The organism is Allobosea caraganae (assembly GCF_003351345.1).
In the GTDB taxonomy this organism is placed as follows: Bacteria; Pseudomonadota; Alphaproteobacteria; order Rhizobiales; family Beijerinckiaceae; genus Allobosea; species Allobosea caraganae.
On record NZ_QQTO01000001.1, the window covers coordinates 111,827 to 336,786 of the forward strand.

210 protein-coding genes, 1 tRNA gene and 1 other RNA gene (1 of these 212 cut by a window edge) are annotated in these 224,960 nt (G+C 67.6%); 109 read left to right on the top strand and 103 right to left on the bottom strand.

The annotated features are described in order from the left end of the window. Positions 1–55 precede the first annotated feature (55 nt). Together DWF00_RS28935 and DWF00_RS00520 are read left to right on the top strand one after the other, a co-directional pair. Positions 56–349 carry a hypothetical protein gene (locus tag DWF00_RS28935; protein WP_147283666.1) on the top strand — a complete coding sequence of 98 codons (294 nt, stop codon included), beginning with the start codon at positions 56–58 and terminating at the stop codon, positions 347–349. Positions 350–476: 127 nt separating this feature from the next. After that, entirely contained in the window at positions 477–1,562 is a 1,086-nt protein-coding gene (locus DWF00_RS00520; RefSeq protein WP_114828581.1) for a DUF3987 domain-containing protein, read from the top strand. 4,794 nt (positions 1,563–6,356) lie between these two features. Here DWF00_RS00520 and DWF00_RS00540 read toward each other — a convergent pair. Then, entirely contained in the window at positions 6,357–7,400 is a 1,044-nt protein-coding gene (locus tag DWF00_RS00540) for a DNA methyltransferase (RefSeq protein ID WP_114828584.1), read from the bottom strand. Beyond that, on the bottom strand, positions 7,397–7,588 hold the full coding sequence (locus DWF00_RS00545; protein WP_114828585.1) for a hypothetical protein: 192 nt from the start codon (positions 7,586–7,588) through the stop codon (positions 7,397–7,399). The genes DWF00_RS00540 and DWF00_RS00545 overlap by 4 nt, the downstream gene beginning before the upstream one ends. 101 nt (positions 7,589–7,689) lie before the next feature. Between DWF00_RS00545 and DWF00_RS28940 the strand changes: the two genes are divergently transcribed. Both DWF00_RS28940 and DWF00_RS00550 read left to right on the top strand, forming a co-directional pair. Continuing rightward, positions 7,690–7,923 carry a hypothetical protein gene (locus DWF00_RS28940; protein ID WP_147283667.1) on the top strand — a complete coding sequence of 78 codons (234 nt, stop codon included), beginning with the start codon at positions 7,690–7,692 and terminating at the stop codon, positions 7,921–7,923. Next, positions 7,862–8,659, top strand: coding sequence for a hypothetical protein (locus DWF00_RS00550; RefSeq protein ID WP_114828586.1), 798 nt, complete (start codon positions 7,862–7,864; stop codon positions 8,657–8,659). Before DWF00_RS28940 ends, DWF00_RS00550 begins: the two co-directional genes overlap by 62 nt. A 142-nt stretch (positions 8,660–8,801) precedes the next feature. Here DWF00_RS00550 and DWF00_RS00555 read toward each other — a convergent pair. Then, positions 8,802–8,877, bottom strand: a tRNA-Ala gene (locus DWF00_RS00555). A 181-nt stretch (positions 8,878–9,058) separates the two neighbouring features. After that, positions 9,059–9,460, bottom strand: a complete 402-nt coding sequence (locus tag DWF00_RS00560) for a TIGR02300 family protein (RefSeq protein ID WP_114828587.1) — start codon at positions 9,458–9,460, stop codon at positions 9,059–9,061. A gap of 247 nt (positions 9,461–9,707) precedes the next feature. Here DWF00_RS00560 and aroA point away from each other — a divergent pair, with 247 nt between their 5' ends. From aroA to DWF00_RS00575, 3 genes are all read left to right on the top strand, one after another. Next, positions 9,708–11,048, top strand: coding sequence for a 3-phosphoshikimate 1-carboxyvinyltransferase (gene aroA / locus DWF00_RS00565; RefSeq protein WP_114828588.1), 1,341 nt, complete (start codon positions 9,708–9,710; stop codon positions 11,046–11,048). After that, complete coding sequence (gene cmk, locus DWF00_RS00570) at positions 11,045–11,698, top strand: (d)CMP kinase (RefSeq protein ID WP_114828589.1); 654 nt, start codon at positions 11,045–11,047, stop codon at positions 11,696–11,698. Before aroA ends, cmk begins: the two co-directional genes overlap by 4 nt. Positions 11,699–11,837: 139 nt before the next feature. Beyond that, positions 11,838–12,650, top strand: a complete 813-nt coding sequence (locus DWF00_RS00575; protein WP_114828590.1) for a DUF1194 domain-containing protein — start codon at positions 11,838–11,840, stop codon at positions 12,648–12,650. 7 nt (positions 12,651–12,657) lie between these two features. On the opposite strand, the gene DWF00_RS00580 is transcribed toward DWF00_RS00575, so the two are convergent. From DWF00_RS00580 to DWF00_RS00605, 6 genes are all read right to left on the bottom strand, one after another. Next, entirely contained in the window at positions 12,658–12,984 is a 327-nt protein-coding gene (locus DWF00_RS00580) for a type II toxin-antitoxin system RelE/ParE family toxin (protein WP_114828591.1), read from the bottom strand. Then, positions 12,981–13,271: a type II toxin-antitoxin system ParD family antitoxin gene (locus tag DWF00_RS00585; protein ID WP_114828592.1), complete on the bottom strand. Its 291-nt coding sequence runs from the start codon at positions 13,269–13,271 to the stop codon at positions 12,981–12,983. The genes DWF00_RS00580 and DWF00_RS00585 overlap by 4 nt, the downstream gene beginning before the upstream one ends. A 69-nt stretch (positions 13,272–13,340) precedes the next feature. After that, positions 13,341–13,916, bottom strand: a complete 576-nt coding sequence (locus DWF00_RS00590; protein ID WP_114828593.1) for a dual specificity protein phosphatase family protein — start codon at positions 13,914–13,916, stop codon at positions 13,341–13,343. Positions 13,917–14,061: 145 nt separating this feature from the next. Continuing rightward, a complete protein-coding gene (gene hrpB, locus DWF00_RS00595; RefSeq protein WP_114852986.1) occupies positions 14,062–16,566 on the bottom strand; it encodes an ATP-dependent helicase HrpB in 2,505 nt (834 codons plus the stop codon). A 46-nt stretch (positions 16,567–16,612) separates the two neighbouring features. Beyond that, on the bottom strand, positions 16,613–17,401 hold the full coding sequence (locus DWF00_RS00600; protein WP_114828595.1) for a class II glutamine amidotransferase: 789 nt from the start codon (positions 17,399–17,401) through the stop codon (positions 16,613–16,615). Positions 17,402–17,665: 264 nt separating this feature from the next. Continuing rightward, positions 17,666–18,145: a hypothetical protein gene (locus DWF00_RS00605; protein ID WP_114828596.1), complete on the bottom strand. Its 480-nt coding sequence runs from the start codon at positions 18,143–18,145 to the stop codon at positions 17,666–17,668. A gap of 216 nt (positions 18,146–18,361) precedes the next feature. Here DWF00_RS00605 and DWF00_RS00610 point away from each other — a divergent pair, with 216 nt between their 5' ends. Further along, positions 18,362–19,732 (top strand): sodium:proton antiporter, encoded by a 1,371-nt coding sequence (locus DWF00_RS00610; RefSeq protein WP_245973709.1) that lies wholly within the window; start codon positions 18,362–18,364, stop codon positions 19,730–19,732. A 9-nt stretch (positions 19,733–19,741) separates the two neighbouring features. On the opposite strand, the gene DWF00_RS00615 is transcribed toward DWF00_RS00610, so the two are convergent. The 4 genes from DWF00_RS00615 to DWF00_RS00625 all read right to left on the bottom strand — a co-directional run bounded on the left by DWF00_RS00615 (position 19,742) and on the right by DWF00_RS00625 (position 23,586). Beyond that, positions 19,742–20,752: an Lnb N-terminal periplasmic domain-containing protein gene (locus DWF00_RS00615; protein ID WP_181832569.1), complete on the bottom strand. Its 1,011-nt coding sequence runs from the start codon at positions 20,750–20,752 to the stop codon at positions 19,742–19,744. Positions 20,753–20,789: 37 nt separating this feature from the next. Next, entirely contained in the window at positions 20,790–22,400 is a 1,611-nt protein-coding gene (locus DWF00_RS00620; RefSeq protein WP_114828599.1) for a phosphoenolpyruvate carboxykinase, read from the bottom strand. Between the two features lie 207 nt (positions 22,401–22,607). Beyond that, complete coding sequence (locus tag DWF00_RS29270; protein WP_181832570.1) at positions 22,608–22,745, bottom strand: hypothetical protein; 138 nt, start codon at positions 22,743–22,745, stop codon at positions 22,608–22,610. A 49-nt stretch (positions 22,746–22,794) separates the two neighbouring features. Beyond that, a complete protein-coding gene (locus tag DWF00_RS00625; RefSeq protein WP_425453041.1) occupies positions 22,795–23,586 on the bottom strand; it encodes a HugZ family pyridoxamine 5'-phosphate oxidase in 792 nt (263 codons plus the stop codon). A 142-nt stretch (positions 23,587–23,728) separates the two neighbouring features. On the opposite strand from DWF00_RS00625, the gene DWF00_RS00630 reads away from it, so the two are divergent. The 13 genes from DWF00_RS00630 (at position 23,729) to trxA (ending at position 41,970) form a co-directional block, all read left to right on the top strand. Next, entirely contained in the window at positions 23,729–24,430 is a 702-nt protein-coding gene (locus DWF00_RS00630) for a response regulator transcription factor (protein WP_114828601.1), read from the top strand. A gap of 172 nt (positions 24,431–24,602) precedes the next feature. After that, positions 24,603–26,336, top strand: coding sequence for a sensor histidine kinase (locus DWF00_RS00635; RefSeq protein WP_210207878.1), 1,734 nt, complete (start codon positions 24,603–24,605; stop codon positions 26,334–26,336). 8 nt (positions 26,337–26,344) lie between these two features. Then, positions 26,345–26,818 carry an HPr kinase/phosphorylase gene (locus DWF00_RS00640; protein ID WP_114828603.1) on the top strand — a complete coding sequence of 158 codons (474 nt, stop codon included), beginning with the start codon at positions 26,345–26,347 and terminating at the stop codon, positions 26,816–26,818. Between the two features lie 101 nt (positions 26,819–26,919). After that, complete coding sequence (locus DWF00_RS00645; RefSeq protein WP_114828604.1) at positions 26,920–27,321, top strand: PTS sugar transporter subunit IIA; 402 nt, start codon at positions 26,920–26,922, stop codon at positions 27,319–27,321. Then, on the top strand, positions 27,318–27,656 hold the full coding sequence (locus DWF00_RS00650; RefSeq protein ID WP_114828605.1) for an HPr family phosphocarrier protein: 339 nt from the start codon (positions 27,318–27,320) through the stop codon (positions 27,654–27,656). Before DWF00_RS00645 ends, DWF00_RS00650 begins: the two co-directional genes overlap by 4 nt. Before the next feature lie 277 nt (positions 27,657–27,933). Further along, positions 27,934–29,328 (top strand): adenosylhomocysteinase, encoded by a 1,395-nt coding sequence (gene ahcY, locus DWF00_RS00655; protein WP_114828606.1) that lies wholly within the window; start codon positions 27,934–27,936, stop codon positions 29,326–29,328. Positions 29,329–29,711: 383 nt separating this feature from the next. Continuing rightward, the gene (locus DWF00_RS00660) at positions 29,712–32,192 is read left to right on the top strand and encodes a sensor histidine kinase (protein WP_114828607.1); all 2,481 of its coding nucleotides are present in this window, start codon (positions 29,712–29,714) and stop codon (positions 32,190–32,192) included. Beyond that, on the top strand, positions 32,189–33,733 hold the full coding sequence (tsaE, locus tag DWF00_RS00665; protein ID WP_114828608.1) for a tRNA (adenosine(37)-N6)-threonylcarbamoyltransferase complex ATPase subunit type 1 TsaE: 1,545 nt from the start codon (positions 32,189–32,191) through the stop codon (positions 33,731–33,733). The genes DWF00_RS00660 and tsaE overlap by 4 nt, the downstream gene beginning before the upstream one ends. 183 nt (positions 33,734–33,916) lie before the next feature. Beyond that, positions 33,917–34,129, top strand: coding sequence for a hypothetical protein (locus DWF00_RS00670; RefSeq protein WP_114828609.1), 213 nt, complete (start codon positions 33,917–33,919; stop codon positions 34,127–34,129). Between the two features lie 88 nt (positions 34,130–34,217). Further along, on the top strand, positions 34,218–34,961 hold the full coding sequence (locus DWF00_RS00675) for a nucleotidyltransferase family protein (RefSeq protein WP_425453040.1): 744 nt from the start codon (positions 34,218–34,220) through the stop codon (positions 34,959–34,961). Between the two features lie 8 nt (positions 34,962–34,969). Then, on the top strand, positions 34,970–38,080 hold the full coding sequence (gene addB, locus DWF00_RS00680; protein ID WP_181832571.1) for a double-strand break repair protein AddB: 3,111 nt from the start codon (positions 34,970–34,972) through the stop codon (positions 38,078–38,080). Continuing rightward, positions 38,077–41,541 carry a double-strand break repair helicase AddA gene (gene addA, locus DWF00_RS00685; protein WP_114828612.1) on the top strand — a complete coding sequence of 1,155 codons (3,465 nt, stop codon included), beginning with the start codon at positions 38,077–38,079 and terminating at the stop codon, positions 41,539–41,541. The genes addB and addA overlap by 4 nt, the downstream gene beginning before the upstream one ends. A gap of 108 nt (positions 41,542–41,649) precedes the next feature. Continuing rightward, positions 41,650–41,970, top strand: coding sequence for a thioredoxin (gene trxA / locus DWF00_RS00690; RefSeq protein WP_114828613.1), 321 nt, complete (start codon positions 41,650–41,652; stop codon positions 41,968–41,970). A 166-nt stretch (positions 41,971–42,136) separates the two neighbouring features. Here trxA and DWF00_RS00695 read toward each other — a convergent pair whose 3' ends face one another. Next, a complete protein-coding gene (locus DWF00_RS00695) occupies positions 42,137–42,532 on the bottom strand; it encodes a DoxX family protein (RefSeq protein WP_114828614.1) in 396 nt (131 codons plus the stop codon). 301 nt (positions 42,533–42,833) lie between these two features. On the opposite strand from DWF00_RS00695, the gene DWF00_RS00700 reads away from it, so the two are divergent. Then, a complete protein-coding gene (locus DWF00_RS00700; protein WP_245973689.1) occupies positions 42,834–44,984 on the top strand; it encodes a transglycosylase domain-containing protein in 2,151 nt (716 codons plus the stop codon). A gap of 156 nt (positions 44,985–45,140) precedes the next feature. Here DWF00_RS00700 and DWF00_RS00705 read toward each other — a convergent pair whose 3' ends face one another. The 3 genes from DWF00_RS00705 to DWF00_RS00715 all read right to left on the bottom strand — a co-directional run bounded on the left by DWF00_RS00705 (position 45,141) and on the right by DWF00_RS00715 (position 48,629). Further along, on the bottom strand, positions 45,141–46,337 hold the full coding sequence (locus tag DWF00_RS00705) for a multidrug effflux MFS transporter (RefSeq protein ID WP_114828615.1): 1,197 nt from the start codon (positions 46,335–46,337) through the stop codon (positions 45,141–45,143). 200 nt (positions 46,338–46,537) lie between these two features. Next, positions 46,538–47,278: a M48 family metallopeptidase gene (locus tag DWF00_RS00710; RefSeq protein WP_114828616.1), complete on the bottom strand. Its 741-nt coding sequence runs from the start codon at positions 47,276–47,278 to the stop codon at positions 46,538–46,540. Between the two features lie 49 nt (positions 47,279–47,327). Next, positions 47,328–48,629, bottom strand: coding sequence for a polyhydroxyalkanoate depolymerase (locus tag DWF00_RS00715; RefSeq protein WP_114828859.1), 1,302 nt, complete (start codon positions 48,627–48,629; stop codon positions 47,328–47,330). 189 nt (positions 48,630–48,818) lie between these two features. On the opposite strand from DWF00_RS00715, the gene DWF00_RS00720 reads away from it, so the two are divergent. Both DWF00_RS00720 and DWF00_RS00725 read left to right on the top strand, forming a co-directional pair. Beyond that, on the top strand, positions 48,819–50,153 hold the full coding sequence (locus tag DWF00_RS00720; protein WP_114828617.1) for an ActS/PrrB/RegB family redox-sensitive histidine kinase: 1,335 nt from the start codon (positions 48,819–48,821) through the stop codon (positions 50,151–50,153). A gap of 154 nt (positions 50,154–50,307) precedes the next feature. Beyond that, positions 50,308–50,862: an ActR/PrrA/RegA family redox response regulator transcription factor gene (locus DWF00_RS00725; protein WP_114828618.1), complete on the top strand. Its 555-nt coding sequence runs from the start codon at positions 50,308–50,310 to the stop codon at positions 50,860–50,862. 56 nt (positions 50,863–50,918) lie between these two features. Here DWF00_RS00725 and DWF00_RS00730 read toward each other — a convergent pair whose 3' ends face one another. Genes DWF00_RS00730 through DWF00_RS00740 form a run of 3 tightly spaced genes read right to left on the bottom strand, consistent with a single transcriptional unit; the run spans position 50,919 to position 54,102 of the window. Further along, positions 50,919–51,926: an Hsp33 family molecular chaperone gene (locus tag DWF00_RS00730; RefSeq protein WP_114828619.1), complete on the bottom strand. Its 1,008-nt coding sequence runs from the start codon at positions 51,924–51,926 to the stop codon at positions 50,919–50,921. Then, positions 51,926–52,843, bottom strand: a complete 918-nt coding sequence (gene argF / locus DWF00_RS00735) for an ornithine carbamoyltransferase (RefSeq protein WP_114828620.1) — start codon at positions 52,841–52,843, stop codon at positions 51,926–51,928. The genes DWF00_RS00730 and argF overlap by 1 nt, the downstream gene beginning before the upstream one ends. A 38-nt stretch (positions 52,844–52,881) precedes the next feature. Beyond that, positions 52,882–54,102, bottom strand: coding sequence for an aspartate aminotransferase family protein (locus tag DWF00_RS00740; protein ID WP_114828621.1), 1,221 nt, complete (start codon positions 54,100–54,102; stop codon positions 52,882–52,884). A gap of 530 nt (positions 54,103–54,632) precedes the next feature. On the opposite strand from DWF00_RS00740, the gene DWF00_RS00745 reads away from it, so the two are divergent. Further along, positions 54,633–55,172 (top strand): GcrA family cell cycle regulator, encoded by a 540-nt coding sequence (locus tag DWF00_RS00745; protein ID WP_114828622.1) that lies wholly within the window; start codon positions 54,633–54,635, stop codon positions 55,170–55,172. Positions 55,173–55,232: 60 nt separating this feature from the next. Here DWF00_RS00745 and DWF00_RS00750 read toward each other — a convergent pair whose 3' ends face one another. The 4 genes from DWF00_RS00750 to DWF00_RS00765 are packed head-to-tail and all read right to left on the bottom strand — an operon-like array spanning position 55,233 to position 58,233. Beyond that, positions 55,233–56,018 (bottom strand): amino acid ABC transporter ATP-binding protein, encoded by a 786-nt coding sequence (locus DWF00_RS00750; protein ID WP_114828623.1) that lies wholly within the window; start codon positions 56,016–56,018, stop codon positions 55,233–55,235. Next, positions 56,015–56,692: an amino acid ABC transporter permease gene (locus DWF00_RS00755; RefSeq protein WP_114828624.1), complete on the bottom strand. Its 678-nt coding sequence runs from the start codon at positions 56,690–56,692 to the stop codon at positions 56,015–56,017. Before DWF00_RS00755 ends, DWF00_RS00750 begins: the two co-directional genes overlap by 4 nt. Positions 56,693–56,720: 28 nt before the next feature. After that, complete coding sequence (locus tag DWF00_RS00760; protein WP_181832572.1) at positions 56,721–57,545, bottom strand: substrate-binding periplasmic protein; 825 nt, start codon at positions 57,543–57,545, stop codon at positions 56,721–56,723. A 43-nt stretch (positions 57,546–57,588) separates the two neighbouring features. Further along, complete coding sequence (locus DWF00_RS00765) at positions 57,589–58,233, bottom strand: HD domain-containing protein (RefSeq protein ID WP_114828626.1); 645 nt, start codon at positions 58,231–58,233, stop codon at positions 57,589–57,591. 131 nt (positions 58,234–58,364) lie between these two features. Between DWF00_RS00765 and DWF00_RS00770 the strand changes: the two genes are divergently transcribed. Next, positions 58,365–59,264, top strand: a complete 900-nt coding sequence (locus DWF00_RS00770) for a LysR family transcriptional regulator (RefSeq protein WP_181832573.1) — start codon at positions 58,365–58,367, stop codon at positions 59,262–59,264. On the opposite strand, the gene DWF00_RS00775 is transcribed toward DWF00_RS00770, so the two are convergent. Further along, a complete protein-coding gene (locus DWF00_RS00775) occupies positions 59,261–60,304 on the bottom strand; it encodes a GMP reductase (protein ID WP_114828628.1) in 1,044 nt (347 codons plus the stop codon). The two genes, DWF00_RS00770 and DWF00_RS00775, sit on opposite strands and share 4 nt — an antisense overlap. A gap of 184 nt (positions 60,305–60,488) precedes the next feature. Here DWF00_RS00775 and DWF00_RS00780 point away from each other — a divergent pair, with 184 nt between their 5' ends. From DWF00_RS00780 to DWF00_RS00800, 5 genes are read left to right on the top strand one after another with little or no spacing between them, the layout of a single operon-like run. Then, complete coding sequence (locus DWF00_RS00780; protein ID WP_114828629.1) at positions 60,489–60,842, top strand: ArsR/SmtB family transcription factor; 354 nt, start codon at positions 60,489–60,491, stop codon at positions 60,840–60,842. Further along, positions 60,839–61,315, top strand: coding sequence for an SRPBCC family protein (locus tag DWF00_RS00785; RefSeq protein WP_114828630.1), 477 nt, complete (start codon positions 60,839–60,841; stop codon positions 61,313–61,315). The genes DWF00_RS00780 and DWF00_RS00785 overlap by 4 nt, the downstream gene beginning before the upstream one ends. Before the next feature lie 13 nt (positions 61,316–61,328). Continuing rightward, positions 61,329–61,802, top strand: coding sequence for an SRPBCC family protein (locus tag DWF00_RS00790; RefSeq protein ID WP_114828631.1), 474 nt, complete (start codon positions 61,329–61,331; stop codon positions 61,800–61,802). A gap of 18 nt (positions 61,803–61,820) precedes the next feature. After that, the gene (locus tag DWF00_RS00795; RefSeq protein ID WP_114828632.1) at positions 61,821–62,471 is read left to right on the top strand and encodes a glutathione S-transferase family protein; all 651 of its coding nucleotides are present in this window, start codon (positions 61,821–61,823) and stop codon (positions 62,469–62,471) included. Between the two features lie 41 nt (positions 62,472–62,512). Then, positions 62,513–62,977 carry an SRPBCC family protein gene (locus DWF00_RS00800; protein ID WP_114828633.1) on the top strand — a complete coding sequence of 155 codons (465 nt, stop codon included), beginning with the start codon at positions 62,513–62,515 and terminating at the stop codon, positions 62,975–62,977. 149 nt (positions 62,978–63,126) lie between these two features. On the opposite strand, the gene DWF00_RS00805 is transcribed toward DWF00_RS00800, so the two are convergent. Next, positions 63,127–64,215: a DMT family transporter gene (locus tag DWF00_RS00805; protein WP_181832574.1), complete on the bottom strand. Its 1,089-nt coding sequence runs from the start codon at positions 64,213–64,215 to the stop codon at positions 63,127–63,129. A gap of 250 nt (positions 64,216–64,465) precedes the next feature. On the opposite strand from DWF00_RS00805, the gene DWF00_RS00810 reads away from it, so the two are divergent. Then, positions 64,466–65,584 (top strand): AbrB family transcriptional regulator, encoded by a 1,119-nt coding sequence (locus DWF00_RS00810; RefSeq protein ID WP_181832575.1) that lies wholly within the window; start codon positions 64,466–64,468, stop codon positions 65,582–65,584. A 4-nt stretch (positions 65,585–65,588) separates the two neighbouring features. Here DWF00_RS00810 and DWF00_RS00815 read toward each other — a convergent pair whose 3' ends face one another. Further along, positions 65,589–66,761: a glycosyltransferase gene (locus tag DWF00_RS00815; protein WP_114828636.1), complete on the bottom strand. Its 1,173-nt coding sequence runs from the start codon at positions 66,759–66,761 to the stop codon at positions 65,589–65,591. A gap of 164 nt (positions 66,762–66,925) precedes the next feature. On the opposite strand from DWF00_RS00815, the gene DWF00_RS00820 reads away from it, so the two are divergent. After that, positions 66,926–67,978, top strand: a complete 1,053-nt coding sequence (locus DWF00_RS00820) for a glycosyltransferase family 2 protein (RefSeq protein ID WP_114828860.1) — start codon at positions 66,926–66,928, stop codon at positions 67,976–67,978. A 60-nt stretch (positions 67,979–68,038) separates the two neighbouring features. Then, entirely contained in the window at positions 68,039–68,443 is a 405-nt protein-coding gene (locus DWF00_RS00825) for a carboxymuconolactone decarboxylase family protein (RefSeq protein WP_114828637.1), read from the top strand. 64 nt (positions 68,444–68,507) lie between these two features. On the opposite strand, the gene gyrB is transcribed toward DWF00_RS00825, so the two are convergent. From gyrB to DWF00_RS00870, 9 genes are all read right to left on the bottom strand, one after another. After that, positions 68,508–70,925: a DNA topoisomerase (ATP-hydrolyzing) subunit B gene (gene gyrB, locus DWF00_RS00830; protein ID WP_114828638.1), complete on the bottom strand. Its 2,418-nt coding sequence runs from the start codon at positions 70,923–70,925 to the stop codon at positions 68,508–68,510. Positions 70,926–71,041: 116 nt separating this feature from the next. Further along, positions 71,042–72,877 (bottom strand): DNA helicase RecQ, encoded by a 1,836-nt coding sequence (gene recQ / locus DWF00_RS00835; RefSeq protein WP_114828639.1) that lies wholly within the window; start codon positions 72,875–72,877, stop codon positions 71,042–71,044. Positions 72,878–73,028: 151 nt separating this feature from the next. Continuing rightward, positions 73,029–74,156 carry a DNA replication/repair protein RecF gene (gene recF, locus DWF00_RS00840; protein ID WP_114828640.1) on the bottom strand — a complete coding sequence of 376 codons (1,128 nt, stop codon included), beginning with the start codon at positions 74,154–74,156 and terminating at the stop codon, positions 73,029–73,031. A 4-nt stretch (positions 74,157–74,160) separates the two neighbouring features. Then, a complete protein-coding gene (dnaN, locus tag DWF00_RS00845; RefSeq protein WP_114828641.1) occupies positions 74,161–75,276 on the bottom strand; it encodes a DNA polymerase III subunit beta in 1,116 nt (371 codons plus the stop codon). A gap of 161 nt (positions 75,277–75,437) precedes the next feature. Beyond that, positions 75,438–76,949, bottom strand: coding sequence for a chromosomal replication initiator protein DnaA (gene dnaA / locus DWF00_RS00850; RefSeq protein ID WP_114828642.1), 1,512 nt, complete (start codon positions 76,947–76,949; stop codon positions 75,438–75,440). Positions 76,950–77,741: 792 nt separating this feature from the next. Then, a complete protein-coding gene (rpsT, locus tag DWF00_RS00855) occupies positions 77,742–78,008 on the bottom strand; it encodes a 30S ribosomal protein S20 (RefSeq protein ID WP_114828643.1) in 267 nt (88 codons plus the stop codon). A gap of 196 nt (positions 78,009–78,204) precedes the next feature. Then, the gene (locus tag DWF00_RS00860; RefSeq protein ID WP_114828644.1) at positions 78,205–78,594 is read right to left on the bottom strand and encodes a RidA family protein; all 390 of its coding nucleotides are present in this window, start codon (positions 78,592–78,594) and stop codon (positions 78,205–78,207) included. Then, positions 78,591–79,592, bottom strand: a complete 1,002-nt coding sequence (locus DWF00_RS00865) for a threo-3-hydroxy-L-aspartate ammonia-lyase (protein ID WP_114828645.1) — start codon at positions 79,590–79,592, stop codon at positions 78,591–78,593. The genes DWF00_RS00860 and DWF00_RS00865 overlap by 4 nt, the downstream gene beginning before the upstream one ends. Positions 79,593–79,700: 108 nt before the next feature. Beyond that, positions 79,701–80,474 carry an enoyl-CoA hydratase gene (locus tag DWF00_RS00870; protein ID WP_114828646.1) on the bottom strand — a complete coding sequence of 258 codons (774 nt, stop codon included), beginning with the start codon at positions 80,472–80,474 and terminating at the stop codon, positions 79,701–79,703. 163 nt (positions 80,475–80,637) lie between these two features. Here DWF00_RS00870 and DWF00_RS00875 point away from each other — a divergent pair, with 163 nt between their 5' ends. Further along, a complete protein-coding gene (locus DWF00_RS00875) occupies positions 80,638–81,105 on the top strand; it encodes an SRPBCC family protein (RefSeq protein WP_114828647.1) in 468 nt (155 codons plus the stop codon). A gap of 121 nt (positions 81,106–81,226) precedes the next feature. Here DWF00_RS00875 and mutM read toward each other — a convergent pair whose 3' ends face one another. After that, a complete protein-coding gene (mutM, locus tag DWF00_RS00880; protein WP_114828648.1) occupies positions 81,227–82,117 on the bottom strand; it encodes a bifunctional DNA-formamidopyrimidine glycosylase/DNA-(apurinic or apyrimidinic site) lyase in 891 nt (296 codons plus the stop codon). Positions 82,118–82,228: 111 nt separating this feature from the next. On the opposite strand from mutM, the gene ubiE reads away from it, so the two are divergent. Together ubiE and ubiB are read left to right on the top strand one after the other, a co-directional pair. After that, positions 82,229–82,990 (top strand): bifunctional demethylmenaquinone methyltransferase/2-methoxy-6-polyprenyl-1,4-benzoquinol methylase UbiE, encoded by a 762-nt coding sequence (ubiE, locus tag DWF00_RS00885; RefSeq protein WP_114828649.1) that lies wholly within the window; start codon positions 82,229–82,231, stop codon positions 82,988–82,990. 145 nt (positions 82,991–83,135) lie between these two features. Continuing rightward, positions 83,136–84,692, top strand: coding sequence for a 2-polyprenylphenol 6-hydroxylase (gene ubiB, locus DWF00_RS00895; RefSeq protein ID WP_114828651.1), 1,557 nt, complete (start codon positions 83,136–83,138; stop codon positions 84,690–84,692). 109 nt (positions 84,693–84,801) lie between these two features. On the opposite strand, the gene DWF00_RS00900 is transcribed toward ubiB, so the two are convergent. From DWF00_RS00900 to DWF00_RS00920, 5 genes are all read right to left on the bottom strand, one after another. Beyond that, positions 84,802–85,998 carry a serine hydrolase domain-containing protein gene (locus DWF00_RS00900; RefSeq protein ID WP_210207873.1) on the bottom strand — a complete coding sequence of 399 codons (1,197 nt, stop codon included), beginning with the start codon at positions 85,996–85,998 and terminating at the stop codon, positions 84,802–84,804. Next, on the bottom strand, positions 85,995–86,447 hold the full coding sequence (locus DWF00_RS00905; RefSeq protein WP_114828653.1) for a VOC family protein: 453 nt from the start codon (positions 86,445–86,447) through the stop codon (positions 85,995–85,997). The genes DWF00_RS00900 and DWF00_RS00905 overlap by 4 nt, the downstream gene beginning before the upstream one ends. A 62-nt stretch (positions 86,448–86,509) precedes the next feature. Next, entirely contained in the window at positions 86,510–86,992 is a 483-nt protein-coding gene (locus DWF00_RS00910) for a DUF1579 domain-containing protein (protein WP_114828654.1), read from the bottom strand. A gap of 139 nt (positions 86,993–87,131) precedes the next feature. Then, on the bottom strand, positions 87,132–87,671 hold the full coding sequence (locus DWF00_RS00915; RefSeq protein WP_114828655.1) for an SRPBCC family protein: 540 nt from the start codon (positions 87,669–87,671) through the stop codon (positions 87,132–87,134). A gap of 42 nt (positions 87,672–87,713) precedes the next feature. Then, entirely contained in the window at positions 87,714–88,058 is a 345-nt protein-coding gene (locus DWF00_RS00920; RefSeq protein WP_114828656.1) for an ArsR/SmtB family transcription factor, read from the bottom strand. A 212-nt stretch (positions 88,059–88,270) separates the two neighbouring features. Here DWF00_RS00920 and DWF00_RS00925 point away from each other — a divergent pair, with 212 nt between their 5' ends. From DWF00_RS00925 to DWF00_RS00950, 6 genes are all read left to right on the top strand, one after another. Further along, positions 88,271–89,734, top strand: a complete 1,464-nt coding sequence (locus DWF00_RS00925; RefSeq protein WP_210207874.1) for an AMP nucleosidase — start codon at positions 88,271–88,273, stop codon at positions 89,732–89,734. A gap of 242 nt (positions 89,735–89,976) precedes the next feature. Beyond that, positions 89,977–91,248: a phosphopantothenoylcysteine decarboxylase domain-containing protein gene (locus DWF00_RS00930; RefSeq protein ID WP_114828658.1), complete on the top strand. Its 1,272-nt coding sequence runs from the start codon at positions 89,977–89,979 to the stop codon at positions 91,246–91,248. Between the two features lie 4 nt (positions 91,249–91,252). Beyond that, positions 91,253–91,738, top strand: coding sequence for a dUTP diphosphatase (dut, locus tag DWF00_RS00935; protein ID WP_114828659.1), 486 nt, complete (start codon positions 91,253–91,255; stop codon positions 91,736–91,738). Next, positions 91,735–92,184 (top strand): RrF2 family transcriptional regulator, encoded by a 450-nt coding sequence (locus DWF00_RS00940; protein ID WP_114828660.1) that lies wholly within the window; start codon positions 91,735–91,737, stop codon positions 92,182–92,184. The genes dut and DWF00_RS00940 overlap by 4 nt, the downstream gene beginning before the upstream one ends. A gap of 80 nt (positions 92,185–92,264) precedes the next feature. After that, positions 92,265–93,251, top strand: a complete 987-nt coding sequence (gene cysK / locus DWF00_RS00945) for a cysteine synthase A (protein ID WP_114828661.1) — start codon at positions 92,265–92,267, stop codon at positions 93,249–93,251. Continuing rightward, positions 93,248–93,700 (top strand): GNAT family N-acetyltransferase, encoded by a 453-nt coding sequence (locus DWF00_RS00950; protein WP_114828662.1) that lies wholly within the window; start codon positions 93,248–93,250, stop codon positions 93,698–93,700. The genes cysK and DWF00_RS00950 overlap by 4 nt, the downstream gene beginning before the upstream one ends. Before the next feature lie 180 nt (positions 93,701–93,880). On the opposite strand, the gene DWF00_RS00955 is transcribed toward DWF00_RS00950, so the two are convergent. The 3 genes from DWF00_RS00955 to DWF00_RS00965 form a co-directional block, all read right to left on the bottom strand. After that, entirely contained in the window at positions 93,881–94,747 is an 867-nt protein-coding gene (locus DWF00_RS00955; RefSeq protein WP_114828663.1) for a VOC family protein, read from the bottom strand. A 172-nt stretch (positions 94,748–94,919) separates the two neighbouring features. Further along, positions 94,920–96,161, bottom strand: a complete 1,242-nt coding sequence (locus DWF00_RS00960; RefSeq protein WP_114828664.1) for an NAD(P)/FAD-dependent oxidoreductase — start codon at positions 96,159–96,161, stop codon at positions 94,920–94,922. A gap of 2 nt (positions 96,162–96,163) precedes the next feature. Next, complete coding sequence (locus DWF00_RS00965; protein WP_114828665.1) at positions 96,164–97,216, bottom strand: YihY/virulence factor BrkB family protein; 1,053 nt, start codon at positions 97,214–97,216, stop codon at positions 96,164–96,166. A 238-nt stretch (positions 97,217–97,454) separates the two neighbouring features. On the opposite strand from DWF00_RS00965, the gene DWF00_RS00970 reads away from it, so the two are divergent. Next, on the top strand, positions 97,455–98,165 hold the full coding sequence (locus tag DWF00_RS00970) for an outer membrane protein (RefSeq protein ID WP_114828666.1): 711 nt from the start codon (positions 97,455–97,457) through the stop codon (positions 98,163–98,165). A gap of 137 nt (positions 98,166–98,302) precedes the next feature. Here the strand turns inward: DWF00_RS00970 and recR are convergent, their stop codons facing one another. From recR to ffs, 4 genes are all read right to left on the bottom strand, one after another. Next, positions 98,303–98,908, bottom strand: coding sequence for a recombination mediator RecR (gene recR / locus DWF00_RS00975; protein ID WP_114828667.1), 606 nt, complete (start codon positions 98,906–98,908; stop codon positions 98,303–98,305). Positions 98,909–98,921: 13 nt separating this feature from the next. Then, positions 98,922–99,242 carry a YbaB/EbfC family nucleoid-associated protein gene (locus tag DWF00_RS00980; RefSeq protein ID WP_114828668.1) on the bottom strand — a complete coding sequence of 107 codons (321 nt, stop codon included), beginning with the start codon at positions 99,240–99,242 and terminating at the stop codon, positions 98,922–98,924. 71 nt (positions 99,243–99,313) lie between these two features. Further along, complete coding sequence (locus DWF00_RS00985; protein ID WP_114828669.1) at positions 99,314–101,188, bottom strand: DNA polymerase III subunit gamma/tau; 1,875 nt, start codon at positions 101,186–101,188, stop codon at positions 99,314–99,316. Positions 101,189–101,274: 86 nt separating this feature from the next. Beyond that, positions 101,275–101,371: signal recognition particle sRNA small type (gene ffs / locus DWF00_RS00990), an RNA gene on the bottom strand. Positions 101,372–101,604: 233 nt separating this feature from the next. Between ffs and rpmH the strand changes: the two genes are divergently transcribed. From rpmH to DWF00_RS01040, 10 genes are all read left to right on the top strand, one after another. Continuing rightward, positions 101,605–101,739 carry a 50S ribosomal protein L34 gene (rpmH, locus tag DWF00_RS01000; protein WP_038364779.1) on the top strand — a complete coding sequence of 45 codons (135 nt, stop codon included), beginning with the start codon at positions 101,605–101,607 and terminating at the stop codon, positions 101,737–101,739. Continuing rightward, on the top strand, positions 101,714–102,202 hold the full coding sequence (gene rnpA, locus DWF00_RS01005; protein ID WP_114828670.1) for a ribonuclease P protein component: 489 nt from the start codon (positions 101,714–101,716) through the stop codon (positions 102,200–102,202). The genes rpmH and rnpA overlap by 26 nt, the downstream gene beginning before the upstream one ends. 37 nt (positions 102,203–102,239) lie before the next feature. Continuing rightward, positions 102,240–104,120: a membrane protein insertase YidC gene (gene yidC / locus DWF00_RS01010; RefSeq protein ID WP_114828861.1), complete on the top strand. Its 1,881-nt coding sequence runs from the start codon at positions 102,240–102,242 to the stop codon at positions 104,118–104,120. A gap of 83 nt (positions 104,121–104,203) precedes the next feature. Continuing rightward, positions 104,204–104,836, top strand: a complete 633-nt coding sequence (locus tag DWF00_RS01015) for a CatB-related O-acetyltransferase (protein ID WP_114828671.1) — start codon at positions 104,204–104,206, stop codon at positions 104,834–104,836. A 9-nt stretch (positions 104,837–104,845) separates the two neighbouring features. Then, positions 104,846–105,511 carry a ribosome biogenesis GTP-binding protein YihA/YsxC gene (yihA, locus tag DWF00_RS01020; protein WP_114828672.1) on the top strand — a complete coding sequence of 222 codons (666 nt, stop codon included), beginning with the start codon at positions 104,846–104,848 and terminating at the stop codon, positions 105,509–105,511. Between the two features lie 103 nt (positions 105,512–105,614). After that, positions 105,615–105,872 carry a hypothetical protein gene (locus DWF00_RS28945; protein WP_147283668.1) on the top strand — a complete coding sequence of 86 codons (258 nt, stop codon included), beginning with the start codon at positions 105,615–105,617 and terminating at the stop codon, positions 105,870–105,872. Positions 105,873–106,011: 139 nt separating this feature from the next. Continuing rightward, entirely contained in the window at positions 106,012–106,380 is a 369-nt protein-coding gene (locus DWF00_RS01025; protein ID WP_114828673.1) for a DUF423 domain-containing protein, read from the top strand. 89 nt (positions 106,381–106,469) lie between these two features. Next, the gene (argB, locus tag DWF00_RS01030; RefSeq protein WP_114828674.1) at positions 106,470–107,369 is read left to right on the top strand and encodes an acetylglutamate kinase; all 900 of its coding nucleotides are present in this window, start codon (positions 106,470–106,472) and stop codon (positions 107,367–107,369) included. Between the two features lie 215 nt (positions 107,370–107,584). Beyond that, positions 107,585–108,337, top strand: coding sequence for a pyrimidine 5'-nucleotidase (locus DWF00_RS01035; protein ID WP_114828675.1), 753 nt, complete (start codon positions 107,585–107,587; stop codon positions 108,335–108,337). Between the two features lie 96 nt (positions 108,338–108,433). After that, positions 108,434–109,630 carry an O-succinylhomoserine sulfhydrylase gene (locus DWF00_RS01040; protein WP_114828676.1) on the top strand — a complete coding sequence of 399 codons (1,197 nt, stop codon included), beginning with the start codon at positions 108,434–108,436 and terminating at the stop codon, positions 109,628–109,630. A gap of 22 nt (positions 109,631–109,652) precedes the next feature. Here the strand turns inward: DWF00_RS01040 and DWF00_RS01045 are convergent, their stop codons facing one another. From DWF00_RS01045 to DWF00_RS01060, 4 genes are all read right to left on the bottom strand, one after another. Next, positions 109,653–110,006: a hypothetical protein gene (locus tag DWF00_RS01045; RefSeq protein ID WP_147283669.1), complete on the bottom strand. Its 354-nt coding sequence runs from the start codon at positions 110,004–110,006 to the stop codon at positions 109,653–109,655. Positions 110,007–110,292: 286 nt separating this feature from the next. Beyond that, positions 110,293–110,544 carry a hypothetical protein gene (locus tag DWF00_RS01050; protein ID WP_114828678.1) on the bottom strand — a complete coding sequence of 84 codons (252 nt, stop codon included), beginning with the start codon at positions 110,542–110,544 and terminating at the stop codon, positions 110,293–110,295. Between the two features lie 177 nt (positions 110,545–110,721). Continuing rightward, a complete protein-coding gene (hemA, locus tag DWF00_RS01055) occupies positions 110,722–111,933 on the bottom strand; it encodes a 5-aminolevulinate synthase (protein ID WP_114828679.1) in 1,212 nt (403 codons plus the stop codon). Positions 111,934–111,973: 40 nt separating this feature from the next. Further along, positions 111,974–112,642: a 2-hydroxychromene-2-carboxylate isomerase gene (locus DWF00_RS01060; RefSeq protein ID WP_114852989.1), complete on the bottom strand. Its 669-nt coding sequence runs from the start codon at positions 112,640–112,642 to the stop codon at positions 111,974–111,976. Between the two features lie 161 nt (positions 112,643–112,803). Between DWF00_RS01060 and DWF00_RS01065 the strand changes: the two genes are divergently transcribed. After that, positions 112,804–114,435, top strand: coding sequence for an HAL/PAL/TAL family ammonia-lyase (locus DWF00_RS01065; protein WP_114828681.1), 1,632 nt, complete (start codon positions 112,804–112,806; stop codon positions 114,433–114,435). A gap of 15 nt (positions 114,436–114,450) precedes the next feature. Here DWF00_RS01065 and DWF00_RS01070 read toward each other — a convergent pair whose 3' ends face one another. The 3 genes from DWF00_RS01070 to DWF00_RS01080 form a co-directional block, all read right to left on the bottom strand. After that, positions 114,451–115,707 carry an allantoate amidohydrolase gene (locus DWF00_RS01070; RefSeq protein WP_114828682.1) on the bottom strand — a complete coding sequence of 419 codons (1,257 nt, stop codon included), beginning with the start codon at positions 115,705–115,707 and terminating at the stop codon, positions 114,451–114,453. A gap of 9 nt (positions 115,708–115,716) precedes the next feature. Continuing rightward, positions 115,717–116,463, bottom strand: a complete 747-nt coding sequence (locus DWF00_RS01075) for an SDR family NAD(P)-dependent oxidoreductase (RefSeq protein WP_114828683.1) — start codon at positions 116,461–116,463, stop codon at positions 115,717–115,719. 101 nt (positions 116,464–116,564) lie between these two features. Beyond that, entirely contained in the window at positions 116,565–118,022 is a 1,458-nt protein-coding gene (locus tag DWF00_RS01080; RefSeq protein ID WP_181832577.1) for an undecaprenyl-phosphate glucose phosphotransferase, read from the bottom strand. Positions 118,023–118,365: 343 nt separating this feature from the next. Here DWF00_RS01080 and DWF00_RS01085 point away from each other — a divergent pair, with 343 nt between their 5' ends. Beyond that, positions 118,366–119,193 carry a WecB/TagA/CpsF family glycosyltransferase gene (locus tag DWF00_RS01085; protein ID WP_245973690.1) on the top strand — a complete coding sequence of 276 codons (828 nt, stop codon included), beginning with the start codon at positions 118,366–118,368 and terminating at the stop codon, positions 119,191–119,193. Beyond that, positions 119,190–120,080 carry a DUF6492 family protein gene (locus tag DWF00_RS01090; RefSeq protein ID WP_114828685.1) on the top strand — a complete coding sequence of 297 codons (891 nt, stop codon included), beginning with the start codon at positions 119,190–119,192 and terminating at the stop codon, positions 120,078–120,080. Before DWF00_RS01085 ends, DWF00_RS01090 begins: the two co-directional genes overlap by 4 nt. A 12-nt stretch (positions 120,081–120,092) precedes the next feature. Here DWF00_RS01090 and DWF00_RS01095 read toward each other — a convergent pair whose 3' ends face one another. Then, positions 120,093–121,319 carry a lipopolysaccharide biosynthesis protein gene (locus tag DWF00_RS01095; RefSeq protein WP_114828686.1) on the bottom strand — a complete coding sequence of 409 codons (1,227 nt, stop codon included), beginning with the start codon at positions 121,317–121,319 and terminating at the stop codon, positions 120,093–120,095. Positions 121,320–121,459: 140 nt separating this feature from the next. Here DWF00_RS01095 and DWF00_RS01100 point away from each other — a divergent pair, with 140 nt between their 5' ends. The 3 genes from DWF00_RS01100 (at position 121,460) to DWF00_RS01110 (ending at position 126,318) form a co-directional block, all read left to right on the top strand. Beyond that, the gene (locus DWF00_RS01100; RefSeq protein WP_114828687.1) at positions 121,460–122,518 is read left to right on the top strand and encodes an endo-1,4-beta-xylanase; all 1,059 of its coding nucleotides are present in this window, start codon (positions 121,460–121,462) and stop codon (positions 122,516–122,518) included. Positions 122,519–122,589: 71 nt separating this feature from the next. Further along, on the top strand, positions 122,590–124,995 hold the full coding sequence (locus tag DWF00_RS01105; protein ID WP_147283670.1) for a Wzz/FepE/Etk N-terminal domain-containing protein: 2,406 nt from the start codon (positions 122,590–122,592) through the stop codon (positions 124,993–124,995). A 9-nt stretch (positions 124,996–125,004) separates the two neighbouring features. Beyond that, positions 125,005–126,318 carry an O-antigen ligase family protein gene (locus DWF00_RS01110; RefSeq protein WP_114828689.1) on the top strand — a complete coding sequence of 438 codons (1,314 nt, stop codon included), beginning with the start codon at positions 125,005–125,007 and terminating at the stop codon, positions 126,316–126,318. A gap of 174 nt (positions 126,319–126,492) precedes the next feature. Here DWF00_RS01110 and DWF00_RS01115 read toward each other — a convergent pair whose 3' ends face one another. From DWF00_RS01115 to DWF00_RS01145, 7 genes are all read right to left on the bottom strand, one after another. After that, positions 126,493–127,074, bottom strand: a complete 582-nt coding sequence (locus tag DWF00_RS01115; RefSeq protein ID WP_114828690.1) for a DJ-1/PfpI family protein — start codon at positions 127,072–127,074, stop codon at positions 126,493–126,495. A gap of 17 nt (positions 127,075–127,091) precedes the next feature. Continuing rightward, positions 127,092–127,907 carry an ABC transporter ATP-binding protein gene (locus DWF00_RS01120; protein WP_114828691.1) on the bottom strand — a complete coding sequence of 272 codons (816 nt, stop codon included), beginning with the start codon at positions 127,905–127,907 and terminating at the stop codon, positions 127,092–127,094. After that, a complete protein-coding gene (locus tag DWF00_RS01125; RefSeq protein WP_114828692.1) occupies positions 127,897–128,871 on the bottom strand; it encodes an ABC transporter substrate-binding protein in 975 nt (324 codons plus the stop codon). Before DWF00_RS01125 ends, DWF00_RS01120 begins: the two co-directional genes overlap by 11 nt. A 93-nt stretch (positions 128,872–128,964) precedes the next feature. Beyond that, a complete protein-coding gene (locus DWF00_RS01130) occupies positions 128,965–129,750 on the bottom strand; it encodes an ABC transporter permease (RefSeq protein ID WP_114828693.1) in 786 nt (261 codons plus the stop codon). Between the two features lie 28 nt (positions 129,751–129,778). Next, positions 129,779–130,591 (bottom strand): IclR family transcriptional regulator, encoded by an 813-nt coding sequence (locus tag DWF00_RS01135; protein ID WP_114828694.1) that lies wholly within the window; start codon positions 130,589–130,591, stop codon positions 129,779–129,781. Positions 130,592–130,724: 133 nt separating this feature from the next. After that, positions 130,725–132,140: an amidase gene (locus tag DWF00_RS01140; RefSeq protein ID WP_114828695.1), complete on the bottom strand. Its 1,416-nt coding sequence runs from the start codon at positions 132,138–132,140 to the stop codon at positions 130,725–130,727. 48 nt (positions 132,141–132,188) lie between these two features. Then, positions 132,189–133,289: a Gfo/Idh/MocA family protein gene (locus DWF00_RS01145; protein ID WP_114828696.1), complete on the bottom strand. Its 1,101-nt coding sequence runs from the start codon at positions 133,287–133,289 to the stop codon at positions 132,189–132,191. 269 nt (positions 133,290–133,558) lie between these two features. Here DWF00_RS01145 and DWF00_RS01150 point away from each other — a divergent pair, with 269 nt between their 5' ends. From DWF00_RS01150 to DWF00_RS01175, 6 genes are all read left to right on the top strand, one after another. Then, entirely contained in the window at positions 133,559–134,476 is a 918-nt protein-coding gene (locus tag DWF00_RS01150; RefSeq protein WP_114828697.1) for an ABC transporter permease, read from the top strand. Next, positions 134,477–135,382 (top strand): ABC transporter permease, encoded by a 906-nt coding sequence (locus DWF00_RS01155; protein ID WP_114828698.1) that lies wholly within the window; start codon positions 134,477–134,479, stop codon positions 135,380–135,382. It begins immediately after the preceding gene. Continuing rightward, entirely contained in the window at positions 135,379–136,383 is a 1,005-nt protein-coding gene (locus DWF00_RS01160) for an ABC transporter ATP-binding protein (protein WP_245973691.1), read from the top strand. Before DWF00_RS01155 ends, DWF00_RS01160 begins: the two co-directional genes overlap by 4 nt. Further along, positions 136,380–137,213: an ABC transporter ATP-binding protein gene (locus tag DWF00_RS01165; RefSeq protein ID WP_210207875.1), complete on the top strand. Its 834-nt coding sequence runs from the start codon at positions 136,380–136,382 to the stop codon at positions 137,211–137,213. The genes DWF00_RS01160 and DWF00_RS01165 overlap by 4 nt, the downstream gene beginning before the upstream one ends. Positions 137,214–137,310: 97 nt before the next feature. Further along, positions 137,311–138,837: an ABC transporter substrate-binding protein gene (locus tag DWF00_RS01170; protein WP_181832578.1), complete on the top strand. Its 1,527-nt coding sequence runs from the start codon at positions 137,311–137,313 to the stop codon at positions 138,835–138,837. 107 nt (positions 138,838–138,944) lie between these two features. Beyond that, positions 138,945–141,242, top strand: a complete 2,298-nt coding sequence (locus DWF00_RS01175; protein WP_114828701.1) for a penicillin acylase family protein — start codon at positions 138,945–138,947, stop codon at positions 141,240–141,242. A 24-nt stretch (positions 141,243–141,266) separates the two neighbouring features. On the opposite strand, the gene DWF00_RS01180 is transcribed toward DWF00_RS01175, so the two are convergent. From DWF00_RS01180 to hemC, 6 genes are all read right to left on the bottom strand, one after another. Continuing rightward, complete coding sequence (locus tag DWF00_RS01180) at positions 141,267–142,055, bottom strand: amino acid ABC transporter ATP-binding protein (protein WP_114828702.1); 789 nt, start codon at positions 142,053–142,055, stop codon at positions 141,267–141,269. 8 nt (positions 142,056–142,063) lie between these two features. After that, the gene (locus tag DWF00_RS01185) at positions 142,064–142,729 is read right to left on the bottom strand and encodes an amino acid ABC transporter permease (protein ID WP_114828703.1); all 666 of its coding nucleotides are present in this window, start codon (positions 142,727–142,729) and stop codon (positions 142,064–142,066) included. Further along, positions 142,726–143,367 carry an amino acid ABC transporter permease gene (locus DWF00_RS01190; RefSeq protein ID WP_114828704.1) on the bottom strand — a complete coding sequence of 214 codons (642 nt, stop codon included), beginning with the start codon at positions 143,365–143,367 and terminating at the stop codon, positions 142,726–142,728. The genes DWF00_RS01185 and DWF00_RS01190 overlap by 4 nt, the downstream gene beginning before the upstream one ends. Positions 143,368–143,411: 44 nt before the next feature. Next, positions 143,412–144,227, bottom strand: a complete 816-nt coding sequence (locus DWF00_RS01195; protein ID WP_114828705.1) for a transporter substrate-binding domain-containing protein — start codon at positions 144,225–144,227, stop codon at positions 143,412–143,414. A gap of 54 nt (positions 144,228–144,281) precedes the next feature. Then, positions 144,282–145,640, bottom strand: a complete 1,359-nt coding sequence (locus tag DWF00_RS01200) for an LLM class flavin-dependent oxidoreductase (protein WP_114828706.1) — start codon at positions 145,638–145,640, stop codon at positions 144,282–144,284. 84 nt (positions 145,641–145,724) lie between these two features. Next, complete coding sequence (hemC, locus tag DWF00_RS01205) at positions 145,725–146,660, bottom strand: hydroxymethylbilane synthase (protein WP_114828707.1); 936 nt, start codon at positions 146,658–146,660, stop codon at positions 145,725–145,727. Between the two features lie 261 nt (positions 146,661–146,921). Here hemC and DWF00_RS01210 point away from each other — a divergent pair, with 261 nt between their 5' ends. The 3 genes from DWF00_RS01210 to DWF00_RS01220 all read left to right on the top strand — a co-directional run bounded on the left by DWF00_RS01210 (position 146,922) and on the right by DWF00_RS01220 (position 149,695). After that, positions 146,922–147,452, top strand: a complete 531-nt coding sequence (locus DWF00_RS01210; protein WP_114828708.1) for a flavin reductase family protein — start codon at positions 146,922–146,924, stop codon at positions 147,450–147,452. Between the two features lie 92 nt (positions 147,453–147,544). Continuing rightward, entirely contained in the window at positions 147,545–148,327 is a 783-nt protein-coding gene (gene hutC, locus DWF00_RS01215) for a histidine utilization repressor (RefSeq protein ID WP_114828709.1), read from the top strand. 30 nt (positions 148,328–148,357) lie between these two features. Beyond that, a complete protein-coding gene (locus DWF00_RS01220; RefSeq protein ID WP_114828710.1) occupies positions 148,358–149,695 on the top strand; it encodes an LLM class flavin-dependent oxidoreductase in 1,338 nt (445 codons plus the stop codon). Positions 149,696–149,890: 195 nt separating this feature from the next. Here DWF00_RS01220 and DWF00_RS01225 read toward each other — a convergent pair whose 3' ends face one another. The 7 genes from DWF00_RS01225 to DWF00_RS01255 form a co-directional block, all read right to left on the bottom strand. Then, entirely contained in the window at positions 149,891–151,273 is a 1,383-nt protein-coding gene (locus DWF00_RS01225; protein ID WP_114828711.1) for an aldehyde dehydrogenase family protein, read from the bottom strand. Between the two features lie 26 nt (positions 151,274–151,299). Continuing rightward, on the bottom strand, positions 151,300–152,955 hold the full coding sequence (locus DWF00_RS01230) for an acetolactate synthase large subunit (RefSeq protein ID WP_114828712.1): 1,656 nt from the start codon (positions 152,953–152,955) through the stop codon (positions 151,300–151,302). Between the two features lie 166 nt (positions 152,956–153,121). Then, a complete protein-coding gene (locus DWF00_RS01235) occupies positions 153,122–154,093 on the bottom strand; it encodes a Csu type fimbrial protein (RefSeq protein WP_114828713.1) in 972 nt (323 codons plus the stop codon). Next, positions 154,084–156,549 carry a fimbria/pilus outer membrane usher protein gene (locus DWF00_RS01240; protein ID WP_114828714.1) on the bottom strand — a complete coding sequence of 822 codons (2,466 nt, stop codon included), beginning with the start codon at positions 156,547–156,549 and terminating at the stop codon, positions 154,084–154,086. The genes DWF00_RS01235 and DWF00_RS01240 overlap by 10 nt, the downstream gene beginning before the upstream one ends. Continuing rightward, on the bottom strand, positions 156,518–157,237 hold the full coding sequence (locus tag DWF00_RS01245) for a fimbrial biogenesis chaperone (RefSeq protein WP_114828715.1): 720 nt from the start codon (positions 157,235–157,237) through the stop codon (positions 156,518–156,520). Before DWF00_RS01245 ends, DWF00_RS01240 begins: the two co-directional genes overlap by 32 nt. A gap of 142 nt (positions 157,238–157,379) precedes the next feature. Further along, positions 157,380–157,856: a Csu type fimbrial protein gene (locus DWF00_RS01250; RefSeq protein WP_114828716.1), complete on the bottom strand. Its 477-nt coding sequence runs from the start codon at positions 157,854–157,856 to the stop codon at positions 157,380–157,382. A 274-nt stretch (positions 157,857–158,130) separates the two neighbouring features. After that, positions 158,131–159,078, bottom strand: coding sequence for a glutaminase (locus DWF00_RS01255; RefSeq protein WP_210207876.1), 948 nt, complete (start codon positions 159,076–159,078; stop codon positions 158,131–158,133). Between the two features lie 120 nt (positions 159,079–159,198). Here DWF00_RS01255 and DWF00_RS01260 point away from each other — a divergent pair, with 120 nt between their 5' ends. Continuing rightward, positions 159,199–159,720: a hypothetical protein gene (locus DWF00_RS01260; protein WP_147283671.1), complete on the top strand. Its 522-nt coding sequence runs from the start codon at positions 159,199–159,201 to the stop codon at positions 159,718–159,720. Between the two features lie 2 nt (positions 159,721–159,722). On the opposite strand, the gene DWF00_RS01265 is transcribed toward DWF00_RS01260, so the two are convergent. The 4 genes from DWF00_RS01265 to DWF00_RS01280 form a co-directional block, all read right to left on the bottom strand. Then, positions 159,723–160,925: a GGDEF domain-containing protein gene (locus DWF00_RS01265; protein WP_114828718.1), complete on the bottom strand. Its 1,203-nt coding sequence runs from the start codon at positions 160,923–160,925 to the stop codon at positions 159,723–159,725. Between the two features lie 154 nt (positions 160,926–161,079). Then, positions 161,080–161,649 carry an NADPH-dependent FMN reductase gene (locus DWF00_RS01270; RefSeq protein ID WP_114828719.1) on the bottom strand — a complete coding sequence of 190 codons (570 nt, stop codon included), beginning with the start codon at positions 161,647–161,649 and terminating at the stop codon, positions 161,080–161,082. Between the two features lie 151 nt (positions 161,650–161,800). After that, on the bottom strand, positions 161,801–162,601 hold the full coding sequence (locus tag DWF00_RS01275) for a class I SAM-dependent methyltransferase (protein ID WP_245973692.1): 801 nt from the start codon (positions 162,599–162,601) through the stop codon (positions 161,801–161,803). Between the two features lie 124 nt (positions 162,602–162,725). Continuing rightward, a complete protein-coding gene (locus DWF00_RS01280; protein WP_245973693.1) occupies positions 162,726–163,439 on the bottom strand; it encodes a Crp/Fnr family transcriptional regulator in 714 nt (237 codons plus the stop codon). 252 nt (positions 163,440–163,691) lie between these two features. On the opposite strand from DWF00_RS01280, the gene DWF00_RS01285 reads away from it, so the two are divergent. The 3 genes from DWF00_RS01285 to DWF00_RS01295 all read left to right on the top strand — a co-directional run bounded on the left by DWF00_RS01285 (position 163,692) and on the right by DWF00_RS01295 (position 166,896). Beyond that, entirely contained in the window at positions 163,692–165,497 is a 1,806-nt protein-coding gene (locus DWF00_RS01285) for an ABC transporter ATP-binding protein/permease (RefSeq protein WP_114828722.1), read from the top strand. 111 nt (positions 165,498–165,608) lie between these two features. Beyond that, positions 165,609–165,887, top strand: coding sequence for a hypothetical protein (locus DWF00_RS01290; RefSeq protein ID WP_114828723.1), 279 nt, complete (start codon positions 165,609–165,611; stop codon positions 165,885–165,887). A 130-nt stretch (positions 165,888–166,017) separates the two neighbouring features. Next, a complete protein-coding gene (locus tag DWF00_RS01295; RefSeq protein ID WP_114828724.1) occupies positions 166,018–166,896 on the top strand; it encodes a transglutaminase family protein in 879 nt (292 codons plus the stop codon). Here the strand turns inward: DWF00_RS01295 and DWF00_RS01300 are convergent, their stop codons facing one another. Genes DWF00_RS01300 through DWF00_RS01310 form a run of 3 tightly spaced genes read right to left on the bottom strand, consistent with a single transcriptional unit; the run spans position 166,897 to position 169,314 of the window. Then, a complete protein-coding gene (locus DWF00_RS01300; RefSeq protein WP_114828725.1) occupies positions 166,897–168,546 on the bottom strand; it encodes a sensor histidine kinase in 1,650 nt (549 codons plus the stop codon). Continuing rightward, complete coding sequence (locus DWF00_RS01305; protein WP_114828726.1) at positions 168,546–169,106, bottom strand: sigma-70 family RNA polymerase sigma factor; 561 nt, start codon at positions 169,104–169,106, stop codon at positions 168,546–168,548. The genes DWF00_RS01300 and DWF00_RS01305 overlap by 1 nt, the downstream gene beginning before the upstream one ends. Next, positions 169,093–169,314, bottom strand: a complete 222-nt coding sequence (locus DWF00_RS01310) for a NepR family anti-sigma factor (protein ID WP_245973694.1) — start codon at positions 169,312–169,314, stop codon at positions 169,093–169,095. Before DWF00_RS01310 ends, DWF00_RS01305 begins: the two co-directional genes overlap by 14 nt. A 238-nt stretch (positions 169,315–169,552) precedes the next feature. Here DWF00_RS01310 and DWF00_RS01315 point away from each other — a divergent pair, with 238 nt between their 5' ends. Continuing rightward, positions 169,553–170,347: a response regulator gene (locus DWF00_RS01315; protein WP_114828727.1), complete on the top strand. Its 795-nt coding sequence runs from the start codon at positions 169,553–169,555 to the stop codon at positions 170,345–170,347. A gap of 193 nt (positions 170,348–170,540) precedes the next feature. On the opposite strand, the gene DWF00_RS01320 is transcribed toward DWF00_RS01315, so the two are convergent. After that, positions 170,541–170,780, bottom strand: coding sequence for a DUF1328 domain-containing protein (locus tag DWF00_RS01320; protein WP_245973695.1), 240 nt, complete (start codon positions 170,778–170,780; stop codon positions 170,541–170,543). Between the two features lie 147 nt (positions 170,781–170,927). Here DWF00_RS01320 and DWF00_RS01325 point away from each other — a divergent pair, with 147 nt between their 5' ends. Next, entirely contained in the window at positions 170,928–171,686 is a 759-nt protein-coding gene (locus tag DWF00_RS01325) for an extensin-like domain-containing protein (RefSeq protein WP_147283672.1), read from the top strand. Between the two features lie 13 nt (positions 171,687–171,699). Here the strand turns inward: DWF00_RS01325 and DWF00_RS01330 are convergent, their stop codons facing one another. Beyond that, a complete protein-coding gene (locus tag DWF00_RS01330; RefSeq protein WP_114828729.1) occupies positions 171,700–171,948 on the bottom strand; it encodes a hypothetical protein in 249 nt (82 codons plus the stop codon). A 119-nt stretch (positions 171,949–172,067) separates the two neighbouring features. Between DWF00_RS01330 and DWF00_RS01335 the strand changes: the two genes are divergently transcribed. Together DWF00_RS01335 and DWF00_RS01340 are read left to right on the top strand one after the other, a co-directional pair. After that, positions 172,068–172,574, top strand: a complete 507-nt coding sequence (locus DWF00_RS01335) for a DUF992 domain-containing protein (RefSeq protein ID WP_114828730.1) — start codon at positions 172,068–172,070, stop codon at positions 172,572–172,574. Between the two features lie 319 nt (positions 172,575–172,893). Then, positions 172,894–173,253, top strand: a complete 360-nt coding sequence (locus DWF00_RS01340) for a response regulator (RefSeq protein WP_114828731.1) — start codon at positions 172,894–172,896, stop codon at positions 173,251–173,253. 28 nt (positions 173,254–173,281) lie between these two features. On the opposite strand, the gene DWF00_RS01345 is transcribed toward DWF00_RS01340, so the two are convergent. From DWF00_RS01345 to DWF00_RS01380, 8 genes are all read right to left on the bottom strand, one after another. Next, positions 173,282–174,604, bottom strand: coding sequence for a sensor histidine kinase (locus DWF00_RS01345; RefSeq protein WP_181832580.1), 1,323 nt, complete (start codon positions 174,602–174,604; stop codon positions 173,282–173,284). A 277-nt stretch (positions 174,605–174,881) separates the two neighbouring features. After that, positions 174,882–175,313 (bottom strand): hypothetical protein, encoded by a 432-nt coding sequence (locus DWF00_RS01350; protein WP_114828733.1) that lies wholly within the window; start codon positions 175,311–175,313, stop codon positions 174,882–174,884. 2 nt (positions 175,314–175,315) lie between these two features. Continuing rightward, a complete protein-coding gene (locus DWF00_RS01355) occupies positions 175,316–175,678 on the bottom strand; it encodes a DUF883 C-terminal domain-containing protein (protein ID WP_114828734.1) in 363 nt (120 codons plus the stop codon). A gap of 97 nt (positions 175,679–175,775) precedes the next feature. After that, the gene (locus tag DWF00_RS01360) at positions 175,776–176,915 is read right to left on the bottom strand and encodes an AI-2E family transporter (RefSeq protein WP_181832581.1); all 1,140 of its coding nucleotides are present in this window, start codon (positions 176,913–176,915) and stop codon (positions 175,776–175,778) included. Between the two features lie 94 nt (positions 176,916–177,009). Further along, on the bottom strand, positions 177,010–180,051 hold the full coding sequence (gene polA, locus DWF00_RS01365) for a DNA polymerase I (RefSeq protein ID WP_114828736.1): 3,042 nt from the start codon (positions 180,049–180,051) through the stop codon (positions 177,010–177,012). A gap of 360 nt (positions 180,052–180,411) precedes the next feature. Next, positions 180,412–181,350 carry an aldo/keto reductase gene (locus tag DWF00_RS01370; protein ID WP_114828737.1) on the bottom strand — a complete coding sequence of 313 codons (939 nt, stop codon included), beginning with the start codon at positions 181,348–181,350 and terminating at the stop codon, positions 180,412–180,414. 279 nt (positions 181,351–181,629) lie between these two features. Continuing rightward, the gene (typA, locus tag DWF00_RS01375; RefSeq protein WP_114828738.1) at positions 181,630–183,453 is read right to left on the bottom strand and encodes a translational GTPase TypA; all 1,824 of its coding nucleotides are present in this window, start codon (positions 183,451–183,453) and stop codon (positions 181,630–181,632) included. A gap of 157 nt (positions 183,454–183,610) precedes the next feature. Next, a complete protein-coding gene (locus DWF00_RS01380; RefSeq protein ID WP_181832582.1) occupies positions 183,611–184,894 on the bottom strand; it encodes a TAXI family TRAP transporter solute-binding subunit in 1,284 nt (427 codons plus the stop codon). A 181-nt stretch (positions 184,895–185,075) separates the two neighbouring features. On the opposite strand from DWF00_RS01380, the gene DWF00_RS01385 reads away from it, so the two are divergent. From DWF00_RS01385 to DWF00_RS01415, 7 genes are all read left to right on the top strand, one after another. Then, positions 185,076–185,735 carry a phosphoribosylanthranilate isomerase gene (locus DWF00_RS01385; protein ID WP_114828740.1) on the top strand — a complete coding sequence of 220 codons (660 nt, stop codon included), beginning with the start codon at positions 185,076–185,078 and terminating at the stop codon, positions 185,733–185,735. Positions 185,736–185,760: 25 nt separating this feature from the next. Beyond that, positions 185,761–186,978 carry a tryptophan synthase subunit beta gene (gene trpB / locus DWF00_RS01390; RefSeq protein WP_114828741.1) on the top strand — a complete coding sequence of 406 codons (1,218 nt, stop codon included), beginning with the start codon at positions 185,761–185,763 and terminating at the stop codon, positions 186,976–186,978. Positions 186,979–186,998: 20 nt separating this feature from the next. Next, positions 186,999–187,730, top strand: a complete 732-nt coding sequence (locus tag DWF00_RS01395; protein WP_114828742.1) for an SIMPL domain-containing protein — start codon at positions 186,999–187,001, stop codon at positions 187,728–187,730. A gap of 40 nt (positions 187,731–187,770) precedes the next feature. Further along, positions 187,771–188,637, top strand: coding sequence for a tryptophan synthase subunit alpha (gene trpA, locus DWF00_RS01400; RefSeq protein WP_114828743.1), 867 nt, complete (start codon positions 187,771–187,773; stop codon positions 188,635–188,637). A 137-nt stretch (positions 188,638–188,774) separates the two neighbouring features. Then, a complete protein-coding gene (accD, locus tag DWF00_RS01405) occupies positions 188,775–189,680 on the top strand; it encodes an acetyl-CoA carboxylase, carboxyltransferase subunit beta (RefSeq protein WP_114828744.1) in 906 nt (301 codons plus the stop codon). 28 nt (positions 189,681–189,708) lie between these two features. Further along, entirely contained in the window at positions 189,709–191,031 is a 1,323-nt protein-coding gene (locus DWF00_RS01410) for a bifunctional folylpolyglutamate synthase/dihydrofolate synthase (RefSeq protein ID WP_114828745.1), read from the top strand. A gap of 282 nt (positions 191,032–191,313) precedes the next feature. Beyond that, positions 191,314–192,159, top strand: coding sequence for an aldo/keto reductase (locus DWF00_RS01415; RefSeq protein WP_114828746.1), 846 nt, complete (start codon positions 191,314–191,316; stop codon positions 192,157–192,159). Here the strand turns inward: DWF00_RS01415 and DWF00_RS01420 are convergent. Next, positions 192,156–192,914 carry a sulfite exporter TauE/SafE family protein gene (locus tag DWF00_RS01420; RefSeq protein ID WP_114828747.1) on the bottom strand — a complete coding sequence of 253 codons (759 nt, stop codon included), beginning with the start codon at positions 192,912–192,914 and terminating at the stop codon, positions 192,156–192,158. The genes DWF00_RS01415 and DWF00_RS01420 overlap by 4 nt on opposite strands. 244 nt (positions 192,915–193,158) lie before the next feature. Here DWF00_RS01420 and DWF00_RS01425 point away from each other — a divergent pair, with 244 nt between their 5' ends. Next, on the top strand, positions 193,159–193,839 hold the full coding sequence (locus DWF00_RS01425) for a L,D-transpeptidase (RefSeq protein WP_114828748.1): 681 nt from the start codon (positions 193,159–193,161) through the stop codon (positions 193,837–193,839). A gap of 1 nt (position 193,840) precedes the next feature. Here the strand turns inward: DWF00_RS01425 and DWF00_RS01430 are convergent, their stop codons facing one another. Both DWF00_RS01430 and DWF00_RS01435 read right to left on the bottom strand, forming a co-directional pair. Next, positions 193,841–194,731 (bottom strand): aldose epimerase family protein, encoded by an 891-nt coding sequence (locus tag DWF00_RS01430; protein WP_114828749.1) that lies wholly within the window; start codon positions 194,729–194,731, stop codon positions 193,841–193,843. A 75-nt stretch (positions 194,732–194,806) separates the two neighbouring features. Continuing rightward, positions 194,807–195,544, bottom strand: coding sequence for an IclR family transcriptional regulator domain-containing protein (locus DWF00_RS01435; protein ID WP_114828750.1), 738 nt, complete (start codon positions 195,542–195,544; stop codon positions 194,807–194,809). A 118-nt stretch (positions 195,545–195,662) separates the two neighbouring features. Between DWF00_RS01435 and DWF00_RS01440 the strand changes: the two genes are divergently transcribed. The 8 genes from DWF00_RS01440 to DWF00_RS01475 all read left to right on the top strand — a co-directional run bounded on the left by DWF00_RS01440 (position 195,663) and on the right by DWF00_RS01475 (position 203,192). Then, on the top strand, positions 195,663–196,520 hold the full coding sequence (locus DWF00_RS01440; RefSeq protein ID WP_114828751.1) for a CoA transferase subunit A: 858 nt from the start codon (positions 195,663–195,665) through the stop codon (positions 196,518–196,520). A gap of 205 nt (positions 196,521–196,725) precedes the next feature. Further along, positions 196,726–197,496 carry a CoA-transferase subunit beta gene (locus tag DWF00_RS01445; RefSeq protein ID WP_114828752.1) on the top strand — a complete coding sequence of 257 codons (771 nt, stop codon included), beginning with the start codon at positions 196,726–196,728 and terminating at the stop codon, positions 197,494–197,496. Continuing rightward, positions 197,493–198,203 carry a protocatechuate 3,4-dioxygenase subunit beta gene (pcaH, locus tag DWF00_RS01450; RefSeq protein ID WP_114828753.1) on the top strand — a complete coding sequence of 237 codons (711 nt, stop codon included), beginning with the start codon at positions 197,493–197,495 and terminating at the stop codon, positions 198,201–198,203. The genes DWF00_RS01445 and pcaH overlap by 4 nt, the downstream gene beginning before the upstream one ends. Continuing rightward, positions 198,196–198,774, top strand: a complete 579-nt coding sequence (gene pcaG / locus DWF00_RS01455) for a protocatechuate 3,4-dioxygenase subunit alpha (RefSeq protein ID WP_245973696.1) — start codon at positions 198,196–198,198, stop codon at positions 198,772–198,774. The genes pcaH and pcaG overlap by 8 nt, the downstream gene beginning before the upstream one ends. Before the next feature lie 285 nt (positions 198,775–199,059). Then, positions 199,060–199,956: a 2-dehydro-3-deoxygalactonokinase gene (locus DWF00_RS01460; protein ID WP_114828755.1), complete on the top strand. Its 897-nt coding sequence runs from the start codon at positions 199,060–199,062 to the stop codon at positions 199,954–199,956. Beyond that, entirely contained in the window at positions 199,953–200,861 is a 909-nt protein-coding gene (locus tag DWF00_RS01465) for a ribokinase (RefSeq protein WP_114828756.1), read from the top strand. The genes DWF00_RS01460 and DWF00_RS01465 overlap by 4 nt, the downstream gene beginning before the upstream one ends. Positions 200,862–201,005: 144 nt before the next feature. Then, positions 201,006–201,548, top strand: coding sequence for a retropepsin-like aspartic protease family protein (locus tag DWF00_RS01470; RefSeq protein WP_114828757.1), 543 nt, complete (start codon positions 201,006–201,008; stop codon positions 201,546–201,548). 144 nt (positions 201,549–201,692) lie between these two features. Beyond that, on the top strand, positions 201,693–203,192 hold the full coding sequence (locus tag DWF00_RS01475; RefSeq protein ID WP_114828758.1) for a phosphomannomutase/phosphoglucomutase: 1,500 nt from the start codon (positions 201,693–201,695) through the stop codon (positions 203,190–203,192). A 208-nt stretch (positions 203,193–203,400) separates the two neighbouring features. On the opposite strand, the gene DWF00_RS01480 is transcribed toward DWF00_RS01475, so the two are convergent. From DWF00_RS01480 to DWF00_RS01490, 3 genes are all read right to left on the bottom strand, one after another. Continuing rightward, positions 203,401–204,039: a TadE/TadG family type IV pilus assembly protein gene (locus DWF00_RS01480; RefSeq protein ID WP_147283673.1), complete on the bottom strand. Its 639-nt coding sequence runs from the start codon at positions 204,037–204,039 to the stop codon at positions 203,401–203,403. Positions 204,040–204,056: 17 nt separating this feature from the next. Next, positions 204,057–204,665, bottom strand: coding sequence for a TadE/TadG family type IV pilus assembly protein (locus tag DWF00_RS01485; RefSeq protein WP_114828760.1), 609 nt, complete (start codon positions 204,663–204,665; stop codon positions 204,057–204,059). Between the two features lie 167 nt (positions 204,666–204,832). Next, positions 204,833–205,333: a pilus assembly protein N-terminal domain-containing protein gene (locus tag DWF00_RS01490; protein ID WP_114828761.1), complete on the bottom strand. Its 501-nt coding sequence runs from the start codon at positions 205,331–205,333 to the stop codon at positions 204,833–204,835. A 415-nt stretch (positions 205,334–205,748) separates the two neighbouring features. Here DWF00_RS01490 and DWF00_RS01495 point away from each other — a divergent pair, with 415 nt between their 5' ends. From DWF00_RS01495 to DWF00_RS01550, 12 genes are all read left to right on the top strand, one after another. Continuing rightward, positions 205,749–205,919, top strand: coding sequence for a Flp family type IVb pilin (locus DWF00_RS01495; protein ID WP_114828762.1), 171 nt, complete (start codon positions 205,749–205,751; stop codon positions 205,917–205,919). A 157-nt stretch (positions 205,920–206,076) separates the two neighbouring features. Next, a complete protein-coding gene (locus tag DWF00_RS01500; protein ID WP_114828763.1) occupies positions 206,077–206,589 on the top strand; it encodes an A24 family peptidase in 513 nt (170 codons plus the stop codon). 118 nt (positions 206,590–206,707) lie between these two features. Then, the gene (cpaB, locus tag DWF00_RS01505) at positions 206,708–207,487 is read left to right on the top strand and encodes a Flp pilus assembly protein CpaB (RefSeq protein ID WP_114828764.1); all 780 of its coding nucleotides are present in this window, start codon (positions 206,708–206,710) and stop codon (positions 207,485–207,487) included. Continuing rightward, positions 207,484–208,932, top strand: coding sequence for a type II and III secretion system protein family protein (locus tag DWF00_RS01510; protein ID WP_114828765.1), 1,449 nt, complete (start codon positions 207,484–207,486; stop codon positions 208,930–208,932). The genes cpaB and DWF00_RS01510 overlap by 4 nt, the downstream gene beginning before the upstream one ends. 31 nt (positions 208,933–208,963) lie before the next feature. Further along, positions 208,964–209,695, top strand: a complete 732-nt coding sequence (locus tag DWF00_RS01515; protein WP_114828766.1) for a CpaD family pilus assembly protein — start codon at positions 208,964–208,966, stop codon at positions 209,693–209,695. Continuing rightward, entirely contained in the window at positions 209,695–210,957 is a 1,263-nt protein-coding gene (locus tag DWF00_RS01520; RefSeq protein WP_114828767.1) for a CpaE/TadZ family protein, read from the top strand. The genes DWF00_RS01515 and DWF00_RS01520 overlap by 1 nt, the downstream gene beginning before the upstream one ends. Positions 210,958–211,005: 48 nt before the next feature. Next, positions 211,006–212,460 carry a CpaF family protein gene (locus DWF00_RS01525; RefSeq protein ID WP_114828768.1) on the top strand — a complete coding sequence of 485 codons (1,455 nt, stop codon included), beginning with the start codon at positions 211,006–211,008 and terminating at the stop codon, positions 212,458–212,460. A gap of 26 nt (positions 212,461–212,486) precedes the next feature. After that, a complete protein-coding gene (locus DWF00_RS01530) occupies positions 212,487–213,464 on the top strand; it encodes a type II secretion system F family protein (RefSeq protein WP_114828769.1) in 978 nt (325 codons plus the stop codon). A gap of 11 nt (positions 213,465–213,475) precedes the next feature. After that, positions 213,476–214,453, top strand: a complete 978-nt coding sequence (locus DWF00_RS01535) for a type II secretion system F family protein (protein WP_114828770.1) — start codon at positions 213,476–213,478, stop codon at positions 214,451–214,453. Positions 214,454–214,652: 199 nt separating this feature from the next. Next, the gene (locus tag DWF00_RS01540; RefSeq protein WP_114828867.1) at positions 214,653–215,549 is read left to right on the top strand and encodes a LysR family transcriptional regulator; all 897 of its coding nucleotides are present in this window, start codon (positions 214,653–214,655) and stop codon (positions 215,547–215,549) included. Positions 215,550–215,704: 155 nt separating this feature from the next. Continuing rightward, on the top strand, positions 215,705–216,454 hold the full coding sequence (locus DWF00_RS01545; protein WP_114828771.1) for an SDR family NAD(P)-dependent oxidoreductase: 750 nt from the start codon (positions 215,705–215,707) through the stop codon (positions 216,452–216,454). A 124-nt stretch (positions 216,455–216,578) separates the two neighbouring features. Further along, positions 216,579–216,866, top strand: coding sequence for a DUF1330 domain-containing protein (locus tag DWF00_RS01550; protein ID WP_114828772.1), 288 nt, complete (start codon positions 216,579–216,581; stop codon positions 216,864–216,866). Between the two features lie 144 nt (positions 216,867–217,010). On the opposite strand, the gene DWF00_RS01555 is transcribed toward DWF00_RS01550, so the two are convergent. Next, entirely contained in the window at positions 217,011–217,880 is an 870-nt protein-coding gene (locus DWF00_RS01555; protein ID WP_245973697.1) for a tetratricopeptide repeat protein, read from the bottom strand. Positions 217,881–217,996: 116 nt separating this feature from the next. Between DWF00_RS01555 and DWF00_RS01560 the strand changes: the two genes are divergently transcribed. From DWF00_RS01560 to DWF00_RS01570, 3 genes are all read left to right on the top strand, one after another. Next, positions 217,997–219,382 (top strand): leucyl aminopeptidase family protein, encoded by a 1,386-nt coding sequence (locus tag DWF00_RS01560; RefSeq protein WP_181832584.1) that lies wholly within the window; start codon positions 217,997–217,999, stop codon positions 219,380–219,382. A gap of 80 nt (positions 219,383–219,462) precedes the next feature. After that, positions 219,463–219,816, top strand: coding sequence for a MarR family transcriptional regulator (locus tag DWF00_RS01565; RefSeq protein ID WP_114828775.1), 354 nt, complete (start codon positions 219,463–219,465; stop codon positions 219,814–219,816). Between the two features lie 41 nt (positions 219,817–219,857). Next, positions 219,858–220,715: a C40 family peptidase gene (locus DWF00_RS01570; RefSeq protein ID WP_114828776.1), complete on the top strand. Its 858-nt coding sequence runs from the start codon at positions 219,858–219,860 to the stop codon at positions 220,713–220,715. Between the two features lie 3 nt (positions 220,716–220,718). Here the strand turns inward: DWF00_RS01570 and mutS are convergent, their stop codons facing one another. Continuing rightward, positions 220,719–223,457, bottom strand: a complete 2,739-nt coding sequence (mutS, locus tag DWF00_RS01575) for a DNA mismatch repair protein MutS (RefSeq protein ID WP_181832585.1) — start codon at positions 223,455–223,457, stop codon at positions 220,719–220,721. 102 nt (positions 223,458–223,559) lie between these two features. On the opposite strand from mutS, the gene DWF00_RS28950 reads away from it, so the two are divergent. After that, on the top strand, positions 223,560–224,960 hold the 5' portion of the coding sequence (locus DWF00_RS28950) for a methyl-accepting chemotaxis protein (protein ID WP_181832586.1). It continues 432 nt past the right edge of the window; 1,401 of the gene's 1,833 nt are visible here — the first part of the coding sequence; its start codon is at positions 223,560–223,562; its stop codon lies off the right edge, out of view.

The window sequence follows — 224,960 nt, forward strand, 5'->3', positions numbered from 1 at the left end:
GAGAGTGGATGGCCGGCCCGTGCTGTTGCTGCCGGCGACTTCGCGGCAGTGATGAGTGCCGAGCAGCACCTCGATCGCAGATGCAACCGCCTCTCGATCGGTCATCTATGACGTACGCGGCCATCCCTGCGCGGTCGCGTTCCGGAAGCTCAAGATCAAGCCCGACTGGCGGCTCCACTTTCCCAATGATGAGGCGCGCAACCGCAGGATCGCCGAGCACTTCGAAGCTGCCGCCGCCGTCGAGGCTGCGGCACGGCTCGGAGCGCGCTCGCGAACGAAATCGGCTCGATCGGCTTTGCGCATGAAAGTGCCGCCAGCGGAACGGCGTGCCATGGGCTGGCGAGGCTGACATGTGCCGCGTCAGCGTACGAATCAGCGCGCCAAAGCCCCGCAATCAAGCGGGTTTTCAGGATATCAACGACTTGGAGAAGGATGGTGGAGCCAGGCTCCGCCGAACATAGTTTCCATAGCGGTCCATGGACGTCCATAACGATACCCGTAAACCTCTGGTTTCACGAGTGATTCTGTGCCATCATGTCCACATCGGTTCGCAGCGTTCGCTTACAGGTTGCCGCGAACCGGCACATAAACTAGGGCCGGAGGTAATCGTCAACGACGCAACCGTGGAGAAGCTCGGCGAGTTGCTGAACGAGAACCGGAACGGCCTCTTGCTCATCCGCGACGAACTGCCTGGCTTCCTCTCCCGAATGGAAGATCAGGAGTGCCAGGGCGAACGGGCGTTCTATCTGGAGGCCTTCAACGGCGACGGCTCCTTCACCTTCGATCGGATCGGCCGCGGCACGGTGCGCATCGAGGTCTGCACCGTCTCCATCATCGGGGGCGTTCAGCCCTCGCGGATCATCCCGCTGGTGCGAGGCGCCGTCTCGGGTTCCAGCAATGACGGCCTGCTCCAGCGTCTCCAAGTGACCGTCTGGCCGGATGCGAGTTCGTCCTGGCAATGGGTCGACCGCTCGCCCAACGCCGCGGCCCGTATTGAGGTAGATCGGATCTTCCGGGACACGCGAGACATGCCCGCACAAGCCGATGGCGAGCCGCGTATCATGCGGTTCGATCCCGCTGCGCAGGACGCCTTCCGCGAGTGGATGGAGGGCATCCAAAAGGAGGCGCGCTCCCGGTCTCTCCCATCGGCCCTGGAGAGCCATATTCTTAAGATGCCGAAGACGGTCGCGAGCCTCGCGCTGATCTTCGACATGATCGAGGGCGACGGCGACGACCTGATTGGGGATACCGCCATCCTGCGCGCTCTCGGTTGGGCCGATTATCTCCGCACGCATGCCAACCGGCTCTACGCAGCCGGACAGACGATGGCAGAGGAAGGCGCCCGGCTGGTCGTAGAACGCCGCGGAACGCTACCCGAGGCGTTCACAGCCCGTGACATTCAGCGGAGGCAGTGGACCGGGCTGACCGATCGAGAGGCGGTTGCATCTGCGATCGAGGTGCTGCTCGGCACTCATCACTGCCGCGAAGTCACCGGCAGCAACAGCACTGGGCGGCCGAGCACTCTCTACGTCTGGAACCCCAATTTGAGGGTGGAGGGCTGAACGGTGGGCAAGTGGCTTGATCCACTGCGCGAACACGAAAAAATCGCCAAATGGCCGAAACCGAAACTGACAAAACTGACAAAACCTCTTCCAGGTGACTTTTGTCAGTTTTGTCAGTTCGCTCTAAGCGCGACACCGCGAATTTTTCACCCTCTCACGCCCACGACCGGATTGTCCTGCGCGGCGGCGGAGCGCTTGCGGATCGCCTTTCAACGGCTCCGGCATTACTGCATAAACCACCCTTGGCGCCTAGGGCGGCTAGGTTGGCGTTCGTGAGCATAATCTCGGGTAGAAAGTCGGATGCTCGATATCGAGAGCGTTTGGGCATTCTAGATCGTGGGACTCGCAGTAGGCTCAATAGCCAAAGAGAACACCTGCCTCAAAAAAGAGAATGCAGATTCAGCGGAAAAGATTTTACTATCGTCAAATTTATGGTCTAGGCTAAACATGAGACTTTCTCGGCGAACTCCGAAAGGTTGCGAGATGAAAGCGGTAATCTTGGGCTGGCTTTTGTGCTTGGCATCCGCGACAGCCTTTGCCGAGACTATTTGCATTGGAAACGGTAGCGAGCGTCAATGCCGAGACGCGCGCCCTCAAGGCGGTTATTCAGCCCCTTACCGACCGCAGAATACTAATACTCGCGACCCCAACTTGGATAACAACGTCAATAAGTACAATAATCGATCAAATACGAATATTCGAAGCGACACCCGCGAGAGGCGATAATAAAAAATCGTATAATCAATAACTATAATTGAGTGCTGTTAAATTTATAGCATTTACCTCGATATATAAATTTACAGAAAAGAAGCAATATAATGCTACTTTCAGACATACATACATAATAATCTAGAATTGACGCTTTTGAGGCGGAATAAAATCTACTCTAGTGCAAGTTCCACGCTCTCGCAAAAACACTCTTGGATTTGGCCTGAAGAAAGAAGTCCATCTACCTGTAAAGCGATTCACGGTCTCGATGTCACTAAAGAATATATTCTCGTTATCGTAGTCCTTAATTCTATTCTCCTTGGCTGTATTATGATCGTAGTAAGTTCTATGGAAAAGATTTACATTTCGGTATATTTCAAGCGGCTCTCTTTTACACTCTGCTTCCCCGTCAACGCATGTTTCTTGCTGCAGTCGGCAAAACAACGTAAATGGCGGATCAATTGCGGGCTGCCTCGCTAGCGCGTGACATGAGAGCGATAGATAAAAAAACGTAGCAAATTTTAACATATGAATTCGCCCCGAACTTAAGCCGCCAAGCGCGAGTGTCGAGTATCCTAGTGTCGATTGGACGTTGGAGCAACGGGGCATAGCGCGGCTGAAAGGTGTGGCCATTATGGTCACACCTTGTAGCGATGTCATTCCCCAGCTGTACTCGCTATTCGTTTTTCCGACGATGAGCAGTTTGACCTTAACAAAGAGCCGTTTGGTATAATATGCCGGCGTCTACTTATACTCGATGGGGATCGCTCGGCCCGATAGCGCTGGCAGGGCGGACAGGGCGGGCTTTAAACCCGCGGTGCGGTTTTCAGTCGGCGAAGAGCTGTCTCGCGACGAAGCTGAGCGCCTTGCCCGCATCCAAGTCAGCAACACCGTCCACTGACACCAACATGACCATCGAACCCGACGCCGCCTCCTGGCTTCGGATGCAGGTCGCCTACGCCGCTTGCCCCGCAGAGCGCGAAGTTGACGTGTCGACGATTTCCAGCCTCAACACGGAATGAGCGCAGCTAACGACGTATGTCGATTATGACGACGAGCCTTACGCCCGCATCCCGCAACTCATCGCCGCTACTTTGCCTCGAAATTAACAGGCAGGGGTAGGCCGACCGCGGATTGGTGGATCAGTGCCGACCAGAGCCGGTGCACTGCATTTCCATCTCGAATTTCGACAAACTCTCGTTTTCTCGCTCCTGGTAACTGACCCCGTTCAGCCACGTGAAAAGGTAGCCCGCTACCCGATCTCCTTCCTTTATCTCGCTGGTATACGGCTGGTAAGGAGCAGGAGCTGGTGGGATAGAATAAATCCGCGGCGATGAAGCATAATCACCTGCCCCCGCGCACCGCAGGGGTATTTTGACGTAACTTTGACCGCCAGCATAAACAGGAAGCGTAACCTTAAATGTTCTCTTTTCAGGCGGACCAAAGCACCCAAGCTGGGGGCACTCTTTGTAGAGCGTCCACAACCCGAAAATTGCCGCCGCCCCTACTCCTCCACCGCCAAACAACTCAACAAATATTCGCCATTTTGACTTTACTGGAAGTGTCTCCGGCAATTTTTTCCCCCCATCTTGTAACGCTGCCTTGCTATGAGCGGTCGGTAGGAGGCTACTGGCTCTGAGCCGTGATGGCTAGCGCAGCGCGGCCTCGCGCGACGTCGAGCACGAGGTTGCTAACTTGATCGTCTGAGAGCTGGTCGATGACTTCGGCCCCTTGAGCGGAGCGGCCTCCGGGGCTCCGTTGGCCTTCGGGAGCTGAATCAGCTCGGGCACAGAAGCCTTCACGATATCGCGTTGCGTGGCGATGTCATGGATGGACAGATCCGCAAACGCGATGGATGCGGCTGCAACGCGGTCCCGGTTAGAAGAGACAACCCGAAGGTCGGTTGCGCGCGGAGCGCTGGTCGATCGCATCGTCCGGAGGTTCGCTGACGACTATGGTTCTGTATGAAGCAGGCGACCGGTTCCCGTAATGACCCGGTCGGAACCAATGCGCAGTACGATCGAGCCGGACATTCCCGTCGAACCGACCGGACCAGTTCCCCCTGCTTGACCGTTAGGCCCCGGAGATCCATTTCTTCCGGCAGTTCTACAAAATCCGATCGGAAGGCCCTCCGGACCGCCCGGACCACCGCCGCCGCCCGGACCACCATGCCCCGAAACACCGCCGGGGCCGCCGACCGCAATTATCTCAAGGACAGTGCCAGGTTCGATTCGACCAAGGGTGACTTCAACACTTCCTGCCGGCCCCCCATCGCCGCCTGCGCCTCCGTCGCCACCGCGCCCCCCCTCTCCGCCATCGCCGCCGCGCCCCGGACCTCTCCGACAATCAAAAACGCCTGGAGTGGATGGCGTTCCGGTAGCGCCGGGGCCGCCCGCCCCACCTGAGCCACCAGGACCACCCGAGCCGCCTGCTTGACCGCTGGTATCGAGAACGAGCCGACCTGATAGATTGTCGGCGATAAGTGCCAGGCCGGCAGCCTGGGCGCCACGCGCGCCCGGTTTTCCACTGTCGCCCGATTGACCAGGTGAGCCCGCTCGCCCAGAAGCCCCCCCTGGGGCTCCGGGCGCTCCCGGAGCCCCAGGCAAGCCCGACAAAGCAGAGCCTTTCGGCAATGCACGAAGTACACCGTCGGTGGATCGGAGCGCGGTGAACCGGAGCGGCTGTCCTGATGCTGGTATCAGCGACTCGCCGCGTATCTCTTCAGACGCAGCCGGCGGAGCTTGCGCCCCAGCTGTTGTATGATCGTTTATAGTGGGCGCGGGCGCGGCCGAGGCACTCTGTTGAGCCTCGGGCGCAAACAGAATTTGAACCTGCCGAGAAGTCGGTTGTGATCTTCCACCCCAGCTATCCTGGACAACCAACTGAACCATATGCTGCCGCGCCAGACGGTCTCGGCTGTCGACTTTTAGCGTGTACTGCTCGCCCCGAGAAACAAATCTGTTGTCAACCCTCCATTCAAATGTAACCGGCCCGTCGTCGAACGCAGAAGTTCTCACCACATCGAAAGTGTAGTCGGAACTCGCTCTATCAGGCCCTGGGGCGAGCTCGATCTCAGGTTTAGTATGTTCGCGGGCCTCCAGAATGGTAGTTATGCTCTTCCTTTTACTGCAAGCAAAAAAGATCAACTTTTGAATCCAGAGGCAGCCAGGGTCGTTCGTCACAGTAAGTGCGACGGCGTAAAAGCCCTCTTCCGGAGCAAGCCACCGCCACGAGATGTCGCTGCGGCTCAATGCATTTGGGCAAGCCGAACCAGCGCTCGGCACTGGTTCGCACGGGAGCTTTCTTATCGCCCAGTTGTAGGCTAGCTGTTCCCCGTCCCCGCTCGACCGGTCTGCACTCAGCAGTAGCGGCACGCCGGTTGGCACGACAAGAAGCTGACCATCTTCTATCTTGCGAGCGGTCTGACGCCCCATCCCTTTTGCGAGCACCGCGATTTGTGCTTCTGGTGGCTGGTTCGCTGTTCCGTCAATCGTGATGAGAGCGCCAATGCCCCCGAGTATTACTGTCGTTGTCGTAATAAGGGTGGCAAAGTGTTCGCGAAAGAATGGCTTCGGCTTTGCCGGCTCTGGCGCGACGATCTGGATAATGGGGCCTTCAGATTTTGGCTGTTCCGGATCACCAACCATTACTTATCCCCTTAATTCTGAGAAGGAAGGTAATAGCCACAAAATGCCGTCTACCAGACGAACACCTTCAAATTGCTTCAATCTTTCGCTATCGAAGTATCTTTGCAATCTGAGTGTGTCGGTGAATTGAAAACCTCACCTACCTGTTTAGCCCTCGCTTGCCAATTTTTACAGCGCCAGAAAAATCGTAAGCTGTGGTCGCCCGATACCTCGTACGTGATCGGCTCGCAAATATCATCGCGGTCGTTCTTGCGACGAGGCGCAGCTAGCAAACCCGTTCCGCTATTCGTCCTGTAAAACGGGAGCACGGCAACAAAGGAAAGGGCGGGATTCGAACCTGCGATACGGTTTCCTAACGGCCCAAAATAGCCGCGCTATTGAGCGACTTTTGGATTGGAGCACTTTTGCGCTGATTGGTCCGCATGGCGCATTCAGTGATTTAGCGACGTTTCCTCGCTTTTGCTTCGACTGGATTGAACAGTAGCGGCTCTTCCAGCGGCAACGGCTGTTGTTGCCGAGCCGGCTTCCCGCCGCTTATCGGCATGGGCGGTAGTGGCGGCTCCCTGCGAAGTTCCTCCGGCGTCGGCTTGCGCTGGGGCTTCTTTCGCTGGACGGCGCGAGCTTCCTGCGTGGCTCTAACGGTGTTGAGTTCGGTAAGGATGCCGAGGTTTGGGCCTGCAATCAAATCCCTTACCGTCACGATCTGGATGCGCGGCCGCTCACCCCCAGGTAGTTCAATCCTACCACCCAAAGCCGCTTCAGTCCTCATGTCGGAAGTCGGGTCGTTCAAGCAAATGAACACGCCCATATCGGCGCCCTCGCGTTGAACGACGCTCTTGAGAACTCGGATTGCGTCCGGGCCAACATGACGACCGCTTTTGACAGAGACGATTGCGTGTCCATAGCGCCCAGGACCTGAGATGAACGAAATCTCGCCGTCGATTCCCTTATCCGGCCCCCTGCCCTTTGCTTGGCCTCCAATGCGACCAACGGCCCATTCCTGGAAGGTATACGGCGGAAGCTCCGCAAGCTTCCGAGCAGCGAATTCGTCCTTAGGAATACCTTCGACCGCATATTTTGCGGACGGCAACCATGTTTTGATCCGATCCTCGATAACTTGGATCGCCAAGTAGGTGATATCGATCCCAATCCATGAGCGCCCCAATCTCTCAGCTGCGTGAACCGCTGTTCCGCAACCACAGAATGGATCGAGCACGACGTCGCCTTGCTTGCTGGACGCAGAGATAATTCTTTCTAGCAGAGCCAAAGGCTTCTGCGTCGGGTAGCCAACACAAAATTGCTGTTGCCATTCCCCCTCCGTCAGAACCGCGCTCAACTCTTCTCGCTGATCTACAAACGTGCCCGCAAGGCTCTCCTGCCATTCCTCATCCGTGAGGGGTCTGTCGCTGACGGTGTAGCGAATGCCGTTGCCGTGTATCGCCCGTTCGAGCGCCACAAGGCGCCTAGAAATCTCCCGGCTCATGCGACGCTCCTTACGGCCTCGTATGGGCTGATGATCATGCGGAAGATGTAGAAGACGTTCTCGGGACTGGCAGCGACGATAGCCGCAATCTTGGCCTCGCGCTCGGCTTCATCGGTGCCATGGATGATATGACGCTCGACGCTGCGCGCCGGGTTGCGGATAGCGTGGGCAACCTCCAGCTTGGCCAACCGACCCGATATCCGTGTCATGCCGGCCTCGTGATGCCTACGATGATGGCCTGATCCAATTCGCTATCGGAAACCCGCCCCCAAATCATCGGAGATACCAGATGCCAAACGCACATGTTGCGGCAGCCGCCACCGGCTTGCCCGCCGCCATCTTCAATCGCCGCCGTATGCTTCTCGGCTTGGCCGCGGCGTCAACGGCTGCCGCCGCGCCCATCGCGGTCGTGGCCGCCACCGATGAACTGCCCGAGAACACGGCCCTGCTCAATCTCGGTAATGGGACTTCCGCTCTTCTGGAGGCCTCCGCCGAGGAAGCAGCCGCGCTTCCACTACCGTGACTTTCCGAGGATCATTTTCAGCGATTGCGAGAGCGCGCTAAGAGGCGATAGCAGGCCGATCGACCGCTATCTCGACAACTATCTCAGCTACTCGAATTTTGAAGCTCTTGAGGAGCGACAGAGGGGGTTCCACGGCGCCAACCGCGTCGTCGTGAACGCAACGGTGACGACAAAGGATAATCTGAGCGTTCGCCTCTGGATGAAGAGGCTTGATGATCGCGGGCGATGGACACCGGCGCCGGAGTGGCGAGACATTCCATACTATGGCCAGTCAGCCGTGATGGAGCGGCCGGATGACGAAGTGCTGTTCATTCGCGATGTCGATCGCCTCCTGGTCGAGAAGGTCGCCCACTACGAGCGCTACGACCGCGTCGATAAGGACGAGCGGAGGTTGGTCGAGGCATCGTGTCAGCTGGTCAACGCAGTGTTCTGGCTGACGGTCCCCCCACAGGCCGAGCCATTGGAGGTCCGCTCCCCATTTGATGCACCGTCCTATGCGGGATTGAGAACCGCGCCGTGGCGGGACGATCTGACCCAAGAGTTCGCGGTCGAAAGCACACTCGAATTCGTGTCGTTCGTGAACGAGCTTCGGCGCGCTGAGAAACGCTTGCCGATTCCGCAAGGCAGCTTCCCGGCAAAGGCGAGTGATCTGGAGAAACTTGTGAAGGAGGCTCGTTCAGCTCGGGCTCGCCAGCAGCGCCGCCCTCCTCCCGCTTCGGATTCTGCTTCGGAATAGCGCGTCAAACGGAGAGCATTTTGTCCGCAGTCGTCCACGGAACGCCGCGCCAATCCAGCCGCGAGACTAGGGCCGGAGATAGGGCCGGAATTTGGAGGTCGGATTTTTCTGTAATTAAATCAGCTATTTAAGCTGGAAAGGATGGTGGAGCCAGGCGGAATCGAACCGCCGACCTCTTGAATGCCATTCAAGCGCTCTCCCAACTGAGCTATGGCCCCACATAAGCCGCCGATTTGGGGATCGGCCGGGTCTTTCCTGGACATCCAGGCTTCGCCCTGGTGGGCGTCGGCCTCTCGATGTCCGCTCGCCGCAACCGCGGCGAAGCGCTCTATAGGCGGGCTAGCTCGAAGACTCAAGCACCCTTGTGACGGTTTTCCGTCAATTCTTCAGCGAGGCGCCTCAGACGTCCTCGTCGCCCTCGATATCGCCGTCGATCAGGTCGGCGACGTCGTCGTCGCCTTCCTCGTCCTCCTCGAGGAAGGTGTCGTCCTCCTCCGGCGCGATGTCGTCCTCGACCTCGATATCGTCCTCGCTGGTGACGACGACGTCCTTCTCGGCCGTTTCGGCGTCGGCCTCGTCGAGCGAGACGAGCTCGACGGCGCCGTCGGCGACCTCGGCCTCCTCCTCGTCATCGGCCGGCTTGGCCGCAGCCACCGCCGCTGCCTTCGCCTGCGGCTCGAACATCGAGCGCGGGAAGGACTGCCCCGTATAGGGGGAGACGATGGGATCCTTGTTCAGATCGTAGAATTTGCGCCCCGTTGTTGGGCAAACGCGCTTCGTACCAAGTTCCGGTTTCGCCACTGCGTCGGACCTTCAATTTTCGGACATGTTCTGAAAAGCAGGCGCGTCCGTTAGTCGGGCAAGAGGGCCCTGTCAAATGCTGATTTCATCCGGGCCGCTGATGTCGTCCACGGCTCAATGGCTGGAGCATGACGTCGTCCGAAAAACCGGCCCCCGCTTTTCGGCGTCATGCTTGTGCGTGACGTGCGCGGGAAGGTCATGCTAGGCAGCCTGCGTTCTTCGTCAGCTCCCATGAAAGACTACGACCCTGGCGCACGCCGAGCATCCCGTCCCCGTCACCGCACGCGCCAAAGGCCCGCTTTGCGGCCGCGTCCGGGTCCCCGGCGACAAGTCGATCTCGCACCGCGCGATGATCTTCGGGCTGCTCGCGATCGGCGAGACCAGGATCACCGGCCTGCTCGAAGGCGAGGACGTGATGCGCACGGCGGCGGCCGCGCGTGCGCTCGGCGCGATCGTGCATCATGACGGCCCTGGCGCCTGGCGCGTGCAGGGCGCTGGCGTCGGCGGCCTGAAGCAGCCGGAAGGCCTGCTCGACTTCGGCAATGCCGGCACCGGCTCGCGCCTGATGATGGGCGTCTGCGGCGCGCACCCGATCACCACGACCTTCGACGGCGACGCCTCGCTGCGCAAGCGGCCGATGCGGCGCATCCTCGATCCGCTCGAGCTGATGGGCGCGGTGGTGGTCGAGCAGCGGGAGGGCGGCCGCGTGCCGCTGACGATCCGCGGGCCGAAGGAGGCGGTGCCGATCACCTACCGGCCGCCGGTCGCCTCGGCGCAGATCAAGTCGGCCGTGCTGCTCGCCGGCCTGGCGGCGCCGGGCGAGACCACGGTGATCGAGGCCGAGGCGACGCGCGACCATACCGAGAAGATGCTGAGGCATTTCGGCGCCGAGGTAACCGTCACCCGGGAAGGCGCCCATGGCCGCCGCGTCGTGCTGAAGGGCCAGCCGGAATTGCAGGCGGCGCCGATCGCAGTGCCGGCCGACCCGTCCTCGGCCGCCTTCCCGCTGGTGGCGGCGCTGATCGTGCCGGGCTCGGACATCCTGATCGAGAGCGTGATGACCAACCCGCTGCGCAGCGGCCTGCTGGCCACGCTGCGCGAGATGGGCGCCGACATCACCGTCGAGAGCGAGACCAACGAGGGCGGCGAGAGCGTGGCGACGTTGCGCGTGCGCGCCGGCGGCCTCAAGGGCGTCACCGTGCCGCCGGAGCGGGCGCCCTCGATGATCGACGAATACCCGGTGCTGGCGGTCGCGGCCTCCTTCGCCAGCGGCACGACGCGGATGCGCGGGCTGCAGGAGCTGCGCGTCAAGGAATCCGACCGGCTCGCCGCCGTCGAGGCCGGGCTGAAGGCGGCCGGCGTGACCTGCCATATCGACGGCGACGACCTCGTCGTCGAGGGCGGCAACGGCAATGTCGCCGGCGGCGGCGTGGCCGCGACCCATCTCGACCACCGCATCGCCATGAGCTTCCTGGTGATGGGGCTGGCGACGCAGAAGCCGATGCAGGTCGATGACGGCGCGATGATCGCGACCAGCTTCCCGAGCTTCATCCCGCTGATGAACGGGCTGGGCGCCGAGATCGAATGAGCGGAGACGGCAGAAGCGGACGGCTCGTCATCGCCGTCGACGGCCCCGCTGCCTCCGGCAAGGGCACGCTGGCGCGCCGGCTCTCGGCCCATTACGGCCTGCCCTATCTCGATACCGGCCTGCTCTACCGCATGGTGGCGCGCGCCATGCTCGATGCCGGCCACGACATCCGCGATGCCGCGGCGGCGGAGCGGATCGTCGCCAGCTTCGACCAGGCGGGCTTCGCCGAGGAGACGCTGCGCGGCCGCGAGATCGGGGAAGCCGCGTCCGTGGTCGCGGCGATGCCGGCGGTGCGCAAGGGGCTGATCGAGCGGCAGCGCGCCTTCGCGGCGCAAGACGAGGGCGCCGTGCTCGACGGGCGCGACATCGGCACCGTGATCTGCCCGGAGGCCCCCGCCAAGCTCTTCGTCACCGCGACGCCGGAGGTGCGCGCGGCGCGGCGCCACAGGGAGCTGGCCGGGCGCGGCGAGGCTGCCACATTCGAAGGCATCCTGGCCGATATCCGCCGGCGCGACGCCCGCGATTCGGGGCGGAGCGATGCGCCGTTGAAGGCTGCGGAAGATGCGGTGATCCTCGATACGTCAGCCTTGACGGTCGAAGAGGCGGTCGCGGCGGCGGTCACGATCGTGAATGCGCGCCGCAGAGGCTGACGCTGCACAGCATTCGCCCTTGGCGATACCGAAATCGAAGCGCACACTCGCATGACATTTGCTTGAAGCATGACGTGATCCGAAAACCGCTTCGCATTTTTCGGCATCATGCTTGGCTATATGACGACGGGAGGTGGCGATGCGGCGTTGGCTGTTCGGTCTCTTGAGTCTCGCGGCGGCCGGATTGTGCACCGGCTCGGCGCCGAACGCGCAACAGCCCTCGACGCCACCGGAAGAGGTCGATGTCGCGCTCGTGCTCGCGGTCGACGTCTCCTACTCGATGGATATCGACGAGCTCGCCCTGCAGCGGAACGGCTATATCGAGGCCTTCCGCTCGAAACAGCTGCACGAGGCGATCGGCAAGGGAGCGATCGGCAAGATCGCCGTGACCTATTTCGAATGGGCCGGCGGCAATTTCCAGTTCGTGGTCAAGCCCTGGACGATCATCGACACCCCGCAATCGGCCATCGCCTTCGCTGAGGAGCTGGGCGAGGCGCCGACGCGGCGCGGCCGGCGGACCTCGATCTCGGGCGCGATCGACCTCGGCATGTCCCTGCTCGACCAGGCCAACGTCACGGCGATGCGCAAGGTGATCGACATCTCCGGCGACGGCGCCAACAATGATGGCCGCCCGGTGACGGTGGCGCGCGACGAGGCTCGCGACAAGGGCATCAGCATCAACGGCCTGCCGGTGATGCTGAAGCAGGCGAGCTATTTCGACATCGACAATCTCGACGTCTACTACGAGGACTGCGTCGTCACCGGCATCGGCGCCTTCGTCATCCCGATCCGCGAGCGCCACCAGTTCGTCGACGCCACCCGCACCAAGCTGGTGCGCGAGATCGCCGAGCTGCCGGCCGGCGAGGCGCGGGTCCAGAAGGCGCAGGCGCAGAAGCCGCGGACGGAATGCATGTCCGGCGAGCGGCAATGGCGCGATCGGATGGGGAATTGAAGGTCGTTCAGTTCGGGGAATCGTCGTCGCCGGGCGCCAGCAGCGCTTTGACGTCGCGACCGCGATAGAGGATGCGCAGCACGATGACCTCATCGGCCGTCACAACGAAGGCAATGGTCGCACGTCTCCGGTAGCCGAGAAGCCGTAGCCCCGGCGCGAGATCGTCGCGCCGCGTTCCCCGCTCCGGCGCGATGCCGAGCCCGAGACAATAGTCAGTCAAACTGCCGGTGAAGCTGCGAGCCGGACTTCTGCCCGAGCGATCGGCGATATAGGCGAAAAGCGCATCGAGATCGTCCTGCGCCTCAGGGGCAAAGAGAACCCTGAACGATCTCATCCGCGGCCCGAGGCCGGCTTCTTCTTCGCATCGTAGCGCGCCTCGAGCCCGGCCATGACCTGCTCGGCCGGGATCGCGCGCGACGGGTCGGCCCGATAGGCCTCGTAGGCGGGAACGACCTCCTCGCGCAGCCAGGTTTCAAGCGCGGCATCGCGCGCTTGCAAGGTCCGCAAACCGTCGCGAATGACCTCGCTCTCCGACGCATATTCGCCGGATGCGACCTTGTCCTTGACCATCTGCGCCATCTCGTGGGGCAAGGTGATGCTGAGCGAGGTGGTGCTGCGCATGGCTCGGTCTCCTCTGATCAAGAATAGCAAACACGATTCAATCGTGCCAGCGCCGCAAGATCAGCCGCTTCACCCCAGCGCGCGCTTGATCGCGGCGATGTCGACATTGCGCAGGTAGCGCGGGATGTTGCGCCACATCGTGTGATAGCCGAAGCCGCCGTTGCGCAGCTCGTCCAGCGCCTGCTCCCTGCTCCAGCCCTGGAACACCATCCGGTACATCGCCGTGACGACCCCGGTGCGGTCGGCGCCGTGCTGGCAATGCAGCAGTACCGGGCCGAGTGCCTCCGCAGCCCTGATCGCGCGCAGCGCCGCGATGACGTCCTCATCCTCGATGTGCCAGGTCTTCATGGGAATGCGGACCAGCCTGATGCCGGCAAGCCCGGGCAGGCGCTGATCGGAATGAAAGGCGCGGAGGTTGACGATCGTCCTGACGCCGAGCGAGCGAATGGCCTTCACATCGCCTTTGTGAATCTGCGCGCTGCGGAAGAGCATGGGCGTCACGCGATGCAGGTTCATCGCGGCTGCGACCGGCGTCGCCCATTCGCGCCTTTGCACGGCATCGGCGGCATGAACCGAAGGCAGGGGCGGAAGGAACTGGGCGGCGACGAGAAGAGGCAGGGTGAGCAGTCGGCGGTGTTTCATCATGCCCTGCAAGCTTCGCAGGTCATCGCGGATGACCTCGCTGTCCGAGATGCGCCGCCCGAGGCGGCTTTGCCTTTGGCGATCTGCACCTTCTCTTGAGGCCGAACGATGGCACAAGCCCAGGCGCCGGGCATCGCGTGCCGGTCCTTCAGGTGCCGCGCGGCTTCGCCCGCGTCGTCGGCAGGGCGGCAGCTGGATCGTCGGGCCAGAGATGGCGCGGGTAGCGGCCCTTCATGTCGGCCTTCACCGCCGCCCAGGAACCGCGCCAGAAGCCCGGCAGGTCGCGCGTCACCTGGATCGGCCGATGCGCCGGCGAGAGCAGCTCCAGCACCAGCGGCACGCGCCCGCCGGCGAGCGCGGGGTGCTGGGCCAGGCCGTAGAGCTCCTGCACCCTGACCGAGATGGTCGGCCCGGCCTCGGCGGCGTAGTCGACCGCGAGGTTCGAGCCGGTCGGCGCGGTGAAATGGGTCGGCGCCTCCGCGTCGAGCCGGCGCTTCAGGTCCCAGGGCAGCAGCTCGGCCAGGGCCGAATCGAGATCGGCTGTTACGATGGCCGAGAGCGAGGCGCGACCTTCGACATGCGGCGCGAGCCAGAGTTCCGGCTCGGCGGCGAGACCCGCATCGGAGAGATCGGGCCAGGGATTGTCGCCGCCAGCGCCCGCCGCCTTGCGCAGGAAACCGGCACGCTCGCGCAACTGAAGCTGGCCCTTGCTCCAGGGCAGCAGGCCGATGCCGAGCCCGGCGATGCCCTTGGCGAGAATCGTAGCGTTCTCGGAGGTGGGCTCGACCGGCAGCGGACGTTCGGCCAGCGCCAAGGCGCCATAGCGCCGGACGGCGCGGGAGCGTAGCGCCCGGGCGTTGCGGTCGAAGCTGGTCTCGGTGCGCTCTTCCAGCGCGAGCGGCGCCAGCCCCTCGTTGGCGAGCCGCATGATCTCGTCCTCGCCGATCGCCGCAGCGCCGGTGATGCGGGCCTGCTGGGCGGCGCCGGTCATGTCGGCGACGACGAGCCAGGGCTCGCGCGCCAGGCGCTGGGCCGGCTCCAGCGCCGCGCCGCGGCCATTGGCGAGGAGATACTGGCCGGAGCCCGGCGCGCGGGCCTTGGCGACGCGGTCGGGATAGGCCAGCGCGAGCAGCAGGCCGGGCGAGAGCGGCGCGTCCTGCCGGCGCGGGCTCGCCTTCTCCGCCAGCCGCGCCCAACCCTCGGCGAGGCGGCGCATGTCGGCGGCGCGGCCGCCGCGCTCGCGGCCCATGCGCTCGACGCGCTCGGCGAGGTCGATGCCGTCGCCGCCAAGGCCGCGCTCGACCAGCACGGCCGCGAGATCGGCGGCGGGACTGGCCTGGCCGTAATGCGCTGCAGCAACCACCATGCGGGCCAGGCGCGGCGGCAGCGGCAGGGCCTGCAAGGCGCGGCCATCCGGCGTGATGCGCCCGTCGGCGTCGAGCGCGCCAAGCGCCAGCAGAAGGCTGCGCGCCTCCTTCAGAGCCGGCGCGGGCGGAGCGTCGAGGAAGGCGAGGCTTGCCGGCTCAGCGACGCCCCAGGCGGCGCAATCGAGCAGCAGCGGGCTCAGGTCGGCCGACAGGATCTCGGGCCTTGTGAAGGCCTCCAGGGCGCCTGTGCCGGCTTCCTCCCAGAGCCGGTAGCAGATGCCGGGCTCGGTGCGGCCGGCGCGGCCACGGCGCTGGTCGGAAGCCGCGCGGCTGGCGCGGCGGGTCTCGAGCCGGGTGATGCCGATATCGGGCTCGTAGACCGGAATGCGGGCAAGGCCGGAATCGATGACGACGCGCACGCCCTCGATGGTCAGCGAAGTCTCGGCGATCGAGGTCGCCAGCACGATCTTGCGGCGGCCTTTGGCGGTCGGCAGCACGGCGCGGTCCTGCTCGGCCTGATCGAGCGCGCCATAGAGCGGGGCGATCTCGACGGAGGGGTCGCGCAGGCGTTCGCGCAGCCGCTCCTCGACGCGCCTGATCTCGCCCTGGCCGGGCAGGAAGACGAGGAGCGAGCCGCCCTGCTCGTTCAGCGCGAGCAGCGCTGCGTCGGTGACCTGATCTTCGATGCGCTTCAGCGGGTCGCGGCCGAGATAGCGGGTCTCGACGGGATAGGCGCGGCCCTCGCTCTCGATCACCGGGGCCTGGCCCAGCAGCCTGGCGACGCGGGCACCGTCGAGCGTCGCCGACATCACCAGGATGCGCAGGTCCTCGCGCAGGCCGCCCTGCGCGTCGAGCGCCAGCGCCAGGCCGAAATCGGCATCGAGCGAGCGCTCGTGGAACTCGTCGAAGAGCACGGCGGCGACGCCGTCCAGCGTGGGATCGTCGAGGATCATCCGGGCGAAGACGCCTTCGGTGACGACCTCGATCCGCGTCTTCGGGCCGATCTTCGATCCCAGCCGGACGCGCAGGCCGACGGTTTCGCCGACGCGCTCGCCCAAGGTTTGGGCCATGCGGTTGGCCGCGCCGCGCGCGGCGAGGCGGCGCGGCTCGAGCAGGATCAGCTTGCCGCCCCTGGTCCAGGGCTCGTCGAGCAGGGCGAGCGGGACGCGCGTGGTCTTGCCGGCGCCGGGCGGGGCGACGAGCACGGCATTGGGCGCGGCCGAGAGCGCGCTCGCGAGATCGTCGAGGACGGCGTCGATGGGAAGGGGGCTGTCGGAGGCGCGCATCGCCCGCGATGTGGCGCAGGCTGCGCTCTCACGCAAGCGCGACGGCTCAAGCCGCCCGCTTCAGCCCGACCTCGAAGACCGAGACGGACGCCGAACCGCCGGTGACCGTGACCAGCGCATTGGGCGGCACCGCCTGCCAGCAATCGCGGGCGGCATCGACCGGCTCGGAGGCGACGACGACGCTGTCGCCGCGGTTGCAGACATAGAGGGACGGTGGCTTGGCGTCGGAGGACCAGCGGATGGCGTGGGTCGTCTCGCCATCGGCCAGCACTGCGGCACAGCGCAGCGGCTCGCGGATGCCGGCCTCCTGCATCAGCAGGAGCGCGTCGTTCAGCGCGACGGCGAGCGCCTCTCCGGCCGAAAGGCCGCCGGCCATGTGGGAGAGAGCGAGCAGGAAGAGCGCTTCCGAATCGGTGGTGCCGACGCGGGCGGCGTAGAGTTCATCGGGAATCAGCGCCTCCAGCCGGCGCCGGATCGCGGCATAGCCGCCGACCTGGCCGTTATGCATAAAGAGGTGCCGGCCATGGACGAAGGGATGGCAATTGGCCCGCGTCGTCGCGGTGCCCGTGGCGGCGCGGACATGGGCGAAGAACAGGTGCGAGCGGACCTGCTTCGAGATCGAGAGCAGGTTCTCGTCCGACCAGGCCGGCCTGATCTCGCGATACTGGCCGGGCTCGGCCTTCTCGCCATACCAGCCGACGCCGAAGCCGTCGCCATTGGTGCCGGTCTTGGCCTCCTCGGCATGCAGCGACTGGTGGATCAGCGAATGGCAGGGCGAGGCGACAAAATCCTCGAGGAAGACCGGAACGCCGGAATAGGCGAGGAAACGGCACATGGTCGGTCCAGAATCAGGGGGGCGGGGCAAGGCGGCGCAGGAGAAGATTGTTCCACAAAAATGAATGCGGACATAACGATTCTTCTACGTCCAGGTGTCATCCCGCACGCGCTGCGGCGCGAAGTGCCGCTGCGCAGATGCGGGACCGTCCGCAGAATAGAGCGCTTTTCCGAGGGCGGTTCAGGATAAGGCGCTTTTCTCGCCATGCGGTCCCGTGCCTGCGCAGCAGCATTGCATGCTGCGGCGCGCACGGGATGACGCGCTTCATTCCGCGCAACTAAAATCCAGCTTCGCCTCCTTGCGGCTGCGGCCGACCTTGACCTCGATCTCGAGCGGCGCGCAGGTGGCGCTGTCGAGCAGGAAGGCCTTGTGGATGCGGCCGCTCTCGCCGAACAGGAAGCCGCCATAGACCCGCCGGAGCAGGATCCTCTCTCCGGTCTTGGCCTGCTGCTTCACGGTGATCGAGGCGAGGTCGCGGGCGATCTTGTCGGAAGACTTGGTGTTCTTGGCGCCGCTGAAGACGAGCGTGACGAGGATCGCGTCGGCCGGCTCGCCGGCATCGCCGCCGCCGGTCACCGTGTTGAACAGCGCCTTCTTGCCGCCGACGAGGTTCTCCGAGAGCTTGCCGGAGCGCTCCAGGAAGAGCTGGGCGCGGATCTCGTCGACCGCGACCTGGGCCTGGGCTGGCGTGCCGAGCGCGGCGGCGAAGAGAGCAGACGTCAAGGCATAGGCAAGCGGCCGCATCGTCGGATTCCCCCCAAAGGCGCGCCGATTCTACCCGGCGTTGTGCAGCTAGGCCGATCCGCTATGCGGTTGCTAGCCCTTGGCTCATTGTTTAACCAGCAGCGCAAACAGATGATGACGACGACCGCGACAAGCGGACAAAGGGCAAGTGGACAACGGGGTGGGGTCTTGAAGACGGCCTATTCGCTTGCCGGCGGCGCTCTCGCGCTCTGCCTGATGCCCGGTGCGGCCCTGGCCGCGGGCGACATCGGCGGGGCGACGCTGGGGGCGGCCTGGGCCCTGCCCTTCGCGGGGATGCTGCTCTCGATCGCGCTCGGGCCGGTGCTGTTCCCGCATCTCTGGGAGCTGAGCTACGGCAGGTTCGCCGCCTTCTGGTCGCTGCTGGTGCTGGTGCCGCTCGTGCTGCTCCGCGGCTTCGAGCCGACGCTCGGCGCGCTGCTGCACACGGCGCTGCTCGACTACGTCCCCTTCATCATCCTGCTCTTCGCGCTGTTCACCATTGCCGGCGGCATCCTGGTGATGGGCAATCTCGACGGCACGCCGGCGACGAACACGGTCCTGCTGGCGATCGGTACGGTGCTGGCGAGCCTCGTTGGCACGACCGGGGCCTCGATCATCATGATCCGGCCGGTGCTGCGGGCGAATGACGACCGGCGCTTCAACGTCCATGTCGTGGTGTTCTTCATCTTCCTGGTCTCGAATATCGGCGGCTCGCTGACGCCGCTCGGCGACCCGCCGCTCTTCCTCGGCTTCCTGCGCGGCGTCGACTTCTTCTGGACGACGACGCACCTGCTGCCGCAGACCGCGTTCGCCACCGTCGTGCTGCTCGCGGTGTTCTACGCGCTCGATAGCTGGCTCATCCGCAAGGAGGCGGACTACCCGCCGCTGCGCGACCCGACGCCGGACAGCAAGGTCAGGCTCTGGGGCAAGGTCAACATCCTGCTGCTCGGCGGCGTCATCCTCGCCATCCTGATGTCGGCGAGCTGGAAGCCGGGCGTCAGCTTCGACATCCACGGCGTCCATGTCGAGCTGCAGAACGTCCTGCGCGACATCGCCCTGCTCATCCTCGCCGGGTTGTCGCTGGTCCTGACGCCGGGGCCGGTGCGCGCCGGCAACGAGTTCTCGTGGGGGCCGATCAAGGAGGTCGCAAAACTCTTCGCCGGCATCTTCATCTGCATCATTCCGGTGCTGGCGATGCTGCAGGCCGGGCGGGAGGGCGCGTTTGCGCCGCTGGTCGCGCTGGTCTCGAACCCGGATGGCAGCGCCAACAACACCGCCTATTTCTGGCTGACCGGCGCGCTCTCGTCCTTCCTCGACAACGCCCCGACCTATCTCGTCTTCTTCGAGCTGGCCGGCGGCGATGCGAAGGCGCTGATGACGACGGGGGCGCTGACGCTGACCGCGATCTCGGCCGGCGCGGTGTTCATGGGCGCCAACTCCTATATCGGCAACGCGCCGAACTTCATGGTCTACGCCATCGCCAAGGACCGGAAGGTCAGGATGCCGAGCTTCTTCGGCTACATGCTGTGGTCGGGCGCGGTGTTGATCCCGCTATTCCTGGTTCAGACGGTGTTGTTCTTCCGGTAGGGCGACACCCTACGGCCGCCCGGTCGGCACGCCCTCGCGGATCTTCTTCGAGAAATCCGGATCATCCAGCGACAGCGTCCGCGCCCGCTCGCTGATCTTGCCGCGCCGGACCAGCTCCTCCAGCGGGATATCCGTCCTGACCGCGCCGATGCGCTGGAGGTAGCCGGGCAAATAGCCGGAGATCAGCACGCGCGGGTCGAGCGGCAGCGCCAAGGTCCAGCTGGGCGCGACCGTGCTGACGAGGTGGTAGACCACCGTGGTGCAATTGGTCGTGACCGTATTGTACCAGCGCGGCTCCTTCGCCAGCCGGTTCACGTCGGCCGTATAGGCCAGCAGCAAGTCGCGCGCCTGCTGCGGCGAGGCGGCGAGCCGGAAAAGGCGGGTGTCCTCGCCGCGGGCATGGGTGCGCAGGCCGACGATGTCGCGCTCGTCGGCGGCGACATAGGCCATCTCGTAGATGCGGAAGAAGCCGGCGAGCGAGGACCATTCCTCGCCCTTCTCGCGCCTGACCTCGATCGAGAAGGTCAAAGGCGGCGAATCGGCGAAGGTGAAGCTCAGCAGCAGATGCGCGATCACCTCGCCCGACCAATAGGACAGGAAGAGGTCGGCGCCCTCGATCTTCGAGAGGTCGTAGCTGCGCGTCTCCCAGCGCTGGTCGTAATCGGCCTCGGTGCGCCAGCGGAAATCGCGCAGGTTGGCGACGGTGAGCTTGTCGCCCTCGCGGCTGATCTGCGGCAGGCGGGCGAGCTCGGGTATCCAGTCGCGGTCATGCGAGGGTTGGAAGCCGCTCCACCAGCTCAGCAGGCCGATGAACACCGCGGCGAAGCCGAGCGGCAGGCGCGGCGCACCGGTCCAGATGCCGATCAGCCCGGCCAGGGCCGCAATGCCGAAGCCGATCGCGGCGATGGTCGCGATCGTGCCGTTCAACCGGAACAGCAGGAGGCCGACGCCCCAGGTTGCGGCGCCGATCAGGACGAGCGTGAGGAGGAGTTTCAGCACAACGAAAAAGAGGCGGCTCATGGCCGCCTCTCCTAGCACATCGGAATGGAATGTCCGCTTACGCGGCGAGCGAATTCGTCGGCGCCGCCGCGCGGACGGAATCGTCGACATGGCCTTCGAAGCGCTTGAAGTTCTCGGCGAACATCCCGACCAGCTTCTTGGCGGTTTCGGCGAACTCGGCTTTGTCCTGCCAGGTCTTCACCGGGTAGAGGATGTGCGGCTCGACGCCGGGCACCGAGGTCGGCACCGCGAAGCCGAAATAGGGGTCGCGGCGGAAATCGGCGCGGTTGAGCGTGCCGTCGAGCGCGGCCGAGAGCAGGCGGCGGGTGACGCGGATCGGCATGCGCCGTCCCGTGCCGTATTTGCCGCCGGTCCAGCCGGTGTTGACCAGCCAGCAATCGACATGGTGCTTGGCGATGAAGTCGCGCAGCAAGTTGGCGTATTCCGACGGGTGCCGCGGCAGGAAGGGCGAGCCGAAGCAGGTCGAGAATTCCGGCTCGACGCCGGTGAGGCCGCGCTCGGTGCCGGCGACCTTGGCGGTGTAGCCGGAGAGGAAATGGTACATCGCCTCGGCCGGGGTCAGCTTGGCGATCGGCGGCATCACGCCGAAGGCGTCCGCCGTCAGCATCACGATGTTCTTCGGCGTGCCGGCCCGGCCGGTGCGCGAGGCGTTCGGGATGAAGTCGAGCGGATAGGCCGAGCGGGTGTTCTCGGTCTTGCTCTGGTCGTCGAAATCGACCTCGCGCGTGACCTCGTCCATGACGATGTTCTCGAGCACCGTGCCGAAGCGCAGCGACGCCGCGTAGATCTGCGGCTCGGCCTCGGCCGAGAGCTTGATCGTCTTGGCGTAGCAGCCGCCCTCGAAGTTGAAGATGCCCTCCTTCGACCAGCCATGCTCGTCGTCGCCGAGCAGGGTGCGGTCGGGATCGGCCGAGAGCGTGGTCTTGCCGGTGCCCGACAGGCCGAAGAAGATCGCCGAATCGTCCTTGCTGCCGACATTGGCCGAGCAGTGCATGGGTACGACGCCCTTGGTCGGCAGGACGTAGTTCAGGTAGGTGAAGACCGACTTCTTCATCTCGCCGGCATAGGCGCTGTTGCCGACCAGCACGATCTTGCGGGTGAAGTCGATGGCGATCACGGTCTCGCTGCGGCAGCCATGGCGCTTGGGGTCGGCCTTGAAGCTCGGCAGGTCGATGATCGTCATCTCCGGCACGTAAGCCGCGATCTCGCCGACCTCGGGCCGGATCAGCAGGTTGCGGATGAAGAGCGAGTGCCAGGCGTACTCGGTGAAGACGCGCGCCTTGACCCGGTGCGCCGGGTCGGCGCCGCCATAGAGGTCCTGGGCGAACAGCTCCTTGCCCTCGGCATGGGCCAGGAAGTCGCCGAGCAGGGTCTCGAAATGCTCAGGCGACATCGCCGCGTTGTTCTCCCACCAGACGGTGCCCTCGGTCTGGGCGTCCTTGACGACGAACTTGTCCTTGGGCGAGCGGCCGGTATGGGCGCCGGTATCGGCGCAGAGCGCGCCGCCCCTGGCGATCTGGGATTCGCCGCGCCTGAGCGATTCCTCGTAGAGCCGGGGCGCTTCGAGGTTCCAGTAGACGGCCTTGAGCTTGCGGAAGCCGAACGCGTCGGCGCCGTGAGCGGCGTTGAACAGACCGATGGTTTCCATTGGAATCCTCCCGAGACGCGGACCCGCCTGAGCGCGAGTGCTGATGTTGTCGTGGAGCGCGGAGCGAAGGCTGCGCGCCGACGAGGTAGGGCCTATTGGGCGGGCTCTTTAGGGCCATGATGACGCCGGCTCAAGCCGCGGAGAAGCCCCTAAATCGTTGGAAACGAACTAAATCGATTGAAAAAGCCGTTCGAGTTACCTCAACTTTCACGCTGACCGGGCGGTTCCCCGGCTGTTAGCCGAGATCAGGCGAGCGAGCCGCAGGCCGAGCAGGCTCTGCACATAGGGCTCGCACAGGTTGCCGCCATAGGCCGGCGTGGCGATGAAGAGGGAAAAGCGCGCCATAATCTCCATTCCAACCCGGTAGCGTTCGTCAGCCTCGCGAGAGGCCAGCTCAGGCCGCCGCGCGCGCCTTGGCGGCGAGCGCGACCAGCGCCGCCCGCAGGGCGCTGGGCTCGTCGACCGGCGCCTCGAAGGGCAGGCGCAGGACCTGGTCGCCGAGCGCGAGGTCGAGCCCGTCCGGGTCGAGCCCGGTGACGCGCCAGGCGCCGTCGGGCGCGCCGAGCAGGGCGGTGGCGTAGAGCCTGACGGCGTCGGCATGGTCCTCGTTCATATGGGCGACGGCGCCCTCCTCGGCGGCGACGAGCGCCTGCGCCGGTCCGAGATCGCTGAGGATGTCGGCGGGCGTCAGCTCATAGGCCCGGCCGAAGCCGCCATTCAGGCTGGCGCCCTCGATCGGCAGGGCGAAGAAGGAAAAGTCCGGGAAATCGACATAGAGCTGCGCCTTGGGCTGGCGCGCCAGGAAGCGGCGGCGGATGCGCTGGCCCTCCGCGCTCTCGCGCTCGATGCGCCGGGCCCGCACCCGCACGGTGATGCGCGGATGGGCGAGCGGATCGCCCTTGCCGTGCCGCGCGATCAGCAGCGAGGCGCGCGGATCGGCCTTCAGGTTGCCGGTATGGCCGGAGAGCGCGGAGACCAGGATCAGGGGCGTGCCGTCGCTGTCGGTGGCGAGGCTGGTCAGGCTGGCGAAGGGGTGGCCGTCGCCCGAAAGCGTCGCCAGCGCGCCGTGGCGGGCGCTCCTGACGAGCTCGCGCGCCAGGGTGCGGGCCGTGTCGTCGGTGGGCCTGATCGGGTCCTGGGCCGGCCTTCGGGACGCCTCTTCTTGCCCTGGCAAGTCTTGCACGATGGAACCTCTTGAACGCTTTCAGTCTTTTTGCTGGCAGAGACGTAGCGAAATTGTCACGCCCGGGCTAGATTGCGGCCATGGTTTGGCCGCTCTCGCGGGAGAGTGGACATTTTATTGCAACGGGCGAAGAGACAAAGAGCTTATGCCAACCATTGCGCTGGTCGATGACGACCGCAACATCCTGACGTCGGTTTCCATCGCCCTCGAGGCCGAGGGCTATCGCATCATGACCTATACGGACGGCGCCTCGGCGCTCGACGGGCTCAAGCAGAACCCGCCGGACCTGGCGATCTTCGACATCAAGATGCCGCGCATGGACGGGATGGAGCTGCTCAGGCGGCTGCGCCAGAAATCCGACCTGCCGGTGATCTTCCTGACCTCGAAGGACGAGGAGATCGACGAGCTCTTCGGCCTGAAGATGGGCGCCGACGACTTCATCCGGAAGCCGTTCTCGCAGCGGCTGCTGGTCGAGCGCGTCAAGGCGATCCTGCGCCGCTCCGGCGCCAAGGACGCCACCGCCCCCGCTAGGCCCGAGGATGCCAAGGCCCTGGAGCGCGGCCAGCTGCGCATGGACCCGGAGCGCCATACCTGCACCTGGAAGAACGAGCCGGTGACGCTGACCGTCACCGAGTTCCTGATCCTGCAATCGCTGGCGCAGCGCCCGGGCGTGGTGAAAAGCCGCAATGCGCTGATGGACGCGGCGTATGATGATGAGGTCTATGTCGACGACCGCACGATCGACAGCCACATCAAGCGGCTGCGCAAGAAGTTCAACCAGGTCGATGTCGATTTCGACATGATCGAGACGCTCTACGGCGTCGGCTACCGCTTCAAGGAGATGTGAAGCGCGGCACGCACGCAAGCGTGCGACTTTCCAGGCCCTCGCGGGGAGGGCGGAGGCGATGACAGCCAGGGGCTGAAGAGCGAGACGCGCCAGGGACATGGCCAGTGTCGAGAATGACAACCGGGTTTCGTCGGAGAGCCCCAGCTGGGGCGCCGGGCTGCGCCGACGGCTGATGCTCGTCGGCCGCAGGACGCTGCGCGCCATCTCCGGGCGCGCCGCCTCGAGCCTGACCCGGCGCATCGTCGTGCTCAACCTCGCCGGGCTCGTCGCGCTGCTCGTCGGCTTCCTCTACCTCAACCAGTTCCGCGAGGGGCTGATCGAATCCCGGGTGCAGAGCCTGCTGACCCAGGGCGAGATCATCGCCGGCGCGATCGCGGCCTCGGCCACGGTCGAGACCGACTCGATCACCATCGACCCCGACAAGCTGCTCCAGCTCCAGGCCGGCGAGAGCGCCGGCATCGCCGACGACCCGCTCGACTTCTCGATCAACCCCGAGAAGGTCGCGCCGCTGCTGCGCCGCCTGGTGACGCCGACCAAGACCCGCGCCCGCGTCTACGACAAGGACGGGATGCTGACGCTCGATTCGCGCAACCTCTACTCGCGCGGCGACATCCTCCGCCTCGACCTGCCGCGGCTGGGCGAGCCCGACGAGCCGCCGCTGCTCGAGCGCACCTGGAACATGCTGCGCAATCGGCTCGGCCGCGCCGACGTGCCGACCTACGACGATTTCGAGAACGCCAACGGCAGGTCCTACCCGGAGGTGGCGCGCGCCCTGAACGGCGTCCCGGCCAGCATCGTGCGGGTCAACACGCGCGGGCAGACCATCGTCTCCGTCGCCGTGCCGGTGCAGCGCTTCCGGGCCGTGCGCGGCGCATTGCTGCTTTCGACTCAAGGGGGAGACATCGACAGCATCATCGCCGGCGAGCGCTATGCGATCTTCCAGGTCTTCGCGGTCGCCGCCGGCGTCATGACCGTGCTCTCGGTGCTGCTCGCCGGCACCATCGCCGAACCCATCCGCAAGCTCGCCGACGCGGCGCAGCGCGTGCGCCGGGGCGTCAAGTCGCGCGAGGAGATCCCCGATTTCTCCGGCCGGCACGACGAGATCGGCCACCTCTCCGGCTCGCTGCGCGACATGACCAAGGCGCTCTACTCCCGCATCGAGGCGATCGAGAGCTTTGCTGCCGACGTGGCGCACGAGCTGAAGAACCCGCTGACCTCGCTGCGCAGCGCCGTCGAGACCCTGCCGCGCGCCCGCAACGACGATGCCCGCAGCCGGCTGATGGCGGTGATCCAGCACGACGTCCGAAGGCTCGACCGGCTGATCTCCGACATCTCCGACGCCTCGCGCCTCGATGCCGAGCTCGCCCGCAACGAGGCCGAGCCGGTCGACATGGCGCAGGTCCTGGAGGCCGTGGTCGGGCTGCAGAACCAGGTCCGCCGCGAGGGCCAGCCCGGCATCGAGCTGAAGATCGAGCGGCGTGGCGGCCAGCGCCCGGGCGGGCCCAACGACTTCCTGGTGATGGGCCACGATTCCCGGCTCGGCCAGGTCATGGTCAACCTGATCGACAATGCCCGCTCGTTCTCGCCGCCGGACACGCCGGTGCGCGTCATTCTGTCGCGCGTCGGGCCGGACGTGCTGGTCAGCGTCGAGGATGACGGCCCCGGCATTCCCGACCACGCGCTGGAGCGCATCTTCGAGCGCTTCTACACCGACCGGCCGAACGAGGGCTTCGGCCAGAATTCGGGCCTCGGCCTGTCAATCTCGCGCCAGATCATCGAGGCGCATCGCGGCAGCATCCGGGCCGAGAACCGCTCCGACCCGGCCAACGACAACGAGAGCGACGCTGAGGCCTGCCTCGGCGCGCGCTTCGTGGTGCAGCTGCCGGCCGTGCCGCAAGCCGCCTGAGCCAGCCCATGCGCGAACCCGGACGAGAGGGCGCGAGCGAGCGCGTCCATGCCAGCGCGGTCGCGATCGGCGAGGCCGGGCTGCTCGTCCGCGGGGCGTCGGGCACGGGCAAGTCCTTCTTGTCGCTGGCTCTTCTCGCAGTTGCGAAACAGCAGGGTCTATTCGCCAGGCTGGTCGGAGACGACCGGATCGCGCTCAGCGCGCGGGCCGGCAGGCTCATCGCCCGGCCGGTCTCGCCGCTCGAAGGACTGGTTGAGCGGCGCGGGCTCGGGTTGACGCCGGAGCCCCACCTCCCCGCCGCCGTGATCCGGCTCGTGGTCGATTGCATCGGCGAGGAGCCGGAGCGGATGCCGGAACCGGAGGCGCTGGTCGAGCATATCCTCGGCATCGACCTGCCGCGCCTGACGATCTGGGGCCGGACCGGCGACGAAAGGCTGGTTCTGGCGGCGCTCCGGCTGTTCCTCGACGAGCCTGGCGCCTAGATTTTGACAAGTTTTAAGCGCGCCATCTTGCCTATCCTTCGCACCTGCCGCATAAACCGCGACCTTGTCCGGGCGCCCAGCGCTCTCCGGTGCCATTGCGAATGATCGGACTCGTCCTCGTGACGCATGGGCATCTGGCGACCGAGTTTCGGGCTGCGCTCGAACACGTCGTCGGACCCCAACAGAATCTCGCCACCATCGCCATCGCCCCCGATGACGACATGGAAGGCCGTCGCCGCGACATCATCGCCGCGGTCGAGCAGGTCGAGAACGGCAGCGGCGTGATCGTGCTGACCGACATGTTCGGCGGCACGCCGTCCAACCTCGCCATCTCGGTGATGGAGCCCGGCCGGATCGACGTCGTCGCCGGCATCAACCTGCCGATGCTGATCAAGCTCGCCAGCGTGCGCGAGGAGAAGACCCTCGACGAGGCGGTGAGCAGCGCGCAGGATGCCGGCCGGAAGTACATCACGGTCGCCAGCCGCGTCCTGGCGGGCAAATGAGGGCCGCCGTGGACGAGAGCTACAGCGACGAGGGCGACTGCCCCGAGGTCGAGATTCCGGAAGGCGCCGTCTATGGCGAGTTCCAGATCGTCAACAAGAAGGGCCTGCACGCCCGCGCCACGGCGAAATTCGTGCAATGCGCCTCCAATTTCGAGTCCGACATCACCGTGACCCGCTGCGGCGAGACCGTCGGCGCGACCTCGATCATGGGCATCCTGACGCTGGGCGCCGGCATCGGCTCGACCATCACCGTGGTGGCCAAGGGCACCGACGCGAAAGCGGCGCTGCAGGCGCTGGCGGCGCTGGTGGCCGACAGGTTCGGCGAGGGCGAGTAGCTCCCGCCGTCATCCCGCACGCGCCGCAGCATGCAATGCTGCTGCGCAGATGCGGGACCGTTCTCCGGAAGAGGCGCCCCCTTCTAAACCGGCATCAGAGAGAAGTGCCCCTTTCCGCGCGCGGTCCCGTGTCTGCGCAGCGGCACTGCGCGCAGCGGCGCGCACGGGACGACGGTCACAACCAAACACATAAAGACATCTTTATATCTTTGATTGCCTTCCCCGGCGCGGGCTGCTACAGACCCGCCGTCATTCAGCATTTCAGTGGAGCAGCCCCGTGTCGGATTACGTCGTCAAGGACATTGCGCTTGCGGATTACGGCCGCAAGGAAATCAACATGGCCCAGGACGAGATGCCGGGCCTGATGGCGATCCGCGCCGAGCACAGGGGCGCGGCCCCGCTCAAGGGTGCGCGCATCGCCGGCTGCCTGCACATGACCATCCAGACCGCCGTGCTGATCGAGACGCTGACGGAGCTTGGCGCCGACGTGCGCTGGTCGTCTTGCAACATCTTCTCGACCCAGGACCATGCCGCCGCCGCGATCGCCGCGACCGGCGTGCCGGTCTTCGCCATCAAGGGCGAGACGCTGGAGGATTACTGGGAATACGTGCTGCGCACCGCGACCTGGGGCGATGGCGGCACCCCGAACATGATCCTCGACGATGGCGGCGACCTGACCATGCTGATCATCCTCGGCGCCGAGGCCGAGGCCGGCAAGGCCGAGTTCCTCGACAAGCCGGGTAACGAGGAAGAGACGATCTTCTTCAAGCTGATCAAGCGCCAGCTCAAGGACAATCCGGGCTGGTTCACCAAGACCCGCGCCGCGATCAAGGGCGTCTCGGAAGAGACCACCACCGGCGTGCACCGGCTCTACGAGCTCGCCAAGGCGAGCCGCCTGCCGTTCCCGGCGATCAACGTCAACGACTCCGTCACCAAGTCGAAATTCGACAACCTCTATGGCTGCCGTGAATCGCTGGTCGACGCCATCCGCCGCGGCACCGACGTCATGATGTCGGGCAAGGTCGCGGTCGTCGCCGGCTATGGCGACGTCGGCAAGGGCTCGGCCGCCTCGCTGCGCCAGGCCGGCTGCCGCGTGCTCGTCACCGAGATCGACCCGATCTGCGCGCTGCAGGCGGCGATGGAGGGCTACGAGGTCGTCACCATGGAAGACGCCGTCTCGCGCGGCGACATCTACGTGACCGCGACCGGCAACCTGGACGTCATCACCGTCGACCACATGCGCGCGATGAAGCACCGCGCCATCGTCTGCAACATCGGCCATTTCGACTCGGAGATTCAGGTCGCCGGCTTGAAGAACTTCAAGTGGGACAACGTCAAGCCGCAGGTCGACGAGGTCGAGTTCCCCGACGGCAAGCGCATCATCCTGCTCTCGGAAGGCCGCCTGGTGAACCTCGGCAACGCGACCGGCCACCCGTCCTTCGTGATGTCCTGCTCGTTCTCGAACCAGACCCTGGCCCAGATCGAGCTCTGGAAGCACCACGCCAAGTACGAGACCAAGGTCTACACGCTGCCCAAGCATCTCGACGAGAAGGTCGCGGCGCTCCACCTCGCCAAGGTCGGCGCCAAGCTGACCGTCCTGAACGACGCCCAGGCCAAGTACATCGGCGTGCCGCAGACCGGCCCGTTCAAGCCGGAGCTGTATCGCTACTGACAGGCGTATTCGCGCGAAGATATCCAGGCCCGGCGCATGCGCCGGGCCTTTTTTGTGCCCGATGCATCCGGGATAATGGCCCGAGACACTACTAATAGATGTAGGCGTTGAGGCAGACTCAACTGCTTGATTGCTGCCGCGTCCTCGCAGTCCGGCTGCGATTTTCTGCCTCTTTACCTGCCATTAAGTACTTCCTGCCGGACTCCAGCGGTGATTAGAGTGGGGCTGATTCGGGGCTTGGGGCGCGTTCGCGCGGGCCGGATCAACGCTCAAATTGGGGTGTCGCGGTGGTGTGCGTGCGTCCGGTCCGGAGGCGGCGCGCCGCCTGGATTCCGGCCTCGCCGAACGGCGCGGCAAGCTGCGAAGAGAATGGCGGAAGCAGGATGAGACGGTCGAGGCGACAGGGACGGAGCGGCGGCGCGAGGCACCAACGCGCGCTCATTCCGGCTCTCGCCATCGGCGTCGCACCCGCCGCCGCCTTCGCCCAGGCCGAGATCTTCAATCCGATGCCGAGCGGCACGCTGAGCACCGGCAGCCTCTCGGTGATCCTCGCCGGGCTCGTCGTCTTCGCCGCGACGACCTCGATCGTCTACGTGCGCGAGCGCGCCCGCTGGCAGCGCCGCGAGACCGAGCTTGCCGGCAACCTCGAAGCGGCGCGCGGCCAGCAGGACCGGCTGACGGCCTTGCTCGACGCCGACCCGCAGGTCGTGGTGAGCTGGAACGGCCAAAACGCCGAGCCCCTCTTCGAGGGCAATAGCGGCTTCCTCGGCGCGCCCGGCGCGACGCTCGCCCTCGCCTACGGCACCTGGGCGGCGCCGACCGAGGCCAAGCGGCTGGAATTGGCGACGGATGCGCTGAAGCAGCGCGGCGAGGCCTTCGGCTTCACGCTCAAGAGCAAGACCGGGCCCTTCATCGATATCGTCGGCCGGCCCGTCGCGGGGCGCGCCGTGATCCGCTTCCGCGAGGTCACGGGCGAGCGCGCCAAGCTGCTCGCGCTGCAGGACGAGTTCAAGCTGGTGACGGCCGAGCATGCCGCGCTCTCGACCTTGCTGTCGGGCCTGCCGCAGCCGGTCTGGACGCGCAATGCACACGGCCATCTGAGCTGGGCCAACGCCGCCTATGCCCGCGCCGTCGAGGCGACCGAAGGGGCCGAGGCGGTCAAGGGCGGTCTCGAACTGCTCGAGCGCGGCGTGCGCGAGGGCGCGGCCCAGGCCCGCCATGACGGCAAGACCTTCTCGACGCGGGCTCGCGCCGTCGTCGCCGGCCAGCGCCGCACGCTCGACATCCTGGAACTGCCGACCCCGACCGGCTTTGCCGGCATCGCCACCGACATGAGCGAGCTGGAGGCGGTGCGCGTCGATCTGCAGCGCCAGATGGACGCGCATGTGCGCACGCTCGACCGGCTGAAGACGGCGGTCGCGGTGTTCGACGCCTCGCAGCGGCTGGTCTACGCCAACACCGGCTTCGAGACGCTCTGGTCGCTCGATCCCGCCTTCCTCGAAGGCAAGCCGAGCGATGGCGAGATCCTCGACCGGCTGCGGGCCGAGCGGCGCCTGCCCGAACTCGGCGACTACCGCAGCTGGAAGGCCGGCGTGCAGGCCGCCTATACCAGCCTGCGCGCCAGCGAAGATTGGTGGTACCTGCCGGACGGACGCACGATCCACGTCGTCGCCAGCCCCAACCCGCAGGGCGGCGTGACCTATCTCTTCGACGACGTGACCGAGCGCTTCACGCTGGAATCGCGCTTCAACGCCCTGTCGCGGACGCAGCGCGAGACGCTCGACTCGCTGCGCGAGGGCGTCGCCGTGTTCGGCTCGGACGGGCGGCTCAAGCTCTCCAACCCGGCCTTCGCCCAGGCCTGGAAGATCCCGGCCGACCTCGCCAGCGCGGCGCCGCATATCGACGAGGTCGTGCGGCTCTGTCGCCCGCTCTACCCGCATGACGAGGTCTGGACCGAGCTCCAGAGCACCGTCACCGGCGTGCGCGACGCGCGCGAGGACTATGGCTGCCGGATGGAGCGCCGCGACGGCTCGGTGCTCGATTGCGCCGCCGCGCCCCTGCCTGATGGCGCGACGCTGATCACCTTCGCCGACGTCACCGCCAGCGTGAACGTCGAGCGTGCGCTGACCGAGAAGAACGAGGCGCTGGAGAAGGTCTCGCGGCTGCGCGAGGATTTCGTCCACCATGTCTCGTATGAGCTGCGCTCGCCGCTGACCAACATCATCGGCTTCGCGCAGCTGCTGGGCACCGAGACGGTTGGCCCGCTGAACGAGAAGCAGCGCGACTATGCCGGCCATATCGTGCGCTCGTCGGGCGCGCTGCTCGCCATCATCAATGACATCCTCGACCTCGCCTCGATCGACAATGGCGCGCTCGCGCTCGAACTCGGCGAGGTCGACGTCTCCGAGACCATCGCCCAGGCCGCGGCCGGGCTGCATGACCGGCTGACGGACAGCAAGCTCACGCTCAAGACCGAGATCTCCCCGCAGACCGGGCCGCTGCGCGCCGACGGCAAGCGGCTGCGCCAGGTGCTGTTCAACCTGATCTCGAACGCGATCGGCTTTTCCTCGCCCGGCCAGACCATCAGGGTCATCGCCGACCGCAGCGGCGGCGATGTCCGCATCACCGTCGCCGACGAGGGCCGCGGCATCCCGGCCGAGGTCAAGGAGAAGGTGTTCGACCGGTTCGAGAGCCATTCGCTCGGCTCCAAGCATCGCGGCGTCGGCCTGGGCCTCTCGATCGTGCGCTCGATCGTCGAGCTGCATGGCGGCAAGGTCGAACTCGATTCGACGCCGGGCCGCGGCACGCGCGTCACCGCCATCTTCCCCTCGCAGGGCATGCCCCTCTCGGACGCCGCTGAATGAGCGACGATACGCTTAGGGCCGGCGCGCATCTCATCGCGCTGGCGGACGAGGCGGCGACGGAGCGGCTCGGCCGCGACCTCGCCGCGATCCTGAAGCCCGGCGACATCGTCGCGCTCTCCGGCCATCTCGGCGCCGGCAAGTCGCTGCTGGCCCGCGCCATCCTGCGCGAGCTGGCGGATGACACGGCGCTGGAGGCGCCGAGCCCGACCTTCACGCTGGTGCAGAGCTACGACACGCCGCGCGGCACCGTGCTCCATGCCGACCTCTACCGCGTCCGCTCGCCGGACGAGCTCGACGATATCGGCCTGATCGAGGATCTCGACCGTGTCGTCACGCTGGTCGAATGGCCGGATCGCGCCGGCACGCGCCTGCCGGCCGGGCGCCGGCTCGACATCGTGCTCGACGTCGATCCCGACCGCCCCGAGACCGGCCGCGTCGCCAGCCTCGCCGGCGGGGTGCTCTGGCGCTCGCGGCTCTCGGTCGCGGTGGCGGCGCGCGAGCTGATTGATTCGGCCGGTTGGGAGAAGGCCAGGCGCGAGTTCATGCTCGGCGACGCCTCGACCCGTGCCTATGAGCGGTTGACGCAGGACAGCGGCGAGACCGCGATCCTGATGATCTCGCCGGCGCGGCCGGACGGGCCGGCGATCCGCCTCGGCAAGCCCTATAGCGCCATCGCGCATCTGGCCGAGTCGGTCGATGCCTTCGTCGCGATGGATCGCGGCCTGCGCTCGCTCGGCTATTCCGCCCCCGAAATCCTGGCGCAGGACCTCTCGGCCGGTCTCCTGCTGATCGAGGACCTCGGCGATGGCGGCGTGCTCGACGACGGCAACCCGATCCCCGAGCGCTACGAGGCGGCGGCGCTGCTGCTCGCCGACCTGCATCGCCATACCCTGCCGACCATCCTGCCGGTGGCGGAGGGGCGCGACCACGTCATCCCCGACTATGACCGCGAGGCGCTGACGATCGAGACCGAGCTCGTGCTCGAATGGTACGCGCCGCATATCGCCGGCGTGACCTTGCCGGCCGTGACCAAGGCCGAGTTCGGCCGGATCTGGGACCGGCTCTTCGACGAGGTCCTGGACGCGCCCTCGACCTGGACCCTGCGCGACTTCCATTCGCCGAACCTGATCTGGCTGCCGGAGCGCGAGGGCCATGCCAGGCTCGGGCTGATCGACTTCCAGGATTCCCTGCTGGGCAACCCGGCCTATGACCTCGCCTCGCTTGGCCAGGACGCGCGCGTCGACGTGCCGGCGGCGCTGGAGCTCAGGCTGCTTGCCGCCTATGGCTCGGCGAGGCGGGCGACGGACGAGAGTTTCGACCTCGCCGCCTTCGCCCGCGCCTATGCGATCCTCGGCGCCCAGCGCAACACCAAGATCGCCGGCATCTTCGCCCGCCTCGACCGGCGCGACGGCAAGCCGGCCTATCTCAAGCACCTGCCGCGCATCGAGGCCTATCTGCGCCGCAACCTCGAACATCCGGCACTAGACGAGCTGAAGGGCTGGTACCAGCAATACCTGCCGAAGCTGTTCGAGACCGCCTGAACCGTCATTGCGAGCGCAGCGAAGCAACCCAGGGGGACTGGGCGAGCGAGACCCCCTGGGTTGCTTCGTCGCTTACGCTCCTCGCAATGACGGCAAGGGCCGACGCGATTCTATCCGATCGGGAAACGCCCTAGTAAACCCACGCGCCGCGGCCGAGCCGATCCGCGATGGCAGGAGATCCAAGTGCCCAAGCTCTGCGAATTCAAATCCGCGATCGATTCGAAGCCGGTCTTCGTCAACGCCGCGCAGACCTGCGTGGTCTATACTTACAAGGGCGGCACGAGCGAGACGATCATCTCGTTCGGAAAGGACTTCAACCTCGGCGTCAGCGAGAGCCTAGAGGAGGTCGTCCGCGTGCTCAACAACGCGCTGGTCGTCGAAGCGCCGGAGGGCTGAGGCCCCAAGCGCAAATCGGCCCGCGAATGGGCTTGAGTGCCGCGTCCCGCCGTGCCTGATAGCGTGACGGCGTGACAGGGAGATTCGCGTGACTGAGACCGGTTCGCGGCCGATCCGCCGGGCGATGGTTCTGGCGGCCGGGCTCGGCCAGCGCATGCGCCCGATCACCGACGGATTGCCGAAGCCGCTCGTGAGAATCGGCGGCAAGACGATGCTCGACCATGCGCTCGACCGGCTGGCCGAGGCTGGGGTCGAGCAGGCCGTGGTCAACGTCCACCACCTCGCCGGGCAGATCGAGGCCCATGTCGCCGGGCGCGGCAGCCCGCGCGTGACGATCTCGGATGAGCGCGCGCTGCTGCTGGAGACCGGCGGCGGCGTCAAGAAGGCGCTGCCATTGCTCGGCAGCGAGCCGTTCTTCCACGTCAATTCCGACTCGCTCTGGAGCGAGAGCGGGCATTCCAACATCGCCGCCATGGCCGAGGCCTGGGACGCAGGCCGGATGGACATGCTGTTGCTGCTGGCCGAGCGCAAGGGCAGCGTCGGCTTCGACGGCGCCGGCGACTTCTTCCGCGACGACGCCGGCCGGCTAACCCGGCGCGGTGCGGCCGCGAGCGCGCCCTTCGTCTATGCCGGCGTCGCGATCATCAAGCCGGAGCTGTTCGCGGAGACGCCGGACGGCCCGTTCTCGCTCAACCTGCTCTTCGACCGCACCATCGCGGCGGGCACGCTGTTCGGCACGGTCCTGCGCGGGCGATGGCTGCATGTCGGCACGCCCGAGGCGATCGCGCCGGCCGAGGCCGCCTTCGCCGCCGCGCAAGCGCTCCGGGTCTGAGCGGCCTCGTGCCCGCGCTCAACCTCTTCAGCATCCCCGCCGGCGCGCCGTTCCTCGACGTGCTGGCTCAGGCGGTATTGGATGGGCGCTTCGGCAAAATCCACGACCCCGCCGATCCGGCGGCCATGGCGCGCGCCACGCTCTATTTGCCGACGCGCCGGGCGGCGCGCGCCTTCGCCGCCTGCCTCTCGGCCAAGCTCGGCGGCAAGCCGCTGCTGCTGCCCCGCATCGTGCCGCTCGGCGATGTCGACGAGGCCGAGACGGCGCAGATCGGCGCCGGAGCCTGGGCGCAGGACCGGATCGGTCCGATCGACAAGCTGGCCCGGCGCATGCTGCTGACGCAGCTGGTCGATGCCTGGGGCCGCACCGCCAACCGCAGCCATCTCAAGCTCGACCCATCCGAGCCCTCGCTGGTGCCGGCGACGCTGAGCGAGGCCTGGGGGCTTGCCGGCGATCTCGCGGCGCTGCTCGACCAGATGCAGACCGAGGGCGTGGATGTCGAGCGGCTGGCCACGCTCGATGCCAGCCGCTTCGACCAGGTCTGGCAGCTCAATGCCAGCTTCCTCGCCATCCTCGCCGAAGCCTGGCCGGCGATCCTCAATGAGCGCGGCGCCTGCGACCCTGCCGCCTTCCGCAACCGCATGCTGGCGGCCGAGCGGCAGAGGCTGCTCTCGGGCGGCGCGACCGGGCCGATCATCGCGGCGGGCTCGACCGGCACGATCCCTGCGACGGCGCGGCTGCTCTCAGCGATCGCGCGGCTGCCCAATGGCGCGGTGGTGCTGCCCGATCTCGACCTCGGCCTGCCGGAACTGGCCTGGAACGCGATCGAGAGGGAGCCGGCGCCCTCGCACCCGCAGGCGGCGCTGCACCATCTGCTTGATGTGCTCGAAGCGGTCCGCGACGATGTCCGGCCGCTCGCCGCGCCTGATGCGCCACGCCTCGCGCGCGGCGCGATCCTACGCGAGGCGATGCTGCCGGCATCGGTCACCGAGCTTTGGGCCGGGCTCGAAAGCCGGCTGGCCGCCGGGGATCCCGAGGCCGCCTTTGCCGGAATCAGCCTGATCGAGGCTGCCGACGAGCGCGAGGAGGCGCTCGCCATCGCCGTGGCGCTGCGCGAGACGCTTGAGAACCCTGACAAGCAGGCGGCGCTGATCACGCCCGACCGTGGGCTGGCCGAGCGCGTCGCGGTCGAACTCAAGCGCTGGGACGTCGAGGTCGATGATTCCGCCGGATTGCCGCTGGCGCGCGCGCCGGCCGGAGCCCTGCTTCGGCTGATCCTGGACGCTGCGATTGCCGAGATGACCCCCGCAGGCACAGTCGCCCTGCTGGCGCATCCGCTGTGCCGGCTCGGCCTGACGCGTGAGATCGCGGCGCGGGGCGCCTCTGCGCTGGAGATCGGCGCCTGGCGCGGCGAGACTGTGGCGAAGGGGCTGGCCGGCCTGCGCGCCAGTTTTGCCGGACTGCCGAAGCTGCAGACGGAGTCACATGCACCGCTGCCGCGCCGGCGGCTGAGCGCCGAGGATATCGCTGCTGCCGGGCAAGTGCTTGCGGCGCTGGAAACTGCGCTGACGCCGCTGCTCCAGGCGCTCGCAATACCCGCCCCATCCTTCCCAGACGTCGTCAGCGCCGCCCGCCAAGCCATCGAAGAGCTGAGCCTGACCGAGACCGGAGCCACGCTCGCCTTCGCCGGCCCCGATGGCGAGGCGCTGCTGCGGCTGTTCGACGATATCGACGGCGCCTTGCCCGACGCGCCCGAAGGCGGCCGGGCGCGCGACCTCGTTGCCATCCTCGACGGGCTGCTGGCCGAGACGGTCGTGCGCCGCGCCGGCTCCGGCCATCCGCGCGTCAAAATCTGGGGCCTGCTCGAAGCGCGCCTGCTGGAGGCCGACCATGTCGTGCTCGGCGGGCTGATCGAGACCGTCTGGCCGCCGGAGACCAAGACCGATTCCTTCCTGAACCGGCCGATGCGGGCCGAGCTGGGGCTGTCGCCGCCGGAGCGCCGCATCGGCCAGACCGCGCATGATTTCGTTGCGGGAATCATGGCCGCGAAGGTGACGTTGAGTCGCGCCCGCAAGGCCGGCGAGGCCGAGACCATCGCCTCTCGGTTCTGGCAGCGGCTCAAGGCGGTGACGCCGAAGCCGGTCTGGGCCGAGGCCGAGAACAGAGGGAAGCGCCTGACGGCCCTTGCCGCGAAGCTCGGCGAGCCCGCGGCGGTGAAGCCGATCGGCCGGCCGGCGCCGCGTCCGGCGCGCCATCTCCAGCCGACGGCGCTCAGCGTCACCGAGATCGAGACGCTCTACCGCGACCCCTACCAGATCTTCGCCCGCAAGATCCTGAAGCTCGACGCCCTGCCCGAGCTGATCGAGGACCCGAGCGCCACCGATCGCGGCAAGCTGCTGCACGATATCGTCGAGAGCTTCGCCAAGGCTTATCCCGAGCAATTGCCGGCCGATGCACTGGCGCAGGTGATCCGTATCGGCGGCGAGCGCTTCCGCGACTTTGCGGATACGCCGGAGGTGCAGGCTTTCTGGTGGCCGCGCTTCCTGCTGACGGCCGGGCATTTCATCGCCTGGGAGGAGAGGCGGCGGCCGACGCTGGCGAAGGTCGCGGTCGAGCGCGTCACGGCCGACACCTTCGCGCTGGCGGACGGGACGAGCTTTCGCCTGAGCGGCCGGGCCGACCGGGTCGAGGTCACCCGGCTGCCGACGCTCAGGATCATCGACTTCAAGACCGGCGCGCCGCCGAGCAAGGCGCAGGTCGAGAAGGGTTTTGCGCCGCAATTGACGCTCGAGGCCGAGCTTGCCGCCCGCGCCGGCTTTCGCGACATGGTCGGCCCGACGCCGGTCGAGGCCCTGCTCTACCTCAAGCTCCACCACGACCCCAAGGGCTGGGCCAAGGACAAGCCGCTCGAGTTCGACGGCGAGACGCTGGCCGACGTCGCCACGCGCCATCTCGACCGGCTGATCGAGCATCTCGACGCGCTGCGAACCGGGCGCGAGGCCTATCTGTCGCGGCGCGCGCCCGAGTTCATCAGGTTCGCCAGCCCCTATGACCAGCTTGCGCGGGTCAAGGAGTGGTCGGCGGCGCCCGGCGGCGACGATAGCGGGGGCGAGCCGTGAAGCCCGGCTGGAACGTCCCGCTGCAGACCGAGCAGCGCCAGGCCCTGGCGGCGCAGCCCGATCTCAGCGCCTGGGTCTCGGCCAATGCCGGCTCAGGCAAGACGCATGTGCTGGTCAACCGCGTGCTGCGGCTACTGCTGGACGGCGTCGCGCCCGGCCGCATGCTCTGCATCACCTATACCAAGGCGGCCGCGGCCAACATGGCCAACCGCGTCTTCAGGGCGCTCGGCGACTGGGCGACCATGCCGGATGCCGATCTTACCGCCGCATTGGAGAAGTTGACCGGCGAGCGGCCCCGGCCGGGCCAGCGCGACGCGGCGCGCCGGCTCTTCGCCGAGGCGCTGGAGACGCCGGGTGGGCTGAAGATCGAGACCATCCACGCCTTCTGCACCCGCGTGCTGCAATCGGCGCCGTTCGAGGCCAACGTGCCGCCGCGCTTCGAGGTGGCGGATAACCTGGCCCAGGCCGAATTGCTGCGCGATGCCCGGCGCGAGCTTCTGGCGGGGATAGCCGCGGAGCCTGGGGGTGCCGAGGCGCAGGCGCTGCATCTGCTGGCCGAGCAGGCTGCGCAGGACACCTTTGACGCGATCATGCAGGAGGCGTTGCGCCAGCGCGCGCTGTTCAGCGATGCCGCAGGCCGGCCACGCGCGGCGCAGGAGATGCGCGCGGGCATCTCGGCTTTCCTCGCGATTGCGCCTGACCTGAAGCCGGAGGCAGTGCTGCATGACTTCCGGCGCGAGCTTGGAGCCCTTTCGGGACTGAGCGAGCTGATCGCGGCGCTCGATGCCGGCAGCGCCACCCGCCAAAATTTTGCCGGGACGTTGCGGACGGTCACGGCCGCGGGCTTTGCGGGCGATCCGGTCGCGACCTGCCGCAGCGGCTTCATCACCCTTGAGGGCACGATCAACGCCAATATCCGCGGCAAGGGCAGATCCGAGTTCGAGCCTGGCCTGATGGAGGTGCTGGAGGAACTGCATGCGGCTGTCGCCAACGCGCAGGACCAGCTCAACGCCATCGCGGTGCGCGACCGCAGCGCGGCGCTGGCCCTGCTGGTGACGCGCGTGCTCGCCTCCTATCAGCGGCTCAAGGCGCAGCGTTCGCTGCTCGACTACGACGATCTGATCGCCAAGACGCGCTCGCTGCTGGCGCGGGTCGATGCGGCCTGGGTGCTCTACAAGCTCGATGCCGGCATCGACCACATCCTGCTCGACGAGGCGCAGGACACCAGCGAGGCGCAATGGGCGATCCTGCGCGCGCTCGCCGACGAGTTCACCGCCGGCGAGGGCGCGGCGCTCAGGGGGCCGAAGCCGCGCACGATCTTCGTCGTCGGCGACGAGAAGCAGTCGATCTACGGCTTCCAGGGCGCGGCTCCCCGCTCCTTCGGCGAGGAGCGCCGGCGGCTCGGGCAGCGCATCGTCGCGGCCAAGCTGAAATTCGAGGCGGTCAGCCTCAACACCTCCTTCCGCTCGGCGCCCGACATCATGCAGGCGGTCGATGCCGTCTTCGCCCTGCCGGAGCATGCGCGCGGCCTCGTCTTCGACGGCAGCGAGCGGCCGGAGCTGCACGACACCGTGCGCCGCAACGATCCCGGCACGGTCGATCTCTGGCCGACCGCCGCCAACGACCAGAGCGAGCCGCCCGATGCCTGGACGACGCCGGTCGACGCGCCGGAGCGGCGCAGCGGCACGGTGAAGCTGGCCGAGCGCATCGCAACCGTGCTCAAGCGCTGGCAGCGCGACGGCCGGGACGATCTCGGCCGGCCGTTCCGGGCCGGCGACGTGATGATCCTGCTGCGCCAGCGCGGGCCGCTCTTCGAGGCGATCGTCAAGGCGCTGAAGGATGCCGGCGTGCCGGTGACCGGGCGCGACCGCCTCAGTCTCGCCGAGCATCCGGCGGTCGAGGATCTCGTCGTGCTGGGACGGGCGCTGCTGCTGCCCGACGACGACCTCGCGCTCGCGACCACGCTGAAGACGCCGCTCTTCGCCTTCACGGATGAGGACCTGTTGCGCTTCGCGCCGGAGCGGCCGGGCTCGCTGCTGTCAGCCCTGCGGCAGGCCGGCCAGGACGAGCCGCGCTTTGCTGCGGCCGAGCAGCGGCTGGCGGAGCTTGGCGAGGAGGCCGCGCGCTGCGGGCCGTTCCGCTTCTTCGCCGGGCTGCTCGGGCCGGGCGGCGGGCGCAATCTCGCGCTGGCGCGGCTCGGCGCCGAGGCCGGCGACGCGCTCGACGCCTTCCTCAACGCCGCGCTCGATTTCGAGCGCAAGCACGGCCCCTCGCTCGCCGGCTTCCTGCACCACGTCGTCAATGCCGGCACTGAGGTGAAGCGCGACCTCTCGACCAGCGCCGGCGAGGTCCGGGTGATGACCGTGCACGGCTCCAAGGGGCTGGAATCGACCATCGTGATCCTGGCCGATATCGCGCCGGAGCCCGGCGAGAAGCGCCTGCCGAAGATCATGGATGTGGCGCCGCCCTTCGGCGCGCCGGTGCCGATCTGGCCGCCGGCGCGGGCGTCCGACACCACAGCCACGCGCCGGGCCAAGAACCTGGTCGTCGCGCAATTCGTCGAGGAGCATCACCGCCTGCTCTATGTCGCGATGACCCGCGCCGAGGACAGGCTGATCGTCTGCGGCGCCCAACCCAAGGGCGAGGCGCCGGAGGGCAGCTGGTACGCGATGATCGCGGCAGGGCTCGCCGCCTCGCCAAGCGGCCTGCGCGACGTCGCCGCGCCGGACGGGCAGGAGGCGATCAAGCGCTTCATGGTGTCGATGCCGCAGCCGCTGGACCGGCCGGAGAGCGTCACGGCGAAACCCGCGATGATCGAACCGGCCTGGCTGCGCCGCGCCGTTCCAGTCGAGAGCGAGCCCCTGCCGCCGCTGAAGCCCTCTAACGCGCTCAGCGCCGCCGACGCGGCCGAGCGGCCGGGCGATGGGCCGTTCCTGGCAGCCGCGGCGCAGGCCGGGCGGCTGGCTCATCTGCTGCTGCAGGTGCTGCCGGATATCGAGTCGGGTGGGCGCGAGGCGGCGGCGCAGGCCTTGACCGCCATGCGCGGCGCCGGCCTGCCGCTGGCGCGGCGCGAGCAGATCGCGGCGCAGGCGCTCGCCCTGCTGGCGGATCCGACCTTGTCGGCACTGTTCGCAGTGGGCTCGCTGGCCGAGGTCCCGATTGCCGGCACGATCACGCTGCCGAGCGGCGCGATCCGCAGCGTCTCCGGCCAGATCGACCGGCTGGCCGTCACGGACGGCGCCGTCCTGATCGCCGATTTCAAGACCGCGGCGCGGCCTCCGATCGATTCGGGCGCGATCCCGCCCGGCACCTTGGCTCAGCTTGCGGTCTACCGGGCGCTGGTCGGGCAGATATATCCGGGCCGGCCGGTGCGCGCTTTGGTGATCTACACCGCCAATCTCGCCACGCTGGAGCCCGATTCTGCCGCGCTCGACGCCGTTCTGGCGAATCTCGCAGGGTAGACCTGCTTCAATGCACTGTGAGCGCGCCTTGACCCGGAGGGGGTGCATTCATAGCTTTGTCGGCGACACGCAGCGCTGCTGCTTCTTTTTTTGAAAGGCGACCAAGCCATGGCGACGAACAAGGTGACCGATGCGAGCTTCGAGGCCGATGTCCTCAACTCGTCCGAGCCGGTCGTGGTGGATTTCTGGGCCGAATGGTGCGGCCCCTGCCGGATGATCGGCCCGGCGCTCGAGGAGATCGCCGGCGAGATGCAGGGCAAGGTCAAGATCGTGAAGATGAACGTCGACGAGAACCAGGCGATCCCCGCCCAGTTCGGCATCCGCTCGATCCCGACCCTGATGCTGTTCAAGGACGGCAAGCTGGCCTCGCAGAAGGTCGGCGCGGCTCCCAAGAGCGATCTCTCGCGCTGGATCTCGGCCGCCGTCTGATTTCGGCGGTGCTTACAAAAATGCAGCCCGCCTTCCTTAGGAAGGCGGGCTTTTTTTACGCGTCATGCTCGGGCTTGTCCCGGGCATCCACGTCTTGAACGCCGCCCGCGATGAGCGAAGACGTGGATGGTCGGCACAAGGCCGACCATGACGGAAGAGAGGCGGATCACGCCTTCGAGCGGCTGCCGTCGATGCTCCAGGCGCCGGCACCGGCCGTGACCAGATAAAGGAAGATGAAGCAGTAGAGGATCGCGGCGTCGCCGCCGTTCAGCGTCGGGTAGAGGCTGCGCGGGGCGTGAAACATCCAATAGGCGACGGCCATCTCGCCAGCCAGGAGGAAGGCGACCGGACGGGTCAGGAAGCCGAGCAGAAGCGCCAGGCCGCCGAAGGTCTCGATGATCGCGCCGAACCAGAACAGCGTGAACGCCGCCGGCAGGCCGCTGGCGGGAGCGGCCGGGAAGCCGAAGAGCTTCTGGGTGCCGTGAAGGATGAAAATCAGTGCGGTGACGATGCGGAGCAGGCCAAGCGCCTGCGGGGAGTAGCGGCTCAACGAATCGAACATCGAATGTCTCTTTCCTTGTTGCGATGGCATCTTTAGCGGCGGAACCCAGCCCAGAACCGCCGCGCGTGCAGGCCGCACCCTGTCGGCTTCCGATGGGTTTTCAATTCACATAAACGTTTCCGTGCCGGCAGATCGGCGCGTTGCGCGCAGTAATGGCAGATTTACCACAGTTCGCTTTCGCGGCTGCAAGCGCAGCTCTGCGCCCGCGCATGGGCTTAACCGACCCTTAAAAGCGCCATGTTTGAATCCTGTCTGAAAACGCTGCGCCGCATGGGCGCGGGTGCAGGCTGAACGGGGCAGGATGAGCGACCGGACGAGACGAGGCGGCGAGCGGCGCGAGCCGTCCTTCGAGAGCGGGCGCGGCGGAAGCCGCGACGATTCCGACATGCGCCTGTCCGCCGACGACCGCTCCAGCCGCTCCTATCGCGGCACCGCCAAGCCGGCGCCACGCGAGGAGCCGCGCCGCAACAAATCCACCAAGGGCGGCGGCGGTGGCCGGCGACGCGGGCGCAGGCGCCGCTCGCTGCTCGGCATGCTGGCCTATTGGATGCTCGTGCTCGGCGTCTGGTGCGCGATCGGGCTGGGCGGGCTGATCGCCTATCACGCCGCGCAATTGCCGCCGATCAACCAGCTCACCGTGCCGAAGCGGCCGCCCAACATCGCGATCCTGGCCGCCGACGGCTCTCTGCTGGCCAATCGCGGCGAGACCGGCGGGCGCACGATCACCATCGGCGAGGTGCCGCCCTATCTGCCCAAGGCCTTCGTCGCGATCGAGGACAAGCGCTTCTACGAGCATTTCGGCATCGACCCGATCGGCATCACCCGCGCCGTGGTCACCAACCTGCGCGGACGTGGCGGCATGCAGGGCGGCTCGACCCTGACGCAGCAGCTCGCCAAGAACCTGTTCCTGACCCAGGAGCGCACCGCCTCGCGCAAGATCCAGGAGGCGATCCTGGCGCTCTGGCTGGAGCAGACCTACAGCAAGGACCAGATCCTCGAGCTCTACCTCAACCGGGTCTATTTCGGCTCGGGCGCCTATGGCGTCGAGGCCGCGGCGCAGCGCTACTTCAACAAATCGGCGCGCTCGGTGACGATCGCCGAGGCGGCGATGCTGGCCGGCCTGGTGCAGGCACCCTCGCGGCTGGCGCCGAACCGCAACCCCGAACTCGCCGAAGCGCGGGCCAAGCTCGTCATCGCGGCCATGGCCGAGCAGGGCTTCATCTCGCAGGCCTCGGCCAAGACCGCTCTGGTGGCGCCGGCCGAGGCGGCCGAGCGCGTCGGCGCCGGCTCGGTGAACTATGCCGCCGACTACGTCATGGACGTGCTCGACGACTTCATCGGCGCGGTCGAGGGCGACGTCACCGTGCTGACGACGATCGACACCAAGCTGCAATCCTCGGCCGAGACCATCCTGGTCGATTCGCTCGCGGCGCAGGGTGCCAAGCAGGGCATCAGCCAGGGCGCGGTCGTCTCGATGGCGCCGGACGGGGCGCTGCGCGCGCTGATCGGCGGGCGCGACTACACCAAGAGCCAGTTCAACCGCGCCACCGCCGCCAAGCGCCAGCCGGGCTCGTCCTTCAAGCCCTTCGTCTACCTGACCGCGATCGAGCGCGGCCTGACGCCGGACACGATCCGCGACGACTCGCCCGTGTCGATCAAAGGCTGGCAGCCGGAGAACAACACCCGCACCTATCGCGGCCCGATCACGCTCCAGACCGCCTTCGCCCATTCGATCAACACGATCGCGGTGAAGCTCAACCAGGAGGTGACGCCGAAGGAGGTGGTGCGCACGGCGCAGCGCCTCGGCATCACCTCGGCGCTGCAGGCCAATCCGTCGCTGGCGCTCGGCACCTCGGAGGTGACGCCGATCGAGCTCACCAGCGCCTACGCCACCTTCGCCAATGGCGGCCAGTCGGTGCTGCCCTACGTCATCCGCGAGGTGAAGACGACCACCGGCAAGGTGCTCTATGCGCGCAAGGGCAACGGCTTCGGCCTGGTGATCCAGCCCCAGCCGCTCTCGATGATGGACGCGATGTTCCACGAGACCATGACCAGCGGCACCGGCAGCAAGGTCAACCTTGCCGGCTGGGAGGTCGGCGGCAAGTCGGGCACGACGCAGGACTTTCGCGACGCCTGGTTCGTCGGCTTCACCTCCAAGCTCGTCACCGCCGTCTGGCTCGGCAATGACGACAACAGCGCGATGAAGCGGGTCTATGGCAGTGGGCTGCCGGCCGAGATCTGGGGCAAGTACATGAAAACCGCCCATGTCGGGATGCAGCCGTCGCCGCTGCCCGGCGGGCTCTGGCATGGCGCGCCCAGGTCGATCTTCGATGGCGCGCCGGTCGCGGGCGGGCAGCCGCCAGCCTCGACCCAGACGGCAGACAGCGACCGCGCCTGGGTGCCGCCGGCGCCGCAGGAGCGCAACTTCCTGGAGCGCCTGTTCGGCGGCTGAGACTGTTTGGATATTCAGCCCTCATCCTGAGGAGCCGCGAAGCGGCGTCTCGAAGGATGATCCAGGAGGCTCCCGAGTCCACTGAACCATCCTTCGAGACGCAGGCTAAAGCCTGCTCCTCAGGATGAGGGCTGAGAATAAGCCACCGGAGAACGCTCAGGCCTTCTTCGCCCGGACTCCGCGCGAGGCGTGGAACAGCACGAGCGCGGCGACGCCGAGCGTCGCCATCACCGCCGGCAGCGGCAGGGCCGAAGCGTGCAGCAGCTTGCCGACGAGCAGGCCGACGCAGGCCGAGAACAGCATCTGGCACAGGCCCGAGAAGGATGAGGCCGCCCCGGCGCGATCCGGAAACGGCATCATCGCGGAAGCCTGGGCCTGCGGCATGGTCAGGCCGACGCCGGCGGCATAGATCGCCCAGGGGATGATCACGCCGAGCGCGCCGCCGACCCCGCTCGCGAGCGCGACCAGCATGATCACGCCGCCGGCCGCGAGGCAGGCCACGCCGAGCGCGATGACGCCGTCCATGCCGCGCTTGCCGACGAGGCGCTGCGCGATGATCGTGCCGAGGATGAAGCCGAGCACGCCGAAGCCGAAGGACAGGCCGTAATCGCGCGGCGACAGGCCGTAAATGCCGATCAGCACGAAGGACGAGCCGGAGATGAAGGCGAAGAGCCCGGCATAGGCGAGCGCGGTCAGCCCGACATAGACCCGGTAGGCCCGGTTTTGCAGCAGCACGCCGAAGCCGCGGAAGATCGCCAGGAGCGAGAGCCGCTCCGGCGAGCGGGCGCGGATGGTCTCGGGCATGACCAGCACGATCGCCACCGCCAGGCCGAGCGCGAAGACGAGCGAGGCGATGAAGGTCGAGCGCCAGCCATAGAGGTCCTGCAGGATGCCGCCGATCACCGGCGCGACCGCCGGCACCAGCCCCATGATCATCCCCATCCGCGCCAATTCGCGGCCGGCGCGCGGCCCGTCATAGAGATCGCGCACCATGGCGCGGCCGAGCACGATCGGCCCGGAGGCGCCGAGCGCCTGGAACGCGCGCGCCGCCGTCAGCGCCTCGATCGAGGGCGCGAGCGAGCAGGCCAGCGTCGCGATCAGGAAGAGGCCGAGCCCGGTCAGCAGCACCGGCTTGCGGCCGAGCCTGTCGGAGAGCGGGCCCCAGATGATCTGGCCGCCAGCGAAGCCGAACAGGAAGGAGGAGAGCGTCGCCTGCGCGCCGGAGACCGTGGTGTTCATCACCTCGACGATCTGCGGCAGCGAGGGCAGGTAGAAATCGGTCGAGAGCGGGCCAAGCGCCGTCAGCATGGCGAGGATGGCGGTCATCGCCAGCGTGTCGGGGCGCAGTTTCATGAGGAATGATGTCCGACCAGTCAGGATTACGCGGGGTGTTCTAAAACGCGTCATCCCGGACAAGCCGCGAAGCGGCGCTGATCGGGATCCATCGTAGAGCACCGGAGCTTTACGATGGATCCCGGCGCTACGCTGCGCTCCGGCCGGGATGACGGCGTTGTTCTGTTACCTGCGAGAGCGGAGATCGTCGAGGCTTGGCCTCAGCCGAAGCCGTGGAGGCCGGCGCCGTGCTTCTTCAGCCAGAGCTCGGCCTCTTCCGTGCGCGGGCAGAGCTTGTGGGTCAGGGCCCAGAAGCGGTGCGAGTGGTTCATCTCCTTGAGATGGGCCACCTCATGCGCCGCGAGATAGTCGAGCACCAGCGGTGGCGCCAGGATCAGGCGCCAGGAGAAGTTGAGATGGCCCTTGGAGGAGCAGGAGCCCCAGCGGCTGGTCGTGTCGCGAATGGTGATCTTGCGGGCGGGGATGCCGAGCGTCGCGGTATGGCGGCGCACGGAGCGTTCGAGGTCCTCGAGCGCAGCGCGGCGCAGGAAATCCTTGACCCGGCGCGCGACATGGGCGGCTTCGCCGGCGACGGCGATGATCGCGGTGCCGTCCTTGTCGGTGGTCGCCTGGGTGATGCCGCGCACCTTCGACCAGTGCACGATCCGGTGGGGCACGCCGCGGAACGGCACGATCTGGCCGGGCTCGAACGGCACCGAGGCCGGGCGCTTGGCGATGCGCGCTGCGATCCAGCCGCCATGCGCCTCGGCGAAGAGCTTGCCGGCAAGGAAATCGGCGCGTTCGGGCAGGGTCAGCGTGATCTCGCCGGTGGCCTGCGAGACGCGCAGCGTCATCCGGCGCGCTGCCGCGCGCCGCTTCACCGCAACGGCATAGAACGTGCCGGCATGGGCGACCTCGATCGCGTCCGGATCGGGCTTGCGCTTGAACAGGGAGAGCCGCATCGCGCGCGATTGTGCTGGATTCGCAGGCGATGCGGAAGAGGGTGGATGCTCAGCTCGCGACCTTCAGCGCCTTGCGGGCTTCGCTCGCACTGTCGTCGCGGCGGGTCTTGGCCGCTTCCATGTCGAGGCTGACCATGAAGTCGGAGATGCGCGGGGCGATCTCGGAGCGGAAGCGCGAGCCGTTGAAGACGCCGTAATGGCCGACGCCCTTCTGCAGGTAGTGCACGCGCTTCTCGGCCGGGATGTTGGCGCAGAGGTCATGCGCAGCCTGGGTCTGGCCGACGCCGGAGATGTCGTCGTTCTCGCCCTCGACCGTCATCAGCGCGACGCGGCGGATGGCCTTCAGGTCGACCGGCTTGTCGCGATGCATCATCTCGCCCTTGGGCAGGGCGTGCCTGACGAAGACGGTATCGACGGTCTGGAGATAGAATTCGGCGGTGAGGTCCATGACGGCGAGATACTCGTCATAGAAATCGCGGTGCTTCTCGGCGGAATCGCCGTCGCCGGCGACGAGGTGCTTGAACATGTCGTAATGGGCCGTGACGTGCCGGTCGATGTTCATCGCCATGAAGCCCGAGAGCTGCATGAAGCCGGGATAGACCTCGCGGAGCATGCCGAGATGCGGGAAGGGCACCTTGGTGATGCAGTTGCGGCGGAACCAGTCGATGCCGCGCTCCTGGGCGAGCTGGTTCACGACCGTCGGCGAGCGGCGGGTGTCGATCGGCCCGCCCATCAGGGTCATCGAGCGCGGCGCGCTGGCATCGCCATCGGCCTCCATGCGCGCGACCGCCGCGATCACCGGCACGGCCGGCTGGCAGACGGCCATGACATGGGTGTCGGGGCCGAGCGTCTGCACCATGGCGATGACGTAGTCGATGTAGTCGTCGAGGTCGAAGCGGCCGGCCGCGAGCGGCACGAGGCGCGCATCGGTCCAGTCGGTGATGTAGACCTCATGGTTGGGCAGCAGGGCCTCGACGGTGCCGCGCAGCAGCGTGGCGTAGTGGCCCGACATCGGCGCGACCAGCAGGATCTTCGGTTGCGGCTTGCGGCGGCCTTGGATCTTGCGGTCGAAATAGGTCAGCTTGCAGAAGGGCCGCTCCCAGACGACGCGCTCCTCGACCGCGACCTTGACGCCGTTGATCGTGGTCTCGTCGAGGCCGAAGACCGGCTTGCCATAGCGGCGCGTCATGCGCTCGAACAGCTCGCAGGAGGCCGCGATGGTGCGCCCGACCGGCGTGTAGGTCAGCGGATTGGCCGGGTTCTTGAACGCGAGTTGCAGCGCATCGGACATGCCCCTGGCGGGGCTGACCATCATATGAACCGCTTCGTAGGCATGATAGGCGAACGACATGGCAGCCCCGTACATGCAGCGAATACCCTTCTCGATGCCCGATGCATCGATGATGCGCCGCAACATAGCAACGCAACCTAGGTCGAATTTGTTCTCATTCAATCCGGCTAAAGGCTAAGAATCTCCTGCGATGCTGAAATGTGACAGTTTTGCACTGCCAAATGAGATGCCGGACATGGGTTCGAGGGCATGACGAGTTTTTCCGATCTGGTCGAGCCCGCGCTCGCCCGCTCCGGCCGGCACCTGCGGCTGGACACGCTGGTGCGGCTGCGCTGGCTCGCGATTGCCGGGCAGAGCCTGGCCGTCGCCGGCGTGCATTTCGGGCTGCGCTTCCCGCTGCCCTTCGGCTGGTGCTTCGCCGTCATCGCGGTCTCGGCCTGGCTCAACATCGCGCTGCGGGTACGCTTCCCGCTCAGCCACCGCCTGCGCGAGGACGCGGCGACGGCGCTGCTCGCCTTCGACATCATCCAGCTCGCGGCGCTGCTCTACCTGACCGGCGGCCTGCAGAACCCGTTCTCGATCCTGTTCCTGGCGCCGGTGATGATCTCGGCCACCGCCCTGCAGCCGCAGCGCACCTTGCTGCTCGGGCTGCTGGCCGTGATGCTGGCGAGCCTGCTCAGCTTCCTGCACTTCCCGCTGCCCTGGGCCGGGCCGGACCGGCCGGTGCTGCCGCCCTACTACCAGGCCGGCAACTGGATCGCCCTCGTGCTGGGCCTGGGCTTCACCGGCATCTACGCCTGGCGCGTCGCCAAGGAGGCGCGCGACCTCTCGGAGGCGCTGACCGCGACCGAGCTCGTGCTGGCGCGCGAGCAGCATCTCTCCCAGCTCGACGGGCTGGCCGCCGCCGCCGCGCATGAGCTCGGCACGCCGCTCGCCACGATCGCGCTGGTGGCGCGGGAATTGTCGCGGCTCGCCCCGCCGGAGGGCGAGATGGCCGAGGACATCACGCTCCTGCGCGAGCAGGTCGAGCGCTGCCGCGGCATCCTGGGCAAGCTGACCTCGCTGCAGGACGACGATGCCGGGCCGCTCGACCAACTCGGCCTGCGCCTGCTGATCGAGGAGGCGGCCGGGCCGCAGCGCCCGTTCGGCGTGCCGTTCCGCATCGACATGCTCGGCGAGAAGCCCGAACCCATCTGCCGGCGCAACCCGGGCATGATCTACGGCCTCGGCAACATCGTCGACAACGCCGTCGACTTCGCCAAGTCGGAGGTGACGATCACGGCGCAATGGACTGACAGCCATGTCGCGCTGACCATCGCCGATGATGGCCCGGGCTTCCCGCCGGACGTGCTGATGCGGGCCGGCGAGCCCTATCTGTCGCGCGAACGCGGCGAAAGCCGCGCCGGCGGCGGGCTGGGGCTCGGCCTGTTCATCGCCAAGACCCTGCTGGAGCGGGGCGGCGCGGCGCTCGAATTCTCGAATCTGCCGGCACCTGCGAGCGGCGCCTCGATCCGCATGGCCTGGCCGCGGGCGGTCTTTGAGGCCGACCTCAAGCCGGTTGGGTCTTCAAACCTGGAAGTTTAATCACTACTTAGGGTTAGGGCATGCTCCGCAAAAGTGAGGCGCGCTTTTGCGATAAGGCCATGCTCGAGAGATTGGTCCGGTCGATGGCCAGATGCGCCGATCGGATAGTCGGGTTACAATTCCGCCAGGACAGTCCGGCGGAAGGAGAGTTTCGATGGAACAGGCGCTGAGCGAAGCGACCCAGATGGACATGTCCCTCCTCCTCGTCGACGACGACAAGCCGTTCCTGCACCGGCTGGCGCGGGCGATGGAAGGCCGCGGCTATTCCGTCCGCACCGCCGAGAGCGTGTCCGAGGGCCTGGCCGCCGTGGAAGAGGCGGCGCCCGCCTTCGCGGTGATCGACCTGCGGCTCGCCGACGGCAACGGGCTCGACGTCATCGCCCGCCTGAAGGAGCGCCGGCCGGAGGCCCGCGGCATCGTGCTGACCGGCTACGGCAATATCGCGACCGCGGTCAGCGCCGTGAAGCTCGGTGCCTTCGACTTCCTGGCCAAGCCCGCCGATGCCGACGAGATCCATTCGGCGCTGGCGGCGGCCCGCGACTCGCGCCCGACTCCGCCGGAGAACCCGATGTCGGCCGACAGGGTGCGCTGGGAGCATATCCAGCGCGTCTACGAGCTGTGCAGCCGCAACGTCTCCGAGACCGCCCGTCGCCTCGGCATGCACCGGCGCACCTTGCAGCGGATTCTGGCGAAGCGCGCGCCGCGCTGAGATGCCGTCTCTTCTCCCCAAGGGAAGAAGAAGGAAAGAGAGCGGCTCGGCCCGCCTCAGGGCGAGGGCGACAGCCCCGCCTCGACCTCGGCCGGCTCGAACGTATAGCGCCGCGAGCAGAATTCGCAGGTGACGCCGAGCGTGCCGTCATCGGCGATCATGGCGCGGCGGTCCTCCGTGGAGAAGCCTCTGAGCATGCCGAGCACGCGCTCGCGCGAGCAGCGGCATTCCTCATGCACCAGGATCGGCTCGAAGACGCGGGCGCCGCGCTCGTGGAAGAGCCGGTAGAGCAGCCGCTCGCTCTCCAGCATCGGGTCGAGCAGCTCGTGGTCCTCGACCGTCTCGACCAGCGAGCGCGCCTCGGCCCAGGCATCGTCGCTGATGCCGTCGGGGTCGTCGCTCGCCAGGATCTCGTGGCCCTCCGGCGCGTCGCCGGGATGGAGGTCGGCGGCGCGCAGCCGGTCGGGCGAATGCGGCATGAACTGCACGATCAGCCCGCCCGCCCGCCAATGCCGGCCGGTGCCGTTGACGATGCTGCCGACCCCGAGCCGGATCCGGCTCGGAATCTGCTCCGACTGGCGGAAATACTGGTGCGCGGCCTCTTCCAGGCTCTGCTTGGTCAGCGTCACCACGCCCTGGTAGCGCGTCGCCTGCGTGCCCTGGTCGACGGTCATGCCGAGATGACCCTCGCCGAGCAGCTCGCCGGTGCTGGTCGCCCCGGCCGCGATGGCCTGCTGCAGCCGCTCCTCGTCGAAATGCGCGACGGCGCGAAAATTGTCCGGCGCGTTGAAGTCGACGACGAGCATCGAGATCGGCCCGTCGCTCTTGGTCTGGAGCTGGAAGCGGCCCTCGAACTTCAGCGCGGTGCCGAGCAGCACGGTCAGCGCTGCCGCCTCGCCGAGCACGCGCGAGACCGGCTCGGGATAGCCATGGCGCTCCAGCACCGTGTCGATCGAGGGACCCAGCCTGACGACGCGGCCGCGCACGTCGAGATCGGGCACCGTGAACGGCACGACCCGGTCGTCGAGCGTGGCCGTCTGCGTGATTGCGTCGGAACCGGCCATCAGGCGGCGACACCGCCGAAGCACCAGGCCAGGATGCCCTTCTGGGCATGCAGCCGGTTCTCGGCCTCGTCGAACACGGCCGATTGCGGCCCGTCCATGACGGCGTCGGTGACTTCCTCGCCGCGGCTCGCCGGCAGGCAATGCATGAAGATCGCGTCCTTCTCGGCCCGCTCGAGCAGGCGGTCATCGACCTGGTAGGGCCGCAGCAGGTTGTGGCGCGTGCCTTCCTCGTCGCCCATCGAGACCCAGCAATCGGTGATGACGCAATCGGCGCCCTCGACCGCGGCTTCCGGCCGGTTGGTGAGCTTGACCCTGGCGCCCTGCTTGCGGGCCCAGTCGAGCAGGGCCGGCGGCGGCGCCAGCTCGTCGGGCGTCGCGATCGCCAGCTCGAAATCGAGCCGCCCGGCCGCATGCACCCAGGAGGTCAGGACGTTGTTGGTGTCGCCGGTCCAGGCGATGCGCTTGCCGGCGATCGAGCCCTTGCGCTCCTCGAAGGTCATCACATCCGCCATGACCTGGCAGGGGTGCTGGCGCTTGGTCAGGCCGTTGATCACCGGCACGGTGGCGTATTTCGCCATCTCGACCACGGCGTCATGGTCGAGCATGCGGATCATGATTGCATCGACGTAGCGCGACAGCACGCGGGCCGTATCGGCGATGGTCTCGCGCTCGCCGAGCTCGATCTCCTGGCCGGTCACCATCATCGGCGAGCCGCCGAGCTCGCGGATGCCGACGTCGAAGGAGACGCGGGTTCGTAGCGAGGGCTGCTCGAAGATCATGGCGATGACCTTGCCTTCGAGTAGGCGGTCGCCCGCCGCCTCGGGCGTGCGGCGTCGCGCCTTGATCTCCTCGCCGGCACGCAGGATCGCCCTGAGCTGGTCGCTGGAGAAATCGGAAAGATCGAGGAAATGGCGCATCGTCGCGCTTCCTTCGCAGGAATGCTGGGAGGGTTCGATTATTCGGCGGCGGGCCGCTTGAGATTGGCCTCGATCGCGCCGGCCGCCTTGTCGAGGCGCGCGACCGCTTCCGCGACCTCGGTCTCGCCGATGATCAGCGGCGGCAGCAGGCGCACGACATTGTCGCCGGCCGCGACGACCAGGAGCCCGGCCTCGCGCGCCTCGGCGACGAAGTCCGTGTTCAAGGTCTTCAGCTTCAGGCCGAGCATCAGGCCCTCGCCGCGGATCTCCTCGATCACGTCGGGATGGTGGTCCTTGAGCTGGGCCAGCGACTGGCGCAGCCGCAGCGCGGTCTGCGCGACATGGTCGAGGAAGCCCGGCTCGAGGATGACGTCGAGCACGGCGTTGCCGACCGCCATGGCGAGCGGGTTGCCGCCGAAGGTCGTGCCATGCGTGCCGAGCGTCATGCCCGACGCCGCCTCCTCGGTGGCGAGGCAGGCGCCCATCGGGAAGCCGCCGCCAATGCCCTTGGCGACCGACATGATGTCGGGCGCCACGCCGTAGTGCTCGTAGGCGAAGAACTTGCCGGTGCGGCCGACGCCGGTCTGAATCTCGTCGAAGATCAGCAGCAGGCCGTGCTCGTCACAGAGCTCGCGCAGCAGCTTGAGGAAGCGCATCGGCACGCTGCGCAGGCCGCCCTCGCCCTGGATCGGCTCGATCATCAGCGCGGCGGTCTCGTCGGTGATCGCGGCCTTCAGCGCCGTCTCGTCGTCGAAGGGCACCTGGTCGAAGCCCGAGACCTTTGGGCCGAAGCCGTCAATGTACTTCTGCTGGCCGCCGGCGGCGATCGTCGCCAGCGTGCGGCCATGGAAGGCGCCCTCGAAGGTGATGATGTGGAAGCGCTCGGGATTGCCCTTCGCGGCGTGGTACTTGCGCGCCATCTTGATGGCGCACTCGTTCGCCTCGGCGCCCGAGTTGGTGAAGAAGACGCGTTCGGCGAAGGTCGCCTCGCAGAGCCGCCGCGCCAGCTTCTCGCCGTCGGGCATCGCATAGAGGTTCGAGGTGTGCCAGATGCGCTGGGCCTGCTCGGTCAGCGTCTTGACCAGGTGCGGATGGGCGTGGCCGAGCGAATTGACCGCGATGCCGGCGCCGAAATCGAGGAAGCGCCGGCCATCGGCCGTCTCGGCCCAGGCGCCCTCGCCGCGCTCGAGGGCGATCGGCGCGCGGGCATAGGTCGGCAGCAGCAGCGAGTTATGGGAGGAAGCGGGGACGGGAGCCATGGAAAACGATCCTCGGACGGAACGAATGAGAACGGGTGTGCGCTGGCTTGGGAACGGCATTGCGGGCGCAAAAGCATGACAGCCTAATGCGACCCGCTGGCGACGCTATCGTCGCAGCCAGTTCCCGACATTTCGTCGCGCCGTCATCCGCATCGTCGAAAGATCCCGACCCGTCAAAAACATAAGCGCCGCCCGGAGGGGCGGCAGCACGTCGATAACTATGCTGAAGCCGTCCCGCCCTGTCAATTCCGTGCCGTTCGGACAGGTGTTCTGCTGTAGTGGCCTTGACCGGGCATTTGGGAATGGGCTGGGGAAAATTCAATTTCCGATTCGCGGACTCTTGTCCCCGAGTCCGGCCATCTTGTATGGTCGTCCTCGTCAGATACGACATCTCGTGCGGCGTCCCCTGTACCGTCACTCTCGAGTGTAACGGCTTCCGTTTAGCGACGGGCGCCGCCGGTCTCGGATTCCGCCACGATCGGCCCCTAAGCCGCCCCGCAAGGGACAGGCTTGATGAGACAGGTGAAGCCATGAACGAAGCCGGAGCCTGGACGGAAGAACGCGTCGAGCTGCTCAAGAAGCTCTGGAACGACGGCCTGAGCGCGAGCCAGATCGCGGGCGAGCTCGGCAGCGTCACGCGCAACGCCGTGATCGGCAAGGTCCACCGGCTCGGCCTCTCCGGCCGCGCCAAGAGCCCGACGGCCTCCTCCACGCCGCGTCCGGCCCGCAAGGCCCCGGCCCGTGCGCCGAGCCATCCGATGGCCGGCAATGCCGGCCTGACCCGCGGCGCCAACGCGCTCGCCCCGCAATATCAGCCGGAGGCCGAGGTCGAGGCGGAAGCCGCGCCGATGCCGTCCGAGGACGTGGTCGTGCCCTTCTCCGAGCGCGTCACCATCATGGACCTGCGCGAATACATGTGCCGCTGGCCGATGGGCGATCCGACGACCCCGGAATTCCGCTTCTGCGGCGCCCGCTCCTCGACCGGCCTGCCCTATTGCTCCCACCACTCCCGCATCGCCTACCAGCCGGCGGCCGACCGCCGGCGCGACCGCCGGAATGTCGGGCGCTGAGAGCTTGATTTTCGAATGAATGACGAGAAAGCCGGCTCTGGGCCGGCTTTTTTGTTGGGATTAGAGCCCGGCGCTCTGGAAGAAGCGCTTGGTGCGCTCCGATTTCGGCTGGCCGAACACCTCCGCCGCCGGGCCGAACTCGGTGACGCGGCCATGGTCGAGCACCATGACATGCGAGGCGACGTCGCGGGCGAAGGCGAGCTCGTGCGTCACGATCAGCGAGGTCCGCCCGCCGAGCGCCAGCGCCTTCACCACGTTCAGCACCTCGCCGGTCAGCTCCGGATCGAGCGCCGAGGTCGGCTCGTCGAACAGCATGATCGAGGGCTCCATCATCAGCGCGCGGGCGATGGCGATGCGCTGCTGCTGGCCGCCGGAGAGCCGGCTCGGATAGGCCTCCTCCTTGTCGGGCAGGCCGACCTTGGCGAGCAGGTCCCGCGCCCGCTCAATCGCCTTGTCCTTGCTCCAGCCGAGCACGCCGACCGGCGCCTCGATCAGGTTCTTCAGCACGTTCAGGTGCTGGAACAGGTTGAACGACTGGAAGACCATGCCGATATCGGTGCGGTACGTCGCGACCTGGCGGTCGCTGAGCTTGCGGCTGCCGTGCACTGCGCCGTCCGGCGTCAGCCTGACATCGCCGACGATGATCTCTCCGCCCTGGAAGGTCTCCAGCCGGTTGACGCAGCGCACCAGCGTGCTCTTGCCCGAGCCGCTCGAGCCGAGCACCGCGACGGTCGCGCCCTGCGGCACCACCGCCGAGACGTCGTGCAGGACCTGGAGCTGGCCGAAGAACTTGCTGAGGCCGAGGAAGGTGATCGCGGGCTTGGCCGCCTCGCTGGTCCCGGTCATGCCGCGGCTCCGAAATAGCCGGTGGTCGGCAGCTTGCGTGTCAGCCAGCGCACCGAGCGCGAGATCGCGAAGACCACGACGAAATAGATGATCGCGACGATCGTGTAGATCGGCATGGTCAGGAAGGTGGCGCTGACGATGAGGCCGGCCTGGTACATCAGGTCGGGCACGGCGATCACCGAAACGATCGAGGTCGATTTGAAGCAGGTGACGAACTGGTTCAGCAGACCGGGAACCGAGCGCATGATCGCCTGAGGCAGCACGATCCGCGCCATCAGCCGGCTATGCGTCATGCCCAGCGACTTCGCCGCCTCGACCTGGCCTTTGTCGACCGCCTCGATCCCGCCCCGGTATTCCTCGGCGAGATAGCCGCTCGTCTGCAGGGTGAGCGCGACGAGCGACGAGTAGAAGGCGGTGAACTTCAGTCCGAAGATCTCGGGCCAAGCGTAGTGGACCCAGACGAGCTGCACCAGGATCGGCGTGTTCCGGCAGAACTCGACATAGAAGGTCGCGGGCATGCTGAGCCAGCGCCGGCGCGAGAGCATGCCCAGCGCCGCAATGAGCCCGACGACGAGCGCCGCCAGCATCGACAGCACCGAGAGCGAAACGGTGACGCCGAGCCCGTAGAGCAGCGTGTCGCGAAACTCGTAGAGGATAGTCAGAGTCCGCTGCATCGCTGCTCTCTCTCACGCTCGGGCGGGATTACTTCTTGGTGTCGAAGAGCGAGGTCCGCGACAGGTAGGAATCATAAAGCTCCGCCGCCTTGTTGTTAGCGACGATCCAGGCCGCGAAGGAATCGAGGAAGTCCTTCCAGTCCGAGTCGCCGTAGCGGATCGCCCAGCCGTTCTGCTGAGTGCTGAAATCGGCGTCGAAGGCGGGCACCGCCCATTCGTTGCCTTGCACCTTCGTCCACCAGCGGATCGTGATGCCGTTGGCGAAGGCGATATCGGCATCGCCGCGGCGCACCGAGTCGAACACGGCGAGGTCGGTCTGGGACTGCAGGGCCAGCAGCTTCGCCTTCGGGAAGATGCGCTGCGAGACCTCGTGGTCGCGGCTGCCGGCCTGGACCGCGATGGTGACCGAGGGATCGTTCAGGTCCTCGATCTTCTTGAAGCGGCCGGCCTTCTCCTTGCTGACGATGCCGTTGATGCCCTTGGCGGCGAAGGGCCGCACGAAGTTGATCTCCAGCGCGCGCGGCGCGTTGTAGAGCAGGCTCGCGCCGAACAGGTCGCAATCGCCGCGGTTGAGCGAGAGCGGCGCGGTGCCGAACTGCACCTCGACCGGCTCGACCTTGACCTTCATCCAGTTCGCCAGCTCGTTGACGAGGTCGACGAAGACGCCGGTCCACTGGCCGTTGCGCGGGTCCTTGTAGCTGTCGGGCGTGACCTGCGCGTAGCAGACCTTGAGCACGCCCTCGCGCTTCACCTTGGCGAGCACGCCCTCCTTCGGCTGCGCGGCCGCCGGCAGCGCCAGTGCGAGCATGCCGGCAATGAGGACGGCCCGTTTGAGAATCCTGCTTCCGATCATCGACATATCCCCTCGTTTGTTGGTCTCGTGAATTGGATTCAGCTCACTCGGCCGCCTTCTGCATCTCGCGTGCCTTGCGGGGCTCGAACTTCTTGGTGAAATGGTCGGGTATCGTGCCGTCCTGCGTCAGGCCGGAGGCGGCCGATATCGTCCACCAGGCAACGTCGGCCTCGTGCACGATGATGCATTCGAGGCTGCGCTTGACGTTGTCGCCCTCGGGCGAATGGCAGGCGGCGATATGGGCGATCGCCTCGGGCAGGCCGACGGTCAGGCAGATATAGGCGCCGTAGACCGGGTGGCGCAGCGAGGGTCGGCCGACCAGGCTGGCATCGGCCTTCCAGCGTTTCTGGTTCTCGGGATCGCATTCGAAGGCCTTGCCGACATCGTGGCAGAGCCCACCGGCGATGACGATGTCGCGGTCGATCACCGCTTCCGGATAGACCGCGGCGAAATAGTCGACCGAGGCGAGCGCGAGCCGCGTCACGCCGCTGAGATGGACGTTCTGGCCGCCGCGCCGCATCACCATCATGCCGGGATTGGCCTCGCCCGGAATCTCGCTGATGCGCGAGAAGCTCGACTTCTCCAGCGCCAGCGCCCAGGCGTCGATCGTGCCCTGCCGCAGGGCGGGATCGCTGATCCACTCGATCTCCGGCAGATCCTCGAGAATGCTCTTGCGCAACTGGTCCATGCGCCTTGTCCTTCTATCGTCAAAAGCTCCCCTGCGGAAAAGCTAGACAGCAAAGCGAGCATCGTAAAATTTGATTTTCGGATGGCACATCATTGCATAAGGCAATGCATGGGACATGCGAGGATCAGGCCATGCGACCGACGACGGCCCAGCTCGAAACCTTCTTCTGGGTCGTCCGGCTCGGCTCGGTGAAGGAGGCGGCGCGCCACCTCAACCTGGCCCAGCCGACGATCTCGTTGCGCCTGCAGGAACTGGAGGCGCAGTTCCAGCGCCCGCTCTTCGACCGCGTCGCGCGCCGGCTGACGCTGACCCCGGCCGGCGACGCGCTCCTGCCGCGCGCGTCGTCGCTCATCCACGAGCTCAGCGGCATCCGCGAGCTGATCGGCGGCGCCCTGTTCGCGGCCGGCGTGGTGCGCGTCGGACTGTCGGAGACCTTCGCGCAGATCTGCCTGTCCGACTGCATGAAGCTCCTGGCGCGGGACTTTCCGGCGCTCCAGCTCGACATCACCGTCGGCACCAGTGCGGCGCTGGAACATCAGGTCGTCGAGCGCCAGCTCGACCTCGCCTTCGTCGTCAATCCGGTCGGCGACCCCAAGCTCGCGGTGATCCAGCTCGGCATCCAGGACGCGGTCTGGGCGGCCGCGCCATCGCTTGGCCTGCCGCGCGAGATCACGCCGGCGCGGCTCGCCTCCGCCCCGATCGTCACCAACCCGCACCCCTCGCCGATGTACCGCCAGATCATCGACTGGTTCAGGGAGGATGGCATCGAGCCTGGGCAGATCTGCCGCTGCACCAGCGTGGCGCTGGTGGTCGAACTGGTCAGGGCGGGCCTCGGCGTCAGCCTGCTGCCGGCGCGGCTGATCGAGCCCTTCCTGAACGACGGCTCGCTCGTCGCGTTGCAGCCGGAGAAGGAGCCGACGCCGTCGCGGCTCTATTGCATCTACCGCTTCGCCGAGCACAGCCCGCTGGTCGAGGCGGTGCTGGGCGCGGCGCGGCAGGCGATCACGGATCTGCGGTTCGTGAAGGCCTAGCTCCCGAACACCGTGTTCAGCTGGCTGCCCACCATGATGAAGGTCGTGCGCTTCGGCACCTCCTTCAGGCTGACGGCGCCGATATAGGTCATGGCCGAGCGCACGCCGCCCATCAGCTCCTGCATCGTGTCCTCGACCGGGCCGCGATAGGGCACCTCGACGGTCTTGCCCTCGGACGCCCGGTATTTGGCGACGCCGCCGGAATAGCGCTTCATCGCGGTGTCCGAGGACATGCCGTAGAAGGTCATGCCGACGGCGACCTTCTCGCCGTCATGCTCCTCGTAGCGGATCTCGCCCTCGCATTCGTCATGGCCGGCGAGCATGCCGCCCAGCATGACGAAATCGGCGCCGCCGCCATAGGCCTTGGCGAGGTCGCCCGGCACGGTGCAGCCGCCATCGCCGCAGACCAGGCCCTTCAAGCCATGCGCGGCATCGGCGCATTCGATGATGGCCGAGAGCTGCGGATAGCCGACGCCGGTCATCTTGCGCGTCGTGCAGACCGAGCCCGGCCCGATCCCGACCTTGACGATATCCGCGCCGGCCAGCAGCAGCGCCTCGGTCATGTCGCCGGTGACGACGTTGCCGGCCATGATCGCGGCATCGGGAAAGGCCTCGCGCGTCGCCTTGACCGTGTCGACGAATTTTTCCGTGTAGCCATTGGCGACGTCGAGGCAGATCTTCGAGATCGGCACCTGCTTATGGACGTGCTTCAGCTTGTCATGGTCGGAATCCGTCGTGCCGAGCGAGTAGAATGCGTTGGCCGACTCCTTTTCCCTGAAAAAGGCGACGAGGTCGTCGGCGTTATAATGCTTGTGCAGCGCCACCATCGCACCGTGCTTCAGCAGGGCGCGCGCCATCGCCATCGTGCCGACCACGTCCATGTTGGCCGCGATCAGCGGGAAGCCGGTCCAGTCCTTGCCGGTATGGGCGAAGCGGAAGGTGCGGTTGACATCGACATGGGCGCGGCTGCCCAGCGTCGAGCGCTTGGGCCGGATCAGGACATCCCGGAAGTCGAGCTTGGGATCGTTCTCGATGCGCATGATGGATAAGCCTCGGGGCTGCTCGATAGCGAAAACGGGAGCACGTCGAAGGAGGCGTGCCGGGATTCATAGCCGGTTGCGGTCGCCAGAGGCAATGCACCGGGCGCGGGGCAGCTCCACCAGACACTTTAGCAACTGCTAAAATATCGTTGGACAAGGGCCGCGCGGCGCAATACTTAAGCGTATGCTTCACCAACCAGCCCAGCTCGACCTCATGTTCCAGGCCCTGGCGGATCCGACCCGCCGGCTGATGGTCGAGCGGCTCTGCGACGGGCCGGCGAGCGTGAGCGAACTCGCGGCCCCCTTGCAGATGACCCTGTCGGCGGTGGTGCAGCATCTCGCCGTGCTGGAGGAGAGCGGGCTCGTGCGCTCGCAGAAGCAGGGCCGTGTCCGCACCTGCCAGGTCGATACCCAGGCCCTGCGCTCGGCCGAGCGCTGGATCAGCGAGCGCCGCACGCTCTGGGAAAAGCGCTTCGACAGGCTGGGAGCCTATCTCGCCGAGAATCCGGAAGAACCGAAGGAAGGACCGCAGACATGACCGACCGTTCCGTCGTCCACGCCACCATCACCGTCGAGCGGACCTACCGGGCCTCGCCGAAGCGCGTTTTCGCGGCGTGGTCGAGCAAGGAGGCGCTGCTCAGCTGGGGCCTGCCTGGCGAAGGCTGGATCTCCGGCTACGAGCGCTTCGACTTTCGCGTCGGCGGCAACGATCGCAGCCATTTCGGCCCGGCCGGCGGCGAGACCTATGTCAACGACACCACCTATCTCGATATCGTCCCCGATGCGCGCATCGTCTCGGCGGGGTCGATGACCTCGGCCGGCACGCGCCTCTCTGCCGGCTTGATGACGGTCGAGTTCCAGGCCGCCGGCAATGGCGGCTGCCATCTCGTCATGACCGAGCAGGGCGCCTTCCTCGACGGCCACGACCTGCCGGAGAACCATGAGGCTGGCTGGAACGAGATGCTCGACAAGCTCGGCGACCATCTCGCCCGCGACCAGGCAGCGGCCTGAGGAGATCCGGCAGATGAGCGAACGCAGCGTGACCCACGCCACCTTCACCATCGAGCGCCTCTATGATGCGTCGCGGACCCGCGTCTTCGCGGCCTGGGCCGAACCCGCCGCGAAGCAGCGCTGGTTCGCCTGCCATGGCGATTGGACGTCGGGGCCTCACCAGCTCGACTTCGCCATCGGCGGCCGCGAGCACCTCTCGACGCGTGATAGCGAAGGCGTCGATCACATCTATGACGCCATCTACCAGGACATCATTCCCGGCGAGCGCATCGTCTACGCCTATCAGATGCATCTCGGGACGCGGCGCATCTCGGTCTCGCTGGCGACGGTCGAGTTCCGGTCCGAAGGCAAGGGCACAAGGCTCGTCTTCACCGAGCAGGCCGCCTTTCTCGATGGCTACGACCGTCCGGACGAGCGCAAACTCGGCACGCGCGCCGGCCTGGAGAACCTCGCTGCGGAACTGCAGCGCCAAGCTGCTGCCGCCTGATACGAACGAGGCCTGCCCATGTCGCTCACGCTCTACTACCACCCGCTCTCCTCCTACTGCCAGAAGGTGCTGGTGGCGCTCTACGAGAACGGCGCGCCGTTCACGCCGCAATTCGTCGATCTCGGTGATCCCGGGCAGCGCGCCGACTTGTTGAAGCTCTGGCCGGTCGGAAAATTCCCGGTGCTGCGCGACGGCGAGCGCATCGTGCCGGAATCCAGCATCATCATCGAGCATCTCGATCGATACCATCCGGGCAAGACCCGGCTCATCCCCGAGAATGGCGACCTCGCCCTCCAGACCCGCCTGCGCGACCGCTTCTTCGACCTCTACGTGCACAAGCCGATGCAGGCGCTGGTCGGCGACAGGCTCAGGCCGCTGGAGAGCCGCGACCCCTACGGTGTCGCGGAAGCCAAGGCACGGCTCAGCGCCAGCTATGACATGATCGAACGCGACATGGCCGGCCAGACCTGGGCGATGGGCGAGGACTTCACCCTGGCCGACTGCGCCGCCGCGCCCTCGCTCTACTATGCTGACCGCGTCTTGCCTTTCCGCGACAGCCATCCCGGAATCGCCGCCTATTTCGAGCGGCTGCTGCAGCGCCCGTCCTTCGCCCGGGTGGTCGAGGAGGCCGGCCCCTATCGCCACATGTTCCCGGCCGCGCGCGACTGACGCCGGCCCCTCCCGCCATCGCGATCCTCCGAGAGAGAGCCATGACCAAGCGATCTGTCGCGCATGCGACCTTCACCATCGAGCGGCACTACGATGCCACGCCGGCCCGGGTCTTCGCCGCCTTCGCCACGCGCGAGGCCAAGGCGCGCTGGTTCAGCGGGCCGCCGGAATGGGGCCCGGCCGAGGGCGGGATGGATTTTCGCGTCGGCGGCCGCGAGACCAGCCGGGGCGGTCCCAAGGGCGGGACGGTCCACGCTTTCGATGCGATCTACCAGGACATCGTCCCGAACGAGCGCATCGTCTTCAGCTACGACATGCATCTCGACGAGACCCGCATCTCCGTCTCGCTGACCACGATCGAGTTCAAGCCGGAGGCCGGCGGCACCAGGCTGGTCTTCACCGAGCAGGGCGCCTTCCTCGACGGCTACGACGATGCCGGCGGCCGCGAGCACGGCTGGGGCGAGGCTCTCAAGCAATTGGGCTGCGCGCTGCAGCAGGCGGCCTGAGAGCCCGGTTGATAATTCTACTGGCGCGGCCGCCTGACGCGGTCGTCTGCGCTTCCGGTGCTCACGGACCAATAGTCCGCTGCGCTCCGGTTCTCGACAACCACGCCAGTCGACTCGCGCCAGCGAATTCTCAAACGGGCTCTGAGGCGTCAGGCGGCCGGGATCAGCGACCTTGCGTTCTTGCGCACCGTGAAGAGCGTCGCGCCGATGACAATGGCGGCGCCGATCCAGGTCGGCAGCGCCGGGATCTCGGCGAAGAAGACGAAGCCGGTGAAGCTCGCCAGCAGCAGGCGGCTGAAGTCGATCGGCGCCAGCGCCGACGCCTCGCCGACCTGATAGGCCCGCGTCAGCAGCCATTGCCCGGCCGTGCCGAAGACGCTGAGCACGATCAGCCAGAGCCATTGCTGCGGCGTCGGCCAGACCCAGACCCACCAGGTCGGCACGGCCAGCACCACGATCAGCACGATGCCCTGCCAGATCAGGATGGTGTCGGTGCGCTCGCTCGCGGCCAGCATGCGCACGCTCACGGTGACGCAGGCGCCGAACAGCGCCCCGCCGACCGACATCAGCGCGTAGACGTCCAGCCCGTCGGCCGAGGGGTTGAGCATGATGATCACGCCGACGAAGCCGATGATCGTCGCGACCCAGCGCGCGCGGTCGACCGTCTCCTTCAGCACCAGCACGGCGGCGATGGTGACGAACAGCACCTGGCTGAAGCCGATCGCGGTCGCCTGCGCCAGCGGGATGTAGATGATGGCGCTGAAGCCGCAGAGCATCGAGGCGAGCGTGACGAGGCCGCGGAAGACTTGCAGCCCCGGCCGATCGGTATGGATCATCGCCGGCAGCTCGCGCATGGCGAAGGCGATGATGATCAGGCTCATCACGATCTGGCGGACCATCAGGATCTCGACCAGCGGGATCATCGGCCCGAGATATTTGAACAGCCCGGTCATCACCGCGTAGACGAGGAACGACGAGACCATGTAGATCGAGCCGCGCAGGTTCGGCGTCGCGCCGCGCCACCAATGCCTGAAGCGCCGGCGGCGCGTGGCCAGCCAGCCGCTCGCGCCGGATTCGGTCACGCCCGAAATTGACGCGAGCACGATCGGCGCTGCGTCGTCGGATTGCGCCGGGAGAGGGTCGGGCTCGTCGGAGGCGCGGCCGAAGGGCGCCCCGTCGCCGAGGTCATCGTCGAAATCCGCGCGGTGCTGCCGCCCGGCCTGCCGGTCTTCGCTCATTGCCCGAACCATCGGCCAGGTGCGAAGGCGCCCCGGCTCGTCCTCCCATTCCCATCAATTCATTGACGAATCGTGGCTGCACAACCAGAGGGGCGCGCACATGGCTGGGTTGTGGCTGGAGCCGCGTCCCGCCCTCGTGGCAGGGCCGACATTCGCGCTGGCGGCTGTCTGGATCGGCCGAAGCAGTGTACGAGCCGGCGATGGTCCGGCTTGGGGCCGGCTTCTGCGGCTTGAGGGGTGCGAGCGCGGCATGCGGGACCTGCTGTCCGATTGGGTGAGCGGCCTGCGCGCCTTCAGCATCCACCGCTTTCCTTATCGCCGCTTCGCGCTTGCCCTGTTCCTCGGTGGTCTCGGCGGCTGGCTTTTCGTTCTCGCACGGCTGCCGCTGCCCTGGATGCTCGGCTCGATGGTGTTCTGCACCGCCGCCGCGCTGTTCCGGGCCCCGATCGCCGCGCCCAGTGTCATCCGGCCGCCGATGAGCGCGGTCATCGGCGTCATGCTCGGCGCCGGCTTTCGGCCCGATATCGTCACGCAGCTGCCGAACTGGCTGCCGACGCTCGCCGGCCTCGTCGTCTTCATGGTCGTCAGCGGGTTCTGCTGCGTCACTTATTTCCAGCGCGTCGCCGGTTTCGACCGCATCACCGCCTTCTTCGCCGGCATGCCGGGCGGCTTGATGGAAATGGTCCTGATCGGCGAGGAGAAGGGCGGCGATGCCCGCATCATCGCGCTGATCCACTCCGCCCGCATCCTGCTGGTGGTGATCACGCTGCCCTTCATCGTGCAGTGGATCGAGGGCGTCTCGCTCAGCGTCAACCGCTCTTCCGGCCCGTCCTTCGCGCAGACGCCGCTGCTGGCCGAGCTTTCACTGCTCGCCTGCGGGGTTCTCGGGGTCATGGCCGGCCACCTGCTGCGGCTGCCGGCCAAGCACCTGATGGGCCCCATGCTGGTCAGCGCGCTCGTCCATCTCCTCGGCTGGAGCGAATCCGCCCCGCCTTACGAGATCGTCACCATCGCCCAGCTCGTGCTCGGCGTGACCATCGGCTGCCGCTTCGTCGGCACGCCGCCGAAGACCATCCTGCGGGTGCTGCTGCTCTCCGTCGGCTCGACCGTGATCCTGCTCGCCTGCACCTTCGGCTTTGCCTGGGCCGTGGCAAAGGTCTCCACCTATGGCCACGTCCCGCTGGTCCTGGCCTACTCGCCGGGCGGGTTGGCCGAAATGAGCCTGATCGCGCTGGCGCTGCACACGGAAGTTGCGTTCGTGGCGGCCCATCATATCGCCCGCGTGCTGCTGGTGATGGTCGGCGCCGGGCCGCTTTTCGGATTGATCGCTGGCGTGGCGCCACGCCCGGCAGCGGCCGCCGCCGAATAGTGCTTCAGCGCGCCGCCGCTTCGAGCCCGCGCGCTAATGCTGCCGCAAGCGCAGTTCGCTGGCTGGCCATGAAGGCCGCGCCGTCGATGCGCTGATCGGCCCCGGCGCGCGAAGCCCTGACGCGCTCGACCAACGCCGCCGCGAACCCGGCCGGGCTGTCGGCCAGCGTGAAATTCGCCGGCATCGCGCTGAAGCCGCGGCAGGAAAGTGAGGTCGCGACAGCGGGCCAGCCCAGCTGCATCGCTTCGATCGTCTTCAGCTGCACGCCGGTTCCGGCTCGGCTGCTCAGCGCCAGCACCCGGCACGAGCGCAGGAAGGCATCGGCATCCGGCACGCGCCCGACCAGCTTCACCTGCGCAGAAACGGCCGGCATCTCGCCCGGCAGCCGGCCGGCGACCGCGACCGTAATATCGGCCGGCAGCAGCGGACAGACCTCGCGCAGGAACCAGTCGAGCCCGATGAAGTTCGGCGCCCAGGTCCAGGTGCCGATCAGGCCGATATCATAGGCGGTCGCGGCTTCGGCCGGCGCGGCGGCAGCATCCGGCTGCGCGCCGGAGACGAGCGGCAGCGCCGCCGATTTGGCCTGGTAGTCGGGACCGAGCGCCGCCCGGTCCTCCTCGGCCAGCGTCCAGATGAAGCGCGCTTCGCGCCAGAGCCGGCGCTCGATCTTTTCCAGCAGCCTCGCCTCGCGCGCGAACAGCCAGCGCATGGCCGGATTGCTCGTATGCGCCGCATTCTGCTGCGCCGAGACATGCTCGATGTTGTGCTCGACCAGGATGCAGGGGCCGAGCGTGGTCAGTTCCGGAAAGGCGCCGGGCAGCATCACCGAGTTCAGGATCAGCGCGTCGAACGGCCCGCGCGCCCGGATCGCCTCCACGAACCTGCCGCGCCCGGCCATCAGCAGCTTGGCTGATGCGATCGGCAGGCCATGTGCCAATGCAGAAGCCAGCCATTGCAGCTTGCGTTTGGCTGATACGGCGGCATTCTCGATATCGACGGCGTCGACCACCACCGCCTCAGCCGGCTCGGCCGGCGCCTCGCCCGGTCGCAGGAAGCCGAAGGCCGTGACCCCGTGGCCGACAGCGCGCAACGCGTCGAGGATCGCCGCATTGGCGATCTCGAAGCCGGTATCGGGCTTGGCGACCGGGATCAGCGAGGTGACGAAGGCGAGACGCAAAAGGACGGGACCTGACGCAGCGAAGCGATGAGAGCAGAGGCGATATGGGCCGCGTCAGGTCAAGTGCTGGTGCCGACTATGCTCAACGGCTTCTGGCGTCGCCAGCCCTGGTCTCGCCGAATCTGCTCACCGAACCTTAAGTCAGCCCATGCATGGTGGCGGCCATGACAGCAGCAGCGCCAGTCTCGAAACAGCAGGCCGGAAGCGGGCAAGTGCCGGCGATCCGCGGCTTCGACGCGCCCAAGACCTTCGAAATCCTGGCCGGTTCGCCGGAAGCCCTGCTGCGCGACGTCCAGAGCGTCGTCTGCGTCCCCACCTTCAAGCGTCCCGACCTGCTGGAGCGCACCTTGCGCTCGCTGGCGGCGCAGCAGGGCGGGCACGATTTTGCTGTGATCGTCGTCGAGAACGAGGGCGTCGAGCGCGCCGGCGCGAAGCGGGCGCAAGCGCTGCTTGCGGAAGGGCTGTTCAAGGGTTTCGTCATCGTCGAGCCGCGCCAGGGCAACTGCAAGGCCTATAACGCCGCCTGGCGCTGCGCGCTGACGCGCTTTCCGGCGCTGACGCAGGTGCTCGGCATCGACGATGACGAGGAGGCCGAGCCGCAATGGCTCGACGCCTTCCTGAGTGCCGTGAAATCCGCCCCCGCCCAGCTCTTCGGCGGCTCGGTCACGTCGAATTTCGAGGACGCCTCGCGCGCCTGGCTCGCAGCGCACCCGGTCTTCCGCTCGCATTATTCGGTCTCGGGCGCGGTGCCGATCCTCTATTCCAGCGCCAACTACCTGATCCGCCGCGAGGTGCTGGAAAAGCTCGGCTTCCCCTTCCTCGACGAGAGCTTCGACTTCACCGGCGGCGGCGACAGCGATTTCTTCCGCCGCGCCGGGGAGGCCGGCTTCCGCTTCTGGTGGGTGCAGGACGCCGCGATGCGCGAGACCATGTCCAGGCGGCGCAGCGAATTCGGCTGGATCCTGGCGCGTGGCCTGCGCAACGGCGCGATCTCCGCCCAGATCGAGCGCCGGCTCGACCCGAGCTACAGGGGGCGGCTGAAAGTGCTGGCGAAGAGCCTTGCATTGCTGGCCGCCTCGCCCGCGCGCGGGCTGATATTGGGCCTTCGCACCCGCTCAGCTACGATCGGCCTCTACCACGCCAAGGTCGCGCTTGGCCGCCTGATCTCGGAGTTCGGCGTCCAGAACGAGCAGTACCGCAAGCCCGACAAGAACTGAGACGGGTTGGCTCGGTCATTGCGATCCGCGAAGTGACCCAGCCTGCCAGGAGTTGACGCTATGGCCCATGACGATCTCACCGAAGCCGCGATCCAGGCGGGAATAGCGAGCTTCGAGGCGACCTTCGGGCGGGTGCCGGACAATTTCAGGCTGCTGGCGGAGCATGCTCCCGGCGCCTTCGCCGGCTACGGCCTGATGCGCAGCGCCATCATGCGCGACCGCGACGCCGGCGGCGCGCTCGACCTCAAGACCAAGGAGCTGATCTTCGCGCTGCTCGACACGCTGATCGGCCAGACCGCCGGCGCGAAGAACCACGCTGCGGCCGCCGTGAAGCTCGGCCTGACCCTGCCCGAACTGGCGGAAGGTCTGGTTCAGGTCGTCATGGCCGGCGGCATCACGACCTGGAACACGACCGGCGCCGACGTGATGCGCCATTGCGCCGGGATCGCCGCCGAGCAGCCATAGGCTCGGCGGGCCCGGCAGCCCGTTCGGCCCGAGCCCGCTCAGGGTTCGATGCTTGCGCGCAGCGTCAGGTATCGACCGTCGCGTTCAGCGCGTTGGTCTGGATGAACTCGCGGCGGGGTTCGACGACGTCGCCCATCAGCTTGACGAAGAGGTCGTCGGCCTCGTCGTTCTGGTCGTTCTTGACGCGCAGCAGCGAGCGCACGTCGCGGTCGAGCGTGGTCTCCCAGAGCTGGTCGGGGTTCATTTCGCCCAGGCCCTTGTAGCGCTGTAGCGAGACGCCCTTCTTGCCGATGGCGTTGACCGCGTCGAACAGGTCGCTCGGGCCGTTGACCAGGTGGTCGTCGCCCTTGCGGCTGAGCGTGCCCGGCTTGGCATAGGCCTCCCGCAGCGAGGCCGCGGCGGCATCGAGCTTGCGTGCCTCGGCGCTGGCGAGCAGGCCCGAATCGAGCGCCGCGACCTGCTTCACGCCACGCACCAGCCGCGAGAACATGAAGCCGCCCTCGGCCGCCCGGCCTTCCCAGCCGCGTTCGAGATCGTCCGAGACCGCATCGAGCCGGCGCGCGACATGGGCCGCGGCTTCGCTGGCCTGCGCCTCGTTCTCTTCGGATTGCGGATGAAGAGCGCCGGCGATCGCGACCTGCTCGACCACGCGCCGGTCATAGCGCGAATGCAGCTGCGCCAGCGTGTTGCGGATGCCGCGCGCCTCCTCGATCAGGGCGCGCAAATCGGCGCCGCCGCGCTCAGCGCCGTCGCCGGTGCGGAAGACCGCGCCGTCGAGCGTGCTGTCGACGAGGTAGTCCTCGAGCGCGCGCTCGTCCTTGAGATAGGTCTGCGACTTGCCGCGGGCCGCCTTGTAGAGCGGCGGCTGGGCGATGAAGAGATGGCCGCGCTCGATCACCTCCGGCATCTGCCGGTAGAAGAAGGTCAGCAGCAGGGTGCGGATATGGGCGCCGTCCACGTCCGCGTCGGTCATGATGATGATCTTGTGGTAGCGCAGCTTGGCGATGTTGAACTCCTCGCGGCCGATGCCGGCGCCGAGCGCCGTGATCAGCGTGCCGACCTGCTCGGAGGAGAGCATCTTGTCGAAGCGGGCCCGCTCGACGTTGAGGATTTTTCCGCGCAGGGGGAGAACGGCCTGGTACTCGCGGGCGCGGCCCTGCTTGGCGGAGCCGCCGGCCGAGTCGCCCTCGACGATGAAGAGCTCGGACTTGGCCGGATCTCTTTCCTGGCAGTCGGCCAATTTGCCTGGGAGGGACGCGATGTCGAGCGCGCCCTTGCGGCGGGTGAGGTCGCGCGCCTTGCGGGCCGCCTCGCGCGCCGCGGCGGCTTCGGCCACCTTGCCGACGATCAACTTCGCCTCGGCCGGGTGCTCCTCGAGCCAGGTCGAGAGCGCCTGGTTGACGACGTTCTCGACGACGGGGCGGACCTCGGACGAGACCAGCTTGTCCTTGGTCTGCGAGGAGAATTTCGGGTCGGGAACCTTGACCGAGACGATCGCGGTCAGGCCTTCGCGGCAATCATCGCCGGTAAGCGAGACCTTCTCCTTCTTGGAGATGCCCGAGCTTTCGGCATAGCCGGTGATCTGGCGGGTCAGCGCGGCGCGGAAGCCGGCGAGATGGGTGCCGCCGTCGCGCTGCGGGATGTTGTTGGTGAAGCAGAGCACGTTCTCGTGGTAGCTGTCGTTCCACCAGAGCGCGACGTCGACGGTGATGCCGTCCTTCTCCGAGCTCAGCATGATCGGCTTGTCGACGATCGGCGCCTTGGCGCGGTCGAGATAGCGCACGAAGGCCTCGACGCCGCCCTCGTACATCAGCTCCTCGCGCACCACTTCGGCATGGCGGGCGTCGGTCAGCACGATGCGGACGCCGGAATTGAGGAAGGCGAGCTCGCGCAGGCGATGCTCGAGCGTCTTGTAGTCGAACTCGATCATCGTGAAGGTCTGCTGGCTCGGGGTGAACGTCACCTCCGTGCCGCGCTTGCCGTCGGCCGGGCCGACGACCTTGAGCGGCGCCACCGCGTCGCCGTGGTGGAACTCCATGAAATGCTCATGGCCGGCGCGCCAGATCCGCAGCTTGAGCGAGACCGAGAGCGCGTTGACCACGGAGACGCCGACGCCGTGCAGGCCGCCCGAGACCTTGTAGGAGTTCTGGTCGAACTTACCGCCGGCATGGAGCTGGGTCATGATGACCTCGGCCGCCGAGATGCCCTCTTCGGTGTGGATATCCGTGGGAATGCCGCGGCCATTATCGGTGACGGTGACCGAGCCCTCCGCGTTCAGCGTCACGGTGACGAGGTCGGCATAGCCGCCGAGCGCCTCGTCGATGGCGTTGTCGACCACTTCGTAGACCATGTGGTGCAGGCCGGAGCCGTCATCGGTATCGCCGATATACATGCCCGGGCGCTTGCGCACCGCGTCGAGACCTTTGAGCACCTTGATGGAATCGGCGCCATACTCCTCGGCGCCGTTGATGGCATCAGTCATGAAGGGGTCCTTGAGCGGGCGGGGTGCTGCCCGCAATTCTGATTCGTGACACAAATATAGCTGGTAACGATGGCTTTTTCACGCGCGTACGCGTGCGTACGCGAGAGAGGCGATTTTCAGCCCGCGAACGTCGCGATCGCGTCCAGAAAAACCTCGCCATATTGGGTGAGCTTGCGCTCGCCGACGCCCTCGATCCGGCGCATCTGGTCGAGCCCCAGCGGCCGCTCGCGCGCCATCGCGATCAGGGTCCGGTCGGTGAAGATGATGTAGGCCGCGACGCCTTCCTCGCGGGCGATCGAGAGGCGGAGCTGCCGAAGGTGCTCGAACAGCCCGGCGGTGCCCTCGTCGAGCCCGTCGGCGCGGGCGGCGGCGCGCTCGGAGGCGCGGGCGCGGCGATCGGGCAGGGCGTCGGCCCGCAGTGAGATCGGCTCGCGGCCGAACAGGATGTCCTCGCCCTTCTCGGTCAGGCGGAAGCCGCCATGCTCGGTGCTGGCCTCGGCCAGCGCGCCGGCGGCGAAGAGCTTTCGGGTCAGTGCCTGCCAGGCGGCTTTCGGCTTGTCGTTGCCGACGCCGAAGGTCTTGAGGCCGTCATGGTTCTGGCGGCGGATCGTCTCGCTCATCGTTCCCGTGAGGATGTCGGCGAGATGGGCTGCGCCGAAGCGCTGCCCTGAGCGCATCACGGCCGAGAGCAGCTTGCGGGCATCGAGCGTGGCGTCGGTCAGCGTCGCCTCGCCGCCGCAGAGGTCGCAGCGGAACTGCGCCTGGCCATGGCGGCAGGGCGGCGTCTGCTCGCCGAAATAGGCCAGCAGCGAGGAGCGTCGGCAAAGCGCGGATTCGCACAGGTCGATCATCGCGTTGAGGCGCTTGTGCTCGATGCGCCGGCGCTCGTCGTCGATCGCCTTCTCGTCGATCTGGCGGCGGCGCAGGGCCATGTCCTCGACGCCGTAGAGGGTCAGCGTATCCGCGGGCAGGCCGTCGCGGCCGGCGCGGCCGATCTCCTGGTAGTAGCTCTCGATCGAACCCGGCATGTCGGCATGCACCACGAAGCGGACATCGGGCTTGTTGATGCCCATGCCGAAGGCGATGGTCGCGCAAATGACGACGCCGTCCTCCTGCAGGAAGACGTCCTGGTTGCGATTGCGCTGGGTCTGCTCCATCCCGGCATGGTAGGCGAAGGCCTTGTAGCCCTTCTCGCTCAGACCCTCGGCGAGGCGCTCGGTGCGCCCGCGCGACGAGCAATAGACGATGCCCGAGCCGCCGCGGTGGCTTTTGAGGAAATCGGCGATCTGCCGGCGCGGCTGGTCCTTCGGCGCGAAGGCGAGCTTGAGGTTCGGCCGGTCGAAGGAGTGCACCACCAGATGCGGCGGCTTCGGGAAGAGCTGCTGGGCGATGTCCTCGCGCGTCTGGCGGTCGGCCGTCGCGGTCAGCGCCGTCACCGGCACGCCGCCGAGCGCCTCCCGAACCTTGGCGAGCAGGCGGTATTCCGGGCGGAAGTCATGGCCCCATTGCGAGACGCAATGCGCCTCGTCGATGGCGAGCCGGTTGACGCCGAGCCGGCGCAGGCGGCCGACGAGTCCCTCTCCCGAAAGCCGTTCGGGCGAGACGAAGAGCAGGCGCAGCTCGCCGGAATTCAGCCGCTCCCAGGCCTCAGTGGCCTCGCTTTCCGTGTTCATCGAGTTCAGCGAGGCGGCGGCGACGCCGGCGCGGGTGAGCTGGCCGACCTGGTCGCGCATCAGCGCGATCAGCGGCGAGACGACGAGCGTCAGCCCGCCGGTGACGAGCGCCGGGAGCTGGTAGCACATCGACTTGCCGGAGCCGGTCGGCATCACCGCGAAGACGTCGCGGCCGTCGAGCGCGGCCTCGATCACCTCCCATTGCCCGGGGCGGAAATCATCATAGCCGAAGACTGATTTCAGCGTCGCGCGCGCTTGTGATTCGCTGGCATGCGGCATGGCTCCCGATGTGCCTGAGACGCGCGGAAATGGCCAGCCTCAACCTGCGGCAGCCGCGTATTCGGATGAGGTCGCCGCCGCCATTCCGATACGTCAGGCGAGACCCAGAAGCTTCGGCGAGTCAGAACAGGGCGCGGGTTCCCCCGCGCCTTCAATCAGTCGCCGCGACCTCACCCGAGGTCACGGTGAAGCGCTGCGCGCCCGCCGGCAGGTCGATGAAGAGCGCCGGGTCGGCCCCGGTCATCCAGACCTGGCAGCCGAGCTCCGCCAGGCCGGCATAGAGCGCCGCGCGCCGGCGCGGGTCGAGATGGGCGGCGACCTCGTCGAGCAGGACGAGCGGCGGCAGTCCGCTCATCGCCCGCACCAGCCGGGCATGCGCCAGCACGAGCCCGATCAGCAGCGCCTTCTGCTCGCCGGTCGAGCCCTGCTCGGCCGGGATGCCCTTGGCGGCGTGGCGCACCAGCAGGTCGGAGGCCTGCGGGCCGATCAGGGTGCGGCCGGCGCCGCGGTCGCGCTGGCGGCTCTGACGCAGCAGCGCGCGATACTGGTCCTCGGCGTCGAGTGCCGGCACGCCTTCGATCAGCCGGTCGATCTCGCCGTCGAGGCCGATCATGGCGCGCGGGAAGGGCGAGGCCTCGTCGGCCCCCGTCGCGATGATCGCGGTCAGCCGGCCAACCGTCTCGGCGCGCGCGGCGGCGACGGCGACGCCGAGCTCGGCGATCTCGCGCTCGACTGCGTCGAGCCAGCTCGCCTCGTGCGGCGTCTCTTCGAGGATGCGGTTGCGTGAGCGCAGGGCGCGTTCGAGCGCGTTCGAGCGTGCCGCATGGCTCGGATCGACGGCGAGCACGAGACGGTCGAGGAAGCGCCGCCGCTCGCCGGCCGAGCCGCGGAACAGGCCGTCGAGATCCGGCGTCAGCCAGACCAGCCGAATGTACTCGCTGAAGGCGACGGCCGACCCGGCCGGGCTGCCGTCGATGCGCGCGAGCCTGGCCCGCTTGCCCTCGCCATCGGCTTGACCGAGCCCGATGCCCAGCCGCGGTCCGTCCTCGCCAAGCGCGACCGAGGCCGCGAAGGCGCCCGGTCCATCCTGCCGCGCCATCTCGGAGAGATCGGCGCGCCGGAGGCCACGGCCCGGCGCGAAGAGCGAGAGCGCTTCGAGGAGGTTGGTCTTGCCGGCCCCGTTCTCGCCGATGAGCGCAACGAGTTGGCCCCCGATCGTGAGATCGAGGGCCTCGTAGGAACGAAAGTCCTGAAGGATCAGGCGTGCGACGGCAGACAAGTGCCTAGACGCGCATCGGCATCAGCACGTAGAGCGCGGATGCGCCTTCGCGATCCTGGATCACGGTCGGCGAGCCGGGGTCGGCCAGCTTGAGCAGGGCGGTGTCGCCGTCGAGCTGGGCCGCGATATCCATCAGGTAGCGGGCGTTGAAGCCGATATCGAGCGGGCTCGCATCGTAGTCGACCTCGATCTCCTCGGTCGCCGAGCCCGAATCCGGGTTGGTCACCGAGAGCGTCATGCGGCCATCGCCCATCGAGAGCTTCACGGCGCGGCCGCGCTCCGACGAGATCGTCGAGACGCGGTCGACGGACGCAGCGAAGTCGCCCTTGTCGACGGTCAGGCGCTTGTCGTTGCCGCTCGGGATGACGCGCTGGTAGTCGGGGAAGGTGCCGTCGATCAGCTTCGAGGTCAGCACGACATCGGCCGTGGCGACGCGGATCTTGGTGGCGGAGAGCTCGACCGAAACCTCGCTCTCGCCGTCCTCCAAGAGCTTCTGGATCTCGGAGACGGCCTTGCGCGGCACGATCACGCCCGGCATGCCGGCTGCGCCGGCCGGGGCCGCCGTATCGACGCGGGCGAGCCTGTGGCCGTCGGTCGCGACGGCGCGCAGCAGGGTGCGGCCCTCGACGTCGATCGTATGCAGGTAGATGCCGTTCAGGTAGTAGCGCGTCTCCTCGGTCGAGATCGCGAACTGGGTCTTGTCGATCAGGCGCTTGAACTCGCCGGATGGCAGCGTGAAGCGATGGGCCATCTCGCCCGCGGTGATGTCGGGGAAGTCGCTCTCGGGCAGGGTCTGGAGCTGGAAGCGCGAGCGGCCCGAGCGCAGCACGAGCCCGGTCTCGCCGGTGGTCTCGAGCGAGACCTGGGCGCCGTCGGGCAGCTTGCGCACGATGTCGTAGAGCGTATGGGCCGGCACCGTGGTCGCGCCCGGCTCGGCGACGTCGGCGGCGAGTGTCTCGACCACCTCGATGTCGAGGTCGGTCGCCTTCAGCTTCAGGCCGGCAGCGTCACCGCTCAGCAGCAGGTTCGACAGGATCGGGATCGTGTTGCGGCGTTCCACCACGCGGTGGACATGGCCGAGCGACTTCAGGAGGGTGGACCGTTCGACCGTGACCTTCATCGTTCGTCTTCTGGCGTGTGCGCTCGGCAGGGAGTGAGCCGGGCGGCGGAATGGCCCGCGACATTGCAGGACGCTGTCCCGCGGCGCAAGGGCGACATCATGTCAGGTCACAGCCAAAGCGCCCGCCGCCGCTGATGCGGCGGCGGGACTGGCCGAAAGTCTCATTCCTGGAGCATGCGCTTCAGCAGGTCGACCTCGTCGTGCAGGAGCCGGTCCTCGGCGATCTGCTTCTCGATCTTGCGCACGGCATGGAGAACCGTGGTGTGGTCGCGGCCGCCGAAGCGCCGGCCGATCTCGGGCAGCGAGCGCGGCGTCAGCGCCTTGGAGAGGTACATCGCGATCTGGCGCGGCTTGACCACCGCCGCCGTCCGGCGCTCCGACAGGATGTCGGCGCGGCTGACATTGTAGCGCGTCGCGACCAGCTTCTGGATGTCCTCGATCTTGACGCGGCGCGGCTCGCGGGTGCGGACGAGGTCGCGGATCGCGGCCTCCGCCGTCTCCATCGTCACCGCCTGGCCCGATAGCGTCGCATGGGCCAGGAGCCGGTTGGCGGCGCCGTCGAGATCGCGGCCATTGGTGGCGACGACGCGGGCGACATAGGCGATCACGTCGGGATTGACGTGGAAGCTCGTATGCGCCGCCTGCAGCGTCTCCAGCCGGCTCGACAGGATTTTTGCGCGCAACGCCTCGTCCAGTTCGCCGATCTCGACCACGAGCCCGCCGCCGAGCCGCGAGCGGATGCGCTCGTCGAGCGCCTCCAGGTCGTTGGCGAGCCGGTCGGCCGCCACCACGATCTGCTTGCCGGCGTCGATCAGCGCGTTGATCGTGTGGCCGAACTCCTGCTGGATCGAGCGGCCCTGGATGAACTGGACGTCGTCGACGATGAGCAGGTCGATGCCGCGCAGCTTCTCCTTGAAGGCCAGCGCCGTCTGCGACTTCAGCGCGGCGACGAAGCCGTACATGAAGCGGTCGGCGGTGAAATAGGCGACGCGCTTGCCATGGCTGCGGGCATCCTGCGCGATCGCCTGCAGCAGGTGCGTCTTGCCGAGCCCGACCCCGGCATGGAGGTAGAGCGGGTTATAGGGCGTCGAGCCGGCCGGCGCGGCGGCGATCCGCTCGGCGGCGGCGAAGGCGAGCTGGTTCGACTTGCCGCAGATGAAGCTCTGGAAGTTGAGGCGCCGGTCGAGGACCGTGCCGCAGGCGTCGACGAGGTCGCGCTCGCAGGGCTGGCCGGCGCTTTCGACGGGGGCGGCGCCGGCGACGGGAGCCGGGGCGGCGGGGCGGGGACGCGCAGCGACGGTCTCGCGGACGATGACCGGGGCGGGATCGCGCGCCACTTGGCGGACGGAGAGGACGATGCCGTTGGCGGCAGCCAGCTCGGCGACGCAATGGGCCCGCAGGCGCTCGGCGTAATGCGCCTCGAGCCAGCTCTTCAGGAAGCGCGTCGGCACGGTGAGGTAGGCGACGCCGTCGACGAGCCCGCCGATCTCGACGCGGGCGAACCAGCTCGAGAACACGTCCTCGCCGAGTTCGGCGCGCAGGCGCCGGCGCACCCTGTCCCAGGCTTCCGGCAGAGAGACCTCGCCGGCGATCTCCGCCGTCACAGCCGCGACCACGGGCCCAGCCACTGCCACCGCTTCAATGATGTCGCTCCTATCCTGTCGCTCAAACATTCGTCTGCCCCATTTCAAAATATCTTGGCGCGCGCGGTCGGTGGCGGCCCTTGTGGGGATCGCCCTCGCCGGTGCTGTTGTCCGGTCAATAGGACAGGGTTCCCGCGCAATGACATGCACCAGCGGGTAACCTGCCTCGATCTGTACGGTTACGCTTGGAAGGCTCGCCGAATGACGGAGCCGCGCTTCATCTCGGCGTTAAACAAGACAAAGAGCCGCATCCTCCACCCTTCTTGGGCGCGAGCCAAAAACGTCGATAATCTCTGGAAGTCCCCGGCGGTCATTGCTGTCCGGCCGGCGATGAAGGGACCTTACAGGGCGGTCTCGGACGGGGGCAATATCCCTTGCAGCCGGCTTCGGAGACTCAAGGCCCGCCAGCGCTAATCTGACCTATCGGTAAGCGCGGGCCAATTGTCTGGGGAACTTAAGATTTTCTTCATCAACGCCGAGTCAGCGAATGCGCGAATCTTTTTTTTCGCGACCTACGGCAGCGCCCATGGCGGCTCGGGCGATTCTCGGTCGCGCGATCCTTTGCCCGCTAAGCTCATGAAAAATATGAGCTTTATTTGCGCGGTAAAAAGGCGCGAGGGAGGCGATTCCGGACCCCGAAATCGCCCGGAGAGTCAACCCTGCAAAGCCGTGGAAAGATTGCGGAATCGGCTTGGCGAACGCAACTTTTTCGGCATCGCGCCGGGTGTGATTCCTTTGCAACAGCCAGCGCCGGAACCACGAAAAAACCCGGCCTCTCGGCCGGGTTCGATCAGGTCAAAAAACTGACTGCAGCAGGCTGGTTCAGGAGGCGAGGGCGCCGATCCGGTGAGCCAGCCGCGAAACCTTGCGCGAGGCGGTGTTCTTGTGAACGACGCCCTTCTGAGCGGCGCGCATGATCTCGGGCTGGGCGGCCTTGAGCGCCTCGGTGGCGGCACCCTTGTCGCCCGACGCGATGGCCTCTTCGACCTTGCGCAGGAAGGTGCGCATCCGGCTGCGGCGCCCCTTGTTGACTTCGGTGCGACGCTCGATCTTGCGCGTGGCCTTCTTGGCCGACGTCGTATTGGCCATCGATGTTCCTCGTCTTCATCGGTGCAGGGCGCCCGGCGTCTTGCCTGGCGGGTCCGGACCGCTACCTTGATGGAATGCGTGAGCGGCGGCCGATGCTTGCGCGAGCCGTCGCGAGACGCAGGCCTATAGTATCTCGGGCCTGCGGCGTCAACGCTGAATCTTTCCCTCCTCCCGCCCGGTGAGAAGGAAAGCCTGCTCAACCGCGCCGGACGGCGATGGCCTCGATCTCGATCAGGTAGCCGTAATGCAGCTCCGGCACCGGCACGACCGAGCGCGCCGGCTTATGCGCCCCGAAGGCCTCGGCGTAGATCCGGTTGAACTCCGGCCAGTTGCCGGCGCCGACCAGATAGGCGGTGACCTTGACCACGTCCTGCGGCCCGCAGCCGCCGGCCCTGAGGATGGCCAGCAGGTTGTCGAGCGCCTGGCGCGCCTGCACGGCAAAGGGCTCTTCGGCGGTGTGGCTGCCATCGGGACGCGGCGCGAGCTGGCCGGAGACGAAGACCAGGTCCTTGTAGCCGACCGCCTGCGCGTAGTGCCCGGCCGGAGCGGGGACGTCCGGCGAGAGGATGGTCTCGAGCGCGCTCATGCCTCGCCCCCGACAAAGCGGGCGAAGCTCGCGAGATCGACATTGCCGCCGCTGATGACGATGCCGACGCGCTTGCCTTCGATCGGAACGGCGCCGGTGAAGGCTGCTGCGGCCGCGAGGCAGCCGGTCGGCTCGACCACGATCTTCATCCGCTCGGCGAAGAAGCGCATCGCCTCGACCAGCGCGGCATCCGGCACGGTGACGATGTCCTCGACGTTCTGCTGGATCAGCGGGAAGGTGTAGTTGCCGAGGAAGGCGGTCTGGGCGCCGTCGGCGATGGTCTTGGGCACGGAGATCTTGACGATCTTGCCCGAGCGCAGCGATCGCTGGCCGTCATTGCCGGCCTCGGGCTCGACGCCGAAGACGCGGCATTCGGGGTTGAGCGCCTTGGCTGCCAGCACCGCGCCCGAGAGCAGCCCGCCGCCGCCGAGCGGCACCAGCAGGATGTCGAACGGACCGGCCTCCTCGATCAGCTCCTTGGTCGCGGTGCCCTGGCCGGCGATGACGTCGGGATGGTCGTAGGGTGGGATCAGGGTCAGGCCGCGCGTCTGCGCGATCTCGCGGCCGAGCGCGTCGCGGTCCTGGGTGTAGCGGTCGAACTGCACGACCTCGGCGCCATAGCCGCGCGTCGCCGCGACCTTGGCGGCCGGCGCGTCGAGCGGCATCAGGATGGTGGCGGGCACGCCGAGCAGCTTGCCGGCATAGGCGATGGCCTGGGCATGGTTGCCGGAGGAGAAGGTGACGACGCCGGCGCGCTTCTGCTCGGGGCTCAGGGCCGAGATGGCGTTGTAGCCGCCGCGGAACTTGAAGGCGCCCATGCGCTGCAGGTTCTCGGCCTTGAAGAACAGGCTGGCGCCGCTGCGCTCATTGGCGGTGCGCGAGGTCAGGACCGGGGTGCGATGGGCCGCGCCTTGAATGCGTTTCGCAGCCGTAACGACATCGTCGTAGGTGGGCAGGACGAGCTGGGTGGCGCTCTCGGTGCTGGCGGCGGCGGTCATGCGTGATTCCTCGCTTGGATGGCGCACAGTTGAGCAAGAGCGGCACGGCATCAAGTCAGAGAGCGGCGCTGCCGCCATGCATGGGAGGACCGACGCCGCGACCCGCCCTCAGCCGTTCTTGAAGTCCGGCTTCCGCTTCTCGGTGAAGGCGGCCATGCCTTCCTTCTGGTCCTGCGTGGCGAAGAGCGAGGAGAAGATGCGGCGCTCGAAGCGCAGGCCCTCGTTCAGCGTCACCTCGAAGGCGCGGTTGATCGATTCCTTCGCCATCAGCACCGAAGGCAGCGACTTCGCGGCAATCGCATCCGCCGCCTTCAGCGCCTCCGCCATCAGCTCGGCGAGCGGCACGATGCGGGCGACGAGGCCGGCGCGCTCGGCCTCGACGACGTCCATCATCCGGCCGGTGAGGCAGAGGTCCATCGCCTTGGCCTTGCCGATCGCCCTGGTCAGGCGCTGCGTGCCGCCGGCGCCGGGGATGACGCCGAGATTGATCTCGGGCTGGCCGAATTTCGCGTTGTCGGCGGCGATGATGAAGTCGCACATCATGGCGAGCTCGCAGCCGCCGCCGAGCGCGAAGCCGGCGACCGCGGCGATGATCGGCTTGCGCCGCCTGCCGATCCGGTCCCAGGTCTCGAACTTGTCGTCGAGATAGGTCTCGGGGAAGGTGCGGCCCTGCATCTCCTTGATGTCGGCGCCGGCGGCGAAGGCCTTTTCCGAGCCGGTCAGGACGATGCAGCCGATGCCGGCATCGGCCTCGAAGCCGTCGATCGCCGCGTTGACCTCGCCGATGAGCTGGCCGTTCAGCGCATTCAGCGCCTGCGGGCGGTTCAGCGTGATGACGCCGACCTTGCCCTTCACCTCGACGATAACGGTCTCATAAGCCATGGCGGCCTCCCGGATGCTGCTTTGGCGAGCAGGAATAGCGGGGGCAGTGGGCGTAAGTCCATGCGTGGCGGCGCACGCTCTGGATGGGGCGGCGGCGCCGGGCTGGGACAAACCGGCCCCCGATGCGTTGTAATGGCTGGGAAACGACGCTCGGAGATGGCTCATGCCCGGTGGAACGAGAACGGATCTGGCCTCGCGGGTGATCCGCGCGACGCGGCAAGCCATCTATCGGGCCTTCGCGGATCCGGCTGCGCTCATCGTCTGGATGCCGCCGAAGGGGATGAGGGCGCGGCTTGAGCATTTCGACCTGCGCGCCGGCGGCGGCTACCGGATGATCCTCACCTACGAAGACCCCGCCGCGCAGGGCAAGGCGACCGCGGATTCCGACATCGTCGAGGTCCGCTTCACCGAAATCAGGCCAAACGAGCGCATCGTTCAGCAGGTCGAATTCGAGTCTGACGACCCGGCCTTCGCCGGGGTGATGACGATGACCTGGCAGCTCGTCACCGTTTCGGAGGGCACCGAGGTGATCATCCGCTGCGACAACGTGCCCTCGGGCATCGGCAAGGACGACCACGCCGCGGGACTGCGCTCGACGCTGACGAACCTCGCGGTCTTCACGGAGGGCTAGAGCATGATGCCGAAAAGTGGGCACCGGTTTTCGGACGACATCATGCTCTAACTTTTTGATGAGAGGCGGATTCAGATTTCAGATGGGATCGCTTTGCGATGCCATCTGAAATCATCCGGCTCTAGCGCTTCGGCTGGCAGGTCTCGCAATAGAAGGTCGAGCGCCCCGACTGGACCAGCCGCTTCACCAGCGTGCCGCAGCCGGGCGTGACGCAGGGGTCCCCCTCGCGGTCATAGACCTTGAAGCGGTGCTGGAAATAGCCGAGCGAGCCGTCGGCATGGGCGAAGTCGCGCAGGGTCGAGCCGCCAGCCGCGACCGCCTCCTCCAGCACCTCGCGGATGATCTGCGCCAGCGCATGCGCGGCCGGGCGCGGCTTGCCGGTCGGGGTCGCGATCGTGCCGGCCTCGGCCTCCGGGTGGAGCCCCGCGCGGAACAGGGCCTCGCAGACATAGATGTTGCCCAGGCCCGCCACGAGCCGCTGGTCGAGCAGGGCGGCCTTCAGCGGCGCGAACTTGCCGGCAAAGAGCTTTGCCAGCGTCTCGCCCGAGAGCTCGTTGCCGAGCGGCTCGATGCCCATGCCGGCGAAATGCTTCGAGGTCTCCAGCCCGGCGCGCGGCACCAGGTCCATGAAGCCGAAGCGGCGCACGTCGTTATAGGTGACGCGCGCGCCGGAGCCGAGGTGGAAGACGACATGGTCGTGCTGCAGGTGCCGGCCGATATCGTTGTAATAGGCGCCCGGCTCGGTCGGTGGTGTGCCCGGCGCTTCCACCACGAAGCGCCCGCTCATGCCGAGATGCATCACCAGCGCCTCGCCATCGTCGAGATCGGCGATCAGGTATTTGGCGCGGCGCGACAGGCTCTCGACCCGGCGCCCTGTCAGGCGCTCGACGAAGCGATCGGGCAGCGGAAAGCGCAGGTCGGGCCGGCGCTGCTCGACGCTGGCGAAGCGCTGGCCCAGCATGGCCGGCTCCAGCCCGCGGCGGACGGTCTCGACTTCGGGTAGCTCGGGCATTGGCGTTGGCTCTTCAACATGCGTCGAGACGGGCCGCGACAAGCCGGGCTCGTTTCGCTATTCATCGCGAATAGATAGCGAACCCACAGAATACAAGGTCCGGGACAAGCCGTGACAGCAGCCTCCGACACCACCCATTTCGGCTTCGAGACCGTGAAGCTGGCCGAGAAGCAGGCCAAGGTCGACGACGTCTTCCACAAGGTCGCCGGCCGCTACGACCTGATGAACGACTTCATGTCGGTTGGCCTGCACCGGGTCTGGAAGGACGCGCTGATCTCCAGCCTGCGCCCGCCGCGCACCCGCCCCTTCCGCCATCTCGACGTGGCCGGCGGCACCGGCGATGTCGCCTTCAAGATCCTTGAGGCCGGCGGGCTGCAGACCAACGTCACTGTGCTCGACATCAACGGCGAGATGCTCGCGGTCGGCCGCGAGCGCGCCGCCAAGCGCTTTCCCGACGATGACCGCGTCTCCTTCGTCCAGGGCAATGCCGAGGAGCTGGCTCTGCCCGACGATAGTTTCGACGCCTATACGATCGCCTTCGGCATCAGGAACGTGCCGCGCATCGACAAGGCGCTGGCCGAGGCCTACCGCGTGCTCAAGCGCGGCGGCAGGTTCCTCTGCCTTGAGTTCAGCCATGTCGACGTGCCGCTGCTCGACAAGGTCTACGAGGCCTATTCCTTCAACGTCATCCCCCCGATGGGCCGGCTCGTCACCGGCGAGGCCGAGCCCTACCAGTATCTGGTCGAGTCGATCCGCAAATTCCCCAAGCCGCAGGTCTTCGCCAACATGATCGAGGCCGCCGGCTTCCGCCGGGCCTCGTTCACGCCGATGACGGGCGGGGTCGTGGCGCTGCATTCTGGCTGGAAGCTGTGACCTCTTTCCTTGGAGCGAGCGGCCAATCATCGTCATGGTCGGGCTTGTCCCGACCATCCACGTCTTCCCTTCCTCCGCGTCGCAAGACGTGGAGGCTCGGCACAAGGCCGAGCATGACGGGGAAGAGCACGGCGCGCATTGCCGCATGATCTCCGCGCTCGCCCATTTCGCCCGCATGGCGCGGGTCGGCTTCGTGCTGGCCCGCGAGGGTGCGCTTGCGCTGGTCGATCCCTCCGTGCTGCCGCCGGCGGCGCGTGCCCTGATCAAGCTCGGCAGGCTGATCGAGCGCAAGGGCGCCGGTTCTTCCGCGACGCGGCTTGCTGCGGCGCTGACCCGGCTCGGCCCGTCCTACGTCAAGTTCGGCCAGTTCATGGCGACGCGGCCCGATGTCGTCGGCATGAAGATCGCCGAGGACCTCTCGGCCCTGCAGGACCGGATGCCGGCCTTCCCGACGGCGCAGGCGCGCGCCGCGATCGAGGCCGCCCATGGCAAGCCGGTCGAGGCGATCTTCGTCGAGTTCGGCGAGCCGGTCGCCGCAGCCTCGATCGCGCAGGTGCACCGGGCCCGGCTCAAGGACGGCTCGGAGGTCGCGGTCAAGATCCTCCGGCCCGGCATCCGCGACCGCTTCAACCGCGACCTCGCGGCGATGCGCTTCGGCGCCGAGCTGGCCGAGAGCCGCTCGCCCGAGGCGCGCCGCTTGCGCTTTTCCGGCGTGGTCGAGACGCTGGCGCGCTCGGTGACGATGGAGATGGATCTCAGGCTGGAGGCCGCCGCCCTTTCCGAATTCGCCGAGAACACCAAGGAAGACGCCGATTTCCGCGTGCCGGTGCCGGATTGGCAGCTGACGGCGCGCGAGGTGCTGGTCGACGAGTGGATCGACGGCATCCGCCTCTCCGATGTCGAGGCGCTGCGCGCCGCCGGCCACGACCTCGCGGCACTCGGGCGCAACGTCATCCAGTCCTTCCTGAAGCACGCCATCCGCGACGGCTTCTTCCACGCCGACATGCATCCGGGAAATCTGTTCGTCGATGCTCAAGGGCGCCTCGTCGCCGTCGATGGCGGCATCATGGGAAGGCTCGGCCACAAGGAGCGGCGGTTCCTCGCCGAGATCCTGCTCGGCTTCATCACCCGCGACTATACCCGCGTGGCGGAGGTGCATTTCGAGGCCGGCTACGTGCCGGGCCATCATGCGGTGGCGGATTTCGCCCAGGCCATCCGCGCCGTCGGCGAGCCGATCCACGACAGGCGCGCCGACGAGATCTCGATGGCGAAGGTGCTGACGCTGCTCTTCGAGATCACCGGCTTGTTCGACATGGCGACGCGGACCGAACTCGTCATGCTGCAGAAGACCATGGTCGTGGTCGAGGGCGTGGCGCGCTCGCTCGATCCGCATCTGGACATGTGGACCACGGCCGAGCCGGTCGTGCGCGAATGGATCACCCGCAATCTCGGCCCGCTCGGGCGGATCGAGGAGGCCGGCCGCGGCGCGCGCACGCTCGCCTTCAGCCTCGCCAGCCTGCCGGAGACGGCGGCGCGGGCCGAGCGCGTGCTCGGCCAGCTCGAGGACGCCTCGCGCCAGGGTTTTTCGCTGGACGAGCGCAGCATCCAGGCGATCGGCCTCGCCGAAGCCAGGCGCAACCGCTGGGGCAACTGGGCGCTCTGGCTAATCGCGGCGCTGCTGGCCTACGCGATCTTCAGCTGACCCCACGCGTCATTGCGAGGAGCGCAGCGACGAAGCAATCCAGGGGGACGTAGAGCATGGTCCCCCTGGATTGCTTCGCTGCGCTCGCAATGACGGCTATGGCCCTGCCTCAGTCGGCAACCGCCGCGTAAGCCAATCTCTGGAACTCCTGGTTGATCGCGTCGTCATCCGGACCCTGCATCAGACGCTGGCTCAGGAAGATGGTGATCAGGGCCTGCCTGGGATCGATGTTGAGGCTGGTGCCGAAGCCGCCCTCCCAGCCATAGCGTCCCGGCACGGCCGAGAGATGGTCGGGCTTGGTCATGATCCCCACGCCAAAACCCCAGCCGGTCCTATCCCAGAAGCCGGGGAAGAAGGGCGAGTTCGCCTTCTGCTCCGGCGTGATCTGGTCGCGCGTCATTTGCTCGACCGTGGGGCGCGACAGGATGCGGCGCGCGCCGTGCCGGCCGCAGGCCAGCAGCATCCGCGCGAAGGCGAGCACGTCATCGGCGGTCGAGACCACCTCGCAGGGAAAGGCCTGCCTGCCGGCATAGGCCCCGCCCGCGGCCGGGTCGAACAGCGCGAGCCGGCCGGTCTCGGCGTCGCGGGCATAGGCGCTGGCGAGCCGGCCGATCTTGCCTGGCGGCACGTGGAAGCCGGTATCGACCATGCCGAGCGGCCCGAACAAGCGCTCCTGCATGAGGTCGTCGAGCGATGTGCCGGCGACGCGGGCGAGCAGCACGGCGAGCACGTCGAAGCCAGTATGATACATCCAGACTTCGCCCGGCTGATGCGCCAGCGGCAGCGAGGCGAACTGCCTCAGCCATTCGTCCGGCGTCACGACCGGATTCTGCGGGCCGGGCGCGATGCCGGCCTCCGCCATCGCCTGCTGGATCGGATAGTGGCCGGGCGGCGCCATGATCGCGCCGAGGCCGAGCCTCAGCGTCAGCAGGTCGCGCAGCGTGATGGCGCGGCGCGCGGGAACGGTGTCGTCGAGCGGACCCTCGATGCTGCGCAGCACCTCGCGGCCGGCGAGCTCGGGCAGCCAGCGCTCGACTGAGACGTCGAGGCCGATCCGGCCCTCCTCGACCAGCGTCAGCGCCACCACGGCCAGCATCGGCTTGGTCATCGAGGCGATGCGGACGATGCTGTCGCGGCGCATCTGCGCGCCGCAATCCAGATCGGCGAGACCGAAGGCCTCGGCCTGGACGTCTTCGCCACGGGCGACCAGCGTGACGATGCCGGCCACAGCGCCGCGCGCGACATGGCCGCGCATCGCGGCGGCCATGTCGGTGAGGCAAGCTCTGGCGAGAAGGTGGTCGCTCACGCGACTTCCGCGGTCGTGACCCCGCAATCGGCCACTTCCACCGGCATGTCGGTGCCAACCATCCAATGCGTGCCGAAGCGGTCGGTCAGCATGCCGAAGCGCGGCGACCAGAAGGTCTCCTCCATCGGCATGTTGATCTTGGCGCCATCAGACAGCGCCTTGAAGATGCGCTCGGCCTCGTCGACGGTCGGGACGTTGACGCTGACGGCGACCGACTGCATCGGTCCGGAGCTGCGCTCGGGCGGCGCGTCGGAGGCCATCAGCATCTGGCCCTCGACCTCGATGCAGGCGTGCAGGATCTTCTTCTGCCATTCCGGCGGGGTATGCGCCTCCGCGGGCGTGCCCTCATGGGTCATCATCGCGGTGATCTTGCCGCCGAGGACCTTTTCGTAGTGCTTGAAGGCCTCTTCGCAATTGCCGGGGAAGAAGAGATAGGTCGAGAGCTTCATCGCTGTTCTCCTTGGAGAGAGGTGGCCGGCGCTCAACCGAGCCGGCCGGTCGCAGCAGGCGCTCAGCGCTTGCTGTAGCGGGAGGTCATGAACTGGTTCCAGGTGCCGTCCGGCCCGAGGACCTGCGAGTAGAACAGGCGCTCGGTCGGGCTCTTGATCTCGATGATGTCGCGGTATTTCGAGAGCGTGCCGTCGCCGGAGAAGCTCGGCCCCTCGGATTCGAGGGTGAGCACCTTGCGGTCGGCGTCGAGGAGGCCCTCGTAGGTCCAGAGCATCGGCATCATCGAGCCGACCCAGCTGCCGACGAAGCGGCCCTTCGCCGGATCGAAGCCGAGCGTGATGCGCATCGTCGCGGCCCCGCCGCCCGGCATCTCGCCCTCACTCTCGCCGACGATCCAGAGGTCGCCGAGCGCGCTCACCGTCTCGGTGCCCCGCGACGTCTCGCTGGGCTTGTCGGGCCCCATCATGCATTCGCCTTCATAGGTCCAATCGCCGATCAGCTGCTGCAGCCAGCGATGATCCTCAGTCGGTTGGGCTGGAAACACGGTCTTTCCTCCTTCTGCTCGGGGTGTAGACGGGGGGTTAGATCGCTGTGCGTCCTTCCGGACGCAAAGTAGCGATCTAGGCTTTTGTTATTGCATCGGATTTTCCCGAAAACCGGATTCCACTTTTCGGTCCGATGCTCTAGCGTTCGGCGGCGGCCTTCATGTTGGCGAGGCCCGTCTCGAAATCACCGCCGACGACGCGGTCCATGTTCATGAACACGTGGAAGATCTTGGCGACGAAGGGCACCGGCCCGGTCATCGTCCAGGTCACGTTGGTGCCGCTCGCGGCAGGTTCGAGCGCGAATATGACGTTGTTATGGGCCTCGAACGGCCTGACGAAGTCGAGCTTGAGCCCGACCGTCTTGGGAGAAGCCGCCTCGACGATCTCCATGCGGCCCTGGCCGACCTTCTTGTCGCCGTCCCAGGCGTAGACCGAGCCGATGCCGGTGGGCGCGCCGCTATAGTCGCGCTTCAGGGCCGGATCGAGCTTCTCCCAGGGCGACCATTGCGTCCAGTTCCGGAACTCGTTGATCAGCGGGAAGATGCGCTCCGGCGGGGCGTTGATCGCCAGCGAGCGCCGCACGGTGAAGCTGTCGGGCTTCATCGCCGCCAGGATCAGCACGATGACGACGCCGGTGACGAGGATGGCGGCAGCGGATAGCAGGATCATCTTCAGCATCGGTCGGTTCCTCACGTGGATGGTTCGACGGGCGCGAGCGCCTCAGGCGGGCTTGTCGCCGCTCTCGGTCTTCATGACCTGGAGGTAGTCCTCCAGGCGGTTCAGGCTCTGGTCCCAGAAGCGGCTGTAATGCTCCAGCCATTCCGAGACCTCGCGCAATGGCCCGGGGTCGAGCCGGCAGGGCCGCCACTGCGCCTCGCGGCTCCGCGTGATCAGCCCGGCCCGCTCCAGCACCTTGAGGTGCTTCGAGATCGCCGGAAGGCTCATCGCGAAGGGCTCGGCCAGCTCCGTCACCGAACTCTCGCCGCGCGACAGCCGCGCCAGGATCGCGCGCCTGGTCGGGTCCGCAAGGGCCGAGAGCGTGGTGCTGAGATGATCCGGCTGCATCGACTTAACCAGAACGTTAATTAACTTTATGGTTTAGTACGGCGCGCCAATTGCCCTGTCAAGCGGCTGCTTCCTCCTTCCCGCGCAGCCTCTCGCATTCGGCGACCACTTGTTGTCAGGAGCGCTTGCCGCGCATCGAGAGGCCGGAACAGGATTCTTGCGAAAAACCGGTTCCCACTTTTTCGCATCCTGCTCTAGAAGCGAGGGGGAGGATGCGAATGAGCTTCGAGACCGCCGCCACGCCGCAGGATGCCGTCGACCGGCTGGAAATGCTCTACGAGGAGGCCAAGGACGCGCTGCGCGCCGACCTCCAGCGCTTCTTCGACACGCAGGTGCCGCCGAGTGCCGAGGAGCGGGCGCGCTACCGCTACCCGATGCTGCGCGTCACCTACGAACCCTCGCAGCTGCCGGCGGCGACGCGGCGCGGCTATGCCAAGTTCGCGGTGCCCGGCATCTACTCGACCACGGTGACCCAGCCCGGCGAGTTTCGCGCCTATCTGCTCGACCAGCTCCAGCCGCTGGTCGAGGAATACGGCGCGACGATCGAGACCGGGATCAGCGAGCAGGAGATCCCCTACCCCTACGCGCTCGACGGCGGCGACGAGTTCGGCCGCGGCAAGGTCTCGGCCGCCGAGCTCGCCCGCTACTTCCCGACGCCGCTGCTGGCGCTGGTCGGCGACGAGATCGCCGACGGCACCTTCGACATCGTCGAGGGCCAGCCGCGCCCGCTCGCGCTCTTCGACGCGGTCAGGGTCGATTATTCGCTGCGCCGCCTGGTGCACTATACCGGCACCGACTGGCGCGCCGTGCAGCCCTGGGTGCTGCTGACCAACTACCACCGCTATGTCGACCAGTTCGTCCGCCTCGCCTTGGCCGAGATCGAGGCCGGCACGGCCGAGGCGCTGGTGACGCCGGGCGGCGTGCGCATCGACCGCGAGGGCATCGACGTCAGCGCCGCCGAGCGGGTGATGTCGGCGCCCTGGCACCGCTTCCAGATGCCGGCCTACCACCTGATCCGCGCCAAGGGCGAGGAGGGCGTGACGCTGATCAATATCGGCGTCGGCCCCTCCAACGCGAAGAACATCACCGACCATCTCGCGGTGCTCCGGCCGAATTGCTGGCTGATGGTTGGCCATTGCGGCGGCCTGCGCCAGACCCAGATCATCGGCGACTACGTGCTCGCCCACGCCTATCTCCGGCAGGACGGAATTCTCGACGACCATGTCCCGCCGGATATCCCGATCCCGGCTTTGGCCGAGGTCCAGGTCGCGCTGCAGGAGGCCGCCGCCGAGGTCACCGGCGAGAAGGGCGACCGGCTGAAGGCGCGCCTGCGCACCGGCACCGTGGTGACGCAGGACGACCGCAACTGGGAGCTGCGCTGGACCCGGGAGCGCCGCCGCATCAACCTCTCCCGCGCCATTGCGGTCGACATGGAATCGGGCACGATCGCGGCCCAGGGCTACCGGTTGCGCGTGCCCTACGGCACCTTGCTCTGCGTCTCCGACAAGCCGCTCCACGGCGAGATCAAGCTGCCCGGCGCCGCCAACGCCTTCTACGAGCGAGCGGTGAGCGAGCACCTCAAGATCGGGCTCGCGGCGCTGGAGAAGCTCAAGGAAGCCGGCAGCACGATCCATTCGCGGAAGCTCAGGAGTTTCGACGAGCCGCCGTTCAGGTGACGGCGGTCTTCCCTTCTCCCCCTGCGGGAGAAGGTGGCGCGTAGCGCCGGATGAGGGGTCGCGCTGCGCTTTCCGCATGCCGAGGATGCCACGCCCCGACGCTGCAATCGTCGCGCGACCCCTCATCCGTCAGCGCTTCGCGCTGCCACCTTCTCCCGCAGGGGGAGAAGGGTAGGCGGCGCCCCATGACAGCCGCGCCCGCCTAGTGCTACCAACGCCCGTCACGCCTGAGGAGCCTGCCCTTGTCCGCTTCCCGCTCCGTCCTGCTGATCATCGGCGGCGGCATCGCCGCCTATAAGGTGCTAGAGCTGATCCGGCGGCTGAAGGATCGCGGCATCGCCTCGCGCTGCATCCTGACCAAGGCGGGCGAAGAGTTCGTCACGCCGCTCGCTGTCTCCTCGCTGGCCGGCGAGCGCTGCTTCACCGACCTGTTCTCGCTGACCGACGAGGCCGATATCGGCCATATCGCGCTGTCGCGCTCGACCGACCTCTTGGTGGTCGCGCCGGCCACCGCCGACCTGATCGCCAAGATGGCGACAGGCCTCGCCAACGACCTCGCCTCGACCGCGCTGCTCGCCACCGACAAGCGCATCCTGATCGCACCGGCGATGAACCCGCGCATGTGGGAGCACCCGGCGACCCGGCGCAACATGGCGCAGCTCGAAAAGGACGGCGTCCTCGTCATCGGCCCGAATTCCGGCGCCATGGCCGAGCGCGGCGAGAGCGGCCCGGGCCGCATGGCCGAGCCGAATGAGATCCTGGCCGCGATCGAGCAGGCACTGGCGGGCGAGACCAGGCTTTCGCCGGCGATCGGCTTCCTCGGCCGCAATCCCGGCGGCCTCGCAAGCGGTCCCAAGCCGCTCGCCGGCAAGCGCGTGCTGATCACCTCGGGCCCGACCCATGAGCCGATCGACCCTGTCCGCTACATCGCCAACCGCTCCTCCGGCAAGCAGGGCCACGCCATCGCCGCCGCCGCCGCCGCGGCCGGCGCCAGCGTCACGCTGGTCTCGGGACCGGTGACGATCCCTGATCCCGCCGGCGTCGAGACCATCCATGTCGAGTCGGCGCGCGAGATGCTGGCTGCGGTCGAGAGCGCTCTCCCCGCCGATATCGCGATCTTCGCCGCCGCCGTCGCCGATTGGCGCGTGGCCGAGGCCGCGCCGGGCAAGCTCAAGAAGCAGGCCGGAGCCGAGGCGCCGGCGCTCGCGCTGGTCGAGAACCCCGACATTCTCGCGACCGTCGCGGCCCGCGAGATCGACCGGCCGGCGCTGGTCGTCGGCTTCGCCGCCGAGACCGACAACGTCATCGACTACGCGCGCGCCAAGCTCGCCAGGAAGGGCTGCGACCTGATCGTCGCCAACGATGTCGGCGGTACCGGCGTGATGGGCGGCGATGCCAACACGGTGCACCTCGTCAGCGCCGACAACGTCGAGACCTGGCCGACCCTGCCCAAGTCCGAGGTCGCGACGCGGCTGATCGCGCATCTCGCCGCGATGTCGAAGGCGGGGAGCTGAGCCCATGGTCGCGGTCTCCGTCCGCCGCCTGCCGCATGGCGCCGACCTGCCGCTGCCGGCCTATGAGACGGAGGGCGCGGCCGGGATGGATTTGCGCGCTGCGCTACCGCCGGATGAGACTTGGGTGATCGCACCAGGCGGGCGCAAGCTCGTCCCGGCCGGCATCGCCCTGCAACTCCCCCTTGGCTACGAGGCGCAGGTGCGCCCGCGTTCCGGGCTGGCACTCCGGCACGGCGTTACGGTGCTGAATTCGCCGGGGACGGTGGATAGCGACTATCGCGGCGAGGTTTCGGTCGTGCTGGTCAATCTCGGCGCGGAGGATTTCACGGTCGCGCGGGGAGACCGCATCGCGCAACTGGTCGTCGCCCCGGTCACGCGGGCCGTGCTGGTCGAGGCCGAAGCGCTGGACGAGACCGCGCGCGGCGCCGGCGGCTATGGCTCGACAGGCATCACCGGCGGCAAGGCGCTCGCGAACGGGGGCACCGCATGATGATGCTGTCGCGCCGCGCCCTGCTCGCCATCGCCGCGGTCGTCGATATCGCGCTGCATGCGCGTCCCGCGCCGGTTGCGGCAAAGTTCCTGGCTGCCCGCCACGACCTGCCGCCGCGCCATCTCGAAACGATGTTGCAGGCTCTGGTGCGGGCGGGCATCCTCAAGGGCGTGCGCGGCCCGCGCGGCGGCTACGAGTTGGCCCGCGAGCGCCGCCGCATCACCGCCGGCGACATCGCGCGCGCCGCGATGCAGGCTGTGGGAGACGACACGGTGCCCCTGCCGCAATCGCGGCTGATCGACGACGTCGTTGGTCCCGCCCTGAAGAATGCCACCGATGCCTATCTCGCCGAGCTCGACGGCATCACGGTCGAGGAGCTCTGCCGGCAGGCCGAGCGCAAGGCCGTCTTCGATACGATCGGCGTCAAGGCCGATTTCACGATCTAGATCTGTAGTTATTTCGATTTAATCGACACTGCCTGTGAATTGCGCTAACCCTGACGCAACACTGAGCAAGGGAGGGCCCGATGGCCGACGCAGCACATAAGCTCAACCCCGTTCCGACCAAGGCTCCCGGCCGCGGGCGCATCTACGAATCCATCACCGACACGATCGGCGATACGCCGCTGGTCAAGCTCAACCGGCTGCCGGCCGAGCGCGGCGTCAAGGCGACGATCCTGGCCAAGCTCGAGTTCTTCAACCCGATCTCCAGCGTCAAGGACCGCATCGGCGTCAACATGATCGACGCGCTGGAGGCCTCCGGCGCGCTGAAGCCGGGCGGCACGCTGATCGAGCCGACCTCGGGCAATACCGGCATCGCGCTCGCCTTTGTCGCCGCGGCGCGCGGCTATCGCCTGATCCTGGTCATGCCCGAGACGATGTCGCTGGAGCGCCGCAAGATGCTGGCACTGCTCGGCGCCGAACTCGTGCTCACGCCCGGCCCCGGCGGCATGCGCGGCGCCGTCGCCAAGGCCGAGGAGCTCAAGGCCGAGATTCCCGGCGCGATCATCCCGCAGCAGTTCGAGAACCCGCACAACCCCGAGATCCATCGCAAGACCACGGCGGAGGAGATCTGGAACGACACCAACGGTAATGTCGACATCTTCGTCTCCGGCGTCGGCACCGGCGGCACCATCACCGGCGTCGGCCAGGTGCTGAAGCCGCGCAAGCCCGGCCTCAAGGTCATCGCGGTCGAGCCGGAGGATTCCCCGGTTCTCTCGGGCGGCCAGCCCGGCCCGCACAAGATCCAGGGCATCGGCGCCGGGTTCGTGCCCGGCATTCTCGACCGCTCGGTGATCGACGAGGTCGTCACCGTCGGCAACCAGACCTCCTTCGACACGGCGCGCGCGCTGGCGAAGCTGGAGGGCATTCCGGGCGGCATCTCGTCGGGGGCGGCGGTTGCTGCGGCGCTCGAAGTCGGGGCGCGGCCGGAGAATGCCGGCAAGACCATCGTGGTCATCATCCCCTCCTTCGCGGAGCGCTATATTTCGAGCGCGCTGTTCGAGGGTCTGTGAGCGCAGCCGCGGTCCAGATCGTCCGGCTCGCTGACGCGCTGCCGGACGATTTCGCCGGGCTGAAGGACGAGGCGAGCGCCGAGGGCTACCGCTTCGTCGATACGCTGCAGGACGAGTGGCGCGACGGCCGCTACCATGACGGCGACGAGCGCTTCGCGCTTTTCGCCGCCTATCGCGATGGCGAGCTGGCGGGTGTCGGCGCTGTGACGCCTGATCCTTACGACCCGGCCGACGACCTCCTGCGCATCCGCCACGTCTATGTCCGCCCGCTTTGCCGGCGCGATGGCGTCGGGCGGCAATTGGGTGCCGCGCTGGTCCAGCAGGGGCTGGCGCTGGCGCCTAGGCTCTCGCTGAACGCGGCTGATTCAGGCGCGGCGGCCTTCTGGGAGAGCTTCGGCTTCCGGCCGGACAATGGCGGGACGCGGCGGAGCCATTTGCTGGAGCGCTGAGGGCGCTACCCTTCCCTTCCCCCCTTGCGGGGGGGAAGGTGGCAGCGCGAAGCGCTGACGGATGAGGGGTCGCGCGACGATTGCAGCAACGGCGGATGACATTCTCGGCATAGCGGAAAGAGTAGCGCGACCCCTCATCCGCCCCTGCGGGGTACCTTCTCCCGCAGGGGGAGAAGGATATCAGCGCCTTAAAACCAGCCGGTTGTTCCAGGGATCGGCCGCGATTGCCGTGTCACCATCATCGCTGCCGCCAACGGCCAGGAAACGTCCGCGCATCGCCGCAAAAGCCTCGTCATCCCGCGCGACCAGCTCGAAGGCAGCCAGCCCAGCCTCGCCATCCTTGCGCACCGGAGCACCGCGGCTCTGCCAGACATTGGCGCCGATATGGTGGTGGTAGCCGCCGCTGGCGAGGAAGCTGGCGCCGGGATAATGCACCATCAGGTCGAAGCCGAGCGCATCGCGATAGAACGCCTCGGCCTGGGCGGTGTCGCCGACGCGCAGGTGGATATGGCCCATGCGGGTGCCACTCGGCATGCCCAGATAGGGCCCGCCCTTCGCCTCCGAGATCAGCGCGTCGAGGTCGAGTCGCTCGGTCGCCATCGCGATGGCGCCGTCGCGGCGCGGCCATTCCGGGCGGCTGCGGTCACGGTAGACCTCGATGCCGTTGCCCTCGGGGTCGGAGAGGTAGATCGCCTCGCTGACGAGATGGTCGGAGGCGCCCTCCAGCCTGACGCCGCCCTTTGCGGCATGGGCCAGCCAGTTGGCGAGGTCGCCGCGCGAAGGCAGCAGGATCGCGACGTGGAACAGGCCGGCCTTCGAGCTCGGCGGTTGTGCGCCGGCCTCCAGCACCACCAGCGGCTCGCCATCGATGCCGAGCACCGCTTTGCCCGGCCCCTGCGAGAGGATTTTCAGCCCGATCGCGTCGCGATAGAAGGCGGTCAGCCCGGCAAGGTCGCGCACGCGCAGCGAGACGGCGCCGATATGGTAGGGCGCGTTATGCGCCTCGAGCTGCGCCGGCGAAGTACCCCTGTCCGAAACCGCGAGCATGGCCGCCTCCGAATGATGTCGCGGCCTTGCGGCCGCCTTCCGGATTAGATGATCCCAATTGCGGCATTTGTCGCCCCAGCAGCCGGCAAGTTCCCGATTGCAGCCGTGCAATCGCAGAGCATGGCGCGAAAGAGTGGGAACCGGTTTTCGCGTAAGTCATGCTCCCGCTTTTCTACGGGGGCCCGGGGTTCGGCCGGTCGATGGCGAAATGTGAGAACCACGGCGCTTCGGTGCCGCCGATCAGCGCGCCGATCAGGCGCGAGGCGAGATAGCTGAAGGTGATGCCGTTGCCGCCATAGCCGTAGGCCGCGAGCATGCGCGGCTGGCCGGGCACCCGGCCGATCAGCGGCAGGCCGTCGCCGGTCTGGCCGAAGGCGCCGGACCAGGCATGGCCGACAGTCGCCTGCGCGCCCGGCAGCAAAGCCGAAAGCTTGCCGAGCAGGGCCTGCGTCTTCTCCGGCCCGAGGCGCTCGCGCAGGTCGGGGTCGTCGTTGTCCTCGTCCTCGCCGCCGATGACGATGCGGCCATCGCTCGTCGTGCGGCAGTAGACGTAGTCCTCCGAAGCTTCCCAGACGAGCGCGCGGCCGGGCCAGAGCGCCTGCGGCGGCTGCGGCAAGGTCGCGAGCGCCCAGCTCGAGGCGACGCGATGCAGGTCGCTCCTGACGCAATCGGGCATGACGTAGCCGGTTGCCAGCACGAGATGGTCGGCCGCGATGACATGGCCGCTGGCGAGCTCGACCATGGCGCTGCCGCCGGTGCCGTCGAAGGCCGTCGCCTCGTCGCGAATGAGCTGGGCGCCGCGCTGGGCCGCTTTGGCGAGCAGGGCATGGCACAGGCTCAGCGGATCGGCCTCGCCCGAGCCCGGCGAGACGATGGCCGCCGCGCGGTCGAAGCCGAAGCGGCTCAGCAGCAGGTCGTGGCCTAGCAGCGTGCCCGGCAGGCCGGCGCGCTCGCGCAACGCCCACTCGTCGCGCAGCTCCGGTGGCCCGACATCCCCGGCCGCCAGATAGACCGTGTCGCGCGGGAAGAAGGCGCAGGGCAGGTCGAGCCGGATGATCAGCTCGCGCAGGCCCTCCACCGCCTTGAAGCTGCGCCGGTAGATATCGGCGGCGCGCTCGAAGCCGTAGAGCAGGGTCAGCTCGCGCAGCGGCCGGTCGATCTCCCATTGCAGCATGGCGGTGCTGGCGACCGTGCTGCCGAAGCCGGGGCGTTCGCGGTCGACGACGACGACGCGCAGCTCGCGCGCGCTCAGGTGCTCGGCCAGCATCGCGCCGGTGATGCCGCCGCCGACGATGACGACATCGCAGCGCAGGTCGGCGGCGAGCGCCTCGCCCGGCGGCCGCGCCAGGCCGGACTGCCAGGGGCTCGCGCCGCTGCGCAGGTCGGCGTGGCGGGTCTCTTCGGGGTTCAGCATGTCTACTCCTCGGCGATGGCCGGGCCGATCGTGTCCGCCATGGTGGCGCCGCGCCGGCCGAGCGGCTTCGGCCGGCCGATCGTGCTGTCGCGCGCCGTCTGGTGTTCGAGCTCGGCGTTGAATTCGGCGCCGGCGAGCACGATCCAGGCCGAGAGCCAGAGCCAGGTCATGAAGACGACGATCGTCGCGAGCGAACCATAAGTCGCGGTGTAGTTGCCGAGCGTGCCGACATACCAGGAGAAGGCGAAGGACGCGCCGGCCCAGAGCAGGGCGGCGGCGAGCGCCCCGGGCAGCACCCAGACGAAGCGCGCCAGCCGGCGGCTCGGGCCGATCCAGTACAGGCAGGCGATCGACAGCACCGCGACCACGAAGAAGGCCGGCCAGCGCACGAGGCTCAAAAGCCGCTGCAATTCCAGCTCGAAGGGGAAGAGCGCCGTGATCAGCGGCACGATGGCGATGACGATCAGCGCCGCCGCCAGCAGCACGACGCCGCTGAGCGTGGTCAGCAGGGAGATGAGGTTCAGCCTGAGGAAGCTGCGCTTCTCGCGCTCGCGATAGATGATGTTGAGCGCATCGAACACGGCCTTCACCGCGGCGTTGGCGCTCCAGGCGGCGACGACGAGGCTGACGATGAAGGTCCAGGACAGGGTCGAGTTGGTCTGTGTCGCCAGCCGCATCGCCTGCTCGTGGATCAGGTCGCGGGCGGCTTGCGGGAAGACCGCGGTGAAATCGTCGAGCTGGTTGGCGATGGTCAGCGGGTCGGTGAAATAGCGGTAGATCGTGACGAAGAGCGAGAGCGCCGGCACCAGCGAGAGCAGGGTGAAGAACGCGACGGCGCCGGCGAGCGAACTCAGCCGGTTGTCGGCGACGTTGCCGGCAAAGCGCAGCACGACGTCCTTCCAGCCGAGCCAGGTCATGTCGAGCGGCGTGCGGGCGAAGCGGCCGCGCGCCGCCTCCCTGAACGGGCGCAGCAGCCGGCGCGAGGCCGCATCCCAGACATAGCCGAGCGCCAGACCAGCGCCGGCCGCGCCTGCGATGCGTTTGAGCAAGGCCATCGGAACGTCTCCGCCGCCGCGATTGCGGGCTGTGTCGCGGCATGCGCCGGTCTTTCGCTAACCGCGAGAGGGCGGGCTTTGTTCCGGCCGCGCCGGGGCGGAAGAGCCGGCTTATCCGTTTGTTAACCTTAACGCTTTCTAACTATCGCGATGGATCGGCGCCGGAATAGCGCCGCAACGGGGCCAGCCACAGCGTCGCATTCGGCAGGGCCCGCGGTTCGAGTAGCGAGCAAACGCGATGAGCAAGTCCCTGAAAGCCGGCCTGGCGAGCCTTCTCCTGCTGGCGAGCAGTGCGGCCTTTGCCGGCGACCTGCCGACGCGCAAGGGCATGCTGCCGCCGGCGCCCGTGCTGCCGGAATTCTACTCCTGGACCGGATTTTATGCCGGCGGCCAGATCGGCTATTCCTGGGCTTCGGACAAGACCCGCTTCGTCGCGCTGAACGGCGCTCTCGCCGGCGTCGCCTTCGACTACAGCACCGACGGTGTCGTCGGCGGCGGCCATGCCGGCTTCAACTATCAACTCGGCGGCTTCGTCCTTGGCGTCGAGGGGGATCTCGAGGCTGTCGATGCCAAGGGTGGCTTCAACGATGCGCTCGGCATCGGCCGGGTCAGCCGCGACTGGCAGGCCTCGGTGCGCGGCCGCCTCGGCTTCGCGCTCGACCGCTTCATGATCTATGGCACCGGCGGGGCCGCCTTCACCGAGTTCAACTACCGGCTCTCGAACCCGGCGACGGGCCTGAGCGAAACCGTGCAGACCTCGCGCGGCGGCTGGACTGCCGGCGGCGGCCTCTCCTACGCCTTCACCGACCACCTGATCGGCGGCATCGAATACCGCTACACCGATTACGGCCGCTTCAGCCGCTTCGCGCGCAGCGCCTTTTTGGGCCTCGGCACCGAGCAGGAAAGCACGATGCACACGGTGCGGACGAGCATCAGCTACAAGTTCTGAAGACGCCCTCGACTTCCGAAGACGCCCCCGACGTCATGCTCGGCCTTGTGCCGAGTGCCCACGTCTTGAACGTTCATCGCAAGCGGAGACGTGGATGTTCGCCACAAGGGCGACCATGACGGGGAGGCCTTTGGCTATTAGAACCCCGTGCGCTGCCTGATCGCCGCCGCCAATGTCCCGTCGTCGAGATAATCGAGCTCGCCGCCGACCGGCACGCCATGGGCGAGCTTGGTCACCTTCACCTGCAGATGCGTCAGCAGGTCGGTGATGAAATGCGCCGTGGTCTGGCCGTCGACCGTGGCGTTGAGCGCCAGGATGACCTCCGTCACCGCCGGGTCGGAGGCGCGCGCCACCAGCGCGTCCAGCGTCAGGTGCTCGGGCCGGACGCCATCCAGCGCCGAGAGCACGCCGCCGAGCACATGGTAGCGGCCGGAGACCGCGCCCGAGCGCTCCAGCGCCCAGAGATCGGAGACATCGGCGACGACCACGATCAGGCTGTCGTCGCGGCGGCCGTCGCGGCAGATCGAGCAGGGCTCGGAGGTGTCGATATTGCCGCAGGTCGTGCAGGTGACGATGCGCTCGCGCGCCGTCGCCATCGCGTCGGTGAGCGGGCCGAGCAGCTGCTCGCGCTTCTTGACCAGATGCAGCGCCGCCCGCCTGGCCGAGCGCGGACCTAAGCCCGGCAGCTTGGCCAAAAGCTGGATCAGCCGTTCGATCTCGGGGCCGGCAACGGCGCGGGACATGCGGCGCTAAGGCTCAGAACAGCTTCATGCCGGGCGGGATCGGCAGGCCCTTGGTGATCTCGGCCATGCGCTCCTGCATCACGCGCTCGGCGCGGGTGCGGGCGTCGGTCGAGGCCGCGACGATCAGGTCCTCGAGGATCTCGCGCTCGTCCGGCACCATCAGGGCAGGGTCGATCCTGACGCTCTTGATGGCGCCCTTGGCGGTCATCGTCACCGTGACCATGCCGCCGCCGGCAGCGCCCTCGACCTCGATCGTGTCGAGCTCGGCCTGAACGTCGGCCATCTTCTGCTGCATCTGCTGCGCCTGCTTCATCAGGCCCATCATGTCGCGCATGGCTTTTCCCTCGGTGCTATTTGCCCTTGTCCTGATCGGAAAACCGGTTCCCACTTTTCCGGGACAAGCATTCAGAAATCGATGCCGTCGAAATCCGGCTCGCTATCGTCGAAGAGCGGTTCGGCATCGGGCAGGTATTCATCGTCGGGCGCATTTGCAGCGGTCGCATCGGCCGCGACCGCGCGGGGATCGCGGACATCGACGATGCGCGCGCCGGGAAAGCGCTCCAGCACCGCCTTGACGGCAGGATGGGCGGCGGCATCGCTCTCGCGCTGGCCCTTCGCCGCCTCGGCCTGCTCGCGCAGGGTCGCGCCGCCCTCGGCATTGACGACCGCGACGATCCAGGTCTGGTTGGTCCATTCCTTCAGCCGGCGCGACAGGTCGTTGGCGAGCGTGCGCGAGCCGTAGGAGGCGAGCGCGAACTCGATCCGGCCGGGCTCGAAGCGCACCGGACGGACGTCGCGCTCCAGCGCCAGCTTCAGCGTGATGTCGCGATGCTGCGAGGCGAGCGCGACGAGGTCTTCCAGCGTCGCGATCTGCGGCCCAGCCAGGGCGCGGGGCACTGCTGCGGGAACGGGATCAGGATTGGCGCTGGCCAGCACCGGCCGGGCCGCCAGCGCGGTATTGCCGCCACCGGAGGGCGGGCGCGGGGCCGAGCCGCCATTGCCGTTGCCATTACCGCCGCCCAAGCCGGCGCCGTCGCGCAGCAGGCGCATCGCCTCGTCCGGCGTCGGCAGGTCGGCGGCATGGGCGAGGCGCACCAGCACCATCTCGGCTGCCATCACCGGCCTGTCGGCCTGCTTCACCTCGGCCATGCCGCGCAGCAGCATCTGCCAGGCGCGGGCAAGGACCCGCACCGAGAGCCGGCCGGCGAAATCGGCGCCGCGGGTGCGCTCGGCCTGGGAGAGGCCGTTATCCCTGGCGGCCTCCGGCACGAGCTTGAGCCGCGTCACCAGATGGGTGAACTCGGCGAGGTCGGTCAGGACCACGACCGGATCGGCGCCGGCATCGTATTGCGCGCGCAACTCGTTCAGGGCGGCGGCGATGTCGCCCTTCATCACCGCCTCGAACAGGTCGATGACGCGGGCGCGGTCGGCGAGGCCGAGCATCGAGCGCACGTCCTCGAGCGTGATCTTGCCGGCGGCGTGGGCGATGGCCTGGTCGAGGATCGAGAGCGAATCGCGTACCGAGCCCTCGGCGGCACGCGCCACGGCGGCGAGCGCCTCCTCCTCGGCATCGACGCCCTCGGCGCGGCAGATGGTGCCGAGGTGGCCGACGAGCAGGCCGGCATCGACGCGGCGCAGGTCGAAGCGCTGGCAGCGCGAGAGCACCGTCACCGGCACCTTGCGGATCTCGGTGGTGGCGAAGATGAATTTCGCGTGCGGCGGCGGCTCTTCCAGCGTCTTCAGGAAGGCGTTGAACGCCGCCCCGGTCATCATGTGCACTTCGTCGACGATGTAGACCTTGTAGCGCGCCGAGACCGGGGCATAGCGCACGCCGTCGTTGATCTGGCGGATGTTGTCGACGCCGTTATTGGAGGCGGCGTCGATCTCCATCACGTCGATATGGCGGCCCTCGATGATCTCGCGGCAATGCACGCCGAAATTCGTCAGGTCGGTGGTCGGGCCGCTGCTGCCGTCCGGCGTCTGGTAGTTCAGGGCGCGGGCGAGGATGCGGGCGGTGGTGGTCTTGCCGACGCCGCGCACGCCGGTCAGCATCCAGGCCTGCGGGATGCGGTTGGCGGCGAAGGCGTTGGTGAGTGTGCGCACCATCGCGTCCTGGCCGATCAGGTCGCCGAAATGGGCCGGGCGGTATTTGCGGGCGAGGACGCGGTAGGCGGCGCCCGCCTGGGCTGGCGCAGCAGGTTGGGCCGGCGCAGGCGCGGGCGACAGGCCGGGAAAGCCTGGCTCGTCGGCTGGGGGCGCTGTCGTGGTCTCGTCGCTCATGGTTCTGGTTTGGCGGTTCGGCGCGCGAGGGTCAACGGCCGATCGCCGAAGTTGGTGGCGATACTGACACGTGGCGCGACCGCTAAGGTGGGAGGCTGGACGAAGACCCGTTCGGTCTCGTTACGGCTGCTTCCTTCCGGACCTGACCGGGTTGGCGAGTGAGACGTCCCTCGCCAACCTCCCGGGCGCTATATCGTGTATATGTTTGGCGAGCGCAAGCAGGCTATGAGGCTCCCGCGCGGCATCGTCGCAGGATGCGCCTTCGGCATTGACTTGAACCGGGCCTTCCGTCATAAGCCCGCGACTTGCGCAGCCCTTACCGGCGGCGACGACCTTTTGCATGACAGGCTCGGCTGGCCGGACGTCCCCTGGGGGCGCTGCGGCGGGCGGGCTGAACAAGGCCCCGGAGACGGACCGTGAAAAGAACCTATCAACCCAGCAAGCTGGTTCGCAAGCGCCGCCACGGCTATCGCGCCCGCATGGCGACCAAGGGTGGCCGCAAGGTCATCGCCGCCCGTCGGGCGCATGGCCGCAAGCGCCTCTCGGCCTGAACAGCAGGCGCGTGATCATCGCGCGCCCTTTCCGGAAGACTGGCCAATCGCCATGCGCCTCGCCCGTCTGACCGAACGCAGAGAGTTTTTGGCGGCGGCCGCGCATGGCCGCCGTTTTCGTTCGTCTGCCTTCACCGCGCAGGTGCGCGACGCCGGAGGCGAGGACGGCCGCGACGGCTTGCGCCTCGGCCTCACCGCCTCGCGCAAGGTCGGCGACGCCGTGGAGCGCAACCGCATCCGCCGCCGCCTGCGCGAAGCCGCCAAGGCCGCGCTGGCCGATCAGACGGCCCGTGATGTCGACCTCGTCGTCGTCGCGCGCCGCGAGTGCCTCACCACCGATTTCAAGACGCTGATCGCCGACCTTTCGGTCGCGCTCGATCGCGCCAGACCCGTCAAGCCCGGCCGCAAGCCGAGCGATCCGAGACGCGCGCCCGCCGGCAGCGCGCGCCCGCAATCCAAGTAGCCCGCGTCAGCGTCAGCGAGACCTGTTTCCGATCATGATGAAAGAAGACAACCGCAACCTGATTCTGGCGATCACGCTCTCGGTGGTCGTGTTGCTCGGCTGGCAGTTCTTCTACGGCGTGCCGCAAATGGAGAAGCAGCGCCAGATCGCGCAGCAGAACCAGCAGACGCAGACCCAGAACGTGCCGGCGGGCTCGACCTCGGTGCCGGCCCCGGGCGCCGCGCCCGGCCAGCCGGCCGGCGCTGCCGCTCCCGGCGCCGCCGTGCCCGCGACGCCCGCCGTCGAGACCCGCGAGCAGGCGCTCGCCCGCAGCCCGCGCGTCCGCATCGACACGCCGAAGATCTCCGGCTCGATCGCACTCACCGGCGCGCGCATCGACGACGTCTCGCTCAAGGCCTATCGCGAGACCGTCGACCCCAACAGCCCGAACATCATCCTGCTTTCGCCGCTCGGCGGACCCAACGCCTATTATTCCGATTTCGGCTGGGTCGCGGCGCCGGGCGCCAACGTGCTGCTGCCGGGCGTGACCACGGTCTGGACCGCCGACGGGCAGGTCCTGAACTCGGCCAAGCCGCTGACCCTGACCTGGGACAACGGCCAGGGCCTGCTGTTCAAGCGCATCATCACGGTCGACGACAACGCCATGTTCCAGATCCGCGACGAGGTCGAGAACAAGGGCGCGGCGCCGGTCACGCTGTTCCCGTTCGGCCAGGTCGTGCGCCACGGCAAGCCGGCGACGCTGGGCTATTACGTGCTGCATGAGGGCCTGATCGGCAATCTCGGCGAGCAGGGCCTGCAGGAATACACCTACGACCATATCGACAAGGAGCCGCTGCTCTCGGCCGGCACCAACGGCAAGGTCTGGAAGGACGCGGTCGGCGGCTTCGTCGGCATCACCGACAAGTACTGGGCCGCCGCGGTCGTGCCCGACCAGGCGCGCAAATACGAGGGCCGCTATTCCTCGGTCCAGACCGGTTCGGCCCGCACCTACCAGGCCGACTTCCTCGGCGAGGCCATCACCATCGCGCCGGGTGCCTCGGCTGCCTCCAATGGCCGCCTCTTCGCCGGCGCCAAGGAAGTCGCGGCGGTCGACGGCTACGAGAAGAACCTCGGCATCAAGCGCTTCGAGCTGCTGATCGACTGGGGCTGGTTCTATTTCATCACCAAGCCGCTCTTCTTCGTGATGGACTGGATCTACAAGCATGTCGGCAATTTCGGCATCGCGATCCTGGTCGTCACGCTGCTGCTGAAGGGCCTGTTCTTCCCGCTCGCCAACAAGTCCTACGCCTCGATGGCGAAGATGAAGGCGCTGCAGCCGGAAATGGTCGCCCTGCGCGAGCGTTATGCCGACGATAAGATGAAGCAGCAGCAGGCCCTGATGGAGCTGTACAAGACCCAGAAGATCAACCCGCTCGCCGGCTGCTGGCCGGTGCTGCTGCAGATCCCGGTGTTCTTCGCGCTCTACAAGATCCTGTTCATCACCATCGAGATGCGGCAGGCGCCCTTCTTCGGCTGGATCAAGGATCTGGCCGCGCCCGATCCGTCGAACATCTTCAACCTGTTCGGCGCGCTGCCCTTCACGCCGCCCACTTTCCTGCATCTCGGCCTGTGGCCGATCATCATGGGCATCACGATGTTCGTCCAGATGAAGATGAACCCGGAGCCGCCGGACCCGGTGCAGAAGATGATGTTCACCTGGATGCCGGTGTTCTTCACCTTCCTGCTCGGCTCGTTCCCGGCCGGCCTGGTGATCTACTGGAGCTGGAACAACCTGCTCTCGGTGACCCAGCAGGGCTACATCATGAAGCGCCAGGGCGTGAAGATCGAGCTGTTCGACAATCTCAAGGGCATGTTCGGCAAGAAGCCGCCTGCCGCGCCAGGCGCGCCGCAACCGGCGAACAGCAACAAGGCGAAGTAGGCCGCCCGACCCCGCCATCCGAAAAACCCCTCTCCCACCGGAGAGGGGTTTTGCGTTTTCGGCTCCTGTGCGAAGGACGCCCCATGCCGCTTCCCGATCCGCTTACGCGCCACCCTATCCCCGGCTGGAAAGGCACGGCCTTCCTCAAGGCGATCGTCGACCATCCGCTGATCGAGGTCGGCGACTACAGCTACTATGACGACTCGCGCGGCCCGGAGCATTTCGTCGCCCGCTGCGTGCGCTACCATTTCGACTTCGTCGGCGACCGGCTGATCATCGGCAAGTTCGTCGCGATCGCCCAGGCCGCGCAGTTCATCATGAACGGCGCCAACCACCCGATGGGCGGCTTCTCGACCTTTCCCTTCGCCATGTTCGGCATGGCAGGTGCGCCGCCGCTGACGCCGGAGACGCTGAGCCATCGCGGCGACACCGTGATCGGCAACGACGTCTGGATCGGCCGCGAGGCGGTGATCATGCCGGGCGTCACGGTCGGCGACGGCGCCATCATCGGCACGCGGGCGCAGGTCAGCCGCGACGTGCCGCCCTATGCGGTCGTGGTCGGCAATCCCGGCAAGGTGGTGAAGCTGCGCTTCCCGCCGGAGATCGTCGCCGAACTGCTGGCGATCCGTTGGTGGGACTGGGAGCCTGAGAAGATCGCGCGCAATCTGAGCGTGATCGCATCAGTCGACATCGACGCGCTGCGCGCCGCCGTGTAGGCAGGGGCGATGACCAGCAGCACCCCGACGCCATTCACCGACGACGAGATCGAAACCGCCCGCAAGCTCTTCGAGGGCCCGTGGGACTTCGTCTGGGCCTCGACCAAGATCGACGACCTGCCGACGATGGTCGGCCATGAGATCGCCTTCGCCGGCCGCTCCAATGTCGGCAAGTCGAGCCTGATCAACGCGATCACCCGCCGCAACGCGCTGGCGCGCACCTCGCACACCCCCGGCCGCACCCAGCAGCTCAATTTCTTCCGCCAGGTCGGCCATGACGAGCGCCTGACCATCGTCGACATGCCCGGCTATGGCTATGCCGCGGTCGGACGGGACAAGGTCGCGGCCTGGACCAACCTGATCCACGAATACCTGCGCGGCCGCTCCAACCTGATGCGCGTCTACGTGCTGATCGACGCCCGCCACGGCATCAAGGACGTCGATGGCGCCGTGCTGGAGACGCTCGACAAGGCGGCCGTGTCCTATCAGGTCGTGCTGACCAAGGGCGACGCGATCAAGAAGGCCGACCAGCAGTTCATGCTGGAGGCGACCTATGACGAGATCAAGCGCCGCCCGGCGGCGTTTCCCGAGGTGCTGCTGACCTCCAGCGACAAGGGGCTCGGGATACCGGAGCTGCGGGCCGCGATTGGGCGCGTGCTGGCGGAGCGCTGCTAACGGCAGTCCGTAACGTCAGCCGGGATGCCTATAGGTAAGTTTTACTTTTACCGCATCTCGGGATACGTAAGTCGTATAAGAAACGTATTGGGGCGATCGTAAGATGAAATACGTCTCTATTTTGGGCTTCAGCGCGCTGTGCGCCATTGGCCTGTCGTCGAATGCTTCGGCGCAATCACGTGCGCATCCTGAATGCCGCAGTTTCAAGAATAGCCATTCCTGCACATGTGCCGTCGAGAATGGTGGGCGGGTCTATGATGACCCGCATCGCCCCGGCCGCAAGCGCTGGGTCTCGGCGAGACGCGGAACGCCGGCGCATATGGCGTTCATGAACTGCACGAACCGGAGCGGCGCGCGCTGAGGCGAGGGTAGCGTGGAGCATGACGCGGTCGCGTCACCACGTCACGCCCCCGCATCCTTGACCTCACGCGGCCCTTCGACGCCTCTCGGTCCCACGCAGCCGGCCAAGCCCGGCGACCAGGGACCAAGACCAGCCGGCCATGACCGCCACAAAAATCCACCTCGCCCTCGCCGCCCTGATGGGCTTTGCCGGCGTAGCCTTGCTCGCTGCGGCGGCCCATGTCACCGGCACGGCGAATGTCCAGACCGCCGGCCAGATCCTGCTCTTCCATGCCTCGGCGGTGCTGGGCGCGACTGCCGCGCGCAAGGGCGGCTTCCTCGCCGATCTCGCGGCGCGGCTGGCGATCTCGGCGCTGATTTTTGGGGCGGCCCTGTTCGCCGCCGACCTCGCCCGGCGCGGCTTCGCCAACGAGGCGCTGTTCCCGCGCGCCGCGCCGACCGGCGGCTGGTTCATGCTGGGCGGCTGGCTCGCGCTCGCAGGCGCGGCCGTGTTCGCACCGCGCAACTGAGCCGTCGCAAAACCGGTTTCCACTTTCCGGCATCATGCTCTAGAAGGCGCCGGCGCGCCGGACGCGCGCGCCCTCGCGGAGCCTGCCCGATGACCGATCCCGCCGCCAACCTGACGCCGTCGCAATCCGCCGAGCTCCTGGTCCAGGCGCTGCCGCACATGCAGCGCTACGATCAGGAAGTGATCGTGATCAAATATGGCGGCAACGCCATGGGCGATGCCGCGACGGCCGAGGATTTCGCCGAGGATATCGTGCTCCTGGAGCAATCCGGCCTGAAGCCGGTGGTCTGCCACGGCGGCGGGCCGCAGATCGCGCGCATGCTCGACAAGCTCGGCATCAAGTCCGAGTTCAAGCAGGGCCTGCGCGTTACCGACCAGGCGACGGTCGACATCGTCGAGATGGTCCTGGCCGGTTCGGTCAACAAGGAGATCGTCGGCTACATCTCGCGCGAGGGCGGCAGGGCGGTCGGGCTCTGCGGCAAGGACGGCAACATGGTGACTGCGCGCAAGGTGACGCGCACCATCGTCGACCCCGATTCCAAGATCGAGCAGGTGCTCGACCTCGGCTATGTCGGTGAGCCCGAGACGGTCAACACGAGCGTACTCGAAGCCATCCTGAAGGCCGAGCTCATCCCGGTGCTGGCGCCGGTCTGCGCCGCCGCCGACGGCCAGACCTACAACGTCAACGCCGACACCTTCGCGGGCGCGATCGCGGGCGCGCTCAACGCCAAGCGCCTGCTCCTGCTCACCGACGTGCCCGGCGTGCTCGACAAGGACAAGAACCTGATCTCGGAGCTCACCGTCGAGCAGTGCCGCCGCCTGATCGCCGACGGCACCATCTCGGGCGGCATGATCCCGAAGATCGAGACCTGCATCTACGCGCTGGAAAAGGGCGTCGAGGCCGTGGTCATCCTCGACGGCAAGGTGCCGCATGCGGTGCTGATCGAGCTCTTCACCGATACGGGCGCGGGCACGATCATCCGGCGCTGAGGGCGAGGCCGCCCTCCCACGTCATGGTCGGCCTTGTGCCGACCATCCACGCCTTCGCCTATCGCGGGCACCGTTCAAGACGTGGATACCAGCCACAAGGGCGAGCATGACGGCATGGGCAGAACTACTTTCGGACAGGGGTCCATCCCCTTCGAAATAACTTTGCAAGAGTCTTGCATGTCATGATGGCATCGCCACATGACATGCCCCAAGCCATGAACCAGAACGCGACATTTCCTGCTTCCGTCCCGCTCCTTCCCGAGCAGGCGGCCTTTGCGCACGTCGACCACTGGATCTTCGACCTCGACAACACGCTCTATTCACATGAGGCGAAGGTCTGGCCGCAGGTCGATGAGCGCATCACCTTGTTCCTCGCCGAGCTGTTCGGGCTCGATGGCCTGTCCTCGCGGGCGCTGCAGAAATATTATTACCAGCGCTACGGCACGACGCTGAAGGGGCTGATGGAGGAGCATGGCGTCGATCCCGACGACTTCCTCGATTTTGCCCACCAGATCGACCTGACCCTGCTCGAGCCCAATCCGACGCTGGGCGACGCCATCGCGGCGCTGCCCGGCCGCAAGCTGATCCTGACCAACGGCTCGCGCGGCCATGCCGAGAACGTCGCCGGCAAGCTCGGCATCCTCGGTCATTTCGAGGACATCTTCGATATCGTCCAGGCCGGCTTCGTGCCCAAGCCCGAGCGCGCGACCTACGAGAATTTCCTGGCAAAGCATGCGGTCGATCCCGGCCGCGCCGCGATGTTCGAGGATATCGAGAAGAACCTGCTGGTGCCGAGCGCGCTCGGCATGAAGACGGTGCTGATCATCCCGCGCACGCCCGATCCGTTCCGCGAGGCCTGGGAGCAGGTCGCGGTCGAGGCCGGCCATGTCCACCACGTCACCGCCGACCTCGCCGGCTTCCTCAAGCCCCTCGGCCGCGCCGCGCCGCTGGCGCCGACAATGGACTAAGCCCGTCCATTCCAGAGGAATTTTCGTTCGTCTTTACGAACGGATGCGAAGCTGATATTCCCCGTATCCGTTATAACGAACGGCGGAGTTCAGTTCATGTCAGGTTTCCAGGTGGACGCGGCCGCGCTGCATCCCGAGACGCGGCTGGTCCATGCCGGCACCTTGCGCTCGCAATTCGGCGAGACCTCCGAGGCGCTCTTCCTGACGCAGGGCCATGTCTATGACAGCGCCGAGCAATGCGAGGCGCGCTTCCTGAACAAGGATCCGGGCTTCCAGTACGCCCGCTTCTCGAACCCGACCGTCGCCATGCTCGAAGCCCGCATGGCCGCGTTCGAGGGCGCAGAAGCCTGCCGCGCCACCGCGACCGGCATGGCCGCCGTCACCGCCGCCCTGATGAGCCTGGTGCGGGCCGGCGATCATGTCGTCGCAGCCCAGGCCCTGTTCGGCTCCTGCCGCTATGTCGTCGAGGACCATCTGCCGCGCTACGGCGTCGAGTCGACGCTGGTTGACGGCCCCGACATCGCGGCCTGGCGCAGGGCTGTCAGGCCCAACACCAAGGTCTTCTTCCTGGAGAGCCCGGCCAACCCGACGCTGGAGGTGATCGACATCGCCGCCGTCGCCGCGCTCGCCAAGGAGGTCGGCGCCAAGCTCATCGTCGACAACGTCTTTGCCACGCCGCTCTTCCAGCGCCCGCTCGAACTCGGCGCCGATCTCGTCGTCTACTCCGCCACCAAGCACATCGATGGCCAGGGCCGCTGTCTCGGCGGGCTGATCGTCGGGCCGGAGGCGCTGATCCAGCCGGAGATCCAGACCTTCCTGCGCCAGACCGGCCCGGCCATGTCGCCCTTCAACGCCTGGGTGATGCTGAAGGCGCTGGAGACCTTGCCGCTGCGGGTGCGCCAGCAGGCCGCGAACGCCCGGATCGTCGCGGATTGGCTGCTCGGCCAGGACAAGCTGCCCAAGGTGACCTTCCCCGGCCATCCCGGCCATCCGCAGGCGGAGATCATCGCCAGGCAGATGAGCGGGCCCTCGACGCTGGTCGCTTTCGAGGTCGCGGGCGGCAAGGACGCGGCCTTCCGGCTGCTCAATGCGCTCAGGTTGATCCGCATCTCCAACAATCTCGGCGATGCCAAGAGCCTGATCGTCCACCCGGCGACGACGACGCATCAGCGCTTCTCGCCCGAGGTGCGCGCTAGCATGGGCGTCGGCGACGGGCTGATCCGGCTCTCGATCGGCCTGGAGCATCCCGACGACCTGATCGCCGATCTCAAGCAGGCGCTGGCGGCGGTTTAAAGCCTGCCGCTCCGGCAAGCCCTTAGTTCGGGAACAGGCTTAGAATCGTCTGCGACGGCTGGTTGGTCAGCGACGCTGTCTGGCTGGAGAGCAGGTCGCGGGTCCGCGCGGCCAGCAAGGTCGCGACCTCCTCGGAGAGCGCGGAGTCGGTAAGCGGGCCGAGCGAGACCTGGTCCCGCGTGTTGACCGGCGCGAACCTGGGCGGGCTGTCGTTCAACTGCAGCACGATCGGCGGATCGAGCGGGGCCGATTGAGTTTCGTTCGCCCCGGGCTGTGCGGCTGCGGGACGCTGCTGCGCTGGCGCGGAATTGGCCTGCGCATCCGCCAATCTGGGCGGCGCCAAACGAGAGGCGCTGCCGGTGCCTTCAACCGCCATGATCTTCTCCCAATAGATGCGGCCTTGATGGAGAGGCCGCGGGTAAGATCGTGAAGCATAGAGCTCGGTTACTTCAGTTTCGTTTTGAAATATAGTAAGGCAATATCTAGAGTAATCGCTAAAATTTTATGCTTTTCGTTTCTTAAGAAAACCATAAGCCACCGAGTGGTGACATTTATTGTCAATAGCGGCCGGAGGAGCCCAAAATTACGAGCGGAATACGACCGACAGACGCCGTAATCTCCGGAAATACCCGGAGGTCACGGCCGGAAGCCGGCGAGGCAAATCAACGGGACGAGGAAACCGCCTTGGCCGGCTTCGCCGATTTGGCAGGGGCGCGGCGCCGCTGCCGCGGCAGGACCTCCGTCTCGCAGACGGCAGGCAAATCCATGCTGGCTGCCCAGGCCACCATGCGATCGGCTGCGGTGACGGGGTTCGCCGCCGCCCGCTTCGGAGACGGCAGCAATTCCTGAAGCGAGTAGATCGGCTTAAGCATTTGCGACGGCTGCATGCCGTCCACATCGACTGCGATCATCATTGTCCCCCAAACCCAAGGTTTCGACATGGAGCCGAAGCTATGAGCTTGGATTATAGTGGTGAGATGCTTCGGCTCCGTTGCGAAAGAGCCTGAAGCGCAGGTCAAGCCGATCGCTCAAATTCGAGCGTTAGTCGAATTCCATCTCATCCCGGCAACTCGAAACGCGCCGTGCCGGCCTCAGGCCGCCCGCTTCAGCCCGACCTTGGCCCAGATCGCCGTCAGCGCGCCGACCAGATGCGCGATGTCGGCATCGGAGTGCAGCGGCGAGGGCGTGATGCGCAGGCGCTCGGTGCCGCGCGGCACGGTCGGGTAGTTGATCGGCTGGACGTAGATGTCGAAGCGCTCCAGCAGTTCGTCGCTGATCGCCTTGCACAGCACGGCATCGCCGACCATGACCGGCACGATATGGCTCGGATTGGGCAGGTGCGGGATGCCGACCGCGTCGAGCCGCGTCCGCAGTGCGGAGACGCGATCCTGCTGGCGCTCGCGCTCGGCCGAGCTCGCCTTGAGGTGGCGGATCGCGGCCAGCGCGCCGGCGGCCAGCATCGGCGGCAGCGAGCTGGAGAAGATGAAGCCGGAGGCATAGCTGCGGATGAAATCGCAGAGCGCCGCGGAGCCGGCGATATAGCCGCCCATCACGCCGAAGGACTTTGCCAGCGTGCCCTCGATCAGGGTGAGGCGATCGGTCAGGCCTTCGCGCTCGCTGATGCCGCCGCCGCGCGGGCCGTAGAGGCCGACGGCATGGACCTCGTCGATATAGGTCATGGCGCCGAATTCGTCGGCGATGTCGCAGAATTCCGCGACTGGGGCGATGTCGCCATCCATCGAATAGACCGACTCGAAGGCGATCAGCTTCGGCCTGGAAGGATCGACCGTCCTGAGCTTGCGGCGGAGATCGTCAGGGTCGTTATGGGCGAAGATCAGCTTCTCCGCCCGCGAATGGCGGATGCCCTCGATCATCGAGGCGTGGTTCAGCGCATCGGTCAGGACGACGCAGCCGGGCAGGCGCGAGGCGAGCGTCGAGAGCGAGGCCCAGTTCGACATGTAGCCGGAGTTGAACAGCAGCGCGGCTTCCTTGCCGTGCAGGTCGGCCAGCTCCCGCTCCAGCAGCACGTGATAATGGTTGGTGCCGCCGATGTTGCGGGTGCCGCCGGCGCCGGCGCCATTGCCGTCGAGCGCCTCATGCATCGCCTTCAGCACGTCCGGGTGCTGGCCCATGCCGAGATAGTCGTTCGAGCACCAGACCGTGACTTCGCGCGGCCCGGCCTCGCCATGGAAGAGCGCGCGCGGAAAGCGGCCGGCCAGCCGCTCCAGATCGGCGAAGACGCGATAGCGCCCCTCCTTGCGCAGGGAATCGAGTTCCCCGCGGAAGAATGTCTCGTAGTCCATGGCGGTCTCCTGCAACGCCTTCGTCCTACGGGAGACGAACCTAGCGCGAAATGGTCCGCGGTGTCGCGGGTTGAGTGTCGTCCCGCACGCGCTGCGGCAGATAGGCCGCGCGCCCCTCGCTCAGGGCTTCGTCGAGCAGCTCGACGCGATCCTGGCCCCAGAACAACTCGCCATCGAGGATGTAGCTGGGAGCGCCGAAAACGCCGGCGGCGATGGCCTCGATCCGATTCTGCTCGTAGCGCTCATGGCTCGCTGGGGCCGCGGCGGCCTCCAGCAGCGGCTCGGCGTCCAGGCCGACGCTTGCGACCAGGCGGGCGAGCACCGCCTCGTCGGCAAGGTCAAGCGCATCAGCCCAGAGCGCATGGAAGGCGCGGCGCAGGAAGGCGTCGGGATCGGAGCCCGAGGCGATGATCGCGATGACGAGGCGGTCGGCCAGCGACGGATCGAAGGACCCGCTCCTCGCCTGCAGGGAGAGCGGCAGACCGCGGCGCTGGCGCCAGCGCTGCAATTCCACCAGCCGGTAGCGCTGCCGGGCCGGATGGCGCTTCGGCAGCGGCAACCCGCCGGTCTCGTCGAACACGGCGCGCACCGGCATCGGCCGATAGCTGACCTCGACGCCATGGCGGGTCGCGGTCTCGACGAAGGCGGCGTGGCCGAGATAGGCCCAGGGCGAGGAGAGCGTGAAGAAGTAGTCGATCTGGCGGGACATGGTCGCAGGTGGTCCGTTGCACGTGAGCGGGCGGCGGACCATGCGGCATCCCACCCATTCCTGCCAATGCGAAATCTTGACCTCACCCATCAAGGCCCGGAGATTGCTTTTGCGGCCTGCCTCGTGAGAGGAGGCGGCATCATCACGTGGAAGGGACCGGAATGGCTGTTTCGATCGACGGGCGCACGCTGAAGGGCAAGCAGGTTCTCAAGGTCGCGAGGCCCGGCCCCTCCGGCCGCTACGAGAAGGCGAGCCTGGCTCCCGCCGCCCGCGAGCGCATCGCGGCGACGCGCGCCCATATCGACGCGCATTTCATGACCGACGATGCGCCCTTCATGTACTCGTTCAACACCGGCGTCGGCCTGTTCAAGGACCAGCGCGTGCTGATGTCGGAGATGACCGAGTATCAGCGCAAGAGCGTCTACGCCCATGCGACGGGCATCGGCGAGCCCTTCGCCGAGGACGTGACGCGCGCCACCATGCTGCTGCGCGCCAACGCCTTCGCCTCCAACTATTCCGGCCCGCGCGTCGAGCTGGTCGAGCGGCTGCTCGCCTGCCTCAATGCCGGCGTGCACCCGGTCATCCCGCAGAAGGGCTCGGTCGGCGCCTCCGGCGACCTCGCGCCGCTGGCGCACATGTCGGCGGCCGTCTGCGGCTTCGACGAGGCGGAGGCGGTCTACAAGGGCAAGCGGATGAAGGCGCGCGACGCCCTCGCCAAGGCCGGGCTGACGCCGGAATTCGCGCTCGGCGCCAAGGATGCCTCCGCCCTGATCAACGGCTCGACCGTCTCGCTGGCGCTCGGCGTGCTGGCGAGCGAGGATGCCAAGCGGCTGGTCAAGGCGGCCGATGTCGCGATGGCGCTCTCGCTGGAGGCGATGCGCGGCGAGCTCGCCGCCTTCGATCCGCGCGTCCATGCCGCCCGCCCGCATCCCGGCCAGGGGCTGGTCGCCCGCAATATCGTCAAGATCACGCAGGGCTCGAAGCGTTGCTCGGCCTCGGCCCGTGAGACGATCTACCCGGACGAGATTGGCCGCACCGCAGGCAAGCCGCCGGCGCCGCGCGTGCAGGACGTCTATTCGCTGCGCTGCACCCCGCAGGTCCACGGCCCGGCCCGCGAGGCGCTGGACTACGTCTCCCGCATCATCGCGACCGAGACCAATTCGGCGACCGACAACCCGCTGATCTTCGAGGAGAGCGGCAGCTATACCGTGATCTCCGGCGGGCATTTCCACGGTCAGTACGTTGCGCAGGCGATGGACCTGCTGGCCATGGCGATGACCGATCTCGGCTCGATCTGCGAGCGCCGTCTCGCCCGCCTCGTCGACCCGACGCTGAGCTACGGCCTGCCGCGCAACCTGCTCGCCGGCAAGCGCGGCCTCAACACCGGCTTCGCTACGGTGCAATGCTCGATGTCGGCGCTGGTGATGGAGAATCGCACGCTGTCGGGACCCGGCTCGGTCGATTCGATCCCGGGCAAGTCCAATGCCGAGGACCATGTCTCGAACTCGACCTGGTGCGGCCGCAAGGCGCGCACGGTGGTCGAGAACACCGAGATGATCATCGCCATGGAGATCCTGATGGCCTGCCAGGCGCTCTCGCTGATCGCCGAGACGGCGAAGGATCATCCGCTCGGCAAGGGCACGCAAGCCGCGTTTGAGGCGCTGCGCGAGACGATCCCGCCCGCGCTCGACGGCGACCGCTGGTACGCGAGCGAGATGAACCAGGCGATCGAGCTGGTGCGGAACGGGTCGATCGTGGCGGCGGTGGAAGCGGCGGTGGGGGCGTTGGAGTAAGCGTTCACGCGCGCGTCACCCCTGCCGCGCCAGCTCCAGCACCGTCTCCAGCAGCACCCGGATCGCGATCCCCGCGTCGAGTTCGGTCATGTTCTCCAGCGGCGAGTGGCTGATGCCCTTCTCGCAGCGCACGAACAGCATGGCGGAGGGGCAAATCCGCGCCATCGCCATGGCGTCATGGCCGGCGCCCGAGGGCAGCCGGCGCGCGCTCAGGTTCGAGCCGGCGCGGGCGATGCCGGTTGCGAGCGCGTCCTGGAGGTGCGCCGCCATCGGCGTCGCGTCCTCGCGCGAATAGGGCGTGATCGTCAGCTCGACGCCACGCCGTGCCGCGATCTCGCCGAAGCGCTCATGAACGGCGCGGTCCATGCTGGCGACCGTCTCTCCAAGCGGAGCGCGGAAGTCGATGGTGAAGTCGACCGCACCGGGCACGACGTTGGTGGCGCCGGGGTCGGGCCGGAAGACGCCGACCGTGCCGACCGCCTGGTCATGGGCGGAGGCGATCGCTTCCATGGCCAGCGCCATCTCGGCGCTCGCCGTGAGCGCATCCTTGCGCAGCTTCATCGGCACCGTGCCGGCATGGCCGGCCTCGCCGGTGACGCGGACGCGGGCGCGGCTCTGGGCGCTGATCGTGCTGACGATGCCGACCGCCTCGTTCTCGGCCTCGAGCAGCGGTCCCTGCTCGATATGGACCTCGAGATAGGCCTTTAGCGAGCCGGGCTTGCGCGCCAACGCCGGAACGCCGGTGGGGTCGCCACCGAAGGCAACGAGCGCATCGCGCAGCACGGTGCCGTCGCCATCGCGCGCATCGAGCCAGGCCTGATCGTAGTGGCCGGCGAGAGCCGAGGAGGTCGAGAGCGAGGTCGGGAAGCGCACCGTCTCCTCGTCGCCGAAGGCCACCACCTCCAGCGCAAACGGCAGGGTGATACCGGCATCGCGCAACGCCTGCGCGGTCAGGATGCCGGCGACGACGCCGAGATTGCCGTCGAAGCGCCCGCCATCCTTCACCGTGTCGATATGCGAGCCGATCAGCACCGCCGGCAGGCCGGGCGTCGCGCCCTCGCGCCGCCCCTGCACCGAGCCGGCCGCATCGATGAAGGCGGCGAGGCCCGCGACCTCCATCGCGCCCTTGGTCCATTCCGCCGCCTGCCGGTGCGCCGGCGAGAGGTAAAGTCGCGTCAGCTTGCCGGGTTCGTCGGTGAAGCGGTTCAGGCCGTCGAGCGCGGCGAAGGCACGGGCGCCGAGCACGGCGGCGGAGGGGAGCGAAGCGGTCATCGTTAAAGCTTAGTAAGTCGCGCGCCCGCCCGAAAGGTCGAAGACGCCGCCGGTGGTGAAGCTGTTCTCGGCCGAGGCCAGGAACGCGACCATGGACGCGACCTCCTCCGTCTGCAGGAAGCGGCCGCGCGGGATCTTCGAGAGCATGTAGTCGATATGCTCCTGGCTGATCTGGTCGAAGATGCGGGTGCGGGCGGCGGCCGGCGTGATGCAGTTGACCGCGATGTCCTTGTCGGCGGTCTCCTTGCCGAGCGACTTGGTCAACGCGATCACCGCCGCCTTCGAGGCCGAATAGGCCGAGGCGTTGGGATTGCCTTCCTTGCCGGCGATCGACGCGACCAGGACGAGGCGGCCGTAGTTGCGCTTGATCATGCCGGGGATCACCGCCTGGCAGCAATGCACGGTTCCGTCGACGTTGAGCCGCATGACCTTGCTCCACGCATCGAGCGGGTAGTCCCAGGTCTTGAAGTTCGGGCCGGCGATGCCGGCGCTGGTGACGAGGATGTCGACGCTGCCGAGGCGGGCCTCCAGCGCATCCGCCGCTGTCTTCACGGCCGCGGCGTCGGTGACGTCGATCGCGATGCCGGTCGCGCCCTTGCCGATCTCGGCTGCCGCGGCTTCGGCAAGCGCGCCGTCGAGATCCCAGATCTCGACCTTGGCGCCGCTGGCGGCGAAGCGCTCGGCCACGGCGCGCCCGATGCCCTGGGCGCCGCCGGTGACGATGGCGACGCGGCCGTTGAGATCGATCTGGTTCATGGTCAGCCCCCGGCTTGAATGTCGGGCGGCAAGGTAGCGGGCTGAAACCGGCTAGGCCAGCGCTTCCAAGGCCGCCCCGACCTGCACGTTAGACTCATCCCTCACTGCGCGTTCCGATACGCCCGCCGGCTGAACACGGTCCTAAGCAGGATGGCCAGGTCGAGCCAGAACGACCAATTGTCGATGTACCAATGGTCGCAGGCAATGCGCTTGGCCATCTTCTCGTCGGTATCGGTCTCGCCGCGCAGGCCGTTGACCTGGGCCCAGCCGGTGATACCCGGCTTGACATTGTGGCGCCGAGCATAGAGCGCGATCTTGCGCTGGAACTCGTGGTCGTGGGCGAGCGCGTGCGGGCGCGGCCCGACCAGCGACATCTGCCCCGCCAGCACGTTCAGCAGCTGCGGCAGCTCGTCGAGATTGTAGCGACGCAGGAAGCGGCCGATGCGGGTGATGCGCGGGTCGTTGCGCGTCGCCTGGCGGATGGTGTCGCCATCGTCGGTCGTGGTCATCGTGCGGAACTTGAAGATGCGGAAGGGCTGCTGGTTGAAGCCGTAGCGGCGCTGCATGAACAGCACCGGACCTGGTGAATCGAGCTTGATCAGCGCCGCGATGATCAGCAGCAGCGGCAGCAGCAGCACGAGGGCGGCCACGGAGGCGATGGTGTCGAAGGCGCGCTTGGCGGCGACCTCGACGACCGAGAGCGCCGGGCGGGTCAGGCGCAGGCTGGCGAGCGAGCCGATCCGCACGATATGCGGGTTGTCGAAACGGTCCATGATCCGCTCCGGCGCGAGGTGGATCGCGACCGGCAGGTTCATGAAGGCGTCGATGCAGGCGTCGATCGTCTCCTGCTCGGACCAGGGCATGGCGATGAAGACGGCGTCCGGCCGCAATTGCCGGCAACGCGCCGCGGCGGTGGCGAGGTCGGCCGCGAGCGCCGCGGCAGGGTCGTTGATCCGCCTGGAATCGTTGCTGCGCAGGAAGGCGACGTCGGTGATGACGAAGCCGATGTTCCAGGGTTGGTGGCGCGAGACGAAGGACATCACGTCGGCCTCGCGGCCGATCAGGAAGACGCGCTCGGAGGTGATGCGGCCGGTCTTGCTGGCGATCGAGATGGTGCGGACGATGCCCGAGCGCGCCAGCGTGATCAGCGGGATGCCGGTGAGGTAGGTCACCAGCACGACGGCGCGGGAATAATGGTCGACGATCTTGGCCAGGAAGACGAAGGCGATGAAGGCCACCATCGTGACGTTCCAGACCGTGAAGGCCGAGGCGATCTGGCCCTTGGTCGAGAGGTAGTTGCTGAGCTGGTAGCGCCCGCGCATCACGTTGGTGAAGACGAAGATCGCAGTGACCATCGTCGCCAGTTCGAGTGAGATCTGCGCGTTGCCGAAATGGCCGTAGGCCTCGAGATGGTAGGCGACCGAGGCGATGCAGACGATGGCGACGACCACGACGGCGTCGGTCAGCGCGGTGACGAGGCCGATCCAGTGCCGCCAGGCATTGGCGCGTTCGTCGGCCGCTGTGGCCGCCGCGTAGTTCAGGTCGTTGACGCTCATCATCACAGGCTCTCCGGAGCCGCGCTTGCCCGACGCGGCGCTGCGGACGGCCCGGAACGAGACAGGTCTCGCGGCTCGGGCGCCCTCACCGGACGTAACGGCAAGCGCCATGCCGCCGCGCGCTGCGCCAGAATGTGCCGGAGAAGAGAGATTGTTCCGCGATTTCAAAGCTTTCTTGCGCCGTAACCTGTTCTGGAAAGGGTGCGGCTTGGCCTGGATGTGCCATTCTGGGACGGAGAAAAAGCCGCCGGGCGAGGCGCAATGCGGCGGTTACAGGGCGGCGTTCACCCTATCGAGCGGTTCAGCTTGACCTAACGGACGGTTCGTCAATGACGTAGCGGCATAAATGCCGGATTCAGACGCGACCGTGACGGCCAACCTTCCCTTCGACATGGCATTGGCGACGGCGCTGCCGCCACGGTCCGACATCGCCAAGCGCGATATCGGCGGTGTCGGCATCGCCGCGCTGACGCGCGAGGCGGCGCTTGGCCTGCTCGACGAGGCGATCGGCGGGCGCGATCACGTCAAGCTCGCCTTCTGCAACGCGCATCTGGTCAACCTGGCCGCAGGCGACGCCGAGCTGCGGCGGGCGCTCGCCGACTTCCTGATCCTCTCGGATGGCATCGGCGTCGATATCGGCTCGCGACTGCTTTACGGCGAGTCGTTCCCGGCCAATCTCAACGGCACCGACTTCATCCCGGCGCTGCTCACGATGCAGGCCCGGCCGCTCCAGGTCATGCTGCTCGGCGGCAAGCCCGGCGTGGCCGAGCGCGCGGCTGTCAGGCTGGCGCAGGACCACAAGGCGCATCGCTTCGAGGTGCTCGGCCACGGCTATTTCATGCCCGCCGAGGAGCCCGGCCTGCTTTTGAGGCTGCGCGAGGCGCGTCCCGACATCCTGCTGGTCGCCTTCGGCAATCCGCTGCAGGAACGCTGGATCGCCGGAAAGATCGATATCCGGCACGCCAGCGTTGCCGCCGGCGTCGGCGCGCTGTTCGATTTCCTCGCCGGCGAGGTGGAGCGTGCTCCCGAAGCTGTCAGGCAGATGCGGCTGGAATGGCTCTACCGGCTCTGGCTCGAGCCCGGCCGGCTCTGGCGCCGCTACGTGCTGGGAAACCCGGCCTTCCTGCTCAGGATGTTGCGCATCAGGTATTTCGGGCGCAGATCGGCGCGATGAGCTTCAGCTACGCCATCGCGACGCCGAGCTATGCCGGCGACTACGAGCGCTGCCGGCTGCTCTGCGCCAGCATAGACCGCTTCGTCAGCGGCCATGGCGCGCATTACCTGCTGGTCGAGGACAGGGACCTCGCACTGTTCAAGCCGCTGGCGGGCCCGAAGCGGCGGGTGATCGCCGAGGCCGAGCTGCTGCCGTCCTGGCTGAAATCCTGGCCCGACCCGCTCACCCTTGGCCGCCGGCGTGTCTGGACCGGACTCGGCGCGCTCAGCCGCGGTGTGCCGCCTTTGCGCGGCTGGCACGCCCAGCAGCTGCGCAAGCTCACGCTTCCGTTGAAGATGGCAGAAGATGTCGTGCTCTTCGCCGATTCCGACATGATCTTCCTGCGGCCCTTCGATCTCGGCTCGCTTGAGGCGAATGGCGCCATCCGGCTCTACCGCAAGCCGGCCAACATCAAGCAGGGCATGGCCGATCATGTCGCCTGGTGTGAGGGCGCCTCGCGCCTGCTTGGCCTGCCGGCGCCGGGCCTTCCGAGCGACGACTACATCAACAACCTGGTGAGCTGGCGGCGCGACAACGTCGCGGCGATGATGGCGCTGATCGAGAAGACCACCGGGCGCGACTGGGTCTCGGCCGTCGCCGGCCAGCGCCAGTTTTCCGAGTACATGATCTACGGCTACTACGTCGATCGCGTGCGCGGCCTCGATCAGGCCGGCCATTGGCCGGATGCCCTCGAACTCTGCAAGGTCTACTGGGGCGGCGATGCCGAGGGTATCGCCAGCCTGCGCACCTTCGAGGACGTGCTCGGGCCGGGGCAGGTCGCGGTCGGCGTGCAGTCCTTCATCGGCCAGCCGGTCGAGCAGCTCAGGGCGCTGTTCGAGGCGCAGTGATCCGAGAGCCTTTCAGCGCCTGCCGAGCAGCCGATAAGTCACGCTCGCCGAGAGCAGGTAGACCGCGCCGAAGACGAGGTTGAGCCAGGGCGCCCAGTCGTCGCCGCTGCCGAAGCGGGTCATCACCCAGGAGAGCAGCCCCGCCTTGAGCGCGGTCACGGCGCAGAGCAGCGCGATGCGCGAGCCGGTGCGCTCGCGGGCGTAGAGCAGCTCGGCATGGTATTCAACGAGGTTGCGGAAGGCCGGCACCAGCAGCATCGGCAGGAAGAGATAGGCGGCTTCCGAGACGTTGCGGCCGAGCATGCCCGGAAACGGCAGCAGCAGCAGGATGACGGCGACGAGGCCGCCCACCGAGATGGCCGCGATCGCCGCCTCGACCAGCGCACGCCGCCGCGCGCCGCCGCCGAGCCCGCGCTCCTGCATGATCTTCTGCACCAGCATCTGGTTGAAGCTGCGCACCGGCATGGCGGTGAGGTCGATCACCCGCATGGCGATGGCGTAGAGCCCGGCGATGCGCTCGCCGGCGAGCGCCAGCATGAGCAGCTTGTCGAGCTCGGCCTGGACGTAGAAGACGATCTCGGCGGCGCCTGCGAAGACCGCATCGGCCATGCGGCGCGGATAGAGCGCCCGGACGAAGCGCAGGCGCAGCCGCGGCAGGAAGAACGCGAGCGCGATCACCGCCGAGAGCATGGTCGTGCCGAGATAGGCCCAGGCCCAGGTCGCGAGGCTGGCATGGCCGAAAAAGTAGAAGGCGATCGCCGCGAGCGTCCGCAGCGACGAGCCGAGGATGACCAGGATCGCCGCCTGCCGGAAGCGCCTGAGGCCGTTATTGACGATCGAGACCAGCTCGACCACGCGCCAGCCGAAGACCTCGGAGACGATGATCAGCGCGAAGGGCAGCAGCGCCAGCCGGTCCTCGAAGAGCAGCCGATAGGCCAGCGCGGCCACCAGCAGGATGAGCGGCACCGAGAGCACGGCGAGGCCGAAGAAGCCGGCGAGATAGGCCCCGAGCAGGCGCGGCTTCACCGTCGCGACGCGATAGACCGGCGAGACGAAGCCGAAGGCGAGCAGCCGCGACAGGATCAGCCCGGTCGAGGACGCGGTCGCGAACAGGCCGAACTCACCTAAGGTCAACGTATTCGCAACGATGAGGAAGTAGACAAGCGAGATGACGAGCCGGCCAGCCGAGCCGCTCAGGATCGTGAGGTAGGCGGAGATGGTGGCGCGGTCAGGCGACATGGGGTCCGTTGCGGTGGCTGGCCCGGCCCGTGCGTGTGCCGGGCGGGTGCTCAGCCCCCGCTTAACGTAAAGGCATTGAGCGACCCTAAACGAAACGGAACCGTGCCGCCGGGCGCGCTCCGCTTGAACCGGATCGGAACATGAGCCGCATCACACGACGAGACGCCCTGGCCGCAGCGGCCGGCCTGACGGCCGGGCTGGCTGCCGGCGGCGCTCGCGCCAGCCGTGCCGCGATCCCCTTCGGCTCGGCGGCGCAGATCGAGATGTTCCGGGCCGATCCGCGCTATCGCGAGGCTTTGAAGACCTATTGCAGCGTCATCGTGCCGATGAACGACCTCAAATGGGAGGCGCTGCGGCACGACCGGACCGGCTTCGACTTCTCCGGCGCCGACGAGATCATCGGCTTCGCCCGGCAGAACGGCCAGGCCGTGCGCGGCCACGCCCTGCTCTGGGGCGAGGCGCTGCCGCCCTGGGCCAAGGAAATGAGCACGAGGGCCGAGGCCGAGCGCGAGCTCGTCAGCCATATCGAGACCGTGGTCGACCGCTACAAGGGCCGGATCGCGACCTGGGACGTGGTCAACGAGGTGATCGCGCACGAGCCGACGCTGGAGAAGCCCTATCGCGACACGATCTGGCAGCGCCTGCTCGGCCCCGATCATATCGAGATCGCCTTCCGCGCCGCCGCCCGCGTCGATCCCAAGGCGCGGCTGGTGATCAACGACTATGATTTCGAGGATCCCGATCCGCGCATCGCGATCAGGCGCGAGGTCGCCCTGCGCATCATCCGCCGGCTCAAGGACAAGGGCATCCCGGTGCACGGGCTCGGCATGCAGGCGCATCTCTATGGCGAGCGCGAAATCGACAGCCATGGCCTCCGGCAATTCATGCTGGAACTCGGCAAGCTCGACATCGATGTCGAGGTCACCGAGCTCGATGTGATCGACTGGAAGCTGCCGGCCGATCCGGCGGTGCGCGACCGCGCCGCGGCGAGCCTGGTCTCGACCTTCCTCGACGCTGTCGTCTCGGCCCGCCAGCCCAGGGCGATCGTGACCTGGGGGCTCAGTGACCGCTATTCCTGGATCGCGGAAACCTTCCCGCGCCGGGACGGCGCCAAGGCGCGCCCCCTGCCGCTCGATACGGAGTATAAACCCAAGCCGATGATGAAGGTGCTGGATCGTTACCGGCGCGGCCTGGGCTGAGATGTTTGGTAACTGCCTGCCCTCATTGTGGGGGCCGGCAGTCGGGCCCGGCATGGGTCGGGACTCTGAGAGTGAAGCGTAGCGTGATGTTCACCATCGAGAACGCCCCGGGCGAACTCAACAGGACGGAGGAGCCTGCCGGCAAGCGCGAAGCGCGTGCCGAAGCGGAGGCTCCGAAGCTCGCTCTCCTCGCCGATCCGTTCTGGCTGGTCACGACCCTGTGGCGGCGCAAGCTCTGGATCGTGCTGGCGGCTCTGGTCGGCGCGCTGCTGGCGGCGCTGGCGAGCCTGATGGTCCCGCCGAAATACATCTCGACGGCGCAGCTCTTCATCGACCCGCGCGATCTGCGCGTGCTCCAGAACGAGGTCTCGCCCAACGCCGTCGGCAGCGACCCGACCTCGATCACCGCCTATCTCGAAAGCCAGGCGCGCATCATCGCCTCCGACAGCATCAAGATGCGCGTGATCAAGCAGGAGGGGCTCGACAAGGACCCGGAATTCGGCGGCGAGGCGACGAAGACCGGGCTTTCGGCCGTTATCGCCGACCTGCTGCCGAATAGCGGCGCCCCGCCGCGCGACGGCATGCTCTATGCGCTCGCAGCGCTCGACAAGAGCGTCGCCGTCCGCCGCGGCGAGCGCACCTTCGTCATCGACATCTCCGTGACGTCGCGCGAGGCGCTCAAGGCGGCGCGCATCGCCAATTCGCTGGCGAGCGCCTACCTTGAGGATCAGGCCGCCGTCCGCTCCGAAGCGGCCAACCGCGCCACCGAAGCGCTGACCTCGCGCCTCGAGGAGCTGCGCAACCGCCTGCGCACGGCCGAGGAGAAGGCCGAGAAATACAAGGAAGCCAACAACATCGTCGGCGCCGGCGGCAAGACCATCGGCGAGGAGCAGCTTGCGCTGAACAATGCGCAGCTGGTGGCGCTGCGCACGCGGGTGACCGAGGCCAAGGCCAAATACGACCAGACGCGTGCGGTGAACTCCTCCAGCATCGAAGCCGGCTCGGTTCCCGAGGCCGTCGCCTCCAACACCATGACGGCGCTGCGCTCGCAGCTCGGCGCGGCCCTGAACAAGGAGGCCGACCTCCTGGCCTCGCTCGGCGCGCGCCACCCGGCACTCGCCTCGGCCCAGGCGCAGGTCCGCGACGCGCGCCGCCAGATCGCCGACGAGCTGTCGCGCATCTCCCGTGCCGCCAAGGTCGAGTACGACCGGGCCGTCGAGGCCGAAAAGCAGATCTCCCGCCGGGTCGACGATCTCAAGTCGCAGCAATATGCGGCCGGCCGCGCCTCGGTCGAACTGCGCGAGCTGGAGCGCGAAGTCGAATCCTCGCGCGTCGTCTACGACGCCTTCCTGCGCCGCGCCCGCGAGACCGGCGAGCTCTCCGGCATCGACACGACCAACGCGCGCATCATCGGCAACGCCATCCCGCCGCTGGAGAAGAGCGGTATCACCCGGCGCACCATCGTCATGCTCGGCGGCATCGGCGGCGGCGGGTTTGGTGCGCTCGCCGTGCTCGGCTTCGCCCTGCTCGGCGCGCGGCCGGCGCCTCCGGCCAATGGCAATGGCGCAGGCAGCGGCTGGCGCCTCACCCGCCGGCGCACCGACAAGGCCGAAGCTGAGGAGAGCGCCGAAGCGGCCCCGGTTGCGCAGGCCGCCCCGGCGCCGCTCGCCTCCGCTCCGGACGCCGTGAAGTCCGATGCCGTGCCGAAAAAGGCCGGCTGGCGGCGCTTCGCCACGATCCAGGGCGGCCAGTCATTGCGCATGCCCGACATCCTGCAGGCTGCGGCTGTGCCGCTGCTCGCGACCCTGCCCGCCGTGCGCCACCGGCGCTGGCGCCGCAGCGAGGGCGAGCCGCGCTCGGTCTTCCAGCAGAAGGCCCATCTCGTCGACGTGATGGACAAGCCGAATGCCGGCTTCGCCAAGGCCGTCCACAGTATCAGAATCGCGCTTGCCAAGGATGGCGAGCGGCGGCGCATCCTCGTGCTCGGCCTGCGTCCCGGTGCCGGCGCCTCGACGCTGGCCCTCAACCTCGCGCTCGATGCGGCGCTGGAAGGGCTGCCGGCCATGCTGGTCGATGCGGCGCAGGGCGAGAACAACCTGACCCAGGTCTATGCGACCGACGCAGAGGCCGGCCTGCACGACGTCGTCTCCGGCGCCGCCGGGCTGGTGCGCGTCGCGCTTCAGGACGAGGGCACCGGCCTGTTCTTCCTGCCGCGCCGCGGCCGCAGCGACCTCGTCACCGCCGAGCAGATTGGCCGCGACTTCTTCAATGCCGCCCGCCGCTTCGGCCCGATCGTGATCGACGGCGCCACCATCGAGAGCGACACGCTGACCCAGCGCTTCGCCGAGGTGGTCGACGACATCGTGCTCGTCATTCGCGAGGGCGGTGCCGGTGCGGGCGATATCGAGAAGGCCAACGCCGCGCTCGGCCCGAACGCCGCGAAGATCCGCGGCTTCGTGGTCAATGAAGCCGGCTAGGCCTCTCCGATGAGCGCGACCGACCTTCGTGAAGCGGGAGCACCGCCCGCCAGCTCCCAAGCCGACGAAGCGACCTACTACCTGAGCAGCGCCGTCTTCGTCTGCGCCTTCCTTCTCGTCTGGATCTCGACCGCGCCGTTCCGCGGCAGCTACGAGGTCGACAACGAGGCGAGCAGCAACATCGTCAACCAGATCAGCTTCTCGCTGATGGCGGTGCTGAGCATCGGTTGCGCCTTCGTCTCAGTTGGGCGCGTTGCAGCGAAGGCCTATCTCAGGCCGGTCTGGCTGGTCTTCTTCGTCTGGATGACGCTTTGCGTGCTGAACTCGCCGCAGCCCGACGTCTCGATGCGCGCCTTCCGCTTCACCATGGTCGTCATCGTGATCGCCGGCGCGATCATGCTGCTGCCGCGGGGCATCCGCCATTTCGCCAGCCTGCTCGGCTGGGCGGCGCTGATCGTCATCCTGGTCTGCTATGCCGGCCTGGTGATCTTTCCCGACATCGCGGTCCATTCCGCCGGCGATGCGCTCGAACCCGAGCATGCCGGCGCTTGGCGCGGGCTGTTCGACCACAAGAACATCGCCGGCGCGATGATGGTGATCTTCCTGTTCATCGGCATCTTCGTGACGCAGGTGCGCTCGCGCCCGCTTGGCGGTACGATCATCGCGCTCTCGGCGCTCTTCCTCTACTCGACGGAGTCGAAGACCTCGATGGCGCTGGCGCCGCTCCTGGTCGGCATCGGCTTCGCCTGCGCCCGCATCGACAACATCTTCGTGCGCGCCCTGCTGGCGCTCGGGCCGCTCGCGGTGATGCTGACGGCGACGGTCGGCTCGGTGCTGTTCGAACCGGTCAATGCCGTCGTCCAGGCCGTCAGCCCGGGCCAGACCTTCACCGGACGCACCGAGATCTGGAGCTTCGCGCTCGACCGGCTCTGGGAGCGCCATATCTTCGGCTACGGCTTCGAGGGCTTCTGGGGCAGCGATTTCGTCAAGTACGCCGAGATCAAGGAGAACGAGACCGGCATCGCGCTCGGCATGGTCCATGGCCATAACGGCTATGTCGACCTCGTCGTCGCGCTTGGCACCCCCGGCTTCGCCCTGGCGATGATGGTGCTGATCATCCTGCCGCTCAGCGACCACCACCGCGTCATCAAGACCGAGGCCAACAAGGCCATGGCCGAGTTGTTCTTCCGGATCTGGATGTTCGCGATCTACTCCGCCTGCCTGGAGAGCTTCTTCTTCCGCCGCGCCGACCCGGTCTGGTTTGCGCTGCTGGTCTCGGTGCTGGGCCTGAGGCTGGTCTCGAAATACCGGGTCGCGCCTTAGAGCATGCCTTGGTTACGCGGAAACCTCTCCGCGTCATCCCGGACAAGCGGCGAAGCCGCGACGCTCCGGGATCCATCGTAGGGCTCGGCGCTTTACGATGGATCCCGGCGCTCCGCTTCGCTACGGCCGGGATGACGGCGCTTGATGCGGACAAGTTGCGGCGTGCGCTCAGCGTTACGCGACCTTGCGCAGGCCGTCGCGCTCGGCGCGCAGCATCGCCATCCACTCGCGCATGACATGGCCGTGGTCGTGCCAGGTCCGGCCGCTCACCATGTTGCCGTCGACCACGAAGGGCTCGTCGACGAAGATCCCACCGCAGATTTCGAGGTCGAACCGGCACTTGCGCACGCAGGACATCTTGCGGCCTCTGACGCGGTCGGCCCGGGCCGGAATCTCGACGCCGTGGCAGATGCTGGCGATCGGCTTGTTGGCGTCGAAGAAGTGCTGGGTGATGCGGATGAGGTCCGGATCGTCGCGGATGTACTCCGGCGCGCGGCCGCCCGAGAAGAAGATGCCGGCATACTCATTGACGTCGATGTCCTTGAAGGCGATGTCGGCCTCGATCGTGTACCCCTCCCATTCCCGCGTGATGGTCCAGCCCGGCTTGACCTCGTGCAGCACCATCTGGAACTGGCGCTTCTCCGGGCCGGCCACCACCGGGATGAAGCCGTCCTCCTGCAGGCGCAGGTGCGGATAGAGCGTGTCGACCGTCTCCGTGGCGTCGCCGACGATGATGAGGGCCTTGTTCGATGTCATGTCATGGCTCCGATGGGTCAGGAGGCGAGCGACGAGCGGTGTTCGTCGAGAACGCCGCGCGTGAGGAAGATCTGGGTGATCTTGTCGACGAGGTCGGCGAAGCGCGGGTCCTTGCGGGCGGCGAGCCCGCGCGGGCGCGGCAGGTCGACCTCGAAGACGCTGTCGACTGTGCCGGGGCGCTCGGTCATGACGATGACCCGGTCGGCCAGCAGCACCGCCTCGTCGATCGAGTGGGTGATGAAGAACACCGTCATCCGGTCGCGGATCCACAGGCCCTCCAGGTCGAGCCGCATCTGCTCGCGCGTCAGGGCGTCGAGCGCGCCGAAGGGTTCGTCCATCAGCAGGATGGTCGGCTGGTGCACGAGGCCGCGCGCGATCGCGGCGCGCTGCTGCATGCCGCCGGAGAGCTCGCGCGGATAGCGGTCCATGAAGTTGCCGAGGCCGACGGCCGTAAGCAGCGCACGGGCCCGCTCGCGATGCTCCGGCCCCTCGATGCCGCGCAGCTCCAGCTGCAGCATGACGTTGCCGAGGATGTCGCGCCAGTCGACCAGCGTCGCCTTCTGGAAGACGATGCCAGTGTCCTTGCGCGGGCCGTCGACTTCTTCGCCGCCGACATGGACGCTGCCGGCGCTCGGGGCAGTCAGCCCCGAGACGAGGCGCAGCAAGGTGCTCTTGCCGCAGCCGGAGGGGCCGACGACGGCGACGAACTCGCCCTCGCCGATCTCGAAATCGACCCCGTTCAGCGCCTGCGTCTTGCGCAGGCCGCGGACGAAGGTCTTCTCGACGCCGGACAGCACGATGTGCCCGGCCCTGACGGGCGCCCTACTCAGCATAGGCGTTCGTGAAGAAATCGGAGCCCGTCTTGGTGGTCTCCAGCTTCTGGTAGGTCTTGAGCAGGTTCAGCGTGTTGTCCCAGTCCGCGACTGCGCCGACGCCGAGCGGCTTGCCGGCCGTGTTGGCGGATTCGAGCTTGGCGAGCGAGACGTCCATCTGCTGGCGCACGACCTTGGGGTCGAGCTCCGGCTTGACCTTGACCGCGGCGGCGACTGCTGCGTCTGGGTTCTTCAGCGCTTCTTCGAAGGATTTGCGCGTCGCCTTGACGAAGCGCTTGACGAGGTCGGGCTTGCTCGCGGCGGTCTGGTCGTTGACCACGATGCTGAAGCCGACCAGCTTCACGCCGAGATCGTCATAGCTCAGCACCGAGGCCGGCACGCCCTTGGCCTCCATCACGAAGGACTGCGCGTCGATGCTGCCCAGCGTCGCGTCGGCGCGCTTCTCCAGCACGGCGATGACCTTGCTGGCGGCGTCGACGTTGACGAACTTGATCTTGCTCTCGTCGAGCTTGTTGAAGGTCACCACGGCCGGGAAGAGCTGGGTCAGCGCGTCGCCGGCGGTGACCGCGATGGTCTTGCCCTCGAGGTCCTTGGCCTTGGTGATGCCGGATTCCTTGCGCGCCACCACGGCGAAGACGCCGCTGTTCATCAGCGACATCACCGACTTGATCGGGATGCCCTTGGCGGCGCTGACGATCACCGTGCCGGCATCGACCAGGCCGAACGCGTCGCTGCCGGCGCCGACCGCCTGGGCGGTCGCGGCGCCGCCGCGGCCCTCGCTGACGCTGAGCTCGATCCCCGCGTCCTTGTAGTAGCCCTTCTCGACGCCGTAGTAGAACGGCGCGTGGAAGCCGAGCAGCTGCCAGTTCAGCCGCAGGCTCGCCTTGTCCTGCGCGCCGGCCGGCGCCGTGAGCGTGGCGGCGGCGAGCCCCGCCAGGACGCCGTATTTCAACAGTCTGCGCATTGTCGTTCCTCCCGATTCGAATGGTCTTGCCGATTCGATGATCTTGCCGGGCCTGATCTTCGTCAGGCTTGCTGTCGTCGGACTTGGTGTCCGTCAGGCTTGCTTGGTCTGCTCGGCCAGCGCGAAGACGTGCCAGGGCAGCAACAGGCGCTCCAAGAGTTCGATGAGGTAGTAGAAGGCGAGGCCGATCAGCCCGAGCACGATGATCGTGGCGAAGACCATCGAGGTCATCAGCTGGCCGTTATAGGTGACGATCAGGTAGCCGAGGCCATTGTCGGAGGCGACGAACTCGGCCACCACCGCGGCGGTCGAGGCCAGCGCGGCTGCGACCTTCAGCCCGGTGAAGATCGAGGGCAAGGCGCTGGGGAAGCGGATCTTCAGGAAGGTCCGCAGACCGCTCGCACCGGTCGAGCGCGCCAGCTCCATGATGCCGGGATCGACCGATTTGAAGCCGACGACGGCGTTGATCACGATCGGGAAGAAGGTCAGCAGGAAGACCAGCAGCACCTTCGGCATCATCCCGAAGCCGAACCAGATGATGAAGAGCGGCGCGATCGCGATCTTCGGCACGATCTGCAGGAAGACGATGCTCGGATAGACCGAGCGCTCGAAGAAGGGCGAATAGGCCAGCATCATCGCCAGCGGGATGCCGACGGCGACGCTGAGCAGGAAGCCGAGCACCATGTTGCCCGTCGTCAGCCAGGAGCTGCTGATGACGCGCGGCCAGTTCTTCGCCAGGTCGGCCGCGATCGTCGAGGGCGGCGGCAGCAGATAGGCGGCGACGCCGAGCGCGCGCACCGCCACCTCCCAGATCAGGAGGAAGGCCAGCGCCGTCAGCACGCCGACCATGAGGCTCATCAGCTTGCCAGACGATGTCATGTGCCGCTCGACGATGTCATGATCGCTCCTAGAGCCTCGATGTCCGGCCGACGCTGCCTTCGGTGCGGCGGCAATAGGGGGCGATGGCCGCCTTGCCGACGATCGCCGCGGCGGTGGCGTGCAGGGCCGGGGCGAATTCGCTGAGGCGCGCCTTGGTCCAGCGCGCCGTCGGCGCCACGATCGCGACGGCGCCGAGGAAGCGGCCGGTCGCCTGCTCGACGATCGGCACGGCGATGGCTGCGGTGCCGAGGTCGCCCTCGTCATAGGCCAGCGCAAATCCCTGCTTCTCGGAACGCGACAGGTCGAGCTCGAGCTCGCTCTCGGTCTGGATCGCGTTGGGGCCGCTCGCCGGCTTGCCGAGCAGGCCCTGCTCGCGCACCAGGCGCATCGCCTGCTCGCGCGGCATCCTGGTCAGGAAGATCTTGCCGACGGCCATGGTGTGCAGCACCACCGGGCGGCCGAGATTGGCGTCGAAGCGCAGGCCGGGCTTGGCGCCTTGCGACTCCGCCACGATCACCAGCCGGTCGCCGTCGAGCCAGGACAGCCGCACCAATTCGCCGGCATCAGCCGCCAGCTTGTCGAGCTCGGGCTGGCAGATGTCGAGGAAGCCGACATTGGCGAGGTGCCGGAAGCCGAGCAGCGCGATCTCCAGCGTCAGCGAGTAGACGCCGTTCGGGCCGGCCTGCCTGACGAGGCCGCGGTCGATCATGTCGCTGAGCAGCCGGTGCGCCGTCGGCTTCGACAGGTTCGACATCTGCGCGAGCTCGTTCAGCGCCACGCCGTCGGGCCTGGAGGCAATGGCCTCGATCAGATCGAAGATGCGGTCGATGGCGGAGCGCATTAAAAATCCGGAACGCTATTTCATTTTCTTAATATCGCTGGTTGATGCGGGAACGTCAAGCGTCGCCCGCTCCCATGGGGATCGGACGTTGCGGCGGCGTTTGGGCTGGTGGCTGTGAAGGCTCGGAAGAGCGCTAGCGCGGGTCGATCGGCCGCTTGAGCGCGGCGTCGAAGACCGGCTCCATGAAGGCGGCGTAGGCGAGTTGATCGAGTTCGCCGCGGGGCCGGGCGATGACCTGCATGCCGACCGGCAGGCCGCTCCTGGTGAAGCCGCAGGGCATCGAGAGTGCCGGCGCCGTGGTCAGCGTCACCGCATAGGCGATGGCGAGCCAGTCCATATAGGTCTCGAAGCGCTGGCCGTTGCACTCCTCGACATAGCGCAGCTCGTTCGGGAAGGGCGGCACGATCGCGGTCGGCGTCAGCAGCAGGTCGTACCCGTCGAAGAAGGCGATGGTCCGGCTGATCAGTTCGGCGCGCTGCGCCTCGGCCTTGAGCAGCTCGGGCATCGAGAGCTTCAACCCCTTCTCGACGTTCCAGATCATCTCCGGCTTGAGCAACTCGGGATAGTCGCGCAGCTTCGGACCGTGGCTGGCGGCGAAGAAATGCGCGCGCAGCACCTGGAACGCCTCGTGCGCTTCGGACAGGTCTGGATGCGCCTCCTCGACGATGACGCCCTCGCCACTGAGTTTCTCGGCCGCCGCCCGGCAGATCGCCGCCACCTCCGGATCGACCGGGGTGATGCCGAGATCGGCGCTGAACGCGACCTTGCGTGGCTTGCGCGGGTTTTGCGCGGCGGAGAGGAAGCTCTGCGGCAACAGCGGCAGCGAGAGCGGATCGCGGGCGTTCTCGCCGGAGAGTGCGTCGAGGAACAGCGCTGCGTCGGCGATGGTGCGCGCCATCGGCCCCTCCGCGCCGAGCAGGCTGTCGACGGTGACGCCGGGATCGCGGGCGACGCGGCCGGGGCTCGGGCGGAAGCCGACGACGCCGCAAAAGCTCGCCGGCGTGCGCAAGGAGCCGCCGAGGTCGTTGCCATGCGCGATCCAGGCCATGCCGGTGGCGAGCGAGACGGCAGCGCCGCCGGACGAACCCGACGCCGATTTGCTCCGGTCCCAGGGATTATGCGTCATCCCGAAGACCTCGTTGAAGGTGTGGCCGCCGGCGCCGAACTCCGGCACGGCCGATTTGCCGAAGACCACGCCGCCCTGGCCCTCGATCGTGTGGACGATGATGTTCGAGCGCGTCGGGATGTTGTTGGCGAAGATCGGCGAGCCGAAGCAGGTGCGGACGCCCTCGACCTCGGTCAGGTCCTTGATCGGCAGCGGCAGGCCCGCGAGGATGCCGCGCTCGGCCACGGGCCGCTCCATCAGCTTTTTGGCGCGGTCGCGGGCGCGCTTGAAGCACAGCGTCGGCAGCGCGTTGACCTTGGGCTCGACCTCGGCGATGCGCGCCTCGACCGCGTCGAGCAGTTCGAGCGGGCTGACCTCCTCCCGCTTCAGGGCCTCGACGGCGGCGCAGGCGGTGAGGTCGATCAGGTCTCGCGAGGCGGGCATGGCTTTGTCCGGTAGGTAGCGTCTTCTGGTGTTTCGCCGGGCGGGCGGTCAGGCCGGCAGCTCGATCAGCTTGCCCGTCCGGATGCTCTCGTCGGCGGCGAGCACGATGCGCATGCTGTCGACGGCCCGGCGCATGTGGTCCGACATGTCCCAGTCCTCGCGGATGGCGTCGAGCAGGTAGGTCTGCTTGCGCTCGGTCAGCTGGGCGTGGGTGAGCGCCTCGGCGATCTCGATGTCCTCGTCGCCATGGACGAGCGCGTTGTCCGGGCCGATCGTGGCGTGGTGCAGCCTTAGCGGCCGGATCTTCGAATGGGTGCTGATCTCGGAGGAGGTCGCCGAGGTCGCGCCTTGCGGCGTCGGCGGCACGTTCTCCGGAGAGATCACGCTGACCGAGCCCTTCGGCCCGATGATGTCCTTCACGATGAAGGCCGTCTGGCTCAGCATCGGCCCCCAGGCTGCCTCGTACCAGCCGACGGAGCCGTCGTCGAAGATCACCTGCAACTGGCCGTAATTGTACATGTCCGGAGCAATCTCGTCGCTGAGCCTGGCCCCGATCGCGTGCACGCGGATCGGCCGGGCGCCCGTCACCGCGCACATCGCATCGACATAGTGCACGCCGCAATCGACGATCGGCGAGGCCGATTCCATCAGGTCCTTGTGCCAGTTCCAGGCCGGCCCGATCGATTGCTGGTTCAGGTTCATGCGCATGACCAGCGGCTTGCCGAGCGTCTTGGCGATCTCCTGCAGCTTCACCCACATCGGGCTGTGCGGCGGCGAGAGGCCGACCAGCAGCTTCTTGTTGGTGCGCTTGGCCGCCGCGACCACGCTCTCCGCTTCGGCGACGGTCTGCGCGATCGGCTTCTCCAGGAAGACGTGCGCGCCGGCCTCGAAAGCGGCGATGGCGTATTCGGCGTGGGTGTTCGGCCAGGTGCAGACCGCGACCACGTCCGGCTTCACCGTGGCCAGCGCCTCGTAATAGTCGCTGAACCGGGGGATACCAGCCCATTCCGCCGGAAAATCGGTGCGCTTGGCGACGCTGCGAGCGCAGAGCCCGGCCAGCTCGTAGCCCTCGATCTGGTCATAGGCCTTCGCATGCGAGACGCCCATATGGCCGAGGCCGACGACGAGTACCCTGAGCTTCTCCGCCATGGTCCGAGCGCCTCCCCGACCGCCCTTCTATGCCTGCGCGGGCAATCTAGGCATGGCCCCTCCTATTTGTAAACTTTCCTGACGAATAGGGCGGCGCCCGGGCTCAATTCATCCCTGCCCGTGGCGCATGGCGGCCATCTTCGTCTGAATTTGCCGGAGTGCCCGGAAAGTTTGTCCGGCTTATTGACAAATGCGCTGGCCAGCCTGACGATTTGCCTGAGGTCGCCGACAGAGCGGAAATGCATTCCGCCCGGCGGGAGGGGAAGGCGTTGGTCAGGTACGTTGCCCGGCAATTCCTGTTGTCGCTCGCGGTGCTCATCGCCGTCTCCATCGTCGGCTTCGTCCTGCTGCGCGCCTCCGGCGACCTGGCGCAGCGCGTCGCCGGCGCCGAGGCGCAGGCCGCCGACGTCGCCCGCATCCGCCTCGCCTACGGGCTCGATAAGCCCCTGCCGGTGCAGTATCTCGAATGGGCGCAGCGCGCCGTGACCGGCGACCTCGGCCGCTCCCTGTTCTTTCCCGAGAACGTCTCGACGCTGATTGCCCAGCGCCTGCCGATCACGCTCGGCCTCGGCGCGCTCGGCCTCGGCGCGGCGCTGCTGATCGGCCTGCCGCTCGGGACCTTGTCCGCGCTCAAGCCCAACGGCTGGTTCGACCGCGTCGTGCTGACGGTCGCGGTGCTTGGGCAGGCCATGCCGCCCTTCTGGCTCGGCCTGCTGCTGATCATTCTCTTCGGCCTGAACCTCGGCTGGCTGCCGGTCTCCGGCTCGTCCGGCTGGCAGAACCTGGTGCTGCCCACGGCCGTGCTCGCCATCGCCACCATGCCGACGATCATGCGGCTGACCCGCTCCGGCATGATCGACCAGTTGCGCGCCGACTATGTCCGCACCGCCCGGGCCAAGGGATTGAAGCCGGTCTCGGTGATCGTGAAGCACGCCCTGCGCAACGCGCTGATCCCGGTCGTCGCCATCGCCGCCGTGCAGCTCGGTGCGCTCGTCGGCGGCTCGGTCGTGCTGGAGACGGTCTTCGGCATCCAGGGCCTCGGCTATCTCGCCTGGGAATCGATCAACCGCGCCGACTATCCCGTCGTCCAGGCGGTGGTCCTGGTGCTCGGCGGCTTCTACTGCCTGCTGACCTTCGTCAGCGACCTGCTCCACGCCTTCCTCGATCCGCGATTGAGGGAGCAGTAGATGGCGGTGACCGAGCTGTCCGCTTCAGGCGTCGAGGCCGATACGGCAAAAGCCGAGCGCGCCCACGCGATCCGCCGCTGGCTCGGCAATAGCGGCGTCGTCATCGGCGGCTCGCTCTTCATCCTCATCCTGCTGGCGACGCTGGTCGGCCCCTGGCTCGTCCAGCACGATCCGTTCGACCAGAGCCTGGTCAAGCGCCTGCGCCCGCCGGTCTGGAGCGGCGGCAGCTGGGAGTTCGTCTTCGGCACCGACCATCTCGGCCGGGACTACCTGGCGCGGCTGCTCTGGGGCGGGCGGCTCTCGCTGCTGATCGGCTTCTGCACCATCCTCGTCGCCGGCATCTTCGGCACCACGATCGGCATCTGCGCCGGCTATTTCGGCGGCCGGATCGATTTCGCCGTGCGCTTCTTCATCATGGTCCGGCTGGCCATGCCGGCCGTGCTGATCGCGCTCGCCATCGCCTTCATCGCCGGCCCCTCGCTCCACCTGCTCGTGATGGTGCTCGGCCTCTTGCTCTGGGACCGCTTCGCCGTGGTGGCCCGGGCGACGACGCTGCAACTGCGCAACAGCGAGTTCGTGGTCGCGGCCCGCGCCATGGGCTGCTCCAACCTGATGATCATCCGGCGCGACATCCTGCCGAACATCCTCAACCAGCTCATCGTCATCGCCACGGTCGAGCTGGCCAATGCGGTGCTGATCGCCGCCGCGCTCTCCTTCCTCGGCCTCGGCGTGCAGCCGCCTCTGCCCGATTGGGGCCTGATGATCGCCGAGGGCAAGCAGTACATCCTGTTCTCGCCCTACCTGATCACGCTGCCGGGCCTCGCCATGATGCTGCTCGTGCTCGCGGTCAACCTGCTGGGCGACGGCATCCGCGACGTCACCGACCCGGAGGCCAAAGGGCGATGACAGCTACGGAGATGAGCGAGAGCCAGCCCGTCCTCGCGGTTCGCGACATGCATGTGCGGCTGCCGCACCGCGCCGGCATCGTCCACGCCGTGCGCGGCGTCTCCTTCGACCTCCACCGCGGCGAGACCGTCTGCGTCGTCGGCGAGAGCGGCTGCGGCAAGTCGATGTCGGCGATGGCGATCCTCAACCTGCTGCCGCGCGGCGCCAGACGGGAAGCCGGCGCGATCTCCTTCCTTGGCGAGGACGTGCTGAACGCCGGCGAGCGCCGCATGTCCGAGCTTCGCGGCGACCGGATCGGCATGATCTTCCAGGAGCCGCTGACGGCGCTGAACCCGTCGCTGACCATCGGCGAGCAGCTGATGGAGGTCTTTCGCCGCCATCGCCCCAACCGCAAGGGCGAGGCGCGCGAGCGCGCCGTTGATATGCTGACCCAGGTCGGCATTCCCGACCCGCGCGAGCGCCTGAGCCAATACCCGCACCAGCTCTCGGGCGGGCTCAGGCAGCGCGTCGTCATCGCCATGGCGCTGATGTGCGAGCCGACCATGATCATCGCCGACGAGCCGACGACCGCGCTCGACGTCACCATCCAGGCGCAGATCCTGCGGCTGCTGATCGATCTCAAGGATCGCTTCGGCTTGGCGCTGCTGCTGATCACGCATGACCTCGCGGTCGCCTCGCGCGTCGCCGACCGGATCGTTGTGATGTATGCCGGCGAAGTGGTGGAGGAGGCCGAGACGGCCGCCTTCTTCGCCGCGCCGCGCCATCCCTATGCCCGCGGGCTGATGGGCTGCCTGCCCTCGGCGCAGGCGCATGGCAGCGGCGCGCCGCTCCAGATCATTCCCGGCACGGTGCCGAGCCTGATCGGCGAGATCAGCGGCTGCGCCTTCCGCGAGCGCTGCCCGGAGGCCGAGCCTGCCTGCCGGAGCGATGTCGCCCTGCGCGACCTCGGCGGACGCAGCGCGCGCTGCGTCCATGCGGGACTGGAGGAGGCCGTGGCATGAGCGCGAAACCTTCCGTCCTCAGCGTGCGGCACGTCAGCAAGACCTACCGGTTGACGGCCGGCATGATGGCGCCGGTGCGCCAGATCAACGCCGTCAACGACGTCTCGCTCGACCTCAGGGAAGGCGAGGTGCTCGGCCTGATCGGCGAGAGTGGCTGTGGCAAGTCGACCCTGTCGCGCCTGCTGCTCGGGCTGGAGGCGCCGAGCGCGGGCGACGTCTTCCTGAACGGCCGGCCGATCTCGTCGCTCTCGCGCAAGGAGATCGCGCGCGTGCTGCAACCGGTCTTCCAGGACCCCTATTCCTCGCTCAACCCGCGCGAGACGGTCGAGCAGGCGGTCTCGCGTCCGCTGCAGGTCCATGGCATCGGCGACCGCGCCGCGATCCGGCGCAAGGTCGCCGAGACGATCGACGCCGTCGGCCTGCCGCGCCGCGCGCTCGCGAGCTATCCGAGCCAGCTCTCCGGTGGCCAGCGCCAGCGCGTCGCGATCGCGCGGGCGCTGATCCTCGAGCCACGCATCCTGATCTGCGACGAGCCGACCTCGGCGCTCGACGTCTCCGTGCAGGCGCAGATCCTCAACCTGCTCAGCGAGCTGCGCCGCTCCGCCAACATCTCGCTCATCCTGATCAGCCACAACCTCCAGGTCGTGCAGTTCCTCGCCGACCGGGTGGCGGTGATGTATGTCGGCAAGATCATCGAGGAAGGGCCCGCCGCGCAGATCCTGCGCGCGCCCGCGCAGGCCTATACGCGCCGCCTCCTCGCCTCGGCTCTCGATATCGCGCCCGGCAAGGGCATCCCGTTGCTCGACAACGAGGTGGCCGCGGTCGCGTAGCGATCATTCAACCCATAGCGAGGACCGGACAAGCCGATCGATCGGGAGTGATGATCGGTACCACCGGCCCAAAACTTCTCAGAGGAGAGATGGCGTCATGAAAAGGTTCTTGTTGACCGCGGCAGCCGCCGCATTGGGCCTTGTCGGCCTCGGCGCGTCGCCGGGCCTGGCGAACAAGGCCGACGACACCTTGCGCATCGTCTGGAAGGAGGCGGTCCCCAACGTCGACCCGCACTACAACCAGCTGCGCTCCGGCATCACCATCGCCACGCTGGTGATGGACACGCTGGTGATGAAGGACCCGCGCACCGGCAAGTTCGAGCCGCTGCTCGCGACCTCCTGGGAGTGGAAGGACGACACCACCATCCGTTTCGTGCTGCGCCAGGGCGTGAAGTTCCATAATGGCGAGGCCTTCGACGCCGACGACGTCGTCTACACGCTGAACTATCTCGTCGACCCCAAGAACAAGATCCTGACGCCGAACAACAGCAGCTTCATCAAGCAGGCCGTGAAGGTCGACCAGTACACGGTCGACGTCCAGCTCAAGGCGCCGTTCCCGGCGGCGCTCGAATATTTCTCCGGCGCTCTGTTCATCTACCCGAACGAGTACCATGCCAAGGTCGGCCCCGAGGGCATGGCCAAGAACATGGTCGGCACCGGCCCCTACGTCATGAAGGAGATCAACGGCGTCAGCCGCTATTTCCTGACCCGCAACAAGGAGTATTTCGGCGGCATCAAGGGCCCGGCCTCGATCGGCAACATCGAGATCCGCCTCGTCAACGACGAGTCGACAGAGTTGCTCGAGCTGATGTCGGGCAAGGCCGACTGGATCTGGAAATTCAACGCCGACCAGGCGCCACTGCTCAACGCGCAGCCCAAGGTCCAGGCCGTGCTGTCTGAATCGATGCGGATCGGCTTCCTCAACCTCAACCTGGTCAGCGGTGACCCGGCGAGCAATCCGCTCGCCAACGTCAAGGTCCGGCAGGCCATGTCCTACGCGATCAACAAGAAGGACCTGGTCAAGTTCCTGGTCCAGGGCGAGGCGCGCGTCGTCGACACGCCCTGCTTCCCCGACCAGTTCGGCTGCAACGTCGATGCCGCCGTGAAGTACGAGTACAACCCGGAGAAGGCCAAGGCGCTGCTCGCTGAAGCCGGCTATCCCAACGGCTTCTCGACCAAGGTGGTCGGAGCCCGCAGCGCCCAATGGGTCGCGGCGGTGCAGGAGGACCTGAAGAAGGTCGGGATCAAGGTCGACGCCTCCGTGATCCAGGGCGCGACGCTGGTCGACCTCTTCGGCCAGGGCCAGATCCCGATCGGCTATTGGGATTGGGGCGGCTATTCGGTCATGGACGTCTCGGCGACGCTGCCGGTCTTCGTCGGCGGCCAGTCCTCCTCCGACAAGGTCGGCGACAAGGAAGTCGCCGAGATCGTCATGAAGGCCGGTTCCGAGATCGACCAGACCAAGCGCAAGGCGCTCTACGACCAGGCGATCAAGCTGATCACCGAGCGTGCGCTGATGATCCCGCTGCACTCCTTCGTCGTGCCCTACGCCTTCAGCAAGGAGCTCGACTTCAAGGCCTTCCCGGACGAGACCCCGCGCTTCTTCTGGGCGAGCTGGAAGTAGTGAGCTGAAGACCCGCCGGGCGGCCTGAATAAGGCCGCCCGGCAATGCCTTGTCAGCCGCGTTCCCCGCTGAAGCCAACCTCACATCGTCGTACGGAAACGCGGACCATGCCTGCTGCGACCATCCCAACCGAAATCCTCGCCCTTGCGGGGCTCGACGCGCCCGCGGAGATTCTGATCGACCGCTGGGGCGTGCCGCATATCTATGGCGCCACCCAGCACGATGCCTTCTTCCTGCAAGGGCTGGCCGTGGCGCGCGACCGGCTCTGGCAGATCGACATCTGGCGCAAGCGCGGCCTCGGCCTGCTCGCCGCCGATTATGGCGAGGCCTTTGCCGAGGCGGACCGCGCCGCGCGCCTCATGCTCTATCGCGGCGATATGGACGCTGAATGGGCCTGCTACGGCCCGAATGCGCGAGCCGCCGCCGAGGCTTTCGTCGCCGGCATCAACGCCCGGATCGCCATCCTCGAAGCGGAGCTGGACAGGCTGCCGGTTGAGTTCCTGCGCACCGGCACGCGGCCCTCGCGCTGGGCCGCCGAGGATTGCGTCCGGATCCGCAGCCACGGCCCGCTGTTCAATTTCGGCCGCGAGCTTGCCCGCGCCGACGTGGTCGAGCGTTTCGGCCTGAAGGCCGAGGCGGCGCGCAAGCGGCTGGAGCCGGACTGGACCCTCATCGCGCCCGAAGGCATCGCCACCGAACCGATTCCGTCGGAGGTGCGGACCATCTTCGCGCTCGCGACCGACCAGCCCGCCTTCGACGCTGCGAATATCGCTGCGCCGGAGACTGTCGGCGGCAGCAATAACTGGGCGGTGAGCGCCGCCCGCACCGAGACGGGCAGGCCGATCCTGGCGAGCGACCCGCACCGCCTGCTCATGCTGCCCTCGCTGCGCTACGTCTCGCATCTCAGCGCGCCGGGGCTCGACGTCATCGGCGCTGGCGAGCCCGGCGTTCCCGGCGTCGCGCTCGGCCATAACCGCACCAGCGCCTTCTGCTTCACGATCCATCCGGCCGACCAGGCCGACCTCTACGTCTACGAGCTGCATCCCGATGACTCGACGCGCTACCGCTACGGGGATGGCTGGGAGGGGATGCAGACCGTCTCCGAGACGATCGCGATCGCCGGCGGCGACGATCGGCCGGTCGAACTGTGCTGGACCCGCCATGGTCCGGTCCTGCATATCGACCAAGAGCGCCGGCGCGCCTATGCCCTGCGCTCGATCTGGTCGGAGCCCGGCTCCGCGCCCTATCTCAGCGCCCTGCGCTACCAGGCCGCCGAGAGCTGGGACGATTTCGTCGCGGCCCGCTCGCATTGGCTGACGCCGCCGGTGAACCACGTCTTCGCCAACATCCATGGCGAGATCGGCTGGATCATGTCCGGCTTCGTGCCGGTCAGGCCGAACTGGGACGGGCTGCACCCGGTCGCGGGCGACGGCAGCCATGAATGGGCCGGCTTCATGAAGCCGGAGGCGCATCCGCGCATCTACAATCCTGAGGCCGGCTGGGTCGCCACCGCCAACGAGATGAACCTGCCCGAGGGTTTCGACGTTGCGGCCCATAAGGTCGGCTTCGACTGGTGCGATTCCTCGCGCTATCGGGTCATCGCCGAGGAGCTGCGGCAGGAGAAGCAGCACGGCCTCGCCGACAGCCGCCGCCTGCAAACCAGCTTTGTCTCCGATCCTGCCCGCCGCCTGGTTGCGCTGCTGGGCGGGCTGTCATTCTCCGAAGCCGTCGTTGAACAGGCGCGGGCGTTGCTCGCCGGCTGGAATGGCGAGCTTGGCCGGGCCTCGGCTCCCGCCCTGCTCTTCGAAATCTGGTTCCGCAACCATCTCATCGAGGCCGTCAGCGAGCACCTGGCTCCCGGCGCCTTCGCCCATTTCGATGCGAACGACATCGCGGCCTACGACACGCTGCAACTCGTCGACCTTCTCGTCGTGCCGGATGAGCGACTTGATCAGCCGGCGCGCGACGCGCTGCTGGCGCGGACGCTTGTCGCGGCCTGGGGCGAGGCGATGAACCGGGCCGGGGACGACCCGACCAAATGGCAATGGGGCGACCTGCACCACGCAAAATTCGTCCATCCGCTCGCCGCCCTGCTCGGCGACGAGACCCTGAACACGCGCCGCATGGCCATGGGCGGCTCGGGCCTGACCCCGAACGCGGCCGACTACCGGCCGGACGACTTCGGGATGACGGTCGGCGCCTCCTTCCGCATGGTCCTCGACATCGGCGAATGGGATAACTGCGTCTTCGTCAACGCGCCGGGCCAGTCCGGCGATCCGCAGAGCCGGCATTATGACGACCACCTCGACGCCTGGAGCCGGCAGGCCTACCTGCCGCTGCTCTATAGCCGCGCCAAGGTAGAGGCGGCGGCTGTGCTGCGCATCGAGGTGACCCCGGGGATGTGAGCGAGTCCTCCCGGAGCCCGGTTCTCAGGCCAGCATGACCGCTTCGCGGTCGAGATAGGTGTCGAGGAACTGCGCCAGACGCGGGTGGCGCGGTTTTGCGAAAACCTCCTGCGGCGTGCCGTCGAGCACGACGCGGCCATGATCGAGGAAGACGACCTTGCTCGCGACCGAGGCGACGAAGCCGATCTCGTGCGAGACCACGATCATCGACATGCCCTGCTCCGCGAGCTTGCGCATCACGTTCAGCACCTCGCCGGTCAGCTCCGGGTCGAGCGAGGAGGTCGGCTCGTCGAACAGCATCAGCTTGGGTTCGAGCGCCAGCGCCCGCGCGATGGCGACGCGCTGCTGCTGGCCGCCGGACAATTGTGCCGGATAATAATCGCGGCGATGCGCCAGCCCGACCTCGTCGAGCTTCTGCCCGGCGATCTCGTTGGCCTGCGCCTTCGGCATGCGCCGCACCGTCTTCAGCGCCTCCGCGACATTGCCGAGCGCGGTCATATGCGGCCACAGGTTGAACTGCTGGAAGACCATGCCGATCTGGCCGCGGACCTCGCGGTTATGCGCGGTCGGCAGCTTGACCCGCTTGCCGTTCTCCAGGCTGAAGCCGAGCGGCCGCCCGCCGACCGAAATGATGCCGGCCGAGGGCTCCTCCAGCATGGCGATGCAGCGCAGCAGCGTGCTCTTGCCGGAGCCGGACGGGCCGATCAGGCAGGTGACCTGACCCGCGGGGATCGTCAGGTTGATCCGGTCGAGCACTCGGGTGGTGCCGAACTCCTTGTCGAGACCGTCGACCTGGGCGGCGGGAATGATCATCGGTGCTGTCACGCTGCGAACCTGTAGAGGGAGAGGCGCTGTTCGGCCGTGCGCCCGAGGCGCGCGCAGATCTCGACCAGCGCCCAGTAGCAGAGCGAGAGCAGGGTCAGCGCCTCGACGAAGGCGTAGGTCTCGGAGCCGATGCCGCTGATCACCGCCGTGAGCTCGGGCACGCCGATCACCGAGAGCACGGCGGTCTCCTTGATCAGGCCCACCGCGATATTGGTGCCGGCCGGCAGCACGAGGACCAGCATCTCCGGCAGCAGGATGCGCCTGAGGATCTGCATCTGGCTGAGCCCGACGCATTCGGCCGCCTCGATATGGCCGCGGGGCACGGCGCGGATGCCGGTGCGAAAGACCTCGCTCATGTAGCAGCCGCCGAAGAGCGAGAGCGCCAGCAGCCCGGCCGGCAGCCGCTCCAGCGTGAGCCCGATGAACGGCCCGCCGAAATAGAGCAGGAAGAGCTGGATCAGGAAGGGCGTGCCGCGGATCGCCTCGACCAGCAGGCGCAGCACCGTGTTGACGATGGCGCCGCCATGCAGCCTGATCACCGCGATGGCGAGCCCGATGACGATGGAGGCCACGAGCGCCACGATCCAGAGCCCGACCGTGGTGATCGCGGCCCAGCCGATCGCCGGCAGGTAGCTGAGGACGAGGGCGACGTCGAATCTCATGCCGTCCTCACGCTGAAGCGCCGCTCGGCCAAGCGGCCGCCATAGACCAGCACCATGTTCATCACGAGGTAGAGCGCGCCGGCCATCGCATAGAGCGGCAGGGGTTCGAGCGTGCTGGCGGCGAGGTCGCGCGCGGTCTTGGTCAGCTCGATCACGCCGACGACGGAGATCAGGGCCGAGGCGTGCAGGATCGCCACCGCCTCGTTCAGCAGCGCCGGGATCGCCAGCCGGAGCGCGATTGGCGCCTCGATCCGGCGGAAGCGCTGCCACGGCGTCATGCCGACGACATCGGCGGCCTCGACCAGTCCGTTCGGCACCGAGAGGAAGGCGCCGCGCAGGTTCTCGGCCTGGTAGGCCGCCGTGCACAGGGTCAGCGCGACGAGCGCTGCGGTGGCGCTGGAGACGTTGAGGCCGAGCACCGGAAGCAGATGATAGACCAGCAGCAGCTGGACCAGCAGCGGCACGCCGCGGAAGAAGCTGACATAGAGCCGGGCCACGCCTGCCGCCGCCCTGAAGCGCGACAGCGCGACGCCGCAGACGAACAGCCCGAGCGCGATGCCCGCGACGACGGCGAAGGCGCTGAACAGCGCCGTCGCCCCGGCGGCCTGGACGAGAAGGGTGAAGAGCTTCCAACTCATCGTCGATGCCGCGTCTCTATCCCGTCCCGGCGTCTATACGCTGCTCAGAGCGCCGGATCGGTGATGGCCGCCGGCGTCTCGAACTCGAGGCCGAACCACTTCTTCTGCAGCGCCGCCATCCGGCCATCGCCCTTCATCTTCATGATGGCGCCGTTGATGGCCTCGACCAAGCTGGCCGAGTTGGCGTCCTTGCGCAGGATGTAGCCGAAATAGACCTTGGTGCCGAAGGGCGGCATCACGACCTCGAAGGTATCCGGCCGGCGCTTGGCGGCGAAGGCCGCGTTCGGCAGCGATTGCGAGATGCCGACGACGCGGCCGGCCGCGAGATCGGCCATCGCCTCGTTCGAGCCGCCATATTCGCGCACGGTCGGGGCTGGCGAGAGCGTCGCGGCGAAGGTCTTGAGCTGGGCGAGCTGCGAGGAGGCGCGGCCGCCGCCGACGGTCTTGCCGGCGATGTCCTCGGGCTTCTGCACGGAATTGTCGCCCTTCTTCTTCAGCAGGGCGACGGTCGCCTCGGCGATCGGGGTCGAGAAGACGTAGCGCTCGAGCCGCGCCTTGGTGATGATCGCGGGGCCCGCGACCATGTCGAACTTGGAAGCTTCGAGGCCCGGCAGCACGCCGTCCCAGGGCAGGGCGACCCAGGTGATCTTGAGGCCGAGCTCCTTGCCGACTTCGGAGAAGAGGTCGACGTTGAGGCCGGTATGGTCGCCGGCGTCGATATAGTCGAAGGGCGCGAACTCGGTCTCGGTGCCGATCTTCAGCTCGCCTGCCTTCTTGGCGTCGGAGAGCACGTCGGCCTTCGCTGCCGCCATCCCGAGCGACAACGTGGCCGCCAGGGCCAGGATCAGTCTTGCGCGCATTGTCGGTACTCCCTCAGAAAGTTGAAAATCATCAGGCTTGAACGGGGGAACGGCTCAGGCGGAGGCCGCGAGCCTGGCGGCGGTGTAGCGGTTTTCCGGATGGCTCAGGCCGAGCTTGTCGCGCAATGTCGGGCCTTCGTACTCGCTGCGGAACAGGCCGCGGCGCTGCAATTCCGGGACCACGAGCTCGACGAAATCCTTCAGCGCGGCCGGCAGCGTCGGCAGCATCACCATGAAGCCGTCGGCCGCCTCGCCCAGGAACCATTCCTCCATGAAGTCGGCGACCTGTGTCGGCGTGCCCTTGATGCCGTTGCCGGTCTGCTTCTCCGCATAGAGCCTGACGAGCTCGCCGACCGTGTTGCCCTTGCTGACGAAATCGACCAGCACCTCGAACAGTGCCTTGGAGCCCTTGGGCTGTTTCGGCAGAAGCTCGACCGGGAAGGGCTTGTCGAGCGCCACGCCCGAAAGGTCGGTCTCGAGGAATTCCGACAGCGCCTGGAGCCCGACCTTCGGGTGCAGCCGGTCGACCATGTAGTCGATCTTGGCCTGCGCCTCGGCCTCGGTCGCGCCGACATTGACCATGATGCCGGGCATGACCTTGAGCCCGTCCGGCGAGCGGCCGAACCGTGCCATCCGCCCCTTCAGGTTGTCGTAGAACGCCTTGTTCTTGTCGAAGGTCGAGGTCAGGCTGAACACGACCTCGGCCGTCTCGGCAGCGAGTTCGAGCCCGGCCTCGGAGCCGCCGGCCTGCGCGATCACCGGCCGGCCCTGCGGCGAGGCGGCGATGTTGAGCGGGCCGCGGACTTGGAAGTGCTTGCCCTTGTGGTCGAGCGTGTGGAGCTTGTCGGCGTCGAGATAGAGCCCGGCCTCGCGGTCGAGCACGAGCGCGTCGCGCTCCCAGCCGTCCCAGAGCCCGAAGGCGACGTCGACGAACTCTCTGGCACGCTCGTAGCGCAGCGCATGCGGGTCGAGCCCCTCGCGGTTGAAGTTGTAGCCGGTCTCCTCATGATCGGAGGTGACGATGTTCCAGCAGGCCCGGCCGCCGCTGAGATGGTCGAGCGAGGCGAACATGCGGGCGACGTTGAAGGGCTCGGTGTAGCTGGTCGAGACGGTCGCCGCGAGGCCGATCTCCTTGGTCGCGATCGCCAGCGCCGAGAGCAGCGTCAGCGGTTCGAAGCGGTTCATCTTGTTCGGCAGCCGCTGCAGCGCCTCGACATGGCCGACGCCGGCAGCCGGCGAATCCGCCAGGAACATGAAGTCGAACTTGCCCCGCTCGGAGATCTCGGCGATCTCCAGCATATGGGCGAAGCTGTTGGCGCCGTTCACGTCGGAGCCGGGATGGCGCCAGCCGGCGGGGTTGTAGCCGAACGTGTAGACGAACGTTCCGAGCTTCATCTTGTCGTTGCGCGGCATGGTCTCATACCCATCGTTTTGTGTAGACGCTTTTTGTATAGACATAAGCAAGGCCTGTGCCAGTGAGGCAGCAGGCCCGGCGGCTCATTGCAGCAGGGAGGCGTAGAGATCGCCGGCAGCCTCGCGCAGCGCCTGCCCGGCGGCAAAGCCGATCGCGTGGGCATCCGCGGGGGCGCCTTCGCCCGTCGCGGACCAGCGCTTGAGCCCATCAGGCGTGAACAGCAGGCCGCTCAGGGACAGCCTGCCATGCTCGATCTCGGCGAGCGCCGCGACCGGCGTGCGGCAGGAGCCGTCGAGCGCCTCCAGCAGCGCGCGCTCGGCCTGGACGCGCTGCGTCGAGGTCACGCAGCGCAGCGGCGTCAGCAAGTCGATGAGCGCTGAATCGGCAGAGCGACATTCGATGCCGAGCGCGCCTTGCGCCACAGAGGGCAACATTTCGGCAGTCGAGATGATTTCTTGGGCAATCTCGGCCATGCCGAGCCGCCGCAGGCCGCAGAGCGCCAGCAGGGTCGCGTCGCATTCGCCCTCGCCGAGCTTGCGCAGGCGCGTATTGGCATTGCCCCGCAGCGGCGCGATGCGCAGGTCGGGCCGCATTTCGAGGATCTGCGCCGCGCGCCGCAACGACGAGGTGCCGACGCTGGAGCCCGCCGGCAGGTCGGCCAGCCGCTTGGCCTTGTGCGACAGGAAGGCCTCGCGCGGATCGTCGCGCGGCAGGATGCAGGCGATCTCCAGCCCGTCCGGCAGCCAGGTCTCGACATCCTTCATCGAATGCACGGCGAGGTCGATGCGGCCGTCGAGCAGCGCCTGCTCCAGCTCCTTGGTGAAGAGCCCCTTGCCGCCGATCGCCGAGAGCGGCCGGTCGAGCACGCGGTCGGCGATGGTGTTGATCACCACGATCTCGATCCGGCCGGGTTCCGTTAATTCGGGCCAGGCGGCCTTGAGGCGGTCGCGGACCAGATGCGTCTGCGCCAGCGCCATGTCGCTGCCGCGGGTGCCGATCCGGAGTCTGTCTGGAATCATGTCAGGCCTGTCATGCGCTCATGCCGGAAAAGCGGGGCGGCATGTAGCTTGCGTCGTTCGAGTCTCGGAGGCCGCAACACAGCTCCTCCCCCCGGAGATTGCCAGCGAACACGACGCCGCACCATGCACGCTGCCGCAGGTCGCGCCCGCCATATTGACTGGCATCGCCGATTTCCGTCAATATGTATAGACAAGTTCGACATGGCCGATCATGCTGGGCTGCAAGTCGGGCGGCGCGGCCGTCCGGGACGAGACCTATTGATGGCTAGCACGACATCGCTGATCCGCCTGGATCACCCGGCCACGGACACGAGGCTGTTGCGTGACGCCTTCTCCTGCTTCCCGAGCGGCGTGGTCGCGCTCGGCAGCGTCATCGACGGCGCGCCGGTCGGCATGGTCGCCAGCACCTTCGCCTGCGTCTCGCTGGCGCCGCCGCTGGTCTCGGTCTGCATCCAGCGCGTCTCCACCACCTGGGCGAAGCTGAAGCACGCCAGGCGGATCGGCGTCAGCTGCCTCTCGGCGGCGCAGGGCGAGGCCTGCCGCCAGCTCGCCGCGAAAACGGGCGACCGCTTCGCCGGTCTCGACTGGTCGCAGACCGAGGCTGGCGCCGTGCTGCTCGACGGCGCCACCGCGCTGTTCGATTGCCGCCTCTATCGCGAGATTCCGGCCGGAGACCATGAGATCATCCTGCTCGAGGTCTCGGCCATCCGGATGCACCCGGAACGGGAGCCGCTGGTCTTCCACGGCAGCACCTTCCGCGCGTTCGAGGCCCGCGACAGCGCTGCCGCGTGAACGCAGGGTGGAAGAATGGCCAATTGCCGGCGAGTGGCATCGTGGTGCAGGCAGGAACCGGCAGGGAACAAGGGACGTTGAGCGCAACCGACATGGCAGCTGCAAGGACGGCCTCAAAGTCGCTGCACGAGCGCATCCTGACCGAGCTGCGGCACCAGATCCTGTCGGGCGCATGGCCGCCGGGCCATCGCATCCCCTACGAACTCGACCTCTCCGCGCAGTATGGCTGCTCGCGCATGACCATGAACAAGGTCCTGACCGAGCTGGTCACAGCCGGGCTGATCGAGCGCCGCCGCCATGCCGGCAGCTTCGTCCGGCAGCCGAAATCGCAATCCGCGATCCTTGAGGTCAAGGACGTCGAGTCGGAGGTCTCTGAACTCGGCGTGCCGCATGGCTATGAGCTGCTGGCCCGGCACAAGCGGCGCAGCACGGCCGCTGACCGCAAGGCGCTTGGCCTCACGGAGGCCGCGCCGGTCCTCGAAGTGATCTGCCGGCATTTTGCCGCCAGCCGGCCCTTCTGCCTGGAGCAGCGCCTGATCAACCTCGTCGCAGTGCCTGAAGCCGCCGAGCAGAGCTTTTCGGTGATGGCGCCCGGCAGCTGGCTGGTGACGCGCGTGCCCTGGACCGAGGCCGAGCACCGGGTCCGCGCCGCCGGAGCCGATCCCGAGGCGGCCACGGCGCTGGAGATCACCGAGGGCGCCGCTTGCCTCGTCGTCGAGCGTCAGACCTGGAATGCCGCCAACCCGGTCACCTTCGCGCGCCTGACCTATCCGAGCGGCGCGCATGAGCTCGTCGCCCATTTCAAGCCGGCCCGGATGAAGGGCGAGGCGGTAACTCGCCCCACTGATGCCGCCCTGCCCGCGGCGGCCGGCTAATCGACCCCACGCTCACCGAGGAGACTACCCGTGTCGACCCCGCCCCGCACCGACAAGCTCAAGCTCGGCGCCTTCTTCCACCCGACCGGAAACCATGTCGCCGCCTGGCTCCATCCGCAGACGCAGATCGATGCCGGCACCAACTTCGCCCATTACGTCGAGATGGCGGGAATCGCCGAGCGCGGCAAGTTCGACCTGATGTTCCTGGCCGATGCAGTCGCCACCCGCGACGGCAATCTGGAGGCGCTGAGCCGCTGGCCGCAATACATGAACTTCCTCGATCCGCTGACGCTGCTCGCCGGCCTCACCGCCGTGACGACGCATCTCGGCCTCGTGGCGACAGCGACGACCAGCTACAACGAGCCCTACCAGATCGCGCGGCGCCTCGCCTCGTTCGACCACATGACCGGCGGCCGCGTCGGCTGGAACGTCGTCACCTCCGCCAACACCTCGGAGGCCTATAATTTCGGCCGCGACGAGCACTACGCCCATGGCGAGCGCTATGATCGGGCCGAGGAGTTCGTCGAGGTCGTGAAGGGCCTCTGGGACAGCTACGACGATGGCGCCTTCGTGCGCGACCGCGAAACCGGGCGCTACTTCAAGCCGGAGGCGCTGCACTTCCTCCGGCACCAGGGCGAGCACTTCAAGGTGCGCGGCCCGCTCCATATCGAGCGCTCGCCGCAAGGGCATCCGGTAATCGCGCAGGCCAGCGCCTCGGCTGTGGGCACCGAGCTTGCCGGCAGGATCGCCGAGATCGTCTTCACGCCGCTGCACAGCCTGGCCCAGGGCCAGCAGATCTACCAGCAGCTCAAGGACCTCGCGGTGAAGAACGGCCGCACGCCCGACGACATCAAGATCATGCCCGGCCTCAACGCCATCGTCGGCCGCACCGAGGCGGAGGCGCAGGAGAAGCACGCGGCGCTGCAGGCGTTGATCCATCCCGATGTCGGCCGCGAGCTGCTTCAGAACGCGCTGCGCGGCATGGACCTCTCGCCCTATCGCGACGACGAGCCCTTCCCGGACGAGGTCGTGGCCGGGTTGATCGCGCAGGACAGGCGCCGCTACGAGCACATGCTCGCCGGGAAGCCGACCGTGCGCGAAATCTACCAGAAATTCGCCGGCGCCCGCGGCCAGCGTACGCTGATCGGCTCGCCGACCCAGGTCGCCGACGACATCGAGTACTGGTTCGCCAACCGCGCCGTCGACGGCTTCCTGATCCAGCCGGCCGATGCGCCTGGCGGTCTCGACGATTTCGTCACGCTGGTCGTGCCTGAGCTCCAGCGCCGCGGCCTGTTCCGCACGGAGTACGAAGGCAGGACGCTGCGCGAGAACCTCGGCCTGCGCCGCCCGCCGAGCCGCTATGCTTAGCAACGCCGGGCGATCGGAGCATTCTGCCGTCCTGCGCGACTTGCCAGAATTAGGCTCCGTCATCCCGGACGGAGCGAAGCGGAGCTCCGGGATCCATCGTAAAACGCCGGAGCCTTACGATGGACCCCGGAGCGGCGCCGCAAACGCGGCTTGTCCGGGATGACGCGGAGAGGTTCCAGCGCCCACTCGGGCGCGTCAGCGTCGGCGCATCAGGATCATCTTCTCCTGCGTCATGTCGCGCATGGTGAAGGGGATGCCGCCGGTGCCGTAGCCGGATTCCTTGCGGCCGGCGAAGGGCATCCAGTCGGTGCGGAAGGTGGTCGGGTCGTTGATCATCACCGCGGAGGCGTCGAGCCGCTCGGCGGCGCGCAGGGCGATGTCGATGTCCTGCGCGAAGATGCTGGCCTGGAAGGCGACCGGCAGCGAATTCGCCTGCGCGATCGCGTCGTCGAGCTTGGAATAGCGGTAGACGCAGACCAGCGGCCCGAAGACCTCGAGCTGCGAGACCTTCGCGTCGGCCGCGGGATCGAGCAGCACGGTCGGCTCCAGCACCGTCTCGGAGAGGCGCTTGCCGCCTATCGCCTTTTTGGCGCCGCCCTTGACGGCCTCGTCGATCCAGCTCGCGACCCGGTCGGCCTCTTTCGGCAGGATCAGCGGGCCGACCTCGGTGTCCTTCAGCACGGGATCGCCGACGCGCAGCTTGGCGACGCGCGCCACCAGCCGCTCGGTGAAATCGGCGGCGATGTCCTGGTGCACGAAGATGCGCTGCGTCGACACGCAGACCTGGCCGGCATGGTAGTAGCCGCCCTTCACCACCGGCTCGACGATCTGGTCGAGATCGGCGCTGCGGTCGACGATCGCGGGCGCCGCGCCACCATGCTCCAGCGCCGAGCGCGCGCCATGGGCGAGCTTCGAGTGCAGGTACCAGCCGACCTTGGCCGAGCCGATGAAGCTCAGGAAGGCGACGCGCCGGTCGGTCGCGAGCGTCTCGGCCAGCTCGGTCGTCTCCGGAATGAAGAGCTGGCACCACGCCTCGGGCAGCCCGGCCTCGTGCACCAGCGCGACGAAGTCGCGGCAGCATAGCGGCGTCGTGCCGGCCGGCTTGATGATCACCGGGCAGCCGGTCGCGATAGCGGGCGCGACCTGGTGCACGATCAGGTTCAGCGGATGGTTGAAGGCCGAGATCGCGGCGACGATGCCGATCGGCTCCTTGGTGGTGAAGGCCCAGCGCCCCACCGCCGCCGGCGACAGCCCCATTGGAATCTCGCGGCCGGCGAAGTTGCGCAGCTCGTCGGCGGCATTGTGCACGCCGTCGATGGCGCGGGTCGTCTCGACGATCGCATCCGGCAGCGGCTTGCCGCCCTCGCGCGCGATCTGCATGGCGAAATGGTCGCGCTTGCCTTCCAGCAGTCCGGCGAGCTTGCGCAGGATCGCCATCCGCTCATGGGGTTTGAGCCAGCGGTCGCGGTCGCGAAAGACCTTCTCGGCGGCTTGCAGCTTGGCTTCGAGCGCGGCCGCATCGTCGGTCGCGATCTCCTCGATCGGCGCGCGATCGAATGCCTGCACGACTTGCAGCATGGAACTCTCCTTGAAAGGCTCTTCGGCTACGCCAACTCGACATCCGGCGAGCGGTTGCGCAGCTCCTCGACGAGCACGCGGGTATTCTCGGAATAGTCGATGGGAACGTCGACCAGATGCACGCCGCCGCCGGCGAAGGCGGCCTCCAGCGTCGGCAGCAGCTCCTCGACCTTCGTCACCCGCGAGCCCTTGGCGCCGTAGGCCTCGGCATAGCGGACGAAGTCGGGATTGCCGAAGGTCAGGCCGAAATCCGGAAACTTGTCGACCGCCTGCTTCCAGCGGATCATGCCGTAGGCGTTGTCGTTGAGAATGACGACGATGAGGTTGAGGCCCAGCCGGATCGCGGTTTCCATCTCCTGCGAATTCATCATGAAACCGCCATCGCCGCAGACCGCCATGACGCGGCGCTCAGGGTAGAGCATCGCCGCCATCATCGCCGAGGGCAGGCCGGCGCCCATCGTGGCCAGCGCATTGTCGAGCAGCAGCGTGTTGGCGACATGGGTGCGGTAGTTCCGCGCGAACCAGATCTTGTACATGCCGTTGTCGAGGCAGACGATGCCGTCTTCGGGCATCACCGCGCGCACGTCGTGGACGATGCGCTGCGGCGTCGGCGGGAAGCGGTCCTCCTCGGCGCGGTCGTTGATCCGGGTCAGGATCGTCTGGCGCAGGTCGAGCATCGCCACGTCCGGATCGAGCTTGCCGCCGAGCCGCTCGGCGAGCGCGGTCACGGTCGCGCCGATATCGCCGATCACCTCGGCATCGGGATGATAGACCTGCTCGACGCTGGCCGATTGGTAGCCGATATGGATCACCTTCGGCCCGCCCTGGCTCTTCATCAGGAAGGGCGGCTTCTCGATGGTGTCGTGGCCGATCGAGATGATCAGGTCGGCCCGGTCGACGGCTTCATGGACATAGTCGCGCTCGGACAGCGCCGCCGTGCCCATGTAGAGGTTCGAGCCGCCGGTGACGGCGCCCTTGCCCATCTGCGTGTTGAAGAAGGGCAGCCGCGTGCGCCGCACGAAGGCCGAGAGCGCCTCGACCAGGCGCGGCCGGTTGCCGGCGGCGCCGATCATCACCAGCGGCCGCTTGGCTGAAAGGATCATGTCTGCGGCACGGTCGAGCGCCGTTACCTGTGCAACGGGCCGCTCCAGCGGGTGGACCGGGATCACCGGCACGTCCTCGATCTCCTCGCCCGCGATATCCTCGGGCAGTTCGAGATGGACCGGGCCCGGCCGCTCCTCCATCGCGACGCGGAAGGCGTCTCGCACCATCGAGGGGATGCTGGCGGCGCTGACGATCTGCCGGGTCATCTTGGTCAGGGGCTTCATCGAGGCGACGACGTCGACGATCTGGAAGCGCGCCTGCTTGGCGGTCATGATCGCCTTCTGGCCGGTGATCAGGATCATCGGCATGGCGCCGAGATGGGCATAGGCCGCCCCGGTCGAGAAGTTCAGCGCGCCCGGCCCCAGCGTGGCGATGCAGACGCCAGGCTTGCCGGTCAGCCTGCCATGGGTCGCGGCCATGAAGGCGGCGGCCTGCTCGTGCCGCGTCAGCACCAGCTGGATGCTGGACTTGCGAAGCGACTCGACCACGTCGAGATTCTCCTCGCCGGGCACGCCGAAGATGCGGTCGACGCCCTCGTTCTCGAGCGCCGCAACCAGGAGGTCAGACCCCTTCTTCATCGCACGTCGCCTTTCCTAGGAGCATGTCTTGCCAGAGCATCAAGCTATGGTGCCGGGTCGCGCGGGAAAAGGATACCGCCAGGAGGGGCTGTCATGCGCCTGCGTTCCGCAGCGGGCGATTGACCAACGGCCGAGGCCGTCCGGACGCGCTTCAGGGAGATGCGGCTCAGTAAGTCAGCGTGACGACGATCGTGTCGCCATAGATCCCTGGCGACGGCGTCGCCTGCGGCGGCACCCGCCCGTAGACCGTGGCAGTTTGCGCGAGACCGGTCCCGCTCCCCGCGAGGGTATCGGCGCCCAGCGCCCCGCCGAAGGGCTGTACCCGCCCCGCGTCGCGATAGAGCCCGTAGGTGACGAACTCCGCACCCTTCGTCATCCGCCGCAGGGTCGGGTTGGCCGCATTGGAGACGCCACCGTCGAGCCCGACCTGATAGGCCGTGCCGTTCGTGCAGGTCGGCGCGAGGTTGGTGCTGGCGTCGCGCTGGCCGGAGAGGACGCCGACCGAGCCGAAATTGAGATCGTTCGCGGTCACCCGGCAGGTCGGCGGCACGTTCGCCGAGACGGTGAATGAGCTGGTCTGCGAAATCGTCAGCAGGTTGCAGCCGAGCAGGAAGGAGAGCAGGCCATAGCGGATGCGGGCGTCGATCCCCGAGAGCGTGCTCGCATAGGCCAGCGGTGCGACGGTCGGCTGGCCGCCGAAGACGCGGCCGGTGATGATCACCGATTGACTGCCCGTGCCGCCGAGCGACAGGTTGACGTTGAGGCCCACGGGAGCCGCGCCGCCCGCGGCCCAGGCGCTGGAGCCCCAGGGCGTCGCGCCGGCATTGCTGAACAGCCCATAGCGCAACTGGTTGGCGCCATTGACCATGAAGCGGTTGGTCGCATCGGTCGCGCCGCCGGAGCCAGGCCCGAGGTCGATGCAGACGCCGACGAGTTGCAGTGGCAGGCCGGTGCAGGTCACCGTCGCCGTCGCCGTGCTGTCGACCTGCGCATTGGCTGTTACATCGACCGGGGCGAAGACCAGCGGCGTGATGCTGAGCGAGCAGGATTGCGCCGAAGCGCCGCCCGCCGTCAGCAGCAGGCCGAGCCAGAGCGCGAGGATGGCCGCTGCGATGACGCGGAACGCTCTCATTGGCATGGCACCGGCCCGAGCGTGACCTGGATGTTCTCGCGCGGGGCGAAGGCGAAGCGGGCGCGGCACTCGCCGCCGTCGCCAAGGCGGATGCCGACCTCGTTCTCCGGCCCGAGATGCTCGATGAAGGCGCGGCCGTCATAGCCGACGGCGAAGCCGGGCGCCTGCGCCACCGTGCCGCGCAGGCCTGGCAGCAGCGCGCCGCGCAAGCCCGCACCGAGCGGCTTTCCGTCGCGTCCGTGCAGGATGACGATCGCCGCATTCGCTGCCGACCTGACCCCGAAATCGACGACCACGCCGGCGCGGTCGGGCGGCGCCGTCACCTCCTGCGTCGTCTCCGCCACCGCGGTGACGGGCAGCCCGCGCGGATCGATCGAGATCCGGTTGGCCTGGTAGGAGCGCAGGCTCGGGATCAGCGCGCTGCCGCTGGCATTGGTGCGGGCGACGACGCGGTTCTCGAACAGCACGTCGACATCGGGCGCGCCGACCTTGGCGATGGCGAAGGCGTCGTCGATGCGGTTGGCCAGGAAGACGCCGCCGCCTGCGGCGGCGATGGCGCCGTCGAGCTGCATCGTGCCGGAGACGTGGTTGTCGCTCTGGGCGATGCCGCCTTCGATCTGGCCGTAATCGCCGCGATAGGCCAGCGAGGCGGAGCGCCGACCCTGGCCGCTGGCACCCTCGACGTCGCGGATGCGCCAGCCGACGCTGCCCGATTCCTGCTGGATCGGCTTGGCGACGTCGGCGGCGAACGCCCAGGCCGAGCCCGAACGGGTTGCGCCGGCCGAGGAGACGATGTTCCCGCCGAAGGGAAAGGACAGGCCAGCGAAGATGCCGGCCGAGCCGCGATCCTCCAGGTCGCTGAACACCGTGGCGTAGAACGAGCCGCCGCTCGGCAGCGCGCGCGTATAGCTCGCATTGACGATCCTGGTCGCGCGGCCCGCGACGTCCTTGGCGCGGGCGAAGCCGAAATTGAGGCCGCCGCCGACGATCGGCATGGGAAAGCCGACCGAGAGCCGGTCGAGCGCGCGCGGCGGCAGCAGGAAGCGGGTCCAGGCATCGGCGGAGGCGATTGTCGCGACATAGTCGCCGACGACAGGGGCATTCGGACCGGCGAAGATCGGCGAGGCCGTCACCGAGGCGAGGTCCTGGTAGTTGCCGAAGCTGCGTTGCGTCGAGGCGAGGAAGGAGATGTCGCGGAAGCGGGTCTCGAACGCGGCATAGGCCTGCGCGCCGGTCGATCCGTCGCGCCAGCTGCCCGAGCCGGCGGCGCTGAGCAGGCCGAGCGAGCCGAGCCCGACCACGGCGCCGAGCCCGCCGCCGCCGAAGCCGCTGCTACCCTCGCCATGCGCCAGCAGCGTGATGCGCTCGTTCACACCGTAGCGCGCGCTGCCCGAGGCTGCCGGCTCGTCGGCATAGATGCTGGAGCGCAGCCCGTATTGCAGGCGCGGCATGCCGATCTCGGCCGAGAAGTCGAGGAGGCCCGGCTGCAGCAGCTTGCTGGAGACGATGAAGGGCAGGGTCGTCTCGGTCTGCTGGCCTGAGGCGTCGCGCACGACGATGCTGGCATTGCCGTTGCCGGAGAGGATCGGGACGTTGTTGATGCGGAACGGCCCGCTGCCGACATCCTGCGAGATCGTCCTGACGCCGTTGACGAAGACGTCGACCGTCGAGGGCACGGCTGCGCTGCCGTTGACGCTCGGCAGGGGCAGGGTGATCAGGTCAGGCCTGAGCGCGAAGTTGCGCTGGACCTGCAATCCGCCGAGCCGGATCGGCCGCGTCCAGGCGAGCCCTCCCGAGATCGTGTCGCCGGCGCGGTAGGAGAGCAGCGTCGCCGGGTCGGAATAGCTCCAGGTCGAGTCGAGCCTGAGCGCCTCGGCCTTGTCGTCGAGCAGCGAGCGGTTGCTGACGATGCCGGTCTGGGAGAGCACGCCGAAGCTGCTGAAGAGGCGCGCGTCGAGGCTGGCCGAGAGGCCGGGATAGCGCCAGAATTCGTGGAACCGCTTGCCTTCCGAGTTTCCGAACAACGTGTAGTTCAGCACGGCCCCGATCGTGGAATAGCCGGCCGCCGGAGCGGCTGCCTGGGCCGGGCTGGCGTCGTAGACCTTCGGCAGGCGGCCCGCCTCCGGCAGGTGGAGGTCGATGCGCTGCGCGTTCTCGTCATAGCGGTAGCTCAGGCCGGGAATCGCCGCGAGCGGCACCTCGTCCCCCGGCTTGAACGCGGGCGGCACCTTGATGCCGAGCTCTTCCAGCTCGGCCCTCCGCGCCGAGAGCGCGCCGGTCTCGCTCTGGTGGAAGGCGCCGATCAGGCCGAGCGCATGGCCGCCGAGCTGGACGTCGAGCTGCAGGTCCCGCCCGACGCGGCTGGCGGCTGCGCCGCGCGGGACGGCAAGACAGGCCTGGGCGATCATCAGGGCAGCCACCAGCCAGGCGCTACGGCGCAGGCTGGACGACGGCGGTCGCATTGAACGGGCCGGTTTCTGTCGCGCCGGTGATCGTGACCTTGGCGCCGGCGGCCGGGGCGCCGCCCGGCGAGGCCAGCGTCCAGCGCATCGAGGAGCGCCCGAGCGAATAGCCGACCAGGCCGGCATTGGCCGAGACCGCTTTCCCCGCGGCGTCGCGGATGCTGACCGAGGCGAGCCGCAGCCGCGCGTCGCCGGCATTGGCGGCGCCGAGCAGCAGGCCCTTGCCGTGCCGGCTGACGCTCCAGGCGATCTCCGGCGGCAAGACCTCGCGGCCGGTGAAGAACACCGGCACGACATGCCGCAGCACGAGCGCCACGGTGCCCGAGCGCTGCTGCGGCCGGGGCAACTCGTCGATGACGAGGCGGTAGGCCTCCTGCTTCGCGACCGGGCCTCCGGAGACCCGCACCACGCGCACCGTATAGTCCTGGCGCGAGCGCAGATCGATCAGCGGCGGGCTGGCGACGACGTCGCTGGTCGGCTCGAGCCGGTCCTCGCCCGCCGATTGCGTCCAGCGAAAGACGCGAATCTGCGCCGTGATCGGCTGGAGATCGGTGTTGCGCAAGGTGATCGTCGTGGCAGCGCCAGGCGCCGGGATGTCCAGCAGCACGGGCGCGACCTGCAGGGAGGCGGCGGAGGCGAAGCTCGTCGTCAGGCAGAAGGCAGAGGACAGAGCAAATCCGGCTTTCATGACTAGTCCCTCTTGAATTTGGCGCAGTTTCTCCTCGGGCGGCCCATCCACATGGCGCTGCCCTGCTTGGTCTTGAGTCTTGGCGCTTCTGATCTGGCTTGAGCGGGCCGGTGCCGCCGGCTTCAACGGTCGGCAGTGAAGCTCAATAGGTCACGGTCACAGTAATCAGGTCGGTATAGAGGGCCGGACTTGGAGTCGTCTGCGGCGGAACCCTGCCATAAACCAGATAGGCCTGGCCCGCCCCATTGCCCGTGCCGGCGATCGTGTCGGAGCCGATCGTCTCGCCCCAGTTCTGGAGCCGGCCGGCATCGCGGGACAGCGAGTAGTTCACCAATCCGCCGGAGCCGCTCATCTGGCGCGTGGTGACGCTGCCGCCATGCGCTCCCGCATTGAGGCTGATCGTGTAGGGGGTCGTGGTCGTGCACTGCACGGTGATCGTGCTGGTCGAGTCGATATTGCTGGCCAGGACGCCGACATTGCCGAAATTCATGTCGGTCGCGCTCGCGACGATGCAGGTCGCCTGGATGTTGATCTGGACCTGGAATGTACTGGTGGCCGTTGCGGCCTGGGCTTCGGCCGCGAGCAAGAAAAGGCACAGCGAGATCAATGCTGGGCGCATGTCGACACCTTTGAAAAGCTAATCGAGGGTTCGGCCTAGGCAATCCATCGCGTCAGTTTCCAAGTTTAGCCTGATCGAATCTAAGGCGTTGTGGTTAACGATGGTTTAATTGCAATCAGCAGGTTGTGCCGCACAACTATTTGGAGAAAGGCTAGACTTTAAATGCTGATCGACCGGCCTATGTTGCGTTGCCACAAAAGAATCTACTCAGCGGAAGGTGGGCGAACGTCAACCGCCGGCGCCAATGAGTCCGGCGCCGCGTCCGCCCCGCAAGTTATGCTCGCCTCTCTTCCGCCGGGCTGAACACCGACCAGCCGGTCGCCTCGGCGATGCGCTCCAGCGCCAGCGTGCCGAGCTTGGAGTTGCCGTTCTCGTTCAGCCCCGGCGACCAGGCGGCGATCGAGGCCTTGCCCGGCGCGATCGCCAGGATGCCGCCGCCGACGCCGGATTTGCCGGGCAGGCCGACGCGGAAGGCAAAATCGCCGGAGGCATCGTAATGGCCGCAGGTCAGCATCAGCGCGTTGATCCGCCGCGCCCGCTGGGCCGAGATCACCCGGGCGCCGCCGGGTTCGAGCAGGCCGCCGAGCATCAGGTAGCGCCCGGCCATGGCGAGCTGCCGGCAGCTCATCGCGATGGCGCATTGGTGGAAGTAGACGCCTAGCGTCAGCTCGGGCGGATGCGTCAGGTTGGCGAAGGCGCGCATGTAGTTGGCCAGCGCCACGTTGCGGAAGCCGGTCTCCTGCTCGGAGCGCGCGACATGCTCGTCGATCAGGATGGTCTCGTCCTCGGCGAGGTAGCGCACGAAGCGCAGCAACTCGCCGATGGCGACGCGCGGCGCATGGCCGGCGAGGTTGACGTCGGCGACGACCAGCGCGCCGGCATTGATGAACGGGTTGCGCGGGATGCCCTGCTCGCGCTCGAGCTGGACGATCGAGTTGAACGGCGTGCCCGAGGGCTCGCGCCCGACCCGGCGCCAGAGCGTGTCGCCGATCTTGCCGAGCGCCTGCGTCAGGGCGAAGACCTTCGAGACGCTCTGGATCGAGAACGCCTCCTCGGCCTCGCCGGCACTGTGGATCTCGCCATCGGCCGTGACGACGCAGAGGCCGAACTGTTTCGGATCGATCCTGGCCAGCGGCGGGATATAGGTCGCGACGGCGCCGCGCTCGGTCTCCGTCGCCATCTCCTGCGCCACGTCGCGGACGATTGTCGCGATATCTGCCACGTCCGCTCTCCGCTGCCTCGCGCCGGCACCAAGCCCGAGCCCGGCTGGACGGTCAAGGGCGTGGCAACAGGCGGAACGGTGGCTATGCTGCCGCTATCGGGCCTGCTGGGAGATCAGTCGATGCGTTCAGCCGCCTTCTTGTCCGCCATGTTCCTGCCTGCGCTGGCCAACCCGGCCGCTGCACGGCCGCTCGAACGCGAATTGCCCCTGAAGCGCGATGCCTGCTGGGAGCGCGTCTACGATGAGCCCCATCTCAAGGGCCATCCCGGCCAGAAGGTCACGCGCATCCGCCTGCTGCATCTGCCGAGCAAATGGCCCGACGGGCAAATGAACGGCTTCTACGTCCAGCTCTATTTCAACCTGCGCCAGCGCAACGCCGCCGGCGGCTTCGACTACCAGCTCGGCGGCTTCTGCAAGCCGAGCGGCGATGGCCTGCGCTGCGAGCCGGAATGGGAGGCCGGAACCTGGCGGATCGAGCGCGGCCCCAATGGCACGCTGCGGGTCAGGAACAACGGCATCACAGCCAATCCCAACCCCTATGACGCCGAGGAGATCGCCGACGGCGCGGCCAGGATACCGGCGCAGCCCGATGACGGAATCTGGCAATTATCGCCGGCGAGCGGGCCCTGCGAGCTGGAATAGGGTCAATGCAACTGCGGAACGCCTGACGGCAGCGTCGCCGCGGCGAACGGGTTGGCGTGCAGGCCCGGCGGCGCGATCACGCAGCGCGACTTGCCCTTCGACTTCGCCTGGTAGAGCGCCATGTCGGCGGCGCTGAGTAGGCTCGCCATGTCCGTGCCGTGCTCGGGTGCCAGCGCGATCCCGATTGAGGCGCCGACCGTGACCGCATTGCGATTGTCGAGCTCGTAGGGCAGCGAGATCTCGCGGATGAGGCGCTCGCCGAAGCCGAGCAGCTGCGCCGTCTCAGTCTGCCCGGAGAGCACGATGAACTCGTCGCCGCCGATCCGCGCCGCGAGGTCGCCGGCGCGGACCATGCCGCGCAGGCGCTCGGCGACGAGCTGCAGCAATCGGTCGCCGGCCATGTGGCCATGCGTGTCGTTGACGGCCTTGAAGCCGTCGAGGTCGAGATAGATCAGGGCGAGCCGGCGTGACCCCGCATCCCGTGCGAAGCGAAGATCGAGCGCCTTGGACAGGCCGGAGCGGTTCGACAGGCCGGTCAGCATGTCGTGGCGGGCATGGAACTCGTGCTCGCGCTCGGCCCGCATGGTCGAGACCAGCATGGCGTTGAGCTTGTAGGCGGCCGCCGTCATGCTGAGCAGATAGGCCGGGATCTGGAAGAAGACGATCAGCATGATCGGCTCGCCCAGGAAGGGCGCGGCGAGGCAGCAGGCGCCGAGCACCAGGAAGATCATCAGGCCCGCCATGCGCGGGGCCGCGAAATTCCGGAAGCAGGTGCCCCCTACCATGGCTGCGGCGGAGAGGCAGGCGAGCGCCGCGATGACCCAGTCCCCGCTCGTCAGGCTGATGAAGGTGCCGTAGCCGATGCCCGCGGCCCAGGCGAGCCCGAGCAGGACGAAGAGGTCGGTCGGTGTCGGTTGGCCGCGCTCGGCCTGCTTCCGCGCGCTGACCAGCACGGCAAGCCTGGCCAGGCAGCAGGCGATCTCGAAGCCGCACCAGAAGATGAAGGGCGCTGTGGGGATGCGCAGGGCGATGAGCAGCGACACCGCCATGGTGTTGATTACGCCGCCGGCGAAGATTGGCAAGGTGCCGAACAGCGAGCCGATCAGCGCGATCCTGATGTCGGCGGGCACGTCATGGCCGGCATCGGTCAGCCAGCGCGTCCAGCGCCAGCGCGGCAAACTGTAGCTCGGAGCCTCGACACCCACGCCTGCACGGCCTCGCGTTCAGGTTGCAGGCAGTGGGCCGGCAATCCTGATCGGCTGATAGATCGCAGGCGTTACGATTCTGTATGACCCATCGTTATCTTTTCAGGAATCGCACGGCCGCGCGCTTATGTCCCAGCCGTGCCGAGGCCGCCGTTCAGACGCCCTTGCCGGCGAGCTTGACCAGCCGCGCCACCTGCGCGTCGAGGAAGCCGCTGCTGCGTGCGTCGGTGAGCTCGCCGTCCCCATCGAAGGCCTTGTCGGCCAGGCCGACGGCGACCATCTCGGGCACCAGCAGCGCGCCGAAGCCGAGCTCCAGCGAGGTCCGGAGCTGGGTCAGGCCGCGATAGGCGCCGAGCGCGCCGGGCGAGGCGCCGCCGAGCGCCACGACCTTGCCGGCAAGGCCGGAGGCGGGAGCGCCGGGCTTGGCGGTCGAGGCCCAGTCGAGCGCGTTCTTCAGCGCCGGAGCGTAGCCGGCATTGTATTCCGGGCTGGCGATGTAGAGCCCGTCATGGGCGTCGATCAGCGCCCGCAGGTCATGCGCGGCCTGGGGGGCGTTGCCGAAGCCGGTGGCGTCGACCAGCGGCAGCGGATAGTCGCCGAGCGAGATCTGCCTCACCTCGGCGCCGGCCGCCCGGAGCTTCCTGGCCGCCAGGGTGGCCAGCTTGGTGTTGAGCGAACCCTCGCGCCAGGAGCCGGCGAAAACAAGAATCTTGGGAGCGGACATCGTTGCCTCTCGGAATATCGGGGCAGGAGGAAACCTGCCGGGAGAGGTCTAAGGCTTTGCAGCCGCGCCACCAAGACACGCTCTCGCCAGAGGGCGATTGCGCAGATGCAATGGCACGATGCTGTGAGCGGCAGTCTTTGAGCGAGGCGGCTCAGACGTGCTGGCGGTAGACCCAGACGCGCGCCGGCGGGATGTTGCGCAGCACCCAGTCCGAGACGAAGGCCTTCAAGCCCGAGCCCTTGCGCTGCACCGGCGAGATCACCGAATAGGTGAACTGGATGAAGGGCGCCCCTTCGACGACGAGCGTGAACGCGTCCTTGACCAGCGCGCTGCGCACGGCCGGCGGCCGCGTGAACAGCGGCAGGCTGGAGACGATCGCGATCGCCTTCTCGCCCAGATGGTCCTTCAGCGTCGTCGAGAGCGCGTAGGCATCGCCTTCGACCACGGTGGCGCGCGGGAAGCGCTCGCGCAGCAGCTTGCAGAATTCCGGGCTGTACTCGACCAGGATCAGCCTGGATTCATCGACGCCGCGCTCGATCAGCGCCTCGGTGACGGGGCCGGTGCCGGGGCCGATCTCGATCACCGGGCCTGGCTGCTCGGGATCGACGAAGGAGGCCATGCGCCGGGCCAGGAACGGGCTCGACGGCGTCACCGATCCCGTGCGCAGCGGCGCGTCGATCCAGGACTTGAGGAAGCGGGCATCGTCGCCGAGCTTGGCCTTGGCCTCGCCGGCCGCGCGCGTCACCCGCGTCTTCAGCTTGCCGGCATGGCTGCGGAACTCGTCCTCGACCTTGAAGCGCACGGCGGCGACCTTGAGCCGGGCTTCGGCCACGCTGTCGACCAATTCGGCGGCGGTGACCCGCATCTCGCCTTCGATTCGCGCGGCAACGCTGGATTGGCCGAAGCGGGAGGCAAGCGAGCGGGGCGCCCGTGGGGTCGAAGAGCGTGTCATCAAAGGCCTCTTGCCGCCGGCAGCGCAAACGCACGTCGGGCCGGTTCTTCGCCAGCGGCGCGACGTTAGCCGCCGGAATGAGGCCGTTCAAGGGCGGAATGAGATGGGCCCGGCCAATCCGCCGTTAAATCAACGGCCTGTGGACCGGCGCTTCGTCGAAGAGCAGCGCCATTCGCTCGGTCAGGCGCGGGTTGAGCAGGGTCAGCCGGCCATTGGCGATCGAGAACAGCCCGGCGCGGCGCAGCTTCGCCCAGGTCTTGTTGGTGTGGACGAGCGAGAGCCCGAGCGCATCGGCGAATTGCTGCTGCTTGAGCGGGAACTCGAAGCTGTTCTCGCTCACGAGCCCGAGCGCCTCGGCGCGCCGGTAGAGCGAGATCACCAGCGCCGCGATGCGCTCGCCGGCATTGCGCTGGCCGACGGAGGTCAGGTTCTCGTCGATCAGGCATTCCTCGCGCGAACCGAGCCAGGCGATCTCGTAGGACAGGGCCGGCCGGTGCTGGAACAGCTCCCAGACGCGCTTGCGCGGGAAGACGCAGAGTTCGACATCGGTCAGCGCCTCGATGCCGTGCTGGGCGGCGTTGAGCAGAGCGGCCTGTAGGCCTGCGAGATCGCCCGGCAGCAGGATGTTGAGGATCTGGCGCCGCCCGTCCGGCAGCGATTTGTAGCGGAAAGCCCAGCCGGAGAAGAGCGTGTAGAGCTCGGCATCCTCCTGGCCGGGGTGGATGATGTCGGCGCCGGCCGGCAGCCAGCGATGGTCGAGCTTCATCGACTGGATGAAGCGCACCTCCTCGTCGGATTTGTCCTTGAAGGCGGGCCTGAGCCGGAGCGGGCATGCCAAGCAGGGCGCGCCAGGGCGGGGCTGGCTGCCGGGACCGATCATCTTTTGTACGCACTCCCCCACATCGTGCCCATCAAACGCAGGTGTCGTGGCCTTGTTCCCGCGCGCCGCGCTGTAATGATCTCCGCGAGGGCCGGAACTGGGCTGCTCGCACCGGCGTTCCTGCAATGCGGCTCTGGACCGCGAGAAGTCTGGGGCCGGGCTCGCTGCGACCTGGTCCGACCGTGACGTGACTGGAGGGGCCCCGAGAGCATGACCGAGACGCCTGTCGCCGCACGCTCGCGCATGCGCCGCTTCTTCCGCCTGGCGCTGCGATTCTGGACGGGCGGGACGCGGCTGCGCGCCTGGCTCCTCACCATCACGGTGCTCGGCTTCATCGCCGCCCAGCTCGCCGCTGCCGTCGGCATCAACACCTGGAACAGGTTGTTCTTCGATGCGCTCGACAAGCGCGACGTCGCCGCGGTCTGGAGCGTCGTCGCCTGGCTGCCGGTCCTGGTCGCCGCCTCGGCGCTGTCCTTGTCGGGCGTGGTGATCAGCCGGATGCTGCTGCAGGTGCGCTGGCGCGAATACCTCACCCACCGCATCGCCGGCTGGTGGATCGCGGACCAGCGCTATTACCGCATGCAGTTCATCGTGAAGGAGCAGGCGGCGCCCGAGTACCGCATCGCCGAGGATGTCCGCCTCGCCATCGAGCCGCTCGCCGAGTTCGCCATCGGGCTGATCAGCGCCTTCGTCACCGCCGCGACCTTCGCTGCCATCCTCTGGCAGGTCGCGGGCTCCGCCCATTTCACGCTTGCCGGCATGCAGGTCGTCATTCCCAGCTACATGGCGCTCGCCGCGATCCTTTACGCGGTCGTCGCCTCGCTCGCGGCCTATGTCACCGGCAGGCCGCTGGTCGGCCGCATCGCCGCCAAGAACGAGGCCGAGGCCCAGTTCCGCGCCGAGATGACGCGCCTGCGCGAGAACGCCGAGAGCATCGCGTTGATCAAGGGCGATGCCGACGAGCGCTCCTCCGTCGGCGAGAACTACGGCCGCGTCGTCGCCGCCTGGCTGCGCGTCGTCCGCCAGCAGGGCGTAATCGCGCTCGTGCTCAACACCAACGGAGCGCTCTTCCCGATCGTGCCGCTGCTGCTGATCGCGCCGAAATACCTCGCGGGCGAGGTCACGTTAGGAGCCGTCATGCAGGTGGTCGCGGCCTTCAGCGCGGTGCAGGCGGCGCTGATCTGGTTCGTCGACAATTTCGTCAGGCTGGCCGAATGGTTCGCCTCGGTGACCCGCGTCGACGAACTGGCCGAGGCCTTGGAAGGCCTGGACGTCGGCACCATCATGGAGAGCGACACGCAGATCCATCTCGGCGAGAGCGACGACGGCGCCATCCACATCGAGAGCCTCTCGGTGGCCCACAGCAATGGCCGCGTCGTCATCGCCGACGCCTCGGTGGTGATCGGCCTCGGCGAGAAGGTGCTGATCGTCGGCGAGAGCGGCACCGGCAAGTCGACCTTGATCCGGGCGCTCGCCGGGCTCTGGCCCTGGGGCTCCGGCGCGATCAGCCTGCCGCGCGGCAAGACCGTCGCCTTCGTGCCGCAGAAGCCCTATTTGCCGATGGGCACCCTGCGCACCGTGCTGCTCTACCCGGAGGCCCAGAGCCCGGCCGATGACGAGACCGTCATCGCCGCGCTCAAGCGCTGCGGCCTCGCCTATCTCGCCAAGCGCCTGGACGAGGACGACAAATGGGACCGCATCCTCTCCGGCGGCGAGCGTCAGCGCGTCGCCTTCGCCCGCCTGCTGATCCAGAAGCCCGACATCATCATCATGGACGAGGCGACCTCGGCGCTGGACGAGGACAGCCAGAACTCGCTGCTCGGCCTGTTCGAGGCGGAACTGGCGCGGTCGACCATGATCAGCGTCGGCCATCGCCCCGGCCTCGAGGAGTTCCACGACCGCAAGATCACGCTGGAGAAGCGGCTCGCGGGCGCGCACCTGACCTCGCGCCGCCTCGGCAAGTCGCTCTGGCGTCTGTTCCGCAGCCGGCTGCCGGCCAATGACGAGGAATCCTGACGCTCGCGCTGCCGTGATGCAGGAAAATCGGAACTTTGTGAGTTAGATCACGTTCTTCCCGATGGAAACCATGCGACGTCGCACGGTCATCATGGCGTCGGGAGAGACAGTATGTTGAACGACAGCCTTGCCCCCATCGGGCGCGCCTTCGCCTTCTTCGGAATCATGGCTGCCGTCATCGGCGCGCTGACCCTCGGCGCCGACGTCCAGGGCTCCGCCGACCAGAGCTCGGCGACGATCGCCCAGCTCAAGCAGCGCCAGAACTTGCCGGCCGAGACCGAGTTCGCCTCAGTCGACCCGGCCCATCGCACCGCCGACCGCACCAAGCGCGCGATCGCGACCTCACAGGAGGCGCATCTCGCGAATCCGGATCGCGCCATCCTGCGCTGAGCCTGGCCCCGGGAACTTTTCCGCCTTCGCAGCGTTCTCGACCTAGCGCTCCCCTCGCGCGACGCACTTGATAAGCCGCCTCCGGGCGGCTTGTTTTTTGTGTCGCGGCGGGCGTGTAAGAGGTTGAGACATGTATCTGCGCATCCGCCACGCCACCACCTACCGCTATGCCGAGCCCGTCCAGTTCGGGCCGCACCGGCTGATGCTGCGGCCGCGCGACAGCTTCGACCTGCGCGTCGTCGACACCGCGCTGACGATCACGCCGCGGGCGCGGCTGCGCTGGATGCACGACGCCTATGGCAACTCGGTCGCGGTCGCGAATTTCGATGCGCCGTCCGACACGCTCGACATCGTCAGCGAACTCGTGATCCAGCGCTTCGGCTCGGCCCTGCCGCGCTCCGAGGTCGAAGCGGAGACGGCCGTGACCGGCGTCGCCTACAGCCCGGCCGAGAATGCGGTGCTCCAGCCCTATCTCGACCTCGCCGCCGCCGATCCCGACGGCGTGCTCGACCAATGGCTCGCCGATTTCAGCGCCCGCATCGGCCAGGGCTCCGGCCATCTCCTGCGCGACCTGGCCCACGCCATCTATACCGGGCTGAGCTATGCGGTGCGCTATGACGAGGGCACGCAGCACCCGGCCGACACGATCCGCGGGGGCAGCGGCTCCTGCCGCGACTATGCCTGGCTCTTCATCGAGCTGGCGCGGCGCCTGGGCTTCGCCGCGCGCTTCGTCACCGGCTATATCCATGACCGGACGATGGCGGGCGGCAACCTCGTCTCGGCGGTCGGACTGACCCATGCCTGGGCCGATGTCTTCATCCCCAGCGACGGCTGGGTCGAGTTCGACCCGACCAATGACCTCGTCGCCGACCGGCAGCTCCTGCGCGTCGCGGTGGCGCGCGTGCCGGAGGACGCCTCGCCGGTCTCCGGCAGCTATACCGGCCGGGCGGGCTCCTTCCTGGGCCTGAGCGTCGGCGTCAGCATCGAGCAGGCGGAGCTGGTGGGGTAGTCACCCCCGGTGCACCACCCGCCACGAGCCGAGCACCCGCCCTTCCGGCTTCCTCACCTGCACGGCCTCGATCTGCGCCAGCAGCCCGGCGAAGAGCTTGGGCGGCTCGCTATAGGTGATCGCGCGGTCGGCTTCGATCGTGATCTCGATCGTCCCGGCGTCGGTATCGCCAACCATCACCATGATGCTGACATCGGGCGTGCTGCGGAGCGCGCGCGAGACCACGTCGACGATCATGAAGCCGAGCGGGATGATCCGGTCGACCGCAAGCGAGGACACCGTCTCGATCTTGCTGGTCACCCATTGGTCGCGGCGGCGGATCAGGTTGAAGATCATCGTCATGACGTCGTCGAGGAAGAGGTCGACGCGCACCGGCTGCATCTCGCCATCGGCCAGGGTGAAGCGATAGGCGGCCGAGAGCACGTGGACGCGGCACTCGGCGTCGGAGAGCGCGAGGCGCGCCTCGCCGCGATAGTCGCGCTTGGACAGGCCGATATAGCTCTGCACGACTTGCAGGCTGTTCTTCACCCGGTGGTGCAGCTCGCGCACCAGGAAGCGGTTGTCGTCGAGCGCGGTCTGCAGCCGGCGCTGGCGCACCTCCTGGTCGTCGACCATGGTGTTGAACGCCTCGGCGACGCTGCGGATGTCGCTCGGCATGTCGTCGGCGACGGCGGCGCGCGCGCTCGACAGCGTCGCGCGGGCCCGCGCCGCGGCCTCGATGCCGCGCAGCCAGCGCACGCAATGCCGGTCGATGGCGCGCAGGTAGACGAAGCAGAGCAGCGCCAGCGTCAGCAGCGGCGTCAGCAGCAGGGCGAGGAACTGCGTCCGCGCCGCCCGCTCGGCCATGTCGTCGAAGTTGGCGATGACGTAGAGGTCCGGCTCGGCCACCAGCCGGGCCGCGTAGGAGCGCATATCGCCCTTGCGGTTCGGCGCTTCCCACCGCTCGGTGCGCTGGGGCACGATCTCCTGTGCCGGGAGCCAGGAATCGTCCTGCTCGTCCACCCCGCGGCTGGTGATGACATCGCCGCCGCGATTCACCAGCGCGACGGCAATGCCGCTATCGCTGCCGCTGACGTCGAAGACCTGGTTCAGCAGATCGGGGTCGACGAGCAGCAGCGCGTCCTGCATCGGGCCGGCCGTGGTGTTCTGCGCGTAGACCGCCAGGTAGCGCTGACCTCCCACGCGGATCTGGTCGTAGCGCGCCCGGGCAAGCTCGGTGCCGCCCCAGACCTGGATCACCTGCCGCCCCTTCAGGCCTTCCGCCGAGGAATCCAGATCGGCCGTGCTGATCCGGTCGTCGAGCGAGGCCGAGCAAATCCGCCCGTCGCGCATCCTGATATGGACGGCGCGGTAGCCGGCGATCTGCGTGAGCATCTCGCGCTCGATCTGCCCGCAATCGCCATCGCCCGTCTTCATGGCGGCGAGCGTCGTCCCCGTCGCCAGCAGCGAGCGCAGTGCGCCGCGATACCAGACGCGCGTGCGCACCGCGAAATCATCCGCCGTGCGCGCCTGGAAGGACTGGATCGAGGCGATGACCGTCCGATAGGTCGTGATCGCGGCGATCGCCGTCAGGAAGGCGATCGGCAGGACGATGGCGACCAGCAGGGCCAGAAGCCGGCCTCTGACGGTCTTGAACCGCGCCAGCCGCATCAGAGTCTGACGATTTCGGCCCCGGTCCTCTGCACGGCCGCCGCGCTCTGCCGGTCAGGCCCGAGATCGTCGAGACCGCCGATGGAGAGAAGCTCGGCCAGCTTGGTCCGGGCGCGATTGACCCGGCTCTTGATCGTCCCGATGGCGACGCCGCAGATCTCGGCCGCCTCCTCGTAGGACAGCCCGGTGGCGCCGACCATGATCAGCACCTCGCGCTGCTCCTCCGGCAGCTTTGCCAGCGCCTTGCGGAAATCGGCCAGGTCGAGATGGCTCTCCTGGTTGCCGTGCACGGCGATGCGCTCGGCATAGGTGCCCTCGGAATCCTGCACCTCCCGCCCGCGCTTGCGGTAGAGCGAGTAGTAGGTGTTGCGCAGGATGGTGAAGAGCCAGGCGCGCAGGCTCGTGCCCGGCTCGAACTTGTCGGAATTGCCCCAGGCCTTCAGCAAGGTGTCCTGGACCAGGTCGTCGGCGAGCTGCATCGAGCCCGACAGCGAGGCCGCGAAGGCTCGCAGGTTCGGGATCTCCTTGATCAGCCCGTCCTTGAAGTCAGAGGCGCTCATCGGACGTTCCTCCGGCGGACGCACGTTGTTCCTGTGCTTCCAACTGCGCCAGCAGGACCAGAAATTTGTCGGGAATCGGGGCGCTCACGAGGTCGTCATAATGAGCCTTCAGCGACCGGCCGATCGATTCCTGGACCTTCGGGTCCAGGACCGGCTCCTGCTCGTCGCCCCGGTCGGGCTCCGTCATCCCCAGATCCGCGTTGCTCATCTTGCCCTCACGCCCGCTCGCAGGCCCGCTTTTGGCACGGGTCCCGTTGATATTTCACTATTCAGTCGCCGTTCGCCCCGGGCGGTCAAGACCGATTCTAAAGGCTGTGCGTACCGACACTCATCCGGCCAAAGTAACGGTCGGTTTCCGGAAAAGTTCCCGCCGGAACAAAAAATAAATCGCTTGTCAGAAAGCCGTTCCCGGTGCTCATTTTCGGCAGTTTAAAAAGGACGTATCCATGTCGATTGCGAAAGAAATTGCGCCGAATCTGCCTTATCTGCGTCGCTTCGGCCGGGCACTCAGCGGCACGCAAGCAAGTGGCGACGCCTATGTGGTGGCGATGCTGGAAGCGCTTGTCGTCGATCCCAGCGTCTTCCCGCGCGACGTCAATTCCCGCATCGGCCTGTACCGGACCTTCCTGAAGCTCTGGTCGTCGGTGGGCCTCAACATCAACGCCGCAACCTCGGGGTTCGAGCGCTCCTCCGCCGAGCGCAACCTCGAGGCGCTGACGCCGCGCCCGCGCCAGGCCTTCCTGCTGCGCACGGTCGAGGGCTTCTCGATCGAGGACGTCGCGTCGATCATGGAGGTCTCTGCGGCCGAGGCGGCCAACCTCGTGCAGCTTGCCGGCCAGGAGATCGCCGAGCAGGTCGCGACCGACGTGCTGATCATCGAGGACGAGCCGATCATCGCGCTCGACATCGAGACCATGGTCGAGGAGCTCGGCCATACCGTGACCGGCGTCGCCCGCACGCACCGCGAGGCGATCGCCTCGGTGGCCAAGAAGCGGCCCGGCCTCGTATTGGCCGATATCCAGCTCGCCGATGGCAGCTCGGGGCTGGACGCGGTGAACGAGATCCTCGCCGCCATCGACGTTCCCGTGATCTTCATCACCGCCTATCCCGAGCGCCTCCTGACCGGCGACCGGCCGGAGCCGGCCTTCCTGATCACCAAGCCGTTCCAGCCAGAGGCGGTGAAGGCCGCGATCAGCCAGGCGCTGTTCTTCGACCGGCGCGCCGGCCGCAAGGCGGCCTGACCAATTTTCTGATGTTTTTTCAACCCGCGGCCTTCGGGCCGCGGGTTTTTGATGTCGAGGCCGCGTCACCAACCCATGAAGTAGATCACGAGCAGCACAGGAAACGGCAGCACCACCATCGCGAGCCCGACCCAACGCATCTCATCCACTCTCACATCCCCGTCCCTTCGCTTGCCGCGTTGCGCCGCCGGATTCACCGGGGCTTGCGTAGCAAGGCGATCAACCCGGTCAACGCCGCAGCTGCGAGCGCCATCGCGAACATCACCCGCGCGACCGATACGGCCAGCCCGGGCACGCCGCCGAAGGCCAGCATCGCCGCAACCAGCGCAACGATCAGAAAAGTCACGGCCCAGCCGGCCATCGGATATCCCTCGACGTTCGAATCGCTGCCTTTGGGAAACAGTTGCCTGCCGGCAAAGGTTCCGGTTTCCAACCGGCCTTATGCTTCCCGGCGGAACAGCTTCCCGCGTGAAGCCGTTGCCTTCTCGAAGCCGGCGGCGTGAGCCCTCGCGCAAAAGCGACGGAGCGGATGAAGCGATTGCGAGCCAGCGCCAGGGTCGTTGGAACGGGCGCTATCTTCATGGCGTTGAGCCTGAGCGCGGCCGGAGCAGCGCCCCGTCCTGCGCCCGCCCCTTTGCCACCTGTGCGCCCGCCCGAGTTCGCCCGGCCGCAGCTGCCTGCGGCCCCGCCTCCAGCGCCGGAGCGCGGACATCAAATTGTCGTCGAGCCCTCCAGCGAAACCGCGAACCCGGCGGGAAGCGCATGCCTGCGCGCGCTTGCGTCGGTGCCGGGCAACCGCGTTCGCCCGGCCGAGCCGAAGTCGGTCTCGTCAGCCGATCCGGCCTGTCAGATCACTGACGCCGTCACGGTCGAGGCGCTCGCCGTTCGCAAGGCGGATGGTCCGGGGGAGGTCGCCTTCAATCCGCCCGTTACGATCGGCTGCGACATGGCGCGCACGCTGGCCGATTGGCTCGACGGCAGCCTGGAGCCGCTGGTGCGCGGCCATTTCGGCAAGGAGCTGTCGCGCCTGCGGGTCGGCGGCGGCTATGAATGCCGCCGCCGCAACCGGCAAAGCGCCGGGCCGGTCAGCGAGCATGCGACCGGCCGGGCGCTCGACATCTTCGCCTTTACGGTCGGGGAGCCGAAGGCCGGTGGCTTCGACGTGGTGGTGGAGAAACATGACGGCCTGGCGCAGGGCCGCTTCGTCCAGGCGGTGCGCCATTCGGCCTGCGGCGCCTTCTCGACCAGCCTCGGGCCGGGCTCGGACGCCGCCCACGCCAACCACCTGCACGTCGATATCCAGGCGCGGCGCTCGGCCTCGACACGATTCTGCCAATAAGGACGGCGATGGGCTAGAAGACGATGTCCGAGAGGTCGTCGACACTGGCGGGGAGGGCGGGCTCGGAGAGGTCAGGCGGGAGGGATCTGGTCCGGCTGCGCTCGCGTCGCTCCCGGCGGAGCGCCAGGACGGCAAGGGCCGCATCCCCGTCCAGCCCCGACGCGATCAGGTCTTCCAGCTCCCAGAAGGGCGGAAGTTCGTCCTGGCCGCGCTGCATCGGCAGGGGTTTTGCGTACGGGGCTTGGGGGGTACGGATGGACATCTGGATTTCCGGCCGAAGTAGAATGTTAACGTATGATCTCCGCTGGGGTTCCAGATTGGTTAGGAACTGTGGAGCGAATGCGGCGTTTTCAGGTAACCATCTTGTCTAGGAGATTCGTGATGAGCCATCGGATTGCCAATGTCGCGACCGCGGTCGCGTTTGCCTTCGCCGCTTTCGGCGCAGCGCCCACCATGGCTCAGGCTCAGACGGGTGCTCCCGCCGGCCGGCTTTCTTGCAGTGTCGGCCCCGGCCTCGGGCTGGTCGTGACCTCGCAGCGCCCGATGGAATGCCGCTTTTCGCCGCGCCGCGGGCCCGTGCAGGCCTATAGCGGCGTGGTTCGCAGCTTCGGCCTCGATGTCGGCACGATCCGGCGCAGCACCATGTCCTGGCGCGTCTACGGACCCTATGCGCGCGCACCGCTCGGCGCCCTTGCCGGCACCTATGCCGGCGCGGCCGCGGGTGCTTCGGCCGGCGCGTCGGGTGGCTCCGGCAACTTCCTGGTCGGCGGCGTCAACAACGAGGTAACCCTTCAGCCCCTCTCCCTGCAGAGCCGCCGCGGCTACAATGTCGCCGTCGGCGTCACCGGCTTCGAGCTCTCGCTGGTGCCGCCGCGCCGCCGGCGCTGAGCCCTGGAGCATGGTGCGAAAAAGCGGGCACCGGGTTTTCGCGTAAGCCGTGCTCTGAATTTTAGCCGAAAACCTGCGCGGAGGCCGGCCTTCGCGCCATGGTTACGATTCGATAACCTTCCTGGCGCAAGTTTAGTCTAATTTGATGCTTTCGGCCCGCCCACCGCTCGCGGGCCGGAACAACGCCATATCTGCGACGTTCCCCCCGCCTGGGGCCGAGTTTTGAGTCGAGCATGGCGCGAAATGTGGGAACCGGTTTCTCGCGAAAGGCCATGCTCCCGCTTTTGGTGACGTGATCTAGGAAAGGACGCCGGATTCGATGCCTGACATCCGCATCCTGATAGTCGAAGACGATCCGTTCATCGCCATGGACATCGAATACGCCGTCATGGAGAAGCTTGGCGACAGTGCCGAGCTGATCGTGGTGGAATCCGTCGAGGAGGCGCGCCGCGCCGCCGCCTCGCCTCTCTCCTGCGCCCTGCTCGACATCGACGTGGTCGGCGGCAAGACCTTCGACGTCGCCGCCAGCCTGCTCGACAAGGGCACGCCGATCGCCTTCGTCTCGGGCTCGACGCCGTCGGACGTGCCGCTGGCGCTGCGGGCCGTGCGCTTCCTGCGCAAGCCCTTCTCGACCCGCGAGATCGTCAGCTTCGTCTCGGGCGCGCTGAAGGTCCACTGACGCGGCATCGGCCGCGGGCCGCCCGTCATCAGCGCTTCGGGAAAATCAACGTCACCCGCGTGCCCGGCCGCTCGGCGCCGGGCGAGACCGCATCCGTCTCCATCGTCGCGCGCATGCTGCGCAGCAGGCTGGCGATCACGGTCTGGCCGAGCCCCTTGGTCTCGAGCTCGGCCGGCGTGCCGACGCCGTCATCCTCGACGCTCAGGACGAGCGCCGCGTTCTCGGCATCGCCGTTCTGCCGCATGCCGATGACGATCCGCCCGGGCATGGTGCCGGGAAAGGCGTGCTTGATTGCGTTGGTGACGAGCTCGTTGACGATCACCACGAAGGAGACGGCGTCGCGCCCGGGCAGGCGGATCGCATCCAGGTCGAGCGTGATCTCGATCGGCCGCCCCTCCGCCGCCTTGCCGATCTCGGTAAGCAGGTCCTCCAGATAGGCCCGCGCGTCGATCTCGTCGGTCTCGATGTCCAGGCGCAGGCGGCGCTGGCCGGCGGCGATCGCCTGGATGCGCGACTGCGCCTGCGCGAGCGCGGCCTTGACGGCAGGCTCGCGGGTCTGGCGGCTCTGCACGTTCAGCAGCGCCGAGACCATGGCGAGGTTGTTGCCGACGCGGTGGTTGACGTCGCGCAGCAGCGCCTCGATGCGGATGCGCTCGCCCTCGAGCTGCTGCGTGCGCTCGCTGACGATCTGCTCCAGCTCGGCATTGGTCATGGCGAGCATGGTGCTGCGGCGCTGGCGCGCGCGCAATTGCAGCCAGGCCGCGAAGGCGAGGCCAGCCAGCGCCACGATGATGCCGGCGCTGGCCCAGAGCCGGCGCCGCTCCTCGCGGTTGTTGAGCGCGACCAGCCGGATGTTCTCGGCGAGCTGGATCTGCTGGATCGTGCCACGCAGCTCGTCCATCGCCGCGACGCCGCTGCCGGCGCGCATCAGCGCCAGCGCCGCGCTGTTTCGGCCCTCGCGCATCAACGTGACGGTGGTCTCGAGTTCGGCGAGCTTGCGCGTCGCCTGCGTGCGCGCGACTTCGGCCCGCTCCTTCTGCTGGCGGTCCTTGCCGACCAGAGCTTCCAGGGCGTCGAGTTCGGGTATGGCGGCGGCGCGGCCGCTGGTGAACGGCGCCAGATAGGCGGCATCTCCAGTCAGCAGATAGCCCCGCTGGCCGGTCTCAGCGTCGCGGACATGGCCGAGGAAGCGCTCGGCCCGCTCGCGGATCTCGATGGACAGCGAGACCTGCCGCGCCGCTTCGATCGCCCAGCTGTTGATCCAGGCGGCCAGCACGATCGCCACGCCGACGACGCCGATCGCGACGATCGTCGTGGTGGCGGAGCGCAGCCTCGCGCTGAGCTGCGTCATCGGAAGCAAGGACAACCGACCGCGTTGCGTTGCATGGGCGAGCATGGACACCGTGATAAATGACGGAGTCGACAATCCCTACGTAAAAAGACGCGCCCAGTCCATGCGCGGGTTACCGTGACGGAAAGTCGCTCAGAGACCATTTGAGAATTCGCTGGCGTGAGCCGATTGGCGTGGTTGTCGAGAACCGGAGCGCCGCGGGCTTTTCGTCCGCGAGCATCGGAAGCGCAGGCAACCGCGTTGGCCGGCCGCGCTGGTAGAACTCTCAAACGGTCTCTCACGCCTCCTCGTCTTCTCCGCTCCCGCCGGTCGCCTTGAAGATCTGCCGGCCCAGCACGGCGCCCAGCGCCACGACAGCGCCGGCCAAACCCATGCGCCAAGCCATGCGCGAGCCCATCATCTTGGCGGCGATCGGCGCTCCGACAAGCGCTGCCGTCGCCAGCGGGCGGGAGGGTCGTGGCCGGCCCTTGAGATAGGCGGCAACGCCGAACGCGATCAGCGCCAGCACCAAGAGCGCGCCGGCGATGATCAGGCTGGCCGACACCGAGCCGTAGTGGGCGGCAAGCGCCGTATGCAGCGCGCCCAGCGCAAAGCCGAGCGCCCCGAACAGGAGCAGGCCGGCGAGCCCGTAAAGGCTGTAGATCGTGACGTTGCGCCTGACTGCGCCGCCGACTTCCGACGCGATGAACGCTCCCAGGCCCCCCAGCATGGTCAGCGCGCCGACAGGAAGCCGACGAACAGCCCGACCGCCGCCGCCAAGCCGAGCGCGCGCAGCGGCCGCTCGCGGATCTCCTCGACGATCAGGCGCTGCAGGTCGGTGGCCTGTTCCTTGGCGACATCGGCCATCTTGTCGGTATCGACGCCGACCGCCTTGAGCTTGCTGCTGACATTGGCCACCAGCTCCTCGGCGCTGTGCATCAGGCTGTCCTGCAGCGCCTCGGCCTCGCGGCTGGCGCGGCGCCCGGCCGTCGTGGCGCGTTCGGCCACATCCTCAGCGCCGGAGGCGGCCTCGTCCTTGGCGCGTTTGACGGCGGCACTCGCCTGGCGTTTCGCGGAAGCGGCGGTGGTGGCCATGTCTGTCGTCCCCTGTGCGTGAAATGCTGTGCCCGCCGAGGAGCCCGGCGTTCATGCAGTGCCAACGTTCCAATGGAACTCCGGTTCCGCGCCAGGTTCAAGCAGACTTGCCCGCGGCCTGCCCGCCCGCGTCGGACTCTTCGGCCTGGGCTCGCCGGTATCTGGCGAATTCCTCCTGCGCCACCAGTGCGACCAGGACGATCGGCGTCGACAGCACGGCCCCGATCGGCCCCCAGAGCCAGAGCCAGAAGATGAAGGCGATGAAGATCAGGAAGGGCGAGATCGTCAGCCCGCGGCCGACGAAGAGCGGCGTGACCGCGTTGCCCTCGACGAGGTGCATTACATAGTAGATCGCCGCTGGCCAGATCGCGTTGATCAGCAGGGGTGCGGTGAGCAGGGCTGCCGCGAACAGCATGACCGCCACGATGATCGGGCCGATGAAGGCGAGGTAGTTCAGCAGGAAGGCGATCGCACCCCAGAAGACCGGGAAGGGCAGGCCCGCCAGCCAGGCGATCAGCGTCGTCAGCACGCCCATGCCGAAGTTGATCAGCGTGACCAGGCCGAAATAGCGCGCCACCCGGGTCTCGATCTCCTGGAAGAACGAGCCGGCCGAGCGCCGCGCGCTGCGCCCGAGGCAGAACCTGAGCGCCCGGGCCTTGAGATGCCGGCGCGTCGCGAGCCAGAAATAGACGGTCGCGACGAAGATCAGCAGGCCGCCGGCGGCCGTCGAGGAACTCATCGCGATGTCGACCAGCGGATTGCCCTGGGAGACGTTGAGCTCGACGCCCTCCTTGCCGGAGAGGCTGGCGGTCGCCTTCTTGAAGTCTTCCATGAAGGCGAAGACGCCGGAGAGCTTGGCGCGCAAGGCCGCCAGCATCGCCGGGAACTGGTCGCTCCAGGCGGCGATGGGGACCGCCAGCACGGTCACGGCGGACAGCAGCACGAACACGCCGAGCAGGACGATCAGCGCCGCCGCCAGAAGCTGCGGCACGCCACGGCGCACCAGCCAATCGACGGACGGGCCCAGGACGAGGCCGAAGATCACGCCTGCCGTCACCGGCAGGGCGATGACCCGCGTGAGATAGAGCGCTGCGGTGGCGAGGATGACGAAGATGCCGACGATCGCATAGCGCAGGATCAGGTCGTGCTCGTAGGGCGTGACCTCGCCAGTGTCCTCGGCGGTCTCGGTCTCCGCCATATAGCGTGGGAACGGCTTCCAGGCAGATGTGCTGAGCATGGTCCGGCCCCCGCGCGCCACGCTCAAGGGCGCGTCAGGACCTAAACGGCTCGGCGTTGGGGAAGGTTCCGGCCGGCGCTCCCGGCTGGAAGCCTCAGTGCGCCTCGTCCCAGTTGCCGGCGGCGCGGGCATCGACCTGCAGCGGCACGCGCAGCTGCACGGCCGGGTGCGGCGCGTCGACCATCACCCTGGTGATGACCGGCAAGGTCGCCTCGACTTGGGCGTCCGGCACCTCGAACACCAGTTCGTCGTGCACTTGCAGCAGCATGCGCGCGTCGAGCTTCGCGGCGGCCAGTGCATCGTCCATCCGCACCATGGCGCGGCGGATGATGTCGGCGGCCGAGCCTTGGATCGGCGCGTTGATCGCCTGGCGCTCGACGAAGGCGCGCTCGGACGGGTTCTTCGAGGCTACCGCCGGGAAATGGCAGACGCGGCCGAAGATCGTGGTCACCAGCCCGTTGGCGCGCACCGCCGTCTTGGTCTGGTCCATGTAGTCGCGGATGCCGGGGAAGCGCTCGAAATATTTGCGGATATAGGCGCCGGCCTCCTCGCGCCCGATGCCAAGCTGGTTGGCGAGGCCGAAGGCCGAGATGCCGTAGATGATGCCGAAATTGATCGCCTTGGCCCGGCGGCGCACCTCGCTCGGCATGCCCGCGACGGGTACGCCGAACATCTCGGACGCGGTCATCGCGTGGATGTCGACGCCATCGGCGAAGGCCTGCCGGAGTTGCGGGATGTCGGCGATATGGGCGAGGATGCGCAGCTCGATCTGGCTGTAGTCGGCCGAGATCAGCTTGTGGCCCTTCTCGGCGACGAAGGCGGTCCTGATCTTGCGGCCGGCCTCGGTGCGGATCGGGATGTTCTGCAGGTTCGGCTCGGAGGAGGAGAGCCGGCCGGTGGTCGTCGCAGCCAAAGCGTAAGACGTATGCACGCGATGGGTCTGCGGGTTCACATAGCCCGGCAGCGAGTCGGTATAGGTCGATTTCAGCTTGGCGAGCTGGCGCCATTCCAGGATCTTCGCGGGCAGCTCGTGGCCCTGCTCGGCCAGGTCCTCCAGCACGCCGGCGCCGGTCGCCCACTGCCCGGTCGCGGTCTTCTGCGCGCCGGCCAGGCCCATCTTGCCGAACAGGATGTCGCCGAGCTGCTTGGGCGAGCCGATCGTGAATTTTTCGCCGGCGAGCGTGTAGATCTCGTCCTCCAGCCGCGCCAGCCCCTGCGCGAAATCGCCGGAGAGACGCGACAGGATCTGCCGGTCGATGGCGATGCCGCGCCGCTCCATCTTGGCGAGCACGTCGACCAGCGGCCGCTCCAGCACCTCGTAGACGCCGGTCTTGCCCTCGGCCGCGAGCCGCGGCTTCAGCGCTCGCCACAGGCGCAGCGTGACGTCGGCATCCTCGGCGGCATAGGCGGTCGCCTTGTCGAGTTCGACCTTGTCGAAGGTGATCTGCGCCTTGCCGGTGCCGGCGACCTCGGAATAGGGGATCGTCTTGTGGCCGAGATGCAGCTCGGAGAGGCGGTCCATGCCGTGGTTGTTCCGGCCGGCATCGAGCGCATAGGAGATCAGCATCGTGTCCTCGACCGGGAACACGGTCAGGCCGTGCCGTTCGAGGATCAGCAGGTCGTATTTCAGGTTCTGGCCGATCTTGAGGATGCTTGCATCTGCGAGAAGGGGCTTCAGCGCCGTCACCACGTCGGTGAGCGGAATCTGGCCCTCGACCATGCCGCCGCCGAACAGGTCGGTGCCGCCGCGATGCTGCAGCGGGATGTAGCAGGCCTTGCCGGGCGCGACCGCGAGCGAGATGCCGACGAGGTCGGCCTGCATGGCGTCGAGCGAATTGGTCTCGGTGTCCAGCGCAACGTAGCCGGCTTCATAGGCCCAGCCGATCCAGCGGGTGAGGTCGGCCAAACTGCGCACGCATTCATAGGTCGAGCGGTCGACCGGCAGCTTGGCCACCTCGTCGCGGCGCTGCGCCACCAGATCCGCGGGCGTCATCAGTCCGTCCGCGGAGACGGAGGCCGTGGCCGGGACGGCGCCGTTTGCGACCGGCGCGCCCTCGTTTGCTGCTACTGGGGCGGCGGCGAATGTTGCGACGGCATCACCGCCGACATAGAGCGCCTTCAACTCGGCCGCGCGCGAGCCGCCGGGCGCCAGCGCCGCATCGGCCTCGACGGCGGAGACATCGACCTCGTAGGCCTCGGAGACGCGCTTGGTGATGGTGGTGAACTCCATCGCCTTGAGGAAGGCGACGAGCCTGGCCGGGTCGGGCTGGCCGAGCGTCAGATGCGAGAGCGGCGTCTCGACCGCGACGTCGTCGACCAGCGTCACCAGCTTGTGCGAGATGCGGATTTTCTCGATCACCTCGGGATTGGTCAGCGTCTCCCGGCGCTTGGGCTGCTTGATCTCGCCGGCCCGCGCCAGCAGCGTCTCGATGTCGCCGAATTCCCCGATCAGCTGCGCCGCCGTCTTGATGCCGATGCCCGGCGCGCCCGGCACGTTGTCGGTGGCGTCGCCCGCCAGCGCCTGCACGTCGACGACCTTATTGGGCATGACGCCGAAATATTCGACCACTTCGGGCTCGCCGATACGCCGCTCCGCCCGGAAGCCTGCGCCCTTCTTGGCGTCGCCCGAGGCGGGGTCGTACATGGCGACGCCCGGCCTGACGAGCTGCATCAGGTCCTTGTCGGCCGAGACGATCAGCACGTCGGCCCCGGCCTCGCGCGCCTGCTTGGCATAGGTCGCGATCAGGTCGTCGGCCTCGTAGACGTCCTGCTCGACCGGGATCAGCCCGAAGGCGCGCACGGCTTCGCGCATCAGCGGAAATTGCGGGATCAGATCGGCCGGCGGCTCGGAGCGGTTGCCCTTGTAGGCGGGATAGAGCGTCTTGCGGAACGAGTTCTCGGACTTGTCGAAGATGATGGCGAGATGGGTCGGCTTCACGCCGAGCACGCCCTCGCGCACGAACTGGAAGAGCTTTGTGGCGAAGAGCCGGACTGCGCCCGAGGGCAGGCCATCCGAGCGCGAGAGGTATTTCCGGTCCTGGTTGATCGACTGGAAATAGGCGCGGAAGATGAAGTTCGAGCCATCGACCAGGAAGAGATGGTCGCCGGGCTTCAGATCGGGTGCGGTCGTGCTCATGGCGCGGACCTTATGCGGGCGAGGCGGACCGGTCCATTGGTGTTGCGCGGGTTGGCGCAAAAGCCTGTCAGCAGTCTGGCGCTGCCCTACCAGTAAGAGGCGCGGGGAACCCTCTCCCGTAGGGAGAGGGCAGGGTGAGGGGTAGGCCGTTGGACCAGTTAGGCAAAAAGCCAACCGCGTCATTGCGAGCGCAGCGAAGCAATCCAGGGGGACGTCGAGCGCTTCAGTCTGGATTGCCTCGCTGCGCTCGCAATGACGGGTAGGTCACGGCTACAATGTCAAACGACCGACACCTCACCCAACCCTCTCCTTGCAGGAGAGGGCTTTTCCGGCGGGCTTCCGCATCCGATCGATACGGCTTCACTTCGTGATCGTATCGATCTCCGCAAGCTCTTCAGCCGTCAGCGCCCACTCTGCCGCCTTCACATTGGCCTCGACCTGCTCGGGCTTGGTCGCCCCCGCAATGACGCTGGAGACGACCGGCTGGGCCGCCAGCCAGGAGAAGGCGAGCTCGATCAGGGTCTTGCCGCGCGCCTCGCAGAAGGCGGTCAGCTTCTCGGTCTTCTCCCAGTTGACCTCGGTCAGCACCTCGGTCGCGCGCTGCGATTCCCGGGTCATGCGCGCGCCTTCCGGCAGCGGCGCGTTGCGCTTGTACTTGCCGGTCAGCAGGCCGTTGGCGAGCGGGAAATAGGGCAGCAGGCCCATGTCGTAGTGCATGGCGGCCGGGATCAGCTCCTTCTCGGCGCCGCGCACCATCAGGCTGTACTCGTCCTGGCAGGAGACGAAGCGCTCGGTGCCGAGCGTCTTGGCGGTCCAGGCCGCATCCGCGACCTGCCAGCTCGGGAAGTTGGAGCAGCCGATATAGCGCACCTTGCCCTGGCTGATCAGGTCTTCGAGCGCGCGCAGCGTCTCGTCGATCGGCGTCAGCGGGTCGGCGCGGTGGATCTGGTAGAGGTCGATCCAGTCGGTCTTCAGCCGCGTCAGCGAAGCCTCGACCGCCTCGATGATGTAGCGGCGCGAGCCGCCCTTCTTGATGCCGGCCTCATCCATGTTCATGCCGAACTTGGTCGCGAGCACGATCTGCTTGCGGCGGTCGCCGAGCAACTGGCCCATCACGTCCTCCGAACCGCCGCGATTGCCGTAGACGTCGGCGGTGTCGAACAGGGTGATGCCGCAGTCGATCGCCTTGTCGATGACCTTGCGGGCCGACTCGAAGTCGATCCGGCCGCCGAAATTGTTGCAGCCGAGGCCGACGAGCGAGACGCGCAGGCCGGAGCGGCCGAGATTGCGGGTGAGCATGGGGAGGAGTCCTTCGATGGGAAGGACCGTAGAGGATCAGAGCCGGCGCACCGGCGCAACGGCTGCCAGCGCAAGGCCGGGCTGACGCGAATGGAGGGCGTCGGGGATAGGCTCCGCCGTCGGGGTCGTCCTCGGGCTTGGCCCGAGGATCATCCCGACCATCCACGTCTTCGCTTGCGATGAACGGTCAAGACGTGGTGCTCGGCACAAGGCCGAGCATGACGTCGAGGGCGTTGTTATCGAGGGCGTTATTCCTGACAGCGCCAGAAGTGCGGTGGCTCAGGCCACGGCTTCCTTCTGCTTCTGCGAGCGCTTGCGCTCGTTCGGGTCGAGCACGCCCTTGCGCAGGCGGATCGACTTCGGCGTGACTTCGACCAGTTCGTCATCGTCGATCCAAGCCAGCGAGCGCTCCAGCGTCATCCGGATCGGCGGCGTCAGGCGGACGGCCTCGTCCTTCGAGGTGGTGCGGATGTTGGTGAGCTTCTTGCCCTTGAGCACGTTCACCTCGAGGTCGTTCTCGCGGGTGTGCTCGCCGACGATCATGCCCTGGTAGACCTTCCAGCCGGGCTCGATCATCATCGGGCCGCGATCTTCCAGGTTCCACAGCGCATAGGCCACGGCCTCGCCGGTCTCCATCGCGATCAGCACGCCGTTGCGGCGCCCGCCGATCTCGCCCTTGTAGGGCAGGTAGTCGTGGAACAGCCGGTTCATGATCGCGGTGCCGCGCGTGTCGGTCAGGAGCTCGCCCTGGTAGCCGATCAGGCCGCGGGTCGGGGCGTGGAAGACCAGGCGCAGGCGGTTGCCGCCGGAGGGACGCATCTCCAGCATGTCGGCCTTGCGCTCGCTCATCTTCTGCACGACGACGCCGGAATGCTCCTCGTCGACGTCGATGATGACCTCCTCGATCGGCTCCAGCAGCTGGCCTGACTCATCGCGCTTCAGCACGACGCGCGGACGCGAGACGCCGAGCTCGAAGCCCTCGCGGCGCATCTGCTCGATCAGGATGGCGAGCTGGAGTTCGCCGCGGCCGGAGACGATGTAGCTGTCCTTGTCCTTGGCTTCCTCGATCTTCAGCGCGACATTGCCCTCGGCCTCCTTGAGCAGGCGGTCGCGGATGACGCGGGTGGTGACCTTGTCGCCCTCGGTGCCGGCGAGCGGCGAGTCGTTGACCATGAAGGTCATCGACACCGTCGGCGGGTCGATCGGCTGGGCCTTGATCGCGGTCTCGACCGCCGGGTCGCAGAAGGTATCGGCGACCGAGCCCTTCACCAGGCCGGCAATGGAGACGATGTCGCCCGGAATGGCCTCTTCGATCGGCGTGCGCTCGAGCCCGCGGAAGGCCAGGATCTTGGTGATGCGGCCGGTCTCGACCAGCGAACCGTCGCCCGCGAGCACCTTGATCATCTGGTTGGGCTTGGCCGAACCGGAGACGACGCGGCCGGTGATGATGCGGCCGAGATAGGGGTTGGCTTCGAGCAGGGTGCCGAGCATGCGGAACGGACCTTCCTCGATGCGCGGCTCCGGCACATGCGAGAGGATCAGGTCGTACATCGGCGCGAGGCCCTGATCCTGCGGACCAGCCGGGTCATGCGCCATCCAGCCCTGCTTGCCCGAGCCGTAGAGGATCGGGAAGTCGAGCTGCTCGTCGCTGGCGTCGAGCGCGGCGAAGAGATCGAAGACTTCGTTGATCACCTCGGTGACGCGGGCGTCGGGCTTGTCGACCTTGTTGATCGCCACGATCGGGCGAAGGCCGAGCTTCAGCGCCTTGGAGACCACGAACTTGGTCTGCGGCATCGGGCCCTCGGCCGCATCGACCAGCACGATGGCTGAATCGACCATGTTGAGGATGCGCTCGACCTCGCCGCCGAAATCGGCGTGGCCGGGAGTGTCGACGATGTTGATGCGGACGTCCTTCCAGACCACCGAGGTGGCCTTGGCCAGGATGGTGATGCCGCGCTCCTTCTCCAGCTCGTTGGAGTCCATCACGCGCTCGATCACGCGCTGGTTGTCGCGATAGGTGCCCGACTGCTGCAGCAGCTTGTCGACGAGGGTGGTCTTGCCATGGTCGACGTGGGCGATGATGGCGATGTTGCGCATTGACATCGAAAGGGCCTTTTCATGACCGCAAGCCGGCACGGAAAAGCCCGGCCGGCGCAGCCCCTCTACAAGAGAATCTGGAATTCGCTGCGCTGCACATAAACGTTGGAAGCCGTTTGGGCAACCTCGTCCGCGCGAGGGACGCCGTTGTGCTTAAGGCGCGTCAGTCATTTTGCGCCTGCGCCTCGACCAGGACGAGCCGCCGCTCGGCCACGGCGCGGCCGACCTGGTCCATGGCGAGCCTGTAGGCGGCGAGCCCGGCCGCGTCGACGTCGCCCTGCGAGAAATTCGACAGCACGTCGGCGAGGACGGCGTCGGCCTCGCGCTCATAGGTGATCAGCGCCCTGTCATCCTCCTCGGCCCGGATGGCGGAGAGCATGGCGACCAGCCGGTCTAGCCCCGCCATCGCCTTGCGCCGCCGCGCCGCGCTTTCCTGGCTGAGCAGCCCGGCGAAGCCGGTGCCGACCACCGAGAGCACCATCACGCCGAGATAGAACCAGTCGCCATAGCGCTCGAAGAAGGTTTCCTGCTCGCCGTCGATGAAGGCCGCGGCACCGGAATGGACCGAGAGCGGCGCGTCCTTGTCGGTCGAGGGCGCCTCCAGCCCCTGGATCGAGGGCAACTCGCCGGCGAGCGTCATGCGCAGGCCGAGCAGCGCCTTGACGAGGTCGCCGACCGTGCCGTCGTCGAGCGACTGCGCCGCCATCAGCCGCGAGGTGATCGCGATCGTCGGCAGGTTCTCGGCCGGGCGCGGCGGGTCGCCGCCGAGCGCGCCGCGCACGATCTCGCCGGTCTCGATCGGCCGGTGGCGGGCCGCGATGGCGTCGGCCTCGCGGATCGGGATCAGGACGGGGTCGTTGCCCCAGGCCGAGCGCAGCCGGGCGAGGCCCTCGTTATTGGTGCGCGAACCGACGGCGTTGATGGAGAAGAAGGCGTCGATGCGCTTCTCCTGCGCCGCGGCCACGACCTCGTCGCGCCCGAGGGCGACGATCTCGATCTCCTCCGCGCGGACCTCGTATTGCTCCAGCACCAGCTTCAGCAGCGCCAGATTGCCCTTCGGGTCGCGGACGACGCCGATCTTGCGCCCGCGCAGGTCGGCAATGCGGCCGATCGCGCTGTCCTTGCTGGTGATGAAGAACGGAAAGGAGCGGCGGATGATCAGCGCCGTGTCGGCCTGCTCGGGCAGGGCGATGTCGGGCCTGACGATGGCGAGCTCCGCCTGGCCCTCGTCGATCCGCTTGGCGCTCTCCTCCGAGCCCTCGGTCAGGACGAGGCGGACGCGGATCTGCGACTTCTCGCGGCTCAGGCCCTGCACGAAGCCGGCCGCCAGGCGCGCATCCTCCGAGCCGAGCGGGCCGACGGCGAGGCGCAGGGTCTTCGGCTGGTTCAGGACGTAGAAGACCGACGCGGCGATGCCGAAGATCGCCAGCACGCCCGCCAGAGCCATGAAACCGCGCCGCCCCATGCCGGATCAGATGCCCCTGTGCTGCTACTTCTGCGCGCAAGCATTGCGTTGCCCGTCAACATGTCGCAAGTGCGGCGCTGCTCACAGCATGATGCCGAAAAGTGCGTAGCGGTTTTCGGGCGACATCATGCTCCGGCCCTAACTGATATGATATGGCGTGCACATGTCCCGACCGGTCGCTCCTTTCCTCGTCAAGATCTGCGGGCTCTCCACGCCGGAGACGCTCGAAGCGGCGCTTTCTGCCGGCGCCGACATGATCGGCCTCAACTTCCATCCGAAGAGCCCGCGCTTCGTCACGCGGGAGAAGGCGCGGGAGCTGGCGGCGATCGCGCGCGGCCGGGCCGAGATCGTCGCGCTGATCGTCGATTTCGATGTGCAGCAGGCGGCAGAGCTGGTGGCCGACCTCAATCCGGAGTGGGTGCAGCTGCATGGCCGCGAGACGCCCGAGCAGGTCGAGGCCATTCGTGCCGCCACCGGCAGGCGCGTGATGAAGGCGCTCGGCGTCGCCGGCGCGGCCGATCTCGTCGCCATTTCCGCCTATGCCGCCGTCGCCGACCTCATCCTGCTCGACGCCAAGCCGCCGAAGGACGCGGCCTATCCCGGCGGCCACGGCAAACCCTTCGACTGGAGCATCCTGGCCGAACTCGACCCCGGCTTGCCCTTCATGCTATCGGGCGGGCTCGACCCGGCAAATGTCGCGGACGCCGTCCGCACCATCCGGCCGGCGGGCGTCGATGTCTCCTCCGGCGTCGAGACCGCGCCTGGTATCAAGGATATCGGCCGGATCAGTGATTTCGTCGCAGCCGCACGTCGCGCGGCGTAGGATTTGTAAGAAGGCAGGCTTGAGCATGAACGCGCCCCGCAACCCGAACACCTTCCGCTCGGGCCCGGACGAGAACGGCCGCTTCGGCATGTTCGGCGGCCGTTTCGTTGCCGAAACGCTGATGCCGTTGATCCTCGAGCTGGAACAGGCCTATGAGGCAGCCAAGGCCGATCCGGCCTACCACGCCGAGACCGCCTATGGCCTGAAGCACTATGTCGGCCGGCCCTCGCCGCTCTATTTCGCCGAGCGGCTGACCGAACATTTCGGCGGCGCAAAAATCTACCTCAAGCGCGAAGAGCTGAACCATACCGGCTCGCACAAGGTCAACAACGTGCTCGGCCAGATCCTGCTGGCGCGGCGCATGGGCAAGAAGCGCATCATCGCCGAGACCGGCGCCGGCCAGCACGGCGTCGCCACCGCGACGCTCTGCGCCCGCTACGGGCTGGAGTGCATCGTCTACATGGGCGCGGTCGATGTCGCCCGCCAGGCGCCGAACGTCTTCCGCATGCAGATGCTGGGCGCCACCGTCGTCCCGGTCGAATCCGGCACCAAGACGCTCAAGGACGCGATGAACGAGGCCCTGCGCGACTGGGTCACCAATGTCGCGACGACCTTCTACTGCATCGGCACGGTGGCGGGCCCGCATCCCTATCCGGCCATGGTCCGCGACTTCCAGTCGATCATCGGCCGCGAGACGCGCGAGCAGATGCAGGAGCTCGAGGGGCGCCTGCCGGATTCGCTGATCGCCTGCATCGGCGGCGGCTCGAATGCGATGGGCCTGTTCCACCCCTTCCTCGACGATCCGTCGGTCGAGATCTACGGCGTCGAGGCCGCCGGCCACGGCATTCCGAGCGGCCTGCACGCGGCCTCGCTGACCGGCGGCCGCCCCGGCGTGCTCCACGGCAACCGCACCTACCTGCTGATGGACGATGACGGCCAGATCAAGGACGCCCATTCGATCTCGGCCGGGCTCGACTATCCCGGCATCGGCCCGGAGCATTCCTGGCTCAACGATGTCGGCCGGGTGAAGTACCTCTCGGCCACCGACGAGGAGGCGCTGGAGGCCTTCCAGCTCATCTCCAAGCTCGAAGGCATCATCCCCGCCTTGGAATCGGCACATGCGCTTGCTCGTGTCGCGGAACTGGCGCCGCAGAAGCCCGGCGACCACCTGATGGTGGTCAACCTGTCGGGCCGCGGCGACAAGGACATTCCGCAGGTGGCGGAGATTCTGGCGGCGCGCTGAGCTCCGCCGAGAAGGAGCAGATGATGAAGAAGGCGATCCTGTTTGCGGCCATGCTGGCCTTGTCTAGCCAGGCGCAGGCCCAGAACCGCGACGCGGCTCCCGCCGAAGGCATCGTCATCCGCACCGAAGGCGAGGTCCGGGTGAAGCCGGATATCGCGACGATCCAGGCCGGATTGGTCAGCGAGGGCAAGACCGCGGCCGAGGCTTTGTCCAAGAACACGCCCGCGCTGGCGAAGCTGGTCGAGGCGGTCAAGGCCGCCGGCGTCGCGCCGGCCGACCTCGTCACCTCGCAGGTCTCGCTGATTCCGCGCATGACCCAGCCGCCGGTGACGCCAGGTCCGCGCCCGCCCCGCGCCGCCACGATCGACGGCTACGAGGCCCGCACCGGACTGACGATCACCATGCGCGACCTCGCCAAGGCCGGCCCGCTGATCGACGCGCTGGTCGCCGCCGGCTCCAACGAGATGTCCGGGATCAGCTTCGGCCTCGCCGACGAGAGCAAGGCCAAGGACGCAGCTCGCAAGAAGGCCGCCGAGGCGGCAAGAGCCCGCGCCGCGCTCTATGCCGAGGCGCTTGGCGTCAAGGTCGGCGACCTCGTGTCGATCGTCGAGGCGGAAGCCGAAGCTGTTGGCCGCGCCTCCGGCGACATGCGGGCCTTCCGCATGGCGGCGAGCGCCGCGCCGATCTCGGTCGAACCCGGCGAGCTGACGGTCACCAGCTCGCTGCGCACGGTTTGGCGGATTGCGCCCTGAGCCCTCGCCAGCCCGCCCCCTTCATGCTAACCGCAAGCCCATGACAGAGACCGGCCAGACCCGCATCCAATCCCGCTTCAAGGCCTGTGCAGCCGAGGGCCGCGCGGCGCTCGTGACCTTCGTCACCGCCGGCGATCCGGATTTCGACACCGCCAGCGCGATCCTCAACGCCTTGCCGCAGGCCGGCGCGGACGTGATCGAGCTCGGCGTGCCCTTCACCGACCCGATGGCCGACGGCATCCCGGTCCAGCTCGCCGGCCAGCGCGCGCTGAAGGCTGGCCAGTCGCTGAAGAAGACGCTCGCGATGGTCGGGGCCTTCCGTGCGGCGGGCCACGACACGCCGATCGTGCTGATGGGCTACTACAATCCGATCTGGGCCTATGGCGTCGAGCGCTTCCTTCAGGATGCCCGCGCCATCGGCGTCGACGGCCTGATCGTCGTCGACCTGCCGCCGGAGGAGGATGCCGAGCTCTGCATCCCAGCGCTGGCGGCCGGGATCAGCTTCATCCGCCTGGCGACCCCCACCACCGACGACAAGCGTCTGCCCAAAGTGCTCAGCAACACCTCGGGCTTCGTCTATTACGTCTCGATGACCGGCGTCACCGGCGGCGCCATCGCGAATTATGATGCGGTCGGCGATGCCGTGGCCCGCATCAAGCGCCATACCGACCTGCCCGTCGCGGTCGGCTTCGGCGTCAAGACGCCGGCCGATGCCGCCGCCATTGCCAAGGGTGCCGACGGCGTCGTCGTCGGCTCGGCTTTGGTCGAGCGTATCAGGCTTTCGCTCGATGCCGAGGGCAAGGCCACGGAAAAGACGGTTTCGGCTGTCACCTCGCTGGTCAGCGAGCTTGCCGCCGGCGTCCGCTCGGTGGCACGAGCCGGATCGCTTCAGGCTGAATCAGCCTGAAGCGTGAATCCGTCTCTCGCTAGAAATACTGAGAGCATGATGTCGTCCGAAAACCGCTTCGCACTTTTCGGCATCATGCTCGAAGGCAGCGGCCTGAACCGGCCTCTGCTTCAGTCTCACGTTTCAAGGATGATCCGATGAACTGGATTTCCGAAGTCGTCCGCCCGCGCATCAAGACGCTGTTCAAGCGCGAGAGCCCGGAGAACCTCTGGATCAAGTGCCCCGATTCCGGGCAGATGGTCTTCCACAAGGATGTCGAGGCCAATGGCTTCGTCATCCCCGGCTCGAACCACCACATGCGCGTCACCGCGACCGACCGGCTGCGCCTGACCTTCGACGAGGGCAAGTGGCTCGACGTGCCGCTGCCCGAGGTCGCGGTCGACCCGCTCAAGTTCCGCGACGAGAAGCGCTATACCGACCGCCTCAAGGACGCCCGCGCCAAGACCGGCGCGCAGGACGCCTTCAAGGTCGGCTATGGCCGGGTCAAGGGCCTGCCGCTGACCATTGCTGCGCAGGATTTCCACTTCATGGGCGGTTCGCTCGGCATGGCCGCGGGCGAGGCCTTCGTGAAGGGGGCTGAGACCGCGCTCGAGAAGAGGACGCCCTTTGTCGTCTTTGCAGCCTCCGGCGGCGCGCGCATGCAGGAAGGCATCCTTTCGCTGATGCAGCTGCCGCGCACCACCGTCGCCGTGCGCCGCCTGCGCAAGGCCGGGCTGCCCTATTTCGTCGTGCTGACCAACCCGACCACCGGCGGCGTCACCGCCTCCTACGCCATGCTGGGCGATGTCCACATCGCCGAGCCGGGCGCGCTGATCGGCTTCGCCGGCCCGCGCGTCATCGAGCAGACCATCCGCGAGAAGCTGCCCGACGGCTTCCAGCGCGCCGAGTACCTCAAGGATCACGGCATGGTCGACATGGTCGTCCACCGCCACGACATCCCCGAGACCCTGGCGCGTCTCGGCCGCCTGCTGACCAAGCAGCCCGCCGTCGAGGCGCCGGAGGCGGCTCCGAAGCCGGAGCAGCCGGTCACCGAAGCCGCCTGATCGGTTCGGCGGGCGGTTCGAGCGCAACATGGGGTCTTCCGACACGCTTCTGGCGCGCTTCCTGGCGCTGCACCCCAAGCTGATCGACCTTTCGCTCGGCCGCATCCTGCGCCTGCTGGAGCGGCTGGGCGATCCGCACCACCACCTGCCGCCGGTGATCCATGTCGCCGGCACCAACGGCAAGGGCTCGACCATCGCCTTCATGCGGGCGATCCTCGAGGCGGCCGGCCTCAGCGTCCACGTCTACACCTCGCCGCATCTGGTGCGCTTCCACGAGCGCATCCGGCTCGGCGCCCCCGGCGGCGGCCGCTTCGTCGACGAGGCCGTGCTGGTCGAGGCGCTGGAGCGCTGCGAAAAGGCCAATGCCGGCGATGCCATTACCTTCTTCGAGATCACCACCTCGGCCGCCTTCCTGCTCTTCGCCGAGCACAAGGCCGACGTGCTGCTGCTCGAAGTCGGACTGGGTGGCCGGTTCGACACCACCAATGTCGTCGCTCACCCGGCTTGCACGGTGGTGACGCCGGTCTCGCTCGACCATTCCGAATATCTCGGCGACACCGTCACCAAGATCGCCGGCGAGAAGGCGGGCATCTTCAAGCGCGGCGCGCCCGCGGTGATCGCGCCGCAGGAGCCGGAGCCGACCGCGGTGCTGGAGGCCGTTGCCGAGCGCGTTCACGCCTCCAAGGTTCTGATCGGCGCGCAGGATTTCAACGTCCACGAGGATGGCGGCAGGCTGGTCTACGAGGATGGCGACGGCCTGCTCGACCTGCCGCTGCCGCGCCTCGCCGGCCGGCACCAACATATCAACGCCGGCACGGCCATCGCAGCGCTCCGCGCCGCCGGCTATGGCGGATTGCCGGCCAAGGCCTTCGAGCAGGGCATGCTCACCGCCGAATGGCCGGCCCGGCTGCAGCGGCTGGCGCGCGGCCAGCTCGCCGAACTCGTGCCGGCGGGTAGCGAACTCTGGCTCGATGGCGGCCATAATCCCGATGGCGGCCGCGTCCTCGCCCAGGCCATGGCCGACCTCGAAGAGAAGAACCCGGCCCCGCTGGTGATGATCGCCGGCCTGCTCTCGACCAAGGACGCCAAGGCGACGCTCGGTCATTTCAAGGGCCTGGCGCACGCGCTCTTCGCGGTGCCGATCCAGAACCAGCTCGTCGCCCGCCCGGCCGAGGAGGTCGCGGCGCTGGCGCGCGAGGCGGGGCTCAATGCCGAGGTCTCCGGCTCGGTCGAGCAGGCACTCCGCGAAATATCGGCGCGCTCCTGGCCGGCGCCGCCGCGCGTCCTGATCTGCGGTTCGCTCTATCTCGCGGGCGAGGTGCTCTCGGCGAACGGCACGCCGCCGGTATAGGCGGGCTCAGCCAAGCTCTGGTATCTGGCCACCAGCTTGCTGTATTCCGCCACCGTCAGCAGCATATGCGATACTTTTCCGCGCTCCGTTATGAAAACAGGGGCGCTTTGAGCGTGCTGCTTCACACGCCCGGTGTGCCGCCAGAGTTCGTGGCTAGGTACGGTCGTCAATGTCACGATGCCCCACAGGCTATGCAACCCAAGGTAGCGATATTTCCTTGTCGATCAAGCGGTGCAGTACATTTATCGTTGCCCGTCGATGCCTGTCTCGGAGGAGTAGCCTATGCCCAAGCAGCGTTTCGGAACGAACGGCCCCGAGGTCGTCACCATCGGCCAGGGCACCTGGAACATCGAGCACGCCGACCGGCAGACGGCCATTGCCGCCCTGCGCCGCGGCCTCGATCTCGGCCTCTCCCATATCGACACCGCCGAGATGTACGGTTCCGGCGCCTCGGAGGAGATCATCGGCGAGGCGATCGCCGGGCGGCGCGACGAGGTCTTCCTCGTCTCCAAGGTGCTGCCGCATAATGCCTCGCATAGCGGCATGCGTGCTGCTTGCGAGCGCATCCTGGCTCGGCTGAAGACCGACCGGCTCGATTGCTACCTGCTGCATTGGCGCGGCTCGTATGATCTGGAAGAGACCTTCGGCGCCTTCGAGGAGCTGAAGCGCGAGGGCAAGATCCTGTCCTGGGGCGTCAGCAATTTCGACACCGACGATCTCACGGAAGCGCTTGCCGTTGCCGGCGAAGGCAAGATCGCCTGCAACCAGGTACTCTACCATCTGCGCGAGCGCGCGATCGAGCACGCCGTCATCCCCTGGTGCGAGCGCCATGGCGTCGCCGTGACCGCCTACAGCCCCTTCGGCCAGGACGATTTTCCGGCGCCGGGCAGCGCGCATGGCATCCTGCTGTCCGGGATAGGCAAGACCTATGGCGCCACCGCCCGGCAGGTCGCGCTCGCCTTCCTGACGCGCCGCTCCTCGGTCTTCGTCATTCCCAAGGCGGCCAATCCCGCCCATGCCGAGGACAATGCCGGTGCGCTCAAGCTGACCTTGTCGGAGCGCGACATCGCGCTGATCGACGACGCTTTCCCGCGCGGCCCGCGCCCGCGCTCGCTGCCGATGCTCTAATCCCAAAGCCCGGCGGCGCGGCGCAGCAGGTCGAGCCCGACCAGCGTCAGCACGATCTTGATCGTCGCCAGGAACCAGCGCTCCGGCAGGTTCTCCAGCAGCTTCGTCCCGGCCATCGTGCCGGCGAAGCCGGAGAGGATCATCGCCGCGATCAGCGGCAGCCAGTCGCCATAGGCGAAACCGAGCGCCCCGAAGGCGAACACCTTGAGCAGGTGCTGCATCGTCGTGCAGGCGGCGTGGGTTGCGATGAGCTGGCGCTTCTCCAGCTTGAGCGGCAGCAGCAGCGCCTGCACGAACGGCCCGGTCGCGCCGACGAACATGGTGATGAAGGTCGAGATGCCGCCGCCGATGACGATGCCGCCCTTGGCGAGGCCGGGGATCTGCGGCTTCGGCACCCAGGCCATCAGCAGGATGAAGCCGCCGAGCACGCCGAGCAGCACCCGCTCCGGCAGCGCCACGACGAAGGCGGCGCCGAGCAGCACGCCGATCAGCGAGCCGATGCTGAAGCGCAGGACCAGCGGCCAGACCGCATGCGCCCGCTGGACATAGGTCCGCCCGACATTGGAGCCGACCTGCACCAGCCCGTGCACGGCGATGATCAGCGCAGGCGACACCGTGCCCGCGAGTGCGCCGAGCATCGCCACGCCGCCACCGACGCCGAAGGCGGCAGTGAAGGCCGAGGTCAGGAAGCTGACGCCGATCAGCAGCAGGGCGATGGCGGGCGAGACGCCGGCCGGCAGGATTGATTCAAGCATGGGGGAGGCGCGCGGGAGGGAAGACGGACGGCATCCCTGTTACAGCGTCGCCCGCGTCGCGACAAAGCCCGGATCGGCAGGGCGGCCCCGCCGGTAACCCATCCCGGAAACCACGTTACCTCTTGGCCCTTTACACGCGCCGGCCAAGTGGCGTTTTCTTGTCGCAATGGCGGCGGAGCTTTCGGCCCGACAACGCCTGTGAGCAACAGTTGCGTTTTCAGAGCTGCGTTTTCGGGAGTTTGTGATGCGTCGCGTCCTCGGCATCCTGTCCGTTCTATTCCTGTCGCTCGTCGGCGTGGCCTCGGCTCAGGCCGGCGTGCAGGTCCGCGTCGACATCGCCGCCCAGCGCATGCAGGTGACGACGGATGACGGCGAAATCTACAATTGGGCGATCTCGTCCGGCCGCAAGGGCTTCCGCTCGCCGAACGGCGTCTATCGCCCGACCCGGCTGGAACGCTCCTGGTACTCGCGGAAGTATGGCGGCGCGATGCCCTATGCCGTGTTCTTCCGCGGCGGCTATGCCATCCATGGCACGACCGCCGTCGGTGCGCTCGGTCGCCCGGCCTCGCATGGCTGCATCCGCCTGCACCCGGCCAATGCCGCCAAGCTCTTCGCGCTGGTCAAGAAGCATGGCGCCAGCCAGACCCGGATCGCGCTGAACGGCGCCGCCTCCGATGGTCTGTCGCAGTTCGCCAAGGCCTCGGGCGGCTCGAAGACCAAGCTCGCCAAGGCGAAGTATCGCAGCAAGGCCGTGATTGCCCAGGCCAAGGCCAAGCAGAAGGCCGCCGCGATCGCCCAGCAGAGGCGCGCGCCGAACTGGGATGCCGCCCGCGACCAGCTCTTCATGCGCCCGAGCCTGCCGCCCGATGCGCTGGGCTATCAGCCGCATCAGCCAGTTCGCTACGGCCCGACGGGTTGGCGCTGAGTTAGAGCGTCTCGGCGCTGATCCGGAACCAGCCTGACAGCGTCTCGCCCGGCTGAAGCCGTTTCAGCGGCGCGATCTCCCGCACCACCGGCTCGCTCGGCGCGCCGATCGCGTGGCTCTGCGGCTCGACGCAGACGAATTCGGCCCCGGCCGGCGCCCAGACCACCGGCACGCGCAGGCTCTCGCCGGCGCTGAGCATGATCGCCAACCCGCGCGAGGGCGTCTCCATCCGCGCCTTGCCGTCCCAGTCGAGGAAGTTCCAGGCCTGCTCGGCACCGGTCGCGAAGACCGGGTTTTCTGCATATGGCCCGCTGCTTTCGAGCGAATGCGAGCCTGTCGGCCGAAAGGCGTCGTCGAGCGTGAGCGCCCGCGTCGCGGTCATACCGAGCGTCGTGTCCTCGGCGCAGGGAAACCAGGGATGATGGCCCAGCCCGAACGGTAGTGCCGTGTCGGCCTCGTTGGTGACCGAGAGCGTGACGGTCATACCGTCCTCGGCAAGCGTGATCTCCTGCCAGGCGAGGTAGCGATAGGGGTCTTCGCCCTCCGTCCGCTGGTGCTCCAGCACGGTATGGCCCTGGCTCTGCCGCACGACCTCCCAGGCCGACTGCCAGCCGAAGCCGTGGATGTTGCCGCCGCCGCGCGGGTTGTTATGGGCGACGTGGAAGCAGCGCTCGCCATCGTCGACCAGCCCGCCGAAGGCGCGGTTGGCGAAGGGCACCATCGGCCAGGTGCCGAACATGTTGGGCGCCGCGGTCGAGGGCGTCGCGCCGAAGGGCGCGTGCAGGAGCGGATGCTGGCGCCCGTCCGGCGCCGTCCAGTCGAGCCTGCTGATGATGCCGCCGCTTGCCGGCGCGATCCGCGCGGCGTAGCCGCCGCCCTGCAATGTGATCATTCCTGTATCCCTAAAGGGTCATTTCTGCCGAAATGCTCCCTAGGATCAGCGCTTAAAAGAGTTTCCGAAGGGTTTCTACTTGATCAGCGGGCGCAGCATGGTCTGCATCGCCTGCATGCGCGGCAGGAACTGGGCGGCGATGTCTTGAGCCGAGGTGCGCTGCACCTGCCCCGACAGGTTGAACGCCGCGACGACCTCGTTGCGCGGGTTGATCAAGGGCACGGCGATCGAGACCAGCCCGAGCTCCAGCTCCTGGTCGACGATGGCATAGCCCTGCCCGCGCACCTTGGCGAGCAGCGTCATCAGCCGATCGACATCGACGACGGTTTGCGCGGTGCGCATGCGCGGCTGCCCGGTCAAGATGCGCCGCCTCGCCTCGTCCGGCGGTAGTGCCGCCAGCAGGACCCGGCCCATCGAGGTGCAGAAGGCCGGCAGCCGCGTGCCGACCGACAGCCCTACCGACATGATCCGCCGTTGCTGCGAGCGGGCGATGTAGACGATCTCGTGCCCGTCGAGCAGCGAGGCCGAGGACGACTCGTGGGTCTCCTCCGAGAGGCGTTCGAGGAAGGGCTGGACCATTTGCGGTAGTGCCGAGGAGGCCAGCCAGGCATGGCCGAGCCGGAGCACGCGGGGCGTCAGCCGGAAGAACTTGCCGTCGAACTCGGCATAGCCGATCCTGGTCAGCGTCAGCAGGCAGCGCCGCGCCGCGGCGCGAGAGAGCTCGGTGGCGCGCGCCACCTCGGCGATGGTGAGCTTGTCATGGGCCGCATCGAAGCACTCGATCACGGCGAGTCCTTTTTCGAGCGCCGCCATGTGGTCGCGGTCGGGAGCTGCGCTGCCCTCGTCCAAGCTTGACCCCCTCGCTATCGCGTCATAAAGTGCGAAAATCAAAACGATGTGCGATAAACGCACAATATGAGGAGATGTCAAGGTGGCGGAATTCCTCTCCCTGGCCCAGGGAATCGAGGCGGTTCTGAGCGATGGCTGTTCCGTCGCGATGGAAGGCTTCACCCATCTGATCCCGCACGCCGCCGGCCACGAGGCGATCCGCCAGGGCCGCAAGCGCCTGACGTTGATCCGCATGACGCCGGACCTGGTCTACGACCAGATGATCGGCATGGGCTGCGCCGAGAAGCTCGTCTTTTCCTGGGGCGGCAATCCCGGCGTCGGCTCGTTGCACCGGCTGCGCGACGCGGTCGAGAATGGCTGGCCGAACAAGCTCGAGCTGGAAGAGCACAGCCATGCCGCCATGGCCAATGCCTATGAGGCCGGTGCCGCCAACCTGCCCTTCGCGGTCTTCCGCGGCTACAAGGGCGTCGACCTGCCCAAGGTCAATCCGAAGATCAAATCCGTGACCTGCCCCTATACCGGCGAGGTGCTGGCGACCGTGCCGGCCTTGCGCCCGGACGCGGCGATCATTCACGCGTTGAAGGCGGATCGCGAGGGCAACGTCCTGCTCGAAGGCATCGTCGGCGTGCAGAAGGAGGCGGTGCTCGCCGCCAAGCGCTCGCTGGTGACGGTCGAGGAGATCGTCGATGATTTCGGTGAGCGCAACGCCAATGCCGTCATCCTGCCGTCCTGGACGGTGACCGCGATCGCCCATGTCCCCGGCGGCGCCTACCCGTCCTATGCCCACGGCTACTACAAGCGCGGCAACGATTTCTACATCGCCTGGGACAAGATAGCCCGCGAGCGCGACACATTCGCGGCCTGGATGAAGGCCAATGTGCTGGAGCAGGGGCCGGAGGCTTTTGCGCGCTATGCCGAGGCTAGGAAGGTGGCGGCGTGATCATGCAGTCAGCGACAGGGCGCGCCTTCCCTTCTCCCCTTGCGGGAGAAGGTGGCTCGGCGAAGCCGAGACGGATGAGGGGTCGCGCGACCTCTCGGGCTGGCGAACAGAGGCGGCAACGGTGTCCGGAAGGCACGGCGCGACCCCTCACCCCAACCCTCTCCCGCAGGGGGAGAGGGGGCAGGTCGAGCGTGAGGAGACTGGTATGAGCCACACCCCCACCGAGATGATGACCGTCGCCGCGGCGCGCCTGCTGACCAATGACGAGGTCTGCTTCGTCGGCATCGGCGCGCCCTCGGCCGCCTGCAACCTCGCCCGCCTGACCCATGCGCCAAAAATCACGCTGATCTACGAATCCGGCACGCTCTCGACGCGCCCCTCGGTGCTGCCGCTCTCGATCGGCGACGGCGAGCTCTGCGATACGGCGCTCACCACCGTCTCGGTGCCGGAGATGTTCCGCTACTGGCTGCAGGGCGGGCGCATCACCATCGGCTTTCTGGGCGGCGCCCAGATCGACCGCTTCGCCAACCTGAACACCACCGTCGTCGGCCCCTACGACGCGCCGAAGGTTCGCCTGCCCGGTGGCGGCGGCGCGCCCGAGATCGCCAGCAACTGCGGCCAGATCTTCATCACCATGGCGATGGGCACGCGCGCCTTCGTCGAAAAGCTGCCCTTCATCACGTCCTTCGGCCACGGCACCGGCAAGGGCGACCGCGAGAAGCTCGGCGTCCGAACCAAGGGCCCGACCAAGGTCATCACCGATCTCTGCGTGATGGAGCCGGATTCGGAGACCTCCGAACTCACCGTCGTCTCGCTGCATCCCGGCGTCACCCGCGAGCAGGTCGCGGCTGGCTGCGCCTGGCCCTTGCGCTTCGCCGAAACGGTCTCCGAGACCCCGCCGCCGACCGCCCAGGAGCTGGACGTCCTGCGCGATCTCCACGCCCGCACCCGCAAAGCCCATGGAGTCGCGGCATGAGCCCGATCTATCCGCGCGATGGCCTCAACGCCCATCCGCTCAACGCGTCGCCTGAGTACAAGAGCACGCTGAAGCGCGCGCCATCGCAGCCGCTGATCCTGCTGCCGCACACGCTCTCCGAGACGTCTGGCCCGGTCTTCGGCCATGTCGCGGTTCAGGCGGGCGATTCCGACCTTACCCGCCAGCATGAGGGCGAGCCGCTCGGCGAGCGCATCATCGTCTTCGGCCGCGTGCTCGACGAGGACGGCCGCCCGGTGCCGCATACGCTGATCGAAATCTGGCAGGCCAATGCGGCCGGGCGCTACGTCCATGTCCGCGACCAGCACCCGGCGCCGCTCGACCCGAACTTCACCGGCGCCGGCCGCGTCGTCACCGATGCCGAGGGCCGCTATCGCTTCACCACGGTCAAGCCCGGCGCCTATCCCTGGCGCAACCACCATAATGCCTGGCGCCCGGCCCATATCCATTTCTCGCTGTTCGGGCCGAGCTTCCTGTCGCGCGTGATCACCCAGATGTACTTTCCGGGCGATCCCCTGTTTCCCTTCGACCCGATCTTCCAGACGGTCACCGACGAGAAGGCCCGCAACCGTCTGATCTCGCGCTTCGACCTCGCCACGACCGAGCCGGAATGGGCGCTCGGCTATCAGTTCGACATCGTGCTGCGCGGCCGCAACGCCACGCCGATCGAGGAGCCCCATGATGACTGAGCGCAAGGACGATCTCGGCCTCACCCCGTCGCAGACGATCGGCCCGTTCTTCGCCTATGCGCTGACGCCGCGGGCTTATGGCGGCGTCGAGCTTGCCAACGAGCAGGTCGCGACCGAGGCCGTCGCCGGCGAGCGCATCAGCATCCGCGGCCATGTCTATGATGGCGACGGTGTGCCGGTCGGCGATGCGATGATCGAGATCTGGCAGGCCGATGCCGACGGGCGCTTCCACGCCCAGGGCAATGCCGGCTTCACCGGCTTTGGCCGCGCCGAGACCACGGCTGAGGGCGGCTACCATTTCGACACGATCCGGCCGGGCGCCTTACCGGGGCCGAATGGAGCGCAACAGGCACCCCACCTGACGGTCTCGCTCTTCGCCCGGGGCGTGCTGACCCGGCTGGCGACGCGGATCTACTTCTCGGATGAGACGGGGAATGAGACCGATCCGGTCCTGGCCCTGGTTCCGGCGGAAAGGCGGGGGACCTTGATCGCCAAGCGCGGCACTGACGGCGTCTTTCGCTTCGACATCCGCCTGCAAGGCGAGGGCGAGACAGTCTTCTTCGACATGTGAGGGCGGGTCTCCTGCGCCCATGATCGCTGGCCTTGCGTCATTCAGCGCGGCGATGCCGATGGGCGTTCTCTGGTGTCGCCGCCGCGCTGGTGCTCGACCCCAAGGCCGGGCGCGCCCACACGGTGCACGGCGACATCTTCGCCCGGACCGGCCGCGAGTCCGAGGCGGTGCCGATTTCGGGGAAGCGTTGAAGCGGCTCGGCGTTGAGCCTTGAAGCTGGGCGAGATCGCGCTATTCACATGCTGAGTGGCCGCCCGTCCGGCAGCCACCTTGCCGGAGCCTGCCATGCCTAGACCCGTGATCGCGCTCGACTGGGGCACGACCCGCGCCCGCGCCTTCCTGATCGGCGAAGATGGCGCCGTGCTCGACCGGAAGATCGCCGACCAGGGCATCCAGTCGGTGCCATCCGGCGGCTTTCCGGCGGCTTTCGAAGCGATTGCCGGCGATTTCCGCCGCGCCAGGCCTGATGCCGCGATCGTGCTCGCCGGCATGGTCGGCAGCCGCAACGGCTGGGTCGAGGCGCCCTATGTCGCCTGCCCGGCCTCGGTCGAGCAGATTGCCTCGGCCGGCATCACCGTCGCGCTGGGGGAGGGCACCACGGTGACGATCCTGCCCGGCCTGTCCTCGGACGAGGGCGCCTTCGACGTCATGCGCGGCGAGGAAACCCTGATCGTCGGCCTCGGCCTGGACGACGGCATCGCCTGCCTGCCCGGCACCCATTCGAAATGGGCCAGGCTCGAAGGTGGCCGCATCACCGGCTTCGCCAGCTTCATGACCGGCGAGATCTATGGCCTGCTGCGCCAGCATTCGATTCTTGCGCGCCTCGCCGAGGAGCCGGGCGAGGGCGATGCCACTGAGGGCGCCAGGCGCGGCTTTGCCGGCGCTGCCAGGCCGGGCGGTCTGCTCAGCGCCGCCTTCGCGGCGCGCACCGAGGTTCTGGCCGGCCGCATGAGCGGCGGCGCGGTCGGGCCCTATCTCTCGGCGTTGCTGGTCGGGCAGGAGATCGCCGGGGCACGGGCGCTCTATGGCGAGCCCGGCACCGTCCATCTCGTCGCCGACGGCGCTCTCGCGGAAAGCTATGGCCAGGCCTTTGACGCGACGGGGCTGTCCTACACGTTGACCACGCCCGAAGCAGCCTTCATCGCCGGCATCAAGCGGCTCGCGGGAGGGCTTGCGGCGTGATCGTGGTCTTCGGTTCGCTGAACGTCGATCTGGTCACCATCGTCGAGCACCTGCCTGAGCCCGGCGAGACCGTGATGGGCCCGGACTATCAGCTGCATCCGGGCGGCAAGGGCGGCAACCAGGCGCTTGCGGCGCGTCGGGCCGGAGCGCAAGTCGTCCTCGTCGGTGCGGTCGGGCGCGATGCCTTCGCCGGCACCGCGCTCTCGCTGCTCGCCTGGGATGGCGTCGACACCTCCAACGTCGCGCAGGTCGCGGCCCCGACCGGCGCCGCCTTCATCGCGGTCGATGCGTCCGGCGCCAACCACATCGTCGTGGCCGCCGGCGCCAATGCCTATGCCAGCGCCCACGCCCTGCACGACCTGACGCTTGGCGAGCGCGACATCTTGTTGTTGCAGCGCGAAGTGCCGGAAGCCGAGTGCATCATCGCCGCCCAGCTGATGAAGCGGGCCGGCGGGCGGGTCATTCTCAACCTCGCGCCGGCGCGCGCTCCGGCGCCCGAGCTGCTCGCCGCCGTCGACGTCCTGATCGTCAACGAGCACGAGGCGCAGGTGCTTGGCCGGGCACTCGGCTGGCCGGTCCTGAAGCCCGACGCTTTCGCTCGGCGTCTCGATGCCGAGCGCCGCATCGCCTGCATCGTCACGCTCGGCGCCGATGGCGTCGTTGGCTGGCAGGGCGGGGTGCGCCGCAGGCTGCAGGCGCCGAAGGTCGAGGTCGTCGATACGGTCGCGGCCGGCGACAGCTTCGTCGGCGCCTTCGCGGCCGCGCTCGCCGGCGGCTACGGCTTTTCGAGCGCGCTTCAGCGCGGCATCGCCGCCGGCTCGCTGGCCTGCATGGTGGCCGGGGCACAGCCGAGCGTGCCGCGCCTGGAGCAGATCGAGGCGCTGGTCGGCAGCACGTTCCTCTGAAAACCCGATGGTCGCGGTGACCATGGGTTAAGCTTGTTCCGCTTCAGGTTCCTCGGCGGCCGTGAAACCCGCGAATCGACAAGGCGTTTTCACGCTTCCGCAGGCTCTTCCCGGCACGCTCCCCTCAATAAAAGGGGGGAGCGGATGGCGCAGCGGCCGATCGTCTGGGCAGTGGGAGTGGCCTTTGCCGTCGGCTATGCGGCGATGAGCTCCAGCGCGCGGCTGGCTGACTTGTTCGCGGGCGAGACCTCCGAGGCCCCCGCCATGCAGGTTGCCGAGGCCGCGCCCGCCGGCCAGCCGCAGCAGCCGCCCGCCCGTCCCACCTTGACCGTCGCCGCCGACTATCGCGGCCATTTCGTGGTGCACCCCACGATCGAGAATTATCGCGTCAAGATGCTGGTCGATACCGGCGCCAGCGTCGTCGCTTTGACCGAGGATGATGCCCGCGCGCTCGGCATCCGCCCGGCCGCGTCCGAGTATAACATGAGCCTGCGCACGGCCAATGGCGTGGTGCGCGGCGCCCGGGTCAACCTGCGCGAGGTCAGGCTGGGCTCGATCCTGGTGCGCAATGTCGAGGCGGTCGTGCTGCCGGCCGGCGCGCTCTCGATGAGCTTGCTCGGCACTTCCTTTCTCGCCAAGCTGCAGGGCTATGAGGTCCAGACCGGCCGGATGATCCTGCGCGGCTGAGCGCGGCCGTCCTTCCGGCGACGTTTCCATTCCCCCGCCGATCGGTTATGTGCGGAGCGGCGTCGCGGATGCGCCGCGGTCACGCCGTATTCGTTCAGGCTGTGCCTCGTCTGCTTCACGCTCTTTCTTGCGATGGATGTCCTGATGTTCCCCAAGCCCCTGCCTGAGCTCTTCCCGAACACCTTCGACTACGAGTCGTTGCCGATGGTGAAGCCGACCGGCTTCCGCGAATACGATGCGCGCTGGTTCTTCGGCAAAGAGCTCAACCTGATGGGCGTCCAGGCGGTCGGCATGGGGCTGGGCACGCTGATCCGGCGCATGGGCGTGAAGCCCGAGATCGTCACCGGCCATGATTTCCGCGGTTATTCAGCCTCGATCAAGATGGCGCTGGTCACCGGCCTGATGGCGGCGGGCTGCAAGGTCCACGATATCGGGCTCGCCATGTCGCCCATGGCCTATTTCGCCCAGTTCGCGCTCGACGTGCCCTGCGTCGCCATGGTCACCGCCTCGCATAACGACAATGGCTGGACCGGCGTGAAGATGGGCTGCGACCGTCCCGTCACCTTCGGCCCCGAGGAGATGGGCCAGCTCCGCGACATCGTGCTCGCCGCGGATTTCGATCTCGTGGGCGGCGGCTCCTATCAGTTCGTCCCGGATTTCCCGGCCCGCTACATCGCCGACCTGACGAGCCGCCCCAAGATCAGGCGCAAGCTCAAGGTCATCGCCGCCTGCGGCAACGGCACCGCCGGCGCCTTCGCGCCGAAGATCCTGGAGATGCTCGGCTGCGAGGTCGTCCCGATGGATGCCGAGCTCGACCACACTTTCCCGCACTACAACCCGAACCCCGAAGACATGAAGATGCTCCACGCCATGGCCGACGCCGTGAAGGAGCATGGCGCCGACGTGGCGCTCGGCTTCGACGGCGACGGCGACCGCTGCGGCGTCGTCGACAACCATGGCGAGGAGATCTTTGCCGACAAGATCGGCGTCATGCTGGCGCGCGACCTCGGCAAGCTGCATCCCGGCGCGCAGTTCGTCGTCGACGTCAAGTCGACCGGCCTGTTCGTCACCGACCCGGAATTGCAGAAGTTGGGCGTCAAGACCGACTACTGGAAGACCGGCCACTCCTACATCAAGCGCCGCGTGCGCGATCTCAACGCGCTCGCCGGCTTCGAGAAATCGGGCCATTTCTTCTTCAATGCGCCTGTGGGCCGCGGCTACGATGACGGCGTCGTCACCGCGATCGCCGTGCTCGACATGCTCGACCGCAATCCGGATAAGTCGATGGCGGAGCTCTACGCCGCCGTGCCGAAGACCTGGGGCACGCCGACCATGGCGGCGAAATGCGCCGATGAGATCAAGTACCAGGTCAGCGAGCGCGTCACCAAGCGCATCGAGGCGATGCGCGACAAGGGCGAAAAGATCGCCGGCCAGGCGATCCGCGACATCGTCACCGTCAACGGCGTGCGCGTCGTCAACGAGGACGGCACCTGGGGCCTGGTCCGGGCGTCCTCGAACAAGCCCGAGCTAGTCGTGGTCTGCGAAAGCCCGGCCTCGGAGGCGCGCATGCGCGAGATGTTTGCCGCGATCGACGGCATCATGCGCGAGAACCCGGAAGTCGGGGCCTATAACCAGACTATTTGAGCGAGCCGGGCGCCGGCTGACGGCTTGGGCCGCCTAGAGTATCGGATCGAAAGTGGAATCCGGTTTTCGGACAATCCGATGCTAGATCAAAGAGCTAGATTGCCGCTTTGCGTCCGATAGGATGCATGGCGATCTGGCCGGCTGCTTCCCGGAGCATGGCGCGAAAAAGTGGGAACCGGTTTTTCGCGTAGGCCATGCTCCAACTGATCTAGCCCGAGCACACCGTGGTCGTGGTGGTGTTGCCCGAGCCCTTCTTGACGCGCGCGACCTGCTCGATGCCCCCGCTGATCTGGCCGATGCGCGGGCGCATGAAGACCGGCGCATTGCCGATCGAGATCGTCGTCATGGTCTTGTTGAGCGGATTCTTGAAGACCACGTCGTACTCGTAGCTCGCGCTGGCCACGATGACCGAGGTGTTGGCGATGCGCAGCCCCTCCGGCAGACCGGGAAAAGATTTGCCGGCATCGTAGCTTCTGCCGCCATTGCGCGATTCGCTCCAGCACACCGTGACCCTGCGGTTGGCATCGATCACGACGCTGGTGATCGACATGGCCGGGTCCGGGTTCGTGTAGGGCGCCATCACCGTTTGGGCGGCGTTGAAGATATTGGTCATCTCGGTGTCGGGGATGGAGCCGGCCTGCGAGGTCAGGTCGGCCAAGCTTCTCGTGAGCTGGGTGACCTTGCGGTCGATCATGACACCCGATGCGACTTGACTCACCCCGAAATAGACCGCGACCATCGGCAATGCGAGGAAGCTGAACTCGATGGCGGCGACCCCTTTGGGTTCGCGCCGCAGGCGCCGGCACAATCGGCGCAGGGCGGCCCGGTTGCGACGCGGGGACAACATCGCCTTCATCCCATGCCTCATTGGAAGGGCTCCGTGCGGAACGCCGTCGACGCGGTCAGCGCGCGCTCGCTGGTGCCGTTGATGTTGGCGAGAACGTTGCTCCAGCCGGCGAATATCACCGGATAGGCCAGCACGGCCCGTACGACGACGATCTGGCCGCCTGTCGGCTGGGTGAAGCCGAAGCCCTCGGTATTCAGGGTGCCACCCTGCAGCGGGCTGCTCCCTGCCGTTCCTGTGTCCGCATTGGCGAAGGACCCATAGGTCCGGACGTCGATCGTCAGTTTTGCGCAATCCACCAGCAGGGACGCCGCTCCGCAGATGTCCTGTTTGAATTTGTCGGTGTTCTTCTTCGGATCCGGGCTGGTGTAGCGCTGCCTGGCTTCGCCCGTCAGCAGCCGGCGCGATACTTGCGAAACGGCCGTCTCAAGCTCCTGGCCCGTCCAGAACATCAGCGCCAGCTCGATGATGGCGAAGATCAGCGCGAAAAAGGGGATGGCGACCAGCGTGAACTCGACCGCCGTCGCACCGCCCTGGTCGCGGGGGAACTGGACGAGCCGGCGCCAGCGACGGCGCGTGCCGCACTGCAGTATCGCCTCATCCTGCCCGTCATATGGGTGAACTGCCATGGTCCGACATGCCCGATAGCGCTTGCCGGCGAGAAACGTCCCCGCGGCAACGACAAACTTAGCCGCAAAGCATTTCCATTCCGTTAGGTGATCTAACGGAGAGGAAATATCGGCATTAGCAGGGTGTTCACCTTTTCTCGCCGCCCGGCGAGAGTTGGGCGCTCGCGCTATTTGGATTCGCCGCCGGTCGCCAGCGCGTTGCGGCGCGTCATCTGCCCGCCGATATCGCCGAAATAGCTGTTGGCGTCGCCGATCTGCGCAGTCGGCTGGCAGGTCGGGGTGCAGGAATAGCTTTCGCGGTCCAGGCCGCGCTGCACGGTCAGGATGGAGTCCGTGGCCGCGCGCACGCGCACGAGTGACTCAGCCAGCAATCCCCCGCGCGCGTCGAGCGCGATCAGGTTGGTGACGCCGAAGCTCTTGCCAGTCACTACCATGACGCCGCTCTTCTGGACCGAAACATCGGCGATGCCGGGATTGCCGACGATCACGGTCTGCGCCTTCTCAGGCAGCTTGATGACCTTGGCCTGATCGACGGTGATCAGCACCGTCTCGGTCTTGCCCGGCTCGGGCGCCGGCTGGGCCGTGGCTGGGGGAGACAACAGGGTGAGCGCCGACAGCGCTGCCGCCAGCGCCCCACGAAACAAGGCTCCAGGCGAGACAGTCAACATTGCAGGACCCCAAGATTTTCATCACGAGAAGCAAAGCCGAAAATGATGAATCAATCCCTAAGATCGAGCCGGCGAAGCGTCGGATCGCTACGTTATGCCTGAGCGGAAGGAAGCGCATACGGTCGAACTCGATACGATTTCCCCAATTTTGAGCGAGGAGACAAGCCGCAATCTTGATAGCAATCATGTATTATTTCTCTAGAGCGGAGTTGTTGCTTTCAAGATCGGAGCGGAACGATTCAAGTATTCCATAAAGTTGGAGTTAACCATCGAATCGATGCCCCCAAAATCGATCGAATTCTTCGTTTCGTTTAACCGATCGGCAAGACGCTGACGCTAATGTCCGTCTTGTCGCTGACCGAAGCCGTTCCAGAGCAAGGCAGCCGTCAAACCGTGGTATAAAAGGAGTTCTCCCATGACCAATCTGTTCGCTCGCTTTGCCAAGGACGAATCCGGCGCGACCGCCATCGAGTACGGCCTGATCGCAGCCCTGATCGCCGTTGTCATCATCGGCGCTGTCACGCTGCTCGGCACCAACCTCGACGCTCTCTTCCGCCGCATCGCCGGCGCTCTGCCCACCGCTTGATCGGGGGCGGGCAACCGCGCTTCAGCGAACGCCCCGGCTGGTCCGGGGCGTTTTGCTTTTCGCGGTTGGTGGTTCGGAAGATTCAGTCCCCTTCCGTAAGGTTTTAGTGACCGGGTACGGTCATAACGATTGCATTGCGCTTTACCGGACCGGATCGATGTCGCTTTCCCTGATCATCCTGCTCGTCGTCTTTCCCGCCGCGATGGCCTATGCCGCCGCAAGCGATCTCGTCTCGATGACGATTTCGAACTGGCTCTGCCTGGCCCTGGTCGCGGTCTTTGCGCTTTGCGCTGTTTTGCTCGGCCTGTCCTGGAGCGAGATCGGCGGGCATTTTGCGGCGGGCGGCCTGGTACTGCTGATTTGCTTCGGCTTCTTCGCAGCCGGCTGGATCGGCGGTGGCGACGCCAAATTTGCAGCAGCGACCGCGCTCTGGTTCGGCTTCGGTCAGTTGATGCCTTACCTGCTGGTTGCCTCGGCCTTCGGCGGCGTTTTGACGGTGCTGATCCTGAGGCTGCGCGCGTATCCTTTGCCGGCCATTGTCGAGAGCTGGCCCTGGGCCCGGCGCCTGCATTCGGTGAAGGAAGGCGTGCCCTACGGCATTGCGCTGGCCCTCTCGGCGCTCTTCATCCTGCCGGAGACCGCGATCTGGCGCGCGGCGATCGGCATCTGAGCTCGCCGCCACACAGGCGATAGCAGCAAAAAGATACGTCCGATTAACCATAAGTTGACGATTCGGAAGGCACGGTCATTCCCATGGGTCAGCTTGCGCTGGCCGAGGATCGGCCGTCATGAGTCCCGCCCGCATCATCATCCTGGTTGTAGCGCTTGTCGCCGGCCTCGGCGCAGCCCTGCTTATCCAGCGGCCCTCGCGGCCGGCGGCCCCGGCCGTCACCCGCTACGAGCCGGCCCCGACAGTCCCAGTCCTGGTCGCCGCCGCCGATATTCCGCTCGGCAACACGGTGGCGGCCAATGACCTGCGCTGGGTCGATTGGCCCGCGTCGAGCGTCCCGGCCGGCGTGCTGCGCAAGGACGAGACGCCCGGCGCCGAGGCGGAGGTCATCGGACAGCTTGCCCGTGTCGCCCTCCAAGCCTCCGACCCGATCCGGCGCGAGAAGCTGATCAAGACCGATGGGAGCGGCTTTCTCTCGGCGGTGCTGCCCTCGGGCAAGCGCGCCACCGCCATTTCGACCGACAGCCGCGGTGCCAACACGGCCGGCGGCTTCATCCTGCCGAACGACCGCGCCGACGTGATCCGGACCTTCAAGGAAGATACCGGCAACACCAATAGCGAAAACTACACCAGCGAGACCATCCTGACCAATGTGAGGGTGCTGGCGATCGGCCAGAACATCCAGGAGCGCAATGGCGAGAAGGTTGTGGTCGGCGAGACGGCGACGCTCGAGCTCGATCCGCGCCAGGTCGAGATCGTCGCGCAGGCGCAGAAGAGCGGCACGCTCTCCCTCGCCTTGCGCAGCCTCAAGGATGCCAACGATGCCGGCCGGCCCTCCGAGGAGGGCGGCATGACCCTCGTGCGCTACGGCGTCACCAGCAGAAATGTGAAGCAATGACCGCCGGACGCATCCTCTCCACCGCTTTGCCGGCTCTGGCGCTGCTGCTCGGCGGCCCGGCCGTCGCCCAGTCGACCGTGCCGGCCCCTGTCCTGAACGTCAGTTCGAGCGAGCACGCCATCGCCCGCAAGCTCGACCTCTCGATCGGACGCTCGGTGATCGTGGAGTTGCCGCGAGATGCGAAGGAGGTCTTCGTCGCCAATCCGAAGGTCGCCAACGCCGTCGTCCGCTCGGCCCGCAAGCTCTTCGTCATCGGCATCGCCGATGGCCAGACCTCGATGTTCGTGATGGACGCCGAAGGCCGCCAGATCTCGGCGCTGGAGATCGAGGTCGGGCGCGACCTCAACGTCCTCCGCCAGACCTTGCGTGCGGCGATGCCGAACGCGAGGATCGAGATCAAGCCGGCGGGCAATTCGATCCTGCTGATCGGCAACGTCGCCAATGCCTCGGAAGCCACCCAGGCCGTCGACATCGCCAATGCCTTCGTCGGTACGACGGCCGGCCTGCTTTCTTCCTCCAAGGGCGCGGTGATCAACTCGCTGACGATCCGCGATCGCGATCAGGTCATGGTCAAGGTCGTGGTCTCCGAGGTCTCGCGCAAGGCGATCAAGCAGCTTGGCATCAATTCGAGCGGTGAATGGAAGCTTGGGAACTTCTCGCTCGCGCCGAGCATATCCAATCCCTTTCCGTTGCAGCCGCAGCAGCTGGCCGAGACCGCGGTCACTGCCGGCATAGGCAACTCGAGCAACTTCACGCTTCGCGCCCTTGAGCGGGCCGGGCTTGCGCGTGTTCTGGCCGAGCCGACCGTGACCGCCATCTCGGGCGAGAGCGCAAAATTTACCGCCGGCGGCGAAGTTCCGATTCCCAAGGGCTATAACTGCGACACGACCTCCAACCGATGCACGTTGCAGATCGAGTACAAGCCCGTCGGCGTTGCGCTGAATTTCACGCCGATTGTCATGTCCGACAACAAGATCAGCATGCGGATCGCGACCGAGGTCACCGAGCTCGATTTCGAGAATTCGATCCGGCTTGAGGGGCTTGGCCAGGCTCAAGCCCCCGTCAACGCGCCCGCCTTCCGCGTCCGCAAATCCGACACCACGGTCGAGCTGCCCTCCGGCGGCACGCTGGCGACGGCCGGCCTGATCCAGCGCGTCTCGAAGCAGTCGATCAACGGCTTCCCTGGCCTGATGAACATCCCGATCATCGGCACGCTGTTCCGCTCCCGGGACTACCAGCGTGAGGAGACCGAGCTGATGATCACGGCGACCCCCTACATTGCCAAGCCGATCGAGCCGAACCAGGTCCAGCGTCCCGACGATGGCTTCGTCGATGCGCACGATGCTCAAACGGTGCTGCTCGGCCGCCTGAACAAGATCTACGGCACCAGCAGCGGCCCGCTGCCGCAGGCCTACAAGGGCCGCGTCGGCTTCATTGCGGACTAATGATGTCGATATGCGAAGGGATGGCGGGACCATGATGGTTCGATCACAGGACAGGCTCCGTTTCGGCCTCCCGGCCGTGCTGGCAATGGCGCTCATGCTCGGCGCCTGCGCCAGCAAGGCCGATATCACCGGCTCGATCGCGCCGAGCGACGTGCGCGAGCGCCATCCGATCGTGCTGCGCGATGCGCCGCGCTCGCTCGACGTCTTCATCGGGCGCGCCGGCGGCGATCTCGACAGCCGCCAGGCGGAAGACGTCGCGGCCTTTGCAGGCGAGTACCGGCGCAGCGGCCGGGGCGGCCTCGTCGCCCAGGTTCCCACCGGAACGCAGCGCGAAATGGCGGCGCACGATACGCTGGACGGCATCCGCAAGGCGTTGGCGCGCGGCGGCGTCTCGCCCGGCGCGCTCACGGTACAGACCTACCCGGTCCGGGACCCGGGTCTCGCTTCGACGATCCGGCTCACCTTCGCCTCGCTCCAGGCGAGCGTCCCGCATGGTTGCGCGCAATGGTCGCAGGATGCCGGCGTCTCCGATTGGAAGCACGACGCGTCCAACGAGTCGCTCTGGAACTTCGGCTGCTCGAACCAGGCGCTGCTCGCCGCCCAGGTCGCCGATCCGATTGATCTCGTCCGCAGCCGGACGGAGGGCCGCGTCGACATCGTCAAGCGCATGAACGCGATCACCAAGCTGCGCGAGGGCAAGGACCCCTCGACGCAGTACCGCCAGGAGACGCCGCAGATCAACTCTGCCGTCGGAGGCCGTTGATGGACCCGGCGGACGCCTTCGAAACCCAGGCCAGCGTCGGCGGCGAGGACATCATCGCGCCGCTGCCCCGCATCACGCTCCAGGCCTTCTGCGAGACGCCGGCGATCTCCGCTGCGATGCAGACGGCCGTCTCCGACCGGCGCATGGACAAGGCGCATACCCGCGTCCAGATGGGGGGGCCGGCCGCGGCGGTCGAGGCCTTCCGCTCGGCGCCGACGCCGAACGTCATCGTCCTCGAAACGGTCTCGGACTCCGCCGCCCTGGTCGCCAGCCTCGAGGTCCTGGCCGAGGCTTGCGATGCCGGCACCAAGGTCATCGTCATCGGCCATGTCAACGACGTCCAGCTCTACCGCGACCTGATCCGCCGCGGCATCAGCGACTACCTCATCGCGCCGCTGGGCCCGCTCGACATCCTGCGCTCGCTCTCCGAGCTCTATGTCGCGCCGGAAGCCCGCAATCTCGGCCGCACCATCGCGGTCATGGGCGCCAAGGGCGGCGTCGGCGCCTCGACGCTGGCGCATAACGTCGCCTGGGCGATCGCGCGCAACCTCGACGCCTCCACGGTGATCGTCGATCTCGACATCGCCTTCGGAACCGCTGGGCTCGATTTCAACCAGGACCCGCCGCAGGGCATCTCCGAGGCCGTGTTCGCGCCGGATCGACTCGACGCCAACATGCTCGACCGGCTGCTGTCGCGCTGCAGCGACAATCTCGCCCTTCTCGCCGCGCCCGCGGTCCTGGACCGTACCTGCGACCTCTCCGAGGACGCGTTCGACCAGGTCTTCGAGCTGCTGCGCGCCAGCGTGCCCTATGTCGTGCTCGACGTGCCGCATGTCTGGAGCGCCTGGGTCAAGCGCGCGCTGATCGGCGCCGACGAGGTGGTGATCGTCGCCGGACCGGAGCTTGCCTCCCTGCGCAACGCCAAGAACTTGATCGACCTCGCCCGCGCCAGCCGGCCGAATGATTCGATGCCCCGGCTCGTGCTCAACCAGGTCGGCCTGCCGAAGCGGCCGGAGATCGATGCCAGCGAATTCGCCAAGGCGCTCGGCGTCGAGGTGCTGACCTCGATCCCGTTCGAGGCGCAGATCTTCGGCACCGCCGCCAATAACGGCCAGATGATCGCCGAGGTCCAGGCCGGCGGCAAGATCAACGAGGCTTTCGTCCAGATCGCAAGCGCGGTCACCGGCCGCGGCGAGGCCAAGCGCGGCAAGCGCAGCCTGTTCGAGCCGCTGGTCGCCAAGCTGAAGCGCCGGCGGGCCTGAACGACGCGGTTCGCGCGCCGGCCCCCGCCGGCGCGGAAGAGGAATGAGATGTTCGGAAAGCGATCCACGGGCGCGGGCGCAGCACCGGCCCTGAACCTGAATGCTTCCCCGGCCGCGCTCGCCCGCCAGCCGGAGCAGCGCCTGTCCGCGTCCGAAGCGCGGCGGCCGGCCCAGCCGGTGCCGATCGTGCCGGTCGAGACGCCGAAATCCGACGAATACTACCAGATGAAGAGCATGATCTTCGGCGCTCTCATCGAGGCGATCGATCTCTCCCAGCTGGCCAAGCTCGACGGCGAATCGGCACGGGAGGAAATCCGCGACATCATCAACGAGATCATCTCGCTGAAGAACGTCGTGCTCTCGATCGCCGAGCAGGAGGAGCTGCTCGACGACATCTGCAACGACGTGCTCGGCTACGGCCCGCTCGAGCCGCTGCTGGCGCGCGACGACATCGCCGACATCATGGTCAACGGCGCTGGCCGGACCTTCATCGAAGTCGGCGGCAAGATCCAGCTCACCAACGTGCGCTTCCGCGACAATGCGCAGCTGATGAACATCTGCCAGCGCATCGTCAGCCAGGTCGGCAGGCGCGTCGACGAATCCTCGCCGATCTGCGACGCGCGCCTGGCCGACGGCTCGCGCGTCAACGTCATCGCTCCGCCGCTCGCGATCGACGGCCCGGCGCTGACCATCCGTAAGTTCAAGAAGGACAAGCTGACGCTCGACCAGCTCGTGCGCTTCGGCGCTATCTCGCCGCCCGGCGCCGAGATCCTCAAGATCATCGGCAAGGTGCGCTGCAACCTCGTCATCTCCGGCGGCACTGGCTCCGGCAAGACGACGCTGCTCAACTGCCTGACCAACTATATCGAGCTCGACGAGCGCGTGATCACCTGCGAGGACGCGGCCGAATTGCAGCTCCAACAGCCGCATGTCGTGCGCCTAGAGACGCGCCCGCCCAATCTCGAGGGTACCGGGGCGGTCACCATGCGCGACCTCGTCAAGAACTGCCTGCGCATGCGGCCCGAGCGCATCATCGTCGGCGAGGTCCGCGGCCCGGAGGCCTTCGACCTGCTGCAGGCGATGAACACCGGCCATGACGGCTCGATGGGCACGCTGCACGCCAACAGCCCGCGCGAGTGCCTGAGCCGCATCGAGTCCATGATCACCATGGGCGGCTTCACGTTGCCCTCGAAGACCCTGCGCGAGATGATCTGCTCCTCGATCGACGTGATCGTCCAGGCCCAGCGCCTGCGCGACGGCTCGCGCCGCATCACCCACATCACCGAGGTGATGGGCATGGAAGGCGAGGTCATCATCACCCAGGATCTGATGACCTATGAGGTGCTGGGGGAGGACGCTGCCGGCAAGCTGATCGGCCGGCACCGCTCGACCGGCATCGGCCGGCCGCGCCTGTGGGAGCGGGCGCGCTATTTCGGCGAGGAGCAGCGCCTCGCCGCCGCGCTCGACCTGCTCGAGTCCCAGGACAACGTCAATGCAGCCTGACCGGGCAGGCTGAGCGGGGCGACGTCATGGATCTCAGTCTCATCGCCGTGGTAGCGCTCTCCACCCTTGCGGCCGGCGGAACGGCCTATGCGCTGTTCTACCCGCTGCTCAGCGGCCAGACTCGCGCCGAGAAGCGCCGCAAGGAATTCGCCGCACCCGTCTCCGCCCGCATCGTCGATCGCGAGGCGCAGGCCAGGCAGAAGCGCGGCCAGATCGTGCAGAGCCTGAAGGAGATCGAGAACCGCGAGAAAACGCGCCACAAGCTCACGCTCGAAGCCCGCCTGCTTCAGGGCGGGCTGAGCTGGAGCCGGCGCAAGTTCTACGTGGTCAGCGCGATCATGAGCCTGGTCACCGGTGTCCTGCTCTTGATCGTGACGGCCAACCTGGTCTTCTTTGGGCTCGGCTTGTTCATCGGGGGGTTCGGCGTGCCGCGCTGGTACGTTTCGCGCGCCAGGACGCGGCGGCTGAAGAAGTTCGGCAACGACTTCCCCGATGCGATCGACGTCATCGTGCGCGGCATCAAGTCCGGCCTGCCGCTCAACGATTGCCTGCGCATCGTCGCCAACGAGGCCACCGATCCGGTCGGGACCGAGTTCCGGCTGATCATCGAGAGCCAGGCGCTCGGCCTGCCCCTCACCGAGGCCGCGGCCAAGCTGTTCGAGCGCACGCCCTGCGCCGAAGCCAATTTCTTCGGCATCGTGCTGGCGATCCAGCAGAAGACCGGCGGCAACCTCTCCGAGACCCTGGGCAACCTCTCGCGCGTCATCCGCGAGCGCCGCAAGATGCGCGACAAGATCCAGGCCGTGTCGATGGAGGCGAAGGCGTCGGCCTGGATCATCGGCTCGCTGCCGGTCGTGGTGACGCTCCTGGTCTATCTCAGCACCCCGAAATACATCGAGCTGCTCTGGCTCACCCAGGCCGGCAAGGTCGGCCTCGTGATCAGCGGCTTCTGGATGCTGATCGGCGTGCTGGTCATGCGCAAGATGATCAACTTCGATATCTGAGGCGGCCTCTCATGCTCGATCTCATCACCACCAGGCTCGTCGACAGCCAGTTCATGCTGATGCTGCTCGTTGCCGTTGCCGCGGCCGCGACGGTGCTCTCGCTGGCGATGCCGCTGCTCGAAGGCAACATGCTCGGCAAGCGGATGAAGAACGTCGCCACCGAGCGCGAGAAGCTGCGCGCCCGCGAGCGCGATCGGCTCAACCGGCAAAAGGACAAGGCGTCGCTGCGCCCGGAGCCGAAGGAGTACATGCGGCGCATCGTCGACCGGTTCAAGCTGGGCGACTGGCTCGGCACCGAGACTGCCAAGAAGCAGCTCTCCATGGCCGGTTACCGCGGGCAGCAGGCGGAGATCGGCTTCCTGTTCTTCCGGCTGGTGACGCCGATCGGTCTGTTTCTCTTCACGCTGTTCTACGTCTTCGTCGTCAAGGATTTCGGCCAGCCGGTGATCGTTCGGATCGGCATCGTCATCGCCGCCGCCTATATCGGCATCAAGGCGCCGGAAATCTTCCTCTCCAACCAAATAGCGAAACGCCAGGCCTCGATGCGGCAGGCCTTTCCCGACGCGCTCGACCTGCTGCTGATCTGCGTCGAATCCGGCATGTCGATCGAGCTCGCCTTCCGCAAGGTCTCGACCGAGATCGGCGGTCAGTCGGTTGCGTTGGCGGAGGAGTTCGCGCTCTGCACGGCGGAGCTCTCTTACTTGACCGAGCGGCGCCAGGCCTATGAGAACCTGGCGCGGCGCACCGGGCTGGAAGGGGTCAAGTCGGTCTCGACGGCGCTGATCCAGGCCGAGCGCTACGGCACGCCGCTCGGCAGCGCGCTGCGGACGCTCGCCCAGGAGAGCCGCGACCAGCGCATGAACGCGGCCGAGAAGAAGGCTGCGGCGCTGCCGCCGAAGCTGACCGTGCCGATGATCCTGTTCTTCCTGCCGGTGCTCTTCGTGGTCATTCTGACGCCGGCGCTGGTCCAGGTCTTCAAGTGGAAGTGACTATGCTTGCGGCGGCCGCCTGACGCCTGCGCAGGATCTTACTTGGAGCCTTGACGAACGGGTCCGGCCGCATTTGCGCGCCATCGTATGAGTGGCGAGCGCCGGCACGAATTCCGGATGCGGCCTTCTCCTGACGCCTGGAGCCCTTGACGACGAACCCGCTGGCTGGACATCTGTTTCATTCCAGGGGGGAATGACGATGAACCGACTGGCCGCCATGGATGCGTTCGTCCGGGTCGTGGACACCGGCTCGTTCACCGGTGCCGCCCGCCAGCTACGCATCGGCCAGCCGGCGGTGTCCAAGATCATCGCGCAGCTGGAGGAGAGCGTCGGCGTCAAGCTCCTCTTGCGCACCACGCAGGGGCTGGCGGCAACGGAGGCGGGCGAGAATTTCTACGAGCACGCCAGACGCTCGATCGAGGAAGCCGATGAGGCAGTGCTCAAGGCGCGGGGCGTCGGGGCGGCGCTGACGGGACGCCTGCGGATCGGCGGAGCGGTGACCTTCAGCCGGCTGCACGTCGTTCCGTGCCTGCCCAAGTTTCTGGCGATGCACCCCGGCCTCGACATCGAGGTGTTTCTCGACGACCGCAATCTCGACCTGGTGGAAGCGGGGATCGACGTCGCGCTGCGGATGGGCGATTTGCAGGATTCCTCGCTCACGGCGCGCAAGATCGGGCAAGGCCCCCGCGTGGTGGTCGGCACTCCCAGCTACTTCGAGACCGCCGGCGAGCCCGCAACCCCAGCAGACCTCGCCGCGCACCAGACGGTGATCTACGACCAGCGCGGCGGCGGCGCGGTCTGGAATTTTACGCGAGGCGCCGCGGAAAGCACCGTGACGATCAGGGGCCGCATCCGGCTCACGGCGGCGGAGGGCGTGCGCGAGGCGGTCTTCGCGGGCATGGGCCTTGCGATCACATCCGAGTGGATGTTCGCGCCGGAGCTGGCTTCGGGCCGGGTCAGGCGCGTGCTCCAGGATTGGCAACTGCCCCCGATCGACCTCTGGGCGGTGTTCCCGACGGGCCGGAATACGAGCATGAAAGCCCGGGCCTTCGCCAGCTTCATCGAGCAGGAGCTGGGGCCCTTCCCGATCAGGTAGAATCGCCGCGAGGGGCGCCCGCCACCGCGTCGAGTCTTCCCCATGCCGATCTGGAATGAACTTCATTCCCGCTGGCCAGCTTACCGCGCCCTGCCCACCGCGCCATCTGTCGGCTCGAACGCCGTCATCGTGGTGGCGGACCGGTGGAGCACAACATGTCCAACCTGAACGGAAAAGTCGCCGTGATCACCGGCGGATCGAGCGGCATTGGCCTCGCCACGGCCAAGCGCTTCGTCGCCGAAGGCGCTCACGTCTTCATCACCGGCCGGCGCCAGGCCGAGCTCGACAAGGCGAAGGCCGAGATCGGCGGGAACGTCACCGCGGTCCAGGGCGATGTGGCTGATCTGGCGGACCTGGACAGGCTCTACGCCCAGGTGAAAGCGGAGAAGGGCGTGGTCGATATCGTCTTCGCCAGCGCCGGGTTCATCGAGCACGCGCAGATCTTCGACTTGTCCGAAGCGCACTATGACAAGACCTTGGACATTAATCTCAAGGGCGTCGTCTTCACGGTCCAGAAGGCGTTGCCGTTGATGACCCGCGGCGGCTCGATCATCGTCGTCTCCTCCATCATCAACGTGAAGGGCATTCCTGCCCACGGACTATACGGCGCTGCCAAGGCCGGCGTCCGGTCGCTGGCGCGCACCTGGGCCCAGGAGCTCAAGGGCCGCGGCATCCGCGTGAACACGCTCAGCCCCGGCGCCACGGAAACGCCGATCATTCGCGGCCAGTTCGACAATGACGAAGCCTCCGACGCCGCCAAGGCCATGTTCGCCTCCATGACCCCGCTCGGCCGCATCGGCCGGCCGGAGGAGCTCGCCGCCGCCGCCTTCTTCCTGGCCTCCGACGAGTCGAGCTACGTCACCGGCATCGACCTGCCCGTCGATGGCGGCCTGGCGCAGGTCTGAGCTGGATCGAGGGCATCGGACCGAAAAGTGGAATCCGGCTTCCGAAAAATCCGATGCAATAACAAAGGCCTAGATCGCCGCTGCGAATGTGCGGCCTCGCTTCATCATCGAAAGGGAAGTCTGCATGCCCGTCTATTTTGTCATGATCCGCGAAGAGACCGTCGATGCCGAGGCGCTTGCGCAATACGGGCCGAAGGCCGCCGCCGCCGGCCAGGGCCATCCTCTCAAGCCACTCGCGGTCTACGGCGCGATCGACCATCTCGAAGGGAAGCCGGCCGAAGGGGCGGTGATCATCGAGTTCCCTGACATGACCGCGGCTCGCGCGTGGTATGACAGCCCAGCCTACCAGGCCGCCGTGAAGCATCGCCATGCCGGATCGAGGTCGAAGGCCTTCTTCATCGAAGGCGTGTGAGCAGAGCGCCGCACGCATGTGCCGAAGCAGCATGCTCCAAGCCGTTCAGAACCCCATTGGCTCGCCAAGGAAAAAGGCCGGAGCTCTGCCCCGGCCTTTCCTTCTGGGCTGCGTGGACCTGCAATCTTGGGGGCTCCAGGGAACTCAGCCCTGTGGCGCGCCCTGCGGGGCCGGGGCAGCTTGCCTCGATGCCGCCGGCTTGCTTCCCCCGCCTGTTTTCAGCAGGTCCCAGCTGTTCTGCTGGCTGACGCTGCGCTTGAGGTAGGCGACGGTCTGGGCGGCCTCGGCCGGGCTCTGGTCCTGCCGCGCCAGCGCCTCGGCCTCGCCGAACCGGCCCTGCAGGCCGAGCACCAGCACGAGGTTCTGCCGGACCCGTGCATCGCTCTTGTTTGACGTCGCAGCTTCCCGCAGCACGCGCTCGGCCTCGGGCAGGTTCTTGGTCAGGGCCAGCGACAGGCCGAGATTGGACAGGATGGTCGGCTCGCCCGGCGCGAGCTTCAGCGCGGTCTCGTAGAGCTGCTGGGCGCGCGGATGCTCGCCGAGCTGGTCGGCGACGGTGCCCTGCGCCGAGAGGATGCGCCAGTCCGGGCGCTCCGGCGAATGTGCCCGGCCCAGCACCTCGTCGGCCTCCCTCAGGCGACCGTTATCGGCAAGCGAGCGGCCATAGGCGCCGAGCATTTCCCGGTCGTTGCTGTGGGTCAGTACGGCGCCTTGCAGGATCGCCAGCGCCTGGGCGTGCTGTCCGAGCGCGCGTAGCGCGCGAGCGTAGTAGAAGGCGGCGTTGCGGTCCTTCTGGTTCGCGTCGTAGCGCTGGCTCCACTTGTCGGCCTCCGCCTGCCATTCGGCCGGGCTGCCCGGCTGCGTCCGCGCCGGGCTGATCGAGCCCGTGATGTCGCCGAGCCCGCCGCGGCTCTGGCAGCCGGCGAGCGCCAGCGTCGTCAGGCAGATGGCGGCGAACAGGCTGTGGCGGCTCGACATGGTCCGGCGGGCGGGCTGGGATAGGCTGGGGGACATGGGCTCGTTCGCCTCGCCGCATTGGAAGCTCTGGTCGCTCCGGTGATAAAACGTTAACCCTAATGCTTCCTTAACCGGTCCCGCCGACCGGCCTCCTCAACCTGGTTCCTAACGCCGTGCACAGCTTGCTCCTCGCCTCCGCGCCAGCCGCGATCCCGGTCCACATCGTCTCGAAATCCGGCTGGCCGGCACTGGCCGAACGGCTCGCTCCGGAGGCCGGCCGTTTCGCCAAGGCGCAGGGCTTTGCGGCGCGACCGGGGCAGCATCTTGTCTTGCCCGACGCCGCGGGCGCCATCTCCGCCGTGCTTCTGGGCGTCGAGCCGGCCGGCTCGCGCTGGCGCGATCCCTTCGCGCCGGGGCGCCTCGCCGCCGTGTTGCCGGCCGGGGATTATACGCTGACCGGGGAGATCGACGATGCCGGCCTCGCCGCCCTGGGCTGGCTGCTGCAGGCCTATCGCTTCGAGCGCTACCGTAAGAGGCCGGCTGCCCTGGCGCGGCTCGTGGTGCCCGAGGGCGTCGCTGGCGAGGAGCTGAGCATCCTCGCGGAATCGGTCGCGCTCGCCCGCGATCTGGTCAACACACCCGCCAACGACCTCGGCCCCAGCGAGATCGAGGCTGCGATCCGCCAGCTCGGCCAGGATTGCGGTGCGACCGTCGTCAGCATCGTCGGCGACGACCTCATCGCCCGCAATTTCCCGATGATCCATGCCGTCGGCCGCGCCTCGTCGCGCGCACCGCGCCTGGTCGACCTGGTCTGGGGCGATCCCGCCCACCCCAAGGTCACGCTGGTCGGCAAGGGCGTCGCCTTCGACACCGGCGGGCTCAACCTCAAGCCCGATGCCAGCATGCTGCTGATGAAGAAGGACATGGGCGGCGCGGCCGCCGCGATCGCTGCCGCCCGCATGATCATGCGGGCGAAGCTGCCGGTGCGGCTGCGCCTGCTCGTGCCGGCGGTCGAGAATGCGGTCTCGGGCTCGGCCTTCAGGCCTGGCGACGTGCTGGCGAGCCGCAAGGGCATCTCGGTCGAGATCGGCAATACCGATGCCGAGGGACGCCTCATCCTGGCCGATGCGCTGGCTCTGGCCGACGAGGAGGTGCCGGAGCTGCTGATCGACTATGCCACGCTGACCGGCGCCGCCCGCGTCGCGCTCGGGCCGCAACTGCCGCCCTTCTACACCCATGACGAGGGTCTGGCCTCCGAGATCGCGCGGCTCGGCCGGGCGGTCAACGATCCGGTCTGGCGCCTGCCGCTTTGGCCGCCCTATGACGACATGCTCGAGTCGAAGGTCGCCGACGTCAACCACGTCTCAGGCGGCTCCTTCGCCGGCTCGGTGACTGCGGCGCTCTTCCTCAACCGCTTCGTCGAGAAGACGCAGTCCTACGCCCATTTCGACATCTACGCCTGGAACCCCTCCGCCAGGCCCGGCCGGCCGGAAGGCGGCGAATGCCAGGCGGCGCGGCTGACCTACGCGCTGGTCAAGCAGCTTTACCCTGCCGGTTAAGCCTGTTTTCCGGGAAAGATTGCGCCCCAGCGGCAACCCGATAATGATACGGATCCGAAACGATCAGAGCCGCTTCAGTCATGGCGTTGGAGATCAGGCCCTCGCAGGCGCTCAGGCTCTGGCGGCAGGTGCATCTCGACCTGGTGCAGGATGGCGATGCCGATCTCTCGGCCCGCCAGACCGCGATCCTGCTGACGATCTATCTCGAATTGCCGCCGCATACGGTGCGCGGCCTGGCTCAACAGCTCGGCGTCACCAAGCCGGTCATCACCCGCGCGCTCGACACCATGGGCAAGCTCGGCCTCGTCAGCCGCAAGCGCGACGATTTCGACAGGCGCAACGTCATCATCCAGCGCACGGTCGCTGGTGCGCTCGCCGTGGAGCGGCTGGCCGACCTGATCGTCCAGCGCTCGCGGGAGTTAGGGGCAGGCTGAGCGGGCTTCGCGCGTTAACCGCTTGGAGCTAGATTGCCGCGATGAACTCGATTCTCGACCGCCGCCTGACCCCCGCCCGCCCCGACCTCGCCGCCCGCCACCTGGCCGGGCAGGTCGAAGCCCGCGCCTTCGCCGACTCGGTGATGCTGCGCGTCGTCGCGCCCATCGCGCCCTTGCGCCGCGAGCCGCGCCCGGATGCGCCGCTCGACACCGAGGCGCTCGCCGGCGAGGTCGTCGCGATCTACGAGCAATACGAGGGCTGGGCCTGGGGCCAGCTCGGCAGCGACGGCTATGTCGGCTACCTGCCCGACGACGCGCTGCGCTCGGACGCACCTGAACCCACACACCGCGTTTCGGCGCTGCTGAGCCATGTCTATCCCGGCCCCTCCATCAAGCTGCCGCCGCTCGCTCTGCTGCCCTTGGGCGCCACCGTCGCAGTGAGCGGTGAGTCCGGCGATTTCCTTGTCCTTGCCGATGGCGGCTATCTCTGGCGCGGGCATCTTCAGCCGCCTGGCGCTGTCGAGTCGGATTTCGTCGCAGTCGCCGAGCGCTTCGAGCATTTGCCCTATCTCTGGGGCGGCAAGACGGCCCAGGGCCTCGATTGCTCCGGCCTGACGCAAGTTTCGCTCGCCGCGGCCGGCATCGCCGCCCCGCGCGACACCGACATGCAGGAGCAGGCGCTCGGTACGGCGCTCGCCTTCGACGACAGCCTGTCGGGGCTGAAGCGCGGCGACATCGTCTTCTGGAAGGGCCATGTCGGCCTTATGACCGATGCCGAGACCCTGCTGCACGCGACGGCCTATACGATGAACGTCTACCGCGAGCCGCTGCGTACGGCGCGCGATCGGATTTCGAAGAACAGCTTTGGGGCGATCACGAGCATTCGACGGCTGGGCTGAGACTCACCCCAGCCCTTTGAGCTTATAAAGCGCCTCCAACGCTTGGCGCGGCGTCATCTCGTCAAGGTCGAGTTCGGCCAGCGCTTCGCGCAGCGTGTCATTAGCCGGCACAGTCTCCACCACCGGAGCCGCCCGCCTGACCGGCGCGGCAAACAGCGGCAAATCGTCGACCAGCGAGGCGACCGGCTTCTCGCGCTCGGTCTTCTCAAGTTCGCTGAGGATGGCGCGGGCCCGCTCGACCACGGCCGGCGGCAGGCCGGCGAGCTTGGCGACCTGGATGCCGTAGGAGCGATCGGCAGCGCCCGGCACGACCTCGTGCAGGAAGACGACCTCGCCATTCCATTCGGTGACGCGCACGGTCGCGTTGGTGACGCGGTCGAGCCGGTCTCCGAGCGCCGTCAGCTCGTGATAATGCGTCGCGAACAGCGCGCGGCAGCGGTTGATCTCGTGCAGGTGCTCGATCGCGGCCCAGGCGATCGAGAGGCCGTCGAAGGTCGCGGTGCCCCGGCCGATCTCGTCGAGGATGACGAGCGCGCGCGGGCCGGCCTGGTTGAGGATCGCGGCGGTCTCGACCATCTCGACCATGAAGGTCGAGCGCCCGCGCGCCAGGTCGTCGGCCGCGCCGACACGCGAGAACAGCCGGTCGACCACGCCGATATGGGCATGCGCCGCGGGTACGAAGGCGCCCATCTGGGCCAGCACCGCGATCAGCGCGTTCTGGCGCAGGAAGGTCGATTTACCCGCCATGTTCGGGCCGGTGATCAGGCAGATGCGCCCGCCATTGGCCTTGGCCGATGGCGGCGAGAGCTCGCTGTCATTGGCGACGAAGGGCTTGCCGTCACGCTTCAGCGCCGCCTCGACCACCGGATGCCGGCCGGCGCTGATCGCGAAGGCCGTGCCCTCGTCGACGAGCGGCCGGGTCCAGCCCTCGCTGGCGGCAAGCTCGGCCAGCGCGGCGGTGACGTCGATCTCGGCCAGCGCCAGCGCCGCCGCCTTGATCGGCTCGGCCTCGGCCAGAACCGTGGCAGTCAGATCGGCGAAGATCGTCAGTTCGAGCTTCAAGGCCCGGTCGGCGGCCGAGGCGATCTTCGATTCGAGCTCTCCGAGCTCGACCGAGGAGAAGCGCATCGCGTCCGACATGGTTTGGCGGTGCACGAAGGTGGCGCGCCAGGGCTCCTTCAGAAACTCCTCGCCGACGGCCTGCGACACCTCGACGAAATAGCCGAGCATCGAATTGTGCTTGATCCGCAGGGTCCGGTTGCCGGTCTCCGCGGCATAGCGCTGTTGGAGCTGGGCGATGACCTTGCGCGAATCGACCTGGAGCAGGCGCAGCTCGTCGAGCGCCGGGTCATGGCCGTCGCGGACGAAGCGCCCGTCGCGGCGGTTGAGCGGCAGCTCGTCGGCCAGCGTCTCCGTCAGCTTGAGCGGCAGCGACGCGTCGGTCTCGGCGAGCGCATCGGCCGCCTTCTGGAGGTCGTCAGGCAGTTCCCTTTGCTGGCCCAGCGCAAGGGCGAGGTCGCGCGCCGCGGTCAGGCCGGCGCCGAGCGCGGCGAGGTCGCGCGGGCCGCCGCGATCGAGCGAGAGCCGGGCGAGCGCGCGGGCAATATCGGGCACGCGCGCCAGGTCGCGCCGCAGATCCTCGCGCAGCGGCGCATCCGTCACCAGCGCCTCGACCGCGTCGTGCCGCGCCGCGATGGCGGTGGGTTCGGTCAGCGGTCCGGCCAGGCGCTCGGCGATGAGGCGCGCGCCGCCCGGCGTCACCGTGCGGTCGATCGCGGCGAGCAGGCTGCCGGTGCGCTCGCCCGAGAGCGTGCGGGTCAGCTCCAGATTGGCGCGCGTCGCCGCGTCGATCAGCATGGTCGCGCCGCCGGTATCGCGCACCGGCGGCGAGAGCGGCGGGCGGGCGCCGAACTGCGTGCGCTCGACATAAGCCAAAGCCGCGCCGGCCGCCGCGATCTCGGCCCGGCTGAATGCGCCGAAGGCATCGAGCGTGGCGACGCCGAAAAACTCCTTCAGCCGGCGCTCGGCCGAGGCGGCGTCGAGCCCCTCGCGCGCCAGCGGCGTCACCGGCACGTTGAGCTCGCGCCAGAACTCCTTCAGCTCGGGATCGTCATGGATCGCCTCGGGGCAGACGATCTCGCGCGGCTCCAGCCGGGCGAACTCCACCGCGAGCCGCTCCTGCGGCGTCTCCAGCACGGAAAAGCGCCCGGTCGAGATGTCGACGGCCGCCAGCCCGTAGAGCGCGCTCGAATCGGTCAGCTTCCGCCGCGCCACCGCGACCAGCAGGCTGGCGCGGCCGGGCTCGAGCAGGCGCTCTTCGGTGATCGTGCCCGGCGTGACCAGCCTGACCACGTCGCGCTGCACCACCGACTTGGCGCCGCGCTTCTTGGCCTCGGCCGGATCTTCCGTCTGCTCGCAGACCGCGACGCGGTGCCCGGCCGCGATCAGCCTTTGCAGGTAGTCGTCGGCGCGCTCGACCGGCACGCCGCACATTGCGATGTCCTCGCCGAGATGCTTGCCGCGCTTGGTCAGCACGATGCCGAGCGTGCGCGAGGCGATCTCGGCGTCGCGGAAGAACAGCTCGTAGAAATCGCCCATCCGGTAGAACAGCAGGCTGTCCGGATTGGCGGCTTTGATCTCGACATATTGCGCCATCATCGGCGTGACGCGGCCGGGATCCGCCGGCGCCTTGGCGCTGGAGAGGTCGATGGCGGGCGGGATGGTGGGCTCGTCGCGGCGCATGGCGCGGACGCTATCAAAATGCGCGGCCAGCGCCATCCGTTAGGACGGCTTTCAACAATTGAAAGCATGGTTGGTGAAATCTTACCGGCTGAAAGCCCGCTGATGGCGCTGATTCTCGATCTGATCGAAAGCCTGTCCTTCGTCCTGCTGGCGGCGTTGGCGCTGGCGCTCGTCCTGCCGCGGATCGAGCATCGCCGGTGGCTGCATCAGCTCGTCGTCGGAATCGTGCTCGCGGCGGCGGGCTATTGCAGCATGGTCGAGCCCTTCATGCTCATGCCGGGGGTGGCGATCGACTCGCGCAACATCGTCGTGCTGCTGGCCGGCCCCCTCGGCGGCACGCTCTCGACGCTCCTCGTCGCCGCCCCGCTGGCGGCCTATCGCCATGCGAATGGCGGCGCCGGGATGGCGGCGGGCCTCGCCGGCATCGGGCTGAGCGCGATCTGCGGCCTCGCCATCCATTTCTACCTGAAGCGCCAGCGGCGCACGCTCGCCATCGGCGACATCTGGCTGCTCGGCCTGGCGGCCGGGTTCGTGCTCTTCCCGCCGCTGCTGCTGGTCGGCGACTGGGCCATCGTCGAGACGATGCTGCGCGAGGCGGCGCTGATGACGCTGGTCGTCAACGTCTCCGGCACGATGCTCGGCGGCATGATCCTGTTCGGCAACGCCGAGCGGCGCGAGACCGCCTATCGCCTGCGGGCGCTGATCGGCCGCGCGCCCGGCACGCTCTATCAGCGCGTGATGCACCCCGACGGGTCGCTGAGCTATCACTTCGCCTCGTTCAGCATCGACAAGCTGCTCGGCATCGCCAAGGAGGATGTCGAGCGCGATCCGGAGATCTGGCTCCGCAAGATGCTGCCCGAGGACCGGGCCCGCTTCGAGCGGGAGCGGCTCGATCCCTCGGGCCAGCGTGATTTCTGGCGCTTCGAGGCACGCTACCATTGCCCGGACGGCTCGATCGCCTGGCTGCGCAGCGAGGCGACGATGCGCCGGCTGCGGGACGGCACGATGGTCTGGGACGGCATCCTGCTCGACGTCACCGGCGAGAAGTCGCTGGAGGCGCGCCGGCACGAGGTCGAGGACCAGCGCAAGGCGGCGCTCGGCGAGCTTGCGGCCGATCTCGAGGTCACGGTCGGGCAGGCGCTGCGCCAGGTCGGCGCCTCCGTCCGCGACATGCAGGAGGCCGCGAGCCAGATGGCGGAGAGCGCCAGCCAGACCGCGCTCCGCGCCGTCGACGTCACACGCCAGGCCGAGCATGCCTCCCAGCGCGTCGGCAGCGTCGCGATGGCCGCCGAGGAGATCGACGCCTCGATCCGCGAGCTGACCCGCCAGACCGCCCATGCCGACGACACCGCCCGCGACGCCGCAAGCTATGTCCGCGCGACCCGCCATGACGTCTCCGGCCTGAGCGCCGCTGCCGACAAGGTCAGCGCGGTGCTCGACTTCATCGAGGACATCGCCTCGCGCACCAACCTGCTGGCGCTCAACGCCACCATCGAGGCGGCG

Coding starts and splice junctions, on each gene's coding strand:
- DWF00_RS00745 (WP_114828622.1), top strand. CDS start 54,633: ATGAACGAAGCCGGAGCCTGGACGGAAGAACGCGTCGAGCTGCTCAAG.
- DWF00_RS01470 (WP_114828757.1), top strand. CDS start 201,006: ATGGCGCAGCGGCCGATCGTCTGGGCAGTGGGAGTGGCCTTTGCCGTC.
- rnpA (WP_114828670.1), top strand. CDS start 101,714: ATGGCCGCAAGCGCCTCTCGGCCTGAACAGCAGGCGCGTGATCATCGC.
- DWF00_RS01060 (WP_114852989.1), bottom strand. CDS start 112,642: ATGTCCCGCCAGATCGACTACTTCTTCACGCTCTCCTCGCCCTGGGCC.
- DWF00_RS00710 (WP_114828616.1), bottom strand. CDS start 47,278: ATGCGGCTCTCCCTGTTCAAGCGCAAGCCCGATCCGGACGCGATCGAG.
- DWF00_RS01315 (WP_114828727.1), top strand. CDS start 169,553: ATGTCGATTGCGAAAGAAATTGCGCCGAATCTGCCTTATCTGCGTCGC.
- DWF00_RS00630 (WP_114828601.1), top strand. CDS start 23,729: ATGCCAACCATTGCGCTGGTCGATGACGACCGCAACATCCTGACGTCG.
- DWF00_RS01570 (WP_114828776.1), top strand. CDS start 219,858: ATGAACTCGATTCTCGACCGCCGCCTGACCCCCGCCCGCCCCGACCTC.
- DWF00_RS01145 (WP_114828696.1), bottom strand. CDS start 133,289: ATGGCGGAGAAGCTCAGGGTACTCGTCGTCGGCCTCGGCCATATGGGC.
- DWF00_RS00635 (WP_210207878.1), top strand. CDS start 24,603: ATGCTCGTCGGCCGCAGGACGCTGCGCGCCATCTCCGGGCGCGCCGCC.
- DWF00_RS01360 (WP_181832581.1), bottom strand. CDS start 176,915: ATGCTCAGCACATCTGCCTGGAAGCCGTTCCCACGCTATATGGCGGAG.
- DWF00_RS01330 (WP_114828729.1), bottom strand. CDS start 171,948: ATGTCCATCCGTACCCCCCAAGCCCCGTACGCAAAACCCCTGCCGATG.
- DWF00_RS01310 (WP_245973694.1), bottom strand. CDS start 169,314: ATGAGCAACGCGGATCTGGGGATGACGGAGCCCGACCGGGGCGACGAG.
- DWF00_RS01325 (WP_147283672.1), top strand. CDS start 170,928: ATGGCGTTGAGCCTGAGCGCGGCCGGAGCAGCGCCCCGTCCTGCGCCC.
- DWF00_RS01195 (WP_114828705.1), bottom strand. CDS start 144,227: ATGCGCGCAAGACTGATCCTGGCCCTGGCGGCCACGTTGTCGCTCGGG.
- DWF00_RS00965 (WP_114828665.1), bottom strand. CDS start 97,216: ATGGCCTTGCTCAAACGCATCGCAGGCGCGGCCGGCGCTGGTCTGGCG.
- trpB (WP_114828741.1), top strand. CDS start 185,761: ATGAACGCGCCCCGCAACCCGAACACCTTCCGCTCGGGCCCGGACGAG.
- DWF00_RS01095 (WP_114828686.1), bottom strand. CDS start 121,319: ATGTCGCCTGACCGCGCCACCATCTCCGCCTACCTCACGATCCTGAGC.
- DWF00_RS00585 (WP_114828592.1), bottom strand. CDS start 13,271: ATGCGCAGCACCACCTCGCTCAGCATCACCTTGCCCCACGAGATGGCG.
- DWF00_RS01185 (WP_114828703.1), bottom strand. CDS start 142,729: ATGAGATTCGACGTCGCCCTCGTCCTCAGCTACCTGCCGGCGATCGGC.
- DWF00_RS01125 (WP_114828692.1), bottom strand. CDS start 128,871: ATGCGCAGACTGTTGAAATACGGCGTCCTGGCGGGGCTCGCCGCCGCC.
- DWF00_RS00955 (WP_114828663.1), bottom strand. CDS start 94,747: ATGCTCGCGGTTTCGGACAGGGGTACTTCGCCGGCGCAGCTCGAGGCG.
- DWF00_RS01535 (WP_114828770.1), top strand. CDS start 213,476: ATGCTCGATCTCATCACCACCAGGCTCGTCGACAGCCAGTTCATGCTG.
- pcaG (WP_245973696.1), top strand. CDS start 198,196: ATGACTGAGCGCAAGGACGATCTCGGCCTCACCCCGTCGCAGACGATC.
- DWF00_RS01425 (WP_114828748.1), top strand. CDS start 193,159: ATGCGTCGCGTCCTCGGCATCCTGTCCGTTCTATTCCTGTCGCTCGTC.
- DWF00_RS01100 (WP_114828687.1), top strand. CDS start 121,460: ATGAGCCGCATCACACGACGAGACGCCCTGGCCGCAGCGGCCGGCCTG.
- DWF00_RS01420 (WP_114828747.1), bottom strand. CDS start 192,914: ATGCTTGAATCAATCCTGCCGGCCGGCGTCTCGCCCGCCATCGCCCTG.
- DWF00_RS00550 (WP_114828586.1), top strand. CDS start 7,862: ATGGGACTTCCGCTCTTCTGGAGGCCTCCGCCGAGGAAGCAGCCGCGC.
- DWF00_RS01080 (WP_181832577.1), bottom strand. CDS start 118,022: ATGATGAGCGTCAACGACCTGAACTACGCGGCGGCCACAGCGGCCGAC.
- DWF00_RS01225 (WP_114828711.1), bottom strand. CDS start 151,273: ATGCTGCAAGTCGTGCAGGCATTCGATCGCGCGCCGATCGAGGAGATC.
- DWF00_RS00985 (WP_114828669.1), bottom strand. CDS start 101,188: ATGAGCGACGAGACCACGACAGCGCCCCCAGCCGACGAGCCAGGCTTT.
- DWF00_RS00960 (WP_114828664.1), bottom strand. CDS start 96,161: ATGCTGAACCCCGAAGAGACCCGCCACGCCGACCTGCGCAGCGGCGCG.
- DWF00_RS01510 (WP_114828765.1), top strand. CDS start 207,484: ATGACCGCCGGACGCATCCTCTCCACCGCTTTGCCGGCTCTGGCGCTG.
- DWF00_RS00765 (WP_114828626.1), bottom strand. CDS start 58,233: ATGGACCAGTTGCGCAAGAGCATTCTCGAGGATCTGCCGGAGATCGAG.
- DWF00_RS00785 (WP_114828630.1), top strand. CDS start 60,839: ATGACCGACCGTTCCGTCGTCCACGCCACCATCACCGTCGAGCGGACC.
- DWF00_RS01525 (WP_114828768.1), top strand. CDS start 211,006: ATGTTCGGAAAGCGATCCACGGGCGCGGGCGCAGCACCGGCCCTGAAC.
- DWF00_RS00720 (WP_114828617.1), top strand. CDS start 48,819: ATGACGAGTTTTTCCGATCTGGTCGAGCCCGCGCTCGCCCGCTCCGGC.
- DWF00_RS01210 (WP_114828708.1), top strand. CDS start 146,922: ATGGCTAGCACGACATCGCTGATCCGCCTGGATCACCCGGCCACGGAC.
- DWF00_RS01165 (WP_210207875.1), top strand. CDS start 136,380: ATGAGCGCGAAACCTTCCGTCCTCAGCGTGCGGCACGTCAGCAAGACC.
- DWF00_RS00860 (WP_114828644.1), bottom strand. CDS start 78,594: ATGAGCGCGCTCGAGACCATCCTCTCGCCGGACGTCCCCGCTCCGGCC.
- DWF00_RS00705 (WP_114828615.1), bottom strand. CDS start 46,337: ATGAAACTGCGCCCCGACACGCTGGCGATGACCGCCATCCTCGCCATG.
- DWF00_RS01475 (WP_114828758.1), top strand. CDS start 201,693: ATGTTCCCCAAGCCCCTGCCTGAGCTCTTCCCGAACACCTTCGACTAC.
- DWF00_RS01500 (WP_114828763.1), top strand. CDS start 206,077: ATGTCGCTTTCCCTGATCATCCTGCTCGTCGTCTTTCCCGCCGCGATG.
- yihA (WP_114828672.1), top strand. CDS start 104,846: ATGACCAGCAGCACCCCGACGCCATTCACCGACGACGAGATCGAAACC.
- DWF00_RS00610 (WP_245973709.1), top strand. CDS start 18,362: ATGCCCGGTGCGGCCCTGGCCGCGGGCGACATCGGCGGGGCGACGCTG.
- argF (WP_114828620.1), bottom strand. CDS start 52,843: ATGCGCCATTTCCTCGATCTTTCCGATTTCTCCAGCGACCAGCTCAGG.
- DWF00_RS00795 (WP_114828632.1), top strand. CDS start 61,821: ATGTCGCTCACGCTCTACTACCACCCGCTCTCCTCCTACTGCCAGAAG.
- DWF00_RS00605 (WP_114828596.1), bottom strand. CDS start 18,145: ATGCGGCCGCTTGCCTATGCCTTGACGTCTGCTCTCTTCGCCGCCGCG.
- yidC (WP_114828861.1), top strand. CDS start 102,240: ATGAAAGAAGACAACCGCAACCTGATTCTGGCGATCACGCTCTCGGTG.
- cysK (WP_114828661.1), top strand. CDS start 92,265: ATGGCCGACGCAGCACATAAGCTCAACCCCGTTCCGACCAAGGCTCCC.
- DWF00_RS01160 (WP_245973691.1), top strand. CDS start 135,379: ATGACAGCTACGGAGATGAGCGAGAGCCAGCCCGTCCTCGCGGTTCGC.
- DWF00_RS00770 (WP_181832573.1), top strand. CDS start 58,365: ATGCGACCGACGACGGCCCAGCTCGAAACCTTCTTCTGGGTCGTCCGG.
- DWF00_RS00905 (WP_114828653.1), bottom strand. CDS start 86,447: ATGAAGCTCTCGACCTATCTCTTCTTCCCCGGCAATTGCGAAGAGGCC.
- hemA (WP_114828679.1), bottom strand. CDS start 111,933: ATGGACTACGAGACATTCTTCCGCGGGGAACTCGATTCCCTGCGCAAG.
- DWF00_RS01335 (WP_114828730.1), top strand. CDS start 172,068: ATGAGCCATCGGATTGCCAATGTCGCGACCGCGGTCGCGTTTGCCTTC.
- DWF00_RS00780 (WP_114828629.1), top strand. CDS start 60,489: ATGCTTCACCAACCAGCCCAGCTCGACCTCATGTTCCAGGCCCTGGCG.
- DWF00_RS00825 (WP_114828637.1), top strand. CDS start 68,039: ATGGCCCATGACGATCTCACCGAAGCCGCGATCCAGGCGGGAATAGCG.
- DWF00_RS01515 (WP_114828766.1), top strand. CDS start 208,964: ATGATGGTTCGATCACAGGACAGGCTCCGTTTCGGCCTCCCGGCCGTG.
- DWF00_RS00520 (WP_114828581.1), top strand. CDS start 477: ATGGACGTCCATAACGATACCCGTAAACCTCTGGTTTCACGAGTGATT.
- DWF00_RS00760 (WP_181832572.1), bottom strand. CDS start 57,545: ATGATCGGAAGCAGGATTCTCAAACGGGCCGTCCTCATTGCCGGCATG.
- tsaE (WP_114828608.1), top strand. CDS start 32,189: ATGAGCGACGATACGCTTAGGGCCGGCGCGCATCTCATCGCGCTGGCG.
- DWF00_RS01135 (WP_114828694.1), bottom strand. CDS start 130,591: ATGCGCTCCGCCATCGACCGCATCTTCGATCTGATCGAGGCCATTGCC.
- DWF00_RS01290 (WP_114828723.1), top strand. CDS start 165,609: ATGTTGAACGACAGCCTTGCCCCCATCGGGCGCGCCTTCGCCTTCTTC.
- DWF00_RS01480 (WP_147283673.1), bottom strand. CDS start 204,039: ATGTTGTCCCCGCGTCGCAACCGGGCCGCCCTGCGCCGATTGTGCCGG.
- DWF00_RS00865 (WP_114828645.1), bottom strand. CDS start 79,592: ATGACCGCCGCCGCCAGCACCGAGAGCGCCACCCAGCTCGTCCTGCCC.
- DWF00_RS01430 (WP_114828749.1), bottom strand. CDS start 194,731: ATGATCACATTGCAGGGCGGCGGCTACGCCGCGCGGATCGCGCCGGCA.
- DWF00_RS01115 (WP_114828690.1), bottom strand. CDS start 127,074: ATGACATCGAACAAGGCCCTCATCATCGTCGGCGACGCCACGGAGACG.
- DWF00_RS00805 (WP_181832574.1), bottom strand. CDS start 64,215: ATGAGCGAAGACCGGCAGGCCGGGCGGCAGCACCGCGCGGATTTCGAC.
- DWF00_RS01530 (WP_114828769.1), top strand. CDS start 212,487: ATGGATCTCAGTCTCATCGCCGTGGTAGCGCTCTCCACCCTTGCGGCC.
- ubiB (WP_114828651.1), top strand. CDS start 83,136: ATGATCTCCGCGCTCGCCCATTTCGCCCGCATGGCGCGGGTCGGCTTC.
- DWF00_RS01485 (WP_114828760.1), bottom strand. CDS start 204,665: ATGGCAGTTCACCCATATGACGGGCAGGATGAGGCGATACTGCAGTGC.
- gyrB (WP_114828638.1), bottom strand. CDS start 70,925: ATGACTGATGCCATCAACGGCGCCGAGGAGTATGGCGCCGATTCCATC.
- DWF00_RS00970 (WP_114828666.1), top strand. CDS start 97,455: ATGAGCAAGTCCCTGAAAGCCGGCCTGGCGAGCCTTCTCCTGCTGGCG.
- DWF00_RS01520 (WP_114828767.1), top strand. CDS start 209,695: ATGGACCCGGCGGACGCCTTCGAAACCCAGGCCAGCGTCGGCGGCGAG.
- DWF00_RS00790 (WP_114828631.1), top strand. CDS start 61,329: ATGAGCGAACGCAGCGTGACCCACGCCACCTTCACCATCGAGCGCCTC.
- DWF00_RS01275 (WP_245973692.1), bottom strand. CDS start 162,601: ATGACACGCTCTTCGACCCCACGGGCGCCCCGCTCGCTTGCCTCCCGC.
- DWF00_RS01555 (WP_245973697.1), bottom strand. CDS start 217,880: ATGTCCCCCAGCCTATCCCAGCCCGCCCGCCGGACCATGTCGAGCCGC.
- DWF00_RS01340 (WP_114828731.1), top strand. CDS start 172,894: ATGCCTGACATCCGCATCCTGATAGTCGAAGACGATCCGTTCATCGCC.
- DWF00_RS00715 (WP_114828859.1), bottom strand. CDS start 48,629: ATGTCGTTCGCCTATCATGCCTACGAAGCGGTTCATATGATGGTCAGC.
- DWF00_RS01155 (WP_114828698.1), top strand. CDS start 134,477: ATGGCGGTGACCGAGCTGTCCGCTTCAGGCGTCGAGGCCGATACGGCA.
- DWF00_RS01410 (WP_114828745.1), top strand. CDS start 189,709: ATGGGGTCTTCCGACACGCTTCTGGCGCGCTTCCTGGCGCTGCACCCC.
- DWF00_RS01040 (WP_114828676.1), top strand. CDS start 108,434: ATGTCAGGTTTCCAGGTGGACGCGGCCGCGCTGCATCCCGAGACGCGG.
- DWF00_RS01090 (WP_114828685.1), top strand. CDS start 119,190: ATGAGCTTCAGCTACGCCATCGCGACGCCGAGCTATGCCGGCGACTAC.
- trpA (WP_114828743.1), top strand. CDS start 187,771: ATGACAGAGACCGGCCAGACCCGCATCCAATCCCGCTTCAAGGCCTGT.
- cpaB (WP_114828764.1), top strand. CDS start 206,708: ATGAGTCCCGCCCGCATCATCATCCTGGTTGTAGCGCTTGTCGCCGGC.
- DWF00_RS01540 (WP_114828867.1), top strand. CDS start 214,653: ATGAACCGACTGGCCGCCATGGATGCGTTCGTCCGGGTCGTGGACACC.
- DWF00_RS00640 (WP_114828603.1), top strand. CDS start 26,345: ATGCGCGAACCCGGACGAGAGGGCGCGAGCGAGCGCGTCCATGCCAGC.
- mutM (WP_114828648.1), bottom strand. CDS start 82,117: ATGCCCGAGCTACCCGAAGTCGAGACCGTCCGCCGCGGGCTGGAGCCG.
- DWF00_RS00540 (WP_114828584.1), bottom strand. CDS start 7,400: ATGAGCCGGGAGATTTCTAGGCGCCTTGTGGCGCTCGAACGGGCGATA.
- DWF00_RS01175 (WP_114828701.1), top strand. CDS start 138,945: ATGCCTGCTGCGACCATCCCAACCGAAATCCTCGCCCTTGCGGGGCTC.
- DWF00_RS00590 (WP_114828593.1), bottom strand. CDS start 13,916: ATGATGAAACACCGCCGACTGCTCACCCTGCCTCTTCTCGTCGCCGCC.
- DWF00_RS01565 (WP_114828775.1), top strand. CDS start 219,463: ATGGCGTTGGAGATCAGGCCCTCGCAGGCGCTCAGGCTCTGGCGGCAG.
- DWF00_RS00940 (WP_114828660.1), top strand. CDS start 91,735: ATGATGATGCTGTCGCGCCGCGCCCTGCTCGCCATCGCCGCGGTCGTC.
- DWF00_RS00660 (WP_114828607.1), top strand. CDS start 29,712: ATGAGACGGTCGAGGCGACAGGGACGGAGCGGCGGCGCGAGGCACCAA.
- rpsT (WP_114828643.1), bottom strand. CDS start 78,008: ATGGCCAATACGACGTCGGCCAAGAAGGCCACGCGCAAGATCGAGCGT.
- dnaA (WP_114828642.1), bottom strand. CDS start 76,949: ATGTTTGAGCGACAGGATAGGAGCGACATCATTGAAGCGGTGGCAGTG.
- DWF00_RS01345 (WP_181832580.1), bottom strand. CDS start 174,604: ATGACGCAGCTCAGCGCGAGGCTGCGCTCCGCCACCACGACGATCGTC.
- DWF00_RS01285 (WP_114828722.1), top strand. CDS start 163,692: ATGACCGAGACGCCTGTCGCCGCACGCTCGCGCATGCGCCGCTTCTTC.
- DWF00_RS00650 (WP_114828605.1), top strand. CDS start 27,318: ATGAGGGCCGCCGTGGACGAGAGCTACAGCGACGAGGGCGACTGCCCC.
- accD (WP_114828744.1), top strand. CDS start 188,775: ATGAACTGGATTTCCGAAGTCGTCCGCCCGCGCATCAAGACGCTGTTC.
- DWF00_RS01230 (WP_114828712.1), bottom strand. CDS start 152,955: ATGAAGAAGGGGTCTGACCTCCTGGTTGCGGCGCTCGAGAACGAGGGC.
- DWF00_RS01035 (WP_114828675.1), top strand. CDS start 107,585: ATGAACCAGAACGCGACATTTCCTGCTTCCGTCCCGCTCCTTCCCGAG.
- DWF00_RS00700 (WP_245973689.1), top strand. CDS start 42,834: ATGAGCGACCGGACGAGACGAGGCGGCGAGCGGCGCGAGCCGTCCTTC.
- hutC (WP_114828709.1), top strand. CDS start 147,545: ATGGCAGCTGCAAGGACGGCCTCAAAGTCGCTGCACGAGCGCATCCTG.
- cmk (WP_114828589.1), top strand. CDS start 11,045: ATGAGCGGAGACGGCAGAAGCGGACGGCTCGTCATCGCCGTCGACGGC.
- DWF00_RS00775 (WP_114828628.1), bottom strand. CDS start 60,304: ATGCGCATCGAGAACGATCCCAAGCTCGACTTCCGGGATGTCCTGATC.
- DWF00_RS01380 (WP_181832582.1), bottom strand. CDS start 184,894: ATGGCTCTGGCGGGCGTGCTGGCGATCTTCGGCATCGCCGCGTCGGTC.
- DWF00_RS00645 (WP_114828604.1), top strand. CDS start 26,920: ATGATCGGACTCGTCCTCGTGACGCATGGGCATCTGGCGACCGAGTTT.
- DWF00_RS00920 (WP_114828656.1), bottom strand. CDS start 88,058: ATGCAGCCGGATCATCTCAGCACCACGCTCTCGGCCCTTGCGGACCCG.
- DWF00_RS01445 (WP_114828752.1), top strand. CDS start 196,726: ATGAGCCACACCCCCACCGAGATGATGACCGTCGCCGCGGCGCGCCTG.
- DWF00_RS01075 (WP_114828683.1), bottom strand. CDS start 116,463: ATGAACCAGATCGATCTCAACGGCCGCGTCGCCATCGTCACCGGCGGC.
- DWF00_RS01110 (WP_114828689.1), top strand. CDS start 125,005: ATGAGCGCGACCGACCTTCGTGAAGCGGGAGCACCGCCCGCCAGCTCC.
- recR (WP_114828667.1), bottom strand. CDS start 98,908: ATGTCCCGCGCCGTTGCCGGCCCCGAGATCGAACGGCTGATCCAGCTT.
- hemC (WP_114828707.1), bottom strand. CDS start 146,660: ATGATTCCAGACAGACTCCGGATCGGCACCCGCGGCAGCGACATGGCG.
- DWF00_RS01235 (WP_114828713.1), bottom strand. CDS start 154,093: ATGCCAATGAGAGCGTTCCGCGTCATCGCAGCGGCCATCCTCGCGCTC.
- DWF00_RS01545 (WP_114828771.1), top strand. CDS start 215,705: ATGTCCAACCTGAACGGAAAAGTCGCCGTGATCACCGGCGGATCGAGC.
- DWF00_RS01200 (WP_114828706.1), bottom strand. CDS start 145,640: ATGCCGCGCAACGACAAGATGAAGCTCGGAACGTTCGTCTACACGTTC.
- DWF00_RS00980 (WP_114828668.1), bottom strand. CDS start 99,242: ATGCGCGACATGATGGGCCTGATGAAGCAGGCGCAGCAGATGCAGCAG.
- DWF00_RS00620 (WP_114828599.1), bottom strand. CDS start 22,400: ATGGAAACCATCGGTCTGTTCAACGCCGCTCACGGCGCCGACGCGTTC.
- DWF00_RS00615 (WP_181832569.1), bottom strand. CDS start 20,752: ATGAGCCGCCTCTTTTTCGTTGTGCTGAAACTCCTCCTCACGCTCGTC.
- DWF00_RS01245 (WP_114828715.1), bottom strand. CDS start 157,237: ATGAAAGCCGGATTTGCTCTGTCCTCTGCCTTCTGCCTGACGACGAGC.
- DWF00_RS01250 (WP_114828716.1), bottom strand. CDS start 157,856: ATGCGCCCAGCATTGATCTCGCTGTGCCTTTTCTTGCTCGCGGCCGAA.
- DWF00_RS01045 (WP_147283669.1), bottom strand. CDS start 110,006: ATGGCGGTTGAAGGCACCGGCAGCGCCTCTCGTTTGGCGCCGCCCAGA.
- DWF00_RS00730 (WP_114828619.1), bottom strand. CDS start 51,926: ATGGCCGGTTCCGACGCAATCACGCAGACGGCCACGCTCGACGACCGG.
- DWF00_RS01170 (WP_181832578.1), top strand. CDS start 137,311: ATGAAAAGGTTCTTGTTGACCGCGGCAGCCGCCGCATTGGGCCTTGTC.
- DWF00_RS01395 (WP_114828742.1), top strand. CDS start 186,999: ATGATGAAGAAGGCGATCCTGTTTGCGGCCATGCTGGCCTTGTCTAGC.
- hrpB (WP_114852986.1), bottom strand. CDS start 16,566: ATGCGCGCCTCCGACAGCCCCCTTCCCATCGACGCCGTCCTCGACGAT.
- DWF00_RS01435 (WP_114828750.1), bottom strand. CDS start 195,544: ATGGCGGCGCTCGAAAAAGGACTCGCCGTGATCGAGTGCTTCGATGCG.
- pcaH (WP_114828753.1), top strand. CDS start 197,493: ATGAGCCCGATCTATCCGCGCGATGGCCTCAACGCCCATCCGCTCAAC.
- polA (WP_114828736.1), bottom strand. CDS start 180,051: ATGAGCACGACCGCACCCGATCTGAAGCCCGGCGACCATCTCTTCCTG.
- DWF00_RS00870 (WP_114828646.1), bottom strand. CDS start 80,474: ATGGCTTATGAGACCGTTATCGTCGAGGTGAAGGGCAAGGTCGGCGTC.
- DWF00_RS01300 (WP_114828725.1), bottom strand. CDS start 168,546: ATGCGGCTGGCGCGGTTCAAGACCGTCAGAGGCCGGCTTCTGGCCCTG.
- DWF00_RS00925 (WP_210207874.1), top strand. CDS start 88,271: ATGCGAATGAGCTTCGAGACCGCCGCCACGCCGCAGGATGCCGTCGAC.
- DWF00_RS01385 (WP_114828740.1), top strand. CDS start 185,076: ATGTCCCGACCGGTCGCTCCTTTCCTCGTCAAGATCTGCGGGCTCTCC.
- dnaN (WP_114828641.1), bottom strand. CDS start 75,276: ATGAAGGTCACGGTCGAACGGTCCACCCTCCTGAAGTCGCTCGGCCAT.
- DWF00_RS01130 (WP_114828693.1), bottom strand. CDS start 129,750: ATGACATCGTCTGGCAAGCTGATGAGCCTCATGGTCGGCGTGCTGACG.
- DWF00_RS00750 (WP_114828623.1), bottom strand. CDS start 56,018: ATGACCGGGACCAGCGAGGCGGCCAAGCCCGCGATCACCTTCCTCGGC.
- DWF00_RS01180 (WP_114828702.1), bottom strand. CDS start 142,055: ATGATCATTCCCGCCGCCCAGGTCGACGGTCTCGACAAGGAGTTCGGC.
- DWF00_RS01140 (WP_114828695.1), bottom strand. CDS start 132,140: ATGCCCGCCTCGCGAGACCTGATCGACCTCACCGCCTGCGCCGCCGTC.
- DWF00_RS01240 (WP_114828714.1), bottom strand. CDS start 156,549: ATGCGACCGCCGTCGTCCAGCCTGCGCCGTAGCGCCTGGCTGGTGGCT.
- DWF00_RS01460 (WP_114828755.1), top strand. CDS start 199,060: ATGCCTAGACCCGTGATCGCGCTCGACTGGGGCACGACCCGCGCCCGC.
- argB (WP_114828674.1), top strand. CDS start 106,470: ATGACCGATCCCGCCGCCAACCTGACGCCGTCGCAATCCGCCGAGCTC.
- DWF00_RS29270 (WP_181832570.1), bottom strand. CDS start 22,745: ATGGCGCGCTTTTCCCTCTTCATCGCCACGCCGGCCTATGGCGGCAAC.
- DWF00_RS01495 (WP_114828762.1), top strand. CDS start 205,749: ATGACCAATCTGTTCGCTCGCTTTGCCAAGGACGAATCCGGCGCGACC.
- DWF00_RS00580 (WP_114828591.1), bottom strand. CDS start 12,984: ATGAGATCGTTCAGGGTTCTCTTTGCCCCTGAGGCGCAGGACGATCTC.
- DWF00_RS01415 (WP_114828746.1), top strand. CDS start 191,314: ATGCCCAAGCAGCGTTTCGGAACGAACGGCCCCGAGGTCGTCACCATC.
- DWF00_RS00725 (WP_114828618.1), top strand. CDS start 50,308: ATGGAACAGGCGCTGAGCGAAGCGACCCAGATGGACATGTCCCTCCTC.
- DWF00_RS01260 (WP_147283671.1), top strand. CDS start 159,199: ATGCGTTCAGCCGCCTTCTTGTCCGCCATGTTCCTGCCTGCGCTGGCC.
- DWF00_RS00575 (WP_114828590.1), top strand. CDS start 11,838: ATGCGGCGTTGGCTGTTCGGTCTCTTGAGTCTCGCGGCGGCCGGATTG.
- DWF00_RS00740 (WP_114828621.1), bottom strand. CDS start 54,102: ATGGCTCCCGTCCCCGCTTCCTCCCATAACTCGCTGCTGCTGCCGACC.
- DWF00_RS00695 (WP_114828614.1), bottom strand. CDS start 42,532: ATGTTCGATTCGTTGAGCCGCTACTCCCCGCAGGCGCTTGGCCTGCTC.
- DWF00_RS00800 (WP_114828633.1), top strand. CDS start 62,513: ATGACCAAGCGATCTGTCGCGCATGCGACCTTCACCATCGAGCGGCAC.
- DWF00_RS01370 (WP_114828737.1), bottom strand. CDS start 181,350: ATGCTCACCCGCAATCTCGGCCGCTCCGGCCTGCGCGTCTCGCTCGTC.
- DWF00_RS01070 (WP_114828682.1), bottom strand. CDS start 115,707: ATGACCGCTTCGCTCCCCTCCGCCGCCGTGCTCGGCGCCCGTGCCTTC.
- DWF00_RS00600 (WP_114828595.1), bottom strand. CDS start 17,401: ATGTGCCGTTTCCTCGCCTATTCCGGCGTTCCGGTCTTCCTCGAGGAT.
- DWF00_RS00915 (WP_114828655.1), bottom strand. CDS start 87,671: ATGCTGAAGATGATCCTGCTATCCGCTGCCGCCATCCTCGTCACCGGC.
- DWF00_RS01355 (WP_114828734.1), bottom strand. CDS start 175,678: ATGGCCACCACCGCCGCTTCCGCGAAACGCCAGGCGAGTGCCGCCGTC.
- DWF00_RS01190 (WP_114828704.1), bottom strand. CDS start 143,367: ATGAGTTGGAAGCTCTTCACCCTTCTCGTCCAGGCCGCCGGGGCGACG.
- DWF00_RS00810 (WP_181832575.1), top strand. CDS start 64,466: ATGCGGGACCTGCTGTCCGATTGGGTGAGCGGCCTGCGCGCCTTCAGC.
- recQ (WP_114828639.1), bottom strand. CDS start 72,877: ATGCCGCATGCCAGCGAATCACAAGCGCGCGCGACGCTGAAATCAGTC.
- DWF00_RS00820 (WP_114828860.1), top strand. CDS start 66,926: ATGACAGCAGCAGCGCCAGTCTCGAAACAGCAGGCCGGAAGCGGGCAA.
- dut (WP_114828659.1), top strand. CDS start 91,253: ATGGTCGCGGTCTCCGTCCGCCGCCTGCCGCATGGCGCCGACCTGCCG.
- mutS (WP_181832585.1), bottom strand. CDS start 223,457: ATGCGCCGCGACGAGCCCACCATCCCGCCCGCCATCGACCTCTCCAGC.
- DWF00_RS01085 (WP_245973690.1), top strand. CDS start 118,366: ATGCCGGATTCAGACGCGACCGTGACGGCCAACCTTCCCTTCGACATG.
- DWF00_RS01050 (WP_114828678.1), bottom strand. CDS start 110,544: ATGATGATCGCAGTCGATGTGGACGGCATGCAGCCGTCGCAAATGCTT.
- DWF00_RS28940 (WP_147283667.1), top strand. CDS start 7,690: ATGCCAAACGCACATGTTGCGGCAGCCGCCACCGGCTTGCCCGCCGCC.
- typA (WP_114828738.1), bottom strand. CDS start 183,453: ATGTCAATGCGCAACATCGCCATCATCGCCCACGTCGACCATGGCAAG.
- DWF00_RS01015 (WP_114828671.1), top strand. CDS start 104,204: ATGCCGCTTCCCGATCCGCTTACGCGCCACCCTATCCCCGGCTGGAAA.
- DWF00_RS01490 (WP_114828761.1), bottom strand. CDS start 205,333: ATGTTGACTGTCTCGCCTGGAGCCTTGTTTCGTGGGGCGCTGGCGGCA.
- DWF00_RS00755 (WP_114828624.1), bottom strand. CDS start 56,692: ATGCAGCGGACTCTGACTATCCTCTACGAGTTTCGCGACACGCTGCTC.
- DWF00_RS01295 (WP_114828724.1), top strand. CDS start 166,018: ATGTATCTGCGCATCCGCCACGCCACCACCTACCGCTATGCCGAGCCC.
- DWF00_RS01025 (WP_114828673.1), top strand. CDS start 106,012: ATGACCGCCACAAAAATCCACCTCGCCCTCGCCGCCCTGATGGGCTTT.
- DWF00_RS00875 (WP_114828647.1), top strand. CDS start 80,638: ATGCCCGGTGGAACGAGAACGGATCTGGCCTCGCGGGTGATCCGCGCG.
- DWF00_RS28945 (WP_147283668.1), top strand. CDS start 105,615: ATGAAATACGTCTCTATTTTGGGCTTCAGCGCGCTGTGCGCCATTGGC.
- DWF00_RS01305 (WP_114828726.1), bottom strand. CDS start 169,106: ATGAGCGCCTCTGACTTCAAGGACGGGCTGATCAAGGAGATCCCGAAC.
- trxA (WP_114828613.1), top strand. CDS start 41,650: ATGGCGACGAACAAGGTGACCGATGCGAGCTTCGAGGCCGATGTCCTC.
- DWF00_RS01550 (WP_114828772.1), top strand. CDS start 216,579: ATGCCCGTCTATTTTGTCATGATCCGCGAAGAGACCGTCGATGCCGAG.
- DWF00_RS01120 (WP_114828691.1), bottom strand. CDS start 127,907: ATGCTGAGTAGGGCGCCCGTCAGGGCCGGGCACATCGTGCTGTCCGGC.
- DWF00_RS01350 (WP_114828733.1), bottom strand. CDS start 175,313: ATGCTGGGGGGCCTGGGAGCGTTCATCGCGTCGGAAGTCGGCGGCGCA.
- DWF00_RS01270 (WP_114828719.1), bottom strand. CDS start 161,649: ATGTCCGCTCCCAAGATTCTTGTTTTCGCCGGCTCCTGGCGCGAGGGT.
- DWF00_RS01065 (WP_114828681.1), top strand. CDS start 112,804: ATGGCTGTTTCGATCGACGGGCGCACGCTGAAGGGCAAGCAGGTTCTC.